Genomic DNA, 230,686 nt, shown 5'->3' with positions numbered 1-230,686 from the left:
CCACCTTTACGGTGGAACCCACTTTTGCTTCTTTCAGTGTCATGACAGTGCTCCTTCCTTACCATTCATTCTCTATCTTTTTATATACCTGCAGCGAAACGATTCAGTGTCTTCATCATGCCGCTAAAACCGTTCTCCCGGTCAGACCAGGATATGACGGGCCTGTTCTTTATTAATTGCCACTCTGGACTCCTTCACGTGGACGATCACATCGCCGTTTAACTGTGTAATCAGCTTGACCGGAGTTCCCTCATTAAAGCCCATAGACTGAAGATGGGAGCGCACCTCTGAATTACCGCTTACCTTCTTGATTGTGTAAGATGATCCAACCGTACCCATAGAAATTGGCATATTTACCTCCCTTTCCATATCATCACCCTTTCGTGCATGACATTAGGATATACAAACTAAAATTAGTTCTATCTAACTCAACAATAAGGTTAGCACATGCTAACCTTATTGTCAATCACTTTTTGAGATTTTTTTCCACTATCTGCCAGAACTCTGAGTTTTTGTTGCCTCTTATTTCCTGCCGATAAATCCGCACCAGCCCTCTTAAAATCCCAGAAACTTTCCGCACCGGACAAATTCCCGGGAACCTCCGCGGAATACCATATTCTTCCATCATAACAACGGGGACGCCAATCTGTTTTCAGCGTCCCCGTTTCTATCTTTTTTCTATTTTCTTTCTATCTTGTAATCATTCTTCTAATGTTCTTCCGGCAATGCTCCGGCGCTTCTCTGCGGCCTGTATACTTCAAACGCCGTATACTCCCGCTCAAAATGGTATCCTAGCTTCTCGGCCAGCGCCAGTGAGCCCCTGTTCTGTGCATCCCAGCCCGGATAAAGCCCCTTGTCCAGGCACTCCAGGATGAGTCTGGCGGCGCCTGCCAGGGCCAGGCCTTTCCTGCGGTGTTCTTCCTTTGTATCTATCTCTATCTCAATTCCTTCCCGGTATACCGTATAGGAGGATACCCCCGACACAAGAATACCGTCATGCAGAACGGCCGTTCCCAAGCCTCTTTTTCTATAAGTTTCCCAGTCCGGAAACTGGGAGCATAAATCCTCTGACCATTTTTCTGCCCGGGCCATGCGGTAAACCGCTTCATCCATCATCCTTAATTCATAGCCGTCCGGAAGCGCGGCAGCCATCTTTCTCAACTTATCCCGGTCAAAAATATCCGGCTCCTTCTTAATCGCATAACGCACAATCTGTTTTGCATTGTCCCCGTAGATCCGCCGAATCGTCTCCGACCATGCTTCATTCTCCGGTACCATGATCGTAAAGCCGGAAGCGGCCTCCGGCCAGAACTCAGCCAGTTCTCCGACAGGCTCTCCCGCCAGAAAGCTGAAATCCGCAATCACCAGCCTGGCCGAGCGCGGCTCTGTCAGGGAATCCGCCCAGGCGCTGCCCATCTCTCCCTGAAGAACCGACCATATCATCGTCTCTTCCCAGCCCATGTAAAGCGGTTCCAATTTCTTAAGATTCTCACCCGTTATATGATAGATACCCATTCGCTCTCCTCTGTTAAATTCAAGCAATCCTCTCCCGCCCCCGCGAACTGGATTTCCTGCCGGAGAACCCCATCTGTACGAAAATGCCTGCTACGATAAACATCAGGCCGATCACAGAATAAATATCAATCTCCTCCTTCAGGAACAGAGCCGAAAACAGGACTGCCATGAATGGTGTAATGTAAACAAAATTTGATAATCTGGCCGTGTCCCCCTTCTGGAGGGCCAGGGCCCACATGAGAAATGCCGCGGCGTCCATAAAGACTCCAAGCCAGATGATGCCCGCCGTCTGCACTCCCGTCAGGACAGCGGATTCTCCCTTTGCAAAGAACCAGATTCCGGAGAACAGAGCTGCCGTGAAGAAATAGACCGTCATGCTGACAAACTGATCCCTGTTATCCTTCTTATTCAAAACATTGAAAACCCCATAACACACCGCCGCCAGGACACAGCTTAATACGCCTTTCAGGTTTCCGCCCAGAAGCCCGGCCAGACTCCCCTTGGATGCCACAAGGACAACACCCGTAAAAGAAATGGCGATTGCCATACTCTTCCTGACCGTAAATTTTTCTCCCAGCCAAAGGCAGGAAAATATCACGGTCATAACCGGCCACAGATAATTGACTATGCAGGCGTCACCGGCGGTCAGTACGGAAAGTCCATAAAAATAGAGTACCGAATACATAAACTTTCCCAGAAAACCGAGGGCGAGCATTTTCACGTAATCTTTTACCCCGTACTCTAAGAATTTTTTACCTTTTCCTGTTGCCAGATTTACGGCAGCCAGAAAAACAAAGGCAATGAGAGAGCTGAGAAAAACCGTTTTCTCATTACTCAGTCCGTTTAATAGAAGTTTTGCAAAAGGCGGCATCATCCCCCACAGAATAATGGTTCCCCCTGCCATCATATACTCTTTCTTCATCCCCGTTCTCCCTTTCGTTATTACTGTCCACATCATATTGCAATTACTGTTTTACAGTATAACGCAAGGGCTTTTCACAAACTGTAATCTATGCTACAATTATTATAGAATCCGTTAAAGTTCAGCCTGCGGCTAAACTTTAATAAATCATACGCGAAAAGGTAAAATTATGATAAAAGTACCGGAGTCCCTGTTCTTCTATTTTGAACAGGCCGGACTCACAAGAACAGTTCCTCCCGGCGGTATCGTCTATATGCAGGGCGAACCGGCCGGAACCATCTACCTGATCAAAAAAGGCCGCGTCCGGATCTACTATATGGGCGACGACGGCAGGGAAATTACACTCGCCGTCATGGAGGCGGGCCGTCTGGTAGGAGATTCCTCCTTCCTGTCCCAGTCCTCCCGCCCCACCACGGTAAGCGCGGTCAACGAAGTCACACTCATCTCTTGCACGGCCCAGAGCCTTATGCCATATCTGATGAAATCGGAGGAACTGTGCCTCATTCTGTTTCAGCTTCTCACCGATTCCTGCAACCACCTCTGCAGTCAGGTAAAGCGCCTGACGCTCTATGACCGGCGGCAGAAGGTGGCCAGTTTTCTTCTGGACGAGACGGAATATCCGAATCCGGATAAGGGTATCATCGGTTCCACCCTGCCTTATTCCCACGAAGAACTGGCAATCTGCGTCGGACTGAACCGGGTGACCGTGACAAAAATCCTGAACGAATTCTGCAGCCTCGGCTACATCAGCCTCGGGTACCGCAAAATCACCGTCACAGACAGGACAGGTCTGGAAAACCTCTTTCCCTGACCGATCCCGCCCGCGGCGGTGAAAAACTGCCGCTTCATGGCAGTTAAATCACAAAACAATACTCAGCCCCACTCCCACTTCCTCAACGGGAAGAACCTCGTTCATTTTCGCTTTAGCCTTGAACGAAACGCAGTGGCAGGGGTAGAAAGCTTTTACATTCAGCTTCCCAAGGTAGTCTATCGTCCGTTCCAGCCGGCTGTCCGTGTCAAACAGATGGAAGCCGCCCAGAATTCCGGCAATACGCCTCTCGCCGCAAACTTCCATCGCATATTCCGTAATGTTACAGATCCCGCTGTGCGAGCAGCCCGTGACAATGAAAAGGCCCTGATCCGTTTTCAGCGCCAGCGCGGAATCATCCATCACATAATCCCGCTCCTTTACTCCCCGTATTTTACGGGTTCCAATCTGTTTTCTCGTCTCAAAATCATTCTTCTGCGGGATTTCCCCCAGAAAGACGCAGTTCCCGGTGATAAAATACGGAGAAGCGCTTGGTCTGTATTTACCGGTCCTCCTTACCTCGTCTTCCGTGAGGGGGGAACCGATATCCAGGCCGGTTTCATCCGTCTTTTCGTCGAAACACCCGGGATGTGCAATGATTTCCACATTTCTTAAATCATTCTTCTCCGCCAGCCAGCAAAAACCTCTTGTATGATCATTGTGCCCATGTGAAAACACCAGATGCGTGATTGCTTCGAGCTCAACTCCCATCTTCGACGCATTCGAGATGAATGCCGGCGAATAACCGGTGTCAAAGAGGATGCGGCAGCCGTCTGCTTCTATATAATAGCTGACCGCCGGTTCCCCCAGAAAATACTGATCGATATACGTATTATTGTCTGCTAATACCTTGATTTCCATCTTATTAAAACCGTCCTTGTCTTATGATTGCGCTGCTGCCCTTATGGAGCCGCTTTCACCGCTCTTTTGCTTTTGTTCCAGCTTTTCAAGTTCCTTCAGAAGTTTCCCGTCCTGAGGATTAAACGAGCGCTCATCATAGGTATTAAGAAAATAAATGACAACCTTTTTTCCGCTCACCCCTATGATTTCTTTGCCTGTCTGAGTAAGATAGTAATTCATTTCTCCTTTCGTGTCCAGCAGAACACTGCCGTCAAGGGACAGCTTCTTCTGTTTGAGATAGAGGTTCAGATATGTTTCTTTTCTTAATTCGGCCTGGAGCGTTCCTATATATCTGCTGTTTTTTTCGTAATCATCTCTTCTTATATCCATCGCATACTCCGTTTCCTGCCTGTGGAAGATAATCCGCTCCGACCGGCAGGCCATATTGGATGTGTCCATATAAAAATTGTATTCCTCTTCTCCCCAGCCCAGCTCCTCCGGGCTCAGTCCCTGGGAAATAGCCTCCCTTTCTTCCGCCGTGCTTCCCATAAGCCAGTCCGCACCTGAGGGCGCGTAACGGTACGTTTCCTGATACGGATAAAAGCAGAATGCAGCGATCAGCAGCAGACACGGCGTTACGGAAATAAAACGCTGCACGCCATAATACCGCTCCCTCTTTTTTCTGTATTCCTTATACAGGAAGATCATATATACCGCTGTCACCAGAAATGCCGCCGCAGAAAGAGCCGTAGTCCTGAATGCCAGGCTCTTCAGTCCGAAGATGATTCCAACGATACTGAGCGCCAGGCTTCCGGCTGTATTCAGCGTCAGCTCATCCCAAAACAAATAGAATTCCGGAACACTTCCCGTCTCTTTCCTGTACCGTACCGCTTCCCTCTGCCTGAGTTTCACCGCGATTGCGGGAGTCTCCCAAATCCAGAACAGAGTAAGAGCTATACAAAGACAGGACAATAACTCCAGCAGTTCATAATGGTGATTGCGTCGAATCGGATTGATGGCAAAGATGAACAGGTAGGGAATCACCAGCAGTACATTCGTCATGACCATGCCAAGCAGGGCCTTATTCTCCTCTTTTACGGTCACTTCACGTGGTCCCTCCGGACGGCAGGGAGGATATACCGTGTATGGCACAGTGGGACGCTCCTCTTCCCTGCTGTAGAATACCACAAGGTTTTTAAGCGCCGCGTCATAAATCCAGCCGCTCTCCTCCCACCGCTGACGAAACTCCATAAACTGCTCCGTCTTCTCCTCTTCCTTCGTCACCTTCTTACCGTATATGCCAATTGAAAAATGGTATTTTCCCGGAGCTGTCATCAGGAAATCCCCTCTTTGGCCAAAATTGGAGAGCATCTTAATCATATGGCCCTCCCCTGCCTTCTTCTCAAAAAAGCGTTCCAGCTGTTCCGTCTCCGTAAGACTGTACGGTATACGGAATGTGTCATAATCTTTTACCAGTCCGGACATATGGAATCCTCCTTTCTGTATTTCAGGAGCATGAAAATCCCCTCTTATTACTCAGGATATTACTTCGGATGAGCAGATCCTTCTTCTACTCTAATCTTATCATACCAGGCTGCTGGAAGATCCTTACAAAAAGAGTGAATTTCTTACATTTTCGAGGCACAGACGGCATCTCCATCCGGCCGCTTCAGCGGCATAAGTCCTCGTCGACGCAATGCACTCCTGCCCGAATGGCGTTTTAAATCAAAGGAGAATTTCCATCACTTTTCCACTACGCAAAAAAAGATAGTCAGGATGAGCTTTTCACTCTTTCCCAACCATCTTTCATTATTTTTATATCTTTATTAAACCTGCGTATCCCGAACATGTGCTCCCCCGCCCGCATCCGCCACAATCAGCGCGCCCAGAGCCGAAAGCGGGAGCTTTGAATGGGGATAAAATTCCCGGATATCCCGGTAATAACCGTCTTCCCTCATCAAATCTGCAAATGCCCTTCCAAGCGGGAATTTTCCGCTGATAATAACGGGAACGTCACAGTCCGTCCAGGGCCGCCCGGCCCTTTTCAGTACTTCGATATCATTCTGTAAAACGGCTCCCAGGAGAAAACACGCAATCTTTTGGTGATCCGGTTCCACAAACTGATTCAAAATTCTGGCCTGGAAACATGCATGGGAAAACCCGGCTGCTGCCGCCGCCCTGCTGCCCTCAAGCACCATTGGAAGATTATAGGCATCCGGCTCCGCAAAACTGTTCCCTACCGCATCGGCAATGACCGTATGATGCGTCACCGCGGACAGAAGCTCCCCGCTGAGCGTAGTAAGACAGCCGCTTATCTGCCCTTTTTCATTAACCGCCACAAGCTTCATATGGGAACCAGGCAATATAAGAAGACAGGGCCTGTCCTCGGGATATGCCTCCAGTACGGCAATGCTCTCCACTTCCTCGCCGCGCATCATGTCCATCGTCCGGTAATTATCCATCGTGAACGGAGCATCACAGTTTTTCACGCCGGGGATAAACAGAATCGGAAGCGGGCATACATCCCCTATCATAACTTCCCGCATCTGCCCTGCCAGTTCAAAGACTCCGGCCGGAGCGGTTACGTGTGGAATCTCATACAGGCCGGAGCCGGATGTGATCATTCCGCTGGCAATCACCCGCTCCACCTCGTCAAAACCGGTAAGATGCTTTTCCACCAGACGGTGAATACAGGTTCTGACCGCCTCCTTCAGCTTCCCGTTATGGCCGTCCACAGCCGTATCCTTTACCCCAGTCCGGGACATCTCAATTGCAGCAAATTCCCGGTTTCCGTCTATGAGAACGGCTCTGGTATTTGTTGTCCCTCCGTCAATTGCAATTGTATACTTCTCCATCAGCCACCCGCTTCCCGTACCTTCTCCACAAATTGTCCCGCCAGCTTTTCCAGCTCTTCATAGCGTTCTTCCCGAATCAGCCGGGCATCTGTAAGGCATGAACCCAGTCCCGCCCCGGTAAATCCTGCCCGCAGATAATCGGTCAGGTTATGAAGTCCAATCCCGCCTACCGCCAGCATCGGGATGTGGTTGACAGGAGCAAAGATTGCTTTGCAGTACGAAAGCCCCATATTGCCGGCCGGAAACAGCTTCACAATGGCGGCGCCGCGGTCATATGCCAGGACGATTTCCGACGGGGTAAGCGCTCCGGGCACGGACGCCAGCCCCAGCCGCTCCGCCTCTTCCAGCACGGAAGTGTCCACATTGGGCGCCAGGATAAATTCCGCCCCGCTCTCATATGCCGCCTGAACTTCAGTGGCCGACATGACGGTCCCCGCTCCGATCCGCATCCGGCTGCCGAAGCTTCGTTTCAGCTCAGAGATGATCTCTTTTGTATCTGCAATCCTGGTATCCGACTTCTGGTTGAACGTGACCTCCAGACAGCGGATGCCGCCCCGGTACATTGCCTGCGCAGCCGGTACCGCCCGCTCCTTCTCCACTCCGCGCATAATCGCAATGAGTTTATGTTCCTCAACCACACGAATCATTTCTTCCCTTTTCAACGGAATTCTCTCCTTTCCTCCCCATCTGCCGTTCTTGTTTCCACGGATACAACCGGATTTCCAGGTTAAATGCCATCACTTCCCCCGGCCGGAGCACCCGCAGGCGCTGATTGGCCGCAGCCTTCCCGATACTGTCATAATAGCCGCTGGCCGGTTCAAATGCGCAGTTTTTATCCCCTCTGTATCCTCCCGTTGTAATCCAGAACCCAAGATAAGGCAGCTCTTTCTCATCGTACACCAGGTCTGCCGCCATCCCCGCCGAAGGATAGATAAAGCCGCATTTTCCTTCCTTTACCTGTCCCCGCACGTAATATTTCTCCATTCCTTCCGTCCCTGCTCCCGGCACCCGGGTAAAGTCCCGGGTTCCCGGCTCCGGCAAAGGAGAAAATTGGTGAACCGTCCCGGCCGGACCGAGGCGCCCCGAATCCAGCACCACCTCGAGCTCCTTCGTCCCAGCCGGATATACCATCCGCATATCCGGCATATAGACAACCAGGCAGTGGCAGGCCCAAATACAGGGAAAGGCTTCCTTGCCCAGGTTTTCTATCCGGTAGCTGCAATGCAGTGTATCCCCGCAAAGTGACAGGCGTTTTTCATACCGGTACGGCAGAACTTTACTCTGATAACTTAAACAGAGGCCCTCACCGTCCGACAGGCAGTCAAATCCGGCGGACCAGATTTCACCGTGATCCGGGTAAGCTACCTCCCGTCCGCCTATGGTAACGAATCCCGGATCAATCGACGGAAATGCGTCGTCAAAGCCGCAGGCCTCAAATTCCTCAAACGAGCTTCCCGGCTCCGCCCTTTTGAAACTTTCCCGGGGATTCTGGAATAATAATTCAAAGCCGGTTTCCCTGGATTTTATGGATAATACTTTTCCTCCGTGGCCCGGGAAAACAATGCAGTTTAACCGTTCACTGCTCAGCTCCCAGGCCGGTTCTCCCAAAATTTCTATCTGTTTTACTTTATCGGCCTGTCCGGCCGCTTCCTTTGCATGATCCATCGCCCGCTTCCCATCCTTAAAAGTTCTCATCCTAAAGGTTCCCGGTTCTTAAAAGCTCCCGGTCTTCAAAAGCTCCAGGTGCAGATGCACGCCCGGATGGTTTACGTCAAGCGCCTCAGCCTCGGCAAAACAGCGCTCGGCTTCCATTGTCTCCCGTTTGCCCAGAAGACCCAAGCCGCGCATAAACAGGCAGTGCACCCGGTTACGCCGGTCCAAATCATCCTCAAAAATCAGCAAATCCGGCAGCGAAACGGCAAAATAGTCAATCGTCACATGGTCATCCAGATGCGTCTCACCGTAATCGATCAGCCGGTGGAACCTTCCGTCCGCCTCCGCCTTCTTAGACAGCGCAGCCAGCGCAAGGCCCTGATAGAAGATCGTTTCCGGCGGCTGGTCATTATAATACATCATCCCGGCCGGCTCCGACAGGCCCGAGGCCGCATGGAGAAAACATTCCTCCGCTTCCTTCTCTTCTCCCATCGCCCGGTATGCTTTTCCCATATAATAATAGATGTCATTTTCCTGCGCTCCCGCAAGTTTTCCTTCACCCAGATTATGCGGATAGCGGAGCGCCCGTTTAAACAGTTCCAACGCTCCCAGGGCATCCCCGGCCCTCAGGGCCGCTCTTCCAAGCCCTGACAACGCACAGACATACTGTGCCGGAACCTTCCCTTCTCCGCCCTCCCATGGATGAAAATGGCGGGACTCTATCAGTTCCAGGGCCTTATCATGTTTTCCAAAGTAGTTGCAGAGCGTGATATATTCCAGATACAGATCATCCCTCTCCGTCACCACATCCAGATGGGACTCATAAGCAGCAAGCCGTTTCTCCGGTGTTACCCCCATCCTTTTACAGAGCTGGTCAAGCTCCATGAATACCCTGGCATCGGACGGATCAAGCTCAAACGCCCTTCTTAATTCCTCTGCCGCCTCCTGCTTCTGCTCCATTTTGTTGTAATACGCCAGCGACAAATTGCGGTGTACCGTGGCAAAACCGGGTTCCAGCGCCCGGCTCTTCTCCCAGCACATTACCGCCTCTTCGTACTGTCTCTTGTCGTACCAGAGATTTCCCAGATAGTAGAATCCTTTTGCATCCTCCGGATTTTCCTCCACGGCTCTCTGAAGGACAATCAAGTCCTCCAGGCGGTGTGGGAAACAGTAAGCTCCGTCATCCAGGGCTGCCGCCAGACGGTACTGCTCCGCCTCCTCCTCCTTTCCCGCTTCCCCGCAGACATAGGCCAGGTAGTAGTGGATCAGCGGATAAATCTTATCTCCCCACAATTCACGCGGCAAACCGAGAATATCTTCCGCTTCGCGGTAAAGACCGGCGTCGCTGTATTCAATCGACAGTTCAATAGCCCAGTTCGGGCTCACAGAGAGACGGTGCGCCAGGGTTTTTCTGCCTTCCTCGTCCTTATTTATCAGACACAGCTCATAACAGGCCGCAAAATCCATTCCGTCGATTATAAGCGTTTCCTTTGCCGCGGCGGCCGCCTCTTCTGTTCTGCCAAGCCTTCGAAGCAGCGCCGTCTTAAGCGTCCTGGCCTTCAGATTATGGGCTTTTGCAGCCAGGGAACGCTCAGCATGGGCCAGCCCCTCCTCAAATTTTCCCTCTATCGCGCAGATACAGGCCATATGGTAAAATCCGCCCGACTGCCAGGCATCATTCCAGACCGCCTTATAGAAGCTGTCATATGCCTCCGGCAGCTTTCCCATGAGTTTCCGGCACACACCCAGAAGATAGAACGGCTCCCCGTCGCCGGGATTAGGATTCAGACGCATTAATTTTTCTGCCGCTTTCTCCAGATATTTTTCCGCCCGCAAAAACTTCCCCTGTCCCATAAGAAGTTTTCCGTAGGCGCAGTTTATCCTGGCATCCGTCGGATCGCGGCGCAGTCCCTCTTCGTAATATGCCTCCGGCCGATACGTGGCGTGACGGTATTGCTCAATATGCTGTCCGGATAAAAACAGCTCCTCATTTGTCCTCACCGCCTCCGGCTCCGGGATCGGAACGGCCGGGTCCGGAATCTTCGGTATTTCCTTACTCCCCGGGGTGTAGGAAACAAGCTCGCCTCCGGTATTGTCACGGACCGTCAGGGTAATTGTCTCCGGCGCATGTCCGCTTGTGGGAACCTCATCTGCAAACGTCTTCTCCGGCGACAAATCAGTCTCGGCGTGATAAAGGATAACCGTTCCGTTTACCGCAGTCAGTGTCACCGTGCACTGCGGATAAACCGCTGTGGCATACACGGAAAACCGGGCGGTTCCATCCGTTATCTCCAGACCGGCCGCCGCCTTATACGTGGCGTTTTTCACCATCCCCACATCCTTATAGGGCATGAAATACTGGGTGAACACCTTCTCCTCATAAGGCGCCAGCCAGGAAAAATCGGGTTGGTTATCGGTATAGCACCCCGTCATTAACTCTATGTAAGGTCCGTCCGTATCCGTTAAATTCCGATCCCATGCTTTGCCGAAATCTCCGCAGCCCCAGGTCCACTGTTTCTTACCCGGCGCGATATGGTGATCCGCCACATGCAGAATTCCGGCCTTTTTTCCGTGATCGTATCCGCCAACAAAGTCGTAATCGGAATGATACGCCATATAAGAGGTGGGAACGGGGATATTTTTATAGCGTGAAATATCCACACCGGCCGAATAATCCTGCTTATAATAGGTTCCCGTTGCAACAGGGAAACGCGATACGGCCCTTTTCCCGTGATCCATCACCGCGTGGACATCCGGTGGGAAAACCGACTGTGTATCATCGCCGGCCGGCACCGCCGGATTGGCCCACCAGAGAAAGGTCTGCGGAATACTGGTTCTGTTAAAAAGCTGCGCGTCAATCCGGATATAAGCCCTGTCCGGGAACAGGGTAAAACCCGCCATTCCCTTGGTGCGGAACATGTTCTCAATCTCCCCGACCCAGATGGTGCAGCTTCCGTCCTCCGACTCAGTCAGCTTATAATCCACCGGATCAAAGGTGCTGGGACGGTGGTGCTGCGGCCAGTTGAACTCAATCCCGCCCGAGATCCACGGCCCGGTGAGACCGACAAGCGCAGGTTTTATAACGTGATTATAGTAAACAAAATCGTATTTGTTTGTCTTGTCGTAGGCGCGCTGTATTCTGCCTCCCAATTCCGGCAGCACCATGACAAACAGATACCGGTTTTCCAGGCAGAGCGCCCGGTAGGACTGATCCTTCTTCTCATCCGTAATCTTATCAATTACCGGGTGGGGATATACTTTTCCCGAACTGCCCTGATACACCCGTTTTTCCAGAAACATGGGATTCTTGTCCGGCTTTCCCACCTGGTAGGTCGGGATGATCACTTCCTGCTCCCAAATCCGGACTCCCTGCTCCACATGACGCAGCACTTGTTCCAGCATGACGTTTCCTCCTGTCATTTCAAATTCTCAATAGCCTCTGATACAACGGCGGTGCACTGCAAAACTGCAAATTCCAGCAGCCGTTCTCCCAGCTCCGCCGTGGAATCCCTCGGATCATAGCGCACACTGTAATCCTCGTTCGGTCCGTTTATAAAGGTCTCATTGTCTACAATGGCAAACTTCGTATTATATAGTTTTTCCGGTTTTGGCGGGAGGGCCGATAAATCCACCCCCTCCGGGCATACCGCCTGCATAATTGCGGTCTCTGCCAGACCTGCATGTCCGATCCCCACCCCGCAGCCGTCAAACAGGGCCAGGATTGTAAGTACGCGTAATTTCCCCCGTTCCGTGTATTCTTCTGACAGACGCTCCAGAATCTCAATCTGCCGGTCCGCCCCGTGGCCGTTCATCAGAACGATTAATTCATATCCCATCCGGCATAGAAACTCTATATGCTGGCGGATTACTGCCTCAAACAGCTCCGGCGGCCAGTACATGCTCTTCACCGCGTTTCCGGGGAAATCCATCCCCGTAATCTGCTCATTTCCCTGAAATCCCAGTTTCCGGAGCGTTTCCGGCGTTCTTGGGCTCTCCGTACCTATGTAAAGGGGCGGATAGACCGTCCCTCCCGTGCGGGCGGCCGACCGCTTTGCCACTTCGTAGGCATTTTCCGTATCCATCCCCATCCCCATGTGGGGACCGTGCCATTCCATCGACCCGACCGGCAGGTAAATAATCGGTTTTTCCCTCTTCGCCGCCTCAAGCCGGGACGGAGTCATCTCTTCAAACTTGATTGTGTTCATTTTATTCACCTTCCGTCAGGCTCTGAAAAGATAGAAAGTACGCCGCGGCGTACTTTCTATTGACCTGTCTTTACTCGTATATCGACCTGTTTTTATTCACTAAAACACGCTCTAGCCCACATACTCCGGCATAATGGCTGCCAGATCGTCGCCGGGTTCCACAATCACAGCGTCCACTGCGTATTTCTCCGGAATCGGAGTTCCGTTCTGTAGGTAATCCAGCATAGCCTGCGCCGCTGTTCCGCCAACGCCCTTTGCGGAAAAATATGCCGCCGCCTTAAACGGGGAATTCTCTTTTGCAAATTCGTCCGGAGCCAGATATCCGCCGAGTCCTACACATACGGAATCTTTTTCAAGACCGGCCGCTTCCAGTGCCCGGGCCGCGCCCTGGGCGCCTTCGTCGGAAACACCTAACACCAGCCATTTTTTTATCTGAGGATTGCCTGTGATAACCGTAGAGGCTGCCGTGTTGCCCTGCTCCGTGCTGGTATCGTGATCCGCCTTAAAAATACGGTTATCCGGGAAGTCCGGAACCGCCTCTTTTAACTTGGCAAGCTGGCCTTCCGTACGCGGCACGCAGCTTGAAACGGTATCCGCCGTTAAAAGCATCACGCCAAATGTCTCATCTTCGGCAAGTCCGTTCTCCGTTATGTACTTGGCTGCCCATTCGCCTACTGCCGCGCCGATATTATAACCGTCGATTCCAACCCACGGCGCAAGCAGGGTGCCGTCCTCCGTCTGAAGCGCATCATCGACCGCAATAACCGGGATATTAGCTTCCTTTAATTTATCCACCGTCGTCTGGCTCAGGTTCTGATCCGGAAGGCATACCAGCACGCCGTCCACCTTGTCCGCGATACAGTTGTCAATCATCTGCATGTAGGTAGCGCCGTTCTGTTTGGCATCCATATACTTCCATGTTCCGCCTGCCGCTTCCACTACTTCCTGGGATGCCTTCCCCTCCTGGATGAACCAGGTAGCGTCTCCCATCTTATAAATACCTGCAATGACATACTTCTCTTTTGCGCCGTTTTGTGTTTCCTCCGCCGCCTTCGTATCCTCTGCCGCGGTATTTTCCGCTGCCTCCGCTTTTGTCTCCGGAGCCGCCGTGCTGGCCGTCTGGCTTGTTCCGCATGCTGTCAGCAGGCTGAACGCTGCTGCCGCTGCCGCCATCTTTGCAATCTGCATTTTCTTCATTTTACTCTCTCCTTTTTTCATAATATGTTATGTTTATCTCAGCATCAGGGCTGAGCAGTAACCTTCATGCTCTCCTCCAACAGTTTTTTACTCCTCATTCTCTTACGGTAGAAGTCGAATGCCAGCGCCACCACAAGCAGGGACCCCTGGGCTACGTTCTGCCAGAAAACCTGCACATTCAGCATGACAAGGCCCGTATTAAAACACTGTAAGATCAGCATGCCGATAAATGTTCCCAGCATGGTCCCCACGCCGCCGGTGAACGCCGTGCCTCCCAGTACCGCCGCCGTGGCCGCATCAAATTCCAGACCGTTACAGGCCGACGGCTGCCCCGAATTCATCCTGGCCGCCAAAAGCACTCCTGCAAGGGCTGCCAGTCCTCCCGACATAATATAGAGTTTGAACCGAATCAGCATGGGACTTAACCCGGCCAGGCGGGCTGCGTACGGGTTACCTCCCAGTACGTAAATGCTCCTGCCGAAAAAGGTCTTTTTCAGCACAAATCCGAACACGAGAAACGCCACAATTAATATAATGACCGGCAGAGGAATAATTCCAAACAGACGGAATGTACCGAACTTAATAAACATCTGGCTGCTGACGGCCACCGCCTTGCCGCCGCAGATAATATAGGCAAATCCTCTCACGATAGACATCGTGGCCAGCGTCGCAATAAACGGCTGCAGATTCAGGAAATTCACGGCAACAGCATTAAACGCCCCGATCACGCATCCGGCCAGCACTGCGGCCAGTATGGCCAGAACCGGATGAAACCCGGCCTTCACCAAAACGGCGCCAAGCACGCCGGAAAAAGCCGCCACTGACCCGGCCGATAAGTCAATCTGATTGGCAATGATCAGATTCGTCTCTGCAATCGCCACAAACCCTGTCAGGGAGCAGGCCACCAGAATATTGATAAAGTTCTGCACCGTAAGGTAGTTCTTATTAAATACGGAAAATACAACCACGAGGAGTGCAAGCGCAATAATCAGGCTGATCTTTTCCGCAAAGTCGCTTTTTTTAAGTTTGTTCATAAAATGATCCATGTTTACCCCCATATATCAGGCCCTCCGGTTACACCACAGCCCGTTCTCCTGTCTTATCCGTCATTGCATAAGCGAGTATATGTTCCTCGGTAGCATCCGTTCTTAAAATCTCACCGCTGATACGGCCTTCCCTTACCACAATCACCCGATCGCTGAGGCCGATGATCTCCGGCAGCTCGGAAGAAATCACGATTACCGCAATACCGTCCCTGGCACATTCGCAGATAATCTTATAAAATTCCGACTTCGCGCCCACGTCGATCCCCTTCGTCGGTTCATCCAGGATCAGCACCTTCGGCTTCGTCTCCAGCCACCTGGCCAGAATTACCTTCTGCTGGTTTCCTCCCGACAACTGGGCAATGAGTTTTTCACTGTCCGGCGTCTTAATATTAAATTTCTTTATATCTCCGTCCGCCGTCTCCTGCTCCCCAGCCTCATTCAGCACGCCGAGCCTGTTGCAATAGCTTCTGAGCACGGACACCGTGATATTACCCCTGACCGATATATTCGGCAGAATCCCCTGTTCCTTGCGGTCCTCGGGAACCAAAGCAATTCCCAAATCGACCGCCTGTTTCGGCGACCGGGGAGAAATAGTTTTACCGTCCATCAGAATCTCACCGGAAAGTACCTTATCAACTCCAAATATAGCCCGCATAATCTCGGTCCTTCCGGAACCGACCAGGCCGGAAAAGCCCAGTATCTCGCCGCGCCTTATCTGGAAGGAGATATCCTTCACAAAGGCGGTTGTCAGATTTTTCACCTCAAGCACAGTTTCGCCGAAATCCGTATTGCGCGGCAGGGAATCAAAGATACTCCCCAGGGGACGCCCTACCATCATCCGTATCAGCTCGTCATTGCTCACCTTATCGCGTTCCACCAGATCCACTGTTTTTCCGTCCTTAAAAACCACTACCTTCTGGGCAATCTGTTCTATCTCATTCATTCTGTGGGACACGTAGAATATAATTTTCTTTTCCGCCTGAAGCTCCCTGATAATACGGAACAGGATTTCGATTTCATTATCACTCAGGCTGGCGGTAGGCTCGTCAAATGCAATAATCCGGGAATCCCTGTTAACCGCTTTCATAATCTCCACCATCTGCTGATGGGCGATACTGAGCGTGCCTACCTTGGCATCCGGTTCAATTGAATGGAGGCCAAACCGTCCGGCTATCTCCTTTGTGCGACGGTTCATCGTCTCAAAATCCACCATCCCGTTCTTCTTAATCCAGGAACCTAAAAATACATTTTCCGCGACGGTCATCTCCATCAAAATCTGACGTTCCTGATAGATAACGCTCACTCCCGCCGCAATTGCCTCCTGAGGGGAGCTGAAATGCCTGGCCTGTCCGTCAATAATGTATTCTCCTTCATCCGGCTGATAATCGCCGTTCAGGATTTTCAGCAGAGTTGACTTTCCCGCTCCGTTTTCACCTAAAAAGGCATACACTTCGCCGCTCTCCGCCTTAAAACAGATGTCATCCAGCGCCTTCACTCCGGGGAAGTATTTGCTGATATGTTTGAATTCCACATAGGTATCCACTGTTTCCGCCACCTCCTTTGACTTTTGCTTTATAATTTTATCTTTTCCTTTATATTTTTCTCCTTTATATTTTTCTTCTGCTGTATGCTGTGGTTTAAGTCCTCTGTTTCCCTCACCTCCGCTCCCGATTCGGCCTTCACTTCTGATTTGGCCTGCGCTTTTTTATCTGTTGTGGTATCTGCACTTAAAAACCACTTTCTTCCCGGTATTTTTAGTTAACTTTCCCATTTTTATTTGCGTGTTCGTTAACACTTTATGTTGTGATTATATCTTTTCAAGTTATAGTTGTCAATTGTTTTTTGTGTGTTTTGCCTTTTTTATCTAATTTCTTTCTCAATACTTTTATATGGTCAGTTAATTAATGAATTGAGACTTTGCTTTTTCTTGACATAAATCTATATTATTCGTATAATACGATTAACATATTGTGATGAATTGGGCTTCTATCTGCCATTTTTTTACTCATCACATTTTTAAAACGTCTAAAGTGTTATCGTTAACACTTTGTCAGTCACAATCAGAATGGAGGTTTGTTATGTACAGAAAAACAGCTCTCGTTACAGGAGCAGGACGCGGCATCGGCCGGGCCATCGCCATTGAACTCGCAAAAAATGGCTATGATGTTGGGGTGAATTACTTCCACAGCAGGGAAAGGGCTATGGAGGTCTGCCGGATCATTGGAGAATACGGTGGGAAAGCTGTCCCTATCTGCGCTGATGTCTCAGACTTTAAACAGCTTAACCGGATGTTTGATTTATTTTTTGAGGAGTTCCCTTCCATTGACCTGATGGTCAACAACGCGGGTATCAGCAAATTTTATCCATTTTTAGAGGTCACCGAAGAACAGTGGGAGGAAATCACCCAGACGGACTGGAAAGGCGCTTTCTTCTGTACACAGCGTGCAGCGCAAAACATGATTAGCCGGAAGAAATCCGGGGTGATTATCAACATTTCCTCCAACCATGCCGACGGCTGCTGGCCCAACGCCAACATCTACGCCCCTACGAAAGCAGCCCTGACCAAATTCGGCAGGAATGCCGCCATGGAGCTGGCTCCTTACGGAATCCGCGTTATCACCGCCGCCCCCGGCTACACCGACGTCGGCTGGGATAAGTCAGATCCCATCCACCGGGCCGCCCCTAAAATCCCGTTAAAACGGTTTGCCCAGCCGGAAGAAATCGCCCGAATTATCGCGTTTCTGGCCTCAGACGCCTGTGCCTATATGACCGGAAACTGCGTCACCATCGACGGAGGTTCCCTGCTTCCGATCCTGCCCGAGAACGATTACAAACCGATGGAGGAATTAGTATGAAAATCACGAAAATAGATACTTATCATGTACTTCCCCGCTGGCTTTTTCTGCGCATTGAGACGGATGACGGCCTTGTCGGCTGGGGCGAACCCGTCGTGGAGGGGCGGGCCGATACAACGGAAACGGCCGTCCACGAACTCATTCCTCTGCTGAAAGGTTCCGATCCCAGGCAGGTCGAGGATATCTGGCAGACCATATACCGGGGCGGCTTCTACCGCGGCGGCCCCGTCCTGACCAGCGCCTTATCAGGAATCGATCAGGCTCTGTGGGACATCCGCGGAAAATATTTCGGAGCCCCCGTCTATGATTTGTTAGGGGGAAAGGTACGGGATAAAATGGAAGTTTACAGCTGGATTGACTCCGGTAGCCCCGAAGAGGCTGCCGCCTGTGCCAAAGACCGCGTGGCCCACGGTTTCCGGAATATCAAGATGACCGGTGTGGATCAGATAGGCTGGATCAATGATTCCGCCCAGATCAACGCACTGCTGGCAAAGGTCCAGGCAATCCGCGATGCGGTAGGATACGGCATCGGCATTGCCATCGACTTTCACGGACGCGCCCATAAATCCACCGCCAAAACGCTGCTTCATGAGCTGGAACCGTTCAAACTTCTGTTTGTCGAAGAACCGGTTCTGATAGATAATGAGGAAGCCTTTGCAGAACTGCACAGCTGCACTCACATTCCCTTAGCCACAGGGGAACGCTGCTATACACGATGGGATTTCAAACGTATGCTCCATGGCGGATACGTAGATATTATACAGCCGGATTTGAGCCACGCCGGAGGAATCTCCGAGGTCCGCCGGATCGCGGCCATGGCGGAGGCCTGTGATATTGCCCTGGCTCCCCACTGTCCGTTGGGGCCGATCGCGCTGGCCTCCTGCCTGCAAATCGACTTCACCTCAATCAATGCCTGTCTCCAGGAACAGAGCCTTAATATGGCTTACAACCAGGGTACGGAAATTACAACCTATGTAAAGGATCCGTCTGTATTCCGGTACGAAAACGGCTTCGTACACGCGCTCACAGGTCCCGGTCTGGGGCTTGAGATCAATGAGGAGGCAGTCTTAGCCGCCTCCAGGGAAAAACATCACTGGAAGAACCCAATCTATCACATGCCGGACGGCAGCGTAACCGAATGGTAGAAAGGAGGAAAAACGCATTGATTCGTATGATAGACGCACCGTCCTGCACCCTGGGTGAAAACCCGTTGTGGAGGGCCGATACGGAAGAATTTTACTGGACTGATATCGTGAACGGGATAATCTATGCCGTCCCGTCGTCCGGTCAAAAACCAGCATATCGCGTTTTGGAAACGCCGTTCCAGACAGGCGCCTTCCTGTTTACATCATCCTGGGATCTCCTGCTGTTTACAGAGCAGGGAGTATTTCTGTCCTCGTGGACCGGAGACGAATATGACGCCGCTCTGCATAAGCTCTGGGAGGTCCCCCGCGATATCCCATTTCTAAAGGGAGAACGTTTTAACGATGCTATCTGCGGTCCGGACGGGCGCGTCATGGCCGGAAGTAAAAGAGAGAATAATGAGAACGGTGCGTTATATTGCTTCGAACCTGGCAGGAAACCGCATATTTTTCTGAATCACTTACAGATTTCCAACGGCATGGGCTTTTCTCCGGATGGAACTGTCTTTTACCATACCGACTCGGGTCCGGGAACAATCACCGCCTACCGCTATGTGCCGGAGAATGCGCCGGAAAAAATCGGCGTCGTTTATCAGGCATCCGGCCCTCAGGCCGTGCCGGATGGAATGACTGTGGACGCACAGGGAAATATCTGGACCGCCGTCTGGGGAGGCGGCTGTGTGCTGAAGCTTTCCCCTTCCGGCAATATACTGTGCCGTTATCCTCTGGATGCCTCCCAGGTATCCAGCGTCTGCTTTGGCGGAGCAAAAATGGATCAGTTATTTGTAACCTCCGCTTCCATCGGAGCCGGAGATCATCCCGGAACCTTCATGGGAGGCCCCTCCTATCTGCTCGACGGAGCCGGCTGCGGAAAATCGGAATACCCGGTACAAATAGGAACAGGCATTATGCCGCTTTCTTTACTTTTAGGCTAAAATCCTGTATAATCAATGTATTTCATATACCAAAAAATGACAATTAGGAGTTATATAATATGCTGCATCCAACGATAAAAGATGTTGCCAGAATTTCCGGCGTCTCCATCGGCACGGTAGACCGGGTTCTGCATGACAGAGGGCGTGTTTCTGCCAAAAATAAAGAGGCCGTACTTCAGGCTATCGAACAATTGAATTACCGCCCCAGCCAGATCGCCCGCGCCCTGGTCTCGCGAAAGAACCCCCTTACCCTGGGTATTACCTACCCAATGGTGGACCGTGATTTCTGGCAGGAAGCACAGGTCGGCATCCAGTACGCCTGCTCCAAACTGGAAGCTTTCGGCGTCAAACTGGTTGTGGATTCATTTCCGGCGTATAATATTAAAGCACAGATCGCTTCCATCGACCGGCTGCTGACGGAGGGTGTGAACGGAATTGTCTTAACCGCGGTTGACGACGGTACTTCCGGCCAGATCGACGAACACATACCCGGGGATATTCCTTACGCCACCGTCATCAATGATACGGTCGGCGGCCGGCGCACCTTTTTCGTAGGACCTGACGATTTCGCACTGGGAAGACTTGCCGCCAAACTGGTCAGCCTGTACGTGCCCGGCAGCTGTCATGCCGCCATCCTCTCCCCTAACGCACTTTTTAACGGCACGCAGCAGAGGATCTCCGGCTTTCTCAGTAAGATTAACCAGGAAGGGCTGGATATCCAGGTTCAGCGCGTGATTCCGGTGGAGTCCGACGATTCAGAGGAAAGTGTCTACCGCAACATCTATCAGGCTGCTTCCGACTGCATTGCGAATTATCCCGGCCTGAATGCCGTCTATGTGACTAACGGCCTGATCGAACAGGTTGCCGCAGCCGTGGAAGACGCGGGCAAAGGCGGAGAAATCCTGTTGTTCGGACATGAATATACCTCCAATATGTACCGCTATATACAAAACGGAACAATCGCCGCCTCTCTGTACCAGAAACCGGCTTCCGAATGGTATCAGGCCATCTGTATGCTGTATGAGGTTTTGAATAAAGAACGCACCATCACCCAGCCGATCTGCACGACGGAATGCAGTATTATTGTAAAAGAGACCCTGCCTTTTATTAAGGTGAGCGGGGTGGATCTTTTATAGGGGCGCGGTGAGACGAAACGCAAACTGACCCTGCTGAAGTCTATAACGCTTCAGCAGGGTCATACTATACTGTCTTCCAACTATATTTACAAACCGCCTTAACCGTACTCTTTTTCTCTTTGCACCTGTTCCTGCCTGTTATTTTCCCGTTAATACCATATAGCACCACACGGTTCTACTCTTTTACCGGCAATATCTCCTGCAATGTCCTCCGCTGTTTAGCAAAAACCTTTTCCGCCGTACAATAACAGAGAACCGCAACAATAATACATACAATAGGAGTCGGAATGATATCGCCTACGGATGTAAACCAGCCAAGCCCCACCGGTTTTGCAGTCATTGTTATTCCGGCAAAGGAAGCAATTGCCCAGGAGGCCAGCGCGCCGTATTTGCAGCCCTCCACGCCGCCGTCACCTTCCTTGTCATAGCTTTTTCTGTTGCACAGATAGAAGTCAGCTATCAGGATCCCTGTAATCGGAGCAATAAACACGCCCAGCAGGCTTAAAAAGGTTACAAAGTATTTGTATACGCCCAATCCGGCAATCATTGTGCTGATAATACCCACAATAAAGGTCAGCTTCATACGGGAAATTTTCACCACGCCGTCCAGCGTATTCATCAGTCCCAAAACGCTTGTATACAGGTTGTTGTCATTCGTAGTCCACTGGCCGATAATCAGCACAATTGCGCCGAAGAACCCAAGTCCCAGGGACTCTATCATAATCTCCACGATGTTCCAGTTATGGAAAGCATAGTTGAAGAAGGCTCCGCACATCAGCACCGGAATATATCCCCAGAAATGGCCGATGCTCACTCCAATCGCGCAATCCTTCTTTGTGGTGGAAAATCGGCTGAAGTCACCTATCATCGCAATTCCTACCGCAAAGCTGCCTACTACGATGGAGATTCCCATCGGAATTGTGATCGGTTCCCCTACGGGACCTGCCTCGATGATGCTGTTCATCGGAATAATGCCGGCCGTCTTCCATACGGCGACAATACACAAGACAAATAAGAGCGGAAGCCCTATTTCACTCAGCTTTTTAATCGCCTTGAATCCCATAATCGCAGTCAGGGACATGGCCAGTCCGCCGATAATTGTGAAAATGACGGGGTTGATTGCGGTTCCCTTCACTTCTCTGATAATCGAGGAAACCGTATTGCCGAACAAATCCGCCTGGAACGCATACCAGCCAAAGTTGGAAAAGCACAGAATAATGCCGATAATCTTTGCTCCCTGCCTGCCGAAGGGCCTTCTGGCGGTAAACGAGGTGGACAGGTGAGTATGTGTGCTTACCATGGCGTTCAAAATCCCGAGGACCATAATAATCAAGGAACCGAGCACACTGACAAGCAGCATGTTCTTAAATGATAAACCATTAGCGAGGAGGCCCCCCGTTGCCAGGCCGCTCAGGCCGAAACCGGACCCCAGCCATACCATTCCCTGCTCAAACCAGGTCTGCCTGGCTTTTGGAGGCACCGGTGTTTTCTCGTAATCGTTGAATAGTTCCGCTATTGAATTTTCCCTGATTGTTTCACTCATCCGTATATCCCCCTCTCAATCATTTAAGAACCGGCAGTCCATATCAAATCCGAAAAAGCGCGGATTCAGAATATCCATTCCCCTGTCTCTTCTCCAAAGTTCGTGGCACTTAAATCCCAACACACACAATTCCATCCCCTCGTGACAGTTTGGATTTGTCACGGGCATTCCCGTCTTCTTCTCCACAATACAGATTAAGTCAGGACAGGTCAGTTTCACCTCTTCATCTATCCAGAATACCATATTTTCATTCTTATACCAAACTCTTCCCAGAGAGTTTTTAAAATTTTCCTGCCCCTGCAGGTAAATATCGCCCAGGGTAAAGCCGTCTTTGATTTCCCAGGCAGTTTCCCCTGTCACAATCCCCTCAAAGAGGAGCCTTCCCTCCGCGGCGTCCAGAATAGCCGCAACAGGATCCTTTCCCTCTTTGCAGGCCTGTCTTCTGGCCTTTCCTACCTTCTCCGCATAGGTAAGAGCCGAAGGCACTACCGAGTGTTTCAGCTCCCTGCCCCGGATTGGATGATCCGCCATTCCCACCAGGTTGTCGGAACCAACCGCCATAAACCGTGACAGCGCTTCCGCTCTGGCGTCGCTCTCCACCTGTTTTACAATAACAACATCCCCATACTGTGTTGTGACCGAAAACGGCGTGATAGGCTGTTCCGTGACATAATAGGTGGAAAACTGAAGTTCCGGCACCGCGCGGCCGGCTGCGTCCGCATCCACCATATATTTTCCCAGGTGGGCGGCAGCGGCCATCGCCTCACCTGTATTGCCTCCGCCGTACTCAATGGAGACGAGGCCGTCGAACGTAATGCCCATATGCTCCTCAAGAGCCGTCACCGCGGCCGGAATCTCCTCGCCGGTGATTTCCACCTCCTGCCCCTCCGGCATGATTGAACCGCAGAAGTAGGGATTGGCAAACCAGGCCTCATCCTCAATCTCGTCAAACTCCAACAGCCTGAATTCCTTTCCATTGTTAAATTCTTTCTCTACCGCTTCCATTCCGCTCTGCAGTGAACCGCCTCCCCCGGTACCCAGTATCGTACATCCTGTCAGGATATCATTTACCTCCTGATAATTTAGTTTTCTCATTTCTTACCCCTCCGATTTCATTTACTCTTCTCTCTTCATGTACTCTTTATCTCTCACCAATGATTTTCTTTGATGATATCAGTATAACAGTCATCCTTTTGCACTTCATTATAGTGCAGTACAAGATCAACCGGAATTTCATTGTAAATTTCACAATGCATACTCTGTGCTCTGGTTTACGTCCCGTTTTTCATGTATAATGAGAGCAAGATACCTATGATTGACATACATGGAACGGGGGATTTCTATGAGCATAACGGTTCGTGATATTCTTGAATTAAGCCTGCTAAAAGACTCTGAGATAATTTCCGGCGCAGGCGGCCTGGATCGCGAGGTGACAAGGGTTAACTTTACCGACTGTCCTATCCAGTTTAATGACCTGGAATACAGCCTGGCGCTGAAAGGGGATCTGTACATCAGGAGCCTTTATTCAGTGAAGGACAATGAAAAAGAATTGTATGATACCTTTTATTTTTATGTAACGAGCGGTAGCTCCTGCTGTATTGTGACAAATGAGTATCTGACGGAGTTTCCGGAGAATATCCTGGAACTGACGGAAAAGAATCATTACCCTGTTATAAAAATCAGCAGCAATGTCCCTTATGGCGATTTGATACGTGATATCTCGGAGCTGCTGATGACGGAGCAGTCCGAGCTTTTCTTTGAAAATAAGCTGAACCGTCTGCTTTATGAAACTCTCTCCCTTTCGGAAATCCTGGAAATCGGGAAGTATGTCAACCCGATTTTTAAAAGGGAATATATTGCCCTGTGTTTTCATCTTCCGGAACTGAACAGCCGCAGATTCTACAGCCTCCAATCCGATTTAAAGGCGCAGTACCAGCTGCGTCTCCGCCGGTACCAGAACGGTGGGTTTCTCATCTTTAATTATCAGGAACACACGGAGTTTGAAGCTGCTTTACCCGGAATCAGGAAGCTCTTCGCCTATTACTGCACCGGATACTCCGCCGGAATCAGCGGCCCTTTTGAGAATGCCTCAGACTTCCAGCAAAGTATCCGGCAGGCCTGCTCTTCCCTGAAGATCGGTATGATGTTGAAACAGAATATTACCTATTTCGATGATCTGCATATTTATAACCTGCTGATGGCAGTCCATGACAATGCGCCCTTAAAGAAATTTTATACAATGACGCTGGAACCCCTTATTGAGTATGAAAAACGCCATAATGTGGATTTGATAGAGACAATCGAGGTTTATCTCTCCTGTGACGGCGATTATAAGGCGGCTGCCGTCAGGATGAAACAGCATGAGAATACAATCCGCTTCCGGATTAATAAGGCAAAAAGCCTGCTGGGCATGGAACATTCCCATTATAAATTTATTGAACAGGTTGCATTGGCGCTTAAGGCGCGGAATGTGGAGAAGTTCTCGGAAGAATAAGTAAGTAGGGGATAAGAGACCGAAGGTACAGTTGAATGGTGGTTAAAAATTGGTGCAACAGAAAAACCCCAGAGACCGAAATCTCTGGGGTAATCTTACGCTTGGACACAATGTACCTGCATAGAGCGGGTACGGAATTATATATAAGGCGATGCCTCTTCTTATTCGATGATAGAAACTACTCTACCTGAACCAACTGTACGTCCGCCTTCACGGATAGCGAAACGAAGTCCCTGCTCCATAGCTACTGGATGGATCAGTTCAACTGTCATTTCTACGTTGTCGCCAGGCATACACATCTCAACGCCTGCTGGTAAATCGCAAACGCCTGTAACGTCTGTTGTTCTGAAGTAGAACTGTGGACGGTAATTGTTGAAGAATGGTGTATGACGGCCACCCTCGTCTTTTGTCAGAACGTAAACCTGAGCTGTAAATTTCTTATGGCATTTTACAGAACCTGGTTTAACAAGACACTGGCCTCTCTGGATCTCTGTTCTCTGAACACCACGAAGAAGAGCGCCGATGTTATCACCAGCCTGAGCCTCATCAAGGAGTTTACGGAACATCTCGATACCAGTTACAACTACTTTACGAACTTCTTCCTGGATACCAACGATTTCAACTTCGTCAGATACATGAAGAGTACCACGCTCAACACGGCCTGTAGCAACTGTACCACGGCCTGTGATAGAGAATACGTCCTCTACTGGCATAAGGAAAGGTTTGTCTGTTTCACGAACTGGGTCCGGAACATAGCTGTCAACTGCAGCCATAAGTTCAAGAACTTTGTCGCCCCATTCGCTGGAAGGATCTTCAAGAGCCTTTAAAGCAGAACCCTGAACGATAGGTGTGTCATCGCCTGGGAATTCGTACTCGTTAAGAAGCTCACGGATCTCCATCTCTACTAATTCAAGAAGCTCTGGATCGTCAACCATATCGCACTTGTTCATGAATACTACGATGTAAGGTACGCCTACCTGACGGGAAAGAAGGATATGCTCTCTTGTCTGAGCCATAACACCATCTGTAGCAGCTACTACAAGGATAGCGCCGTCCATCTGTGCAGCACCAGTGATCATGTTCTTTACATAGTCAGCATGGCCTGGGCAGTCAACGTGTGCGTAATGTCTGTTCTCTGTCTCGTACTCAACGTGAGATGTAGAGATTGTGATTCCACGCTCTCTCTCTTCCGGAGCTTTATCAATGTTCTCAAATGCAACAGCCTCGCCAGTACCTAATCTCTCATGAAGAGTTTTTGTGATAGCAGCTGTTAATGTTGTTTTACCATGGTCAACGTGTCCGATGGTACCAATGTTACAATGCGTTTTGTTTCTTTCAAACTTTGCTTTTGCCATTTTATAACGTCCTCCTTAATTTGCACCCATCCGGGGCTTCATAATTTATGTTAGGCTGTCTCTAATTATATTCGATCAGAGCATGTTTTTCAAGCCTATTATTTACTTTCCGGGCAGTTTCTTCACTGCCTGGAAAGTTTACAACGATTTGTTTTTCTCTTTATTTGTCTGCCTTTGCAGCCAGAACTTTCTCCTGAACGCTCTTCGGTACCTGCTCGTATTTCTCGAAGAACATGGAGTAGTTACCACGTCCCTGTGTCTTGGAACGTAAGTCTGTGGAGTAACCGAACATCTCGGATAACGGAACGTAAGCTCTTACAAGCTTTCCGCCGCCGATATCTTCCATACCTTCGATACGGCCACGACGGGAGTTGATATCACCGATAACATCACCCATATACTCTTCAGGCATTGTTACTTCTACCTTCATAACCGGCTCAAGTAAGATAGCTCCTGCTTTGTGCATAGCATCTTTAAATGCCATGGAACCGGCAATATGGAATGCCATCTCGGAGGAATCGACCTCATGATAAGAACCGTCATATACGGTAGCTTTAACGCCCAGTACCGGGAATCCGCCAAGGATACCTGCTTTGGAAGCCTCTTCGATACCTTCGCCTACAGCCGGGATATATTCCTTCGGAATAGCACCGCCGACAACGGCAGATTCGAATTTGAACACTTCTTCAGCGTTAGCGTCCATCGGCTCAAAACGTACCTTACAGTGTCCGTACTGACCACGTCCACCGGACTGTTTTGCATATTTGCTGTCTACGTCTACTGCCTTTGTAAATGTCTCCTTGTATGCTACCTGAGGAGCGCCTACATTGGCTTCAACGTGGAACTCGCGGAGAAGACGGTCAACGATGATTTCAAGATGGAGCTCGCCCATACCTGCAATAATCGTCTGTCCTGTCTCTTTATCTGTATAAGCACGGAAAGTAGGATCCTCTTCTGCAAGTTTTGCAAGAGCCTCGCCCATCTTATCCTGTCCTGCTTTTGTCTTAGGCTCGATAGCGATATCGATAACCGGCTCCGGGAATACCATGGATTCCAGGATTACAGGGTGCTGTTCATCACAGATTGTATCACCTGTTGTGGAGAACTTGAATCCGATTGCTGCTGCGATATCGCCGGAGAAAACTTTATCTAACTCCTGACGTTTGTTCGCATGCATCTGAAGGATACGTCCTACACGCTCTTTTTTGCCCTTTGTTGCGTTCAGTACATAAGAACCGGAGTTCATAGTACCTGAGTAAACACGGAAATAAGCCAGTTTACCAACGAACGGGTCTGTCATAATTTTGAATACAAGTGCGGAGAATGGGTCAGCATCGGAAGATTTTCTCTCCACTTCGTTGCCGTCCAGGTCAGTTCCTTTAATAGAAGGAACGTCTACCGGTGAAGGCATGAATTCGATAACTGCATCCAGTAATTTCTGAACGCCCTTGTTTCTGTAAGCTGTACCACAGCAAACCGGGATAGCGAGGCACTCACATGTTGCCTTTCTTAATGCTTTCTTCAGTTCCTCTGTAGAAGGCTCTTCACCCTCGAGGTACTGCATCATTAATTCGTCATCCAGCTCGCAGATTTTCTCAACCAGCTCTGTACGGTACAGTTCAGCGTCGTCTTTCATATCGTCCGGAACGTCTGTTACGGAGATATCCTCGCCCTTGTCGTCGTTGTAGATGTATGCTTTCATCTCGAACAGGTCGATAATTCCCTTAAACTCGTCTTCCTTACCGATTGGGAGCTGCAGACAGATGGCATTCTTACCAAGTCTGTTCTTAATCTGCTCTACAGTTCCATAGAAGTCTGCACCCAGGATATCCATCTTGTTGATGAATGCCATACGAGGTACATTATAGGTGTCGGCCTGACGCCATACGTTCTCGGACTGTGGTTCTACACCGCCCTTTGCACAGAATACACCTACAGCGCCATCAAGTACACGCAGGGAACGCTCAACCTCAACTGTGAAGTCAACGTGTCCTGGAGTGTCGATAATGTTGATACGGTGTTCCAGAGCGCCTGGCTTTTCTTTGCAGTATTCCTGCAGAGTCCAATGACATGTGGTAGCTGCAGAGGTGATGGTGATACCTCTCTCCTGCTCCTGAGCCATCCAGTCCATGGTAGCCGTACCTTCATGTGTATCACCGATTTTATAGTTTACACCGGTGTAATACAGGATACGCTCCGTAGTAGTGGTCTTACCGGCATCAATATGAGCCATAATACCAATGTTTCTGGTTCTCTCTAATGGATATTCTCTTTCAGCCAAAGCTTTTTCCTCCTATTAGAATCTGTAATGTGCAAATGCCTTATTAGCCTCTGCCATCTTATGCATGTCTTCTTTCTTCTTTACAGATGCGCCTGTGTTGTTGGAAGCATCCAGAATCTCTTTTGCAAGTCTTTCTTCCTGAGTCTTCTCGCCTCTCTTACGGGAGTAGAGAGTGATCCAGCGAAGTGCAAGAGCCTGTCTTCTCTCCGGCTTAACCTCGATCGGAACCTGATATGTGGCGCCGCCGATACGTTTTGCCTTAACTTCCAGTACAGGCATGATGTTGTTCATAGCCTCTTCGAATACTTCTACAGCCTCTTTACCTGTCTCAGCTGCTACACGGTCAAATGCGCCGTATACGATCTTCTGGGCAACACCCTTTTTACCATCTAACATGATGTTGTTGATTAACTTGGTAACAACCTTGTTATTGTAAAGCGGATCTGCTAATACGTCTCTTTTCTGAGTATGTCCTTTACGTGGCACGTTACTTCCCTCCTTAATATCTGCTCCAGCTCCGGAAATGGGCCGAAGCGTTTCATTAGATCTTAGGTACTCGCATACAATGTGCGTTCGCGCTCGAATCTATGATTACCTGCAACCTACAGGGTCAATATCAAAGTCCGGCACTAAATTCTAACGAATTTTACCTAAATTAACGTTTAATTACTTTTTGTCTTTCGGTCTCTTAGCGCCGTATTTGGAACGGGCCTGTTTTCTGTTAGCAACGCCTGCTGTATCAAGAGTACCTCTGATGATATGGTATCTTGTACCTGGTAAGTCTTTAACACGACCGCCACGGATCAGAACAACGCTATGCTCCTGTAAGTTATGTCCCTCACCTGGGATGTAACTTGTTACTTCGATTCCGTTGGAAAGACGTACTCTGGCGATCTTTCTCAGAGCTGAGTTAGGTTTCTTAGGTGTAGCAGTCTTAACGGCTGTACACACACCTCTCTTCTGCGGTGCAGAGATATTGGTAGCTCTCTTCTGTAAAGAGTTGTATCCCTTCTGCAGAGCCGGTGCTGTAGATTTCTTCTCAGATGTCTGTCTTCCTTTTCTTACTAACTGGTTGAATGTTGGCATCCTTTTCACCTCCTGTGATATTGTCTGTGGTTGCTTTAAAAGCTTATATTTTTACATGCAAAAATACATCGCATTTTTACACGCTTACTTATTATAATCAGTTTGTCAATTTGTGTCAAGGCATAAAATGTAAAAATATCCGGCTTTTTCGGCGTATTTATCATGTTTTTTCCGGTATTTAGCCACAGAACATGAAATCTGAATGGATTATTGACAATATGGAGGGAAAATATTCATTTTCATTTTTTTATATTAGATCGAAAAAGACAGTCACAGCCGTGGTTTTGCTTTGATTTTGTTGCACTTTCAAAGTTTAAAACATTGCTGTGAACTGCCTCTTTTGTGGGTGTCTCTACTGTTCTATGTTTTTCCTGTACCAGGGGTGGCGCAGCCCGGTCGGAGGATAAAAACCATCTCCGATATGCTCAAATCCCAGCTTCTTTAAAAGTTTCGCTGATGCCGTATTTTCCGGATGGTGGCCCGCCCTCAGCTCTGTTACCTTTATAACCGTAGGCATATAGGCCGTAACCGCGCGGGAGGCTTCCTCGCCTAATCCTTTGCCCCAGAATTCTTTCCGCAGATGAAATCCCGTTTCGAAAATCTCTGTTTCGTCTTCAAAGGGGCGCAGTCCGCAGCATCCTATCAGTTTTCCGCTGCATAGCTCAAACATAGGGAAATACTGTATCTTATACTTTTCGTAATTGCTGATTTCCGTCTCCAGCCGTTGTTCTATCTCTTCCTCCGTAAATCTTCCGTCTGCACAGAGATAGCGGGTTACATCCGGATCTCCCCAGAGAAGCGCCGCCAGCTCCCTGTCATCAGGTTTCCAATGTGAAAATCCGATTCGTTCCGTCTTCATAAAATAATTGCGCATGATTCTGCCTTTCACTGCCTTCCCGTTACTCTTCACACCGTCTCGCCACTAAAAAGTAGTTCACAGGATGCAGAAATAATTTTTCCCTCTCCACTATCTCAAACCCGTACGCCTCAATCATCTTCTCCAGGCTCTCCGGTGAGTAGAATTCTACAAACGGCATCTTACCGGTGTGGCTGCGGTACCATTTCCGAATTGCCTCCTTTGTAAAACTGTTCTTCAGGCAATCGGCCGCCACCGCCAGATAGCCGCCCGGTTTCACCAGTTCTTTGAGGCGTTTCATCGCTGCATCTTGATCCGGCATATATAAAAGCACGTTAAAAATCATTACCGTGTCAAAGGTCCCCGGTTCCAGTTCGTCCATAAACATGTCGCCCTGAATATATTTAATATTATGAACGTCCGCTTTTTCTGTCTTTTCCACCGCCTGGCGGAGCATCTCCGGCGCCGTATCCACAGCCGTCATTTCCGCCACACTGCCGGCCAGCTCGATCGTCGTCACACCGGTGCCGCAGCCGATATCCAGTGCTTTGTCCGTCTCTTTCAGGTATTTTTTGGTGTTGTCAATGGTCTTTCTGTATGCATCCTCATATGTTTTTAAAATCTGCGTGTCAAATATCTCCGACCTCTTGTTCCAGTACGCTTCATTCTCTGCATATTCTTCCTGTTTCATTTTGCTAATCCCCTTCCCCGATTGTTTTATAAATATTTAAAACCTTTTCACGGTTCCTGAAGCTTCATATATAAAAGCGGATACGGATCCCCCTGCTCGTCGTGTTCCATCCTTCTGTATACTTTGAATCCCTCATGCTCATAAAATCCCCTGGCCTGTGGGTTCTGTTCATTGACGCACACCTCATTCACGGCATATTTCTCAACAGCGTACCGGATCAGGCGGTGTCCCAGTCCCTTTCCCCTCGCCTCGGGCAGTAAGAAGAGCATTTCCAGCTTTCTTTCCGAGATTCCCATAAACCCGGCCGGCGAGCCGTTCTCATCCGTTACGGTCATCAGGTAAGGCACCGTTTTGAGCGCTTCCGGCACGTATCCGGCTATCTTCCCTATCTCCTGTTCCGACAGAAACAGATGGGTCTCGTTCACCGACTTTTTCCATATTTGAAACAGTCTCTCCGTTAACTCACCGTCTCTGTCCCGGTAATCCCAGGTTCTCACCAGCGCTCCCGATTCATGCTTTCCTTTTTCCATTATCTCATAAACCAGCACCACACCGTTCTCAACCAGCCATTTATCGTGCCTCAAAGTTTTATATCCAAGCGCCTCATATAACCGGCAGGCCGGGAGGGAGGCGTCCAGAAATACCCTGTCATGCTTTGAAAAGATCTCTTCCTCCAGCTTTCTTACGATAAAGCTGCCGTATCCTTTTCCCTGAAAATCGGGATGGACATAAACTCTTGTAATGTGGTCTCCCCGGAGGCTTCCCGTTCCTGCCGGACGCTGGCCTTCGTAAAGAATCCAGGTATTTCCGTCATTTATATCTCCGCCGACCGCCTCCTGGGAATGGAGCTCGCAGAAAAATCCCACCACCTCTTTCGGGTAATACTTTGGATAGACTGTTTTAATTGTCTCCTGTACCAGGCCGATTATCTGTGATGCATCTTCTTTCACGGCTTTTCTGTATTCCAGCGTCATCTCTCCCGGTGTCATCTCTTCCGATGCCATCACTTCCAGTCTCCTCTCTCCCGTCTCCTCCCCGCTCAATTACAGATTCGGCTCCGATGTCCAGTCTTCCAGAAACACAGTTCCCCTGAATGTATGGCTCTTTCCGTTTGATTTATACAGATAGACATCGTCATCGGGGTAGTAACACGTATCTTCCTTTTCAACAGTCCCAATGTCAAGTATAAGCAGCGGTTCCGAACCCGAATTATAGTATGTATGGGAAATATCTTTTCCCGACGGTTTTGCAATAAAATCCCCTGCCGTCACTTTCTGTTCGGTATCGTTAAACCGGAGTGTCCCTTCTCCCGACAGAACGTAAAAGAACTCCTCCTGCTGCGTGTGGCTGTGATATTTTGTGCTGTACGCCCCCACAGGCACACTGTCCAGATTCACATATATCTTTTCACTTCCCGCACTTTTACCAAGCTCTTTCGTGACCAGTCCCACGCCGTCGCTCATAGTAAATCCGTCCGGTATCTGATTAATATTTCCTATATAACTCAAATTTTGTCTCCTTTAAATTAAATATTTCTCACTCTAGTTCCTGTTTTCTCCGGCACTCACTGCATTCCCTGTCATGAATGGAGAAAATCCCGCCGCAGGAAGGACAGGTATATTCCTCTCTCTGCCGCTCCATAAATTTTTCCAGACCATCCTGTCTGACAGCGGCGCTGTTACCCATAAGGCTCGCACCGTAACGGGTGTTGTAGCTCTTTTCCAGGGTCTTAATCTGTTTACAGGGATAATCCGAACATTCGAAACAATAGGAATGTCCGCGTTCCCCGATGCAGTCCTTTATTTTACATTTCCGGCAGTGCTCCGGCTTTCCTTGGTCACTGTTCAGACAGCCCGCACAGGGTTTTCTGTGATAACAGTGCTTATAACAGACCATACAGTTCATTCCGCATGGGGCGAACATGAGCGGGTCAATTATCCCGGGCATTTTCAATCAGCGGCCCCCCTTCATTGAACATTCGGTTTACCCGTTTCTTCGTCGAACCGGCTTTTTTCAGCCTCTTTCTCTCCTACTGTATCGGGTTATTCCCGGTGAGATAATACTTTATCTCCTTAGTAAGGCCAAGTGACAGTTCAAACTGATAGACGGCGGCATCTCCCTCGAAATAGAAGTCTCCCTTCCCGTCTTTTGCCTTGACGGTCATATCAATGGCGTGTTCCCCGGTTCCGTCCCCTTTTCCTTCGGCCAGGACGGTAACGGTTCCATCGGAATCTCTATAAACAAGCTTGATTTCACCGCTCTCTCTTACCATACTGCCTTTCACCGAAATCTCCGTCCCCTTGGGCGCTTCCACACGCACCAGGCCGCGTTTATCCTGATTCTGATGGATAATACCCTTCAGGAGGTATGCATCTCCCTTTGATTTGCTTTCAAACTCATTATAATAACTCTGCTTTTTGTTCCCCTGTTCCTGGCCTTCAGCCGCTTTTTCAACCTCAGACGCCGCGCCTGTGCGAATTTCCTCCGCCGGTTTTAACGATGAATCTGCAAAATAATAGAGATAGGCATGGCCCTTATCATCGGAGATCCGAATCGCTTCTTCAGATTCTCCCGCGGCCGCTCCATTTACCTCCACACGCGCAGCCTCCACCGTTGCGGGATCCAGTTCCGTCATTCCAAGTGCATCGGAGATTGCTTCCATATTAGCCTTAAGATCATAGAGATATGGTGTTTCCACCACCTTTACCCTCGACATGCCTTCCCCATGGTAGGCTAATACGCCGTAACCGCATTTCCCATTGTCGGCCGAAAATGTGCAGTAATAAAGCTCCGCATCTTTCTCAACCCCGGTGAGATCCCGGTTCAGAACCTCATAGCGGGTAAAACTGTCATAATTCCAGACCGGATTTGAGATTCCCTCTTCCGTCCAGCCGCCTAACAGGTTCTTAAAAATTGATTTCTGCAGCATCTTATAAGCCCGTGAACTCTGGCCTTCATAATAGGAAGTAACGGCGTGCTGCATATCCATCCCTGCCGTACTCGTATCCGTTATTGCCTTACTGCTTCCGGTATTCTCTTTTCCGGAGCCCGAGGTTTGCGCTGTCGCTATAGCTCCCGATGTGGACTGCGGCGCCGTATCAGAAACACCGCGGCCGGCACACGCCGTACTCATAAGACATCCTGAAAGCGCTGCGGCTAATAATATTTTTTTCATAGGAATCCCTCCTTATCTCTGTTCCCGGCTAAAGTTCCATTGCTGTCCAGGAAATCATCTCCCTTGTCTCTGTCCCATTGTAAAAATCACGGAATAACCCGGCTTTATTCTCCTCCGGAGCGAATCCGCCGTACATCAGGGGGACTCACCTCTCACCATATTGAAAAAATCTATAGCGCAGGCGGGAGATCCCGCCGGATCTACTTCTATTCTACAGAACTTTATTCAAATAAGCTACTATAAAAAGTAAATACTTAATTACGAAATTATGAATCATGATGTACCCTCCCAAAGCGGATATGTGATATAATTTTTACTGGATGGGCTTTTACTGGCATATATCGTTTTCTGTATTCTAAGCAGAAATTTGCTGCAGCAATCCGTACCCCCCATAATCCTGCATATCCCTTTTTCGTGTCCGCCGCAGAGAGCAGAGAGAAACCGGATGCTGAATAGAGTGTGCAGCTTTTAGAAAGCGCTAAATATAAATTTGAAAGGAAAAACCGCTGGAAGACTCTTTCCACCGGCAGCATGCAATATGAAATGTAAAATGGAACGGATACGGCATGATTTGGAGTCCCTTGCCGAATTTAACATGACCCCCGGTGACGGCTGTACCAGGCTCTCCTATACGAAGGAATTTGCCCTGGCACGGGATTATATCAGGAACGAAATGGAGGCGGCCGGTCTTAAGGTACGCGAGGACGCGGCCGGCAATCTCATCGGGCGCTATCCGGGGAAAATGGATAAGCCCGTTATCATGACGGGCAGTCATTTTGATACTGTATTCCACGGAGGCAATTTTGACGGTCAGGCAGGCGTATGCGCCGCGATAGAGGTTGCCAGGGTGCTTGGGGAAAACAACTTTACTCCCTGTCATCCTATTGATTTTATTGCCATGCCGGAGGAAGAAGGCGCAAGGTTCGGCGGGGGCCTGTTTGGAAGCAGAGCCATATGCAGCGGTGTTTCCACCGACGAACTGAAAACTCTTAAAGATGTGGATGGAATTTCATTATACCAGGCACTGGAAAACTACGGCCTGAATCCCGATGAAATAGGAAATGCCAGGATCCGTCCCGACGATATTGCAGCCTTTATCGAACTGCATATTGAACAGGGGCCCGTATTGGAGCAGAACGGCAAAGATATCGGTATTGTAGATGCAATCGTCAGTCTGGAGGGCTTTGATATCCGGATTAAAGGGAGAGCCGACCATGCAGGCAGCACCCCGATGGCGATGCGTGCTGATGCTCTGTTAGCCGCGGCAAAGGCTATTTCCGCCGCCACCGACAGAGCGGTGGCATGCGGTGACGGAACAGTCGTCACTTTTGGCTGTATCAAATCAGTTCCGGAATCCGCCAATGTGGTTCCGTCGGAAGTACGGTTTACCGCAGACTGCAGAAGTCCCTACGCAACATCAATAGGCAGCGTGATGGAAGCTTTTGAGAAAAGTCTGCGGGAAAGCGCCGGAGCCTTCCCTGATTTGTCATTCGACATTAAAAGGAATCTTCAGGCGGAACCGGCGCTTATGGATGAAACCTTGAAAAAGCTGATTGAGGAGGCCGCCGATGAGTTGTGCTTATCCTCCATGCATCTTTTATCGGGAGCCGGACACGACACCATGAATTTCAAAGGGGTATGTCCCCTGGCCATGATATTTGTCCCAAGCAGGGGCGGTAGAAGCCATTGTCCACAGGAATGGACCGATTACCGGCAGGTTAGTGACGGAGCCGATGTGCTGCTCCGGACCGTCGTAAAAGCTGCCTCCCGGTAGGTTTTCATAACAGCCGGCTCCTTCCTCCCGCCGGCTGATGGCACACTTACGGAAAGATAAGAGGAATTTATATGAACTTAATCAGCCTTTATTATTTTGTAGAACTGGCAAAGGAGCTTCATGTTACCAACACTTCGCAGAAGCTCTACATTTCCCAGCAGAATTTAACTCAGCACATTCAGAGGCTGGAAAAATATTACGGAGTCGAGCTGTTCCACCGCAAACCTAAACTTTCCTTAACTTATGCCGGAGAACAGCTCTATGGGGCTGCGGTCAAAATACTGAATGAGGAAACGGAACTGGTAAACCGTCTCAGCCTTCTCTCAGAAAAACGGGGCGGCAGCCTGAAAGTGGGAATCCCCACCTACCGCGGCCAGATCTGTCTTCCCAAGATTCTCCCCCGCTTTTACCAGAAATGGCCCCATGTTCATATTCAACTGGTCCATGAAACTTCCGAAAAAATGGAAGAGATGCTGTTCAACGGAGAATTGGATCTTTTTATCGGCATTATGCATTACGACGCGCCTAAATTAAACGTAAAGTTTCTTTTAAATGATCATCTTCTCCTTGTCTGTTCCGATGAGCTTCTGAAATCTTACTATCCTGACACCTGGGAGGAACTGAAACAGAAGGCCAGAAAAGGCGCTGAGCTGAAATGGTTTTCCAAAATGCCCTTTCTTTTGCCGCAGCCTCCCATGAAGCTGCGCAAAACGATTGACGCCTGCTTTGCGGAGGAGAAGGTCACGCCCAATATTTTCCTTGAATCCTCCACAACGGAGCTGCTTCTCTCTCTTTATCCCTACAATTACGGAGGTATTTTCTGTACCCAGATGCGTCTCCCTCTTCTGCTGGATCAGGTTCCAAAGGCAAATGCATTTCCCATTTTGTCGAAGAACACTCTGTTTGAGCACCGCCTGGTCCTGGCCAGCCACAAGGAGCGGTTTCTTCCTCCTTATGCAAATGATTTTATTGAAATCACACAGGATGTATTTTGGGAAATTTCCGAACTTCGGAAAATAACGTAATGTCTAATGCCTGTTTTAACATAAAACAGGTAAAAATACCCTGTGGGATATTTCCCATGTAAAAAGTCATAACAATTTTTCTTTGTTAAAAACCCGATTTTTCTTTGTTTTGTTTTTTTTAACCCTCATGTTAGACTTAATTTAAAACAAAGCAAACGGAGGTTTTACAAATGAGTCAAATACTAATTGCGCTGCTTATTCTGGCTGCAACCATCGTTCTCTTTATATGGGAACCCATTCCGATAGTTATTACCGCCCTGGGTGCCTCCCTCCTCTATGCCTATACGGGAATTATTGATATCGGTTCCGTTTTTTCCGGCTACAACAGCACAACGATTGTACTGCTGGCCGGGATGATGGTGGTCGGTTCCTCCCTGTTCCACTCCGGACTGACCGACATTATCGGTAAAAAGATGGTTGCCGTGACCGGAAAAAGCGAACGGAATATCATCCTTGCAACCATGGTTGTGTCCTGTCTTTTAAGCGCCATCTGCAGCAATATAGGCGTAATGGTCGCTCTTGCCCCTCTGGTAACAGCCATGTGTATTTCCGCCGGCTTCGGCCCCAGCAAGGCGCTTCTGTCCCTGCTGTTCGGAGCGCAGTTCGGAGGTTTCCTTACACTGGTGGGCGTCGGCTCCAACGCAACAGCTGCCGGTGTCATGGCGGAACTGGGGATTGAACCATTCGGCTTTTTTGCCATCACCCCCTTCGGCATCGGCCTCTCCATTCTGGGCATCCTTTACTTCGTCTTTATCGGCGCCAGGATGATTCCGGACACCGGATACATACCGGAATTCGCCAAAGCCGAGAAGAAGGATTTTGACAGGAAAAAAGCAGCCATCTGCAGCGTTACCATGGCGGCCGTTCTCATTGTGATTGCATCCGGCTCAAAGGTTGTCCCGATGCACATCGCAGCCGTCATCGGAGCGATGATTATTGTGGGAACCGGCTGTATGTCCGTTCAGGACGCCATAAAAGCGATCGACTGGAACTGCCTGATTCTGGTGGGTGCGCTGACCGCCATCTCCACCGGAGTTAAGAACTGCGGCCTGGGTGATGCCGTTGCGAACATGATTCTTGAGATACTGGGCGAAAATCCCTCTCCCTTTATGATCAGCACGGTCATTTTCTTCGCCGCCTCCTTCCTTACCCAGGTAATGTCCAATATCCCGACCATTACCATTTTCCTTCCCATTGGAATTGCCATTGCGGAGAGCCTTGGCGTCAGCCCCTATCCCATTGCCATGATTATCACGCTGGCCGGAGCGGCCTCCTACGCCACTCCATTTGCCGCCCCGCAGAATATGATGACCGTCGGATGGACGAAATACAAGTTCCTTACATTTATGAAAGTAGGAATCCCCACCGTGCTTCTGACCTATCTTTCCGTCGTCGCGCTGATTCCGCTTTTCATGCCTTACTGATTTTGAAACTTACCTGTCACAGCGCTGTAAAGGGGAAGAAAATTTTCCCTTTGCGGCGCTCTTTTCATGGGCCGGGTGCCCGGGAGGAATTATGATGAACAATCTTTTAAATGGAGCCTATGACCTTCACTTTCACACCGCACCGGATGTAAGCGAACGCAAATGCAGCGACTTGACGGCTGCGAAACGCTGGAAAGCGGCAGGGATGAAAGGCGGCCTGATTAAATGCCACTACGCGGACACCACCGGACGCGCCGCTGTTTTGAGGGAGCTGTTTCCGGAATTAACCGTCGTGGGCGGTCTCGTGCTGAACCGGCAGGCAGGAGGGCTGAATCCTGATGCGGCAGAGCGCTGCGGACAAGCCGGAGGACGCTTTTTATGGTTTCCCACGCTGGACGCCCGCTGCTACCAGTCTTTCCGCTGCGGACATGATGCCGGCTGTGACCTTTCCCCTTACCTCTCTGTCCTGGACGGGGGCGGACGGCTGCTGCCGCAGGTATACGAGATTTTTGAATCCGTAAGACAGTATGACATGATTCTCTGTACCGGTCATTTAGGTCCCATGGAAGGAATGATACTGCTGCGCGAGGCAGGCCGCTGCGGAATAAAAAGAATGGTAATTACCCATGCGGACAACCCGGCCAACCGTTATTCCATGGAAGAGCAGAGGGAATGCGTCTCGCTGGGAGCCGTTATTGAACACTCTTATTTCACCACCTACTATAACCGCACCTCCTGGGAAGATTTAACCGCACAAATCCGTGGTGTCGGCGCTTCCCGCATCTACCTGACCACGGATTTCGGACAGACAGAGTCCCCCTTCTCCGACGAAGGTATGGAATTATACGCAAATGGACTTTTAGAGCACGGGATCACACCGGAGGAACTGGATCTCATGATACGCCGCAATCCGGAAGAACTGCTGCAGAGATAGACAGCGGAAATCAGCCGTTTATTCAACAGCATCTTACTATATCAATCTATATAAATAAAGAAAGAACCGGGTATCTGTATGTACAGCCATACCCGGCTCTTTCTAATCCTTTTTTGTTATATCTTTTTTCTATTACTTTTGTTTACATTGCAGCTGTTTCGCTTCTCTGATACCGCTGCCGCGTCTCTTTCACATGATTCCGGCTCTTATGCCGTCTTTGTTTCCTTCACCTTGCTTCGGATGGTCATCACAACCGATACAAGAGCAATCAGCAGGAAGATGAGCGATATGGGCCTTGTCACGAATATGGACCAGCTTCCGCCCGTCTGCATCAGCGCCTGGCGCAGGTTTTCCTCTGTCATGGAACCCAGGATGAATCCGATAATCATCGGCGTGGACGGCACCCGGAGCACCTTGAACAGGAGACCTACCAGACCGAACGCAGCTACGCACCACACATCAAAAACACTGTAATTGGCGCAGTATGCACCGACCACACAGCAGACCATTACCACCGGAAGCAGGTAGTATTTAGGAATGTCAAGAAGTTTGACAAACACCGGAAGACCGGCGCGCTCACATATGAGCATGAATACATTGGCTACCAGCAGCGCAATAAAAATACCATACACATATTCTCCGCTCTTCTGGAAAATCAGGGGGCCCGGAGAAATTCCATGGATAGTCAGACCTCCCAGGAAAATTGCCGTTGCCACATTCCCCGGAATTCCCATCGTAATCAGGGGAATCAGGGAACCTCCGATTACGGCGTTGTTCGATGTCTCCGATGCAATAACGCCGTCTATAATTCCCGTTCCGAATTTCTCCGGATATTTTGAACTGCTCTTTGCCGCGGAATAAGACAGAAGGCTGGATGTGGAACCGCCGATTCCCGGAAGAATGCCGATTCCAAGACCGATGAGGGCAGAACGGATAATATTGACCCACTGTCCCGCATATTCTTTCACGGAAATTCCATAACCTTTTAAGGCGTACTGGTTCTTTGCCGTTTCGTTGATAATGGAACGGCGCTCAAAACCCGTTTTAATAATGTCCGTCACGGCGTAGAGTCCAATGAGGATAACAACCGTCTCAAATCCGCCGTAAAGATTGGTTTGTCCGAATGTGAACCGGATAGCTCCGTCGACAGGCGCGATTCCCACCAGCGACAGGGCGATTCCGAACAAACCGGCCAGAATTCCCAGAATCAGGTTATTGCCGGACAAGCTGGAAATAATAGTCAGGGCAAATACCGCAATGGCAAAATACTCGGCAGATGTAAAGGCCAGTGTAACCTTTGCCAGATATGGTGAAATAAACATCAGTGCGAAAATACTGATAAGCCCCCCTACGAAGGAAGTCAAAATACCGACGCCTAATGCTTTTCCGGCCTCTCCGTTAGCCGCCATCGGCCCACCGTCAAACACGGTTGCAATAGAGGATGCCGTTCCCGGAATCCTTAAAAGAATCGCCGAGATAAGTCCGCCGGAAATGCCGCCCAGGTAGAGCCCCACCAGCAGTGCGATGCCGTTCATCGGCTCCATTCCGAAGGACATCGGCAGAAAAAGTATCAATGCCATAGATGCCGACAAACCGGGAATCGAGCCAAAGATAATACCGATCACGACGCCGATTAGAATAAGCAGCAGGCAGATTGGATTCAATAAAACCATATGTATTGCCTGTGAAACCATAGAATTACCTCCTAAAATCCAAAGATGCCTTTCGGCAGGGGACTATTGATAACATACACAAACATTCCGTAAATAAACAGTGGCGCAACTACGGAAAGAATGACCGTAACAGGCCAGCTCCTCTTCTCCCTGGGAGCAAGCACCAGAATCTGGAAAAACAGATATATCATTGTAGATATAATAAACCCAATCCAGTTAAAGGCTGCGACATAAGCCAGGAGCAGGAGGATGCTGAGCCACCCTCCCGCCATATCGCTGTCGGACGCCGTTGTCCCGGTCTCCTTTTCTCTGAGGGAGAAGACCAGTAAAATAAGCGCCACCACGATAATGGCCGCTCCGATAATCGTCGGAAAGAATCCTGAACCCAGGTCGTTCTTCATCATCGGTTTAATACTCACAGACTGAGTAAGGAGAACAATGCCGAATAAAATAAATCCGATGGAAACTAAAATATTCTTCTTTTTGCCTGTCATAAGAACTCCTCTTTCTGTTATTGTGCAAATAATTCCTTCATTGCCTCTACCTCAGCCCGATCTTCGGCAATTGTATCCTCGCCGTTCCGGTAAAATGCTTCCGCATAGTATTTGGTGAGGATTTCCTGGAATTCAGGCGCCTCTGCAATTTCCTTCATACATTCGGAAAGCTTGCCTACAATCGCCGGATCCGTTCCCTTGGGCGCCCTTACTTCATAAACCTTAGGCTGAACCACATCATATCCCTGTTCCTTTAAGGTCGGGAAGTCCTCAAGTCCTTTCAGCCTCTCCTCCGAGCAGACGCCGAGAACCACAAAATCTCCGTTTTCAATATAATCGGCAATATTCATATAGTTTACAACAAGAATGTCACACTGGTTTGCCATAAAGGCCGTTAAGCGGTCTGCGGTACTGGAACCTACGTCGATCTTATCCATCTCAATTCCCATGGTTCTTTCCATCTGTTCCGCCACTGCATGAGTCGCCCCGTTAAAGGTGATGGAGTATTTCAGTTTTCCCGGATTTGCCTTTGCCCAGGCAATCATATCCTCGAGTGTGGTCCACTGGCTTCCGGCCTTGGCTATCAGGGCATATGTATCATCACGGGCAATGGAGCCAACCACCTCGAAATCATCCAGGAAAGAAAACTGGTTTGATCCGGCTGCTTCCTGCGTCAGCATAACACCGGTGTGATGGAATAGCAGATTATATCCGTCGTTTTTTGCCGACATTACGGATGAAGCAGCCACAACGCCGGCTCCTCCGGTTGTATTTACTACTACCACATTGACTCCCAGCTTCTTCGACATCATATTTGACATCTGACGGCAGTAAGTATCCGTGTCACCGCCGGCGCTGTAGGGAACCGTAATCGTGATGGTCTCTTTCGGCCAGTCAAGGTCCGAACCGTCTGCAGCGGCATTTGCCCCATCTGCCTTTTTCTCTGTATTTACATCAGTCTGTGCCGCGCTGCCGCAGCCTGTCATCGCTATTACGGATGTCATTAAAACCGCCATGACGGCCTTTATTGTTTTTTTCATTTTTCCCTCTCCCTCTGCTTATTATCGGTTTTTTTACTACAGGGCTGCATTGCCGCAGCACCCTGGCTGTTACCGTTTCTTCACGGTATTTCTTATTCTTCCGTTACATTATGGCCTGTATACATCATCGATAATTTCAAATCCTTTTTCTTCCAGGGACTTCTCAACCCAGCCGCGGTTCGCCGTTCCGTTCTTTGCCGCTTCCAGTTTTTTCTCATCGGCGGCCTGAAATTTCTTTGCATCCTCCAGAACCACTGCCGCGTCCTTTCTCGGAATACAAATCACTCCATCCGGATCCGCCAGAATAATGTCTCCCGGATTCACGCTGATGCCGCCACAGGAAATTGGAACGTTGATTTCGCCCGGTCCCTCCTTATATGGGCCTCCCGGTGTCGTTCCGGTGCAGTAAACCGGGAAATCCCAGTTTCCGATTTCATCGATGTCGCGGATAGGGCCGTCCAGAATAATTCCGGCAATTTTTTTCGTATATTTTAAATAAGCCATCATTACCTCTCCCATCAGGGCTCTGGTATTATCCTCTTCATTGGAAACAACCAGCACATCTCCCTCTTCGCAGAAGTTCAGCGCCGCGTGAAGCGCCAGATTATCGCCGGCTCTGCCTTTTATCGTATAAGCCGGTCCCACCATCATCTGGTTTTTGGGACTGCTCACGAGCTTGATTCTGGGATTCATGGCACAGTTGCGGCCCATCACATCCGCTGTATTCGATGCCGGAATATTTTTAAACTCTTCCATAATTTCCGGATCCGGCATTTCTCTCTTTAAATAAATTCTTTTTCCCACAGACATTTACAATTCCTCCTGTATTTTAATCGATTTCCATAGCTATGTTTTTTTCTTAATTTCATTCTAATATAGGCATATTCATAAATCAAACAAAGAAAAACAAGCCAAGTTAACAACAAAAATTTGTTAAAAATTTCCAGTACGCCAAAAATCAATATGATTTCCACATCCATCTTTAATTTTATTTTAGCAATCCGTAAAATCTGCCACCCCAAAAAGACGTTTGTGTGGTATCATAAAAGCATAATTCTTTTACCGGCGGACACGTCCGGCCGCTGCCGCACGGTTCAGCTTTCCGCTCCTCGGTGAAGAGTTATTTTAAATTTACAAAAACGCCGTTATGATACGGATTTTGGCGTTTTTCAAGCCTATAAATAGAGCCACGAAAGGAGATCTGTTATTATGAAACTTGTTATCATCGAACCTCTTGGAGTCCCGCAGGAAAAGCTCCTGTCCATGGCGCACGAAGCGCTTCCTAAGGATTTGGAGATCGTATATTACGATACCCGCGTTACAGGCACGCAGGAATTGATTGAGCGAGGAAAAGACGCCGATATCATCGTTGTGTCCAACCTTCCAATGAACGGCGAAGTGATCGACGGATGCAAAAACTTAAAGCTCCTGTCCGTCGCATTTACGGGAGTTGATCATATTGCCATGGATCACTGCCGCAGCAACGGCGTCATGGTCTGCAACTGTGCCGGATATTCCACTGTAGCCGTAGCCGACCTTGTATTCGGTATGGTCATCGCACTTTACAGAAATATCATCCCATGTAATGACGTGGTCAGAAAAGAGGGGACAAAAGACGGCCTTGTCGGCTTTGAGCTGGAAGGCAAGAAGTTTGGTATCGTAGGAACAGGCGCCATCGGACTGCGCACGGCAAAGATTGCACAGGCTTTCGGCTGCGAAGTATATGCATACAGCAGAACGGTGAAAGAAATTGAAGGAATCAAATATGTTTCTCTGAATGAACTTCTCTCCGCCTGTGACATTGTATCACTGCATACACCGCTTACGCCGGAGACAAAAGGCCTGATTGGCAAAGAAGAACTGGCTATGATGAAGGAAACGGCAATCCTTATTAATACGGCCCGAGGCCCTGTAGTGGACAGCGAGGCCCTGGCCGAAGCGCTGAATGCCGGCCGGATCGCCGGAGCCGGCATCGACGTATTTGAAAATGAGCCTCCGGTGAGAAAAGATCACCCGCTGCTGAATGCGAAAAATGTGATTGCGACGCCTCATATTGCGTTTGCTACGAAAGAAGCGCTGGTGAAGAGGGCTGTGATTGTGTTTGATAATGTGGCGAAATGGGTGGATGGGACGCCTGTGAATGTGATGTGAGTTAGTTGGGGATTGGGACGCTGATGGATGGCGGACGGGGGCGTTAGGGATTGGATTAGCCTTCAGTCCCTATGTAAGGTTGTGGTGAGGGGAAATCCGGGAGAAAAAATTCCTGCGGGGACTCGCTCCCGCTTACGGAGTGCGTAATGGCGCTAGATTCGTGAGGAACCTCATCAAGCGCCAACGGACTCCAAGGTCCCCTTCGGAAAGTTTTCTCCCTCCTTTCCCGCGTAATTTATCGCTGGGACTGAAGGCCAGGCAGGGATCGGCCCGTCCGTCCGACATCGGCTGACTGTCTCTTCCGCCAAATGGGGGGAGAGAGGTATTGTCGCGGCCACTACTTGCTTATAAACTGCCCTTTTGGCGGATTGTTTTTATGGATAAAAAATGGACGGCTCCCATGTTTAAGGGGGTTCGTCTTTTTTTTGTACTTTTTCATAAACCTTATGTTTCTTTTCTCTTTTATATTTAAACGCTTTTCGGTGCAAACAGATGGATCCGGTTTGCTCGTTTACCACGTAGTAAAAATCTTTGAAAGTCATAGTTATTCTTTGATACCCCAAATGCTGCCCGATTGAAAAACGGAGTTGACAAAGAATATATGTTCGTTTAAAATGTTAGGGTGCTTACATCTTTTTGGCATAGCCAGGGGCGGAAGAGCTGATTCGGATTGATTTACGGTGCAGACGGCCGCTCCCGAAACAGGCCCTATCTCTTTAAATGTATAGAATAAGCATCCAGGAAGGAAATAAAGATGACAGTAAACACCCATGTCGGATTTGAAATCCGCGTATTATCCAATCTTATTTACCGCAGAATCAATCAGATGTCGGCCCAGGAAGGGGAGACGCTGACCGCGAATCAGGACTGGGTTCTGCACTTTTTGATTCAGTCGCAAGGGAGAGATATCATGCAGAGGGATATTGAGAAGGAATTCTCAATCCGCCGCTCCACGGCCAGCCGGACTCTGCAGCTAATGGAGCGCAACGGATATATCCGCCGTGAGCCGGTTTCCTATGACGCCAGATTAAAAAAGCTGGTCGTGACGGAGAAGGGAGCCGAAGCACGGGCGAGGATGATCGACCGCCTGAACCGATTTGAGGCAGAGCTTCAATCCGGAATTTCCAGAGAGGAGCTTAATCAGCTTACGAGCATAATAAGAAAGCTGGAAGAAAATATCAAGTAGCCCCTGAACCAGCACATAGTTTAGCACAAAATCAAATAGTTATTGCAGGCAACGAAAAGGAGAATTATTTACATGAACACAAACAGAGAATTATTTGAGGAGGCGCCGGTCCCCAAAGCGGTGGCCCTCATGGCTGTCCCCACCATGATTTCCATGCTGGTGGTAGTTATTTATAACATGGCCGATACATTTTTTATCGGCCAGACCGGAGATCCCCTACAAGTGGCGGCCGTTTCGCTGGCTACACCGGTCTTTATGATTTACATGGCTCTCGGCAACCTGTTCGGCATCGGCGGAAGCTCCGCCATATCGCGGGCGCTGGGGGAAAAGCGGATGGATCGGGCCAGGAACCTGTCGTCCTTTTGCTGCTATGGCTCTCTCGGCTTGGGCGTAATAGTTGCGGTGCTCTTTATAGCCGGAATGAATTTGATTCTGAAGCTGATAGGAGCCAGCGCGAATACAATTGAGTACGCCAGACAGTATCTGACCTACATATCCTTCGGAGGCCCCTTTATCATCTTTGCCACTGCTTTCGGCAACATTCTCCGGGGCGAGGGGGCAGCCCGGGAATCCATGATTGGGAATCTGATTGGAACCGTGGTCAATATCATACTGGATCCGGTTATGATTCTGGGACTGGGCTGGGGGGTAACCGGCGCGGCCATTGCTACCGTCATCGGAAATATAGCGGCCAGCGCTTTTTATCTTGTCTATTTTCTCAGGAAAAAATCTTCCCTCTCCATTAAGCTTAAGGACTTTAAGATGGGGGGACGGATCGCATCCGGCGTGGCTTCGATTGGAATTCCGGCATCCCTGAATAATATTTTGATGAGCTTTGCCAATATTATTTTAAATCTGGCATTGGTGGGATACGGAGACACTCCGGTAGCCGCCATGGGCGTGGCTATGAAGTCGAATATGCTGGTGGTGCTTCTGCAGATTGGCCTCTGCGCCGGAATCCAGCCGCTGATTGGTTATAATTACGGAGCCAGGAATAAAAAGCGGCTGATGCAGGTCTTTCGCTTTACCGGTATCTGTGCCGTGATCATGGGTACAGTGCTGACGGTTATCATGATGATTGCACGCCGGACGCTGATTCAGGTATTTATAAACGATTCCGAGGTTATAGCCTACGGAATCCAGATGGTCATTGCCCTTCAGCTTTCCGGCCCGTTTATCGGCATTCTCTTTCTCTGCATTAACACAATTCAGGGAATGGGAAAGGCACTCCCGTCATTGGTACTTACAGTCTGCCGCCAGGGCCTGATTTTTATCCCTCTCGTATTTATGCTGAACCGGATGTTTGGACTGGACGGCGTAATTTATGCGCAGCCTGCGGCCGATTATTTATCGATTGTATTGGGCGTTATCATTTGCTTCGGACTGTTTAAGGCCATGTCGCACCGTAACGGCGCTGAGGAGGAATTCTGATATGGGAGAGCATGCGGTAGAACAGATAAAAGAGAATATATACAGGCTGGGTGTCACGCTGCCCCAGAATCCTTTAAGGGAGCTGAACAGCTATCTGATCCGGGGCGGGGAGCGGGCTCTTCTGATTGATACGGGATTCCGCCGTCCGGAATGCCGGGAGGCGCTGATGGGAGGTATTGCAGAGGCCGGCAGCAGTACAAGCCGGATCGATGTGCTTCTCACGCATCTCCACTCCGATCACACCGGACTTGCCAGGGAGGCGGCGGCCCCGAACGGCCGGATTTATATCAGCGAGACAGATTTTAAGGTATTACAGGAGGGATTTCTTCCGCAGAGAAGTCTGCTCCGCCACCGCCAGTTTTTGGAGGCCGGTTTTCCTGAGGAGCTGTTAAATGAAACCGAGGCGGTTAATCCGGCGTCCCGCTATAAGCTGGATGCACTGGACGAACGCTTTTGCCCGCTTCGTGAAGGCGATAAGATTCAGGCCGGTCCATACAGTCTGACTATGATTTCCGTGCCCGGGCATACACCCGGCAACGCGATGTTCTGGGAAGAAAAGCAGCGTTTTATGTTTACAGGAGATCATATCCTGTTTGACATTTCTCCAAATATTACATCCTGGCTGGGTGTGGAGGACTCTCTGGGTAATTATCTGGACAGCCTGAAAAAAGCAAAGAAGTATCCGGTGGTTTTTGCACTCCCGGGGCACAGGAAGACGGGAAATTATGAGGAGAGGATTGAGCAGCTTCTGCTTCACCATGAAAAACGTCTGGAGGAGGTCATAAAGCTTCTGAAAGAAAAACCGGATATGACACTTTATGAGCTGACCGGAAAGATGCGATGGAAAATCCGGGCAAACAGCTGGGAGGAATTTCCTGCCGCCCAGAAGTGGTTTGCAGTAGGGGAATGCATGGCTCACGCAGATCATCTGGAGAAGCTTGGAAAGATCAGCCGTTATTTTGAGGACGGCGTCTGGAGGTACCGGGTGGGTGCCTGACAGACAAACAGGGAGCATATCACGATTCTGTGACAGCTCCCTGTTTGTTTATCTCCGTTTTTTACTGTTTACCCTTTTTAACAGCATATCGACCGGTCCGCGAAGTGATGTCACGACCATGATTCCTGCTGCCAGGGCTACCGCCAGGCCGAGGGCGGAGCGGGCTTTTTCGGCAAAGACAGACATATCCATCTTCAGGGCCGCGCTTACAGCATAGTAGAGTGCGCCTCCCGGGATAAAAGGAATGACCGTCGGCATCAGGACCGTGGTCGCAGGTGTTTTTAATATTCTGGCCCATATCTCGGCGTAGATTGTAATCAGGATGGCCGAGGTAAAGAACCCGAGATAGTCATTCTGCACATAGTGAAAAAAGACCAGGTAAAGTCCCCAGAAAGCGGCTCCTCCCAGGGAGGAAATCAGGATTCTCCTGCCTCTGGTGTTGTAAAGAATAGCAAAGCCCAGCGATCCGAAGAAGGATGCGGCGATTGAAAAACATGCATCTCTCATAAGCTGCCTCCCGTCAGGATAATCGCAATGATAAATCCGCCGGCCACACAGATTGCCGTAATGATCGCCTCTGAAAAGTGAAGAAGGCCGCTGATCATGTCACCGCTGATGAAGTCGCGGAATGAGTTTGTCAAAAGAACTCCCGGAATCAGCAGCATGATATTTCCTATCATGATTGCATCCAGGTTCCGCCCAAGGCCCACAAAGCATACAAAGATACAGCCGAGTCCCGATAGGATGGAACAGATAATGTTGGAAAAAATCTGTTTCATCTTCATGGCCTGCAGGCCGAACAGTGTCATTTTTAAGAGCACTCCGACAAAGGCGGCGGCAAGCCCGTCTCTTAAGGTTCCCCCGAAAAAAACGGTAAAAGCGGCGGCCACCATCGCGCAGACCGCGACCTGTACCGCAGGGGAATATTCCCTGCTCTGCACAATTGCCTCAAACTCCTCTTCCACCATGTCCCAGGCCGGCCGGCTGGCACAGATTTTCCGGGACAGGTTGTTCAGCCTGTCCAGTTTATACATATTGGTCCCATAATTCAGGATCCTTCTCGTCTGGGTAATCCATTCGCCGTCCGCCGTTTCGAGAGAAACTATGATACAGGAGGCAATGGAAAAAATATGGCTCTGGCGCACCCCGTATGCCCTGCAGATGCGGCTGATGGTATCCTCCACACGGCTGATTTCCGCACCGTTCACCAGAAGCTGTTCCCCTATATTGATCGCACAGGTCAGTATCTGTTCATTCGTCATGTTATGATTCCTTAATCTTCTGAAAACGTTTCAGTGCATCACGGTATGCGACGATGATCGCCTTTGTCGATGAACCAGTTATAAAGTTCTAACAATTCCTATGCATTATTATACGGCAAAGAACAATTTTCTGTCAAGAAATAGGACTATCGTTCAATTATTCAAAACGGTTGAAATCGAACAAAAACCTGCTTTCCTAAATCGGAAAGCAGGCGATTATCATCTTGCTTATATATAAATTTAGTTTTTAAACTCAGCAGCTCTAAAATCATAAAATGTCCCTATTTTGTCCGTCACTGCAATATATGTCTTTTGATGAATTTCCTCATCCAATTTTCCGGTCCTATAGGAAGTCAGTTTTTTCTGTTCATTCAAGAATTTTTCCTTTACAATATCTGCAAGTTTAAAAGCTTCTGATGAAGGAATTACACAGATTCCATCTTTGTCTCCTGCTATGATATCTCCTGGCATGACCACCTGTCCTCCACAAGCAATGGGAACATTGATTTCACCCGGCCCATTTTTATAAGGGCCCTGAGGCGTAATTGCCTTAGCATAAACGGATATATCTAAAGTTTGGAATGCATCCGAATCACGAACTGCTCCATCTATCACAAAACCCTCAATTCCCTTTTTCCACGCATAGGTAAGCATAATTTCCCCCATAAGAGCTCTTGTTATGCATCCCTGTCCGTCCACAACTATAACATCTCCCGGTTGAGCAATATCCATGGCTCTGTGAAGAAAAACATTATCCCCTTCGGGAGCTTTAACAGTTACAGCCGTCCCAAGTAAAGGACGATCCGAAAGCGCACGGATATCACTGTGCATACAGTAAAGCCGGTTCATCATATCTCCTATATTACTGGACGGCATCCCGCGGAAGGCTTCCACTAATTCCCTGGGTGGACGGTTAATTCCTGTTATAATTCGGTTCCCAATGTCTATCATATTATTCTCCTTTATTTTTTCATATGGTGCATCTGTGGCAAGCTGCCATATGACCGCTCCCCACATCTTTAAGCTCCGGTGTTACCGTACTGCAGAGCTCTCCCATCTCTTTTGCATACTGACATCTTTTATAAAAGCGGCAGCCTGCATCCGGATTGATGGGTGAGGGAATATCCCCCTTTAATATAATGCGTTGGTGGTTACGTTCCGGATCTGGTACCGGAATTGCCGATAACAGGGCCTGCGTATAGGGATGGAGTGGATTACTGTACAATTCCTCTTTCGAAGCCGTCTCCACGAGCTTTCCCAAATACATAATTCCCATCCTGTTGGAAATATGTTTTACCACCGACATATCATGTGCAATAAAAAGATAGGAAAGGCCCAGCTTCTCTTGTAAATCTGACAGCAGATTCAGCACCTGAGCCTGAACAGACACATCCAAGGCAGAGACAGGTTCATCGCAGACTATCAGCTTAGGGTTCAGGGCCAACGCTCTTGCAATACCAATTCTCTGCCTTTGGCCTCCAGAAAATTCATGGGGATAGCGTCTGGCATATTGAGAATTTAATTCCACAAGCTGCAAAAGTTCCTGTACGCGTTCTTCCAATTCTTTCCCCTCACATATTCTGTATATCCGCAACGGTTCCGCAATAATATCGTGTACCGTCATTCTGGGATTTAATGATGAGTAAGGATCCTGAAATATCATCTGCATACTCTTTCGTGTCTTTTGCATCTCCTCTTTATTGAGACGGGACAATTCTTTTCCCTCAAATATCACGTTCCCTTCCGTTGGCTCATAAAGGCGCAGTATCGTCTTTCCGATCGTTGTCTTGCCGCAACCAGACTCCCCTACAAGGCCAAAGACTTCTTGTTTATGTATCGAAAATGTTACATCATCTACTGCATGTAGATATCCTGAGTCTCTTTTCATCATTTTCCCACGTTTTATGGGAAAATATTTTTTCAAATGATTTACCTCAAGCAACGTTGTCTCATCACTGCCTTTTATCCCTGCTATTTTCCCCACCTCCCCTCATATATTTTTCCTGCGCTGCAACGCAAGTCGTAAAATGTCCATGTTCCAGCTCTTTCATTGTGAGCGTCTGTCTGCATCGTTCTTGCCTTGCATCGCAGCGCTCATAGAACCTGCATCCTTCGGGAAAATTAGTTGCAGGGGGAACGGAACCAGGAATAGCCTGCAATCGTTTCACATCTTTATCAATATATGGTATTGAGCGCAGCAATGCTTTTGTATATTCATGAAAAGGAATCTTAAACAGCTCTTTCACCGGGGCAACTTCCACGATCTGACCGCAATACATGACCATTACACGGTCACACATCTCTGCAATAACGCCCAAATCATGTGTAATCAGTAGCAGAGCCATTCCAGATTCTTTTTTTAATTTTTGAATCAATTCCAGAATTTGTGCCTGTATTGTGACATCCAGCGCCGTTGTAGGTTCATCCGCAATGAGTAGTTCTGGTTCACATACCAGAGCCATCGCAATCATAACTCTCTGACGCATGCCTCCTGAAAGCTGATGCGGATACGCTTTTAAACGAGCTTTGGCATTTGAAATTCCTACATGTACTAGCATCTTTTCAGCCAGCTCATTGGCAGCAGCCTTATCCAATTTCTTATGGCGCATAATTGATTCTCGCAGCTGAAAACCAATTGTATAAACAGGATCCAGTGAAGTCATGGGATCCTGGAAAATCATAGTAATCTTGTCTCCCCGAATGTCCTGCATTTTTTTCTCAGAAAGTTTCAGCAGATCCTTCCCCTGATAAATGACACGGCCAGAAATAATGCCTCCACCTGTAAGCCGCATAATTGAAAGAGAAGTTACGCTTTTTCCTGAACCTGATTCTCCCACAATTCCCAGACTCTCTCCCCGATTAACAGAGAAGCTCACACCGTCTACAGCCCTGACGGTTCCGTCATCCGTTTTAAAAAATGTGCTGAGTCCGCTTACCTCCAATAATTTTTCTTTTTTACCCTCCATATTTGCTACTCCATCTTCCACATTTGTCTTAAACCGTCACCAAGAATATTAATTCCTAATACAAGGACTGCAATGGTAAGAGCTGGAAAAGTTGAAATCCACCATCCGTTCGAAAAGTAAGCCTGGCCGTCTGCAATCATCCGTCCCCAGGAAGGATAAGGTCTGGCTACACCGATCCCCAGATAGCTCAATCCTGCCTCTTCCAGGATAACGGTTCCAATCATCAAGGTAGCGAGTACAATGACACTATTCACTATATTGGGCATAATATATTTGAATATGATTCTTCTGTCATCTGCCCCATTTGAATACGCAGCCAGCACATAATCCATATTTTTTTCTAATTTCGTCTTTGCCCTTGTCGTTCGAAAAATAATTACCCACTCAGAAACCGCCAAAAGCAATGCGAGTGTCACAATACTTGAACCAATAATTGACAGCATCACAATGATGATCAGAGTCATGGGCATTGAATTGCGTATATCTGCAATCATGTTAAAAACATCGTCCACAATTCCTCCGTAGTAGCCGCTGAGAAGTCCGAATACAATTCCTATGAATACGGTCCCAATTAGAGCCATTCCACCAATTGACAGCGAAATTTGACCACCTGCCATAATACGGCTTAAAACATCTCTTCCCAGATTATCCGCTCCCAACAGGTAATCCGACTCATATCCAAGGATTGCCGGCTTTGCCAGCCTGTCTGTCAAAGTACTCAGGTTAGGATCATGCGGAGTGTAGAAAAGAGAAATTAAAACCAGCAGAAGCACAGAACTGCTCATTAAACCGCCCAGCAGAATCTTCGCCGAACCTTTTCGTCTAATCCAAGCGACCTTATTCGTTTTTTCCTCCATAAATACCTCCTCTGCAACCGGCGTCTAACTCTCTTTACGAATTCTGGGATCCAGAACGCCATAAAGGATGTCTACAATCACATTAATTAATATAAATACAATCGCTACATAGGGAACCAGGAACTGAACCGTGGGATAATCTCTTGCCTGCACCGAAGTAATCAAAAGATTTCCTATTCCAGGCCATCGAAAAAGAGATTCTGTTACAACGGCCCCTCCCATCATAGTTCCAAACCGCTGCCCAATTAATGTAACAAGTGGTATTGAAGCATTCCTTAGACAGTGGATAAATAGTACTGCCGTGCCGGAAAGTCCCTTGGCACGCACTGTTTTTATGTAATCACTTTTCATAATCTGAATAATTTCTGTTCGTGTCGTCCGAATCAGCGTGATTAAAAATCTCGAGCCCATTGTAATCGCAGGGAGAATAATGCAGGCAAAACTGTCATTTCCCCCAGTTGGAAGAATTTTCAGGTGAATTGCGAACAAGTTAAGTAAAACCATCCCTACAAAGAACGTAGGAAAAGACAATATTGTAAAGCCACTACCCATAACAAGATTGTCAAACAATGAGCCCTTATATACCGCTGTAAATATTCCCAAAGGAATTCCTACTACTATGCAAAATCCCATAGCAGCCAATGCCAGTCTGACTGTGTTAGGAAAACGGGCCATTACGAGATCTAAAACCGACCAGACGGGTGCGGAATTATTAGAATATTGATACGACATGCCTGCGTCCCCCGTCAGCAGGGAGCCAATGTAAATCCTGAACTGCTCGACGACAGGCTTATCCAGTCCCCAGGACGTGCGGATTGCTGCAATTTGTTCTTCCGAAGCTTCGGGGCCCGCCAAAAGGGATGCCGGATCACTGGGGGCAACTCTCATTACAAAGAATATCAGTATAATAACAATGATAACTGTGAGCACCCCGCGTAAAAAGCGTTTAACCACCATTTGCCACATATTTACCCCCTCCTCTTCTGTACATCTGCAACAACTTTCCTACTCGTAGTATGCATAGGTAAACCGGTATAAGCCCAGTGGAACCACTTCAACCCCTTTTAATGTCCTATCTCTTGCACATAAGAGTATATTATCCGTTGCCCAAAGGAACGGAGCCTGTTCCCAGCAATACTGTTGAACGTGTTTCAGAGTTTCCTCTCTCTTTTCCGGAGTAATTCCCGTCTGATATATACTGGAAATCATCGCATCCGCTTCATCTAAATTCCAATATTGTTTTTTCAGAGACTGTGTATAATAGATTTCACTGTCTCCGGTGTACGTCCCGCCAAGTTTATTCAGGGCGATATCCCATATTCCGCTGGCCTTGATCTGATCCCACGATGCCCCGTCAACCTGCTCAAATACTACATTAAATCCGGCTTCCTGCAGTTGTGCGCAGAGTATCTCTGAAACCTCCAATGCTCGGGTGAATTCTTCATTTGCATAGTAAAAACTGATCTCTTCTCCGTTATATCCGCATTCTGTCGCTATTTGTTTGGCTTTCTCAAGATCACGCCCAGGAAAACCCCCTGCATCAATGGAACCAGCAACATTTTGTGGCGCAATCCCTCTTGAAAGGCTAACCCAGTTTTCAAGAATTGCATCCACTATCCCCTGTGAATCGACAGCATACTGCATTGCTTTACGAAACTCTGGATTCCGGATAAATGGGTTGTCAGACTGGTAGTTAAAATATGCAAAGTTATGTCCCGTAGACTCATTAATGTCCAGTTCCATCGCAAACTCATCCGATGAATTTTTCATCTCGTTGGCAAGATCATAGGTAACCCCCATAACATAGTCATATTCACCGCTTTTTAAAGCATTCATCCTGGCTTCTCCATCACCTATAATATCAAACACCAGGTTTTTAATGGCCGGTTTCCCATCCCAATAATCCGGGTTTGCCTCCAGCTTGACGCTTACTCCTGCATCCCAGCTAACAAATTTATACGGTCCCGTCCCAACAGGAGCCTTAAAGAAGTCAGCATTCGATTCTACCGCATCAAGAGGCAGCATGGGACAGCGGTTTAATAATTCCGGCAACTTCAAGTTCGGTTGAGGAGTTACTACATCTAGCGTATAGGAATCTATGGCAACGCCCTCCGGCGGCCATGAAGTCGCCCACTGTCCTGCAATTGCATAAGTTGGTTCCATGTTTGCAATATAATTAATGGAGTATGCTGCACTTTCTGCATTAAAATCACTTCCGTCATGGAATTTAACGCCTTCTCTAAGGTGGAACCTCCAGGTAAAATCGTCTATTTGCTCCCACTGAGTGGCTAAGTTCGGCCGAAGTGACATGTCTGGTGTAAGGGCACATAGAACATCAAATATATGGTAAGCCGGAGTAAATCCTTGGGCTGTTCCGTTAATTCCATTAATCGTCGTAATATTTTTATCAACTGCAACGCGAAGCATGTCTCTGTTCTGTGTGGTTGAAACGGATTCCTGACTGCCTTTTGGCACCTCAGGTTCCGAAGCGCCGCCGCATGCACTTAGTAACACGGTACAGACAGATGCTGTCCCCAAAAGCAGTGTCCGTATTTTCTTTTTACTTATTTGTATAATCTTCATTACCCCACCTCCATACAGAATCCCCTTATCTGTTTGTATGTTTATATCCGATTATTCCAGATATGTTTTCAGATTGTTTTTTATTGCCTTCATCGCAATTGATTCATCATGACCTATCAAAAAACAATGCACTCCCATGTTCACCAATTCATCCCTCCTTTTTGCGTTTTCCGCCACCAGTGTCGGGACTTTTCCATATTCAAGCGCTTTCTTTACAATTAGAGCCTCTGCCTTAAGGACATCCGGATGTGATTTTTGCCCTGGAACTGAAAAAGACTGGGATAAATCTGCTTTTCCGGTAGCTACCATATCAATTCCTTCCAGAGATAGAATCTCATCTATCCGCTCAATTCCCTTTCTACTTTCAATCTGTACGATTAAATCTATTGTGTCATTCGCTGTCCGAAGATACTCTTCTCTTGTAATTTGGCCGAATCGGACGGACCTGACTCCCCCACTCATTCCTCTTTCCCCGATCGGCGCATATTTTACCATAGCGATCGCCTGCAGCGCCTGTTCTCTGGATTCAACATGGGGCACCATGATGGCAGATGCCCCAAGAGACAGATAGCAATTAATGTCTTCAAGCGAATTCACACGTATCTGGCACGGAATCCCCAGCAACCGGGCCTTATCAAACATACGCTTCAGTGTTTGATTATCAAATAATACATGCTCCCGGTCTAAACGTACAAAATGGTATCCCGCTGAACAGGCCATTTCAATCGTGGCATCATCCATAATGTCTATTGTTAACCCATAACTGTTTAAGCCTTTCTGTGCTCTCTTACGAATGCTGATATCCCCCCCTTTCATCTTAATCTTCCTTTCCCGATACGATAGAAACAGAAACTTTTCTTACCTGAATTCCATCTTCGTCTGCCAGTTTCAGTACATGGCAATCCTGTGGAAAAAGGATTACAAAGCTGCCTGCAGTGACACGTACGCGGCTTTCTTTTCCTCTGTACATCATCTTATCCGCTTTTTTTGTTTCTACATATTCCACATCATTTTTATTAGCATATCCGAGCTGCTCACTTCCGTTTACGATATACCGCAGGTGAGTGATATAGTTATGCCCCTCAAAATTTTTCCACCCTGCAGATGGCGTATATTCGTCGATTTCCATCAACTGGCCGCCCGGTAAATGGTATTCTCCAGGTTCCATTTCAGCTAACGGCGCTTTTGCCATATACTCCAGCGCTTCTGCAAGCGCCTCCGGCAATGTATAAAAATTTCTGTTTTCTATTTTATCAATGATCATTTTTTCATCTCCTGACATTATTCAACTGTAATTGGACTGACGGTAAAAGGCACTCCGATTTCTTCCTTGATAATTGCTTTGGGGGCAAAAGATTTCATATGCTCTTTGAAAACTTCCGGAGCATTTCTCGCAGTTGAATAATGGGTAGGAATTACTACCTCTGCCCCTACGAACATTGCCGCCATTGCCGCCTCACGCGGCCCCATTTCTATGGATCCCCTTTTTTCTTTCACACTGTCAATCCCTACGCACATTACATTTGGTGAATATATGTCGCGGATTAATTTCATATCGTTGCAAAGAGCCGTATCTCCTGTGTGATAGTATGTAATTCCCGGTTCCACCTCTATTACAAAGCCCGCGGGTATTCCATAAGTGCGGAAACCATCCATGTCGAACTTTGATTGATGCTGGGCATATACGGTATGGGTCGTAGTTATACCGAATTCACGGAAATCACCGTAAGCGCTGGCGATACATCTCTCTTTTGGCAATTCAAACTGTTTTCTGAGCGCATAAATTACATCCGAAGTTGAGAGAAGGGTTGCATTGCCATTCTGCATAATCGGGACAGCATCTCCCAAATGGTCCCCCGCATAATGCGTAACCATAATTAAATCAACGTCATATAAATCAGGAGATTTTACAGGACTTAGTACGTTCTTGTCCAGATACGGATCACAAAGAATCTTAAATCCATCAGAACGTTCTACCAGCATACACATCCCACCAAAATACGTAAATTTCACACTCATAGTCTTATTCTCCTTTTTTATTATTTGATATATTTAGGATATATCCTTTAATTGATATTTTTATTATATACATCCAGACAGTTAACCGTCCAACAGAAAAGTTTCATCAAAATTTTATGATTTCATTTGTTATATCACCATATTAATTTGTTTTTTTATAGTTACTTCCAAATTTATCCAGTCAATTTAATTGACGTAATTTACCAACCTATGATATACTTTACTGTACTTAAAATAACCTGGTTCCTATTTTCATATGAAAAGCAGGCGCTGACCTATCGCGCCATGAACGATTTGAGGAAGAAATGAATTTTATAACCTTATATTATTTCGTAGAAGTTGCAAAAGAATTAAATATGACCAAAGCTGCCCATAATCTGCATATAACGCAGCAGACTCTAAGTTTCCAAATACAAAAATTGGAAGATTACTACGGCGTAATCTTATTTGAGCGTAAACCCATATTCCGCCTTACAGATGCGGGAGAACTCTTTTTTGAAAAGGCTGTAGAAATTTTAGGGAGCTGTGATGCTCTTATGGATCAGATGGCGGCTGTATCCAAAAAGTGTACCGGTAAGCTTCGTATTGGTATTTCCTCCAATCCCGCACAGGTTACTTTACCGATGATTGTTCCCCGTTTTATGAACAAGTGGGAAAATATCTCCCTCTATTTTTCTAAAAGTTCTATGGTTGAGCGTATTAAAGATACTTTAGACGGAAAAATTGACATTTGTATCGGTATTTATAATGGTAATGACCGTCACCTTACCACAGAATTTCTTTTCGATGATCATCTCTATCTGGTTGCCTCTTCCACTCTGCTCCAAAAATATTACGGTAGAGACTATACAAATTTAATTGAAAGTGAACGTAAAGGAACTAATTTGAAAGCCTTTTATAAGCTTCCCTTTATGAAACTTTCGACCAGCTCTCACCTGGGATATGTCATTAATGAATATATGGTACAGATGCGTATTAATCCAAAGATTGTCATAGAAACCCAGTCCCTGGACATCAGTGTGTCTCTGGCTTCACTGGATATAGGGGCGTTTGTCTGCGGGCGTCTGCGTTTAACTGAGATTCTGAAATCGAACCCACAGCTCATTGCCTTTCCGCTTTCCGAGCATTTTCAGAATTCTGCACATCATTTCAAGCTTATAACGCTGGAGGGACGGAATTTACCGGACTATGCCGCAGACTTTATCGAAATAACAAAGGATGTGTTTAAAAGCCTCGATCAGTATACGTATATAAATTAATTCCTTGTGAAAGTTCTTATCAACTTCTCCGCAGGACGAAAAAAACCCAGCAAAAAACAGGATTACCTGTTCTTTGCTGGGTTTCATTTGCTCCAATATAGTGATTGCTATATCATACAAAATGAAGCAGCTCTTCATCCGTATTTGGTTTGTGCTTTATCTCTCGTATTTTAAAAATTTTGTCTTTTGTGCTTTTGTAAATATTGTCTTTTGTAGTCGCTTCTTTTGTACTTAAACTGCTCATTTGTAACGGATGTCTTTTGTATTTTTTGTCTTTTGTGAACGCTTGGTGTAGCTTTCTGTCTTCTGTACCTGAGTAGTTCTTATGTACTTTGTGATTCTGTTCTTTCGTATCTTTTGCTTTTTTCTTATGTAAGTTATCTTTTGTAAGCTGTCTTATGTAAGTGATTAATCACAGGTTAAGTATAATATAAAAAAACAGGCTTGTCAATTCTTCTGAAATATTTGACAATTTATTTTTCCCGATTTTGACAAAATTTGTTTTTCCGGGGTGGGTTTCAGACTTTATGTGACAGCAGAAGCTATCCGCCGGACACTGAGGTTTTGCAGACTTTTCATTGCCGGACAAACAGCTTTCCGCCCGAAGCCGTTGAAAAAGCGGTGTCGGGCGGAAAGCGCTGCAGTATCGGCCGTATTCTTGTTGAAGAGTTACTATCGGATAGTTTCAGGATGCAGCGGCTTGCCCAGGATAAACCCCCAGTTGCCCGGCTGGATTACAGGGTAGCACCAATAGGAACAGATGTAACAGTCAAAGGGAGCTATCATCTCACTCACCTTATTGCCAAACAGATCCTCGATTTCGGACAGCACGGTGCCCTCCTTGACGAACTCCATGGGTTTTACTTTTACCTTGTGGAAACCGCCGTCCAGGGTATGCAGATAGAGCGTCTCAATCTCAATGTGTTCGTCGATATAGGGAACGTTTCCCTCCAGCATGTCAAACTCCATCATTACGTTTCTGATGGTGTCGGCCGCCATCGCAACCATTTCATCCCTGTGCTCATGACGGATGCACTGGCCGCCCAGTTCTACGGTGATGCTGGCCACGCCGTCCGCATAGGCATTCGATTCCTGGAATCCGCAGCCTTTGGTGCTTTCCATGGTTTCGATCCAAATCAGCTTCGTTCCTGTAGCATAAGCCATCCTCCTGACCATGTCATTCAGCTTCGGGTCGGAACCGCATGGGTACAGGGACAGAGGCTCGATCCAAAGGTGATTGCCGCCTCCGTGGAACGAGATGGAGAGATCTGCATTCTTGACAAAATTCTCCCAATAGTAGTGAGCAACCTTTTTTGTAATAAAACTGCTCGGATCTCCCGGGAAGCAGCGGTTCATATCCTGATGGGACCAATCCTGCGGGGCGCTGCGGTCACCGGCATTGAATGATTCCAGGTTGAGGGCCGGAATACCGACCAGAGTTCCCTTCAGCTTCATGGGATCCAGCTCCTTGTAAAGCTTAATCAGACCCTCGGTTCCCTCCTGCTCGTCACCGTGGCAGCATGCCTCCACCAGAATTGTCAGCCCCTCCTCAGCGCCGGTCACAACCATGTACGGAATGCGTACATCCGAACCATCGACCTTCTTGGCGATGTTAACATAACCGAACTTCTTCGTGCCTCTCTCTTTCACCAAATCTTCGTAATTGAAATCCTTGCAATCTGTAATATCCATTGTTGTTTCCTCCATTTCATATTTTAATTATTTATTTGCTTTTAATAAGCCGACCACCACCGTCCCGGCTTAGTAAAGCTCTGTGTAGATTTTCAGTACGCGGTCATAGTCTAACGGAACGAAACTGCCGGCCATCAGCCTGCCCTGGGTTTCCATCACGCTCTTAGAAAATTCACCCAAATCCGTCTCGGTGACGCCATACTCACGCAGCTTCTTTTTAGGCAAAATCCGGTTTAATAAGTCCTCCAGACGGTCGTATACACTGTCTTTGCCGCAGCCAAGCAGCCTGGCAAGCCGGCTGTTCATTACGGCGATCTCCCCGTCCGATTTAAGCTCTATATAATTTCTCATCACTCCTGTAAAGACGGCATAATTACTCTCCCCGTGAGGCACATGGTATTTTCCTCCCAGAGGATATGCCATGGCGTGTACCGGCCCGCAGCCCGCAGTGCCGAAGGAGATGCCTGCAAAGTTCGAGGCAGTCAGGAACTGTTCCAACAGAGCGTTCCGGCTCTCCGGACCGTCCACAGCCATTTTCTGATACCCGGAGAGTATCATCTCAATGGCCTGATACCCAAATGTCTTCGTGTATACGGTGGCCTTTGGTGAAAGACAGGACTCCACCGCGTGAACCAGCGCATCAATGGAACTGGTGGCAAAAACGCCGAAGGGCAGTCCGCTCAACAGTTCAGGAATCAGAACCGCCTTATCCGCATACATCGCCTGGCTGACCAGCCCCATCTTCGTCCCTATCCTGGTTCTGTTGAATACGGCAACATTAGTCATCTCACTTCCGGTACCGCACGTTGTCGGCACAATAATCAGCCCGCAGTTTTTCTTGAGCTCCGGCATGGCGCTATAGAGTTCATCCATGTTTCCACTCCCGGAACTGACCGCCATGGCCTTGGCGATATCAATGACCGTCCCTCCGCCAATGGCGATGATGCGCCTATATCCGCCCATTTTAACGGCATCCGCGATAATCCGTTCCGTCATAATATCCGTGGGTTCCCCGGCTCCATACTTCTCCTGATAAATCAGCTTGACATCCAGACCGAGTTTCCCAAAATACGGCTCGTAAATATATTGGTTGGTAAGTACCAGGTCCTCACCGCACAGATGCATTTCTCCGGCAAATTCTTCACAGCTTCCAAACTTATGCAGCTCCGGCCTCATTAAAATCTGAACCATGTTATCTTCCTTTCTCTCTTCCCTACCTCAGCAGGGTTACCAGGGCAAGTGTTACCGGTTCGAACGCGTTGACAACAACCAGCACTAATACCTCGGCTATCAGGAAGGGTACGATCTCCCTCGCTATTTTTTCCAAAGGCATTTCGCCCATGACCGATGCCACAAAGAGACAGGTGCCTACCGGAGGTGTAATTGCACTGATACTCAGGTTCAGGCACAGAATAATACCGAACTGGATCGTGTTAATATCCATGGCCACCGCAACAGGAAGCAGCAGGGGCGCCAGAATGACCAGAGCGGCGCCGCCGTCCATAATACAGCCAATTAACAGTAACAGCAGATTTATGAGCATCAGGGCAACGAACTTGTTCTGTGAAACAGAGAGGATCGCTGCAGACAGCTGCTGGGGAACCTGGGCCAGTGTCATAATCTTGCCGAAAATACCGGCGGCAGAAAGCAAAATGAAAATGGTAGCGCTGGTAATGGCGGCTTCTGCAGCACAGTCCAGCAGGCTTTTCAGATTCAACGTCCGTTCGATAAGCAGACCCACAATTATGGCATAGACACAGGCAACGGCTCCGGCCTCCGTCGGTGTGAAAACACCGGAATAGATACCGCCCAGAATTATTACGGGAACCATAATCGCCCACTTTGCGTCATACAGCGTGTGCAGGAATGCAGAAGTACTGAACTTACTGCCTTTCCCCTTCAGTCCTTCCGCTCTTGCAGTTATAGAAACGGCTATACAAAGGAACACGGCCATTAAAATACCAGGGACAATACCGGCTAAAAACAACTCGCCCACACCCACACCGCAGGCAACGCCGTACAATACAAACATGTTGCTGGGTGGAATTACGGGGCCGATGACGCCGCCCGCAGCAGCAATAGCCAGAGCCTGGGGCTTACGGTACCCCTGCTCTTCCATCTCAGGCACCATCATGGAACCGATAGAAGCACAGGTGGCGGAGGCAGAGCCGCTTAGCGCGGCAAAGAAAGCGGAAGTTACGATTGTGACCATACCCTGGCCTCCGGTAAACCGGCCGAACATCGTATCAATCCATTTGCACAGCTTTCTGGAGATTCCTCCGCGGGTCATGACCGAACCGGCAAAAATGTAAAAAGCGATTGCCAGCAGCGGATAGGAAAACAGCGAGTTCATGGCGGCCGCGGCAACTGTGCTTAGCGGTGCCAACTGCAGAATAAAACAGCTGATGATGGAGGAAAGAACCAATGCAAATGCTACAGGCACTTTCAAAATGATAAGTACAAAAAATAGTCCGAGAATCAATGCCGTATTCATGTGTCAGTCTCCTCCTTAATGATTTCTTCTATAGAGCGCTCATCACTCTTCCCGCGCACTGTATCCACCATGGCAAGAATGACGCGGATTGACATTAAAATCATGCCGACAGGAATCGAAATTGATGCAATCCAATAGGGATACCCTCCGCCCAGAGAAGCAGCCTTATGAGCAATATATCCAGAAGTGACAATATATCCCAAATAGATTAAAAACAGGGCGCAGATTACCCACAGGATATCGGCAAGCAAGGAGACCACTTTCTGGACCGGCTTCGGCATGAATCCGACAAAGAGGCCGACCCGGACATGCTTGCGCTCGTTCGCTGCAGCGCTGGCTCCCAGATAGGCGATCCATACCATACAGAAGAGCATAAATTCTTCCGCCCAAGCCAGGGGGATCCTGAGAACAAAGCGGCAGACCACAGAAATAAAACCCATAAAAATCAACACGATCAGAATCAGTCCCAGGATTGTCCTTTCGATCTGATTATAAATTTGGTATATTTTTTTCATACAACCCTCCTATGAAAAGCAAACGGAATGGATATATTTATCGGGCGCGGTACTCTTTAAGCCACTCAATACACTGATCCCAGACCTCAGCTCCGATATCCTCGCGCATTTTATCGTAGCAATATGCCTCTACTTTTTCCACGAAACGCTGGTAATTTTCTTCGGAAACCTCGTTCACTTCAACGCCCTCCGCTTCAATCTCGGCGTAAACGCTTTCCTTAACCTCCGGGCTTACAACATTCTGGCAGTACTCCTCCGTACGCTTGGCAGCCTCCGCCAGGGCGTCCTTCAAATCCTGCGGATAGCTTTCAAGAGATTTTGAATTCCAGATCAGGGTCATTCCCAGGTTTGTAATACTCATCTTCGTATGGTACTTGGTAACCTCGCACAGCTTATCGGCCACAAAGCTGGAAGTCGTGGTGTAGGTGCCGTCGATAGCGCCCTGCTGCAGACTGGTGTACACCTCACTGAAAGCCATTGCCACGGGCAGACCGCCGCAGGCCTCCACGAAGTTGTACGGGCCCGGAGAGTCGTACACGCGGATTTTCAAGCCGACCATATCCTCGGGAGCGGTAACCGGACGTTTCGTATTTTCAATTTCCTGGCCCATGAAATATTCAAAGAACATTGTGGTAAAGCCATAAGGCTCGCACTCTTTGTTAATCATATCCCTGTACCACTCGTTGGTAGCTGCATACAGCTCATCCTGATCTTTGAACAGGAAAGGAACGTCCTGAAGGCGGACTGCGTTCATGGGAGCAAATGCCGTGATGTTGGAAGGCCCTTGCAGAGAGGCATCCAAACCGCCGTTCATAACCATCTCGCCAAGCTCGCGCTCCGAACCCATTGAACTGTTGGTATAGTTAACCCACTCCACGCGGCCCGGAAGAATCTCATCCACCTGTTCCTCGAAGTAATAAATCAGGTCCTGCATTGGGTCGCCATCCACATTGGTGGTGGCAATGCTTATCTTGACCTTCTCACCGGAAGCTCCTCCCCCGGCATCGCTTACAGGAGCCGTTCCGCCTCCATCTGTGCTTGCGGGAGCCGTACTGCCGCCGCAGGCTGATAAAGTTAACACCATTGCCAGGGACAGAGTAACCGATAACATTTGACACATTTTTCTTTTCATTTTCCTCTTCCTTTCTTTTACCGGGCGTTCAGTAATGAGATGATTTTTCAGCCCTTTTTATTAAAAATATACAAAAATCACTGAATTGTCCAATATATTTTTCGCCATACTTCCCATACCATTTTTGGTATGATATACTGAATCAGTAAATTATTACATCAAAGCGTTTTATTCGTCATTTTCCCCGTGTGCGCCGGCACTCGGATATTAGCCTAACGGTTTAGTCAGCACAGTCAGGCCGGATATCAATGGGCCGGTACAATAAGAGAAGGAGTAATCTTTATGAACGAAAAAGATTTTCAGTATATTCTGACCGTTGCACAATGCGGCAGTTTCAGCCGTGCGGCCGAGACACTCTATGTCTCTCAGCCTTCCTTAAGCCGCTACATCAGCACTTTGGAAAAACGATTAGGTACCATCCTGTTCGACCGAAGTACAACACCTATCCAGTTGACGGAGTCCGGCACAATTTTCTGCACCTACGGTAAAAAGATCCTTAATCTGGAAACGGCCCTGTATCGCGAGCTGCAGGAACAAAACGCACTGGAAGAACGGATTCTCAGAGTCGGAGTCCCGCATATCAGCGGAGATTATATACTGTCGCGCATTTTGCCGCGGATGACAAAAAAGTATCCTTTTATCCGGATCGATCCCATTTCAGACTACAGCTATAATCTGTATCATCAGTTAGCTGCCCAGAAACTGGATATTGCCTGTGTCGCGGCGCCCAACACCGATGCTTCCATTGTGGTCGAATTGCTCTTATATGAGCCGGTGCTGCTAATCGGCGCAAAAGATCATCCGGCTCTTAAAAATTACGACATCACCCATGCGGATATCGAACATCCTATCCTAATCAACCCTTCGGAGCTGAATGACATACCCATGATCCAATATAAAGCCAGTTATGCGGAGGCCGCTTTACGTCAGAAATCCTATGCGCCGAAATCAACTATTAAAGCCTCGTCTGCTCCCCTGGCCCTTGACCTGGCTGCAAAAGGCGTCGGCCTCACCAGTGTAATCCGCAGCCAGCTCAAATATGGGCGTTCAGATATCACCCAGTCCCTGTGTCCCATTTCTATCGGCGATTGTAAGCTGCCTATCTATTTGGCTTATAACAGACTGGCCGATAAAGCCATCCCGGAGATTAACCGTTTTATCCAGGAGGTTAAAGAGGAATACTGTAATGCATCCGGACTGTGACCGGAGACAGGGACGTCATGAGCACTTTCCACAAAATAAAAGCCCGGCCAAAACAGGATTATCTGTTCTTTGCCGGGCTTCATATGCTCCAATGCAGTCTTTTATATTTTAAATTTTTATTCCGCACACAGCTCAGCGCCTGTGCAGCAGCGGATGATTTTCCTCCATCCTGAATTCCGTAAATCCCAGCGGATAAGCCGACTCGGAATACAAACCGTGGGCGTCGCTTCCCCCCGTCAGAAACAGGCCAAATGCCATCGCCGTCTCTTCTACCCGAATCTTTCTTCCGTTCGACTGGGTCGGATGGCAATACTCGATTCCTTTCAGGCCATAGCGCAGAAGCGACGGCACCAAATCCATGGAATCATACTGGTAAGGATGGGCCAGCACCGGACTTCCCCCGCACTCTGCCACCAGCCTCACGGCTTCATGTACCGGTATATATCTGCTTTTTATGACTGCAATTCCATTTTTTCCAAACAGCTTTTTATAGAGTTCCCCATAAATGGACGTCGTATATCCGCGATCGGCCAGAGCATGCATAATATGCTGTTTGTAGAGAAATTGCCCCTTCCCCACATAGGGAAGAATCTCTTCAATATTTACCGCATAGCCTGCCTGTGATACCTGCTCCGCCGCGCACAGCGCTGCTTCATGACGTTCCAGAAGGAAAGGGCGCAGCGTGTCTGTGACGGTCTTTTCATCGCTGATGTTATAGCCCAGAATATGGACCTTCCGTCCCGTCTCGGGGCTGAAAGCAGATATCTCCACTCCGTTCAGCACCCGCATCCCCTGTCTGCGCCCCTCATCACGCACTTCCTCCTGCCCTTCCATTGTGTCATGGTCTGTAACTGCCATTACGGACAGTCCTGATTTTTTTCCAAGCCCGATGAGCTGGGCTACCTCCAGAGAACCGTCGGACCAGCGGCTGTGCATATGAAGATCTGCCCTCATTCTTTTGCCCCCTTAATGATTAATTCGTAATTGCTTTCATGATAATGCATCAGTTTTTCACATCACAGTATTCTCCCTGCACCAGATCGTATCTGATATCGCTCAGAGTGTGCAGGGCATCCTGGTCATGGAAAACGCCCAGCATAGCCGTACCTTCGCTCTTCAGTTCCGTAATTAAATCCATAATTTTTCCTTTATATCCCCTGTCAAGCGAGGCGGTCGGCTCATCCAGGAGCAGAAACCTGGGCTTTGTAATAATAGCATGGAGAATATTCAGCCTCTGCTTCTCTCCCCCGCTGAAGGTGGAAGGATACATCTCCCACAGGGTTTTTCCAAGTCCCGCGTACTCAAGCAGTTCCTCTGCCCTCTCCCTTGCCTCCTTCCGGTCCGTACCGCGTTCCATGAGCGGATCCATCAGAATATCAATTGCAGGAACCCGGGGCAGGACATGGAAAAACTGGGATACATATCCCATTTCCTGATGACGTATCCCGATGATTTCCCTGTCGTCCGCCTGTGCCAGATCGATCACGCCTCCGTCCTCTTTTTCATAGAGAATTTCTCCTTCTGTAGGCAGATATGTGCGGTAAACGCATTTGAGAAGGGACGATTTACCGATTCCGCTGGGGCCTGTAATTGCCAGGAGCTGTCCCCTCTCTACTTTGAGGGAAACTCCGGAGAAACTGGGGATGACCGTGCCTCCCCTTATGTGCATTGTAAATTCTTTTTTCAGGTTTTTTATTTCTATCAACATGCCACCCCTTTTCTCATATCATAACGGAACTGGAGCGCCATCTCGCCGTCCACATAGCACCGCTCCACAGACGGATGCCCTTCTATCACGTTGACAACCAGGATATCGGCCCGTTTTCCCTCCTCGAGAGAACCGTAATCCCCATCGATTTTCACTGCTTTTGCCGGATTTAAACTCACCATTTTCACCGCGTCATGAAGTTTTGCCGAACCGTTCTTCCATAGCCTGAAAACTGCCTGGAGCATGGCCGCCGGATAATAATCAGAGCATAATATGTCCACATTACCTGCCCGGATAGCCTCCTCGGCATTCAGGTTTCCGGCGTGGCTGCCTCCCAGCATGACATTGGGCGCTCCTGCCACCACCCACAAACCGTCATCGTGGGCTTTTTTGGCCACCTCCATTGTGATAGGGAACTCTGAAATATTGACATGGTATTCATTTTCAATAAAATCAAGCTTGCCTGTGCTGTCATCGTCATGAGAAGCAAGGGGAATCCCTTTACTGGCCGCCAGCCTGGAAAGTTTCTTGAGCATTTCATGGGAAACCATCGGTTTGCACCTGCTCTCTTCCAGAAAGCTCTCAAATTCTTCATCTGTACGGATTCCTTTCCATTCCCGCACGGAGGATGCATACTGCTCCAGATCCCTGTACTGGCCCTGCCCCGGCGTATGATCCATGAATGACAGCTCCTGCACATATCCTTCTTCCAGAAGTCCTTCCAGATATTCAAACAGCTCAGGATTGTCAAGCTCATAGCGCGCGTGGAAATGGTTGTGGATCAGATGGGCCTGATGATCGAAATTTTTAAGGATTTTTACCAGCCGGTCTACATTCTCCCTGTTTCTCACCGACAGCCGCTCAAAATCGTATTTCTCCTTTACAAGGGAGAGTGAATGATAGATTGTCGTAATCCCGTGGCTGATTAGATGGCGTTCCGCCTCGTAGATGCTGGACTCAAAGTCCATCATGCTGCTCGGCCTGGGCTGGATAATCCCCTCTATATAGTCGGAATGGATGTCGATAAAACCGGGCAGTACATACCGTCCCCTGAGGTCGATATACTCTGCCGAACCCGATTTTTCCTGCTCCGCTTCCTTTTCCGGGCAGATTTTTTGTATCACCCCGTCCTGTACAATCATAGCATAGCCGCACAGCAGTTTATCCGGCAGGACGAGCATTCCGTTGTAAAAACATTTTTTCATATTATACTCCTTGTCATTAAAAAGGCCGCCTTTCCCTAATGCACTTAAAGCAGGGAGTTGACCAGTGTCTGCGTATAAACGTGCTGCGGATCCTCCATAATCTGGTCGGTCAGTCCCCGCTCTACGATGCGGCCGTCCAGCATGACAATCGTCCTGTCCGCCAGCATCCTGATCACGGCCAGGTCATGACTCACGACAATCATTGTAATGTCAAACTCCCTCTGAATCCGTTTGACCAGATCCAGAACCTTAGCCTGTACCGACAGATCAAGGCCGGTCGTCACCTCATCCAGAAACAGAATCGGCGGATGGTTTGCCACCGCTTTTGCAATCTGCACTCTCTGCTGCATGCCGCCTGAAAAGTTCCTCGGCGGCTCTTTTACCCGGTTGACGGGTACCTCCATATGCTCCAGAAGCGCATCTGTTTTTCCCATCATCTCCGCCACATTCCTGCTGCCTGCCGCTATCAGTTTCTCCGCCACATTCGCTCCGGTGGAAAAAAACATCCTGAGGCCCAGATGGGGATTCTGATACACCATACCCAGCAGGTAGTTTCTGATATACTTTTTCTGTTGTACGGAGGCCTCATAGATATCCTCCGCCCCCTCATGATAGCAGTCCAGATAATAGCTGCCCGATGTCGGCTCCTGATCCATATAAAGCGCCTTCATCAGAGTGGATTTTCCCGAGCCGGACTCCCCTACCACCCCCAGGATTTCCCCTTTGTAAACTTCGATCGAAACATCGCGCACCGCCCAGATTGTACCGCAGTGCGGACAGCGGTTCCTCTCCAGGGCGGAACTGTCTTTCTCGCAGACGGGACAGCCGGGGCCATGTTTTACCACAAGATGATTAAGCCGCAGCGCAGTCTTATTTTCCATGCTTTTTTAACCTCTTTCTCCGTTTCTGGCAGTATCCGCTGTCAGAGCACTGGTATTTTTTCTCCCCTGTCACTGAATCAAAAAATTCGTCCATAAACACGCCCGAAGCTCCGCAGAGGCAGCATGTTTTTCCCGACATATCCTCTGTCCTGAAGGGATAATCCTCAAAGCCCAGAGACTCGATCCTGGTATAAGGCGGAACCGCGTAAATTTTCTTCTCCCTCCCTGCGCCGAACAGATACAGGGCCGGGCTCATATTCAGCTTCGGGTTATCGAAACGCGGAATCGGAGACGGCTGCATGATATACCTCTCTTCCGCCATAACGGGATAGTCGGCTCCCAGCTCAATTTCCCCGACCCTCACGATATTTTCATAAAGCGCCAGCCAGACGGCCGCATAATCCATCTCACCGTGCATCTTCTTTGTCACCGATTCAAGCGGCTCTACCATACGCAGCGGTTCCGGAAGCGGTACCTGCAGGACAAGTATCTGATCATTCCTCAGCGGAACCTCCGGAATGCGGTGCCTGGTCTGAATGACCGTCGCAGCTTCGGAATCCGTCGTCGTCTCTACGCCGGTACAGGTGGTCACAAAATTACGGATTGAGATGGCGTTCACGCTGTCATCACTTCCCTGGTCAATCACTTTCAGGCGGTCTTTCGCTCCGATTATGGACAGTGTGACCTGTATGCCTCCCGTCCCCCATCCCCTTCCAATCGGAAGCTCTCTGGAACCAAACGGCACCTGGTATCCCGGTATGGCCACCGCTTTTAACAGAGCTTTTCGGATGGCCCGTTTGGAATGCTCATCCAGAAAGCCGAAATTATAGTTTTGATCCATGATGTGGTTCCTCCTGTTTTGTATGGCGCACGCGGTCCAGTTTAGACTGGAACGTGACATAATGAGGCAGTTTCAGATGCGAAATAAATCCGTTCATTTCCAGGCAATCCCCGTGGAGCAGGACAAATTCCTGATTCTGAAGGATGGTGTCACCCTCCATGTCCATCATGCGGTCGAGAATTGACATCGCAATGGCCTTTGTATCATTTCTTCCAAATACCATGCCGTAGCCCACCGCCAGGCTCAGACAATTTGTATTGCGATCCGCCTTGTCTCCCTGCCCGGACTGCATTTTTCTGAGAGGATCGCTTTCGTCCTCCCTGCTCACTTCTTCCGGGAAAAAAGATTCCACCTCGGTCACAAGTATCTCCCCTGCAACCATTTCCTCACCCTCATATACAGGGTGCTCTATCACCACCTCCAGTTCCCCGGTGCGAAGCTCCCCTACGGTTGGGTGCGAAGAACCGAAACCTCTGATTCCCGCATAAGCAAGGCCGCTTACATAGCCGGTATCCGCCCTGGTTAACGTCTGCAATATGGCTGAGCGGGGAGCCGGGAACGTCAGCGGATTTTGCGTTATGTCTACCGGTTCAGAGGTGTCTATTTTCTCCGTAATAATCCCTTCCTGTCTGAGGAATCCTGACACTCTCGGAGCTGTAATTTCTGCCGCCCGTTCCTTATAGCGGTTCCATTCTTCTTTGATTAGTCGTTCATCTTCCGGGGTTTCATGGCTCAGGGAAAAATCCAGAAGGCGGTGTGTATAGTCATAGGTAGCCCCCAGAAACTGACCGCCGGCAACGTCTTTAAACGCTGCTGAAATTCTTCTTATCAGGCGTATCTGTTCCCCCTCCAGGGGTTTGCTGTAATAATCCCGTGAAAGTGTGGAACGGTAGGCCCTGAGCAGGAAGACAGCCTCTTCCACCGAACCCTCCGACTGTTTCAGGGCCAGGGATGCATAGGAGGGGGCGTAAAAACCCGCCTCGCTCATAACACGGTGGATCAACAGTTCCATTCTGTTTTCCAGAGCTCTGAGTTCCAAACTCTTTCTGCCCTTTGTACGGCAGCGTTTTAAAAGCTCCGTTGAGCGTCTGACGGCCTTCTGGCCGCCTGTAACTGCGACATATGCCATTTTACTGCTCACCCGCCTTTCTCGTGATAATCAGGAAACTGCCGTCCCATCTCACAAACATAAGTTCAATTCCGCACGGATACTCAAAACCCGCGTTATTGCGTGCATCTATCCATCTTTGTTCTCTCCCGCCCAGAAAGACGCGGCGCCCTTTTGGCGGGATGCCCGGTCCGTGGAATGTCCGGCTGATGTCGGGGACTTCTTTCTCCCTGATTACCAGAAGCGCGCTTTTCTCCGGCTCCGTATGTGTTCCTGACTTGACTTTTGCCATTACGGCCTCCGGATCCTCATTCCCGTCCACGAAAAGATAATCGGCCTGTTCCATTTCCGATTCCATGGCTCCGGTCAGGAAGTGTATTTCATCTTTTACTTTTTTTTCAATATTACTCCAGTATGTTACCTCATTGTCCAGCAGCACGGCCGCGAGAGCCAGCCAGATTCCGTTTTTTCCGGAATCTCCGGCCGTTTCGAATTTCTCAGCATATTCCCCCGCCTCTCCCACTCTTCCCGGATTAGCCATCGCATCTAAAAGCAGGCGGAACATACCCTGCGCATCGTGTACAAAATCAAATCTGTGCTTCGTGTCCATCGCCATCCTCCATCACATGAAAATCCACTTTTGTCCCGCGGTATATGGCTGCTTCCGCCTCGCGTTTTTTCTGCTGTTTTCTGCCGAGACGCCGCATTTTCCCTTCCAGTTCCCCGGCCTCTTTCATTTTTCCCGTATGCACCGCATCCAGGACGGCGGCGCTTTTCACCTTTTCAAAGTCATCGCCGGCCATAACCGCCGCTCCCTGGACACCGTCCACTTCCACCACACAGTGGCAGGCCAGCATCTCTCCAATGTAGAAAACGCTCTGTTTTACGGGTTCCTTCACCCGCAGCATCACCATCGTCCTGGCCGGTTCTTTCAGCAGGGTAATCCTGTGGTTCTTTTCCGCTTCCTTTGCCATCCCTATGACTTCTTTTCTGGATGCCCGCAGAAGAATACGGCTGAATTCTTTTTTATCCATGTTCCATCCACTCTTTCTTAATTGATTTTCAGATCCCATCTTCTTCCGGAACCCGTAGTAGTTCCTTCCTGTCAGAGTTTTATTTTCTGTTTTATTGCGGTGCTCAGCGCCTCCACCATATAGGCAAACAGGAATATCAGCAGCACGGCCAGTCCGGCCCTGCCGAGTTTGTAACCGTTCATAGCCGCCATGATGGTATACCCGACTCCTCCCGCTCCCACCATCCCAAGGATGGACGCCTCCGAGAAATTGATTTCAAACCGCAGCGCGGTCCAGGCAATCAGGGCTGTAAACGAAGACGGAAGAACTGCTCCGAAAAACACTTGAATCCGGTTTGCACCGGTTGCCCTGAGCGCCTCTATCGTTTCCTCGGGAACCTCCTCAAATGCCTGTGCAAATACTTTTCCGAAAAAAGCCACCACATGAAAGCTCAGACCCACAATTCCCGCCGCCGGGCCAAATCCCAGACATGCCAGGACAAGCAGCACCCACACCACCGTGGGAACCGAGCGGAGAAGTGCAAAAAAGCTCTGAAGAATAACGGATAGCGGTTTCCACGGTGTAATATTTCTCGCCCCCAGCGCACCTGCGGCCAGGCCCGCCGCCATTCCGTAGATTGTAGCCAGGATCGTCACCGTAATTGTTTCCATCAGGGTCGTGAGCGTGATGGAAAAACGTTCCGTAGAAAAGTGCAGCATCTGATATACCACATCCGCAAATTTGGGAATACGTGACGCTACCTTTACCCAGTCCATATTCAGCAGGGCAAAGGATGCAATTGTAAGAATGGCGGCCGCCGCCAGGAATATGTATAGTGGAAGATCTCGTTTCCAGTCTGCCACCGCTATTTTTTCCGGCGCCGGACGCCGTCTTCCGGTTCTCCAGACCGGCATCTGTACGCCTGCTGTAATTTCTGTACCATTTGGCTGCATAGCTGCTCCTCCTTTATCTGTCTTTATAAAATATTCTGTTTCTGTTAATATGCCGTACCGGCCGAATTAACGCAGTGTGATTTTCCTCAGATAATCCGTGAGGAGGTTCACCGCGATAATAATCAGGGCAATCGCTATAATAACGGCGGATGCCGCATGGTAATTATACTGTTTGATGTATCCGGTCATCAGAAGGCCGATTCCGCCGGCGCCCACCATGCCGAGGATGGTGGATGCCCTGATATTCGTCTCTATGCAGTACAGAAACCAGGCAATAAAGCCCGGGAGGGAGGCAGGCAGGATACTCTGCGTTATAACCGGCAGGATTCCCGCTCCCGTAGAACGGAGCGCCTCCATATTTTCCCCTGCCGCCTCGTCGATTGTCTCTATAAATGAGCGGATCAGAAAACCGGTTGTTGCGATAATAAGAGCCAGCACGCCCACGGCCGTCCCTATCCCGAATGCCGCCACCAGGATAAAAGCCCACACAAGGGCGGGTATATTTCTCAGCACCGAAGCAAACGCCCTGACCAGAAAGTTTACCGGCTTTACAGGGCATATGACGGGTGTCCCGAGCAGAGACAAAAAGAATGCAATGACCGCGGATACCCCGGTTGCCCCGGCCGCCATATAAAATGTCTGGAGAATGGCCTCCAGGAGCTGATCCCACCGGCTGAACTTCGGCGGCAGGAAGTCCACAAAAATGAACCTCCAGAATTCTCCCTGGGACACAATTACCTCCATTGGATTAAACTTTGTATACCAGGTTGAAAACAGGAATAAAAGAACTGTCACCGCAAAGAATGTCCAGGCTGTTCTCTTGCTCTCCCGCGGTACGGCATCTATCTTATCTCCCGCCATGGCCTTCACCTCCCAGCATCAGTTGATCGATCGGTTTACCGTATATCTTTTCAATGACCGAATCCTGCAGTTCCCAGGACGGACCGTCGTAAACAATCCCTCCCCCGTGCATTCCGATAATCCTATCGCAGAATTTTTTAGCCACATCCACCTGATGGAGGTTCACCAGACAGGCGATATTTCTCTCCCTGCACAGTGAGCGGATCATTTCCATGACCACCAGGGCGCTGGCCGGATCAAGGGAAGCTATCGGCTCATCGCAGAGTAAGATGGATGGTTCCTGCATCAGCGCCCTTACGATACCCACTCTCTGTTTCTGGCCTCCTGAAAGCTCGCCCGCCCTGTGGTAAATCATAGTTTCAAGGCCTGTTTTCCGGAGGAGCTCCAGGGCGTGACGTTTATCTTCCTCCGTATAGCGTCCCAGGATGCCGTCTACCGTACTCATATAGCCCAGGCGTCCGTGCATCACATTCTGCATTACGGTGAGACGTCCCACCAAATTGTAATGCTGGAAGATCATCCCGACCCTGCGGCGGATGTTTTTCACCTGTTTCTGGGATGCTCCGGTAATCTCATCGCCCTCAATAAAAACTGCGCCGTCACTGGCCTCAATCAGGCGGTTAATACACCTTAAAAGAGTTGATTTACCCGCTCCGGAGGGTCCGATAACTCCTGCAATCTCACCCTTTTTCAGGGCGAACCCCGCATTTTTCAGCGAAGGGGCGGAGTTGCCCGGATATGTCTTAGTTAACCGTTCTACCTGTAATACCGCTTCCATGATCCCTCTCCTTTTACTGCCCGTAATTATTCTTCCGGGATTACTTTCGCCATCAGGTCTCTCACATAGTCGTAATCGCTGTCGTACGCTTCCACAAAGGAGGCGTTCTTTTCCGGGTCAAAGCCGAGCATATATTGAAAATAATCCGGGTTTTTATAATTCAGCATAAATTCCTTTACCGCCTGCTTTAAATCTTCAGGCAGATCTCCCCGGATACCCATCGGTGAGGACGGAATATGGGGCGACTCGTGGATGACGCGGAACTGGTCTTCAGACACACGGCCGCTGGCAAGCTCACTGGAGAGAATATCCGATGCAATCGGAGCCGCGTCAACATCCCCGTTAATCACCGACTGAAGCCCATTCTGGTGTTTGCCGGAAAAAATGACGGAAGAGAAGAATTTCCCGTTCGTGTGGAAATCTTCATTTGAAGTTCCCTCAAATGTGTTCATAAGCTCCAGTGTCGGAACATAGTTTCCCGAAGTCGAGGATGGATCCACAAAGGCAAATGTTCTGCCTTCCAGATCTTCCAATGACTGGATATCGCTGTCGGTTTTCACAATAATCTTAGACGTATAGCCAGCCTGGGATTTGTCTCCGCCGGGTGCCGGGGTTACAAGCGCTTCCGCTCCGGATCTCTCCGATGCCTGCACATAAGAAACCGGCCCGAAATACACGATATCGGCTTTGCCTGTCCTCATCGCCTCCACGGCTGCATTGTAATCCGCCGCATTAACCTCCGTCACTTTGACTCCGAGCGCCTCCGACATATCGCCTTCTATCATATTTCTGTACTCTGCATATTCCTCACTTGCCTCATTGGGAAGATAGCAGATGACAAGTTCCTTTACCGTATCTCTGTAAGAAGCCGCCGCTTCACCTGCCGCTTCCTGTACAGACTCCGTCTCTGCCTGCTGTACAGGTTCCGTCCCCTGTGTTCCTGCTTCTCCCGAAGTCTGTGTGCCGCATCCTATCATGGATACAACTGCCATACATGCCATTCCAAGCGCTGCCAATCGTCTGATAACCATACTTTTTCTCTCCTTTTTCATCTCAAATTTTTTTATCCATCCCTTTGATTTTTCTGATTACGAGTTTCATTGTATCAATCTTATGTAAAATACAACTGCCGGGTGCAGTGAAACCTTTGTAAACTCCTGTAAAACATTTGTGGTTCCGCAAAACACAAAAATTCACCGATAAAAGAACCGGCAGGCAGACAGGCAGAGGATTTTCAGCTTCACCAGAAAACTGCGGCAGGAAAAAAAGATTTTACAACTAGAAATCCGCATGAAATTAATGTAAAACAGAAAAAGAAATGTAAGAATTCTTAGGATGGCTGTAATAGGATCATGGCTTCAAATAGTTTAAAATAACAATATGAGTCTACCGGTATCCGCTGCGGCGGAACTGCCGGGTGAAAGGGGAGTTATGATATGAAGCTGAAACAAGCTGCCGTTCTGTCCATACTATCTGTATTTGTGTCCCTGTCCCTCTCAGCCTGCTCTGGAAAGGGAAATGAGTATTTTAATGCCGTGGTCACGAAAGTCACGGAGGACGGATACACTGTGGAACCGTTTAAGGGGGAAGAAATTCTAAAAAAGGCGTCCGTCATCGCGCTCTCGGATACCGTCCTCTCCACCAATGAGGTTCCCGTTCTGAAACCGGGTGACACCGCCCGCATCGTATGGAACGGGAAGGTGGAAAAGGGGGAGCCTGCCTCACTGGGGACCGTCTTTGCGATCTACAGCCTGCCCCCTCTGTACAGCAAAGAACTTTACCAGGCAAAGAATAAGTACATCGGTGACGCCTCAGCGGACGGCCGTCTGTTCGGCCTGCTGTCCGACTGTTTCAACATAAAGGAAGAAAGAACCACTGAACTTCAAACCTCGGAGGAACCTTACACCTACATGATCCATTTTAAAAACAAACCTGATACCAGGCGCATGTACCAGGCCGCAGGCTGCCTCCTGGCTCTGATTGAGAACTGCGGGGAAGTCCGCTGGGATTATCCGTCCGACGGCGGCGGAGTTAAAGAGAGCGAAAGCCTCACCGCTGAAAGCGCTGAAGAACTTCTGGGCATTGAACATATTGCGGAATACGGTGAAAGCGAGGAGTCCCTTTCGCAGCTTCTTGATACGCTATGCCGTCTGACCGGGATAAACCGCTGACCTGATGACTTTTGACAGAGAAAGGAAACGTGATTTTATGGCATTTTTCACCAGTTTTGCCCGCAGGAAAGCGGTAAGAAAATTAGCCGCCCTGCCCCTCAGTCTCCTGCTGTGCCTTGCCTTTACGCTCACCGCCCTGGCCCACGACGCCGAATATGGAATGTGGCACGGAGAACAGAATGCGCTTATCATCGGTACAATTGAAGAGATAGACGGAACCCTGTGCCGGGTGACGGTAAACCACGCTTTTACCTGCGGTCCGGAAGGCGCTGAGAAAAGTGTTATAGACCGAATGCTGCCGGTTGATGAAATTCCGGCCTCATTGACCGCCGATCTGACCGGCTATGACGGACAGATTTTCTCCTACCTGATTTCCTACCATGGCAAAACCCGGCCGGAAAAAGGCGACTTCGTCCTTCTGTCCCTGGACAAAAAGGGCGATATCTGGGATGCCGTCTGGGGCCCCTATGAGGTGAGCGGAACCGATCCGGAAACACTGGAGCTTCTGCCTGAAAAAGACAAGGGCGGCACGGCGGCCGCCTGGGAAGTTTTTATCCATTCCGGCGGATCCATAAACGACTTTAACTCCATCGGCAGTGATATGATCGTCGCGCACATACGCCAGGAGGATGGAACCACCGTGAAAAAAACCGTCTGGGAAAAGGCGGCTGATACTTCTGATGCAGAGGCTGCCGGAACACCGGAAAGCCAGGCCGTCTCAGTAACTGACGGAGTGGGAAAAACGATGGCCGCTGCAGACGACGGCCGTGCGGAAGAACCGGATAACCGGACAAGAGAAACCGGAGAAGGAAGTTACCGCTCCCATTTCTGGCCGCTTATCGCCGTTTTTGCCATAATCTTCCTTATCAGTACCATCCTGGGGATCCGGCTTAGAAAACGTTTCAGGAAAAAATAAAACGATACATACAGAATGGAGATATGCTATGCCCCGATGTCAGGAATGTTATTCCGAAAACAGCAGGATTACTCCGCTTTTGAAACCGCGCGGCTGTCTGCAAAACCATACGCAGTACATTTGTGGGACCTGCGGCCGCTGCATCTGTATTGAACATGATCCGGTCCGGAATTTACAGAGGTGGAATTTCCCGTTTAAGTCCGCCGAAATCGCAGCGCTTTACCTTCGCACCGCAGATTACACGTCAAAAAAGCCCTGCGGTATCTATGAGCTTAAAAGCGGAACCGGCAGGGCCTCCTATAAGATTTTTGAGGACGCGGAAAGTCTGCGTCTTTACCTTCAAAAGAACAGAGACAAGACGTGCAAACGGATGGTACCTGTTTATACGGCGGAACCGTATCGGGAATACCCACACACCAGGATCCGGAAACTGACTGCCGGCGAAGTTGAGCACTATATGGCGGAACGAAAAGAATAGCATAAATATACGGAAAGCCCCAGGCTGTTTTGCAGCTGGGGCTTTCCTATTACTTCCTATTTCTTTCTATTGATTCCTGTTCCTCTTTCATAAAACAGACAAGAGCGCCCAGCAGATTTGACGCATTCAGATACTGGCAGGTCACTACTTCCGCTCTTCTGACAATATAGGTAAACCCACTGTATATCTCGTCCAGGTTCTTTTCAATATACTTCATCAGCAGAGGCTGGCCGCTGATGCCGCCTCCAATAGCGAACCGCTCCGGATCCAGGATGTTCTGGAGATTAAATATCTGGACAGCAATCTCTTTTGTATAGTCATCCAGACATTGCAGCGTCTCCTCGTCCCCATCTCCGGCAAGTTGAAAAACTCTTTTTCCATCCATCTCGCTGTATGGAATCTTCTTTTTCTCCGCCACTCGCTTTGCCAGGGACACGCCTCCGCAGCGGTTGCCCCAGATATTCCCGGCATCGGGCCGCTCCGTCCCTGCCGTACAGACAAAGGATACCTCTCCCGCCGAAAAGTGGCTTCCCTTATAGAGTTTTCCGCCTGCGATAATCCCTCCGCCTATCATTGTGCCAAGCACCAGCACCACGCCGTTTTCCACATCGGACAGACTGCCCAGCTCCGCCTCGGCCATAGCGGCGCACTTTCCGTCATTCTCAATATGGATTCTGGTCGGACAGCGCTTTAAAAGCGCCTCCTTCATGGCAAAACCTTCATTATACCGCAGCGCTCCCCCGGTATAAAAATAACCTTTTTCACTGTCTATAATTCCCGGAGCCGCCAGCGCCATGCCGCCTATCTCCCCGGCAAACTTATCGTAAAGTCCTCCGATGGCCTCGATCAGAACCTCCCGCCCCTCCTTCGGTGTGGGAAGCTGATCGGTCATCATCACATTGTACGCCTCATCCATCAGCGCATATTTTATAAAAGATCCCCCAATGTCTATCACAAGATATTTCATCCTGTCTCCCCTTTTATTACACTTCAGTCCCATGTTTAAAAACGCATCACTTCGGACGGCGGCACATTTTTACAGCTGTGTCAGATCCCGGTTCCCAAACACACTCTCCCAGTCATTATGGAAATCATCCACGGCCTTTCCGATAGCCGCCATTCCCATCGCCTCATGCAGAAGCTCCGGAGGCAGCGTCGCCGTCTGGGCGCCGGCCGCGAAAGCCGCGTTTACCTGTGCAATATTTTTAAAACTGGCCGCCAGTATTTTCGTCTTATAGCCGTAATTTCTAATCTGTTCTGCCAGAGACGCGATGGTATCAAAGGAGTCGATATCCAGATTTTCCATGCGGTTATAGTATGGCGCTATGAAATCGGCCCCTGCCTCCAGCGCGAGATAACCCTGGATTTTCGAGTACACGGCCGTAGCGGTGACTCCGGCCTTTTCATTTTTAAGAGCCCTCATCACCTTCAATCCCGTCTCATTCGTGGGAACTTTGATGAATACCCGGTCATCCACCCGGTTCAGTACGGCGTCGGCCTCCCTCATCATCGTCGCCTCATCCGGCGCCGTAAGCTGGATATGCAGGGAGCGTTCCATGCCGATCAGTGACCTGATTTCCCTGAAATGGCTGTAAAAGTCGATTTTACCCTCCTTTTTAATGATGGAAGGATTGCTGGTAACGCCCGTGATCGGATAGATGGCGCTGTATTTTCTGATGTCCTCTATGTTGGCTGTGTCAAATAAAAATTCCATAATTTTTGTATCCTCCGCTTTAATTGTGCTTTTGCCCGCTGCATCCGTTCCTTACAGACTTTGCTCCGTCCTCTCTATAATATCATCCTGCGTCTGACGTGACAATGCATTAAAGAATGCCGAATACCCGGCAACGCGGACGATCAGGTCGCGGTACTCTTCCGGATTTTTCTGCGCCGCTTTAAGTGTCTCCCTTGATACAACATTGTACTGGACGTGATAGCCGTGGAGGCGGTTGAAAAATGTCCGCAGCAGCATCGTGAGCTTCATCCTGTCTTCCGGTTTTGAGAGGAGCTGCGGCGTCACCTTCTGGTTTAACAGAACTCCTCCGGTAATCTCTTTTGTGGGCAGTTTGGCAACGGTCTTAAAGACGGCCGTCGGTCCTTTCCGGTCCATCCCATGGCTCGGGGAACAGCCTTCCGCCAGCGGTTCCCTGGCCTTCCTTCCGTCCGGTGTGGCTAACGTCCCCATACCCTGGCCCACGTTGGCCGATATGGAGGAGGTTCCCGCATAGTAGACACCGCCCACAGGGCCTCTGCCGTAGCGGGTGTTGTGGTATTTTTTAATTTCGTCAATATAGACGTCATAGGCGCTGCGGATCAGGGAATCCACATAATCCTCGTCATTGCCGTACTTCGGGGCCGCCAGGAGCTGGTTTCTGATCCAGTTTCCCTTCTCCCCCTCAAAGTTGTTCATCAGGGCGTCCCACAGTTCCCCGGCCGTAAAACATTTATCTTCAAACACACATTTCTTAACAGCGGCAAGGGAGTCCGCCATATTAGCAATCCCCACCTGAAGGCCGCTGATAAAGTCATAAACGGCGCCGCCTTCCTTCAGGGTCTTTCCTCTGCCGATGCAGTCTTCCACCAGGGAAGAGCAGAGCACGTCGGGTACGGTTTCTTCCAGAACCATATCACAGCAGGTTTCGATAATGACACTGTGTTTTGTGAAGATCCTGATAATCTTATCCCAGGCCCGCTCCACGTCCCCGTAACATGTCATATCCCTGAAATGGCCTGCCCCCTCGCACAGCTTCACTCCCGACTCCGGATCTACTCCGTCGTTCAGTGCAATCAGAAGTGATTTGGGGAAATTAAGGAAACTCATTCCCGTACAGCGGTATCCCCATTTTCCCGGAACCGCCGTCTCAACACAGCCGATGGCGCTGTAATTATAAGCGTCCTCCTCCTTTACCCCCTTTTCAATAAATGATGGAATAATAATCTCATCGTTGTTAAAGGCGGGCATTCCAAAACCCAGGCGCACCACTTCAATGCATTCTCCCATGAATTCCTCACTCAGGCCGGCATGGTAGCGCACGGTCAGGTTCGGCTGGGGCAGCCTCGTCTGGGCTACACTCCGAAGAATCAGATAAGTCATCGGATTGACCGCGTCTTTTTTATCGGCTGTCTGCCCTCCGACCGTCACATTCTGGTAGAGCGGGCTTCCTGCGCTGAACTGGGTGTGGGACCAGCTTCTGATCTTATTGATTGTAAATGTTTTAAGCCATAGATTTGTCATCAGCTCGCAGGCTGATTCTTCCGTCACCCTGCCGCTTTCAAGATCCCTCTGGTAAAATGGGTTCAGGTACTGATCCATTCTTCCGTAGGAAAGGGAATGGCCGTTGGACTCAATCTGGAGCACCAGATGGACGAGCCACATGGACTGAATTGCCTCGGCAAATGTATCCGCCGGTTCATAGGGCACTTTGGAGAGGATACGCGCCATCTCCCTAAGCTCTCCGGCTCTCCTTTGCTCTCCTTCGTTCTCCAGCGCCCCGGCCTGTGAGAGGGCGAGCTTCGCATAGCGTGCGGCAAAATTCCTGACGGCGTCTATGACAATTAAAATGGCCTGATAAAAATAGAACTTCTTCAGATTCTCCATCTCGGTCAGCTCAAGACTCTTCATCGCCTCCCGGGTTCGTTTTTCATAATCTTTCAAACCAAGTTTCAGCACCTTCTCATACTCCACTGCAAGATGGGCGTCACCCGAAGTGATATTTCCTTCCGCCTTGATAATTCCAAGGTCGTAGAAGATCCGGCTCTGCTCCGGCATTGCCGCAAGGCCCTTATCCTTTGTCGTGTTATGTTCCCAGTATGGAGCCAGTTCCCTAAGCTCTTTCTTTGTCTTCTCCGTGATGTAAAAGACATCCCCGTCCCTCTTCTCAAATTGATCCAGTTCATCAATCACCCAGTCCATCGCATATTCGGGAAAGATGGGGGCGGAACGGTTCGCGGATGCCTGGTTCCCTGCAATCAGCGTCTGCGGTTCGATAAAAACCGTCATATGCTCCAGAATGTTCTGCAGCATATAAGCCCTCTTCAGGACAACCGGTTTATCCGCATGCCGCCGGTAACTCTCCGTCGTCAGAACTGCACGTTCCGCGCAAACATAGGGCCTTGCGTCGAGAAGTTCCTCTCTGAAATCATACATACGCTTTGTCAGCTTTCCAAAATGATTGTTTTCCATGGTCATATCCTCCTCAAAACCGCACTATGTAAATTTAACATCTCTTTTTAAATTATTTTTTTCTGCTGTTTTTTCTTCATATGAAAGAAGCCGTTTCACTGCGCTCGCTTTCATTCAGGCACTTTGCCTATAAAAACAGCCTTACTCAATCCTGCATGGACATTTTGCCGATTTTTTTTCTTTTTTATGATTTCAGTTTACGCTTTTCATTTCGTTTTGTCAATATTATATTTTCATTTGAAACTTATTTACTTTTGAATTTGGTTGTGCTATAGTATGCAATAGTTGTTTTTCTTCAATACGTACATTAGCTGTTAAGAGTAGCAGGAGCTTACTAATATGAAGGCGAATATCTTTAATATCCAGAAATTCAGTATCCATGACGGTCCGGGAATCAGGACGGTCGTTTTTTTCAAAGGATGTCCCTTAAGATGTCCCTGGTGTTCGAACCCTGAGTCGCAGCAGCGCCCCACTCAGATACTCTGGGACAAAAAGAAATGTCTGTACGGCCATCTGTGCGAGATCAAGTGCCCCGCAGGCTGTATGAGCTTTAAAAACAACAATCTGGTATTTGACCCGGAGCACTGTACCGGGTGTAAAAGCTGCATTACCCAATGTCCCGGAAGGGCATTGACTTTCGTCGGCAATATGATGGAAGTGGATGAGGTGATGAAAGAAGTAGTAAAAGACATGGATTTTTACCAGGAATCCGGCGGCGGCGTCACACTCTCAGGCGGAGAGGTTCTGATGCAGTCTGCTTTTGCTGCCGAACTTCTAAAGAAATGCAGGGAACAGAAGATCCACACCGCCCTGGAAACCACGGCGTTCGCAACACCCCTTGTCTTCTCAAAGGTGATTGCGGGGACGGATTTGCTTCTGCTGGATATCAAGCACCACAGTGACAGGGAACATATCAAATACACCGGCGTCTCCAACCAGTCCATCCTGGAAAACCTGGATTTTGCCATCGCGATGAAAGTTCCGGTTATTGCCCGTATCCCGGTCATCCCGCATATCAACGACAGCCTGCATGATGCGAGGGAATTTGTAAAACTTCTCAAGGCCCACAGGGTAGATACGGTAAATCTGCTTCCATTCCACCAGTTTGGCGAGAAAAAGTACGAGGATCTTCAGGTCCCGTATGAACTGAAAGACGTAAAAGCCCTGCACCCGGAGGATTTAACGGAGTATTTCAACGTATTTAAAGATGCCGGGCTGAATGTTTCCATGTAACTGGCAGTTCATAAAAGAGTAAACGCCTTATCCCTTCATTGGATAAGACGCTTACTCTTTTTTATCGTATTATTTAATTATTATATTATCTGCTTATTATATTATCCATTTATTATACTACTCACTTATTAAATTACTCGCTTATTAAATTACTCACTTATTAAATTACTCACTTATTATATCACTCACCCGCCAGGCACACTTTCAGTCCCTGCTCTTCCAGCAGTTCCTTCGCCTCCCTTGAAAGCCCGCTGTCCGTATAGATGCTGTGTACCTCGGAAAGCTTGAACTGTACAACCACGCCCTGTTTACAGAACTTACTGGAATCCGTGACTACAATTACTTTCTTTGCCGACTGGGCCATGCTCTTCATGGCCTCGGTCCTCATCATATCACCGCCGGTAAACCCGATCTCCGGCACAAAACCATCCGTTCCCACGAACAGCTTATCTACGTAAAATTCTCCGGCACACTTCCTGACGAGAGGGCCGACCATGACCTGGGACTCCTTCTGGTACTCTCCCCCCAGCAGGATGACTCTCCCTACGGATATTTCTCTTATATAATTGGCTATAAATGCGGAATTGGTGATAATCGTCACATCCTTCTTATCCGCAGCCAGCTGCTCCGCCAGGAGGGCACAGCTGGAACCGGATTCGATCATAATCGTCTCACCATTCACGACGCTTTTTGCCGCCTCTTTTGCAATTTTCAGTTTCGTGTCATAGCGAACCGCCATTCTGTTGTTGATGTCATCGACATTCTTCATGACCGCATAGCCGTGCTCACGTGAAAGAAGCCCTCTCTCCTCCAGCATATCCAGATCCTTGCGGATCGTCACCTGTGAAACGCCCAGGAGTTCCGACAAGCGGTTTACCTCCACTTTTTTCTCTTCACTGACTATATCAAGTATTCTCGTATGGCGTTCTGTCATTATCACTCCTTGCGGCAGATGCCGCTCTCCTTTCTGTGTTATGTGCCACAAATTGCGGCCGCCCTCTTCCGTTCTGTGCCTGTTGTTTTTTAGTATAACATATCAGTCTTTCATCCGTAAATAGGGATTTAATTGAGAAATGAGGACGCCGCCGTCAGGTCGGGGACCGGGGTGGTGAGGGGGATCGATGAGTCTTTCGTCCCGGGCGTCAGGTTATCGTGGCGGCTGATTTGTCCTCTTTCTTCAATGGGGGAGACGCTTGCCGCTGCCACTACGTTTCCCCGGATGCCTGAAAACTACATCCTGTTCACTATGAAACCATGTAAACTTAGAATCTTAGAGTGTTTATTCTGAGCCTCTTTTTATGCATCCCAGGATATCATCAGAATGTAAAATAGTTACGATTATATCGTGGCCGCGACAATACCACCACCACACTTGACGAAAGAGACAATCAGCCCCTGAAGCCGGCGGACGGGGCAACACGCTTCGCTGAGTCTTCAGTCCCGTCGACAACCTGCCCGGGGAAGTAAGGAGAAAACTTTCCGAAGGGGACCTTGGAATCCGCCGGTGCTTGCTGAGGTCTTACACGAAGCTAGCATCCGCTGCGCATTCCACAAGCGGGAGCGAGTCCCCGCAGGAATTTTTTCTCCTGGATTCCCCCTCACCACGCCCTACCAACCGGGACTGAAGACTCATACACACCCTCCCACCACCCCGTCCGCCATCTTACAGAGGCGTCCTCGCATCTCAACTAAATCCCCATCATGATATCATATTTTCTCAGAATACCTCTTGTAATTCTAAAAGTTCAATGATATAATGTGTTCATTATTTAATATAAATTGTAAAAATTGAACACCAAGGAGGCAGCTATGAATGACACCACTAATAAAAATGTAAAACGGCAGCTGGACTGGATCACAATGATAATTCCTTTTATTATCATCCTGTTCCTCTGCATCAGCTTTGTGTTCCTGCCGGATTCTTCCAAAAGGATTATTGAAGGGATCCGTACCTTTCTGGGCGAGGAGCTGGGTACCTATTACCTGGCCGTAGGACTTGGAGTTTTTCTCCTCTCCCTCTACCTGGCCTTTTCCAAATACGGCGGCATCCGTCTCGGAAAGAAGGATGAGAAGCCGAAGTACTCGAATTTTGCCTGGGGTTCCATGATGTTTACCTCCGGACTGGCGGCCGATATTCTTTTTTACTCACTCTGTGAGTGGATTCTCTATGCACAGGATCCCCATATGGCCGAGATGGGTTCCATCCAGGAATGGTCCGGTACATATCCGCTGTTCCACTGGGGTCCGATACCGTGGAGTTTTTACGTTGTCCTGGCCGTATCCTTTGGTTTCATGCTGCATGTCCGCGGTTGCCACAAGCAGAAGTTTTCCGAGGCCTGCCGTCCTCTTCTCGGCAGTAAAACAGACGGGATTCCCGGAAAAATCATTGACCTTATCGCGGTATTCGCGCTGATGGCCGGCACAGCCACCACATTCAGTCTGGCGACTCCGCTGATGAGCCAGATCGCATCCAGCCTGCTGGGTCTCCCAAGCTCAAAGTGGATCACGATTGCCATTCTGGTCGTCACCTGCATTATTTATACCTTCTGCGTGGTCCGGGGAATGCACGGGATTATGAAGCTCGCCGCATCCTGTGTTTACCTGTTCTTCGCCCTGCTTGCCTATGTCCTGCTCTTCGGGGGCGAGACAAGATACATTATTGAGACCGGTTTTTCTTCCATTGGAAACCTGGTGCAGAATTTCTTCAGCCTGTCCACCTTTACCGATCCCCAGAGAACCACCTCCTTCCCCCAGACATGGACCATTTTCTACTGGGCTTACTGGATGGTGTGGTGTGTTGCCGCTCCGTTTTTCATCGGCAATATCTCTAAAGGACGCACCGTGAAACAGACGATTCTGGGCGGTTATATATTCGGCCTCGGCGGCACCTTCACCAGTTTTATCATCCTCGGCAATTACAGCCTTGGCCTGCAGGTCTTCGGCAAACTGGATGTGATGGGTCTCTATGCCTCTACAGGAGATCTCTACACGACGATCATCGCCATTGTCCAAACCCTGCCCCTTGCTCCGTTGGTGCTGATTCTCCTGGCGCTCACGATGATCGCCTTTTATGCAACCAGTTTCGATGCCATTGCCCTGGTTGCCTCGTCTTATTCCTACAAGGAGCTGGACAATGATGAAGAACCTTACATGGGTATCAAAGTGTTCTGGTCCATCATGCTGATTCTGCTGCCGATCGCCCTGGTATTCAGTGATAATTCCATGGCAAACCTGCAGACGGTCTCAATCATCGCCGCCTTTCCTATTGCGGTGATTATTGTCCTGATTATTGCTTCGTTCCTGAAGGATGCCAAGAAGGTTTTATAACGGCCTCGGGTTAACCGAAGACCAACCTGCAACATATATTAAAAGAAAAAGGGATTATTATGCCCGGTTTAATAGACTATATCGCCGCCCAGGGCAGCCAGACATTGGACGTATCTCCATTGTCCGCCGTGGACGGCCTTGTTTTTTCTGCGATGTCGTACATTCACCTCGACGGCCTGATACCAGACAATCCCGATCAGGCCCCGTCTGTAAAAGAAGTTGCAAAAACCATCTCTTCGCTGCCGGAGAGAGAACGCCTTGCACGGGTCCGCTCCCTGGAAAATCAGCAGTTACTCGAAGCCATGGGGCACAGTCCCCGATTTTCCGGTCTCCGGCTGACCGGTTTCAGGGATATTAAATCGCCGGATTTGGAAATGCAGTTTTCCGCAGTCACCGTTCTGATGGGGAAAGACGCCTTTGTCACATTTCGCGGCACCGACGGAACGCTCATAGGCTGGAAGGAAGATTTCAACCTGGGTTTTCTCGATACTGTGCCGGGCCAGTGGGAGGCCTGCAATTACCTGTCCCACATGGCGGCCCGCGTCTCCGGTTCCCTGTGGGCGGGCGGCCATTCTAAGGGCGGCAATCTCGCCGTATTTGCAGCCGCATGTGCCTCGCCCGGCATTATGGACCGTTTAAAGGCCGTGTACAACTATGACGGTCCGGGGTTCAGCCAGGCGGTACTCTCCACCTCCGGCTATCGCGATATTCTGCCCCTCATCCACACTTTTGTCCCCCAGTCCTCAGTAATCGGAATGCTCCTTGGACATGAAGAATGTTATACGGTTGTCTTAAGCAACCGAAAAGGACTGATGCAGCACGATCCCTATTCCTGGGAAATAAAAGACGGCAGTTTTGTCCGGCTGAGAGAAGTCACACAGAAGAGCTGCCTGGTAGATCAGACGTTGAAGAAATGGATCACCTCCCTCTCTCCCCAGGAACGCGAGGCCTTTGTGGACACCGTCTATGAAATCCTCCAATCCTCCGGAGCCAGCCGCACCGGGGAACTGCTGCTCCCCGACAACATCCTGGAAATTGCGAAGAGCCTGATTAAGGAGTCTCCCGAAGTGACACTCGACAAGATTCTTCTCCCCCTTATGGCGCTTGTGAGAGCCGCCGGGGAAACACTGGCTCCTTTTTATCTGAGCATCTTCCCCGATACCCGCCCATAAGAAAAAGCAGATATGAAAATATCTGCTTTTTCTTAAACGCCTATCACTTGCGTTTCCCGGCGGCGCTGATACGGGACATAGCCCTTGCCAGCTCCATCTTACTTCTGTGGTACTCCGCAATGGACTGCTTCTGGCGCAGCTGCTCTTCGGCGCGCTCCATGGCCTCTCTGGCTCTGTTGATATCAATCTCATCGGGATGTTCTGCCGAATGGACAAAAACCTGGACACGGTTGTTGATCATCTCAGCAAATCCGGAACCCGTGACGGCCGTAATCTCCTCCCCCTTCTCCGTGATAATCGTCGTCGTACCCGGTACAACGGCAATGATTACGTTCTCATGGTGAGGCAGGAAGGTATGCCCGCCGTCCGTTGCCGGAAGGTTGATAAAACGCGCCCTTCCTTTATAAAACATCTGTGTGCTGGAATACAGTTCTAGGCCGAATGTGGATATCTGTTCCATACTTACCGCCCTCCCGTCTTCTCCTGCTCCGCTTTTGCCTTCACATCCTCAATAGAACCAACGTTGAAGAATGCGTTTTCCGGATACTCATCCATCTCACCGTCCAGGATCATCTTGAATCCCTTAATCGTCTCCTTCAGCGGCACAAATTTTCCCGGTACGCCGGTAAATGTCTCAGCCACATGGAACGGCTGTGAAAGGAATTTCTGGACTTTTCTGGCTCTGTAAACTGTGATCTTATCTTCCTCGGAAAGTTCTTCCATACCAAGGATAGCAATAATATCCTGAAGCTCTTTATATTTCTGGAGGATCTCCTGGACACGTCTGGCCGTCTCATAATGCTCCTCACCGACTACCTCCGCCTCCAGAATACGGGAAGTGGATTCCAGCGGATCCACCGCTGGATAGATACCCTGCTCCACAATCTTTCTGGAAAGTACCGTCGTGGCATCCAGATGGGCAAACGTCGTGGCCGGCGCCGGGTCGGTCAAATCGTCCGCAGGGACATAGACCGCCTGGACGCTTGTTACAGAACCTTCCTTCGTCGATGCGATTCTCTCCTGCAATTCTCCCATCTCATTAGCAAGCGTCGGCTGGTAACCTACCGCCGACGGCATACGGCCGAGCAGAGCCGAAACCTCGGAGCCCGCCTGCACGAAACGGAAAATATTATCAATAAACAAAAGCACATCCTGATGCTCTTTGTCACGGAAATACTCAGCCATCGTAAGACCGGTCTCCGCAACCCTCATACGGGCTCCCGGCGGCTCGTTCATCTGGCCGAATACCAAAGCCGTCTTCTCAAGCACTCCCGACTCCTTCATCTCAACCCAGAGGTCGTTGCCTTCCCTGGAACGCTCTCCGACTCCGGTGAATATAGAATAGCCGCCGTGTTCCGTGGCGATATTCTGGATCAGCTCCTGAATCAGAACCGTCTTGCCGACTCCGGCTCCGCCGAACAGGCCGATTTTTCCGCCTTTTGCATAGGGCGCCAGAAGATCGATTACCTTGATTCCCGTCTCCAGAACCTCCACTACCGGGCTCTGGTCCTCGAATGACGGCGGATCCCGGTGGATTACCCAGTGCTCCTCGTCATCCAGCCCTTCTCCTCCGTCGATTGTCTCCCCCAGGACGTTGAAAAGACGTCCCAGGTTACGATCACCTACCGGAACACTGATTCCCTGTCCTGTAGGAATTACTTCCATATCTTTATGAAGGCCCTCACTGGCGGCCAGCATAATGCAGCGGACCACATTATTTCCCATGTGCTGGGCGGCCTCCATGATGCAGGTTCTGTCCCCGTTCTGAACTTTCAGGGCATCCCTCAAATGGGGCAGAACACCGCCTTCAAATGAAACATCCACAACAGGTCCCATGACCTGAATAATTCTGCCTGTGTCCATAATTATCCCTTTCTTTTTTGCGCATTCGCGCCGCTGACAACTTCCGTGATTTCCTGGGTGATGGCCGCCTGTCTGGCCCGGTTATACTGGATCGACAGATCTTTAAGCATCTCTTTGGCGTTATCAGTGGAAGACCGCATCGCCATCATGCGGGCATTATGCTCGCTGGCGTATGCCTCCACCAGGCAGCCGTAGATAATGCCGGTCAGATAGTTCGGCACCATATTGTCCATCACTTCGTCCGCAGACGGGAACAGGCTGATATTCTCCTGCATGACTCCCGTCAGCATCTGGGACGGTTCAAAATCAGCCCTTTTGAGAGGAAGCAGCTGTTTCAGCCTTGGTTCTTCCTTCATCGAGTTGACCATCTCCGTAAACAGGATAAACACCTCATCCAGCTCCCTGTTTAAGAAGCCGTCCACCATAGTCTCGGATATCAGTCTGGCCCGGTGCATCGTCGGTTTCTGGACTGTATACCTGAAACTGCCATCCATGTCCACGCCCTTCACCTTGCCGAAATACTGCCGTCCCACGACTCCCAGCACATACAGTTTCCTGTGTCCCGGAAGCTTCAGCCTCTCCTCGGCCATCTTGATGATGTTATGGTTGTAAGCTCCGTTTAATCCCTTATCGGCAGTGACCACAATCAGTCCGAATTTCCGTTCTTCCGGCGGAATTTCAGGGCGCTGATCCAGATACCGGTTCTCCTTTTCGGTTTCGGGGAGATGGCGGAGCAATCGGTCCATTGCGCGCTGCACGCCGAAGAAATACGGTTCCGTATCCGTCAGCGTCTTTTTCGCCTTTTTCATCTTGGATGAGGATATCAGGTACATGGCGTTTGTGATCTTCATCGTATCCTGGATGCTCTTCATCCTGGTCTGGATCTCTTTAATACTTGCCATCTGTATCACCTGCCTCTGTCAGCTTTATATTCCTCCGCCGCTTTTGCGATTCTGTCAATCAGCGCCTGCGGCAGTTCCTTCTTCTCATCTATTTCTTTTACAATCTCGGGATGGATCTCCTCAAAGTAGCGGAGCATATCCTCCTGGAATGGTTTAATCTCTTTCACTTCCACATCCATAAAAATCCTGTGAGTGGCCGCACACAGCGTGATGACCTGCTCGTGAAGGCTGAGCGGATGGTAAAGCGGCTGTTTTAAAAGCTCCATCAAAGATTTTCCGTACTGCAGCTGATCCTTCGTCGCTGCATCCAGATCAGAACTGAACTGGGTAAAGACTTCCATCTCACGGTACTGGGCCAAATCGATACGGATACTTCCTGACGCCTTCTTCATTGCCTTAAACTGTGCGGCTCCGCCGACACGCGATACGGAAAGCCCGACGTTTACGGCCGGCCTCATGCCTGCGAAGAACAGATCACTCTCCAGGAAGATCTGGCCGTCGGTAATGGAGATAACATTGGTCGGAATATAGGCCGACACATCTCCGGCCTGCGTCTCGATGATAGGCAGGGCCGTGATGGAACCTCCGCCCAGAGCCTCGCTCAGACGGCTGGAACGCTCCAGCAGCCTGGAATGCAGATAGAATACGTCACCCGGATATGCCTCACGTCCTGGTGAACGTCCTAACAGTAAGGACAGGGCACGGTATGCCACAGCATGTTTGGACAGATCGTCGTATACAATCAGCACATCTTTTCCCTTATGCATAAAATACTCCGCCAGAGCAGTCCCCGCATAGGGCGCAATGTACTGGAGCGGCGCACAGTCGCTGGCCGTGGAGGCCATAACCGTCGTGTAATCCATGGCTCCGTATTTCTCGAAGGTAGATACCAGCTTTGCAATGGTGGACGCCTTCTGTCCGATTGCCACATAGATACAGATTACATCTTTGCCCTTCTGGTTCAGGATCGTATCGGTGGCGATCGATGTCTTACCGGTCTGGCGGTCGCCGATGATAAGCTCCCTCTGTCCCCTTCCTATAGGGAACATGGAGTCGATGGACAGGATTCCGGTCTCCAGGGGCTGGTTAACCGCCTGACGGTCGATAATTCCCGGAGCCTCCTGTTCTACAGGACGGTAGTCATCCGTCTTTATCTCACCCTTTCCGTCAATCGGAGCTCCCAGGGCGTCGATAACACGGCCGATACAGGCATCCCCTACCGGGATTCCGGCTTTCTTACCCGTTCTTGCAACACGGGTTCCCTCGCCGACCTCGGTATCCTTGCCGAACAAGATACAGCCGATGCTGTCCTGGCGGACATCCTGCACCATTCCCTTGAGGCCCGACTCAAAGGTTACGACCTCGCCGTACATGGCATGATCCATTCCGTAGATTCTGGCAATTCCGTCGCCCACGGAGATAACGGTTCCCGTCTCCTGCTCCTTGCATATATCGTCATAATTTGCTATTTCCTCTTTCAGTATGGAAATAATTTCATCTGAATTAATCGAACTCACTTTTCTCACCTCCGCGTCAATTGCTGTTTAAGCCTCTTAAGCCGTCCGTCCAGGCTGTAATCATATTCATAATCTCCGGCCTTCAGGACAAAACCGCCCAGCAGCGACGGATCCTTTTTAATCTCAAAAATCACGTCTTTTTTCTGATATTTACTGCACAGAAACTTCTCTATTCCCTGAAGCTGCTCTTTGGAAGGAGGTGTCACACAGGTAAGCAGGACTTTCATAATTCCTTCCTGCTGCCTTAAATATTCCTCGTAGCATTCCAAAATTTCCTCAATCTGTCCTGTCTTTTCATGCAGACAGGCCACCTTCAGAAAATTTTTGACAGGCTCCGGAAATATCCGGTCAATCACCCTCTCTTTCTTGTCCCGGGAAACCAATGGGCTTTCCAGAATCCGTCTCAAAGCAGGTGTCTCATTAAGCAGCCTCACAGCCTCTCTTAAATCTTCCACCGGAACAGACAGGTCTGCCAGAACGCGGGCGTAATTAACGGATGTCTGTCTCATATTTCTCACCTGCTTTCGCTATTACCTTCGGGTTTCATCACCGCATCCATTGCTGCATTATTCAGGAACTGATCGTACAGAAGCTTGTCATCTGACTCACGTTCCGCACTCCCGGCCACTTTTCTGGCTGCGGTCAGAGCCAGCTCTGCAATGCGGGACTGGAGGTCAGCCATGGTTTTTTCTTTTTCGCTTTCGATATTCTTCTCTGCTTTCCTCATAATGTCTGCCGCCTGATCACCGGCCTCTTTCAGAATCCGATCTGATTCTTCCCGTGCACGCTTTTTCGCTTCTTCAATCATGCGTCCGGACTCGCTTCTGGCATTCTTAAGGGCATCTTCATAACGGCCCTTAAGCTCATTTGCCTCAGCCTCGCTGTTCCTGGCGTTTAAAAGCCCCTCGGAAATCTCCGCCTGCCTCTTATCCATTACGGCAGTCACAGGTTTAATCAGAAATTTTTTAAGTAGAAGACAGAGGATAATCAGGTTAATGATTTCAAAGACAAGGCTCCAGTTTAACTGTAACACTTCTCCCACCTGCCTTTCACATTTATTTTAAGAATAAGATAATTACAAGGGCAATAACGAAACCGTAAATGGCGGTAGCCTCTGCCAGGGCACATCCAAGAAGTAAGGCCTTGCTGATTTTACTCTCAGCCTCAGGCTGCCTTGCGATGGCTTCCACTGCTTTAGAAGTTGCGATACCGATACCAATACCTGCTCCAATACCTGTAAGTACAGCGACTGCTGCTCCGATTGCGATTAATGTAGACATAATAATACTCTCCTTTTTGTTTGTTTTCTTTACTCTTTTTCCGGACTGTTATCAGTCCAGTTGCTCCTTAATAAACAGGGCGGTCAGGAAGACAAATACATATGCCTGGATCAGACCGTCAAAAATATCAAAATAAAAACTGAACGGTATCGGCACAATGAGCGGGGCCACCAACTTAATTAATTCCATTACTACGAATGAGCCCAGCACGTTGCCGAAAAGCCGCATGCACAGAGACACGGGACGGATGGCAATCTCCATAATGTTGATTGGCAGTATAAACGCCACCGGTTCTGCAAAACTCTTCATGAATCCCTTCATGCCTTTCTTATGAAACCCGGCATACTCGATTACCGCGATGCTGATGACAGCCAGTGCGGCAGTTACATTCAAATCCTTCGTGGGCGGTGTGATGCCTGCGATGCCAATCAGGTTGGCTACGCCGATAAAAAGCGCCGTTGAAATCAGATAAGGAATGTACCCTTTTCCTTCTTCCCCGACCAGATCCAGGAAGAAATCTCTTAAGAATCCAATTGAAGTTTCCAGGAACAACTGAAGCTTCCCGGGATTCTCAACCTTGAGATTCCTTACAAAGATGATGGAAAGAAGAACCAGAACCGCCATGATAAACCATGTCGCCACCACGGACTCGTAAATCGGGATTCCTCCAAATACGGGTATAGTAAATGCGACTTTAGCGTTCAGCTCTTCCATCAGGGCCTTTGAAAGTGTGTCCGTCTTATATCCCTCCCCTTTGAGAATATTTTTGAAGCGCGTCAAAAAGAATCCTTCTTGCAGCAGAGTTTTTTTACTTCACCGGAAGTCTCATTTTTGTGAAATAAAAAAAACCTCCGCCGGTTTCCTGTAATCGGATTCCCGGAAAAGGTCTCTTGTTTCTTCGCTTTCCCATATTATGTTACTTTAGGCCGAGAAATGCAATAACATTTGGAAAGAAATTTAGTTGTAAAATCCAACAAAATTAAGCATTTTGTACAAATTTCCATACAATCCGGAAGATTTTTAACACCCTGTTAACACGAAAATCAGAAAAAGAGCCTCGTTCCTGCCGGAGAAGACAATCTTCTTAAGGCATTTTACGATGCTCTCTGTTTAATTTACTCCTTTAAAGTTTTATCAAAGCGCTCCCATCATCATCGTCCAGACACCGGATACCGGCATCACGAGAAACAGCGCCGGGAGAAACGATGCCGCCCTGATTGGTTTTATCTCGGCAACCCTGATTCCCGTCACCAGGGCGATAACGCCTCCGCAGCCCATGAAATCGGCTATCATGGATTCCGTCGCCCAGGGCATGATAAAGCCCGACAAACTAAACAGCGCCAGATAAATCAGAAACTGCGGTACCGAAATCATAGCCACACAGGCTCCCAGCGTGGAGGCGAAAATGGCGGCTCCGAACAAATCCAAAACAGCTTTTGTAATAAGCACTGAGGAATCCCCCGTCAGACCTTCACTCATTGCCCCCATCAGGCCGAGACTTCCCGAACAAATCAGAATCATCACTCCTGTAAAGCGTTCGCTGAACTCACTGTCCTCCTCTGTCTTATTCCTTTTCACCATTCGAGGCAGTTTTCCCAGAAATTCTTCCAGTTTCATTGTCTCTCCAATGATTCCGCCCAGAATCAGGGAGAGCATGACCGGAGAAAGGGAGGAAGATTTTCCAATCAGCGTAATGCCAATTGCAATGGAGCTAATTCCAAAGAATCTGGAAAGGAACTCACACGTCTGCTTTGGAAAAAAGCGTCCCGCAGCAGCTCCGGCGGCCCCTCCCAGGGCCACGGAACCGCAATCTATTATAATTCCCCAGGGTATCATATCATTGACTCCTTACAGCAATTTGATCGCATAGCTTGCAATGATGACAGAGGCAATCGTCACCGTGGCAATTCCTGCAGTTACAATCTTCGGCACCAGATAATTGCTCAGCGCCGTGTGTTCTTCCTCCGTCTTACCGTATGCCTTTGCAACGTCCTGTGAAATATAGAGCGTGGTCGGAAAACCGTACATGCAGGTCAGGCCGAGGGCAATAGCAAGGTACGGGTTCATTTTCATGAACTTTGCCAGCACAATCGCCACAATCCCGGTAAACAGGCTGCCCAGACCCAGGACAACAACGATAGGCAGGAGCATTCCAATCACGTCCTGTGGCGTAATATAGGAAAAATTCTCAAACAGGCTGGCTAATATAAGAACCATAAACAGGCCGGCGCATCCCGTCTTCGCCATGGCATTCTCATCCAGAAGTCCCAGGCAGGTAAATATGATTCCCATAAACAGGGCCATAACAAGGTAATGGATAACCCCGTTTGTAAATCCGGCCAGAACGTTTGCCACAGATGCCGTAATTGCAAGCTTTGCCAGGATAATCACGCTTGTGCTGAGCGATTCCGGCAGGGTAAACAATTTCTTTTTCGCCCCCTCTGCCGAAACGGCCGAATTACTGTACAGCGTCAGGTTCCTGCCGTCTTTCAGGAAATCGGCTGCGGCCCTGCGCATCATAATAGTGGAAAGCGGCAGACCAACGAATGTCTGGACAGTCAGAAGCATGCTGCAGAGAGCCGATAAATGCTCCATCCCCCTGGCATTAAAAAAGTCACTCATGATGATGACTGCAGAAATGGAACCCGAGAAAATCGGTGCTCCCGCTACCGCCTGCTCACGTCCGATGATCATGGAACCCACAATAATAATACCGATTACTCCGGCGGAAACGGAGACTACGCTGATCACAATGGTCTTCCACTGCCTTGCCAATTCTTTCAAATTAATTGTCGTCCCCACGCTGGCAATCAGCACGCCGCTGGCCACCGAGCCGAGCGTACTTAAACCGGCATCCGTCACGAGTGTTTTCGGAAAACCCAGCCAAAAATATGCCAGCAGGAGAATTGCGGCCACAAACGGCTGGGAAAGAATGGCATTCGTCCTGGATGAGCAGAACTCACCGATGGCGAAAATCACAAGTACCGTTGTCAATGCATAAATAGCAACCATAAAAATTACCCCCTTATCCTGTTTTCAGGATCCTTCTCTAATGTTTTTCCAGCCAGTCCCAGGCGCAATGCGCAAGCAAAGCGGCCCCCGTGACCAGCACCTCCTCATTATAAATTACATAAGGGCTGTGGTTATGCCCCTGTCCTCCCTCACTGTTCCCGCATCCTATGACAAACATGACGGAAGGCACTTTCTGTGTATAAAAGCCGAAGTCATCCGATACCTGCATTTTATAATCCCCATCTGTAATAAAACCGGCTCCAAAATGCCTGAGGCTCTCCGAAAAGAAACCAGCCAGCTCCGGATCATTCACCGTGCATGGACACTGTTCGGCAAAAATAAGCTCTCCCACAGCTCCAAACATCTGCGCCGTACCTTCCACAATCTGCCGCATCCTTATTTTCAGTTTCCGGCATGCGGAATCGTCATAGGTACGCACCGTCCCCGAGAGCCTGGCCGTGTCGGGCACGATATTACTTGCGCTTCCCGCTTCAACCTGACAGACATTTAAAACAACAGGTATGTCGGCGGCCACTTCCTTTACCTGAAGGGACTGAAGCGCCAGGATGATATGTGCCGCCACATTGATTGGGTCGATTCCCAGATGCGGCTGCCCTCCATGGCCGCCTTTTCCCTGAATTCTTATCTCAAATGTGTCCGAGGATGCCAGGAAGGTTCCTGCGGGATAATTCAGATATCCCGGCAAAAGTGTCGGCTGTACATGGATTCCAACCGCCGCGTCCACGGCCGGATTCTCAAGAATCCCGGCCCGGATCATCTCCTGTGCGCCTTCTAGCGTCTCCTCCCCTGCCTGGAAAACAAGCTTGACCGTGCCGGAAAGTTCCTTTTCCCTCTCCTTCAGCATCCTGGCCGCTCCCAATAAAAATGCGGTATGAATGTCATGTCCGCATGTATGCGCCCTTCCCCTGTTCAGAGAGGAAAACGGTAAGCCGCTCTGCTCTTCCATCGGCAGCGCATCCATATCGGCCCTCAAAAGTATTGTTTTTCCTGTTCTGTTTCCTATTTCCGCCACAAGGCCTCCGCAGGGAATTTCCCGGTATCCGCATCCCATTTCCCGGAGTTTCTTTTTGACGTATTCTTCCGTCTCCGGCAGCTCCGTTCCCAACTCCGGGTGGCTGTGCAGAAACCGTCTGTTTTCAATATGGTATCCTTTCAGCCTGCGGCTGTATTCTAAAAAGTCTATGATTTTCTTACCTCCTCCGATTCATTAAGCCGGCCGGCCTTTGAATAAAAAAAATTCTTACCAAACTCAATATAGCATTGGCAAGAATTTTTGTACAATATTTATAATTTATTCTAATATAAAATCAATTTATGCGGGCCTGCAGGCAGCCATCTAAAAACTCCAGACATGTTTTAGCTGCCCCGGACAGCCTCCTCCCTTTCGAATATACGGCCGCTACCGTGTAAAAGCACGGTGGATTAAAAGAAATCTCCTTGTAGGTTGAACTGTCTCCCAGTTCTTTTTCGTATTGCCCGGCCGAGAACCAGATGTCGTGATAGGTCAGTCCAATACCGTCGTTGCACCGGATATGCTGGAAATAAGAGTCCAGCAGAAGCGCTGAAAACTGAGGTTTAATTTTAATCTTCCGCTCCGGGAAAGTATCCTGCAGAATCCGGAAAATATAGCTGTTCTTGGGTTCATCCAGCGAAAGGGAGATAAGAGGCTGGCGTTCAAATTCATCCAGGGTGAGCGTCTCCTGGCTGCTGAGGGGATTACTGCAGCTTAAACAGACGCGCAGCTCTCCCTGAAACAGGGGGTGGATTTCCAGAGATTTTACCATCCCACCCGTCACGGCGATGATACCCAGATCGATCATCCCGTCTTTTAACTGTGTGACAATCGAGGGCGTCGAACTCTCATTCTCAATCACATGGATCCCTTTATATTTCTGCTGGAACTCTTCCAGAACGGGCTGAAGGGCCGCGCGCATCTGAATCGAATAACCGATTCTCAGATTCTCGGTCCGCTCGGAGATAAAGTCTTTCATCTCCAGCTCCACATTCTCCAGTTCTTTAATCAGGTGTTTTGCCTTTTCAAACAGGAACTCCCCTTCCGGGGTAGGAACCAGGGTACCGCGGTTCCGGTTCAGCAGCAAAACTCCCATATCCTCTTCCAGGCTGTGTACCGCCATCGTAACAGACGGCTGTGTTACATGAAGCTCTTCCGATGCTTTTGTAAAGCTCTTCAGCCTGCACACCGCCTCAAAATAGCTCAGTTTCCGAAAGTCCATCCTCTTTCACCTTCTCCTCTGCCGTAAACAGAACTTAAAATCCGAAAAATGAATTCACACCGGACACCAGTCCGTCCGCCAGTTGTTTCAGCGTATCCGCGGAATGGCTGGATGCCTTGTCTCCCAGTTCGATATCAATGCTCGGAATCGTCGAGAAGGAAGTCTGTGTCAGATCCATCTCCATGCTCCCGCCCGAGAAAATCTTATTTCCTGCACCCTTCAGACCCGTTATCAGCGCCTCGCCCAGCTTGTTGTGCTGCTGCCAGTGGGAAGCCACCGGCTCCATGGCCCGGTAAGATGCGTTGTTTGGAACGCTCATAAAGAAACACCCCTTATTGCTGCTGGTGGAATCCCAGTGCAGGGCAATATGGCAGTCCGCATTGTTATTGGCAATTACGGTCCTCGCAATATTATCAAGCTGTACATCGTCCGACTCGCGGATCATCAGCACATCGTATCCCTGTGCAAGAAGACGGTCTTTTAAGATCTTCGCCATCGCCAGAGTCACCTTGCTCTCCGCCGTACCGTCTGCAAATGTCATTCCGCTGGAAACGGCAACAGCCGTGGTTGCTCCGGCACTGGTCGTGCCGCCCGTCACCTTCGCAGTTCCGTCCGGATGGCAGAGGGTTTTCACGCTGCCGCCGCCTTTTGTTCCGTGGCCCGCGTTGACGCAGACCGTCTTATTCTTTCTGGAATCCGCCGTGCTCTTATAGAGGATAGCCTTTCCGCTGTTAATTTTAGAAAAATCCGCATATTTATATCCGCTCGACAGGCCGATCTCGGTTCCCGATGCAGTGGATGCTGAAGCTCCCGTTTCGTTCCCTGCGGATGATGTATTCTGAACGGACGCTTTCCCGGCAGGCTGTGAGGCGCTCAGATAGGCGGTTGCCACATAGCGTTTCTGTCCGTTTACCAAAACCACGGTCCAGTCCCCATTCGTAGAAACGCGCTCCAGCTTATCTCCGTAATGGAAATTCGTTACAATATTGCTGTCTTTAATCTCTTCCGACGAACGGCACCTGAGTACGTCACAGTTTACATAAACCGTGTCCCCGGCAAAAACGGTCTGGGCCGAACCGGCCAGCAGCATGGCTGTCACAAGGGCAGCCGTCCACTTTAGCTTTGTTCCTGATATGTTTTTACGATTCATTCAATTCTCTCCTTATCAGAGCCGGAAGGAACTCCGGCCATATGATTCATTCTGCACATTTTCCAGTATAATGCATTCGGAAGGCGGTTTCAAGCATCTAAAGGCAACGGCTTCCTTACAATTTTATAACGCCCTGGGGCGGCTTAGTCCCTCCTCACAGGCCGTACCCAACTGAAAACAGCCGGTGCCTTATTGTTACCATTCATTGCCGTGAAACTTATTTTCGATATCTGCAATCAGTTTTTTCAGCCCGGAAGACAGGAATTTGTCTTTATGGTAGACGATTTTAAAGCTTCTTTTCAGTGGAAAATCATTGATCGTGATCTGATTGACCTCCTCATGATGCCTCAGCAGTGACTTCGAAAGAATCGAAACGCCCTGGCCCGAAGCGACGATATTAATAATGGAGTCCGAACTGTGGCAGATCCATTTTTCTATAAACGAAATCCCTCTTTCCTCCATCAAATCGGTAAAAAATTCCCTTGTGCCGGAACCTTCCTCCCTCAATACGAAATCTTTACCTGCCAAATCGGTAAGGTTTACAGAAGATATACCGGCAAACGGATGCATTTTTCCGCAGATCAGAACCATTTCATCCTCATATACATCTTTGAATATCACATTTTTCGTCTTGACTTTTCCCTCAATCACGGCGACATCCAGAACTCCTTCGGAAATCTTACGGATGATGTTCATAGAATTATCAATATAAACACGTATACTCACATTCGGATTTTCCGCTTCATATCCGGTGATGATATCACTCAGGAAATAGCTGCCCACGGTCAGGGACGCGCCTACATGGATGCACTGCTGGCTGGATGCATGATATAGAAACTGTTCCAGCTCCTGATAGGTCGTGGTAATATGTCTGGCATATTCCAGAAACTCCCGGCCCGTTTCCGTTATGTAAAGTTTTTTGGAAAGCCGTTCAAATAATTTGACGTGATATTCTTTTTCTATCTGCATAATCGCATGGCTGACTGTCGGCTGTGTAATATACAGCTCTCTGGATGCAATTCCCATCTGTCCGGTCTCGGCCACTGCGATAAAAATCTCAAAATCACGGATTGTCATAATCTCTTCTCCTTTGTATGTCCCCGCAATGCATAGATAATCTGCTATGAGTTTATAACAAGTTTAGCATTTTACGAATGGCAGGGCAAGCTCTATAATAGACTTAGAATAGCTGCTATTACCAGCTCAATTTTGACCATCCGCAGCACTTCAGCCCGCAGGGCAAAACAGGAAAGGAAGTAAACGAAATGAGAAGCTCAAAAACCTATCAGCTCAAAACAGCAGACATAAATAAATTTTTTGATGTCCTGAAAGAAAAATATGCCATTTATGCACCTGTCAGAATTCCTTCCGGAGGAAGATATGCCGGACAGGATTCTATTCTTTACAAGGAGATTGAACGGTATGAAGACATTGAATTCCGCGAAAGATCCACTTATGCAATGAAAGAGGTTATCACACCGATTACACAGACATTATTTTATTTTACCGACGATGAGTTCAGGGAAAGCAAGCTGGAGGAAACAAGAGATTTGCTCATTTTTGGAAGAGCCTGCGATATTAATGCAGTAAAAATTCAGGACCAGATTTATTGCGAGAACGGCGGTATCACAGATCCATTCTATCAGAGGAGAAGGGAAAAGGTAAAGTTTGCTCTGATGGAATGTCCGGAAGAATTTGACGGCTGTTTCTGCTGCAGCGTGGGTTCCAATGTCACAGACATGCACTCCCTCGCTTTTTCCTTTGGAGAAGAAGGGGCTTACATTGAGGTAAAAGATGAGAGCTTCGACGATTATTTTACAGGATGCGAGGAGGCCGACTACGAAATCACCTTCCCAATGGAAAATAAGCTGAAAGTTGATTTTCCGGTGATTGAGTCTCTCGATATGGCGAACAAACTAAAGGAGCATCCGATGTGGGAGGAGTTCGACGCCAGATGTATCGCCTGCGGGGCCTGTACTGTGGCGTGCAGTACCTGTACGTGTTTTGAAACTACTGATATTATTTATACACAGAACGGGAAAGCCGGAGAAAGAAGAAGGACCTGCTCTTCCTGTATGGTGGACGGATTTGACCGCATGGCCGGTGGGGCCTGTTTCAGACACAAAATATCAGAAAAATACCGCTATAAAATTTTACATAAAGTATATGGACATGACGCCCGGTTCCATACAGGCCCGATGTGCGTAGGCTGCGGAAGGTGTTCGGCCAGGTGTCCGCAGCTCATCGGATATCCCGAAACACTGAATAAGCTGTCAAGGGCAATTGAAGAAATAAAGCAAGAGGAGGAAGTTTGCCATGCTTAATAATCCGGTAAAACCACAGGCACATAAAATCATAGATATTTTTAAGCAGACGGAAGCGGAATGGACCTTCCGGATCGAAAATGAACTCCCCATCCGGCATGGGCAATTCATGCAGCTGTCCCTGCCTAAAATCGGTGAGGCCCCTATCTCCATCAGTGGCTTTGGCGACGGATACGCCGACTTTACGATACGAAAGGTCGGAAAGGTAACGGATGAGCTTTTCGGTTTAAAAAAGGGCGGCATCATTTTTGTCAGAGGATGCTATGGCAACGGCTGGCCGACGGAACAGCTGAAGGGTAAAAATGTTGTGATTATTGCGGGCGGAACCGGCGTTTCACCGGTTAAGAGCCTGATCAGCCAGCTTTACTCCCAACCTGGCTACGCAGAAGAAATCTATTTAATTCTCGGCTTTAAAAATTCTCAGAGCATCCTGTTTACGGATGAGATAGAACAGTGGAAAACATCCCCGAATTTCCATGTTATCCGTACTCTTGACAATGAAGACTATCCGGGCTGGAACAAGGGAATGGTCACCGAATTTGTGAAGGATATCCCATTTGACTCCTTTGGTGATAATTATGAATGTCTTGTAGTGGGACCTCCCATTATGATGAAGTTCGCCGCCAAAAGCCTGCTGGATAACCAGGTTCCCGAGGATAAAATCTGGATGTCCTTTGAGCGGAAAATGTCCTGCGCCATCGGTAAATGCGGACACTGCAGAATTGACGAAACTTATGTCTGTTTAGACGGTCCTGTATTCAATTACACGATTGGCAAAAAGCTGGTAGATTAGGAGGTAATTTGCGGTGAGCGATATCAATATAGGTAAATTGAGAAATAATTGTTTCCGTCAGTCCAAGATTGCGGGCGAGTTTATGCTGCAGCTTCGTGTGCCGGGAGCGGTGATTGATGCAAAATGGCTGGATCTTGTCAGTCACGTATGCAATACCTGGGGCAACGGCTCTTTCCATCTGGGAATGCGTCAGACCTTAAATGTTCCCGGCATCAAAGCGGAAAACATTCCGACGGTGAATGAATATATACGTCCTTATCTGGATGCAATTGAGTGTGATATGTGCGATGTGGAAATGGATACGTCGAATGGCTATCCCTTCATCGGGCCGAGAAATATCATGGCCTGTATCGGAGGCATCCACTGTATTAAGGGTAATGTAAATACGCAGGAAATGGCGCATAAGATTGAAAAACTAATCTATCCCAATCCGTACCATATCAAAGTTTCCATAGCGGGATGTCCCAATGACTGCGCCAAAGGCCATTTTCAGGATTTTGGAATCATCGGCTGCACGAAGCCGGTTTACGATATCGACCGGTGCATCGGCTGCGGGGCCTGCGTCGACAAGTGTAAGGGAGCCGCAACCCGGGTTCTCTCACTGAACGATAAAGGAAAGGTCGATAAAGATCCCTGCTGCTGCGTTGGCTGCGGAGAATGCGTCATTGCCTGTCCCGCCGGAGCGTGGAGGCGTCCCGATAAAGACTTTTATAAGATCGTCATCGGCGGAAGAACCGGTAAACAGTATCCCCGAATGGGAAAAATGTTTGCAAACTGGCTGACGGAAGAAAGCGTTCTGGCTATCATGAGCAACTGGCCGAAATTCTCCGAGTGGGTTCTGGGCGGCAAACCCGTCTACCTTCACGGCGGCCATCTGATTGACAGAGCCGGCTATCAGAAGTTCAAAGACTTTATGCTGGATGGCGTGACACTGAATCCGGAGGCGTATATTGCGGAGACAATCAACTGGGCCGAGACGGAATACAGGAGCAATATTCATGTTAAACCATTGGAGATGCATGAGACGGTGAGATAAGGAATTGATAAATGAGTCTTTGGTCCCTGTTTTGGGGGTGTCATGAGGGGGAATCCGGCCAGAATGAATTCCTACGGGCAGGTCATGCACAGAAAAACCTGCAGATCCGGTTTCACTATCCGATCTGCAGGTTTTTATTAAAGGCGCAGCCGCCCGTCCCTTTCTCTGTCATGCCTCGCCCTCTTTATTAATCAGTTCCACGATCCTTTCGATCTCTTCTTTCTCACCTCGGGAAATTCTTCCGTAATTTTCATGCTCCTTTTTGTCCGTCCATCTGCATAAAAACCATTCGTCCTTACCGTCTTTTTGGAGCGCGCCTCCCTTCTCGACGGTGAAATAATAAACATTTTTAAATTCTTCCCCGAACACAATGTACACTCTGCTGCAAAGAGGCTCCGAACCAGGCTCAGGCATTATAATCTGTGCCATAAACCACGGCTCCTCCAGCCTGTAAAGCCGGACGGAAAAATCTTCTTTTTTATACGGATTTTCTATCTTTTCCGCGTTGGAAAGAATATCATACAGCTTCCAGATAAGTTCTTCCTTTTTATGTGACAATGTGCCGATTATCTGTGCCGGATCCCGGAACAGTTCATCCGGCAAAAAACGATGTTCTACTACATATCTTAATTCTCGTGCGTCCATGCTCCCTTCCTCCCATCCTCTCTTTCAGTACACAACGTAATGCTTTATCCGCCTATTATTCTGTCTCTTTTTATTCTAATCTCACACGTCTCCGGTGTCAAACCTTCCGTGTCAAAGTACAATTTAAATCAGTTGTAATCGTCGTTTTTAATGCGTCAGTTGTATGCTATTTACCTGCTATTTACCTGCGTCAGTTGTAATATTACGCAAATGCAATATATATTTGACATATAGCAATATATATATTATAATGTGCAATATAAAGGAGGCTCACATGAAAAACAAAAAAATGAAAATCGCCCGCATAGAATGTGATCTGTCCCAGGAACAGCTGGCGGAAAAGACAGGCGTCACCAGACAGACAATCGGTATGATAGAGGCGGGTAAATTCAACCCCTCATTGAATTTATGCATCAGTATCTGCCGGACACTACACAAAACATTGGACGAATTATTCTGGGAGGAGGAAGATAAATGAAATTATTTAAGAATAACATGGATGAAAGACAGACACTGGAGATGCTTCAGTCTAGAAAAATAACATGCTGGATCTTTTACATACTGCTGCTCGTATCTCTGATCATCCAGTCCTGGTTACTGAATCTGCCGTTTGCCTATTATGGACCCGAATTTTCAATCCTGCTGATTGGCGGAGCTTATTTAATTATTTCCGATATACGCAGGGGCGAATGGGAGGACTTTACCCACATGAAGCCTGGAATCAGGGCTTATCTGCTCTGGTCGGCAGGTTCGGCAATAATTGCTTCCGTTATTTTTACGATACTGCAGTATATCCGTCTGTCAGCCTCCGGCAAAGTATTGCCGTTTTCGGATATACTCCTGTCTTCCGGCATATTTATGATATTTATATTTTGTTTTGCCTTTGCAGTCCTTACTTTGGTCGGAACATTGACCAAAAAGCAGAGGAAAAAACTGGATGAAAAATATGAAGACCCTGAAGATTAGAGGCGGTGGTAAAGAGCCAGGTTAATTTTGCAGAAAAGAGCCTAAAATCGTAGTACAAAAAACGGCAGACCGGACTTAACATCCGGCCTGCCGTTTTTTTATTCTTCGCTTAAATCATCCTCATTCAGAACAATTCTGTCTGCTTCGTCAAGAATATCCAGGTCGATTTCGTCGTCGGCCAGCATAATCTCATCCTCTTCTTCCACATCTGTATTCAGCTTGATGGAGCGGTATCTCTTCATACCTGTTCCTGCAGGAATCAGCTTACCGATGATAACGTTCTCTTTCAGGCCGATCAGCTTATCGACTTTACCGTTGATGGCTGCTTCTGTCAGAACCTTTGTCGTCTCCTGGAAGGAAGCGGCTGACAGGAAGGAATCTGTAGCCAGGGAGGCTTTTGTGATACCGAGCATAACCTGACGGCCGATTGCCGGTTCTTTACCTTCCGCGATCAGAGCCTCGTTCATATCGTTGTAATCCAGAACGTCCATAGAGGTTCCCGGAAGTACATCCGCATCTCCGCTCTCCTCGACCTTAATCTTCTTCAGCATCTGGCGCACAATCATCTCGATATGCTTATCATTGATTTCTACACCCTGCAGACGGTAAACTCGCTGAACCTCCTGGATCATGTAATCCTGAACGGCGCGGACGCCTTTAATCTTCAGAATATCATGCGGGTTTACACTACCTTCTGTCAGCTCATCGCCGGCCTCAAGGTAAGCGCCGTCCTGAATCTTGATTCTGGAACCGTACGGAATCAGATACGCCTTGGAATTTCCTGTTTCATTATCTGTAATGATGATCTCACGTTTCTTCTTTGTATCTTTAATTGTTGCAATACCTGCAAATTCAGCAATAATTGCAAGTCCTTTCGGCTTACGTGCCTCGAAAAGCTCCTCGACACGGGGAAGACCCTGTGTAATATCGCCACCGGCAACACCGCCCGTATGGAACGTACGCATGGTCAGCTGTGTACCAGGCTCACCGATGGACTGAGCGGCAATAATACCGACTGCCTCACCTACCTGAACCGGCTGTCCCGTCGCCATGTTCGCGCCGTAGCACTTCGCGCATACACCGATATGGGATTTACAGGTCAGGACGGTACGGATCTTAATGCTGTCCCTTCCCTGTTTTTTGAGTGCCGCCATAACGGCTGCCGCACGCTTCGGAGTACACATATGGTTTGCTTTGACAATGATTTCTCCCGTATCGGGATCTGTGATTGTCTCTGCAATGAAACGGCCTGTGATACGCTCTTCGAGCGCCTCAATCGTCTCCTGACCGTCCATGAAGCCTTTAATCTCCATGAATGGGATTTCTTTTCCTTCACAACAGTCCTCTTCACGTACGATCAGATCCTGTGAAACGTCAACAAGACGTCTTGTCAGATAACCCGAGTCGGCCGTACGCAGCGCCGTATCGGACAGACCTTTACGCGCTCCATGAGCAGAGATGAAATACTCCAGTACGTCAAGACCCTCACGGAAGTTGGACTTGATAGGAAGTTCGATGGTATGGCCTGTTGTATCGGCCATAAGTCCACGCATACCTGCCAGCTGTTTAATCTGTTTATCAGAACCACGGGCTCCGGAATCGGCCATCATGTAGATGTTGTTGTACTTATCAAGTCCGGTTAACAGGTCGTGGGTCAGCTGATCATCGGTAGCCTTCCATGTCTCGATAACTTCTTTGTAACGCTCTTCCTCTGTGATAAGACCACGGCGGAAGTTCTTGGCAATCTGGTCAACGGTAGCCTGGGCATCTTCAATAAGCTGCTTTTTGCTCTCCGGCACGGTCATATCGGAAATGGATACGGTCATGGCGGCTCTTGTGGAGTACTTGTAACCAATTGCCTTGATATCGTCAAGTGTCACGGCTGTCTGTGTTGCACCGTGGATATTGATAACTTTTTCAAGAATCTGTTTTAACTGTTTCTTACCTACGTGGAAATCCACTTCCAGCTTTAACTCATTTTCTTCGATGTTTCTGTCCACAAAACCGAGATCCTGAGGAATAATCTCATTGAAAATGAAACGGCCTACGGTAGACTCAATGATACCTGTCTTAACAGTGCCGTCCGGCATTCTCTTCTGCACTCTCACTTTGACCTTGGAGTGAAGTGTAACCTCGCCGTTCTCATAAGCCAGAATCGCCTCATTTACGCTCTTGAAGGCCATGCCTTCGCCTTTTGCTCCCGGCCTTTCCTGTGTCAGGTAGTAGATACCAAGGACCATATCCTGTGAAGGAACGGCTACAGGTCCGCCATCCGACGGTTTTAACAGGTTATTAGGAGACAGCAGGAGGAAACGGCACTCTGCCTGAGCCTCTACGGACAACGGCAGATGAACGGCCATCTGGTCACCGTCGAAATCGGCGTTGAAAGCGGTACAAACAAGCGGATGGAGCTTGATTGCCTTACCTTCTACCAGAATCGGCTCGAAAGCCTGAATACCAAGTCTGTGCAGTGTAGGGGCACGGTTTAACATAACCGGATGCTCCTTGATAACGTCTTCCAGTACATCCCAGACTTCAGGCTGGAGACGCTCTACCATCTTTTTCGCATTTTTAATGTTGTGCGCCGTACCGTTGGAAACGAGTTCCTTCATAACGAACGGCTTGAACAGCTCGATCGCCATCTCTTTCGGAAGGCCGCACTGGTAAATCTTCAGTTCCGGTCCAACAACGATAACGGAACGTCCTGAATAGTCAACTCGTTTGCCCAGAAGGTTCTGGCGGAAACGGCCCTGTTTACCCTTTAACATATCGGAGAGGGATTTAAGGGCTCTGTTTCCGGGACCTGTAACAGGTCTGCCACGTCTGCCGTTGTCGATGAGTGCGTCGACTGCTTCCTGGAGCATACGTTTCTCGTTCCTGACAATGATGTCGGGAGCGCCCAGTTCCAGAAGGCGTGCAAGACGGTTGTTACGGTTGATAATTCTTCTATATAAGTCGTTTAAGTCAGATGTTGCAAAACGGCCGCCGTCCAGCTGTACCATAGGACGGATATCCGGCGGAATTACCGGAACCACGGTCATAATCATCCACTCCGGTTTGTTGCCGGAGTTTCTGAATGCTTCAACTACTTCCAGTCTCTTGATGATACGGGCGCGCTTCTGGCCTGTGGCATCCTTTAACTGTTTTCTTAAGTCTTCGGAATCCTTCTCAAGGTCAATAGCCTGTAAAAGTTCCTGGATCGCCTCGGCTCCCATTCCCACACGGAAATTGCCGTAGCCGTACTTCTCAAGCTCGTCGCGGTATTCCTTCTCGGATAATACCTGTTTGTACTGCAGGCTGGTCTTGCCCGGATCCAGTACAACGTAGGAAGCGAAGTACAGAACTTTCTCCAGTGTTCTTGGAGATATATCGAGAATCAGACCCATACGGCTCGGGATTCCCTTGAAATACCAGATATGGGAAACAGGCGCCGCGAGGGCGATATGGCCCACGCGCTCCCTGCGGACACTGGCTTTTGTTACTTCTACGCCGCATCGGTCACAGATTACACCTTTATATCTGATTTTTTTATATTTACCACAATGGCATTCCCAGTCTTTGCTGGGTCCGAAAATCTTCTCGCAGAACAGACCGTCTTTTTCCGGCTTTAATGTCCTGTAGTTGATGGTCTCCGGCTTCTTTACTTCACCGTGGGACCACTCAAGGATCTTCTCAGGGGATGCCAAACCAATCTTGATTGCATCAAATGTCAATGGCTGATAAGCTTCGTTTGTCTCTGGCATGAACAGTACTCCCTCCTATTTATTCTTCATCATCAGAATCATCTTCGTCGTCCTGAACGTCGTCTAAATCATCCTGAATTTCTGCAAAGTCGTCGCTGTCATCTGTAGTTTCTACAGCCGCTAATTCTCCGTCCTTAAATTCCTGCTCCTGGTAACCAAGGGTTCCGAGAGACTCATTCTGGGAGTAATGTTTGCTGTCACTTTCAAGGATAGAACGGATATCTGTATCGCCATAGTCGATTGTTTCGGCCAGCTCCACTTCGGAACCGTCCTCTTTGAGCACTCTGACATCCAGGCCCAGGGACTGAAGCTCTTTAAGAAGTACCTTAAAGGACTCGGGGATACCAGGCTCAGGGATATTCTCACCCTTGATGATTGCCTCATAAGTCTTAACACGGCCTACAACGTCATCTGACTTCACTGTCAGGATCTCCTGCAGTGTGTAGGATGCACCGTACGCCTCGAGAGCCCAAACCTCCATCTCTCCGAAACGCTGGCCGCCGAACTGAGCTTTACCGCCCAGAGGCTGCTGTGTAACGAGGGAGTATGGTCCGGTAGAACGTGCATGAATCTTATCGTCTACCAGATGGTGGAGCTTGAGGTAATGCATGTGTCCGATTGTTACAGGGCTGTCGAAATATTCTCCTGTACGGCCGTCGCGCAGACGCACTTTACCGTCGCGTCCCAGAGGCACGCCTTTCCAGAGCGCTCTGTGCTCCAAATGGCTTCCCAGGTATTCCATCAGCTTCGGATCAGCCTTATCTTTGTATTTCTCTTCAAATTCTTCCCAGGAACTGTTAACATAGTCGTTGGCCAGTTCCAGGGTATCCTGAATATCAATCTCGTTAGCGCCGTCGAAAATCGGTGTGGACACGTTGAATCCAAGAGCTCTTGCAGCAAGGCTTAAATGGATTTCCAGAACCTGTCCGATATTCATACGTGAAGGCACGCCCAGAGGGTTAAGAACGATATCAAGCGGACGTCCGTTCGGAAGGAACGGCATATCCTCTACAGGGAGCACACGGGAAACAACACCCTTGTTACCGTGACGGCCGGCCATCTTATCACCTACGGAAATCTTACGTTTCTGTGCGATGTAGATGCGGACTGTCTCATTCACGCCTGGTGAAAGCTCGTCGCCGTTCTCTCTTGTAAATACCTTGGCATCTACGATAATACCGTAAGCGCCGTGAGGTACCTTTAAGGAAGTGTCACGCACTTCTCTGGCCTTCTCACCAAAGATGGCACGCAGCAATCTCTCTTCAGCGGTAAGTTCTGTCTCTCCCTTTGGAGTAACCTTGCCCACCAGGATATCTCCTGCACGGACCTCGGCGCCGATACGGATGATACCTCTCTCGTCCAGATCTTTTAATGCATCCTCGCCGACACCGGGAACGTCTCTTGTGATCTCCTCCGGTCCCAGCTTGGTGTCACGGGCTTCTGCCTCATATTCTTCAATATGGACGGAAGTGTAGACATCCTCCTGCACCAGTCTCTCGCTTAAAAGAACAGCATCCTCGTAGTTGTAACCTTCCCAGGTCATGAATCCGATTAACGGGTTCTTGCCCAGAGCGATCTCGCCGTTGTCTGTGGACGGGCCGTCTGCGATAACTTCTCCAACCTCGATATGATCGCCCTTGTAGACAATCGGTTTCTGGTTGTAACAGTTACTCTGGTTGCTTCTCTTGAATTTTGTAAGATGGTAAACATCTCTGTTTCCATCGGAATCTCTCTTGATAATAATCTCGTTAGATGCGGAACGCTCAACCACGCCTGCATTTCTGGCAACCATGCAGACACCGGAGTCAACCGCCGCTTTTCCTTCGATACCCGTACCAACGACTGCTGCCTCTGTCTTCAGAAGCGGAACGGCCTGACGCTGCATGTTGGAACCCATCAGCGCACGGTTGGCATCGTCATTCTCCAGGAAAGGAATCATGGACGTAGCAACAGAGAACACCATCTTAGGAGAAACGTCCATCAGGTCGATTCTCTTCTTCTGGAATTCAGATGTCTCCTCGCGGAAACGTCCCGATACGTTATTATGAATGAAGTGGCCTTCTTCGTCTAACGGCTCATTCGCCTGTGCTACAACGAAGTTATCCTCTTCATCTGCCGTCAGATATACAACTTCTTCTGTTACGACAGGGTTGTGCGGATCTGTCTTGTCAACGACACGGTAAGGCGCCTCTACAAATCCGTACTGGTTTACTCTTGCGTAAGTTGCAAGGGAGTTGATAAGACCGATGTTCGGACCCTCGGGAGTCTCGATAGGGCACATACGGCCGTAATGTGTATAGTGAACATCTCGTACCTCGAATCCGGCACGGTCTCTGGAAAGACCGCCAGGTCCCAATGCGGAAAGACGTCTCTTATGTGTCAGCTCAGCCAGCGGGTTATTCTGATCCATGAACTGGGACAGCTGGGAACTTCCGAAGAACTCCTTCACTGCCGCAGTTACCGGCTTGATATTAATTAAGGACTGTGCGGAAACACCTTCCATATCCTGTGTGGTCATTCTCTCGCGAACCACACGCTCCATTCTGGAGAGACCAATACGGTACTGGTTCTGTAAGAGTTCGCCTACGGCACGGATACGTCTGTTGCCCAGATGGTCGATATCATCCGCGTTACCGATGCCGCCTTCCAGGTGCATATTATAATTGATAGAAGCAATAATGTCTTCTTTCGTAATATGCTTTGGAATCAGATCGTGGATATCTCTCTTGATCAGTTCTTTTAATTCTTCCTGGGATCCAGCTTCTGCCAGAATACCTTCGAGGATTGGGTAGAATACTAACTCTGTAACGCCAACCTCTTCCGGATCGAAATCCACGTAGGAAGCAAGGTCGACCATCATATTGGAAAGAACTTTGTGGTTCTTTCTCTCGCCCTGAATCCAAACGTAAGGGATGGCTGCGTTCTGGATGTCGGTTGCAAGCTGTTTATCAACTACAGTACCTTTTTCCGCAAGAATTTCACCGGTTGACATGTCTACGACATCTTCACCCAGTGTCTGGCCGGAAATACGGTTTTTAAAATGAAGTTTCTTGTTGAATTTATAACGGCCTACCTTCGCAAGGTCATATCTTCTGGGGTCGAAGAACATGCTGTTCAATAAGCTCTCTGCACTGTCGACGGAAAGAGGCTCGCCTGGACGGATCTTCTTATATAATTCCAGAAGGCCATCCTGATAATTGCTGGATGGGTCTTTCTCAAAGCTCCTCTCCAGCTTCAGCTCCTCGCCGAACAGTTCTGTGATCTCTGCATTGGTTCCATAACCCAGGGCACGGATCAGGACGGTTACCGGAACTTTTCTTGTTCTGTCCACGCGGACATAGAAGATATCGTTGGAATCCGTCTCATACTCAAGCCATGCTCCACGGTTCGGGATAACCGTACAGCTGTAAAGCTCCGTACCAACCTTATCATGTGCAATACCGTAATATATACCAGGGGAACGTACTAACTGGCTTACGATAACACGCTCAGCGCCATTGATTACAAAGGAACCGGTGTCGGTCATAAGCGGCAGATCGCCCATGAAAATCTCATGTTCATTAATCTCGTCTTTATCCTTATTGCAAAGTCTAACCTTTACTTTTAAAGGAGCAGCATAAGTTGCATCACGTTCCTTACACTCTTCGATCGTATATTTGATGTCATTTTTACACAGTGTAAAATCTACAAAGTCCAAACTCAAGTGCCCGGCAAAGTCTGCAATCGGGGAGATGTCAGCAAACACTTCACGAAGGCCCTCATCGAGGAACCACTGATAAGAGTTTTTCTGAATCTCAATCAAGTTCGGCATTTCCAGAACTTCTTTTTGTCTTGAGAAGGTCATTCTTACACCTTTACCGGCTTTCACCGGACGCATCCTGCTTTTCTCCATTCGACGTTTCACCCCTGTTTTCTTTCTATGGTTTAATTTTGGGCATACTTCGGCCTTATGAGCCTAGCTTACCACAATAGTGCATTTTTCATCTTATCATGAAATAATTAGTGTGTCAAGGAAATTTTTGCCCAAATTTCCTATATTTATGCGGGTGGAGATATGAAAAAGCCGGACGCTGGATTGGCATGGAGGGGCGGTCCTTGGGCAGGGGGATCGCTGGGGAGAATGCCAAGGATGATTATTACGGGAAACGCTTGCGCTCGGTGAAGTGCGTAGCTGCACTAGACTCGTAGAATACCTCGTCAAGTGCAGACGGACTTCAAGGTTCCCTGCATAATCATCCTTGGCATTCTCCCCCCTCCACTATGTTCTCTCGGGACCGTCCTTCCATGCAATCCGGCTGGTTGTCCTCTTTTTCATGGGGAAAAGGTATTGTCGAGACCGGACGGGTTTTGTGGAAAATCAGGGGGCTGGATGCTTTAAAATGTCTATGTAAATTTTTTCTGACCTGTCGATATTTCGCTTACCCGACCGTATCATTCCTCCTTCAAACTCTGTCGTGAACCTTTCTCATTTTCCCCACTTTCCTGTTCCTGCGCTCCTTCCTTACTTTAATTTATAATCCCATATTTCCGTATCCGGTATTGCAGGCTCTGACGTTTAAGTCCCAGTTTTTTCGCCGCCTGGGTGACGTTCCCGCAGTAATGGCGCAGCGTCTCCGTGATGATTTCCGACTCATAGTCTTCCATCTGTTCCTGCAGCGTGCCTCCGGCCAGTTTCCCGGGCCGCCCGCTCCCCGGAGTTTCCTCTCCTGTCCGCGCCGTTTCTCCCGTTCCCCGATCCGCGCCCGTCTCTGTTTTCCTGAAGCAATAGGCCGGAAGATATTCCAGGCGGAATACACGGTCCGCGGCCACGTTCATCGCGTAATCCACCGCATGGAACAGTTCCCGGACATTGCCCGGCCAGGAATACTGCTGTAACTGCCAGAGCACAGCCGGTTCTATCTCGTTGAACGGAAAGGCATACTCCCCTTTAATCTGGGCAATATGGTACAGAATCAGTTCTTCTATATCCTCCGGCCGCTCACGCAGAGGCGGTATTTCCAGAATAATGGTTGCTAGACGGTAAAATAGGTCGGAACGAAGCTTCTGCTGCTCCATCAGCAGAAACGGATTCTCATTGCAGCTTGAGATTACCCTCACATCTGTTCTGTACTCTCTGCTTCCGCCCACCCGTCTGTACGTTCCTTCCTGGAGGGCGCGCAGTACCTTAGCCTGCATGCTGAGGCTCATAGAATTTAGTTCATCCAAAAACAGCGTTCCCTTATCTGCTTCTTCCAATAGGCCTTTTTTATCGGCGCTTCCGGTAAATGAGCCTTTTGCCGTCCCAAATAAAATACTTTCAATCAGGCCTTCCGGTATAGCCGCACAATTGAGGGCTACAAACGGCGCTTTTTTTCTGGCGCTTGTCCGGTGGATGCTCTGTGCTATAATCTCTTTCCCTGTTCCCGTCTCGCCTACAATCAGGACATTATTATTCTGATATGCCACTTTTTTTGCCAGTTCCCTCAGCTTCTTAATTCCGGGATGATGGCCTATCATGTTGTCAAAGCTGTATCCGGTGTCCCGGCGGTAATCGGAGGACTCGGAGACCTTCTCCTTCACCGCATTCTGAAGCTTTTCAAGCTGTTCCGCCTTGCGGTAAATAACTGAAATATTTTCTTCCAGGGCCAGAGCCGCAATCGTCTTTCCACCCATTTTTACCGGGAACGCAGAGTTTACTGTAAACAGTTCCGTTCCCTTTCTGGAATAATAATGCTTGAATCTGTATCTCACAGGCGCCTCCATACGAAGGGCCTCCAGGGTCGTGCTGTCGTCGGCCTCCACGTCGAATACATCCAAAAGATGTTTTCCTTCCACCGCCCCTTCATTTTCAATAATCTCTCTTGCCACACTGTTAAAATAAAGAATATTGCCGTGTTCATCATAAATCTGAATGCTCTCGTCCAGTGTATCAAACACTTTCTCATAGAGCAGACGCCTTCCCAATCCCCTCTTCAGCAGAAAGAGACGCCTGCCCTCTTCCAGTTCCTCCGTCTGATACCGGAAAAGTTCATTGTGCCAGGTAACACTTTCCTCTTCCCTGTTCCATGAAAACTCGGTAAGGGTCTCCAGCGGACACCCCATATATTTACTCCAAAACGAGTTATATTTCTTTTCAAGCTCTCCGTTCCCCCAACGGATTCTGAGCAATCTGCATTCCGAGTCCGTAAGAAGACTGATATCATATAAATCTGCCATGTCTCCACCTCCGCCTGTTCTTTGGTCTTAACTTAGCATAATTGCCATGTTTTGTCCATCTCAACTGCAAAAAATATTTGCATATGCAAATATTTTTTGCAGTTTTTAGAAAACAAGATGTAGTTTTTGCCTCTTATATGCGGAAAGCGCCTCACGCTTTTTCTTACCATAATGTAAATTTCCCGTTTTTTAATCTTTATTTCTGTTTATCTCCTATTTATCCTGACTGCTTCTTGTTCAGCCCCAGTTAAACCGTTTAAATTATCCGTTTCCCATTTTGGAATGTCTTTTTTCCTTATTAAATATAAATTTTCCGGCAGTCAGGAAATCGCATATTATGCACACCACAATATTTTGCAAAATCCTTCCGCTGCTTTCTTTCCTATCTTTTCCATCGAAGTCTGTTCTTCCAGGTATGGCTTCGTCAGCCTTGTATTTTATAATTGTAAAGTTTTTTTATATTTTCCCATCATTCCGAAAATTCTGGCACGCCTCTTGCTTATTAATCAGGTATAAATTCAAAGGAGGAATCTTTCATGTTAACGGTAATTCTAATCTCGTATCTGGTAATCATGTTTGGTGTCAGCGTGTGGGCAAACAAATTCAATTCTTCCACCGAGGACTTCCTGCTCGCCGGACGGCGGCTGGGCGTTTTCCTGGCAGCATTTACCCTGGCCGCGACCTACTTCGGAGGCGGATATGTGGTCGGCCTGGGAGCCGAGGCCTATTCTTCGGGAATGATTGCATGGTACAACGGACTGGCCGGCGCCGTCGGCATCCTGGCCGTATGCCTGGTACTTAAGAAAATGGAAGGAATGCAGCTTTACACGGTTGCTGAAATTCTGGAGACGAGGTATGGCAGCCCATTGCTCCGTTTTCTCTGCGCAATGCTGTCGCTCCTGGCCCTGGTTGGAATTCTGGCCGGACAGGTAAACTCTGCCGGAAGTATTCTTTCTTCCATCGGCATCGGAAGCCCGGTTGTGGGAGGGCTCATCGCCGCCGCATTTTTTATCGGCTACACCGTAGTCGGAGGACTGTGGGCCGTCACGATCACAGACTTTATCCAGATTATCGTAGCCGGAGCGGGAATTATTGCCGCAACTTTTTTCACCATTCGTCATCTGGGCGGCTGGGGAGGTCTGGTGGATGCGGTGAATGCACAGACAACAACAAATTATTTCACGATGACACAGGGCGTTGAACCCTCCTATATTCTCTACCTCATCCTTCCGATGTTCATCTATACCCTGATCGGACAGGACGTTTACCAGAGATTATTTGCCGCTAAAGATACAAAAACGGCCAAAAAAGCCGGGATCATGGCATGTGTGATTGTGGGCATCCTCACCTTTTTTCCGGTTCTTCTGGGCATCGCAGGCAAAGCCTTGTTCCCGGAGCTTGAGAATCCTTCCCTGGTGGTTCCGCAGATTATTTCCACCATACTTCCTCCGGCTCTGGGCGGAATTACGCTGGCAGCCGTTATAGCGGCTATCCTCTCTACCGCCGACTCCATTCTGACGGCCGCCACATCCCATGTAATCGGCGATGTTTACCTCCGATTTATCCTGAAGGGAGAAGCAACCGACGATGCAAAACTGCTTAAAATGTCCCGTCTCTGGACCCTGATTATCGGCCTGATTTCAGTATTTGTCGCCCTGATGCTGCCAAATATCCTGAACCTCCTGCTGCTTTCCTACACTATTTATACAGCCGGCGTATTCGCCCCGGTCGTAGGCGGCCTCCTGTGGAAAAAGGCTACAAAAGAAGGCGCGTTTGCGGGTCTGGCAGGCGGTCTGCTGTTTGTAGTTCTGGGAATGAACGGCTTTTCCGTTTTCGGCGTGCCGTCCGATATCATGAGCTGCTTTTTCTCCGTGATTATTTTTGTCATTGTTTCATTATTTACATACCGGCCGGGAAAAACCGGAACAGCCGCTTCAGAAAAGTAAAGGAAATAGCAGAACGGGAGGCAGAAATTACAAATATGCAGACTGTGCGAAAATCCAGAAAAAGCTGCGGCGCTGTATCCGATTGTCGGAAATATGCTCCGCACTATATACAAATAAATTAATAAAGGAGACTGAATTATGAAAATTGAACTGAACAATCCATCAACATTAAAGGAAATCACGCTGACTGACTGCAAAAGACTGGGACTGGACGACTTTATGGCCGTTGTCCGTTTCCATGCAAAGGTTGCTTTTTCGGAAGAGTTCTGTGAAAAAATCAGAGCCAACCGCCGCCTGATTGACCGATTTTTGGAGGAGGGACGCATTATCTACGGCGTTACCACCGGCTTCGGAGAAAATGTCAGGTATACAATCAAGCCGGAGGATGCCCGAACTCTCCAGAAAAACATCGTCCGCTCCCACTCCTGTGCCGTTGGGACTCCGCTTACCGAAGAACAGGCCAGAGCCGTCATGTTTATGACAATTATCAACCTGGGCCACGGCCATTCCGGCATCCGTCTTGAAACGCTCGAACTGATCCGCGATTTTCTCAACAATGACCTGGTTCCCTTTGCCCCCGGCGAAGGAAGCGTAGGGTATCTCGGAGTGGAGGCGCATCTTGCCATGGCCTATATCGGAGAAGGGCATGTCCTTGAGAACGGAGAAAAAATCCCGGTGCTCCAGGCAATGGCCGCAAAGGGGCTGGCCCCCATTGAGCTTCAGTGTAAAGAGGGACTGTCCATGTTAAACGGCACCATCACGGTTACAGCCCTTGCCCTGCTGGCATCCTACGACTCCATCATTTCGATGAAAAACCTGGAGATAGCAGGCGCGCTCTGTTTTGAGGCGCTCCGCGGGACGACAAAGGCCCTGGATGTGAGAATTCACAACAACAAGGAGCATGATGAACAGAGAGCCTCGGCAGCAAACCTGCTGCGTTTACTGGAAGGCAGTGAAATCAGTGAAACACACAGAGACTCCAAAGTTCAGGATGCCTATGTGATGAGAGGCATGCCTCATATCCACGGCGCCGCTTACCGGCTTGTCAAGGAGGCATATGAAGTGATTTTAGAGGAGATGCATTCCGTCAGCGACAATCCGGAAATCTTTGATACGGAAGACGGAAGGGGTGAGGCCCTGATGTGCGGTAATTTCGACGGTTCCTTTGTCGGTTCCCACGCAGACATGATTGGAATGGCCGCTGCAATCGCCGGAAACCAGGCCGAGAGAAGTATAGACCGTATGGTAAACCGCAACTTAAATGACGGTCTTCCCGCTTTTCTCGTTGCCAACCCGGGCCTGAACAATGGTTTCATGATTCCTCAGTATACGGCTGCCGGGCTGCAGAATGAAATCAAGCTGCTGGCTATCCCGGCTTCCATCGACTCTATTCCTACCTGCGCCGGGCAGGAAGATCCCGTCTCCATGGCGTATAACGCCGCAAAAAGAGCCGGTGAGGCGGTACGGAAGCTCCAATATATTATTGCAATCGACATCATGGTTTCCCTGCAGGCCATCGACCTCCTGAAACCATTGAAACAGGGCAAAGCAACTGCAAAAATTCATGATTTTATCCGTGAAAAAGTGGCTTTTGCCGAAAATGACCGGTTCTTTTATCCGGATATTGAATACATTTACTCGCTTGTCAAGGATGGTACCCTGATTCAGCTTATTGAAGAGGAAACAGGAGCAATCAACCTTTAAAACTCTCATACTGCTAATTTCATACTGACTAAGGACGGGGGCGCTGCTGATGCAGCTCCCCCCGTTCCTTCTGAGATGTCTCAGCAGACCCCTCTCATCACTTCATATAGATTGCTTTTCAGCTCAAAACCAATTCCCGGCACATCGGGCAGCGTAATGTAACCGTCCACCACAGGCACATCATCGGCAAAACCGCCGAATGGCTGAAACACATCGGGATAGCACTCATTTCCTCCCAGCCCCATGCCTCCGGCAATGTTCAGGCAGAACATATGGCCTCCGTGGGGGATGCAGCGCCGCTTATTCCAGCCGTGGATATCCAGCATATCGAGAATTTTCATATATTCTACCAGTCCATAACTCAGGGGGCAGTCAATCTGGATGTAATCACGGTCCGGCCTCAGGCCGCTGTAGCGTATCATATTCTGCTTCAGATGAATCAATTGAAGGAACAGAAGCGTCAGGTGCTCAAAACGGCAGTGGATTCATTTCTGGCTCTTCCTGTATTTCTGCCGGGACGCCGCGCTTTTCAGGAAAAATACCCTCAGATACGGCTAAGCTGCCTCTACTGCGGCTGCTCGGAAATCCAGGCGGCACTGGAACGCGAGGGCTATCAGGTGGGCATCTGTCTGGGAGATTCGGATTCCTTCCACTCCGGCGAACTGGCGGCAAGGATGGACGGGGTTCTCTACGTATGCAACCAATCACAAATGCCCCATATCCTGCGCCACATCAGTCCGGAGAAGGTGATTTTACTGGATATGCAGCCTTCCGCCCAGTTTTATCTGCAAATCACCTCCATACCGGCCGGATCGGATATTTATGTCTTTAATAACCGGCAGCCCTATATTGATTCCCTGATCGGACGCTGCTGTGAAATGGGGCTGAACCAGTATCACTATATCCCGGTTCCCTATGCATCACTTTCAGAGGAAATTCTGATACACTATCTGTCCGAAGCGGAATATGTCATCGGGGTGGACCGGATTCTGGACGCTGTGCTGTGGTCGGAAAAATACCGGGGCTGTCTGCGGGAAAATGTGATGACAATCGGGGCGAAACGCGTGGTCTCCATCGAGTCCACCTGCAATATGATTAAAAAGGTCAATGAAACACTGTTCGATTACTTCACCGTGCAGCTCGATGAGCTTTTAGTCTCTTTCCATCAGGCCAAACACGGGGAGACGCTGTATACTCATTTTAAAGAGCTGGAACAGCGGCTCTGCGCCGTCCGCGAGCCCCTCTGCCCGGAGAAAACAACGTATAAAGATAAAAATATGGAGAGCATTATACTGCGTTCCGCAATGAGCCAGCTTGTGGCTAACAGGGATGTGTAATTCAGGATTTCGTACAAAAGACCCACGAAAACATCTCACGTAATACTGCTGGCGGGCATTAAGGATAAGTTGAGCCGGTCTTATTTTCCTTGCCAATTCCACCTTCTGATGCTATAATAGCGATAAGTGCGGTTATTTTTTATGGTGTTTAAGGACAGGCTGTGGTTTTCAACGGAAAGGGGCTGTTTTCCTGTCGCTTTTTATTCCCGCCATATCCCACCGCTATAATTTACGGAGGTATTTTTATGCAGACAATTCTGAACGTAGTGCTCATCATCCTGGTCATTGCAGTCATCGCTCTGGCAGTACTTTATTACTTCGGCAGGAAGATGGAAAAGCGTCAGGCAGAGCAGCAGACCATGATGGAAGCTGCAAAACAGACGGTTTCGATTCTCGTTATTGATAAGAAGAAGCTGAAAGTTAAAGAGTCCGGTCTTCCCAAGACGGTAATCGATCAGACTCCCTGGTATATGAAAAGAGCCAAGCTCCCGATTGTCAAGGCAAAAGTCGGACCGAAGGTCTTAACACTTATTGCAGATGACAAGGCATTTTTACAGCTCCCTGTCAAGACAGAAGCCAAGGTTGTAATCAGCGGCCTGTACATAACGGATGTCAAGAGCGTCCGCGGTGGTATCCCGCCGATTCCAAAGAAAAAGGGATTCTTCGCCCGGTTTAAGAAAGATAAGAGCGAGAAAAAGAGTTAAATTATAACAGACATAGAAAGACTGCCGCGCAGATAGTGAATCTGCTGACGGCAGTCCTTTTTTATTAATTCACCCTAGATTATAATGCCATATTTTTTAATCCTATACTGCAGCCCCTGCCGATGAATTCCAAGTGCCTGGGCAGTCTGTGTAATATTATAATTATACTCTTTCAGCGCCAGCCGGAGCACCTCCCCCTCAAATTCATCCATGGTTTCCTGGAGCGTCTGGTGTGCATATTCCTGCTGCATTGCGGGTAAAGCTTTCTCTTCCACTCCCTTCTCGGTAAAAAGGAAGTCCGGCAGGTGCTCCGGGCGGATTGTATCATCATCGATCACATTCAGTACATAGTCCAGAACGTGAAACAGCTCCCTCACGTTTCCCGGCCAGTTGTAGGAAATGAGCCGCTCCACCACCTCGGGACTGATATGGCGGATCGCTTTTGCATAGGTAAATGAATTCTGTCCGATATAATAATAAATCAGCTCTTCGATATCTTCCGGATGTTCCCTGAGCGGAGGGAGATTGATCGTGATTGTGGACAGACGGTAAAAAAGATCCTTGCGCAGTAAATTCTTCTCCAGCAGGGTATATGGATTTTCATTGCAGGAGGAAATAATCCGCACATTGAAAGGAATATCCTTAGTCCCTCCCACTCTGCGGAATGTTCCTTCCTGGATAACCCGCAGAAGTTTGGACTGCATCGCCATGCTCATGGAATTGAGTTCATCCAGAAACAGTGTTCCGCCGTTCGCCTCCTCAAAGTAGCCGGCCTGTTCCACACTGCCGGTAAAACTCCCCTTCTTGGTTCCAAAGAGCAGACTTTCAATTAAAGTGTCGGGTATGGCTGCGCAGTTAATCGGCAAAAATTTCTTTTTCCTGCGAGAACTCTCCCGGTGGATGCTCTGGGCAAAAATCTCCTTTCCGGTTCCCGTCTCGCCGTTCAGGAGCACCGTACATTCCCTGGGAGCCACTTTTTTAGCCAGCCTGACCGCACTCTGCAGCTTTTCTCCCTTTCCGATAATGTGGTTAAAGGAATAACCGGAAAAGTTCCCGGAGCAGTCGCCGGAGGCCTCGATCTCTTCCAGAGACTTGCGTATTGATTCCATCTCTGAAATATACCGTCCCGCTATATTAACATCCTGCTCAAATGCAACGCTGCCGATCAGTTCCCCATCTTTAAAAACAGGGTATGCCGAATTCGCCGTACGGATATTTTTCCCCGTTGCCGTCTGGAATGACCATATTCTGTTAATGACAGGGGCCTTAAGCTTCAACGAAGTCATAACCGTGCTGATCTCCCTGGAATAATTATACAGATCAAACAGGTTCTGCCCTTCCACCTCCTCGTCCGCAGGAATCGAAGATATTTTGCGGCTGCAGGAATTCAGGAATACAACGTCCCCATTCTCATCGTAAATCTGAACTCCCTCATGGATACAGTTCAAAGCCTCCTCGTATAGATACGCCTTGCTGCCCGCCCTTTTCAAAAGATAAATCTCCCGGTCTCTGGTGCATCTGAGGCGCAGGTACAGAAACTTCTCTTTTTCCCAGTAAAGTTCTCCCTTCTCCGCATCCGTCTTCCCCCGAAATATAGAGGTAAGCTTCTGGCCTGTAAAACTGTTCCACTTCTCAGAATAAACGTTCTCCAGTCTCCGGCATTCCCAGACAATCTTAACTATGTTTCCGTTTCCATCCGTCCCGAGTATAATATCTGCTATTCCATTCATATCCCCTTTGTTATTGTTCACGTCTCCGTTCTCCCGTGTGACTGTTTTGTGCAGTATGCCTTTGCTGTGAACTCTAACTCTCCTTTCCCTGTTTTTACCTGAAGCTTTTTCCTGAAACTTTTTCCTGAAACTTTTTCCTGAAACTCAAAAATCTGCTACTCTATTTCCTGCATATCGATTAAAATAAAAAGTAACGCTGTTTTACGCTGGTACAACCAGGAATTTCCATGCACAAAAGAATGAAAACACCTCTCCGTTTATTACATTCTGTACAATTAAAGTAACATACTTGGTCAGCGAAGTCAAATAAGTGCAATATTTAAATGCGTTAATGCAATTCTACATTGCATCCACACAGGCTTTTTTATATTTTGAGATGCTTTTTCAGCCGCAATCTACGCGTTTTGAACCATATCCGGCTTTTTTTGCCGCCTTTGACACTGCATTTTGCCAAAAACAGATAGTCAAAAATCTGGCACGCTTCTTGCTTTAATATAATGTGTACAGCAAAACACATGTTTTTACAGAAAGGAGGGTACAGAACGGGAGCGTTTTGTACAACAGCACTATGAATAAGTCGAAGGAACCAAAAAAAGCCGTGAACCTTGGTGTTTTTATCCCCTGTTTTATCATTCTGTGCGGCTCGGCCGTAATCGGAATGATTAACAATGAGTGGCTTACCTCGATTGCCCAGGGTATCTTTACCTGGTCGCTTGACAACTTCGCCTGGCTCTATCAGGCAGTTGCAATAACCACCTTATTTCTCATCGCCATACTGACATTTTCAAAGTATGGAAGAATCCGTTTCGGCGGCCCGAATGCTAAGGCCAAATACTCCTTCGGGAGCTGGTTTGCAATGACGCTGACGGGAGGAATCGCCACCGGCCTTATCACATACGGGGTAAATGAAGTCCTTGTTTATTACGGGGATGTATGGGGCGAACTGAGCGGAATGGGCATTGAACCGTTTACCGACAAAGCGGCGTTCTTTTCCATGGGAAGAGTCTTTTACCACTGGACGTTTATCCCTTATGCGATGTACGCTTTATCGGGTTTAATCATCGCTTACATGTATTTTAACCGCCAGAAGGAGCTGTCCGTCTCGGCTTCCCTGATTCCCCTGTTTGGCGAAGCCGTAACAAAGGGATTCTTCAGAGGGCTGGTGGATACGCTTTCCGTGCTCTCCATCGGACTCGGCCTCGCCGCCTCACTGGGAGCCGGGCTTGCATTGATTGGCAGCGGCCTCCATGCCGTTTACGGAATCCCGCAGGGACCGGTTTTGTGGTTCCTTTTAGCCGCAGTCATCACCGTTACCTTTACCATCGCTTCCGTATCCGGCCTGGATAAGGGAATCAAATGGCTGGCAGGCCTTACCTCAAAAATTTTTTATATCCTGCTGTTTGTTCTTTTCATCATCGGCCCCACGCTCTACATAATGAACCTCGCCAATGTGGGGATTGGCGAATGGATGGATCACTTCTGGACCTGGGGATTTGATCCCTATCTGGCAGGAGGAAAGCCCCTCGTTATGTGGTGGACGATGTACGCCTGGGCCATGTGGATCGCGTATGCCCCTCTGATGGGAATCTTCTTTGCCATGATCGCCTACGGCAGGACGGTCCGTCAATTCCTCGTCATCAACTGGATTCTCCCTTCCGTCTTCGGCGGCGTATGGTTTGCCGTGTGGGGCGGTACTGCTCTTGACTGGCAGATGTCGGGGAAAGTCGATCTGGTGGCCGCAATCCAGGCCAATGGCGCAATGGCCGGTCTCTGGGAATTTTTAAAAGCCGTCCCCCTGGGATTTATCATTATCCCGGTGGTTATGATAACCCTGATAGCCGCATTTGCCACCACAGCCGACACCATGTCCACCACAATCGCAGCCGTCTGCACCAAGGGAGCCAGACATGATGAGGAACCCGCCCTCTGGCAGAAAGTCCTCTGGGGCGTTACCATCGGCCTGATAGCCGCTATCATGGTAGCCTTCGGCGGCGGAGAACAGGGAATTAACGGGGTGAAATACTTATCCGCCTGCGGAGCCTTTGCCGTCCTGGGGGTGTTTATTCTTCAGATATTTTCTACGATTAAGGTATTCTTTTTCGACAAAAACACTCAGAAGGACATTGAGGACGCGGACAGCGGAGAACAGACGGAAACAACCAATGAACCGGATACCGGTATCCACATGGGTGCCGGAATAGACAGCTAGATTATTTGTAATATTGGAGGAAACACATCTATGAATACTGCTAACAGAATTAAGTCTGTAACACTCGGAGGCGTAATAACGATAGAAGAACTGGTTGCCATTGCAAGGTTCAATGCCACCGTTGAATTCTCAGAAACATATAAAGCCAGAGTAAAAGCCGCCAGAGAGCTGGTTGAAAAATGGACGCGGGAAAAACGGGTCATGTACGGCATTACCACCGGTTTTGGTATCCTGTGCGACAAACTCATCTCACCGGAAGAGACGTCCCTGCTCCAGAAAAATGTCATCGAGGCTTCCGCAACCTCCATAGGGGAACCTTATACCGTCGAACAGTCACGCGCCGTCATGGTCGCGGTGCTTCAGAACCTGGGCAGCGGTTACAGCGGGGTACGTCTTGAAGTGCTTGAAATGTACCGTGAATTTTTGAACCGGGGGCTGGCTCCCTGGGCTCCCAGGGAGGGTTCCGTCGGCTATCTCTGTACGGAAGCCCACCTGGCCAGAACCTTGTACGGAGCTGGCAAAATGTATTATCGCGGCCAACTGATGGATGCCTCCGAAGCGCTCAAACTGGCCGGCCTGAAGCCGATTAGCCTGGAATCCAAAGAGGGGCTGTCCCTGATTTCAGGGACGTCATCCCCCACCGCTCTGGCTACCCTGGCTCTGTATGACATGCTAAAAGCATCAAAAGCAGCTGATATTATCGGCTCCATGACTCTGGAGGTTTCCAGAGGCCAGTTACCCGCCTTCGATGAACGTGTTTCAAAAGTCAGACCTCACCGCCATCAGGCCGAAACAGCCGCGAATGTACGCCGGCTCCTCTCCGGCTCTCCATTCAGCGCCTCCGCCCAGGGACATCACCTGCAGGATCCGCTGTCGCTGCGCGGCATTCCCCAGCTTCACGGGGCGGCTAAAAAAACGCTGGACGACGCAAAAATGACATTGGAGGTTGAACTGAATTCCTGCAGCGACAATCCCTTTGTATGGCCCGATATCAGCGAGCCCGATATTATTTCAAGCTGCAACTGTGACGCTTCTTATGTGGGACTTGCCATGGATTCGAGCTGCATCGCCGCCACCATGCTCGCCAAGATGTCCGAGCGCAGGAACACCCACATGATAGACGGCAATATGTCCGGCTACCCATGGTTTCTGGTAAAGCAGCCGGGACTCAACTGCGGAATGATGGTTCCCCAGTATTCCCAGGCCGCAATCCTGAATGATATGAAAATCCTGTCCGCCCCCGCAACCGTCGACAGTATCCCCACCTGCGGCAACCAGGAAGACTATGTATCCATGGGATATAATGCGGCCAAAAAAGCCGTAACCGTAGCCGAGAAGCTGGAATCCGTTCTCGCCTATGAACTTTTATCGGTCTTTGCGGCTCATCAGTTTATTGAGGAAGGAGTTAAACCGGGAAAAGCGGCAAAAGCTCTTCTGAAAGAGATGTCCCTGCATATACCGGCTTTAGACAAGGATATGTTTTTCCATCCTTATATCTGCTATTTGAAAGAGTTTATCCACAGCGGAGAAATCCTGGCCATCGCCGAGGAGGCTGTGGGGGAACTGTTCTGAGTATCCTGGGAGGAGATTCTATGAAAACATCCGTGACATATGTGGAAATCGACCTGAAACGCATTTTTACCACACCGCCTAATACAAGAAAAGAGAAAATTATTCTTTTTTCCATGATGCTTATTGTTTTTATTCTCTGTTTTGGACCTCTCTGCTTCACCAATGTTCCACCCTGGAGAGCCGTTTTGATTTCCTGTCTTCCGGCTTTGTCTGTCTCCTGGGGATGGGTGGTTCTGCTGAGAGGGTTATTTAAGAAAAAGGAATATTCAATGTTCAGAAAAAGCTAAAAAGACGCTTGCCGGGACTTTGTTGAATTGGAGCACTAAATAGGGCATCATAAGGCGGCAAATGGTTTCATCGGCAGGCCCCGCCCCGGCGTGAGAAGTATGCATCTCATACCGGGGCTGTCTCCATGTGCAGCAGGAATGTCAATCCCATCGAAACACTGCCTGCCACTATAAAGAACAGCCTATTTAGCAGCCAATACCTCAAAATTCAGCGTGCTCCGCTCACATCCGTTCACAATCAGTGTTATTGAATGGATGCCGGGGTAATGTTTCCTTGTACTTACATCTGCAAAAGAATGAGATTTTGTGTAAACTTTCTTACCGTTTTCCTTAAAAGTGATCTCGGATATTTGGAATATTTTACGGTTCCGCCTGCCGTTTGCTTTCATATAATCAATACCGTATTCCAGCCGTACCTTTGTTTCTTTTGGAGCTTCTATCTTAAAAGAAAATGTCAAATTCTCCCCAATAAGTACAGATGTAGATCCCAGTAAGAAGTCATCTACTTTTAAACACTCAGCATCTACAAATCCAAAAAGACCAAGCACATCCGAGTTGCCCTTTTTTAGAAGTGTCCTGCACCCATGCTTTACAATCCAGTCTGTATTCTTGTCTTTGCCATACCAGCTTTTAGCTATTTTCACCACTAAATCGGGATGTGTTTTGGAAATATCGTTCAGGTTGTTGGCTACGCTTTTACGAACATATGGCGATGGGTCGGCCTTTAGCTGCTCTAAAATACTCAGAACTGGAGATGGGTCTTTTTGGAAGCTGGCCAAGGCTTGTCCCCATGGCAGTCTGGGGCGGCAGCCTTCACTGGCAAGCCGGCGGATATGCTCATTATCATGCTTTGCCCAGGCAGCCATCTGCTCCATCATACGTTTTTCATCGTCAATTATAAATGATCTTACCGCAAATTCGGCAGTTGCGTAAGGAGTATACCTTTCTAAAGCAGCCATGGAGACATCCCAATTCTCTTTATCCCGCCCAAAAAGCTCAACAAAAGCCGGAAAAAAAATGACAAAACCGTCCAGGCAGGTATTATAATTCATTATTACCTGATCAATCATATGAATCGCTGTTTTATAATCTGCCGGCAGGTATTTTCCTAAATTCACACCGATTTGCATAACCCGCTGTTTAAATTCTAAACAATCCCACGTTTCATCCAAAGTGGATTTCAAAAAATCATCTATTGCAAACTCTTTATAAACCGAATGAATTTCTACAGCGAGTTTATGTAGTGATTCATAATTAAATCTATCCTTAAATAATGCTGCCATACCTTTCTCCTTTTAAATCTATGCTCCTATATACGCCTTATTTACTTAACATAGCAGAAATTCTGATTTCATAGGCCTTTCCGGCCGGAAGAAGTATTCTATAGCCACCGAATATTTACTATTTTTATTGATAATATCTTCTTACTGGACTTTTACACACAGTCGGGCACCACAAATTGATTTCTATAAACCGTACAGCGACGGTATTTCATAGCGGTTCGCTCCGGGAAAAGTATCGTTCCACGGTCTGCTTGCATATCTTCGGATTCAGAGCTTGCCGGGCCGCCTTAATATCGCTTCCCAAACTGATAAAGCTCTCTTTTTCTCGCTCTTTTGGCATAGCACATCACCCATTTCCATTGTATAATTCATTTTTTCTTACATATTCTCTTGGTGAAACATGATAGTATTCCCGAAAGGCTTTATAGAAGTTACTGCTATTACTGTAACCTATCATTAAAGCGATTTCTTCGATTGGTAAACCTGTGCCTTTTAGGAGTATCACCGATCTTTCCATACGCTGTTCCAGCAGGATTTCCGAAAATGATTTTCCAATTTCCCGGTGCAACAAGGTTGAAACATAGTTCGGGTGATAAGAAAAATGCTTTGCAATATCTTTAAGCGTCACGGTATCAAAATGTTCACCTATATATTGGACAATTTTTTCTGAAAGACCTTCGCTTGATGGTTCCTTATTTGCATGGACATATTGACGCGCAATTTGTATGAGAAATGCCAATACGAGAGACTTCAATACCGTTTGCGTATCCTCCTGTCTATTTGCATATTCTACCACCATCATTTCAAGCAACGCCCGTATATTGCAATCGTCCTCAATCTTAAAGTGGATAAACTCGTCGGAAAATTGATTGGTAGCCGGGTCAAGTAAAAAACGGAAAAGTTTTGTATTGGCGGAAAGCATTGGTAAAAAGGCCCGGAAGAAAGTTTCTTTCTGTATTAGTACGCCTATTATTGTCGTTTCCTTGTCATCATGGACACAAAGCGCATGACCGGCAAATGGCTGTCCAGCATATAACTCTCCTTCGTGAATGGTAATATGGTTATCATATTTGAAACTGGTAGAATCATATTCCCCTTGATACGTGTAATTAAAATAAAAATAATCATGTCGGTGAAATAGCTCCTGCCGCCCGCCGCTTTGATGAACAACAATCATAATTTCGTCCTCTGGCACTCCGGGCCAACAGAACATTCTTTCCTCACAACTTCCAACCAAAAAATTGTGGTATGTCCAGTCTAATGTCATAAATTCTTCCCGCAGTTTTTCAACTGCCGAACATAGAATTTCCTGTCCCAAATTACCCCTCCTTTACTTCCGGATAAGATTATTTCTGCCTTAATAGTTATACCACGCCACATGAGAAAATGCCATAGTATATGTTAAGATTTAGTGCTGCTTCTTTTGGCGTTTTCTTCTATACTAGAGATTGCAATAAAAAGGCAGGAGGTCATTCTATGAGATCTGAAATGTTAGGTGGTGAGAATACGGTTTTTTTCAAAAAGCTGTTTTCTCTTGTATTACCGATTGCGTTCCAGCAGTTCATGTTAGCGGCGGTTAGCGCTTCCGACGCTCTCATGCTCGGTTTCGTAAATCAGGATTCGCTATCGGCAGTATCGTTAGCCGGACAGATCACGTTTGTATTCAATCTTTTCATGGGCGGGTTGACAATGGGAACGAGCATACTGGCAGCGCAGTATTACGGAAAGGGCGACGTAGTTTCTATTGAAAAGATTTTTGCTTACGTCACAAAAATTTCTTTCCTTGTATCTACTGTTTTCTTTGCTGCTTCCCTTTTTATACCGAACAGCTTAATGAAAATTTTCACTAGCGAACCGCAACTCATATCCGGGGGTTTAATTTACCTCCGAATTGTATCAGTCTCATATCTGTTTACTGGCATATCACAAATTTATCTTTGCATTTTGAAGAATACAGGGTATGCCATGAAAAGCATGGTAATAGGATCAAACGCGGTTGTTTTCAATATTTTCTTAAATGCCGCACTTATTTTTGGACTTTTATTTTTCCCCAAAATTGGCATCGCGGGAGCAGCACTCGCTACCTCTATATCAAAGTTGATTGAAATGGCTTGGGCTTACATGGAATCTTTACGAGAAAATCGTGTCCGGCTACGCATGAAATATTGCTTTAGGGCGGACAAGCCATTGATTCGGGACTATTGGAAATACACCATGCCTATGTTGGGAGATTATCTGGTATGGGGCTGCGGCTTTACTATGTATTCTGTCATCATGGGGCATTTAGGCAGCGACGCCGTAGCTGCTAATTCGATTGCAAATATTGTTAAAAATTTGATTGTTAGTTTTTGCACTGGCCTAGCAAATGGCGGTGGCATTGTTGTTGGTAATGAATTAGGAATGGGCGATTTGAAGCGGGCAAAAAAATATGGGGGCTTCCTCTGGAAGATGGCTATTCTCAGCGGCGTGGTATCTGGATTATTCTTGATGGTACTGTCACCTTGGATTTTGAATGTAACAACGTTAAGCTCACAAGCTGCTGAATATTTGAAATGGATGTTGATTTTCTGTGCCTGTTACATGGTTGCTAAATCCATCAACATGACTGCTATAGCTGGAATTTTCCCGGCTGGCGGCGATTCAAAATTCGGTCTGATATGTGACACAATCACGATGTGGGTTTTCGCTGTTCCAGCCGGTTTCATTGCCGCCTTTGCTCTCGACCTGCCCGTTGTAGCTGTGTTCCTGATTATAAATTTGGACGAAGTTGTTAAACTGCCCGCCGCTATTGTCCATTATCGAAAATATGGCTGGCTAAAAAACATTACAAGATAATGAGGTGAAGAAATGACAGAACTTGAAAAATTAGACGCGGGGCTGGAATACTGCTTTTTTGACGCTGGTGTAGTAGAACGCAAAGAAACGGCCTTAAAACGGTGTGCCATATTCAATTCTATTGACCCGTCTAACTATGCTGCCCAGCTTACGGCCATTAAAGAGCTATTCGGTTCCACCGGGGAGAATGTATACATTCAACCTGATTTTAATTGTGATAGCGGCAAAAACATTCATGTTGGCGAGGATTTCTTAACGAATTACAACGTTACAATTTTAGATATTGCTCCTGTACATATTGGCGACTATTGCATGATTGGGCCGAACACTTTAATTACAACCGTCGGACACCCCCTTTCTCCAAAGCACAGACGGGAAAAGAAAGCGTATGGCAAGCCGATAAGGATTGGGAATGATGTATGGATTGGCGGCAACTGTACAATTCTTCCCGGCGTCACCATCGGAAACAATGTGATCGTGGCCGCCGGAGCTGTTATAACAAAAGATGTGCCGGATAATTGCGTTGTGGCAGGTGTTCCGGCAACCGTTATTAAGAAATTAGAAAATGACATTGAGTAATTTGTGATTTACAAATTGATAATAAGGCAATAAAATGCCGCTGCTCTAGAGCGTGTTTGAAAATTGCTTTCCGTCAGCTGTGTGTCACACTTTGTGGAAGATTTGGGTCCAATGAAGAAGGTGTAGTGGGCTACGCAGACTGAATTGGCCCCAAATATCCCGCGAAACAATACTATTTTTTATTCTTTACCGCCTCATACGCCAGCAAATGCAGCTTATCCCCTTTTTCATGAAATCCCAGTCCCAGATTGGCTCCCGAGTCAGTGGAGTAACCACAGTCAAACTGTGATAACAACTGATAATTTGAGCAAATCCCTTTCTGGAAAAAGCTGCGGTTAAAATTATTAGAGCTTGACTCGGGATAACTTCTCAATAAATTTCTCCGTGAACGCTCTCCCCCGTCAAAATAGAAATACACTCCGGCCGCGCGGCCGCCGTCTTTTAAATACGAATACATATAATCCGGCCAAAAATCGTCATGATAAAAATTATGTTCATTCGTCGCAAAAAAATCGACTGTAATATCTACGCTTTTTCTTTTAATAGGCGGCGCCACCCCGGCATCTGCGATATAGAGAATATCATAGCCGCGGCCGCTCCTGTCAATCAGCTCCTTATAAGCTGCCAATGTTTCCGGGAATTTATCGGTAACAATCAGTTCCGTCCCCTCATTCAGAAGTTCCATATGATTGTGGAGAAAAAACCAGGCGTTGACATAGCTTTCCCACAGTACCTTGCCCGCAGTCCCCACCTTTGTCAGACTCTCCCCCAGCCAGTTATAGGAACGCTCAAACAGGCTGAGAGTGGCAGACGGCAGATCGCGGTAGAGTTCCCGTATCGTATCAGGTTTGTCATAAAAACTGGTATTCCTGTTCGGAGTCAGCAAAATGCCATCCTGTATCCTGGCGCTGTAACCGCAGCGGCAGCTCATCTCGGCCTCAAAAATATACCTACTGTCCATTGATGCATTCTGGGCGCGCAGTTCTCCCCCGCATACCGGACAAACCAGCAGTCTTAGCATTTTAAGAGGTACGCCCGTGTTCACCGCCTCCCCATCTCCTGCCCGGAACGTACTCATTGAGGAACGAAGCACCTGCTGCGCCCGTGCAAGAGTTTCGATGCGTTCGCCCAGCACGGTGTCCTGCTCCGCAAACAGCCTCAGCACCTCCGCCCTGTCTTCCTGGGGTGCCAGGCCGGAAATCCGTCTGAGAGAAAGCAGCCTGTGAATTACCTCAAGAGGAAATTCCATCTTTTTTAGCTCCAGAAGCCATTCCAGATCACTCAGTGTTTTTTCATCAAAGATATATTGTCCACGGTTAACCGGCGGAACTAAAAGACCATGTTTAATATAGTAATAAATACTGGTTACCGGTACCGAAAATTTCTTAGCTGCCTGTCCTATCTTCATGTCCTTCCCCCTTTTTTCAAAGCTATCATGGATTTAGACCCTAGTCAAGGTTTTTAATAAAAAGACTGAATTTTCAGTATTGACATTAACTTTGGTCTTGAATTTATACTATTAATAACTTATCAAGGTCTTCGGAAAAAATAATTGCTTTTTTCCTGTTTATAAAACAACGAAAAGCGCGCTTCGCCAACTTTTCATTGCTACTCAACAAAGGACCTGTTCACAAAATATAAGGCCTGTTCATAAGGCCGTATCAGTTACTAAACAAACCTTAAGGGAGGATTAATCATATGGAATACCTGAAAAAATCAATCGAACGTTCAGCGCAGGAAAGTCAGTCACTGACGGAAAATGTTGCGGAAATTATCCGTAATGTACGTGAAAACGGTGATTCTGCCATTCTTGAATACAATACGCGTTTTGACGGCAATACAAGACAAAATTTCCGCGTGAGTCCTGAGGAAATAAAAGCCGCCTATGACGCCGTACCGCCACAGAGCCTGCATGACATGCGGGAAGCAGCCGCACATATCAAAGCATTTGCCCAGGCTCAGAAAGAATGTCTCAAGCCGTTAGATAATTTTTCCACTATCCCGGGCGCTGTTCTGGGGCACAGAATCATTCCGGTAACCTCATGCTGCTGCTATGTTCCCGGAGGCGGCTACCCGCTTTATTCCTCCGCCCTGATGCTGATTATTCCGGCAAAAACAGCCGGCGTGGGGCGGGTAACGGCCTGTGCGCCTGCCGTCAAAGGAACCGGATGCATAAACCCGCTGACCCTGGCTGCCATGGATATCGCCGGTGCGGATGAGATTTATGTCATGGGCGGAGCGCACAGCATTGCCGCATTTTCATATGGCACACGGCAGATTTCCCCTGTTGACATTATTGTAGGACCTGGAAATCAATATGTGGCAGAAGCGAAACGCCAGTGTTACGGCCAGATTGGAATCGACTTCATCGCAGGGCCCAGCGAAGTCCTGGTAATTGCTGACAAGAGTGCCAATCCCGCCATCTTAGCTGCCGATCTTCTGGCTCAGTCGGAGCACGACAAGCTGGCAAAAGGTATCCTTGTCACGACCGACAGGGAACTTGGCCTCGAAGTCATCCGGGCCGTTGAGGCAGAACTTGAAACCCTTGAAACAGCCCGGATTGCCCGTGCCTCCTGGGAATCCTACGGTGAGGTCGTGCTTGCCGATAACCTCACCGAAGCCGTTTCCCTGGCAAACGAATACGCCCCGGAACATCTGGAGGTCATTTGGGATAATCCCGACGCGGTTCTGGAACAGCTCCACAACTTCGGTTCTCTCTTCATCGGCCAGGAAACCGGGGAAGTCTTCGGAGACTACGCATCCGGCACGAACCATACACTGCCCACCGTCCGCGCATCCCGCTATACCGGAGGCGTCTGGGTCGGGACTTTTCTGAAAACCTGTACTTATCAGCGTTATGACAGGGCTGCTATGAAAGAAACCGCACCGTTGGTATCGCGGATGGCCAGGGGTGAGGGGCTGATCGGACATGCGCGGGCTGCGGAGGTGAGAAAAGAGCTGCTGGACTAAAGTGGAAAACGTAGTTACAGATACGACTGGAAACGGGGGCGTTACCAATGAGGATGGGAGCGTTATCTATTAAAGATGGGAGCGTTATCCATTGCGTACAGAATCATCATATATCAAGAACTGTATTGTTACCTATTGTCAAAGAAAGGAGATTTTCAGATGTGCCAAGCTACAGAACGGGAAAAACAGCTTCTTGAACAGGTTGATGTGGAAGGAGCCATTCAATTTTTACAGAAAATAGTTCAGACCGACAGCCAGAACCCTCCGGGAAACGAGATGTCCGTTGCCCAGATTATCAAAGAAAAGCTGGATGAAATCGGGCTGGTAACTGAAATTCAGGAAGTGGAAAAAGGACGTTTCAACGTGCTCGGCCTGCTGCCGGGAGAAAACGACGAGCAGCTGCTTTTCAACGGCCATATGGATACTGTAAAAATCGGCAATCCTGAGTTATGGACAAAGCTTCCCCTCGGCGGCCAGATCGAAGACGGAAAACTCTACGGAAGAGGCTCCTGCGACATGAAGTCAGGACTGGCCGCAATGATATTTGCACTGGAAGCTATTGTCAAAAGCAGAATCACTCCTAAAAAAAGTATCTTATTTACGGCTGTCATTGATGAGGAGGTATTTTTCAAGGGTACACAGGCCCTAATCGATGCCGGAAAATTAAAAAAATGTACCCGAGCCTACATCAGCGAGCCCACCTCCGTATGCATTGCCACCAGTCTTCAGGGTGCCGCAGAATTTACGGCCAGAACTTACGGAAAGGCTTCTCATTGCGGTATGGCCGAAAATGGAATCAACGCGATCATACCAATGGCCGACTTTGCAACCGAACTGAATGCGTTAAATGAAAAGCTGAAAAAGAAAGGCGCTATTCTCGGTTTTCCCGTAAATCCCAGCCTGAATGTCGGCTCTATCCAGGGCGGTGTGGATGTACTTCTTGTCCCGGATTACTGTGAAATGCATTTTGACCGCCAGGTATTTCCCGGCGAAGATATGCAGGAAGCAATCGAAGAGATCAGAACCATTTTCGACGGTGTCTGTGCCAAATACAACGCAAAGAGCGAGCTGACCTGCAACCAATATTTTAATTACTGGAAAGCAGATAAGGAACATCCGGCTGCGCAGTCTGCAATCCGGTGTCACGAGATTGTCACGGGTAAACAGCCGGAGGATATTCTGTTCCGGGCTTACGCCGAAGTGGAAATGATCGCCAACCAGGGAATCCCCGGAGTTATCTACGGCCCGGGTAGCATCCTGCAGGCACACAGGCCGGATGAGTATGTGCTGATTGAGGAATTTGTTACTGCGATAAAAACTTATACATTGATCGGATATGAATTTATAAGTTAAATAACACGGCTTGTTCAAGGAGGGCTACTATGAGTAATCAGAAACCACAGAAACTGGGACTTAAGAAATCTCTTTCTTATGGCATGGGAGCCATAGGAGAAGGTATTGGATATAACTTTTTCTACAGTTATTTTATATTTTTTATGATCAATATCGCCGGAGTCAATCCGGCCGTCGCCGGTACTGTCTCCCTCATCGCAGTGTTCTGGGACGCGATTACCGATCCGATTATCGGTTCGATGTCCGACCGCTGCCGAAACAAAAAAGGAAGAAGGACGCCATTTATCAAATATGGCTCTATTTTTCTCGGAATCTCACTGGCGCTTATGTTTATCAATATCGACTTACCTGCCGGTGCAAAGGTAGGATATTATATCATCATCAATATTGCCTACTGGACGTTCCTCACCTCCGCCGTTATCCCTCATATCGCATTAGGCTCCGAGCTGACCGATGATTTCGAGGAGAGAACCACACTGAGAACCTGTGCAAATTTTCTGATGAATATCGGTATGCTGGTCGCGATCAGCGGTTCACTGATGATTGTGCAGTTCTTTGCAAAAATATTCGGCACTGAAAGCATGGGATGGACGGCAACGGGAGTGCTGTTTGCGGTGATTATCGTTTTCGTTTATAACTTCTGCTGCTTTTCCGTACGGAGCTTTGAACCGGAAAACCCGAACCTGCAGGAAGGATATATGCCGGAAAAGTTATCTTTTAAATCCGTCTTTTCCAATTATCTGGAGGCGTTGAAGGTAAAACCCTTTAACAAGCTGCTGGTTATCACATTCTGCGTGAATTTTGCCGTCGGAGTAGGATCCAGCCTGATGATTTTTCTCTACACCTATGTCTTTCACTATACTGAAACGAAAACTTCCTTCATGCTGCTTGTGACAACACTCTTTTTGCTTTTCACTACCGTCATGGCCGGTGTGATTGCAAATAAATTCGGCAAAAAACAGATGATGCTCGGCGGAATGGTTTGCTACACCGCCTGCTATCTTATCATGGCGTTCCTTCCAGCAAGCGATTTTACCGCTTATCTTTATATTCTGTTCTACGGAATTGGAAATGCCACTTACTGGACTCTTATCTACTCGATGTCCTACGATACGGCTCTGATTGAAAAGTTTAAATCCGGCAACTCACCGGATGGCCTGTATACTTCTATGATAGGCTTTTTCATGAAAGCCGGAAGCGCAATCGGCATGTGGATTACCGGTATCGTCCTCAGCGCAATCGGTTTTAATGCAGAAGCCGCCGAGCAGGCGGCGGATACGATTGCAAAACTGAAACTGGCCTTTGGTTTTGTTCCGGCCGGGATGCTGGCTGTTGCTGTGATTGCTGCCGTTCTGTATTCGCTGACAAAGGAAAAATATGGGTTGTTACTGGCGGCAACGGAGGCGAAGGAAAGCGGGTTGGAGTATCGGACGGAGGGGTTGGAGAAAGTGCTGTAAGTGCCTGCACAATAATACCCATCGGTATTCACATAAAGATAAATCGTGAATACCGATGGGTATTAAAAGCACATGTAAATATCAATAGAACGTCTTGTCAGACAACCCTAGCTGATAAAAAGTATATAATTAATATCTCTGAAATTAAATCTGCAAAATTATAAATAGTTCTACCAGGAGCTGGGAATAACAAATACAGCACATTCTATTAGAGTTTTTTATCGACTGTTCCTAAAATGATCCGAGCACCAAGCTATACTCATAAAGAAAGTATAGAAAAAAATTTTATGATAGTTCTCTGCCATATTCTAAAATATCAGCAATTCGTTTTGACGCAAAGCCGTCTCCATAGGGATTACTGGCCTGACTCATCTTTGAATACTCTACCGAGTCCTCTAACAGCAAATTGAATGCAGTATAAATAGTTTCTTCATCTGTGCCCACCAACTTTAATGTCCCCGCATCTATCCCCTCAGGCCTTTCTGTTGTATCACGCATAACTAAAACCGGCTTTCCAAGAGACGGAGCCTCTTCCTGGATACCGCCAGAGTCTGTGAGGATCATATATGATTGCGAAAGGAAATTGTGAAAATCCATAACATCCAAAGGCTCAATAATGCGGATGCGCTCATCGCCGCCCAAAATCTCATTAGCAGTCTCTCTGACAACTGGGTTCATGTGAATAGGATAGATAGCTTTCACATCGGGATGTTCATCACAGACGCGACGGATGGCACGAAACATATGTTTCATCGGTTCTCCTAGATTTTCGCGACGATGTGCTGTAATCATAATCAACCGGCTTTCCTTGGCCCATTCGAGTTGCTCATGATAATAATTGGGGTGGACTGTGGTCTTTAAAGCGTCAATTGCTGTATTGCCTGTTACATAAATTGTTTGGGGTTCTTTTCCTTCCCTGATCAAATTTTGCCTCGACAATTCCGTCGGGGCAAAATTATAAGCTGCTATGATGCTGACTACTTGGCGGTTAAACTCCTCCGGATACGGTGAGTATAGATTATAAGTACGAAGTCCAGCCTCCACATGACCAATCGGTATCTGTAAATAAAAACAAGCCAATGCAGTGGCAAAGGTCGTAGAAGTGTCTCCATGGACAAGAACCGTATCTGGCTTCTCTATTTCTAATACCTTTTTTACTCTGTTAAGGATATTTGTTGTTACATCAAAGAGTGTCTGGCGTTCTTTCATGATAGATAAGTCGTAATCAGGGACTACGTTGAAGGTGTTTAAAACCTGATCCAGCATTTGGCGGTGCTGGCCGGTGACACAGACGATGGTTCGTATGTGATCTCTGGTTTGGAGTTCATTAACCAAGGGACACATTTTTATGGCTTCAGGACGGGTCCCAAAGACTAATAAAATTGTTTTCATAACATTCGCATTCCTTTATTAATTTAATAGATTATTCATATCTCTATCACTAAAATGATATTTACTCTTAAAAATATTAATTTCCTATTACACTTAACGTTAAACTATTTGACTATGTTTTATAGCAACTATCAGAAATTTTTCAATCTAACTAATGCTGAAAAGTCAAGTAATATAAAATTAATTACCTTCATTCCATTTAGAATATTCTTCTTCAATAATATCAATTGGGTATTTTCGTCCCCTATTTTTCTTTATATAAAGTATTTTCTTATATACCCAATACAACAGAGGTTTGCAAATCACTTTAAACATATATCCTTGAACAAGTTCTCCACCAAAGCGCTCTTTAAATCTTTGGATTCCATCCAATTTGCTTCCAGACTGCACGCCTATTCTGCATCCTACAAAATTATACTGTTTAACCCCCCATTCTTTCATGTCCTTCATCGCAATCCAGTGCAATAAATTCATTGCTCCTGAAGAAGGTTTGTCAATACTGGCGCCATAAAGGTAATAGCACTGTGAGGAATGAAAGAAAAAAATAGCCCCACCTTGCACTTGTTCATCTTTATATGCAAGATATATTTTCATTTGAGAAGGCATACAATCAAACATCTGTTGGTAAAAATCTGGCGTATTACCCGTCCGACTACTTCTATCCCAAGTTGCCTTCTCTATAGGCATATATTCTTCAATTAATTCTTTACCGCCCCTTTTTATAACTACATTCTCTTTTTCTGCTTTCCTTATAACATTTCGGTGCTTACTATGTATTCCGGCCCAAATTTCCTCCTCTGACTTTTCCAAGTTAATAATATAACTTCCAAAAGGTATTTTCATTGCATTCAAAGGTGTTTCCTGAAATAAGGCACAGGGGGCACTTGGTCCTACCCACAGAACGTTATATTTTTTCTTTAAAATCTCTATAACACTTGTCATAAATTCTTCCGCGTTCCCTATGTCCTCATTAAGCTTTATGTATTCTGCTGGTATTTTTGCAATATTAAACAAATACTTTGTTTTCAGAATCACCAGTAGACAATATTCTTCACTGCAAAAATATAATGGTTCTTCTTTTTGCATTTTAACATAATCAAAATATTCTCTAGTATAGTAAGCATTGAGAGCTTCTGGTTTTATTCTTATTAGATCTGGAATTTCCTCATAGGTGTAAATTTGTATAGAACGATTCATTTTCATCTCCACTTTTGTTATGTCATAAGTAATATGTACCAGGCAGTGTGCAAATCTTTCTGGTATCAAAGATCACTTTCCCTTTTAACTCTTTCATACGCTGTCGAATCTCAGAATGGGCTACTAAAATAACAATTAAATCAACATTATCTATGAATTCTGTGAATTCGTGCTTTTGATTAGAAACAATGTTTTCTTCAATGTATGGATCATAAACTTGAACAAACCCATTTGATAAATGTGATTTCATGCTTGCGAGTATTTGCAAAGTTGGACTTTCTCTTACATCGTCCACATCTTCTTTATACGTTAGACCATAAAAACCCACTCTGGATAAATTCGTAATTTTATTTTCTTGCATTATTTCAGCAATACGGCTAAGTACATATTCCGGCATGCTATCGTTAATTTTTCTAGCTGCTAATATAATATTGGCAAGACCAGGATAATCTCCCACTAAAAACCATGGATCTACGGAAATACAATGCCCCCCTACTCCCGGGCCGGGAGCCAGGATATTAACTCTAGGGTGCTTATTTGCAATTTTAATTATTTCATATACATTCATGCCATCAGATTGACAAATTTTAGCTAATTCATTTGCAAATGCAATATTTATATCACGATATGTATTTTCAACAACTTTTGTCATCTCAGCAGTCCTAATATCAGTAACCACAATTTCTCCTTGACAAAAGGAAGAGTAAATCTCTTTAATCTCCTCTCCCTTATCCATGTCATCTGCACCAATAGTTCTTGAATTATATTTTAATTCGAAAATCATGTTGCCAGGAATAATGCGTTCCGGCGCATGGACGAGATGAATATCCCTCCCTATTACAAACTGTTTTGCCTCGACAAAAGGCCTTACCGCTTTGTCAATCGTTCCAGGTGAAATTGTAGACTCAATAACAATTATTGCCCCCTTTTTACAAACAGATAATATTGCATCGATTGCCCCAATAATATAATGTGCATCGATTTTTTTATTTTTTTTATTATATGGTGTAGGCACTGCTACTATATATATATCTGTACAGGCGTATTCCGTAGAAAATGTTATGCCCTTCATTAAAGCCTTTTGAAATAGCTCTTCCAAACCATCCTCTGAAAAAGTTATATGCCCCTCTTTTAACGTCTGTACAAGCTTTTCATTATAATCTGTACCTATCACCTCTATATCGTGTGCAGCTAACATTAAAGCTGTCGGTAAACCAATATACCCCAGACCTATCACATTTATTTTATTCATCTCACTTAACCTCTCTTTATTTTTATAAGTTTATGGGGTGCCTTTACTTTAGTTCTTTGTAAACCAAACTTGTACCCCTTTCTTACACATAATTCAATTATTTTCAATTATACTTTCACCCGTTAAGTTTTGAATTGCGCTACTCATGTATTCTTTAAAGCTATTATAAGATAAACCTTCTCTTGCTAGTCCTTCAGAAATTTTATCTTTAATGGGATTTTCTAGCAGGCTATTACTTAATTCAGATATCTGTTTGCGACAGTTTTTTATATCTGTTCTTCTATGATATAAAAAATTCAACCCTAGCCGATCCAGCAAATCTTTTCCCTTTGTCTTGTCACCTTCGTCAAAACTAATTGCATAATCAAAAAACAGACATGGGGTCAGATTTTTTAAAGACAAGATTGTCCCATGAAAATAATTTGAATAGGTTAATTCCCCAAAGGAGAAAACCTGGCTCCATTCAAGAGGTGTTAAATCATCCAGAAAAACATCAGTATATCTATTTGCAGAATATACACTAACCAACTGATAGACAGTACCAAATATGTTTCTTACCATCTGGCCTATCTCTTCTGTTCCCATTATAAAAATTATCTTTTTACTGAATGAAATACCATGCAATGCCAATTTTTTTTTGGCTTTTGTTCTATAATCACTCAATAAGTTCATTTGTAGAAAAATTGTAGGATCGCAATTATGATATAACTGCTTCCTACAATTAAGCCCTGACAAAAGATTCTGCGTAGCCGTATCCCTGATTCCTACATAGGAATATCGTTCTAACGCTTGTCTGATATAATTAGCCTCCTTTTCTGATAACTCATTAACATTCATTCTATCAGATGTTGCAGCATAAGAAACGTAAAAACTTGCCATATCTTCATTTAAAAAATATACATTAGGAAATGGATAGTTTATAAATTCCCAAACACAATCACTTCCGGTAATTAAAATATCATATTTATCTTTTAATTCGTAAAAAACTCTATTGTAATCATCACTTATAATTGTATTTTGAGATAGAGGTAATTCCCCCCATTCTCGCTCAAAAGCATTTATAAGACTAATTCGTTCTTTCCAGAAATTTTTCTTTAAAAATGCATTATTGACTCTTGAAAGTGAAACCTTTATGACTTTGAGCCATCCATTTTTCTTAATTGTCTTCATATAACTTAATGAATAAATCCATTTATTTTTTGAATAATTATCATACATTCTTCTTGTCATATAATCAATAATCTCAATTTGACAATTTGCAAAATCCTTTTCCAATCTTTTTGCTAAAGAATAAGATTGCATAAATGCACCATAGTTTATACTTTTATGAAATGTCAAAATTCCCACTCTAATCATAAATTTCCTTCGCACTTCTGCTTGCGTGATACCCTGCTATCCATATTACAATATAATTGCAGGCATATAATGTTCCCGTTACACTTAAAAATAGCTCAATTGATAGATTAAAATATTTACTCAAGCTAAAAGCAACCACTGCCTCAACAATAAAAAACATTTGAATTATCAATTTCATTAGTTGCTTTCCCGATATGATCAATCCCTGTACCATAACACTTACTACAAATCGTACAATATATAGCGGAATTAAAATTTTCACAAATGTTCCACTCCTAATCCATGAAGTTCCGAATACAAAAAAGAAAGCTGGCTCCGCAATAAAATATAATAAAGTAAAGGCAGGTAGAGCTATGGCAAATAACAATACTGACGTATTTCTATAAGAAACATAAAAGCCACCATTATCCGCTTTTTCTTGACTTGCTTTTTTTAAAAACACCTTTCCAACACTGTCGCTGATTAAGCTTAAAGGTATTCCCAACATAGTCATTGATAGAGAAAAATAGCCGACTTCTTCCGTACTATACAAACTAGACAACATAACTGGTAATATAGAATATGATAAATTAGAAACAAAAAAACCTGGTGTTGAAAACAAAGGCTGTTCTTTATATATTTTAGCAACAGTCCACAACTCCCCTATGCTGTATGAAAAGAATTCACTTAATTTCCATCCTAAACATTTGGTTTGCTTTCCAATTCCTGTTACACATCCGATAATAGTTCCTATTGTTAATCCAATAAAACTTTTATCCCATATTCCAAAAAGTACTTTAAATACACTCTGAGATAATGTTCTAAAAATATTGACTTGAGCTATAATATTATAGCAACCCAATCTATTATTATATGCTGTTAAGGTATTAATAACTCCTGTTAGTAGCAGGAGGGGAATAGATAAATATATCCAGTTTCCAGCTACAAAAAACGTGTTTTTTTTAAGAATATTGTTATAAATAAGTAATCCTATACATACTGCTAATGTTACAATAAATGATAAGTATAAAGATAACGCTGTTAACTTTTTTCCGTCATCATCTGAATCACTTATTACAATAAACTGATCATATTGAAGCGTTAAGACAGGTGTAAACATTGAAACAACCGAGATAATTAAAGCATTTATTCCAAAGGATTCCGGAGAATATAATCTTGTTAAAAGTGGCTGAGCAACATAAGAAATTATTTGCGCTATAAAAACTCCAGCTGTTAATGTCAGCATTGCCTTAATTCCACAACTTTTTAAAAACTCTCTCATTTTTTTCAACATTTTTTTAGTTCCTGTTTTCTTGATAAGCTTGTTCAATAGTATTAAATATTACTACATCAGAAAACTGATTATTAATTTGCTCGATAAAATATTTCAGATTTTCTAAATTAGTCTTACCAAATAATTTAGGATGCCCAATAAGACATATATATATATCTTGATTAACACAATCATAAGTTTTTAAATAATAGTAAACCATTTCGATAAGCGCTTTATAATGGGCGCTATCAAGGCTCATCATGACAGAATGATTCCAAAAATCATTAATTTTCTGCAAAAGCTTCTTACAAGAGAAAACCGACATTTCTGTAGCATCAGATGTTTTTCCCTTTAAAACCTCTCGCCTTAGTCTGGGGTTTTTATGTACAATCAGCCATTTTTCCGGCTTTTTGCAAATAGAACCTATTGGTATCTCAAAAATTTCACCATTGCGGTCCTCTCGACACAGCCCACTTTCTGATGACATCCACCAATTTACTTTTTGGGGTGTTTTCGTAAAGTTGTAATAATGCGTTCTAGTATTACTGTATAATCCCTTGCAAATGGAGGAGTCTATTGTAATTCCATTTTCTTTCATCAATTTAAAAATCTCTCGCTCTGGTTGAATACAAAATCCCCCTGCCCTAAATGATACGCATTTATATTTATTGTCCACTTCCTTTAAAACTGATTCCAAATAATTTTTTGTCTCTAAAAATATTTGTCTCATATCGACTTCAGAATGAAGTTTATCGAAAGCATGAAGACGATAATATCTGTTATCAAATTGCCACTTACCCTTTTCTAACTTTGCATTATACCAAATCGGATGTATATGAAGCTGAATATCATGTTTTCTTTTTTTCATTGAAGCAATCTGATCATTAAATGATTTTGGAAAATCGTTTAGTCCAAATTCTGCATATCTGATGCATGAGGCTGTATCAGCGTAGAAAGTAGCTTTAATATTATATCCATCCAGCAAATCCAAAATTCTTTCTGTAGGCTTAAATAAAACTTCTTGCTCAGAAAAATCTGTATGTGCAAAAAAAAGTTCATAATCAAATGTAAGACATAAATGCAACATATTTCCCCCCACTATTACTGAAACAGATCTTGAAACTGCAAGCAAACAGTTTCAATTTTATATTTCGATATATTAAAATCAACCTTGTGACTATAATCTCCTACTAAAAATTCATCAAGAACATCAAATGAGCCACTATCAGGGTGGCACGAATAAATAGGACGTCCCGCTAATGAGTAATCAATTAATTTTGAAGGTGCTTGTATGCTTATAGTGTTTTCAATATTTATCAAAAAGTCTTGTTTACTTAATTGATAGATGCAATCTTCACGTTTTAAATATGGAAATATCTGTAATTTATCTCCCAAAACTTTTTTGTACTTTAATAGTACTTTATGGTATACCTCATTATTTAAAGAAGTATATAAAGTGAATTTAAAGTTTTCTTTTCGTCCACATAAATATTCTAGCAATTTTTCCGGATTTCTAATATCATAGTAAAGAGTTCCCGCAAATGCAAAATGAATACAATCTAAATCCCTTTTATACTCCGCTGTCTGTACATTTTCTGTACTAAAACCTTGAGGTATAATTTTTATTTTATTCTCCGATAAATAATTTTGGTAATATAACTTCGCATTCTCAATCGGTATTGTTACATAATCCAATTTTTCAAATGTGTATCTTTGTATCAGATCTACTAAAATTGAATGTTTTCCTTGTCCTAAATAAAACGGGTCCCCACAGTCTCCTATCAAAACAGGAGATTTTCTCATACGCTTTGACACATATATCGACAGTAAATGCGAATAGAATGGATTACCAATCGAAATAATAACATCATATGAATTATTAATTCGTTTTGCTAATGGTTTTATCTGTGTGATAAAAAATTTTTCACCAATAAGATAATTCATACATTTCTTAAGTTGTTTTTTTAATATACAAATATCTTCTGTTGCTTCTTGGGATTGAGCAATATTGCATTCGTCATAATAAGATTGTAGATCCTTCATCGCTATCAGACGCCTTCTCTCCCCGTTTAAAACATCAACATTGTAACCTGATTTAATTAATTCATCTGACAAAGCTCGCGCACGAAATGAACGTGGGTTATTTATCGGATAAAACCAATGTGAAATTATTAATATGTTCTTCATTCTTTTCTCCAATATATCTAAATTTTATTCCTCTTATCATCATTGCCATCATCACGTAAAAGCCAACCTCTATGATATAGCTGGATGATAATAAAAGTCTTGAAAAACCCAATGAAAAAAAGAAGATTTTGAATATCTTTAAATACATACTCTCTCTTTTGATAAAACACAAATAGATCATTATGCATAAAAACAAGATTAAAATCGCCCCCAAAATAATTCCATAATCAATTAGTAGTTCTCCGAATATATTATGAGTGTAAGCTCCCGTTTTACCGTATCCCAACGCATTTAACCAATAACGATCACCGGCCATGCCACTGCCTGTAAACAGAAATTTGTTAATTACTGTCACTGCTAAACTAAATAATTCATCTCTTCCAGATGGAGAAAAGACGTCTCCCCATTCAATATGACGTATTAAATTCCCATTAAATCCAAAATGATCGGCAATATTCAATATCCATGTAAATATCATCTGATAATTTACAATTAGAATAATTGTTGAAAGCATTCCAAAAAACATAGCTAATGCTATCTTCTCTTTAGAAAAGTGCGAGACTATTCTATATGAAACACATAAAATTATTCCCACAAGAGGTCCTCTGGCACCATCAATAATTATAATTATTACACCTACGATTAAACAAAGTTTATCAATTCCAGTTCCTTTTTCCAACAAAAGAAAATAAATAATTGGCACTAAAAGCTGATATGATATTTCCATATAATTACTTCTGTCACACCACGGCATTGACAAATGAGCTGCAATGGATAAAAAAGTCTGTATAAAAACGACTATAATACAGTATTTATGCAAATATTTTTCTAGCATCTCTATGTTGTCCAAAGTCACCGAAGATAAAAAAGCAGGCAATCCTAAACCTAAAAAACCTAAAAGGATTTCATTTCCAATTAAAAACGGACGGTTCTCGGGGAAAAAAATAAAGCTTGAAAAATACATGGTTAACATTAACAGAGGAAATATTAGCATATAAGGTTTTAAGTTAAAAAATGAATATAATCCCATTACAAATAAAATACCATAGGAAAATATTGCCACAACTTCTGTTGAATACTCTGCATTTATCCCAATTAAAGAAAGCATTGAAAAGACAAATGTATTAAATGTGGTAAAAAAAAGCGTTGCACATAATGCATTACATTTTAAAACCTCCACAATATCTCTTACTTTTATTCTATATCTCATATATTTTCGTTAATTACCTACCTTCCAGCATATTATCAACCACCTTAAAAATTCTTTCACAATTTTTACAATCCCAAAGTGGAAAAAATTCTTCTGCTCTCTCCTCATACAACTTATCTAATCTAAAATCTTTTTCATAACTCTTTTTTAAAAATTTAATTACACTTTCTGCATTCTCAGCAATCGGTCCGAAACCATTATCCTGATAAGAGAAATAACCTTTTTTACCATGCCATTTCTTAAACTTTTCTTGATCAAACTGAAAATATATTAAAGGTTTCTTCATATATGCGAAGTCAACTGAAACGCTTGAATAGTCTGTGATCATAAAAGAAGCTTCCTTTAATAAATCCTGTATATTTTTATCAAATCGCTTGACAATATTGATATTGGAACTTGTCGATTTAAAAAATGAAACGTATTGCTGCATAGCCCTATGTAGGTAAAATAATACTTGTAAATTATTCTTTTCTACAAATTCAATAAATTGTGCATTATTTAATAACCCATTAAATTCCTTATAATACTGGTTATCGGTAAATTTTATTTTTTCTTCACTAGCAACTCCATTTTGAGTTAACCAACTCCTCCACGTTGGCATGATTATTATAAGGTTTTCCTGTTTTTTATAATCATGCAATTCATCGAATCTGGCTAATCCAGTATATGCCACTGCCTTTTCTGAAAATCCAAAACTCGATTTGATGTATTCATATTCCGGTTTTGCTCCGCAAATAACACATGAAAGTTTATTATTTTCATATTTTAGAGACTCATAGTAATTTAAGAGTACACCATGCTGAAGAAATACTCTTTTATTTTGTAAAATCCCTATTATTTCAAGCGGGAAAAAAGTTTTCAGCGATGGAGAAGAACCAAGCTGTGTTGATATTATTGATTGAGCGCTTAAATAATATAACCAATGCCTTAATGAGCCCCATCTAATAACATTACCTATTCTATTTACTTTTTCATAATACATTGCTTTTCGATTCAGGACATAGAATACTGGTTTTTGCTTCTGATGCATACACATATACTTAAAAAAATGATATCCGTTATCATTTGCTCCGTATTCATCCTCACAAATCAACCAAAATGATTTTTTTCTTATTTTAAGATATTGTTTGTAAAGTATACCGATAGGATATAGCAAAAAAAAAGTACTATAACTTATAATATCTGTTACTGTTAGCTTTTTTAACCGTCTTAATAAATACAAATTCATACCCTACACCAATTTTCTTCTCGCAAATTTTTGAAATACTATTCCTCTTATGTTCGATGGTAATAAAATCTGTAGAACTAACCTAAGAAATATATTTTTTATGTATCTTGTGCGTGTAATCAATTTTTTATCCAGCATGTATTTCTGGAGTTTTATCTCACTGATAAAATATCTTTTCCCACCTCGCCTGTTATACATATCTTTTCCTACACGGACGTAGACTAGATTTTCTGGGATATTATAAAATTTCTGTTCTTTTTCAATCATTCTGAGCCATAAAAAATAGTCCTCATTACAATACCAATCCCTATAGTTCCCAGCAGCTATTACATCTGCTTTCTTAAACATGACCGTTACATGATTGACTGGTGCTCTTTTCCTAGAATATTCTTTTATCTGCTCATCCTTTTCCGGGACAGTTCTAATTCCGACAATCTGTTTAGGAACATCTAAAAATTCATAAATATAGCCTCCCACAAGGCTTATATCCTTCATTTTTTCGAAACAAAGCAACTGTTTTTCGAATCTGTCTTTTACACTAATATCATCACTATCCATTCTCGCAATGTATTCATAAGAGCAATTTAGAATCGCAATATTCAATGCTTTTCCTAGACCTGCGTTTTTTTTCAGTTCTATTATTTTAATCTCGATTCTTCCCTTGACTTCCTTCTTTTTACTTTCAAGAATGTAGATAATATCATCATTTACAGGACCATCCAACACAACCACTATTTCAGACGGTAATACTGTCTGCTCTATAATGCTAGTAATTGCTTGATTAAAATACGGGCCTTTATCATTTATGTAAACGCTCATTGCAACAGAAAATTTTAAATGCTCGCTCATTTTAATCTACCTTTTATGAGCCGTTGACCCATATCCTTCTTTATCCTATATTCCTTCGCAGAAATTCTGCCTGTCCTCAATAAATAATCTCCTAAGTCCTCTGCTGTCTCCAATCCTTCCGACGTAATATCCCTTTTCCTCAAAACCTTATCCATGGTTTTTACTACAATTGCCATGTCTGTTCGGAGTCCTATATGGTGAAGATATTGAAGATCCCAATAAAACTTCTCTTCCCAAGAAATCTTATTTCTCCCATTTACCTGGGCCAATCCCGTCAATCCTGGAAGTACCTCATGGCGTCTCCTCTGTTTTGATGACATAAAAACCATATCTCTCACCAACTGTGGTCGCGGCCCCACCACACTCATATCCCCTTTAAGAATATTAAACAATTCCGGCAGTTCATCTAAGCTGGTTGCCCGTAATTTTTTTCCAAACTCCGTCAGCCTCACTTCGTCCGGCAGCAAATTTCCATCTTGATCACGTTCATCCGTCATACTGCGGAACTTATACATCTCAAAAATTTTTTCATTTTTACCCGGCCTTTTTTGTTTAAAAATCACCGGGCTTCCTAGCTTTACACGCACAAGAAAAGCTGTCACCAGCATCACCGGTGACAGCACAATAATTCCAGCCGCTGACATAATAATGTCCAGCAGCCTCTTTATATATTTCCGATACATCCCTGCATCTCCTATTTTCTAAAGCAGTGTCTCTGCTTAAATAAGCTAAATTCCCTATCTTCCTATCTAAATAACGATTTTACTATCTGAGTAACCCGTTCCATATCCTCATCCATATTTTTCACATCGCTGGGCAAGCATACCCCTCTATCAAAAATATCCTGGCCAATCGACTTACCATTGAAACTCTCCACCTGTATAAAATCATTTTCCTGATAAACCGGCTGTAAATCCATCGGTTTCCAAATCGGCCTGCTTTCAATATTTTCCTTTTCCAGCGCCTCCATAATAACAAGCGGCGATATTCCCCTCTGGATACATTCCGGTTCCAGGGTAATGCATGACAACCAGTTATTAGCCTCACCCTCGGGATTCAATGGATTCATTCGAATCTCTGGTATATCCGCGAAAGCCTCCTGATATCTTCGGTAAATATACTGCTTTTTCTCCTTATATTTATCTAAGGTCAGCAGCTGCCCACGACCAATTCCGGCGACAATATTACTCATCCGGTAATTGTATCCAATCTCTTTATGTTCATAATGTCTTGCTGCTTCTCTGGCCTGTGTTGCCCAGAATCTGGCCTTTATTATATCTTTTTCACTATCCGACACCAACATTCCACCGCCGGAAGTCGTAATGATCTTATTTCCGTTAAATGAAAAAATGCCGTACTTTCCAAAAGTACCGCATCCTCTTCCTTTATATGTACTGCCGAGCGCTTCCGCCGCATCTTCAATCAACGGCACGCCATGTTTCTCACAGATACCCATAATTTCATCCATCTTAGCAGGTGTACCGTAAAGATGGGCCAGCAATACAGCTTTTGTTTCAGGATATTTCCGGAAGCCTTCTTCCAGCGCTTCGGGCGACATATTCCACGTATCCTTTTCCGCGTCGATAAAAACCAGCTTTCCTCCTTCATAGGTAACAGGGTTACAGGTTGCGGCAAATGTAAGAGAAGATGAAAGTACTACATCCCCTGGCCCAATTCCAGCCAGCTTCACTGCAAGATGCAGTGCTGCCGTCCCGGCGCTTAACGCTGCTGCATGCTTTGAACCAACATATGCAGCAAGTTCATTTTCAAATTCATCAACATTTTTTCCAAGGGGCGCCACCCAGTTTGTATCAAAGGCCTCCTGGATATACTCCATTTCATGCCCATTCATTGTCGGACTGGATAAAAATATTCTTTTTTGCTTTCCCATCCTTCACCCTCTCTTCCTTAATACCATAGCATTTGTTTTATTAATCTATTTTTATTATTTAAATTCATAGAAAAAAGGCCTCCCCTGCACATTACATGCCGGTCAGCCTTTCGTATCAATTTATTTACTATATTTAATTAGTTGTTTCTTCTCGTGCGGGCTTCTCAATCTCCACCAGTTCAATCCCAAGCTTCACATCCACTATTCTCCCTGCAAATGGCATTTGAACCGTAACCTCACGCTTATGAAGGTTCACTTTTGTTACATACCCTTCCAGCCCCTTCAGAGGCCCATCCCGGACAACTACATTCTTTCCCCTGTCAATTCCATCAGCCCTGCCGCTGTACTCTCCCCCCATAACCTGGACTTTGGACATCCTGGTCACATGGCAACAGTCCCCAATTGCTTTAATTCTCTGCTCTTCATCCTCTGAAAGGGACAAAAAAAGAAAGTTCCCGTCCTGCAGAACTTTCGTCAATCTGCCAACCTGTTTCAGCCGCCTGTACAGCTCCTCCGCGTCCCCTGAATCGGCAAACACATATCCCGGAAATAAAAGTTCTTCCACCTGCTGCCAGCGCCCCTTAAATTTTTTCACCCGTTCTTTCTTCGGTATAAAGCATTCCCTTAAACTGTCATCACAGAGCGTCAATTGCTTTTTGATCAACTCCGCCGTCTTCTCCTCCTGTCCCCCCTGGACTTGTATTACATACCACATATCTGTCGTTTTTCCTTCCCGCACAAGCGGAAGCGTCCAGAGCTGTTGTTTCATTTTTGGCAAAATAGGGTAAGCTTCGCCATTTGCACACAATACAAAATACGCGTGCAACTGCCGTTGTTATCCCCTATTACCATATAGCCCGGAATCTGTGTGCCAATGCTTCACGTCATCTGCCTATAATCCTGTATTCTCAAAAATCTGCATTTTTATTAAGATAACCGCATTCGTGCTGAACGTCCATGCTGAAAACTGCATCCCGCATTTCAATTTCAGACGCTGTTCAAACGTATGTCGCTTAACAGATATATTAAGCGACATCTTTCGATACGATATTATACAATCTTCTGAGTTTCGTAAATTATAACACCAATTTTATGGGAGGTCAATATTCCCCCTCCCATTCTAACAGTAAGTTATTCCTAATATTTTCTTATTTTTTCTTGAATCCCAGTATTTACCGCTTCTTTCCCTACAAGACACCTATTCCCCAAGCCGAAAATCCGCCTTCGCCTTCGACCGTATATCAATCACAATATGGCACTGCGAAACCGTTTCGTAATTCACTTCCAGCGAATACTCAATCTCCACCAGCAGCCGATCCGGACTTTCTTCCATTACAATATCGTCCGTATTCACTCCGACCATCATCTGCCCGAACGGCATTGCATAACAGCAGACATTTGTCTTTTCCTTCTCAAATACCATGTGGGAGCGGGCACTTCCGTTTTTGATTATCTCTACCGTCCCGTCGCCAACCTTGATCGTGTTGCGGATAGCTCCCTCCACGCCCTCAATCAGCTCGTCATAGAGAATATAGTGTTTCCCATTTTTCAGATAATAAGTGCCCGCCGTAATTACAGATACATCGTCATTTTCGCCATCCACCATATGGGCTCCGCTGATGCTTACAAGTACATCCTTTGTCATATCAGTACTCCTCAATATTAATCTTCTTTGTCTCTTTGACCTCTTTCGGAAGAATTGACGTTGCGAAATTCGTAAATTTTTCTGCCAGGTCACTTACAAAGAACTGATACTGATCTCTGTGTTTTTCCCCGGCCCCATGTGCATGGCAGCCTTGTTCACTGACCTCGTGTTCACAGTCACCATGCCCACAATTTCCCTGATTACTACTACCATATCCACAGCTTCCATGCTCGCTGCCACCATGTCCACAACTCCCCCGCTCGCTGTCTCCATCTCCACAGCTTCCATGCTCGCTGTCTCCATGCACACAACTCCCCTGCTCGCTGCCACCATATCCGCTACTGCCATCCCCACAGCTCTCACCCGTACACGTCATCTCATTCTTTTCCAGAAGCTCTCTCAACTCCACAGCCGTCTCATAGGCCGGATTGACCAGTGTAACATCGTCACCCATCAGGCGCTTGAATGTGGAACGTAAAAGCGGGTAATGTGTGCAGCCCATCACCAGTGTGTCTATATACTTTCCTTTAAGACACGCCAGATAGCGGGAGGCAATCTCATCCGTTACGGAATCGTGAAGCAGTCCCTCTTCCACCAATGGCACGAAAAGAGGACAGGGTTTGCCTGTCACTTCTATATCTTCCCTCAAACGTTTCATCTCTTCGGAATATACGCCGCTGCGAATCGTGGCCTCTGTTCCGATAATTCCGATTTTCCCATTTCTGGTGGCTTCCACAGCGGCTCTGGAGCCGGCGGAAATCACTCCGATGATTGGGATGTCCAGACTCCTCTCCACGGCCTCCAAAGCGCACGCAGACGCCGTATTACAGGCAATAACAATCGCCTTTACATCCTTGGTCTGCAAAAAGCGGATAATCTGCTGTGAATAGCGGATCACCGTCTCTTTTGATTTATTTCCATAAGGCACCCTGGCCGTATCTCCAAAATACACGATCCTCTCATCCGGCATCTGGCGCATAATCTCCCTCATCACAGTAAGGCCGCCGACACCGGAATCAAAGACTCCAATCGGTGCATTTCTATCCATTCATATCCTCCATTCATATCCTCCATTTCTGTCCCGGCAGACATTCGCGTAAAACAGCTCCAGGCCTAAAACCGTTTCAGTCCATGCTCAATCAGCTTTCCAACCAGCTCTGTCTTGCTGATTCCCGCTGCCTCAAACAGCATTGGATACATGCTGATAGCCGTGAATCCCGGCATTGTGTTGATCTCATTAAATACAACATCCCCATCGGCCGTAACAAAGAAATCCACTCTGGCCAGGCCATAGCCATCGACTGCCTTGAAAATCTCAACGGCTGCCTTTCTGACTCTCTCGGCGCTGTCACCAGGAAGCTCCGGATTCACAACTGTTCTGGACTCTGCATTAAAATATTTGGCCTCAAAATCATAGAATTCTGCGGCAGCCAGGACTTCGCCGACGCCGGATGCAATCACCGGTTCCTTGCCGTTTCCAAAAACTGCACACTCTATCTCATGGCCGACAATCGTCTCTTCCACAAGAATTTTCCTGTCATGAAGGGCGGCCTCCGAAAGTCCCTTTTCAAGCTGTTCTCTGTCCTCCGCCTTGGATACGCCCCGGGAAGAACCGGCATTGGACGGTTTGATGAATACAGGATAGGAAAAACGGGTTTCCACCCTCTTAACAGCATCCTCCATTCCTTCTGCATCTGCAATCTCTTCTTTCATAACCGGCTCATATGCCGCCTGACGGACACCAACCCGGTCCGCAATGATTTTTGTAAAGAATTTATCCATCGAAACAGCGGATGCCAATACACCGCAGCCTACATAAGGGAGCTGTACCAGCTCAAAAAGTCCCTGGATCGTTCCATCCTCGCCATACAGGCCGTGGAGAACCGGGAAAGCTCCGTCTACCTTTATCTTCTCTATTTTGCTTCCATCCATGACAATCACAGATTTCTCCGTGGCATCCGGTGAAAGGATGGCCTGCACGGTTCCGTTTCTCCAGCTTTCATCCTTAATCGCCTCCACGGAATCTACCAGGAGCCAGTGCCCTTCTTCCGTGATTCCCACGATAAGAACCTCATATGTATCTCTGTCTATATTGTTGATTACATTTACTGCGGACATGCAGGAAACTATATGCTCCGATGACTGTCCGCCGAAAATAACAAGAATTCTTTTTTTCATAATTATTTGATCTGCCTTTCTGCCCAATTCTGCCGGATATCGTTTATCACTTCGTCTAATCTTCCGTTTTTCCGGATATTGTTTCAAACTGTTTAGATTATATCACAACTGTCAATACTTGGGATAAGTAAGATAGCAATATGAAATAAATTGTAAGAAATAAAGCAGTAACTGAAATATCACTCATGGAGGTAACCTAATGCCACACCCACATATTACATATTATATGAATCAATTACATAAAAGGAATCTGAAAAAACTTGCCCTTCTTTTCAGTGCCTCTCTTTCCCTCGCCCTGCTGGCTTCGGTGCCCGTAGCCCTGAACTGTGCGCGGGTGGCGGAGGAGACGCTTTCCAACGAACTGGCGCCGCAGATTCTCCGTTTTCATGTGCTGGCCAACAGTAACAGTGAAGAGGATCAGAATCTAAAATTAGAGGTAAAGCAGCTTCTCATCGATACCATGTACGAGGATTTGGAAAATAAGGCGCTCTCCAAAGAGGAACTTATTTCTTATATAAATGAGCATAAAACCGAGCTGGAAAATACCGCCGAATCCTATATGTTCTCCAAAGGTTTTAATTATTCTGCGGACATACGGATCGAACAGTGTTATTTCCCAACCAAAATCTACGGTGACGTCACATTTCCCTGCGGAACATATGACGCCGTCCGCGTCCTCCTGGGAAACGGCAGCGGGAAAAACTGGTGGTGCGTCCTCTATCCGCCGCTGTGCTTTTCACAGGCGTCCGTCTGCGAGGTACCTGATTCTTCAAAAGAAGAGCTTAAAAATCTTCTGACTGAAAACGATTATCGAGACTTAATGAAACACCGCCGTGTAGTCTTCGGGGAGACGAAGCCCTCCAGAACGAACTTCTCTGACATGAAGCGTTCCGGTACAAATCTCTCCGACACAGAGCTTTTCGGCACGGCGCCCTCCGACACGAACGCCTCCAGCCCAAAGCCCTCGGATAAAAATTCCGTCAGCGTTTCAGGCCAAAAAGTTCAGACAGAAGCAGGCAAAAAAGCTCAGTCAGAAGCAGGCAAAAAAACGCAGACAGAAACTTCTTCTGAACCAGAAGTCACTGTCCGCGTCCGTTTCCGCCTTGCGGAGCTGTTATCGCGAAATTAAGTATCCATTACTTTAAGCTTAAACCTGTGTCCATTTTCATCTCCGTAGTATAAACTCGTAATATACCACCACCATATACCACAATACACCTGGTTCCCGGCTATTTCCCAGCGCCCGACATCATCCCCTTAAGAGCCCAGTCATATGTCTCAAACGCCTGGAACAGGGATATCTCTGCCGTCTGGCGGTCAATCTGTTTGCCAAGGAATGCCGCCTGCTCCTGGAGGTATTCCAACTGACTTGCCATTCCAAGCTGGTACTTTCTCTCCATTGCATTCATGGCGGTAGTTTCGGTTGCCAGAGCTGCGTCTGCAAGCTCCAGAGCCGTCTGCTTCTGGTAAATGTCATTATAGAGATTTACCATTGTGGCTCCGATTGTCTCTTCCAGGTTTTTGATCGTCCGCTCCATATTCTTCTTGTCTGTGGAGCCTTCGGTCATGTTCCTTAAAATCTTGTTGTCATACCTTAAATCATAGTTGTTTTCCAGCGCCGTTTTTTTATCTGCTTCCAGATTAAGGGCGGCGATTCTGTTCATATCGTTTGCCGGAACTTCTCTAATTTCCGGGTCGGCATTAAACTGCCAGCCGGTAGCAATGCAGAGACTCTGTTTCACTGAATCCAAAGAACTGCGAGTCTGGGTGTAGGTGGACTGGAGCGACTGTACGTTTTTCTTGGCTGTCAGGATATCGGCCTGCGTCGCCATACCAAGTCCGGCTCTTGTTTCTGTGGAACGCTGCACGGCTTCCATAATCTCGATGTTTTTCTGGATTACATCCAGGCTGCTTTTCATCTGATTGTAGGAAGCAAACATGGTCTGTACCGACATGATCAGACCGTTCTGTGTTTTTAAATATTTGAGTTTCCTGGATTCATCATCATCGTAAGTGCTGTCTGCCGAGATATTCTGCTTCAGCGCGCTGTTTTCCATCATGGCGGCGCCCATATACATGGCATTGTAGGACGACATCAGGCTGTTGATACTGCTGATTCCGGCCTGCTTCAGAACGGCATCGGCCTGTTCTTTGGACATATACTGAAGGGAATTTGCCAAATCCAGCAGGGAGTCTGCCGTATCCCTCATATCTTCAGCCTGGCTTGACAGATCGTCGGCCGCATCTTTTAAATCCTGTCTTACGGTTTCCGCATCATCTTTTGTTTTGGAATCCTTGTAGGAAACCTGGTTATTCATATAGGTAGGGTTATATTCCTCCACCAGCATCTGAAGTTCATCATACTCCATCACATTGTCCCTGAGCCTGGCCCAGGTCGCCTCGTCATGGGCAAAATCCGGATTTTCCGCCATTACCTGCAGCGGTGACATTACAGCCAGAGAGGCTGCCGCCAGTATTGAAAGAACTTTTTTGTTGCAAAGGGCTTTTTTATAACAAAGGACCTTCTTATCGTGCTTCATTTCTACTCTCCTTTTGCCTTTCCCAGAGCGTGTCTAAGACATAATCAGGCCTTTTACCGCCCAATCATACTTCTCCATGGCTGAAAATAACTCTATATCTGCAATTTCTTTGTTCGATTTTGAAGTAAGGTATTCCGCCTGGGCGCTCAGATATTCAAGTTTTCCCATCATTCCCAGGGAATATTTTCTGTCTGCCGCCTGCATTTTCTGCTCTGCCGCTCCGTACTCGGAGAGGGCCGCCTCGTAGGACTGGCGCTTGGAAATCACTGTGTTATAGAGGCTCTGCAGAGTGGATGCCACATCCTGCTGGGACTGGGCGACGTTTCTCTTCTTCACGTTCCTGGCCGATGAACCGGTAGCGGAAGCGCTCTTCACTGCCTGCAGATCGTAATTGGCTCCGACTGCCGCGCTGAGATCGTTCTGTGGGTTCATCTGATCAATCCTTGCCAAATCGGCGGAAGGCACCGGCCTTATCTCAGGCGTTGAATCATGGTTCCATCCGGTCAGGAGCAGGAGATTCTGCCTCATATTATCGAGACCGTATTTCAACTGGGCCGCACCGCTTTCCACCTGTTTTAACGTCTCCTGGGCCGACTGAATGTCCTGTGCCGATTTCATGCCCATTCCGGCCATCCTGTTTGCCGCATCGAGATTGGCCTGTGCAAGCTCTATCTGTTTATTCATCAGCTCCTGTTTGGCCAGCGTCTCACTGTACTGGATCATCAGCTGCTGCGTCGACGCTACCAGCTGGCTTTTCATCTGCCTCAATGTCTTCTGTGCCGATTTGCTGAGTTCTTCATTCGTGAGTTTCTGAGCCTGCTTACGGAGTTCCTTAGCAGTCTCTTTATAGCTGTCATAGAGTTCCCGGCTGGTCTCATTCAGACCGTCGGAACGCAGCTCGGCCGCCTCGTCCATCAGCTCCGACGCATCCTCCCTCAGCTCTCTCGCCGCATCCAGCGACTGCGAACTGTTCACAAGGGTGGAATTAAGCTGCTTGTAATTCACATTATAATTCGTAATCCTGTTATTAATATCGTTATAATCCAGAACCGTATCTTCTGCTCCGGCTCCTGCGCCGTTTATGTAAGTGGTCTGGCCCGAGGGCCCCGCAGCCGCATAAGCGGGAACGGTTAAAGATATTGCCGTCAGGGCCGCAAGAGCCGTTACAGCTATCTGTTTCCGTCTTCTTTTCATTTAAGTTTTCTCACCTCCGCAGCTTTTGTCCACGGTTTCTATCTGTGTGCAGCCGTTCCCCAGCGGGTCCGGCTGCGCCTGTCATCTTACCACGCTACCATTTTACCACACTATTTCCATTAATCCACATCCAATTCTTCCCTGTGGCCTCTGTTCATCAGTGTATAGTAAATCGGCAGCATTAAAAGGGATAATGTCGTGGATGCCAGCAGGCCGCCCACGTTGACAAGAGCCATTCCCTGCATCATCTCGCCGCTGTCTCCGATTGCAAGCGCCATCGGAATCATAGCTACAATAGTCGTCAGGGTTGTCATAAGGATAGGACGGAGTCTTGTCGCTCCTGCTTCAATCAGGGCTGTATCGCGGTCCATGTCGCTTCTGTATTGGTTGGCCGTATCCACATAGAGAATACCGTTGTTAACAACCGTTCCGACCAACATCAGGAATCCCAGAAGGGACGGCATACTGATGGTCGCATTAGCCAGGAACATGAGGCCGAATGAACCGATCAGGCTGAACGGGATTGTCGTCATAACCATGATTGAGAACTTCGGTGACTCAAACTGGGCCGCCATAACTACGAAAATCAGGAAGATTGCAAGTGCAATAGCGCCTGCCAGGGCAGAGAATTCCTCCGCCATCGCTTCATCCATGCTGTTCTGGGCTCTTGTAATGCTCTCGGACATGTTTGGAAGCACCGCCTCCTTATAAATCGTGGTTTCAAGGGCATCCTGGTCGTCTTTGACAATTCCTTTTACAAAATCGCCTGTAATTGTCACCTGATATTCTTTATCGCTTCTGATAATATTCTGCGGGCTGTCTTTAAAATAGATATCTGCAATGTCTGTTAGGGCAACGGAACCGCCTGTCGGCGTGTCTAACACGATTCCCTTTACCTGGTCAATGGCATCGTATTCCCCGTCGGGGTACTCTACCATGACACTGACTTCACCGCCGTCCACATCCAGTGTGGTGGCTTCCTTGCCGCTCAGCATCAAATTGACCGTACCGCCTACCTGTGCAGGAGTCAGTCCCTCAGCCGCCGCCTTCAGCGGATCCACGTCAATCTTTACAACCGGCGCGGAGTTTTCCAGGGATGAATGGATTCTTGTAACTTCGGAACGGTGCTTCAGCGCCTGGACAATCTTATCCGACGCCTCTTTCAGCTCGTCGTACTGGGTACTCTGCAGAATATACTCTACTCCGTCATTTCCGCCGCCCATCATGCTCATTGCGCTCTGGGAAGACAGTGTGATATTGGTGTCCGGAATCATGGTAAGAACCGGTCTCCACTCATCCACCACCTCATCCGTGGTCCGTTTTCTGTCATCTCTTAAGTAGGCTGTCAGTGATGCCGACGAACCTCCTCCTATGCTGAGTCCGCTGCTTCCGTAGGAGAGCATGTAGGACTCCACATCCTCGTCATTGGAGACGTAATCTTCCACTTTGGTCAGTATCTCATTGGCCTTTTCGATCCCCAGGCCTGGTCTCAGTTCTACCGTTACGGAGACGGTGCCCTGGTCGTTGGCGGGCATCAGCTCCATTTTAAGCTGGGTTGCAAGGAAAATAGAAATAACCAGCAGGCCTACTGTGGTGATCATAACCGTTTTCTTTTTCGGCAGAAGAGATTTCATAATGCCTCTGTATCCATTCTGCATCTTCTCCACGAGACCGGAAAGAGGCGCGTTGTTTCTTTCTTTCGGCCGGTACATCATATAGCACAACGGCACAATGGTCATAGCGGAAATCAGGGATGCAACCATACAGAATACAATTGTAAATCCAAGCGGTTTAAACATCTGTCCCGTCATACCGGACAGGAATGCCAGCGGCAGGAATACAACGCAGGTTGTAGCCGTTGAACCGATAATGGACTGAATTACAATGCTGCTGCCTTCCAGGGCCGCCTTGTGGAATTCGTTGAATCCTTTTCCCTTTGTGGAACGGAAACAGCTCTCCAGTACTACGATGGAGTTATCAACCATCATACCGACGCCCAGCACCAGGCTGCCCAGCGTAATAACGTTGAGCGAGAATCCCATTACCCTCATCATGACGAGGGCCGCCAGAATTGACACGGGAATGGACGTACCTACGATCAGTGACGCCTTCAGGTCTCCGAAGAACAGGAAAATAATCACCATGGAAATGATGACTGCCGCTATCATCGTCTGCAGCACGCTGATCAGGGAGCTGTTGATCTGATCACTGTTGTCATTTACTACAACGATTTCGAGGTCGGGATTTACTTCAGTTAAATGAGAAATTGTTCTGTTAACTGCTTTGGATACCTCCATCGCCGAACTTTTCTGCTGTTTTTTAACACCAAGGGCAATGGTATCCTTGCCGTTATAGCGTCCGATACCGGCCGCATCCTTAAGTGTGGAGTTGATATTCGCCACATCTTCAAGATAAATAGTGTTGCCGTTGCCAAGTGTGATGGGGATCCGTTTCAGGCTCTCCATATCTTTAAAATCCACACCGGTGGTGACGGAAAGGCTCTGGCTTCCCACCTCGGTGCTTCCGGCCGGATATGCCAGATTGGCGGATGCCACGGCCGTAACCAGGGAGTTTATGCTCAGGTGATACTGTTTAAGCTTCTCCGGAATCACTTCCACCTTGATGTACTCTTCACGTCCGCCGCTGATGTCCACACTGGCAACGGAAGAAATTTTCTCAATCTCGGGAACGATTTTCTCGTCTACATAGTTATAAAGGTTATCTGCCTTGTCATTATTGACGGCCAGATACATGGTTGCCTGGTCGTTGATGTTGAATTCCATGATTGTCGGGGTATCCACATCGTCCGGCAGGCTGCTCTTCATGGCATCCGTCTTTTTCTTTAAGTCGGAGTACGCTTTATCCATATCCGTGCCGTATTCATACTGCAAAAGGACCATGGACATATTTTCATTGGAATAGCTGTTTACGGATTTAATACCGTTCAGGGTTCCAATCTCATCTTCTATCGGTTTGGTAACCAGTTCGTCAACGTCCTCCGGGTTGGCTCCCGGATAAACAGCAAATACTACCATCATCGGCATTTCCATCTCCGGAGTCAGCTCCAGTTTCGATGAAAAAACGGATGAAATACCAAATACGATCAGACAAAGAACTGCCAGGATCGTTGTAACCGGGCGTTTCAGGACGCTTCTTGTTAATCCCATTTAATGGCCTCCTTATTTCGCATCTGCTTCTGTCGTGTCTTCTGATGCGCCGTCTGCTTCGCCGGCAGTATCCGCTCCGGCTGTCTCTCCCAGGATTTCTACCTGTGAACCTTCAAACAGCTCGGAACTCCAGGTAATAATTACGTCATCTTCCGTAGTGAGGCCGTCCGTAATCTCTGTTTTATCCGCATCGTAGATGCCCACTTCCACCGGCACTTCATGCACCGCGTTATCTTTATATGTATAAACCATAGCATTTCCGCCCTGATAATAAATGGCGTCGGTCGGAACCATCATGACATTCTCGGCGCTGCTGGATGTGACATAAAGTTTTACCTGTGCTCCCGTAGCCAGCGCATCGGCTCCTTCCAGGGATGCTTTTACCTTAAAAAGTCCAGTGGCCGCATCTACCATGGAGCTGATTTCCGTGATTACGCCGTGATATTCGCTGCCGTTTTTCTCTACTCTGATTGGATCACCCATGCTCAGGCCGTTTACAACACGCTCGGTAACATTAAAGGATACCGCTTTCGTGCCTTCTCCGGAAATAACACAGAGAACATTGGACTGTGCCACGTTGTCATGCACTTCCACGTTAAAGCTCTCTACGAGACCTCCGATAGGAGCCGTGATGGTGCTGAATTCAATCTGGTTGTCATAAGCCAGCTTTGCCGCATCATACTGAAGCTTTGCCAGCTTCGCGCTGCTTTGTACCTGCTCATACTGCTGCTGGGAAATGTCGCCGCTCTGAAGCAGGACGCTCATTCTCTGCAGGTTTGTATTGGCATCCTGGAGAGACACAGACGCGGTATCCAGCTGGATCTTTGCGCCGTCTACCTGTTTGGTGTCGATATGGAGCAGTTTCTGACCTTCCTCCACATAATCCCCGGCCTTTACATAGACATCGGTAACCTCTCCGGCTACCTTCGGTATAATATATACGATGTCAGATGGTTCGACGGTACCGGTTAACCCGGTAAACAGCTCAATATTTCCAATCTCGGGCTTCTGTATGGAAACCAGTGGTATGGATGCTGCCGCCACCTGCTCCTTCGGCTTTAAGAACCTGGGCACAATAATTGCCGCTGCTGCTACAATCACTACAGCTGTAATGATTACACTTTTCTTCTTCATGTTGTCCTCCTGTTTTGTCCTCTTTCTTTGTTTTAGAATTTTTGTTCTAAATCTTTTTTTGCTAAAATCTCTGTTTCAAAATCCTATGGTGTTCCCAAATTATATAATTATTGGTATTCTATGATTTCTATGACTATAAAAGGCCGCTGCCCGGTTGTTCTATCCGTCTTCCGTCAGTTTCCGGCCCGTCCTTCCGAACCGCTGTTGCATATCCCGTATTTCAGGATCTGCAGTTTGATAGCAAAGCGCTCCTTAATCCTTTCCACCGGCACTTCCTCAAAATAAGCCTTTATTTCCATGGCGATATTAAACATCGCAAGCTGGAAAAAGCAGTGGAATTCTTCATAATCCCTGGCTGCCATAAGACGTTTGTCGGTATTTTCATAAATCCAATGCTCTATTTCTTCATTTTTATGCCCGTATGCATTATTGATTCTTTCCGAAAATCCCTTTAAGATTTCCTCCGAACCCGTGTGGCACATCACACTCTTGATAAACGCGAACTGCTCTTTTCCGGAACAGTAATCGAGAGTTTTCAGCAGCAGCTTTTCCAACATTTTCCAGATGTCACCATCGGACTCTATCAGCGCCATTCTGCAGAATTCCCTGAGCCTGTTCTGGCTGTCCTCAAAGATACAGCCCAGAAGATCCCATTTATCTTCAAAATATGTATAGAAACTTCCCCTGGAGATTTCCGCTTCCTTGATGATCTGGTTGATAGATACCTTATCAACAGGAACACGCGCAAACTCTTTTACCGCTGCGCTGCAGATAATTCTCTTTTTCTCGTCCGGGAGCCTGTAAAACCGTTCTGTTGGCATAAGCCTTCCCCCTGATATTCATATTTTTAATATCTGCCGTCACCATGCGTAAAAATAACACAATGCTGTAAATTTTACCAGCGGTAGTATTTACCAGCAGGCTGCCGGCAGAAATAAAACATACACTCCGCAAACTTTACATTGCCACTCGAGAACCAAGAATCCCGCCCGCAGGAAACTTGTGCTGCCGGGCGGTTGCTTCTGCAACTATTTACCTCTGCGCCGCATGTACATCCTTACGGAGCGTTTTTTGATTCATAGGACGTAATTTCCTATAAATTAAAAAGGTGACAGGCTGTCATTTATTATAGTGACAGCCTGTCACCTTGTCAATAGGCTTATAAAAAGTTTATATAATTTTAACTTTATTGTAACGATCATTCTCTGTCAGGCGTACAAATGTAGGTATATCCTCAATTTTTCACAGATTTACCCGCCAAAACTTCCTGGAAATCTTTATAATTATCCTCCAAAAGGGTGGGAGTGTCAAGCCCATACGGACATTTCGCCTTGCACTGCCCGCAATGGATACAGTCCTCAATTTTTTTCATCTTAGCCTGGCCCTCTTCTGTCAGGAATTCTTCCGGCGGCATGCGTCTTAAAAGAAGTGACATCCTGGCACACATATTAATCTCAATCCCGGCCGGACACGGCAGACAGTAACCGCAGGCGCGGCAGAAGGAGCCCGCCAGCTCGTTCCTGTCTTTCTCAATTACTTCCTTTCTCTCCTCCGTCAGTTCGGGAGGGTTGCCGATATAGCTGATAAACTCGTCCAGTTCACTCTCCCGCTGTACACCCCAGATAGGAAGTACATTTTCATAGTTGAGCATCCAGGCATAAATAACGGCCGAATCGGTAATAAGTCCGCCGGAAAGGCCCTTCATAGCAATAAAGCCCACATTCTGCTTAAGACAGGCATCTGCCAGGGCAATTTCCCTCTCTGTGGAAAGATAGTTAAACGGGAATTGAAGCGTATCATAAAGCCCCGATTCCACCGCCTCTTCAGCCACGGCCATCCTGTGGTTTGTGATACCGATATACCGGATTTTCCCCTGTGCCTTTGCCTCCAGCATAGCCTCGTAGAGGCCGCTGCCGTCCCCCGGTTTCGGACAGAATGCAGGATTGTGGAACTGGTAAATATCCACATAATCCGTTTTTAAATTATGTAAACTTGTTTCAAGATCTGTCCAGAATTTCTCCGGTGTTTTTGCCGATGTCTTTGTGGCAATATAAATCTTATCTCTCACTCCGCTCAGCGCATATCCGATTTTTTCCTCGCTGTCGGTGTAATCTCTTGCCGTATCAAAGAAACGGATTCCTGCTGCGTAAGCTTTCCTAAGCAGGCTGCCGGCCGCCTCCACCGACACTCTCTGCATCGGAAGAGCGCCAAAACCGTTCTTATTGACGATGATTCCGGTTCTTCCGAGCGTCACCGGAGTTCCGGCAACTTTTTCATAAGAATCCAGCATGTCCTGGAGCGCCTCATCGCTTTCCTCGATCCAGACGTCCTCCTCCTCTGCGTTGAGTCCGAGGTATTTAGCCAGCGTCCTCTCGTCATCGGAATTATTCCATCTGGAAATGTGGCGGTCAATCTCTTCAAACTCTATCTGGCCCGACAAATATAACTCTTTAAATGTCATTCTTCTTCCTGCTCCTTTATATTCTTAAGAACCGTAATTTCCTGGTTGTCAATATGTTCGCGCACAGCCGCCCTGGCCTCGGCCACATGCCTGTTTCTGAGCGCTTTTAAAATCTTCTCGTGTTCAATCAGAAGAATCTGTCTCTTGTCCTCATCCTTAATATATTCCAGACGGAAACGGTACATCTGCTCCCGCAGGTTGTTTAAAATCTGTACCAGTCTCGTATTTCTGGTGCAATTATAAATTACATCATGGTATGCCTCATCTGTCTCGGCAATCTCCATGGCATTTCCATTGTCAACGGCGTCCTTAAACACCTTTTCCGCCCTCTCCATCTCCAGGAGATCGGCATCCGTCATTCTCTGGCAGGCCAGTTCAATAGCCAGTTCCTCCAGGGAACGTCTCACCTCTAAAACGTCCTTTAAGCTCTTTTCGGAAATTTTGGCCACCTCGGCTCCCTTGCGGGGAATCATCAGCACCAGGCCTTCCAGTTCCAGTTTTCTGATGGCCTCACGGATTGGGGTTCTGCTTACCCCCAGCTTTTCTGCAAGCTGGATTTCCATCAGTCTTTCTCCCGGAGCCAGTTCCCCTTTCAAAATGGCCTGCCGGAGTGTGTTGAATACGACATCCCTGAGCGGGAGGTACTCATTCATATTTACTTCAAAATCGTTTCCCATAAATAATTCCCCTGTCCTAAATTATTTTCCTGCTTTGTTATTATAGAAGCTGGTCAGATACACCTGCTTTACAAGATGGCTTCCGGTTCCATAGCGCATCTCCTCGTATGCATCCTGGGCGGCAGCCGGATTTACAAACAGTCCGAACACCGTCGGGCCGCTCCCGCTCATCAGGGCATTCACAGCTCCCAGTTCCATCATTTTTTCCTTGATTTCCCGGATAACCGGGTGGGCCGGAATCGTCACCGTTTCCAGTATGTTTCCCAGATTCTCCGCAATCCCGTAAAAATCTCTGGATGATATGGCCTTCGCAATTCTGTCAATGTCCGGGTGTGCATCCCGGGGAAGCGAAGGTAAATTCAGGTTTTCATAAACAAATTTTGTAGAAACGCTGATTGGCGGCTTAGCGATTAGAATCTGACACTGCGGCATTGGCGGCAGCGGCGTCAGAATTTCCCCAATTCCTTCCGAAAGGGCCGTGCCTCTCATAATACAGTAGGGCACGTCAGCTCCCAGTTTAACGCCCCGCTCCATCAGTTCTTCCATCGTAAGTCCAAGTGAAAACATCTTGTTAATTCCAAACATAACCGCCGCCGCATCGCTGCTGCCGCCCGCCATGCCGGCTGCCACAGGGATGAATTTCTTCATCTTGATATCCACTCCCTCCGTGACCCCAAACTCGTCCATCAGAAGCTTCGCCGCCCTGTATCCCAGGTTGTTTTCGTTGTCAGGCAGGTAGTAAAGGTTCGTTTCCAGCCTGATTCCAGGCTGATCGCTGCGCTCTAAGTCGATCTTGTCGTATACGCGCACCGTCTGCATAATCATCCGCACTTCGTGGTAACCGTCTTCCCTCTTCCTGACCACGTCGAGCCCCAGATTAATCTTACCGTAGGCTTTAAGCCCCAGGTGCTTTATCATTCCTATTCCTCCGGTCTGTGGTATAGATGGATACAATTCGTTACCGTTCACTCTGTGCCCAGTAACAACGCTCCGCGGGACACATCCGGTGTGAACTGTAATTACGATTCAAAAGGTGCATCAGGCGGATTGTATCCGTGCATTATTTTGTATACAATATATTATATACGTCGTACATACAAAATACAATAGTATTCCTTGGTATTTTTGTGTGAATCTGCATTTAGACAATAAGTAATGACCCCCAGTTTGTAAATTCGTGGATTTACCTGTATACTAAAGTTTGTTAAGAACAAAGGTAACAGGGATTACCGCATACAAATGGAGGTCATCAAATGAATTATAACACAGTTTACGTAGGAATGGATGTTCATAAGGAAAGTTTTTCACTTTGCAGCTTCACAATCGAAGAAGACAAAGCGTCCCATGCCCAGAAAGTCGAATCGGATTACAAACAAGTCCTAAAATATCTCGAGTTTCTACGTACCATTTACGGAAAGGATGCGTATTTCATATGCGGTTATGAGGCTGGCTGTCTCGGCTTCACTTTATACCATCAGTTAACGGAACATCATGTTAACTGCGTAATCCTCGCTCCGACTACCATGTTACAGCAGCGTGGGAAGAAAAAAATCAAAACAGACAAACGCGACGCTGCCCTGATTGGCCGCTGCCTGGCCCAGCATAATTACAGCCCGGTCCATATCCCCACAGAGCAGGATGAAGAAACCAAGGAATATCTCCGGATGCGAACCGACCACAAGCTGGCGCTTAAAAAGATAAAGCAGCAGATCCTGGCATTCTGTTTGCGCCATAATTATCGCTATGAGAGAGGCGGCAGCCACTGGACTCAAACCCATATCAAATGGCTCAGGGCCTTGACCCCGGATGGCCTGTACAAGGAGATTCTCGACGAATATCTGTTGACCTTCGATCATCTCAGCAATAAACTGGAACGTCTTGAACAGCGTATTGAGGAGCTTGGGTCCAGGGAGGAATATGGGGAAGATGTCAAAAAGCTTACCTGTTTACTTGGCGTCAAAACCCAGACCGCCTTGTCTGTCATAGTGGAGGTTGGAGATTTCAAGCGGTTTGCGACAGCAGACCGGTTTGCATCGTACCTGGGGCTGGTACCAGGCGAAGATTCCAGCGGGGACGGACGCCAGAGGCTTGGCATCACCAAGGCGGGGAACACCCACGTGCGTCGGTTGCTGGTTGAAGCGGCGCAGAGTTATAGCCGTGGGCAAATCGGATACAAGTCCAGGGAATTAAAAGCCCGCCAGAGTGGAAATACACCACAGTTGATTGCATACGCAGACAAAGCCAATGAACGTCTAAGGCGGCGCTATTATAAAATGGTGCTTGGACAGAACAAGCGCAGCAATGTAGCAAAAACAGCAATCGCAAGGGAACTGGCCTGTTTCATGTGGGGAATGATGACAAATCACATAGCCTGATGCGGGTACAGCACCGTGCGGCTCCGGTCAAGGCTGCTGCGCACCGCCTGCGGCGTCAGGGCCCTGACAGTAACCGCCCGCTACTGTAGCGGGTAAACAAGCCGATGTAAGCTGGCCAGTGCCACATACATCTGGCCACAATCCAAAGTAACAACTGAAGACATCTTGAAAGGGTTTCGGCCATTTCAAGGTTTGGGCTATCTACGCCTCAACTATGTTGGCACAAATATCAGTGATCCACGCATTTAGACGGTAGAGCCCACGGCGGACCATTGACCTGTAGGTAACCAATCCACGTATATCAGAGTGGCCAATGCCGGGAACTGACACTCCGAAGCTCTTTCCAGATGTCTTCAGAAACAAAAAATAAAAGTTTGTGGTGATGTTCCGCAATTTACACTTGACAAAAGTCATTACATATCAGTTGAAAAATGGGGATGTGAGGGTGTGAGTCTTCAGTCCCGGTTTGGAGGTTATCGCGAGTGGGGAATCCGGGCAGAAAAAGTTCCTTCCCCACGGGAAGGTTTTCGCCGGGACTGAAGACGCGCAGGTGATCTACCATCCTGTTCTCTGACTGCATCAGAGGAGCAGCCCTCTGTTTTCAATGAGCAGAGGTATTGTCGCGGCCACTATACTTTTCCGGAAAAGGTATTGTAGCAGCCATTAGAATTTTCCAAAACTTGCATCTTTCAATTAACGGATATAAAATAGGAATCAAATTCGTTATTTACTATATCTTCTGGTTATAATTTGAAACCGCAGTTGTAAGCTGCGGTTTCTGTCTTTATTATTGGATTGTGATGTTAAGCCGCGGGGCGGCGGCCTTGTCAGGCTTTTTGAACTGGCATTTTAAAGTTGCGCGATGCAGTGGCACTATCCGGCTATCTTATATCACTTGTATTGTAGGTACTCATATCAAACAGCGATATCAAAGATACAGAATTGCTTTGCCAATCATTAAAAAAGCGCATTCTAAACCACTTAGAACCGCGACAATACGCCGGTCCGCACTTGGCGAAGGTGGTAAACGGCGGCAGGATGGCGGGCGGGAGCGATCTCTTCCGGGTTTCAGTCCCTCCGACAACCTTCCCCGGATTCCCCCCTGCGACTATCTCCCCACCGGGACTGCCCCCCCAGAAGAACTCGCTCCCGTCCGCGATCCTGCCAAAAGCGTCCCCATCCCAACTAAACCATATACCTCTTGAACACCCTGCAAAGCAGAAGCGAATTGATATAAAGCGGCCCGGAAAGCGCCCAGAAGGCCAGCCAGGACGCATAATTAACTGCAATATAGAAAAATGCCGCATTGAGCATTACCATCAATACCGTTGACGGCAGATGACGCACCGACATCATAAAAGCATTGCTGAGTGTCCGATGTACAGGATTGACGAACCGTGCCTGGACGGCGTATACGTATAGTGATGTAAACATATACATCACGAGCAGAGCCAGGAATATCACTGCCATCGCCAGGCGCACCGGGCTGCCTGTTGAGAAGATTCCCGACAGTACTGCCCCGGAACCTGAAAAACCGGTGGACGGGTTTGCGGGCAGGCCTGTCCCTCCAAGGACTACATACCATAAATCTACCATGAGCACAGCCCCTATCAGCCAGAGAATGATATTAATGACTGTGGACTGAAAGAAATTGTCTTTGAATGCCTTTAGAAAACTCCGGTAAATATGGGATTCACGGTCCTCCGCCATTTTCAGGGTAACATAATATAACGCTGTCACTGATGCCCCGGCCGTTATGACCGGAATGCAGAACAGGACCGCAAGAAAATTCAATATCATTAAATCCCAGACCCTCGACATCAGCATGAAGAAGGGATTGTCGTAATCGAACAGTTTGGATGCCATTGTAAATTGCCTTTCTTTCTATAAAAAGTGTCTTTCTTCCCAGCTACTCCTGGAACCCAGGGTTTTCTGTGTTTTTCTAAGTATTCTCAAAGATCTATGCTCAAAGTTCACGAAGTTCTTTTCTTACAGTTCTCAAAGTCCTTTTCCTAACGGTTTCAAAGTCCTTTTCTAACGTTCTCAAAGATATTTATCAAAAACAAGAAGTCCTTCCTCCGCTTCCGCAGCAGTTCCGGATAACGTAAATCCCAGTTTCTGCGCCAGGCTGGCAGACGCCTTGTTTTTACTCTCAGTTTTTATCACCAGCCGATTAAGCCCCAGTTCTTCCCGTGCATATCCGATTATTGCGCGGCAGGCCTCCAGGGCGTATCCCTGCGACCGGAACGGCTCATAGATATGATATCCCAGTTCCCCATCCGTGATACCGGCCTTACCGATGACGGATCGGCTTTGTTTTTCCACCAGCGCCCACAGGCCGCATTCATGAAAGCGGTACTGCCCGGCTATATAGTTTTCTCTTAAAAGCCGGTCGGAGAATACGCCTCCCCCGTCGTCCGGGGATTCCCGTTCCAACGGATCTTCTGAGGTAAATTCCCGTATGAGCAGTCTGTCCGTCTCTGCGATCACCCATGGCAGCCCGGCATTCCTCCTTACCGCGCGCTCTAAAAGCATTTCATCCGCCGCACCGGCTTCACCGATCAGATACAGGCAGGCGTCAAAGCCTGCCCCCGAACCGCCGCGTTCCGGATCCCATATTCCAACAATGGCTCTTCCTGCCGCTGCTGCGGCCAGAAGAGCCTCGTTCTCGTCCGAAACAGTGACCGGGTATTGTTTCCCTTCTACTGTAACTTCCTTTATAATTGTCATACTCTTATCTTCTTTTCAGAAAAGGCGTTTTAGCATTTCTCCGGTTCCGGATACTCCTCGCCAAATGTTTCTACCGTCATTGTCTTGATCTTCTGCTCTTTCATCGGTCGGTCGTTCCAGTCTGTCTTCATTCCGGCAATTTTGTCCACAATATCAAGTCCTTCCGTCACTTTACCGAAAGCTGCGTAGGAACCGTCCAGATGCGGAGCGTTATCATGCATGATAAAGAACTGGGAACCTGCTGAATCCGGAGCCATTGATCTTGCCATGGAAAGCACGCCTTTTGTGTGTTTAAACTGGTTGGTAAAGCCATTCTGGCTGAACTCACCCTTGATAGAGTATCCCGGGCCGCCCATGCCGTTGCCGTCCGGGCATCCGCCCTGAATCATAAACCCTTTGATCACACGGTGGAAAATAAGACCGTTGTAATATCCTTTTTTAATCAGGCTGATAAAGTTATTTACTGTATTGGGGGCGATTTCCGGATAAAGCTCAGCTTTCATGATATCGCCGTTTTCCATCTCAATTGTTACAATTGGATTCTGCATTTGATTTCCTCCTAAAGTTTTTGCATTTTCCTATAAGTTTAGCAAACTACGGAGGATTTGTCCAGATATTCAACTAAAACCTTGCCGTTCGTTAATCCCTACGCTGCCGTTCACACCTCGCGGGATATTGCCATTGAACAGAAACAAACCCGCTCCCAAAAATCTTAAACCATTGCACCGCCCTTTCCCGGTATGGTATACTGGACATGGGACGGCCGGCACTGCCGGCAGCCGGGCGAAAGGCTCACAAGACGGTAGCCTTCAAGCTCCGTGCACAGGCTGTCACACCAATCAATTCAATCAAAGGAGGGCGTTACTTATGGGTGAAATGATCTCGTCATACGACGGCACAAAATTGTACCTGAATAAAGAGGTGGGGAAAGATTGTAAGGCAGTCGCCGTGATTGTCCACGGCCTCTGTGAGCATCAGGGACGGTACGACTATTTTGCCGGACTTTTCCACAATGCAGGGATCGGAACTTACCGATTTGATCACCGCGGTCACGGGCGTTCCGAGGGGGAGCGCACCTATTATGAAGATTTTAATGAACTGTTGGACGACACTAATGTGGTTGTGGATATGGCGATCGCCGAGAATCCGGATCTTCCCGTATTTCTGATCGGCCACAGCATGGGCGGTTTTACCGTAGCCCTGTACGGCGCCAAGTATCCGGATAAGAAGCTGCGGGGACTCGTAACCAGCGGAGCTCTCACCGTAGATAACGGCAAGCTGATCACTGGTGTTCCAAAGGATCTGGATCCCCACACGCAGCTTCCGAACGAGCTGGGTGCCGGAGTCTGCTCCGTGCAGGAGGTTGTGGACTGGTATGGCAAGGATCCTTATAATACAAAGACATTTACCACCGGCCTTTGCTATGCAATCTGCGATGGGCTGACCTGGTTTGAGGACAGCATCCAAACCTTTAAATATCCTGTCCTGATGCTCCACGGTGAAAAAGACGGACTGGTAAGTGTACAGGATACTTATGATTTCTTTAAAAACGCTCCGTCTGCCGATAAACAGATGAAGATTTATGGCGGATTATTCCATGAGATTTTCAATGAATACTGTAAAGATGAGGTTATCTCAGATGTGATTAACTGGATTTTAGGCCGCTGTTAATCATACTTCAGCCCCGGTTCCGGGCACCGCGTAAGAACGCATTGTGCCTGGAACCGGGGCTGAAAAAACTTCCATAGATGAAATTTTTAACCGGTAGCGGACATTTTGCATGCCTGGTCAAATTCCCTTAACTTACGTTTGGCGTCCTGAGTCAGTTTTTCCGGCGCCTGGATTTCGATCGTCACATACTGGTCGCCTTTCACAGACGAATTTCTCATGGATACAATTCCTTTTCCTTTCAGCCGTATCTTACTTCCAGGTTTTGTACCTTCTTTTATCTTGCATACAACATTGCCGTAAATAGTCGGAATCGTTGCTTCACCGCCCAAAACGGCCGTTACAAACGGGATTCTGACGGTGGAGTAAACATCCTGCCCTTTTCTGCTGAAGCCCGGCTTCTCTTTTACCGTAACCTTAAGAAGCAGATCTCCGGCCTCGCCGCCCTGGATTCCAGGATTTCCTTTTCCTTTCAGACGGATGATTTTGCCCGGCTCAATACCGGCAGGAATATTGACTTCGAGCGATTTGACCGTTCCGCTGCCATCCTTCAGATGGATTAGCTGGCTGCCGCCTAACGCAGCTTTTTCAAAACTGATTTCCATCTCCGCGTTTAAATCGGAACCTTTTCTCTTAAATCCATAGCTGAAATCGCGCTCCTGATATCCGCCGCCGAAATCATCGCCGTAGGAGCCGCTCCTGTAGAATTTTTCCGAACCGCTATGAAAATTTCCTCCAAACAGGTTCTTCAGAATATCATCCATATCCTCTCCGCTCTCAAAATGATACTCATGGAAACCGCTCTTTTGCCCGCCGTAGGAGCCACGGAAACCGTTCCCGGCGCCGCCGTAGGCCCCGGCATCTCCCTCAAAGGCTGCATGCCCGAACTGATCATACAGTTTTCTTTTTTCCTCATCCCCAAGCACGCCATACGCCTCATTCACTTCTTTAAACTGTTCCGCCGCATGTGCATTGCCCTCGTTGCTGTCGGGATGGTATTTTTTTGCAAGTTTCCGATATGCTTTTTTTATTGCCTGCGCATCCGCACTTCTGCCGACGCCCAAAACCTCATAATAATCCTTTTTCAATCTCATCACTTCCCTTCCGGTTTACGTTATATATAAAGCGAGAGGCCAGACCCGCTGACCCCCCGCCGCTTCAATTGTGTCCCACGCTTACTCAATGGTAATATATTTCCTGGTTTCCACCGCAGGCTTTGCCTCTTTCTTCGGGATAAAAATCTTCAGGATGCCGTGCTTAAACTCGCCCCTGATCTCATCCTGGGTCACTTCCTCACCTACATAGAAGGAACGCTCACAGGCGCCTGCATACCGCTCCCTGCGGATATACCTGCCCGTCTTCTTATCCTGATCATCCTGATCAAGGCCTTTGGCCGCACTGACGGTCAGGGTGCCTTCTTCCAGGGAAACTTTAACTTCGTCTTTCGCAAAACCCGGGAGGTCCATCTCCAGCATATAGCCGGAATCGGTTTCCCTGATATCCGTTTTCATCAGATTCTTGCTGTGATGGCCATACAGCTTTTTCTCCAGCCGCTTCTGTTCCTTGTCATCAAAGAATGGGAAATCTTTCATAAAATCATCAAACAAATCCTCACCAAAAATACTAGGCATTAACATAAGTCATCTCTCCTTTTCAATATGCTGTTTACCTTGTTTCTTTGGACTGGGAATCGGGATGTAAAGTTTTTCTTTCCTGATGTCTTTCTATCCTTTTTCCTTGTTCTGGTTATGTTATACCACCTGTTGTTAGCACTGTCAAGAGGTGAGTGCTAATTTTTTTATGAAAAATTTGTGTCCTCCCGATGCAGCTGCAAAACGGTACAGATTAGGAAAATAATATGCAGATATAAAAGAAATTTAATTGATGCCGGCCACGCATAACGCCCTGAAACAGGGGGGCTGCCGCACTGAATCGTTTCAGTTCATGCGGCAGCCCCCCTGTTTTCCCTGATAAAGCATATACAACCGGTACAGATTTTATTTAAGATACATGTTTCTCGCGTTTTTTGATCTCCGGCAGAATCAGGCCGAGTGCGGTCAGCACAAACGGAGTGATAATATTCAAAGCCGTGGAAGCGATATCTCCCTCCACATACATTCCCAGGATACAGCAGACCGCCGTAACCAGGAAGCACCAGCCTCCGGCCGTAAACGCCAGCCCCTGGCTCTTTGTAAACCGGTATTCCGGCTGGAATTTTGTAAAATGGACACGCAGGGCGATATAGGCTCCAAACACCCACAGATAACGCAGGGGCATTGTCACGGAATTCAGTTTGTTAAGCTGTGTCAGCACGGCCGCCGCACCCGGAACAAAGGACTGAATCAGGATGATACTTCCGGACAGGAACACGACCATCCATATTCCGTTGATATAAGCCCCATATTTGTTCTTTTTCAAAAGTCCGGACGGAATATATTTTCTCGCCTCTTCGTTGTCCAGCAGCATACGCAGCGGCGCATCAATGCTCAGAACCAGTGTGGAGAACTGGCCGATTGCGTTGCAGGCGGCATAGACAATCAGAAGGAAATTTCCTACATGGTAATATTCTCCCAGCTTCTGGAATGCCCAGTAGGAGCCGTTGGAAACATAGGAATTAAAACTTTCCTTGCTTTCGTTGATAAGTGCAGGGTCAAACATCTGCCCCATGGCGACTGTGCCTAAAATCGCGCAGACCATAACCATCACGGCCAGCATAATCATACCTTTTGGAAATCCCCTCGACGGATCCTTTACCTTATTTACATAGGGAGAAATCTTTTCACAGCCTCCCACCGCAAATACCAGGATTGATAAAGAGGTAAAGTATCCGACGTTAAACTGCGGAATCACCTGTTTAATTCCGAAATTTAGCGGAACATATTCTGCGCGGGGATTGATGAACGGCGCTGCAAACATCATTAAAATATAGAGCAGAGACATGATAAACATGCTCGTTCCGGCAATAGTGGCCAGTTTTTTCAGAGGATTCAGGCCGCGGCTTGCCACCCAGCAGAAAAACAGAAACACAGCCAGCGTTGCAAGCTGTACCCACTGTGTCGGAAACATGTCGTAGGTCGTGCCGTTCTGGAATGCCATCCAACTTAGAGCTTTTAAGCCTCCGCTTCCCTTACTTGCAATATACGTCACATGGCAGGCCCAATACGTCCAGCCCGCATAGTAGGCAAACTTGGAACCGATTGTCTGGTGGATCCAGGAACTCACCCCTCCGCCGTATGACTTAAAGGCGGAACCCAGTTCCCCCACCATAAGCGTGTAAGGGATAAAATACAGGATAAACATCAGGATCCAGCTGAAAATAACCTGGGTTCCGTTAAAATAGACGAAACCATTTGTTACATTACCGAATCCCCAAACGGTAGAAAAGGCCATAAAAGCCAGCATATACCAACTGATTTTCTGCGATTTATCTTTTTCCATAATTCCCCGTTTTCCCTCCTGCCGCATTATCTTTCCGGTTTTTTATTTTACCGGCAATATTTATCTTCTCCGGTAACGGCTTCGTACCTGCGCCGTTACCTTTCCTGTTTCATTCTTTCCCATTTTCATACATTTTAGTACTGTACTGCGCAAGTTTCGTTTATTTACGCCGCATCGGTTCTCCTGTGCCGCCGCACAAACATCCTCTGCACAGTCCGGCGGGCGGTTCCGTCCGTCTCCCGGCTTACTCCGTCCTGAGACGGTAACGTCCATTTCCCTCGCAGAAGATACCGGAAGAGAAAAACGTCTCCATTGCAGACAGCAGATACGCCGTATCCTTCACTCCGCAAGTCTCATATGGCGAATGCATGGCAAGCTCCGGAAGACCGATATCCACCGTGTTCAGGGATACATGGGAATTGGAAATGTTCCCGAGGGTCGATCCGCCCAGGATATCGGAGCGGTTGACAAAAGTCTGGAACGGCACGCCCGCTGCCTTGCAAACCGCCTTAAAAAGGCCGGCTGAAATGCTGTCCGTCGTATATTTCTGGTTGGCGCTGTGTTTGATGACAATGCCTCCGTTCAGGAACGGGCGGTTGTCCACGTCGGCTTTATCCATGTAGTTCGGATGCAGGGCATGGCCGTTGTCGGCCGAAACCATGAAACTGTCGGCCACGGAGATCAGGTACTCTTCTCGGTTTCTGCCCATCGCCTCGCTGATGCGGCCCATCACGTCCTCCAGCAGGGTGGAACCGGCTCCCTGTTTCGTTCCGCTTCCCACTTCCTCATTGTCAAAAACGGCGCACATAGCCACATGCGTCCTGTTTTCCGCTTTCAGAAGTCCCTTCATCGTCCCGTAGGCACACTGCAGGTCGTCCAGCCTGGAACAGGATATAAACTCATTTTCCGCTCCCCAGACCGTACCCGGGACACGGTTATAAAGAAACAGATCGCTGCTTAAAATCTGTTCCGGCCGGACTCCGGCCTGTTCCGCCGCCATCCGCATCAGCCTGTCTTTTTCACCCGCCATCCCAAACAGGGGCAGCATATCCTTCTGTGGATTCAGCGCCACTCCTTCGTTCGCTTCGCGGTTCATATGGATTGCCAGGTTGGGAATCAGGACCAGATCCCGGTCAATGTTGACGAGACGGCTCTCAAAACTGCCTTCATGTTCCACCAGAACACGGCCTGCCACGGACAGAGGCCGGTCCATCCAGGGAGCCATCAGCATTCCGCCGTATTTCTCCACGTTCAGTTTGACATACTGCCCGCCGGCATCCATCTCATGTTTTTCCTTCAGTTTAAAAGAAGGAGAATCACTGTGGGAGGCCGCAATCATAAATCCCCTGTATGAGCATTCGGGAATACGGAATGCAATGGTAGACGAACCGTTGCGGGTGGTAAAGTACTTTCCGCCTTCCGAGATCTTCCAGTGTTCCTGCTCCATCAGCTCCTCAAATCCATCTTCCTTAAGCATGCTGCGGAAATTCTCCACCACATGGTAGCTGGTGGGACTCGCATCAATAAACTTCATCATATCGCGTGAAACCGCTTCAAACATTTTTACTGTTCTCCTCTCTGCGCCACTTTAACGAACTCTCCGGCCAGGCTGACCAGCACATCGGCCATGGATTCCATGGACTCCGCCGGAATATACTCGAATACCCCGTGGAAATTATGGCCGCCGGTGGACAGGTTCGGACAGGGAAGGCCCATAAAACTGAGCCGCGCTCCGTCCGTCCCGCCTCTGACCGGAATGGTCCGGGGCTCCACGCCGCAGGCCTTAAAAGCCGCGTTTGCCTTGTCTATCAGGTGCATATGATCTTTTATTATTTCCTGCATGTTGAAATACATGTCACGAAGTGACAGTTCTACGGTGCCGGGACCGTATTTTTCATTCAGATAGGCTGCAATTTTCTCCATACGGGCTTTTTTCGCCTCGTATTCCTTCCTGTCGTGCTGCCGGATGATATATTTCAGGCTGCACTCCGCCACGGAACCCGACATGGCGGAGAGATGGTAAAATCCTTCATACCCTTCCGTATAAGACGGCTGTTCATGGGCCGGGAGCATGCCCTGGAGTTCCCAGGCCACCATCAGCGCATTAAGCATCCGCCCCTTTGACATACCCGGGTGGATGGAACGGCCGTGTATCGTGATATTGGCCGTAGCTCCGTTAAAATTCTCATATTCGATCTCGCCGAGCGCTCCCCCGTCCACAGTGTAGGCAGCGTCTGCCCCGAATTTTTTCACATCAAAATACTGGGTTCCCCGGCTGATCTCCTCGTCCGGAGTAAAGCAGATGCGGATCTGTCCGTGACGGATGGACGTATCTTTCATCATCCGCTCCGCCGCAGTCAGAATCTCCGCGATTCCCGCCTTGTCGTCGGCTCCCAGAAGCGTGGTCCCGTCTGTGACAATGAGGGTTTTTCCCTGATAATCCAAAAGCTCCGGAAACTCATCTTCCTTAAGCCACAGGTCAAGTTCCCTGTTCAGCAGGATATCTCCCCCTCTGTAATCGACCAGTTTCGGGTGGATTGGCCCGCCAGGGACGGCGCTGCTGGTATCCATGTGTGAGATAAGGCCGAGCACGGGCACACCTTCCACGTTGGCAGGTATCGTACCGGTAACATATCCGTGTTCATCCAGTTCCACGTCCTTAAGGCCTATTTCCCGCATTTCCGTTTCCAGCATCCTGGCCAGATCCCACTGTGTTTCTGAGGAAGGACAGGAAGACGATTCCTCCCTTGAGGTCGTATCCACGGAAGTATATTCTAAAAAGCGCTCTGCTGTTGATTTCATAAGTCAAATTCCCTTCTTAATTTGTCTAACGGTTTGTCAGGCAGTTTCCGCCAGCCGGCCGGCCGCGTCTTTCTCTCCGGCCGTCTCCTCTTTTCCCCTGTACAATATTTTTCCAATTCCGACAATCACATAGCAGATAATGACATAGATTACCCCGAACATCAGCATTTGATAGGATGTACCTCTTGCAAGAATTGCATACATAATTGGTGTTGAAATCAGGTCAATCACCGTCCGGATGGCATAGGAGAAGGAATAATCTTCCAGAGCCGGGCTCTCAAAATCGGGATCACAGATTTTGAGCAGTGTAATGCCGGTCATCATGACTCCGGTGTTGATACCAAAGCTCAGGATGCCGCGCTCAAACGGAAAGCTGTCCGGCATGAGAACCTGGAACATCTTAACAGTTGTATAATAAACCACTACAAAGGCTGCCGCGCTGATTACGGCGATTGGAAGCATGTATGCCATTACGGCTTTCACCGGCATGCTGGCAATAGCTGCGGTAATTGCGATATCCGACATCGCGCCGCTGATATGTGATTTCACTCTGGCATCCACAAGCCAGTCCAGTTTAAATACATTTAAGAGGAAATTGACGCCGTACATGATAATCAGCGCATAAGGCCATACGGGAATATCTTCAAAACCGATCACCTCGTAGGTCACCGCGAGGCCGCGCACCCAGTAGGCCATTGCGCAGACGATTAAAATGATTCCAATATGGACGCTGAGTGTCTCGATGGCGGAGCTCACCGTTGTCTCACGTCCCAGCTCTCCCTGTTCTTCTTTTTTCTTGGTATAGCCAAAGGATGTGGAGGCCGGAAGCTGTGCCGATTTTTTAAGAAACGCCGTTTCCCCGTTTTTGGATGCCCTGTTGATGATAAAAACGCCCAAAATTAATCCGCCCAGCAGTCCTACCGTTGCAAAGGTACTGGAAACGCCCTGGGCCAGTTCCCAGTGGGACGCTCCCGCCTCCATGAGAACATTGCCGACTGCGCCTGCGCTGCCGTGCCCTCCGTTGAAGCCCTGTGACATTTCAAAGCCGAAGTTGTTGTAGAGATTCAGGTTCGGAAGAAATTTTCCCATCAGAAGAGCCAGACCCACACCCAGAATTACCTGGAATCCGAAAGCGCCGCTGGCAATTCCGCTTATCATGGTCACTTTCGCCACTTCACGGCGTCCGCCGCCCTTCTTCTCCGCCTTTTTGTTTTTAAATTTTCCCAGCGGGATTGCCGCAAACACCGGAACAATCAAGATACCCGGCAGCAGGGACCAGGTGGATACCCACTCCTCCTGGATCGGCACAAAAGATGCCTGTCCCCAAACCTGCGGTCCCAGAAACAGACCCACAAAACCACCCAAAACCGACGCCGGCACCAAAAGTTTGCGGAACAGCGGCACCCTGGCCCTGAGAAACATACCAATCAGCAGCAGCGCGCAAAGCACACCTGTGCTCTGAATAAGAGACTGAAGTAAAGAACTTGTCATGAGTAACCCTCCAATTTTAATTTGCATCGCCGGATCCATGGCTGCACATTTTTAATGATTTCATTATACTATTCCGCTCTCATTATTGTCTAATTCTAATAGTATAATAGAACTTATCACATTTTTGTGATGGTATAGGAATTAAGGGATTATAAGAACTATCAGATGAAAGGAATTAGATTTCAGAAATTGAACCCGATATAATAAAGATGTGTTATACGTCACAGTTCAGCCATAATGTATTCCGCGAGGTGTTTTCGCTGTTTTTTGCGAAAATCCCGAGTTATGCGGCGCGAAACGGCTTTTTTTGCCGTTTCTGTGCATCATTTGTTACAGTTTGGCCGGAGGCTGAACTGTAACTATTATACAGATTGATTTTATTGGAGGTAGCATTTAACCATGAATAAGAAACAGCTCGGCCGGCAGATCGGCGACTACGGGTACATCACAGTGATTGTGACCGTTATGACTTTCGTAATCTACTTTTTTCAGCTTCCCAACCACTTTGTCTTCGGAGGCGTGACAGGACTGGCCGTACTTCTCTCGTCCGTCACTCCTCTCAGTTTTTCCATCCTCAACCTGTCCATCAACCTGATACTGATTCTGGCCGGTTTTCTCTGTATCGGCAGGAAGTTCGGTGTCCGGACCGTTTACGTGACCTTGCTGTCCTCTCTTCTGTTCCGCATTCTGGAGCTATGGGTACCGTCGCCCATACCGGTCACAGATCAGCCTGTACTGGAAATGATCGTCGTCATTTTTACCGTGGCTCTGGTGGCCGCCTCACTGTTTCAGAGGGATGCCTGCAGCGGCGGCACGGATATCGCGGCGATGATCATTCAGAAATATGTAAAAATGGATATCGGCAAGGCCCTGTTCTGCGTGGATCTGGTGACGGTCCTTTTCTCTTTTGTCATCTACGACGCGTCCATCGGGCTGTTTTCCCTTTTGGGGCTTATGTGCAAGGCATTTGTCATAGACACCTGCATTGAGAGTCTGAATCTGAACAAATACTTTACCATCATCTGCCGTGATCCCGACACAGTGTGCCGGTATATCCGCCAGGATTTGGGGCGCGGAGCCACCGTCTACCAGGCGGAGGGAAGCCATACCGGGGAGAAAAAATACGTCGTCATGACAGTGGTTAAACGCAGCCAGGCAATCCTGCTGCGCGGCTTTATCCGAAACAGTGAGCCGGATGCATTTCTGGTGATTACCAACAGCAGCGAAGTGGTGGGAAAGGGATTTCTGCTGGAGTAGCCCTTCGTCCACTCACTCTGCGGCTCCTCTGTGGTCTGCTCTGCAATTCTCTGCTGTTCACTGCTATTCATCCTGCCATTCACTGGAATTTTCGATCTTTTTGAGGAATTCCGCCATACATCTCGGGACGTATCTTTTCTTTTTATAGTAGAAACTGATATCCCTCCGGGAAAATTCCAGATCCAGTTTGTAGTAGACCACGTCCGGGTGGGGTTTGGCGCTCTTAATCAGGGTATCACTGATAAAAGAGGCTCCCACACCCGCACAGGTCATATTGTAGGCCGTGAGCTGCTGGTTCATCGTGAGTATTGCCTTCGGTGAAAAGCCGTGGTGTTCGCAGACCTCCAATGCCTTCTGGTAAGTCTTATTCTCCGGGGACAGAAGCACAAAAGGGGATTCTTTAAATGTTTCCAGCGGAACGCCCGGATACTGCGGCCCTAGAAAACGGCCTGATATGATATTGTCAAAACTCTGCTGCCATGCAAGAAGGGAGCGGTTAATCTCCCATTTCCGCGGAACAGCCAGGATCATATACTCGGTTCTGTAGTGCTGTCTCTCAAACAAGGCATCCGGCAGCTCCTCATTCTCAATCAGGAAATCCAGCACTCCGTCCGACAACTGTTTCTGAAGCGTAGTCACGCTCCCTTCCACAATACTGATCTCCACATAGGGGAATTCCGATTTATACTCCGCAATCAGGGATGGCAGCACATAGGAAGAAAACAGGGCGCCGCTTCCAATCAGCAGCTTTCCCGTCTTCAGGTTCTGGGAGTCCGCCAGGTAATTAGTAAAGTTCTCCTCCACCCTGATAAGCTGCTCCACCGAATCGATATAGGCCTTCCCCACATCGGTCAACTGAACCGGGGACGTGCTCCGGTCAAAAATCGGGGAGCCGATGCAGTCCTCAATCCTCTTAATCCGGTTACTCAGGGCCGGCTGCGTAATATACAGATTCTGGGCCGCAGCCGAAAAGCTCTTCTCCTTATAAATTTCATAGACATACTCTTTCCCAAGAAACAAATTTTCTCCCTGCATTATCTCCCCCTCGGCGCCGCCGCAGACAATACTGGCAGCCGCTTCTCAGTAAATTCACGTTATCACAAAAAAGTGATGGTTTTTGATGTTATCATAACAAAAAAGTGGGCGGACTGCAACAGGGGACTATTTACTTGAGATGCGAGGACGCTTCTGTGGGTGGCGGACGGGGAGGGGTAGGTTATGAGTCTTCCGTCCCGGCGGCGTTCTCGTGGCTCAACCAATTGACTTTCAATACGCAATATGACAAAATAGAAAGGAGTATGAAACGGATACGGCAGATTTCATTGTCAGAAGAAACTGTCAGAAAAGGAGCGGCTATGTGGGCTTACAAACGATTTCTTAATTATGCGAAGATCTGGACATCCAGTGAGAGGGACAGTACTTCCGTCCCCAGCAGTCTGCGCCAGTTTGATCTGGCACACCTTCTGGCTTTTGAACTGAGGGAACTGGGGCTCTCCGATGTGGAGGTCAATAATTTCGGCATCGTTTATGCCAGACTTCCCGCCACACCGGGTTACGAATCAAACCCCAGGCTGGGATTTATCGCCCATCTGGACACACATCCCGATTTTAACGGTAAGGACGTAAATCCTCAAATTATAGAAAATTACGACGGCAGGGATGTTCCCCTTGGAACTTCCGGTCAGGTTCTGCGTGTCGCCTCCAATCCGCATCTGCCGCGTTTAAAGGGCGATACCCTGATTACCACCGACGGGACCTCGCTTCTCGGCGCGGACGACAAGGCGGGAATCGCCGAGATCGTCACGGCGCTGGAGCACATTATCGCAAAGGATATCCCGCACGGGACCATCTGTGTTGCTTTTATGCCGGATGAAGAGATTGGGAACGGGACGGACAATTTTGACATTGAGCGCTTCGGAGCGCAGTATGCCTATACCGTAGACGGCTGGAACGCCGGTGAGATTGTCTATGAAAATTTTAATGCGGCCCAGGTTGCAATCCTGATACGCGGACGGACTACCCATACCGGTCATGCAAAGGATAAGATGGTCAACGCCCAGTTGGTCGGCATGCAGATTAACAGTCTGCTGCCTCCTAACGAAATACCGGCCGAGACGGAGGGTGCGCAGGGATTTTACCACCTCCTCTCCTCCTCGGGGACTGTCGTGAGCGCCAATCTGGTTTACGCAGTCAGGGACCATGACGAAGTCCTGTTTCAGAAACGGCTGGACACTCTCTCCTCTATCTGTGAAATGATGAATGAACATTACGGCCCTGGAACCGTATCTATGACCGTCAAGCATGAGTACCGCAATATGAGGCCCGTGATAGAATCCTGTTTCCACCTGATCGAGCACGCAAAATCTGCGGTGAAAGCGGCCGGCATCGAGCCTCAGCTTAACCTGGCCCGCGGCGGCACGGACGGAGCCAGATTAAGCTACAAAGGGCTTCCCTGCCCGAACCTCGGAGTCGGAGGCTACGCCTACCACGGCCCCATGGAACACATTACGGCCGAGGCACTGGAATCTGTTACACGGATTATTGTGGAGCTGATACGCTCCTATGCGGAATACCGGCCATAATTAAAAAATAATTTTAACGTGCGTAATTTGTCGGATGTAAGAGATGTATGGGACAAATTGTCATATGGGGAATCCGGCTGTTTTAGCCTCCGGATTCCCCATATTTGCGTCCTTTCCCTCTTACACGTTCATATTTCGTTCACGAATCATTAAAAAACCTTTTACATAATGAACATTATTTCTTCATCTTTCCCCCATATACTATAAACATAGCAAACAAACAATGCTTACAAGATTTTTTTCATAATATCGAGCTGATTTAAGTATCAGCTCTCCTCCCTTTTTCAAATATCAAAATGCCTCTCACTGCTGGAGAGGCATTTTGTTTTGTCTAAAAATTGTTTTTCAGGCTATGTAACGGCGATTTTACTTCCTTTGACAACAGCAGTATTCCGATTAGGTTCGGTACCGCCATCAGGCCGTTGAACACATCGGAGAGGCTCCATACCAGTTCCAGCTTTGCCACACATCCAAAAAATACCGCATTCAGGTATACAAACCCATAGAAAAATAAAAATATCCTGCCCGCGCCGGAATGTTCCGTCAGGTAGGCTACGGCCTGCCTGCCCAGATAAAACCAGGCGATAATTGTGGCAAAGGCGAAGAGAGCCATGGACACGGCGGTCAGATATCCTCCGGCCGCTCCGAAGCACTGCGAGAAGCAGGCCGCAATCATCGCGCTTCCGTCGGTCTGGCCGTCGGCATAAAACAGTGTGCCGGCCGCGCCGCTCTTTCCTGCGATGCAGAGAATCACGAGGGCCGTCAGGGTGCAGCTGATGATCGTATCAAAAAACACCTCAAAAATCGCCCACATTCCCTGTTCCCCGGCCGTTGTCTTCCCGGCCGAGCCATGGAGCACCGCCAGGCTTCCCAGCCCCGCCTCATTGGAAAAGACTCCTCTCGCCACTCCGTAGCTCAGCGCCTTTGTCATTCCGTAACCGGCGGCGCCTCCCGCGGCGCTTTTGACATTAAAAGCCTCTTTTACGATTTCGGCAAACACTCCTGGCACCCTGTCGTAACAGCTGAAAATAACAATTCCGCATAAAACCATATAAAGACAGGCGGAAAACGGCACCAGCCTGCTGGCCGCTTCGGATATCCTGCCGATTCCTCCAAAAATCACCGCCATCGTGAGCACGGTCACCGCAAGTCCGGTTATCAGCGGAGGAAGGGAAAAAGCATAAGTAAAGCTGTCGGAAATCGAGTTAGCCTGAACCATGCTTCCCATCCCCAGCGATGCCAGGACACAGAAGAAAGCATAGATAAGCCCCATCTTCCGGCTCTTCAGCCCCCGTTCCAGATAGACGAACGGTCCGCAGATATACTGGCCGTCCGGCCCTTTGTATCTGTATTTAATACCCAGATACGTTTCCCCATATGCGGCCGCCATCCCGACAAAAGCCGACACCCACATCCAGAAGACGGCTCCCGGTCCCCCTGCGGCAATAGCCGTGGCCACTCCGGCGATATTTCCCGTCCCAACCGTGGCGGCCAGAGCCGTACACGCTGTCGCCATCTGGGATTTCGATTCCTCCCCACCGCCTCCCAGCGTTCCCACCGTGGCCTTCCACCAATACCTGAGATGAAAAATCTGAAAGCCCCGTAATTTAAATGTATAAAAAATTCCCGTTCCTAAAAATAACACTAAAAGCCATGGTCCCCATACCAGATCATGGATTACTTTTACAATCTCCATTTTACCGCCGCAAAATTTCCAGTCTCTGTATCTTTTTATTCTTGTTTCCAGCTCCTTATGCACAAACTCTATCGCAATCCGGGGAGGAATATGATATAATATTTGCGTACGCGGACGTTATTTTATGCGCATATAGATTTCCGTGCCTGCCACAGAAAGTCTTGCGCTCACTTCCGCTAAAGACTTACATCAAATTCCGGCACCGGACTTTACCGGGAGTTTAAGTCCCCGGAATGGACATAATGTCATAAAGACGGTCATTAACAAAAATAAAAATGGAAGAGGGTATTTCTCATGCCAGGTTTTACTACCCACTATATATTCGGAATGAAGGCATACAACGACATGCCAAACTCTCAGTTAAAACACATTGTTGCCAAATACCGCTGGCTTTATCAGCTTGGCCTCCAGGGGCCGGATATGTTTTTTTACAATATCCCCATTCTCCGTCATCAGGATTACAGGAATGTGGGCTCTTATATGCATGAACACCAGGTCAGCCAGTTTTTCGACTGCTGCCTGCGCCATATCGGCCTGATACAGTCGAGACAGCAGAAGGAGGAGGCGCTGGCCTATTTCGCCGGTTTTATCAACCACTATGTCGCCGATTCCATCTGCCATCCGTTTATCTACGGCAGGATCGGCTATGATATCAATGAACCTTCCTCCAAGAACCACGGCCTCCACGCCGCCCTTGAGAACGAACTGGACGCCATCCTTCTGTGGAAATACAAACAGAAAAAGCCGTCTGAATTCAACCAGACAGCCAGCATCTGCTTAAACGGCCAGGAGATACAGTTTATTTCGCATTTTCTGTCCTCCTGCATCAACGAAACATATTACCCGGTCACTTACCGCAATAACTTCCAGGTCACTCCAGCTATGGTACACCGTTCGGTATGGGCCATCCGCTTCGGCTGCCGCACCCTGGCCGACAAGTCCGGTCTTAAGAAAAACAGCATCGAATTCATTGAATCCCTGTTTTTAAAGCAGCCTATTGCGTCCGCAAAACTGGTGACCGACACCATATCCAATTACCGCAACAGCTGTAATCTGGATCATGAACCGTGGTGCAACCCGTGGAAACGTTCCCTTGCTTCCACCGCGTCATTCGTGGATCTGTTCCACCAGACGCTGGCAAAGTGCAGCAATGTTTATTATCTGCTCAATTCCTGCATCACCAGCCCTGTTCCTCTCGATAAACAGGATTTATCCATCCTTTTAAACGAACTGGGCAATTATTCGTATCACAGCGGCCTGCCTGTTTCCTAAAACAGAAGAACAAAAACAGGATGGAATCTCCGGCCTCCGCCGGAACTTCCATCCTGTTTTTATCTGTCCCGCATGTTGGACAGCTGTTCTTTTATTCCTATTCTGTTGTTTCTTCCGGCGTTTCTGTGCTGCCTGCCGCAGCCTCTGTGTTTCCGTTCCCCTCTTCGGCCAGACTCTTCTCCAGCTCTGTTGTGTCAGGGAGGACAAATTCCATGCCTGCCCCAAAGTTACCGCTCATAAACCAGGTTTCCTCGTCGTCCTGTGTGCTGGCGGGTGCAATTCCAAAGGAAATGCTGTAATCCTTCCAAAGACCTCCGTAGGAAGTCTCGCTGGATTTCTCAATGGAGAAGTCCTGTGTGGCAACTACATCGTTAAATCCCTTAATCAGAGTATCCGCATAATTTCTGATCTCACTGGTTGGGAAATCGTCCGATACAACCCACACCAGCATAATCTCTTTCTTCTGCGGTTCCAGAAGGAAATGAAAATCATCACTGTAAGGATATGCTGCCTTATCCTCAAAAACGCCCTCTGCATCTGCACTAACCTGAGTCCAGTCAATCTCTATATCATCCTGCATATCGAAATTAGGATCCGCGATCTTAGTCTCGGAATCCGGCTGTACAATATTACTCTGCACACATCCGCTGAGCAGAACCATGCATGCTGCTAATACTAAAAATTTCTTCATCAAAAGTTTACCTCCTTACGCCGCATGGTTATTATATAATATACTTGTTCATTTTTGTAGTCATTTTTGAAAAATTCAAAAAATCTTCATATTTCCCAAACATTTGTTAAGAAATAAGTATTTTCAAGGGTTTCCAGACTTTGCATATCACTTCTTCCGAAAAAATTCCGCTCTGTCACATCACATATCTTTATGCCATAAATACCGCCAGCTCCTGCTCTGTAATCCCCTGCTTTCTCTAAGCTGAATTTCAAGTATTTTGATCCCCTCTTCCATTCCTAATTTCCAAATCCGAGCACCGTCTTTTCTGAGCTTATATTAGCATGGCTGTTGTACAACTTCCTAACAGGATTCACTTTCTATCTTCAAAGAATTTATATTGTCTCATTATGCAAAAAAATCGATGACCTGCACGCTCTGGGCACAGGCCACCGTTCTCAATCTTATTAGTTCTGTCTTCCGGCTTATATCATATCCCGCATTTCAGGTATCACAAATTTGGGAGTGCGTCCTGAAAAGAAGTCGTCTATCGCCTCGGCACAGGAAACAGAAGATCTGGCCGCCGCTTCCTTTGTCGCTCCGCCGATATGCGGCGCTGTCAGTACGTTTTCCATCTTTAACAATGGGTTTTCCGGGTCAAGCGGCTCCTTTTCCAATACATCTAACCCGGCTCCCGCTATTTTTTTAGCTTCCAGCGCCCGGATTAATGCAGGCTCATCCACGATCGAGCCGCGCGCCGTGTTAATCAGGTAGGCTGTGTCCTTCATCAAATCAAATTCCCTGTCACCGATGCTGTGTATCGTCTCCTTTGTGGCCGGAACATGCACGGATACATAATCACTGTTTCTGAATATGTCATCACGCTCGGAGACTATCTGAAGGTATTCAGGCGCCTCTCCTTTAAAAAACGGATCATAAGCAATCACTTTCATGTCAAAGCCGTAAAATGCCTTTTTTGCAACCAGTGCGCCAATATTTCCCACACCTATGAGACCAAGGGTCTTTCCGCTCAATTCTGTTTTCGGGATTCCCATTTTTGCATAGCGGTAGTCTTCTATGTAATGATTTAACACTGCCTTAAAATTACGGGAGCAGTAGAGCATATAAAAAATTGCAAGTTCAGCGACTGAAATGCTGTTGGCTCCTCCGGCCGTTACAACCAGTACCTTATTTTCCCTGGCCGCATCTAAATCTACGCCGTCATATCCTGCTCCATGACGTGCCAGTATCTTTAATTTGGGCGCCGCATTCAGTATATTGCGTGTAATTTTAGCGGTTCTCACTATCATAGCATCGCAATCCCGGATATCTTCAATAATATCCTGCTCCGTAAATCCTCTTCCATCCACGATCTCATAACCGTGCTGACGCAGATACTCATATCCTTCTGCTAAAATCGGCTGTGGTAACAATACTTTATAACTCATTTTTCTTCTCTCCTTTTATTATCAATCCTTTTGTTATCAACCATAAGTCACATTATAAACCTGTTGCACCGGACGGCCTGCGCTTAAAACCAGGTCTGTCTGAACACAATCCTGCCCCGGGATACCGTGAGTAACGGAGACAGCATCGTATTTCCGTAAAATTCCCTGTTATCTGCATCCGCAAATTTAAATCTTCCACTTATTTTATCCAATATGACCAGGTCGGCCGGTGCGCCCTGCGCCAGCGTTCCTGCCAAATCCTTAAGCCCCATCAGTGCGGCCGGATTCATGGTTACCGTTTTCAGAATGTCATTGAAACGCATTCCCAGGGCAAGGTATTTTGACATGATAAACGGCAGGTTTTTTGCATTGCATCCCCGGTTCAGGGTAGTCGGGGTAATGTCGGAACTGATGATATCCGGTAAAAAGCCCTGCTCAATCGACGCTTTGGCAACCGGATAGCTGAAATTAATGCTCCCATTTGCGGCATCCATAATAACACCCCGCCGGGACGCCTCCCGCATAGCTGGTATTACCTCACCGTCCTGATCGAGAATGGTATTCCCTTTTCCGTGAAACACATGGCAATAGATGTCTCCCGGCGCCAGGGTCTCTGCAATCTCCCGGGCGCCGACAGGGGAATCCGTCACATGGACACAGAGCGGAAGTCCTGCCTGCCGCGCAATCCGGCAGGCTTCCTGAAGAGGAGCAATTCCCCGCTCTCCTATCATGGCCCGTCCAATGCGTAATTTCAGGCAGACAATCTCTCCGGAATACTTCTGTGCCAGATCCAGGAGTGCTCCCTCATTCCAGGACGCCGGATCTGCCGGTTCCTGGACGCCGAATCCCGGCTGTCCGATGGGTGAAATGTGCAGCATAAATTTTAAAGGAAGCTGGCTTAAAAGCTGGGTCTGTCTGTAAAAAGCCTCAAAACCGGCACATCCGGCCGTACCTCCATCAACCGCCCCGGTCACCCCAGACGCAAATAAAAGGTTGGGATTTACCCCGAAACTGCTTCCGCCATAATACAGATGAGTATGAAAATCAATGAATCCCGGAAGTACATAATATCCTTTTGCATCTATTATTTCACCGGCCTGGATTCCGTCCGTACCGGCAGATACAATACGTCCGTCTGCAATCCCTATATCGCGGATTTCATCCACACCTGACGCCGGATCCACTACATGCCCGTTTTTTATTAAGATGTCGAGTTTCAAAAAATATACCGCCTCTCTGATGGTCGTCAAGCTTATGGATACAGGGGCCAGATATGCGGAATAAGGATAATGCATACCGCCATGTTGACCAGAACAAGACCAATATTGCTCTTAAAATAATCCTGAAAGTGGAACCCTCCGTATGAATAGACAAGATTCGCCGGAGGACAGGCAATCGGTGTGAGCAGAGCATGCGTTGATGATATCAGCAGCACCACCAGCAGCGTAACAGGACTTACTCCTATGGTGGAGGCAATCGCCACAATAATGGGTGAGAGCAGCTGGCACGTCACCGTATTTGACATGAACTGGGTCATAATACAGGATACCAGGAAAATAATCACCGTAATGACATAAGGATTCGTAGAACCGCCGATTAAGTAGATCACCGTATCCGCCATAATTTGTGCGGCACCGGTGCTCTTTAACGCAGTCGCCATTGGAACCATTCCGCCAAGCAGGATGACCGTTTTAATACTGACCATCTGGTATGCCTGTTTCTCATTAAATATTCCGAACAGCACGGTTGCCACCGCACCCAAAATAGCTACCATATAAGAGGGGACTCCTGTCCTGTCTTCAAAAATCATTCCCACAAACACACACAACAGGATTACAACGGAAGCGATTTGTTTCCATTTCGGAGCTTCTTTCGGCTTCTCCACGTTGTAAATACTGTCTCCGTCGTCAAATTTTGTGCGCAGCGGAAGGAATTTGAAACCGATAAAGTACATGTATACCAGCATTGAGATTGTCAAAGGCAGGCCTATCTTTGTTATCTCAAAAAAGCCAAACGTTCCGCCCTGTTCAATAATCGCGTTTCCGACTAACACGTTTGTAGACGCGTCACCAACCAGGCTGAGTCTTCCGCCTGACATACTTCCCAGAAATGCACACATCATCATCCTGGATCGGCTGTACCCCGTAGACGCGGAAATTCCCATGATAATTGGTATAAATACGGCAACTGTACCCGAATTGCTGAGAGCAGATGACAAAATCGTTGCCAGTATGAGGATACTCATGAGCATCTGCTTCTCCGTCCTGGCATACCGGGTGACCATACCTGCTATTTTATCGGTCACACCGGTTTCAAACAGTCCGCTTCCAACTACTACCACACCAATCAGCATTAATATGGTTTTACTCGCAAATCCGGCCACCGCTTCCTCCGGCGTCACAATTCCCAGAAGGACAAGCGCGCTCAGGTTAAGCATAATCGTCAGGTTTACAGGCAGCTTTTCGGATAAAAATAAGATCAGTGAAAGAAAAAGAATTAGTAAGGTAATTGTTGCCTGCGACATTATTTACCTCCCTTTCCTCTTCTCCTGTCAAAGAACAGGAAACCTACCACCGTAAAACCTACCATAATCGCCATTCCGACTCCGCAGGTCAGTCCTATGCCGCTCATGAGCCATACAGGCGTAAGGCCTACGAAAATATCCTTCCAGGACATCAGAGCCGAATAGACGCCATGTGTATCTCCCGCGCTGGACTGTAATTCCGGATCGACGGCACGCACAAGCGCAAGGCCGGTAGAGGAATTGCCTGTAGCTGCGCCAAAAGCCATACATGCTTTCTCAAACCACTCATCTTTACAAAAGCGGTAGGTCAGATAGAATACGATCGGCACGGTCAATGCGCAAAGGGTTAAGGTGTAGATCAATACAGGTACCATATAGGTAGTGACAAAGTCCAAATTCAGAGTAGCCATAGCCGTAAATACCGTGATTTCAAGACAAAAACCGCTAGCCATCTTCACTGTTTTCAAGTCAACATATTTATCCAGTTTCGTGGTTTTTAAGATTTTCCACAGGATCGCCCCTCCGAAAATACCGTGAAGCACGCTGGGCAGTCCGGCAAAGAAGGGTATATATGTACCAAGAAAGCCGAACAGTTTCCTTCCTATAAACAGCGCCGCCAAAAGCCATGCTACCTGAAGAGCGAGATGGTTAATACTGATTCCCGTTGTCACCGTATGGCCGGACGGCGTTCTTTTCTCCTCCGGCAGTACGCCTCCATAAAAATAGTCCGGCTGCTTCTTCGGCGTCTTCACATACGTTCCCCATCCTTTTCTGAGACCGTAGTTTACCATAATCATACCTACAGCCATTGAAACAATAAGACCTAACGTGGAAAGCACCATACCTACAGCCATGTTGCCGTCATTTCCCAGCTTTTCAAAGGCCGCGCCGGCTGCCGCAGCCGTTCCATGTCCTCCATGGAAGGAAAAAACTCCCATTACTCCCCACCCCTGGGGAAGTCCCGGCCAGAATTTTTTGAGGAACCATCCGAGCGCTACACCTGCGCCCAGCTGCATTCCATAAGAGGTCATCGTAGCGCAGGAATAATCCAGATAGGAACCAATCTTGTCTTTATTGATCGTGACTCCGAATACGGTCGCCGCCATTACAATGTCAATCATAACGCTGGGAAGGGAACTGAAGCTGGCCGGTACATCGACCACTCCAATCATCTGAGGTCCCAGCAGTAAAAGAACCAATCCGCCAATCAACGATGCCGGCAGAAACAGTTTCTGAACCGGTTTTACTAGTTCACGGACAAAAAAGCCAACTAACATAAATACCGCTAATAACAACATATCATTACATAATGATGATACTGTCATAATCCACCCTCCTAAAACGAATTATATAGCCTCCAATTTTACTTTTTCCAATCTAAAAAGCAGTCTTACCGGAAAAACACTTATAAAAACGCATAATATTATCCACGGTATGGTAAAGATTCTCCTCTGATTTTCCCTTTGAAACAGAAAAATCTTCTGCCTTCCGGTTTATGCTGAAAATAGCCGATACACCCATATCATATGCCTGTCCGGCACCGTCTCCAATACTGCCCACGACCGCCACGACAGGAACCGCTCTGTGTGACGCCCTGGCTGCAATTCCAATCACCGCTTTGCCGCACAGGCTCTGGCTGTCAATTCTGCCCTCTCCGGTCAGAACCATCGCCGCATCATCCAGCAATTGCTCAAATCCCACCGTATCGAGAACCACATCGATTCCATTTAACAGTTTTCCATGTAAAAATGCGACCGCACCAGCGCCCATTGCTCCGGCTGCGCCCGCACCCCGCATTTCGGCAACATGAAGCTGTAAATCGCGTTCCATGACATCGGCAAGACATCTTAACCCTTTGTCCAGCAGGAGTACGGTCTCTTCGTCGGCGCCTTTTTGAGGTGCAAATATTGCTGCCGCTCCGTTTGGCCCATACATCGGGTTTTCTATATCACACATACAAATAACTGAGACATTTCGTAAAACGTCGGCCTGTCCCGTTACGTCAATTTTCTTTATCTTCTCTAAATTTCCTCCGGCAGGAATGAATTCCCGGCCTTCGTTATCAAAAAATTTAATTCCGGTAGCAGCCGCCATTCCACAGCCTCCGTCATTTGTGGCGCTGCCGCCAAGTCCCAGAATAATCTTATTGACTCCCCGCGCTGCCGCGTCCATGATCAACTGGCCAACCCCATATGTAGTGGTAAGGCACGGATTTGCCCTTCCCTCCACAAGAGGAAGTCCCGCGCAGGAGGCGGCTTCAATAACGGCAGTTTTTCCCTCGTCAATTAAAGCATAATAGCAGTCCACCGTTTCGTCCGGAAACGGGCCTGTAACCCTCCTGTATATTTTCTCACCGGAAACAGCCTCCAGAAAACAGTCCACACTGCCTTCCCCTCCATCCGCAATGGGAATGGAGATGACCTCCCCCTGCGGATCGTGGTATAAAATGCGCTCCTTCATAATCCGGCAGATCTGGGAGGACGACAGAGTCCCTTTAAAGGAATCCGGCATTAAAATATATTTCCGCCTGCTCATAGGTTGACCACATTGACGGCTTTACCGTCAATAAACGCGCCGAGATTTGCTGCGGCGATATCCATCAGACGGCCTCTGCTCTCCCTGGACGCCCAGGAAATATGAGGGGTAATTATGCAGTTCTTCGCCTTAAGCAGAACATTATCTTCTCTGATGGGTTCGGAGGAAACCACATCCAAACCTGCTGCAAAAACTTTACCGGACTCAAGTGCGTCATACAAATCCTGTTCCACAATTAAAGGGCCGCGGGAGTTATTGATAATAATAACACCGTCCTTCATCTTCGCTATATTATCCCTGCAGATAATTCCTTCTGTTGCGGGAAACAGCGGACAGTGAAGGGCAATGACGTCGGCCTTTTCAAAAAGCTGATCCAATGATACATATTCCCCGATTCCACGTCCTGTTTCGTTCGGATACTCATCATAAGCCAGCACTTTCATTCCCAATGCCTTTGCGATTGCCCCGGTCGCCTGGCCGATACGGCCGAAACCGATGATTCCCATTGTCTTACCCATCAGTTCAATCAGAGGGTAATCCCAGAAACACCAGTCGGGGCAATTCTGCCAGCGTCCGTCATGTACGGCCTTATCGTGATGCCCGATATGATGACAGATTTCCAGCAGAAGGGCAATGGCAAACTGCCCCACAGCCGCAGTCCCATAGGTAGGAATATTGCAGACGGGGATTCCTTTCTCTTTTGCGGCCTCTATGTCCACCACGTTATATCCTGTTGCTAAAACACCAATATATTGTATATCAGGGCAGGCGTTCAGCGTTTCACGGGTAATCGGCGTTTTATTCGTAATTACCGCCTGGGCGTCACCGATCCGATTTATAACTTCCTTTTCTCCTGTGCGATCATATACAGTCACTTCACCGAACTGCTGAAACCCTTCCCAGGAAAGATCGCCAGGGTTTTCCGTATAACCATCGAGTACAACAATTTTCATGACATTCTCCCGTTATCATCCTCTGCTTTTGTCTGCTGTCCGAACCCCGCCTCTGCCTGGCACAATCTGCAGGGATACAATTTTCATCTGCTTGGATATAATTCCGGCAGATTGAGCCAGGCATTATCAGGCTGATTGTCAGGCTTCGTAAGCAGCGTCGATAAACTCAAATCCATGATCCAGAAGCATTTTATCCACCCAGTCTCGATTAGCCACTCCGTTTTTTACGTCCAGTAATTTCTTCTCATCGGCTGCCTGGAACTTCTGAGCGTCCTTCAAAATCTGCGAAGCATCGTTTCGTGGAATCACTACCACGCCGTCGGGATCTGCCAGAATAATATCCCCCGGATTTACGCTGACCTCACCGCAGCTGACAGGTACATTGATTTCACCTGGGCCTTCTTTATATGGGCCTCCCGGAGTCGTTCCTGTGCAGTATACCGGAAAATCCCACTTTCCAATCTCATCAATGTCACGGATCGGGCCGTCAAGGATGATTCCCGCAACCTTTTTTACAAGCATGAGATAGGCCATCATAATCTCTCCCATCAAAGCTCTCGTTGTATCGCCCTCATTGGAAACAACCAGCACATCTCCCTCATTACAGTGATTCAGTGCCGCATGCAGCGCCAGGTTATCACCGGCCCTCAGTTTGACAGTATATGCCGGACCGGCCATCATCTGTTCCTTGGGACTGCTGACTAAATGAATTCGGGGATTCATGGCGCAATTCCGTCCCATCACATCTCCCACATTCGATGCAGGTATCTTTTTAAAATCCTCGATTAACTGTGTATCCGGCAGCTTACGCTGTAAATAAACTCTTTTTCCAACTGGCATTTTGCATTCTCCCTTCAAATTCTTCTGATATGTTATCACTTAGGCTCTCCGACCGGTTCGGACTATGTATGTTTCCTCAGCCATATTCTGATTCTTTCCCTATCGTTACAATGGTATTGAGGATGTTGTAATTATATCTGATTACTGTATTATTTTCCAACAGATATTTTGTGCTAAACATATCTATACTACAAATTTTATTGGTTAATGGATTTTATAAAAGTCATTTCAATAAAGTCATATGATTTGACAATTAAAACCTATATTGGTATAATCCAGGGCATATATTAAGCAGGAAGGAGGGACTATTCATTTGAATGTTAAATATCTTGAAAGCTTTTTAGCGGTAGCCAAAGATTTGAATATGACCAGCGCGGCTCAGCGCCTCTATATTTCTCAACAGACTCTCAGCTTTCAAATTCAACGATTAGAACTCTATTATGGCGTCAAGCTTTTTGAACGTCAGCCAAAACTTCAGCTCACATATGCAGGAAAACAGCTTGTAGAAGGTGCCGAGCTGATCATAAAAGAAAACGAATCACTAATTAACGGTTTTTCCGATATCAGCAGTAAACACTCCGGGCTTTTGAGAATCGGCATTCCAGCCTATCGGGCCGCTGAATGTTTTCCTATGGTACTGCCCGATTTTAACAAACGCTGGCCGAATATTTCCCTGGAACTTGTAGAGGAATCTTCCGAAGAGATGCTGCAAATGCTTTGCGACGGAGCCCTCGATCTGCTGATTGGAACCCCCAGCCACTCTGAAGTGTCCAGCATGAAAGATCGGATCGACTTTACCCTTTTACTCGAAGAAAAGAGCTATATTATCTGCTCCGATATACTATTAGAGCGCTATTTCGGTAAGGATGCGCCCAAAATAAAAGAACAGGCCGCCCTCGGTACCGATTTGCGTGAATTCTCCCAGGTTCCCTTTATCCTCCACAAACCTCCTATGCGCCTCCGCCGGGTAGCCGACGAATGCTTTCATAATGCAGGTTTTAAACCAAATGTTTATATAGAATCTTCCAATACGGAACTTATGATTTCCCTTTACCCCTGCCATCTGGGTGTTTTCTTCTGCCGGAAGTCCAGACTGCCTTCCCTGATGAATACACTGCCTGGATGCAATGCTTTTCCAATCAAAAACGATAATACACTCTTACAGACTCCCATCTGTCTTATGCGCAGGAAAAATGGGAAACCTCCGAAACATGTAAATGACTTTATGCAGTTGATGAAAACGGCGTGGAAACACCTCTCCGATTTCCCCGAATCGCCTGCTGCCAAATTTTAAATAAAACACAGTATTTCAATTTTCCCGTAGAAAATAAGAAAACGGTTTTCACCAGTCAAAGTGAAAACCGTTTTCTTATTTTTCTATTTTCCACGCCTCGCACGCTCTTCCAGCAGACGGTCAAATTCTTCCTGGGTGCAGCCGATTTCTTCCAGACGCTGCCTTCTCTTTCTGCGCCGCTCCTCCATGAGCCTGCGCTCTTCCTCTTTTTTCTTTTTGAAAAAAACAATGGCAAATCCGAGGCCTGCCGCCGCGATCACGCCGATCAGCGCTATCCAGGGCGCCTGTTTCGGCAGTTTAAAGGCAATATGTGCGGCTCCGCCCGTCTCCTTGCCGGAATCGGGCGTACCCTCTCCGTCCTGGCCGGCAGGAACCGACTCCGGCGTTTCGCCACCGGCCTGGGCCGTCTCATCGATAGCCGCCTGCTTTGCACTGATTATGTAAACTTCTCCGACTTTCCGCTCATTATAGGTATACTCAAGAAGGGCCACGGCTCCGTCCGGATGATTCTCCGGAAGTTTTGTAACCACATTCCGGTCCGTATCGGAGAACTGCGCATCTCTGGGAACGGTAATCACGGCCTTAGCGTCGATGGAGAGATCCGATGGCTCATAGGAGCCGTCTCCCAGCGTCACGGGCTGATCCCCCGAGGTATAGGAAGTCTCATTTTCACTGATGTTGATATTCTGAAACTTATCAAATCCAAAGTTTAAGAGGGCGGTCGTATCCTGATAGTGGGTAAATTCGGTGCTCTTCATCGTCACCGCAATCAGCCTCCGGTTATCCTTTGATGCATAAGTCACCAGTGTCTGCCCCGCAATCGAGGTAAAACCGGTCTTACCTGCAATCGCCGCCGGATAATAATTGGGATCCCCCTCCATTAACATCTTGTGTTCCATCTTGATCGTCACGCCGTCGGGATTGTTGGCGGTGGCGGGAAGGCGGTAGCTCTTGGCCGAGCCGATCTCCAGGAGCGTCGGGTTCTCATAGGCCGCCGTTCCAATCAATGCCATATCGTACACCGTCGTAAGCTGTGTGTCGTCATTCAGCCCCGAAGGATTGGCAAAATGGCTGTTCTCACAGCCCAGCTCCTTCACCTTCTCATTCATCATCGCCACAAAAGCGTCGCGGCTGCCCGCCACGTGTTCCGCCAGGGCGTTGGCCGACTGATTGGATGAGGTCAAAAGCATATGGTAGAGACAGTCCTTTACCGTCATCTTATCCCCGACTTCCAGCGCATTCTTATTACCGGCCCCATCCTCCACGTTATGGATGGCGTCGTCCGAGAACGTCACCATGTCGTCCAGCTTCGCATTCTCAATCACCACCAGGGCCGTCAGCAGTTTGGTGATGCTTGCCGGAGCCTTCTGTACGTGTATATTCTGGCCGAAAATCACGGTCCTGGAATCCATATCCATCACAATTCCGGCTTCCGACTGGATGCCCGTATCCGACGGCCAGTCCGGCTTTGCATAGGAGGTCATGGCCGGTCCGGCGATCATTATAATGATACTTAAGAGTAAACTCATAAATTTCTTCATAAATTATTTTCCCCAAATTGTCTTTATTTAGTGCGTTTACATGTCCAAATTATATCATGTTTATTCCGGCTTCACCTTGTCAATATTTTCCGCGCTCCTGACCTGATTTTCCTCACCGCCGCAGCCATACTCTGCATCCTTGCAGGTATGAGCCGCAACTGCGCCTGTATTTTCCCCGCTTTTTTCGGCGCTTCCGGCGTTTTCAGCGTTTTCGGCCCTTTCGGTCTTTCCGGCGCCGCCCCTGTCTCCGGCAATGTTCTCCGTATCCCGGATAATATAGATAGGACGGTCTTTCAGTTCCGTAAACAGGATCGCAATGTATTCCCCGATAATCCCAACCACTACGAACAGCATCGCAAACATAAAGCACAGAAGGACTACAATGGTGGCGTAGCCGCTCGGCGTGCCGTGGGCCGCCCACTCATAGATCGTGTCGATCATCACCAGAAGACCCAGAAATCCGACGAACATACCGGAATAAATCCCCAGCTTCAGCGGCAGATCCGAAAAACAGAGAATCGTGTTGACGGAGAATTTGAACAGCTTACGCAGGCTGTATTTACTCTCTCCCGCCACCCTGGGCCTGGCTTCATACTCAATATTGCATCTGTTAAATCCGATATTCTGGACATATCCCCTCAAAAACCGCACTTTTTCCCGGTAATTTTCCCGGAGAACCCTAGCCGCCGGTTCCGTCATTGCGAAAAAGTCGGAGGCATTAGCTTCGAGCTTCACATCGGAAATCCTGTTAATCAGTTTGTAAAACGCGGAGGAGGTTAAGTTCTTGATAAACCCGGCCGACCTGTTTCTGGTGCGGACCATGTTGATCACCTCATACCCCTCCTCAAATTTTCTGATAATCTCTTCCACGCATTCCGGCGGGTGCTGCAGATCCGCATCCATACACACGAGGGCATCGCCGTCACTGTAGTCGAGACCGGCCAGCATGGCGGCCTCATGGCCGAAATTCCTGGAAAAATTGATTACCTTCACTTTTGGATTTTCCGCTGCAAACCGCTTCAGGATAGACAGGGAGCAATCCGCGCTTCCGTCGTTTACGAAGATCAGTTCATAGTCCCAGCTCAGTTCCTCAAACATGGGCCGGGCAGTCCGGTAGAATTCCTCCAGCGCCGCTTCTTCGTTATAAACGGAAATAATAATTGAAATTTTTTTCATCGTATTGTCATTTCTCCTGGTCAAAAATCTGTATCTCTATGGTTGAGTGGGCCGGAACGCGTTTCTCCGGCGGCGGCAGCTTCTTATAGTCGCCGTAAATGAGTTCCAGCACATGGGTATAGCCCACCGGGGCCATAATCTCCATCCCCTCAAACTCCATGTCCACGGTCTTTTCACACCACTCCCCCTCCAGCGTCACATACAGATAGTCCGGCTGGTAATTGCTGTAATACCACCGCTTTGTCTTTTTCTTCCCGTCCTTCATCGCAGCCCTGCGCTGAAGTTTGAACAGGAGCGGCATCGGGATCAGGCGTCCCGCCGTGGCAAGGGCTCCCACCCGTATCTTGTCGGCCAGGCTGTATTTGGAATAGTCCAGTCCGTCGCGGTGCGCCATCGCCATGCCGTAAATCACCTTTTGCAGGAATTTGGCCCATGCCGCCGCCCCTTTTCCATCGGGCAGACGATCCAGGACAAACAGATCCACCCAAAGGTGGTTCAGCTTCCCGTCGTAAAAGCGCATCTGATCGTTATCCTCATGGACACGGCTGTTCTCGTAGATAATACGGGATGTAAAGTCATAGAATACCTTGCCTCCCCGGATCTCCTCCGGCCTCAGGACCGACATTCCCTCCGGCAGCTCCCTGGGAGCCACCTTCATGAACATCTCAAAGTTCGGCCTTGTGAACACCACATCCACGTCGTCGTCCCAGGGGATGAATCCCCTGTGGCGGACCGCGCCGAGGAGCGTTCCCGAATCCATGGCATATTTGATTTTATATTTCCGGCAAATCCGGTCAATTTCCTTTAATAATTTTCTGTCCGCCTCGTGGACCTTCGACAGGTCATAAGGCATTCCGGCTGTCTCTGTCATCGTTCTACGCCTCTTTCAATACCTTCGCCATATAATCAATCATCTCATCTGTCATCCCCGGATAAACGCCTACCCAGAATGTGTCGCGCATAATACGGTCCGTATTGTCAAGAGCGCCGGCTACGCGGTATCCGCTTCCGCTCTCCCTCATTTCATTAAAGCACGGATGCTTGGTCAGGTTTCCGGCAAAAAGCATTCTCGTCTGTACGCCTTTTCCTTCCACATACTGTACCACTTTATTTCTGTCCACACCCTCCCGGCAGGTGATCAGGAAACCAAACCAGCTCGGGTCAGAATTCTCACATGGCACGGGCAGGATATATTTATCTTCCGCCCCTGCGAGTCCTGCTTTCAGGCGGGTAAAATTGTGTTTCCTGCGCTCCACAAAGGACGGGAATTTTTCAAGCTGCGCACAGCCCACCGCCGCCTGCATGTCGGTTGCCTTTAAGTTGTATCCAAAATGGGAGTATACGTATTTATGGTCATACCCCAGCGGAAGTTCCCCATACTGCCTGTCAAACCGGTGGCCGCAGAGATTGTCGCGGCCGGAAGGGCAGACGCAGTCGCGGCCCCAGTCGCGGAAAGAACGGATAATCTTATTGAGAAGGGCATTGTCCGTATATACAGCGCCTCCCTCTCCCATTGTCATATGGTGGGGCGGATAAAAACTGGATGTTCCGATATCGCCGATCGTACCCGTAAACTTCGTCACGCCGTCGATTGTGTAGCGGCTGCCCAGGGCATCGCAGTTGTCTTCCACCAGCCACAGACCGTGTTTATCGCAGAATGCCTTCACTGCCCCGAGGTCGTACGGATTTCCCAGCGTATGGGCAATCATGACGGCCTTTGTCTTATCGGACAGCGCCTCCTCCAGTTTCGTCACGTCGATATTATACTGCGGGATCGTCACATCCACAAATACCGGTACCGCGCCGTACTGGATGACAGGCGTCACCGTCGTCGGGAAACCGGCGGCCACGGTGATGACCTCATCGCCGCGTTTCACCCTGCGTTCTCCGAGCAACGGGGAAGTCAGAGCCATGAATGCAATCAGGTTGGCGGAAGAACCGGAGTTTACAAGGGAACAAAATCTCACTCCCAGGTAATCGGAAAGTCCTTTTTCAAACTGATCCGTGTACCGGCCGGAAGTCAGCCAGAATTCCAGGGCGCTGTCCACCAGGTTCACCATCTCATGGCTGTCGTAGACGCGGGAGGCGTATGGGATTCTCTGTCCCTCCTCAAAAGGCCCTTTTTTGTTGTGGTATTTATCGCAGTAATCGGCCACCAGTTTCAGGATTTGGCTGCGCGCCTCCTCCTGCCCTGCTGCCGTCATCTTCTCATCAGACATTCTTGTTACCTCCAAATCTGTTTATTTTTAGTTTCTGTCCATCATTTTCTATCCGTCATTTCCTGTTCATCGTTTCCCGTACACCGCAGAACATTATCATTCGTGCCGTTACGGTTCATCTATCTTCCGAATCGTTTATCTTCAGAATCATCTATCTTCAGAAATTCTTTTATCTGCCGATCCATCACCGCAAGCATGTCTTTCCCGGCCAGCCAGGCTTTGGACCATTCCACGGTCTTTTCAACGGCCTCTTCCACGTGATATCTGGGCCGCCAGGCGAAAACGCGCCTGATTCTGGAACAGTCCAGTTTCAGGAATCCCGCCTCATGGGGGCCTCCGTCATACCTGTTAATCCAGGTCATCCCGTCCCCCCATTTCTCACAGAACAGATCCGTGAGCCTGCCCGTATCCACACAGTCCGCATCATCCGGGCCAACGTTATAATTCCCTGCAAGCTCCGGCTCCTCATACTGTCTCTTCGCCACCGTCATATAGATGAAAAGCGGCTCCAGCACATGCTGGAACGGACGGATGGAATGGGGGTTGCGCACGATAATCGGTTTTCCCGCCTGCACCGCCCTGACGCAGTCCGGTATGATACGGTCATTGGCAAAATCGCCTCCTCCGATGACGTTCCCCGCCCTGCAGGTGGAGACGGCCGGACGGCCGTCCTGGAAAAAGGACTGGCGGTAGCAGTGTGTCACAAGCTCGGAGCATGATTTGCTGTTGGAATAGGGATCGTAGCCGTCCAGACGGTCATTCTCCCTGTAGCCGTATTCCCATTCCTTATTCTCATAAACCTTATCCGTAGTCACATTGACGAAGGACCTCACGGACGGGCAGAGGCGGATGCACTCCAGCACGTTCACGGTTCCCATGACGTTTGTCTCATAGGTGTACACCGGTTCCTTATAAGAATCGCGCACGATCGGCTGTGCCGCCAGATGGAACACAATCTCCGGCCGTACCCGATCGAAAACCTCCCTGAGATGTTCCAGATCCCGGATATCGCCCGTCACATGATCCACCGTCCTCCTAATTCCCGCAATCTCAAAGAGGCTCGGGTCGGTCGGCGGTTCGAGTCCGTATCCCGTGACCACGGATCCGGCGAGGGTCAGCATTCTGACAAACCACGAACCTTTAAATCCCGTATCACCTGTGACGAGGACCTTCTTTCCTTTATAAAAATCAAGTAATTCCATATTTATCACCTCATATTATGAACGCCGCGTTATGATTCACAGCCGCTGCGGGTCACTCCCTGCGCCGGAATACTACCAGATCTTCCACGGGGCGTCCCCGTCCTGCCACATCTGTTCAAGCTGCATTCTGTCCCTCTGGGTGTCCATGCATTTCCAAAAACCGTCATGGCGGTAAACCATCAGTTCCCCGTCCTTTGCCAGATTCTCAAGCGGCGCTTTTTCAAACACCGTCTCATCCCCGTCTATATAATCAAATACGCCCGGCTCCATCACCATGAAACCGCCGTTTACAATCTTGCCGTCATCGTCGTTCTTCTCTCGGAATTCGTGGATTGCCCCGTCGGCATCCACGTCCAGGACTCCGAAGCGCTGGCCGATGTTGACACCGCTGATTGTGGCTGTTTTGCCATGGCTCTTATGGAATTTCAGCAGGGCATCGAGATCCACCGTAGACACTCCATCCCCGTATGTCAGCATAAATGTCTCGTCACCAATGTATTCGCGCACCCTCTTGATACGTCCTCCCGTCATTGTGTGCAGGCCCGTATCCACCAGCGTCACCTTCCACGGCTCGGAATAATTATTATGGACTTCCATGCTGTTGTTTGCCAGGTCAAAGGTCACATCGGAGGTATGGAGGAAGTAATCGGCAAAAAATTCTTTGACCACATACTGCTTGTACCCCAGACAGATGATAAAATCATGATACCCAAACTGGGAATAATATTTCATAATGTGCCATAAAATCGGCTGTTCTCCTATTTCCACCATTGGTTTTGGCTTCAGATGGCTCTCCTCGCTGATCCTTGTCCCGAATCCTCCTGCTAAAATTACTACTTTCATGGGCGTACCCTCCTTTGTTACATCTATTTTCTGAAAATGTTCAGATTATTTTCTTCCAGAATCCGCATCGCGTTCCTTACCTGATCCGCATCGTGCTGCAGATACGTAACCAGATCTTCGTCGTTTACCGTCCTGTAGTTTAACCCCAGTTCCCTGGATACCCGCAGGAAATCCTTCCTGTACGGAGCAGACGCCATCTCTTCTTTCACCGTCCATCCGTTCCCGAAAAGAATCAGGCAGACCCCGAGGACGATGATTACGGAGGAAGCGGCGCTTACGTGCTTTCCACTCTCCGTCTTCTCCCCGCCGTCCCGGGCACAGTGTTTTAAGTGCATCACAGCGGCAAAGGTCAGTATAATTCCAATGATTCCCATCTGGTACTGCAGGGCATATCTGGACGACATTCCGTAGGTATCCTTTAAAAAGATCCACCGGGCCGATAAAATCAGCAGATGGTTCAGCCCGCCGTTTAATATCATAATAAGCGGAAATGCCGTTTTTTCATAAAGCTTATATTTCCAGTTCAGGTACAGCGCATACAGATAGAGAAAGATCACCGCCGCTCCCACCACGCAGATAAAGGTGTTGCTTCCAAAAAAGCCCCCTCCTTCCGCCAGCTTGATGAACTGGTTCTGCCCCACCACGGCCGAGGCAAACGCCTTCAGGATAAACGTGATGAAAAATACAGGTTCTGCAATAAATTGCGTCACAATATTGCCTTCCGTCACGGCCCCCCTGTGCACATAGACCGCATGGGAGTTGCTCCAGAGATAGAGCGCCAGCGGAATCAGCACCGCGGCGAGATAACCGAGGTAAAGGCGGTTCATCCTGCCTTTTTTTCTGTAGTCCGATGCCAGCATGACCAGATAAACCAACGTCATAAGCGCCGAATAGCTGCCGCAGTAAGGACCTGCCACAAGCAGAGTCAAAATGGGCGGAAGTACCATCAGTGCAATCCGGTCGGCTTTCAGCTCATGCCCTGTCCGGATCGCATGATCCAGAATCACATAATGGCAGATAAAACCGGAAACGGCGAGGAAACACACCCAGCCCGTTCCGTTGGTCAGCATCTCCCATTTATTCAGGCTGAAATAGACAAAAAGGACAACAAGGAACCAGAAATAAGAGATGCTCTTTTCCTTCCTTGAATAGGCCGCCAGCGCAGCCGCCCCCAGGCCCAGGCTCAGGACTCCGAGCGCCATGTCGAAGAACGTATTGTAACCGAGCAGCTTCACATTGATGATTCTGCCCAGATACGTCACCGGAACTCTGGTGAAAATATCGGGAACAAAAAATTTGGCCGGGTTTCCCACATCGGGAAGATAGGAATTGATCAGCCTGATATAATCGGAAAACGCCACGTTATCCGATGCAAGATACAGATAATAAAAGCTGAACAGGACTCCAATCAGGACGGGGATAAACCAAACCGCACCCTTTTTCGTCGATTTCATTTCCATAGATTTCTCCTTAATATAGCAAACGAGTCTGCCGTTCTTTTGTTACTGTTCCCCCAATGTCATTTAGATAATTTTATGTGTGTATGGTTAGACCGTAACAGTCCCGCCTTTAAATGAGGAATGAGAACGCCGCCGGGACGGTCGGGGTTCGGGATGGTGAGGGGAGGCTGTGAGTCTCCAGTCCCGGTTTTCAGGTTGTCGCGGGTGGGGAAGCCGGGCAGAAAAAGTTCCTTCGGGAAACGCTTGCGCTCTTTGAAGTGCATAACAGTACTAAGGTGTCAAAATACGCCACCTAAGTACTGATGGACTTCCAGGTTCCCTGCGGAATCTTTTTCTCCCGGATTCCCCACAGGAAGGTTATGCCCCGTGACTGAAGACGCGAAGGTTGTCGCCATCCCGACCCCCGTCCTGCGGCCGCTGAATTGTTCTTATTCCTTCAGGGGGGGGAGGTACTGTCGCTACCACTACGTTTCCTCAAATTTCAGAAGAATGCCTCCTGCATGGTATTCAATTGATGCATCTGAGCTTCGGCGTCTGACCTATCCTTGAATAACCATTGAGTTTTAATCAATCGTAAAACTTTGCTTTATATTTTCTCTGAATCCAGCCCGAAATACCTTCATAAGGTAAAAGATTCACGACTCCATAGTGGCCGCGACAATACCTCTCCCTTACTTGACGAAAGAGACAATCAGCCCTGAAGCCGGCGGACGGGGCAACAACCTTCCCTGAGTCTTCAGTCCCGTCGACAAACTGCCCGGGGAAGGAAGGAGAAAACTTTCCGAAGGGAGACCTTGGAATCCGCCGGTGCTTAGACGGCGTATTTTGACGTCTTAGCATCCGCTGCGCATTCCACAAGCGGGAGCGAGTCCCCGTAGGAATTTTTTCTCCTGGATTCCCCCTCACCACACCCTACAAACCGGGACTGAAGACTCATCCACACCCTCCCACTCCCCCGTCCGCCGTCTTACAGAGGCGTCCTCGCATCTCAACTAAATCTTCTTATCGCTCAGAATATTCAGGTAAAGCTCAAACAGCTGCCTGTGCTTCTTTGCGATGACATCCAGAATGAGTCCGCTCATCCACAACAGGAAGGACACCACATAGATACCCGAGCAGACGATGAGGGTCGGGAATTTCGGAACCGTCCCCGTGGAGAAATAGCCCTTGAGAATCGGGGCAAAAAATACAGTTGCTATAAGAAAACAGAGCAGTCCCAGCCATCCGAAGAAAGCAAACGGCTTATAGTCGCGGAACAGTCTGGCAATCGTCTTTAAGACCCTGAATCCGTCCTTATAGGTGTTCAGCTTGGAGACGCTGCCGGCCGGCCTGTCACGGTATGTGACGGGAACCTCCAGAAGCTTGAAGTTTTTATCCAGCGCGTGGATGCTCATCTCCGTCTCGATCTCAAACCCCTTTGAAAGGATTGGAAAGCTTTTTACAAACTGGTAGTTGAATGCCCGGTAGCCCGTCATGATATCCTTGATATCACTGCTGAATATCGTATTGATAAGTCCCCGCACAAGACGGTTGCCGGCATTGTGGAAGGGCCGCTTATTCTCCGTAAAATAGGTGGAGGACAGCCTGTCCCCAATCACCATGTCGGCCCTGCCTGAAAGGATCAGATCCACCATGCTCCTGGCGTTCTCCGCCGGATAGGTGTCATCCCCGTCTATCATCAGGTAACACTCCGCATTGATGTCGCGGAACATGCTGCGGATAACGTTGCCCTTTCCCTGATGGTATTCATAGCGTACAATAGCTCCGGCCTCCTTCGCCGCCTCATCCGTGTGATCGGTGGAGTTGTTGTCATATACATAGATTGTCGCCTCCGGAAGCGCCTCCCTGTAATCCTTTACTACCTTTGCTATTGTCTGGCTCTCATTATAGCAGGGAATCAATACTGCAATCGTATCCATCCTATATTCCTCCTGTATCATTGTTCTGCGACGGTGTCAGTATGGGATTGACCGCCACTCCCCTCTTCCCGTCTACGGAAGATTTAAATCCTATCGTTATCGTGCCGCTAAGACCGGAAAGGTCAAGCTCCGTCTCCGTTTTCCTGTACTGCGTATCACCCGGGATTTCCACCGCTCCGGCCTCTTTTGTCGTGACGCCGTCGGAAGCGGTGATGATAATCCGGAACGGATACGGATTCATCCACCAGTCCGGATCACCGAAAACAGCCGCCATTTTATAATAGTCTGACTCTTTTTCCATCTGGAAACGCCCATACCGCTCATCGGAATAAGCATAATAGCATCTGTTTTCCCTTCCGTCCGCCATATTGAGCCTTGCCATATTAAAAGCCTGCGGGCCCGAGAGTTTTTCGGTCATATAGAATATATCCTCTACATAATACCCCGCTTTGTTCATCCATTCAAGGTATGCGTCTAAATTCTCGCCGCTTTGCGGGAACATATCATATACGCCTTTCCCTTCGCGCATGAAATTCTCCACCCGCTTAAAATATTCCTCCTGAATGCCCCTCATCTCTCCTACGATGGCATTCCGGTTGTAAACGGGAATATCCTCCCCGATCAGCCTTGCGTAGCTGCCATAGTCGGCCCAGGTCATAAAAATCACATCCACCTGCTGCCTGACGCTCTCGGAAAACAATTCGCGATCCCTGAAAATCCATTTGGCATTCGCTTCGTAGCTCGCCGGGGAATCGTCCCTCATACACCACTCGTGTCCCTGCCAAACCATTTTAAAACCGTACTGCACTTTTCCTCCCATAGGAAGTATCAGCGCGATACCGGCCAGCGCCGGCAGCCAGGCCCCGGAATACAGGAGGCGCAGACAGCAGATCATGAGGATGATCCCATTCAGGAGTATGCCACCCATAAAATATCTCGTATGGCCGGTCGTTACCGTCCAGGCGAACATCGACAAGAGATAAACGGCAATCAGCAGCATCTCCCGTTTGTATTCGAGGAACTGTTTCCCGGCCTTTTTAAACAGGCCGAGCGTGAGCAGGCCCGCCATAGCCAGATATCCGGCCACCAAATCCAGGTTGAAGGTGGATACCATCTCGCTCATCCTGTAATCGGGATAGCGTATCATGTACCACGGCCAAAGGAATATTTCCTTAAACTCGGAAGGCCCCCAGCGTTTGTCCTTAAAGTTCTCAATCGGATAGTATTTTGATTTAAATATTGTATTATAATACGGGAAAACGGGATTCCCCGTACTGATTCCATTGTAAATCAGATAAACTATTACCGGAACCGCCCCGGCCGCCAGGCAGGAGAAAAACAGAGGTACGGTAATGTCTTTTCTTATTTTCCAGATATATAAAATCACCAGCGGAACCAGATAGACAATATTCGTCATCTTCAGGCAGAAGAAAATCCCTCCCATCAGGCAGAAGACAAACGCCTCCCGCTTTACAAACGCCTCGTCGCGCTCTCTCACCAGAAGAAAAATCATTTCCAGCAGAAACGGCAGCGCCAGCAGCTCTACCATGTAGCTTCCGCTCTGTAAAATCAAATCATAGCGGCACACCGCCAGAAATGCCAGGAGGGACGGAGAGCCTAAAACCTTCCACAACGCTCTTATAACCGGATTCCCCGCTTTTTTCTCCCACTGCCCCACAATACTCAGGCTGTTCTTAAACCAGGCTAGAAAGACCGTTACCTGGCGGTAAATGACCAGCATGGCCGCCGCATTTAAAAGTGTTCCCATCCTCAGTCCCAGGGCCGCGCGGAACGGATAAAACATCCGATCCCCAAGCCGGAAACCAAACATCTGAAATTTTCCGGGCATGACATGGTAATTCAGATTGTCTAAAAAGCCTGGTATCTGGCTGAGCAGGTGATAGTTATAAGTGTCATAGCTCATGTCCGGCCGGATGCCCTTTACCGCAAAAAAACCGACAATAAAAATACTTCCCGCCACTGCAATCAAATCTGTTTTTACCCGCTCCGTCCTGGGGATTCCTATGATCTTCCATCCGGCAAATCCGGTTAAAATGAGGGCCGCCGCCCTGGACAGAATGGTCACCTGAGGAAGTCCCGCAAGCCAGCACAAAAGATCCAGGAATTCACAGATCCATATTAATAACGCATACAGAAGAAAAAAGTAGAAAGCCAGCCTCCCCGCCCCCCAGGCCCCGGCCCTGCTGCCGCCCATTTCATGCCCGGCAGCGCGTTCCGCAGTGTCCTCCCCCCCCGGCTCATCCCCTCCCCGCCGTATTGTCCCATTAAACTTCATTGTACTGCAAGCTCCATTTTCTAATCCTATATTGTGTTTGTTATTGCCATATTACCGGAAGAAATGCTCTTCCAGCATCAGGCACAGCGCATGATAAACAGGAAGGTGCAGTTCCTGGATTTTAAATGTCTCTGTTTCCGGAACCACCACTGCCGCGTCACAGATGCCTTTGAGCTTTCCGCCGTCCCTTCCGGTCAGGCCCACCACCTTCATGCCCTTGGCTTTGGCAGCCACGGCGGCATACATGATGTTTTCTGAATTTCCCGATGTGGTGATGCCAAGCAGCACATCTCCCGGTTTTCCGTATCCGTAAACCTGCTGGGCGTAGATCACCTCACCGTCCACATCGTTTAAAAATGCCGTGGACAGGGCGGTATGTCCCGTCAGGGCGATAGCCGCAAGTCCCTGCTGCAGGCTGCCGGCCAGTTTTTCGCCTCTCTTCGGATCGACAGATTTAAGGCTCTCCGCCATTTCCTTTGGAACGGATCTCTTTTTTACAAATCCCTTCATCAGCTCACCTACGATATGCTCCGAGTCCGCACAGCTTCCGCCGTTACCGGCGATTAAAAGTTTCCCGCCGTTCTCATACGATTCCCTGACCGTTTCATAAAGAGCCCTTATGTCGCCCTCCACCTGTTTTAACACCGGATAGCGCTCCGTTAGCTCCGTTAAATATCTGTATTCATCCATTTTACCGTACCTCCTGTTTCACACTGTCTGAAGTAATGTAATTCTCATCAAAGAGACGTAAATTCACCTCCGCCTCCTCCTTTGTCAGCTTTTCACGGCTGACCCGGGCCAGCGCATTACCGTTTTCAAAGAAGAAATCGGTCAGCACACCGTCCGCAATCAAATCCCGGAGCAGGCCATAGCTCCACTCCCAACTGTCTGTGCCGATATAACCGGCCTCCGCGTACACGTAATCCGTATCCGCATATTCCATATATTCTTCAAACGCCTCAGGGGAATTGACCAGTTCCACGTTTCCCCACGGCGACGTGATATCTTTGTACGACTGGACATTACAGGGAAATTCCAGGCAGAAGGGGTGATTTCCGAAAGCAATCACCCGGTTTGCCGGGTCGGATGAAAGCACCTGCCAGATGGCTGCATTTCCTTTTGCTATCATGTCCTCATGCTGTTTTGCCCTGTGGTTATATCTCCCTTTGTTAAGGACCTGAATCTCGGAGAATCCCGCCGACCAGGCCCAGTTTGTCTGCGACATCACCAGGATATTAAAAGTAAGAAGCGGCACGGTTAGCGCCAGAATCAGTTTTTTAAGGCTCTTCTCCTCCAACCGGTTCAGGCTTCTGCAAAACCACAGAATCAGGAAGGTATAAAGAAGCATAAAATAATTTCCATCCACCTGGTACAGCATGATGAGACTTACCATATTAACCGCCAGGAACGGCCAGAATATAACGGCCGCCGCCCGATTGATACAGTCTTTCTCCCGTTTTACCAAACCTGTCAGCCGAAACAGAATCATGCAGGCTGCTGCAAAGAAGAGGAATGACGTCCCCCATGCAATAATCACATGCCCCATATCCTTGCCTTCCGGCGCTAACAGGAGCTGCCAGAGCCTGCGGAGCAGTACGTGCAGGTTACTCTCATCCTGCCAGTTCTGCGGCAGTGAACCGGTGGCAAAAGGATATTTCATTTCAAACCCCAGCTTTGCAAAAATGGAGGTAAAAACGGAAGTCACCGGCATTCCCGTTATCATCATCGTCCTGCCCCAGATTCCAATCAATGCGGTTCCTGGTAAAACGAGCGCCGCCCAGTGCCTGACGGGAGCTTTAAGGGACAGTCTCTTTGAGAAAATCAGATAAAGTCCCATCATCCCGAATACGGCCGTGGAGAACACAAGGGAGGTCGGTTTCATCGTGAGTGACAGAAGGTAGGCCCCCGCCGCCAAAAGAAGCAGCGGCACATTCCCGTTGGAGATATCCGTATCATTAGAGATATCCGTACCATTAGAGATATCCGCACCATTAGAGATATCTGTACCATCAGAGATATCCGCCCTATGCTTTTGCGTGCTCACGACATATCTGAAAAAATACTCCAATATAATAAGCTGCAGAAGCCATGTGATGATATCGGGCTTTGCAGAAATTCCCATATTCATAATGCCGGGCAGGGACGCGCACAGCGCCGCCGCCAGAACAGCATACACCCGCTTCATAAAAAACCTGGCAATCCTGTATACAACCGTCAGCCCTATCACCGACAGCCAGAGGGTAAAAAACAGGAGATAGCTGTGTGAGGCCAAATCCGCCAGCGGCAGGGTCAGTACCTCCAGCCCTTTGGAATAGACGTAAGCCATTCCCACCAACCCCGGATTTTCGTAAATCCCGCCGCCCCCGGCCAGAATATACTCCGACCTGACGCCATACCACAGGGTGTCGAAATCAAGCGCAATGTTCATCCTGCCGGCCTGTATCAGCACGGCAATGAGAATAAACATAAAGCACAGCGGATAAAGGATTTTTCCGCCTGTTTCCAGCTGTCCGATTTCACGGTTTTCCTCAACGCCGCCGGATGTCTGCCTGCCTTCCAATCTTCTCCCGCGCAGTTTCCGCTTCACGCCGTAGAAAGCGTAAAGAAAGCCTCCGCCGCCCAGACAGATCAGACGCATTACCAGAATCCGGCCGATTCCGGCCGCCGAAAGAAGACAGAAGCAGAGAATTACTGCGCTGCTTCCCAGCAGAAAATCGGCGGGATATCCGCCCCGATCCTCTATTTTAAAAACATACTCCTTTAAAAACCGTCCGGCCAGCATCAGAAATCCCAGATATACCGCAGATACAGCCATCGGAAGAAACACCACGTGCAGCCAGCAGAACACCACAGCCAGAACCGCGGCCGCGGCCGCCTGCTTTCTTTTGTCCTTTATCAGGAAAAAGACTGTACCCGAAATAAGGAACAGAATGCCAATCTCCGCCAGCATCTTTGCCGATTCCGGCGTCTTAATATAATTTACAAGAAATCCTTCCCCGAAAAATAAGGTATGGACGGGGATTAAAATGGAGACTGCGGCTGCAAGTATCATGATTGCTTCTGCTATTCTGTTTCTTAACTGCATGTTCCGCCTCCTCCTGTCTTTGTTCTCTGGTTCTTCGGCGCTTGTCTTCAGCGCCTGTCTTTAATATCTTTAATATCCTTTCGGCCTTTACTGCCTTTTCCGCTCCATCTTCCCTCCGTCACGGCCTGCGCCGCCGCGAGAAGATCTTCTGCGTAAAAATCATAGTTTCCGTCCGCACATCCGCTGCCCGGCTCTGTTCCATCCTCTTTTTGAGATTCTCTGAGCGCCGCGCCGTATCCCGTGCCGACAAGAATACTTCTGATTCCAAAATTATGCCCGGCCTCGGTATCGATCAGTTTGTCCCCTATCATCCAGGAATTCTCCCTGTCGATTCCTCCGGCCAAATCCCGCTCCGCCGCTTCAAACATTCCGGTTCCCGGCTTGCGGCAGCGGCAGTTCTTCTTATATTCCCCGATTCCGTGCTCCGGGTGATGGGGGCAGTAATAAAATGCATCCACATGGGCGCCCGACTGCCCCAGAAGACCGTTCAGGTAGCGGTGCAGCGTTTCCACGTCCGCTTCCGTATAGTACCCCCTGGCCACGCCGGCCTGGTTCGTTACCACGATCACGGTGAACCCTGCCTCGTTAAACAGCCTTACGGCCTCGGCAGTTCCCGGTATCAGCACCAGATCCTCCGGCCTGTGCAGATAGTTCACTTCCGTATTCATCGTACCGTCGCGATCCAGAAAAACCACCTTTTTCGGTTTTTCATCCTGTTCCGGCTCCCTCTGATCTTTCATTGACGCCATCTCTTATCTCCCGCTATCCTTATGTCTGCTGAAACTGGTTCCGTTACCTGGTTAAAATTTGAACTGGTATTCCTTATCCGGCATCTGCACCTTCACATCCTGGTACTGCCATCTGTCGTCATTGCAGATCCAGCTCTGAGCGCCCCTGAGTTCAAAGTTCCAGTCCATGAGCTGGCCGCCGACCTCTTCCAGTCTGGCCGCCACCTTATGTTTTACATTGTAGGGACAGTATACCAGCAGGAAACCGCCGCCGCCTGCTCCCAGGAGTTTCCCGCCCAGGGCGCCGGCTTTCTTAGCCTCCTCATAAAGCGTATCAATCTGGGGATTGCTGATCTTGCTGCTCATTTTCTTCTTGCTCTCCCAGCCGTAGTCCAGAAGTTTTCCGAAATTGTGCAGATTTCCCTTCAGCAGCTCGTCCTTGATTGCATAAGAAAGAGCTTTTACCTCGCACATGGCGTCGAAGGCATCCTGTTTTTTGTAGTTGCTGACCTGATCCTTGATAATATTAGCGGAAACGTGGATATTCCCCGTATAACATAAGAGCAGGTTATACTGCAGTTCATTGATGATATCTCTCCTGATTCTCAGGGGATTGACCACCACGTTGTTGCGCCCGTGGAATTCGATAAAGTTAAATCCCCCAAATGTGGCCGCATACTGATCCTGGTAACCGCCCGCTATGTTTAAGTCGCAGCGTTCCACGCCGTAGGCCAGATCCGCCATTGCATAATTGTCGAACTCAATTCCTTTCCACCGCGCCATCGCAGTGAGAAGGGAGACCATGACGGTCGACGAGGTTCCGAGACCGGATCCCGGAGGCGCGTCACACTGAAGATAAACTTCGCACCCCTGCTTGATATCCATTGCCTTTAAGGCCGCCGTAACGAGATCCAGCTTGCCGTCATAAACATAATTTTCTTTTGTGTTATATTTCACCGTCATATCAAAATCCAGGGAATGTACAGTAATGTGATCGTCGTTCCTCGGTATGATGGAACAGTATGCATATTTATTGATTGTGCTGCCGATGATGGCCCCTCCCTGTTCCAGACAGAACGGTTCCACATCAGTTCCTCCTCCCCCGAAGCTGACGCGCAGGGGAGCTCTTCCTCTTATGACCATTTGATAACTCCTTTCTTCACGTCCTCCTGAAAGCGGAAATAATCGTCCGGCACGCCGATATCGATAAAGTAACCGTCATTGACAAAGCCGCCCAGCCGCCTGCCTTCCTTCATCCATCCGGGGATCATCTCATTTTCCAGTGAAACCTTTCCGGGTGGGATTTCATCAAGCAGTTTTCGGGACATCAGGTAAACGCCTCCGTTAATTGTGCCCGGCCGCGCCTCTTTTTCTTTCTCATTAAACCCGGTCAGCATCACGCCGTCCAGGACGGCCGCGCCATAGCGCGATACGTCGGGAACCTCCCGGAGCACGAGAGTCATATCCAGTCCGTTCTCTTCCTTTATCTTTACGAGCCTGCCGTAATCGATCCGGTAAAAAGTATCTGCATTGAGGACAAAAAAACTGTCTTCGGTTACGAAACGGCCCGCATTCCTGATTGCCCCCGCCGTACCCAGAAGTTCTTCCTCATAGGCATAGGATGCCCTGATCCCAAAGGCCTCTCCGTCTCCAAAATGCTCTTCCACCATGCTGCCCTTATATCCGACGGCAAAAATAATATCGGTAATCCCAAACCGCGCCAGCCCGCGGACCACGTATTCCATGAAGGGCCTGTCCCCAATCAGAGCCATTGGTTTGGGGCGGTCGCTAACCACGCTGCGAAGCCGCGTCCCCAGCCCTCCGGCCAGAAGTATTGCCTGCATCTTTATCCTCCCGTTTATAAACTGCCGTTATTGTCCGCGGAGCTTCTGTAAAATACCGTACAGAACAGCCTCCGTAGACCGTAACGCCCTGACTTATACTTGATTTTATAACTGTTCTTATGATTATTCTTATAATTGTTCTTTCATCTGCTCAAAAAATTTCCGGCTGAGTTCTTTATCCAGCACTCCTACATAGGCGGCCAGCAGCATCCATGTCTGCTCCAGCCCCTTAATGTGGGTGCGTTCCTGTCCGTGGGAAGCCGAAACTCCCGGGCCGATGAGCGCTCCGCGTATATCATTGCCTGCGGAAAGCGCGGAGGAAACGTCGGAACCATAGTGCGGGAAAATATCTACCGCATAATCGATTCCATATTCTTTTGCCAGGCCGATCAGCCTGTTCGTCATGTCAAAATCGTAAGGGCCGGAAGAATCCTTGGCACAGATGGATACACGGTACTCATCCCCGCTCAGATCATCCCCTAGGGCGCCCATGTCGATGGCAAGGAATTCCTCGATCTCTTCCGGAATATAGCTGCAACCGTGGCCCACCTCCTCATAATTGCTGATGGCAATTTTGAGAGTCTGCTCCGGCTGTTTTCCTGTCTCATGCAGATATTTGAGGAGTCCCAGTATGACTGCGGCGGACGCCTTGTCATCCAGATGCCTGGATTTGATAAAACCGCTTTCCGTGTAAACAAACTTCGGATCAAAGCTTATGAAATCCCCTGGGCCGATGCCCAGCTCCTCCACATCAGCTTTCTCCCGCACAATCTCGTCAAGACGGACTTCCATGTTGGCTTCCTTGCGCTCCAGCGTCCTGGCCTCATCAAAGGTGTGTACGGACGGGGCCTTTGTCTGAATCGTTCCGGTGAACGTTTTACCGTCCCTTGTCAGAATGCGGCAGTAGCTGCCCTCGATGGACTGCATCATAAACCCGCCCACCGATACGATAGCCAGAGTTCCGTCCGGCCTTACGGAACGCACCATGGCGCCCAGCGTATCCACATGGGCCGACAGCCCCAGAACCGTCTCCGTCTTTCCCGGCACGGTAATCAGCATTCCGCCTTTCCGGTTATAGGCAACCGGAAAACCAAAGCCGCTTACTTCCTTCTCTATCCTCTCCATCACCCTTTTTGTGTACCCCGACGGGCTGGGTATATTAACAATTTCATCCAGTATATTTACAATGTAGTTCATATCTCTCATTCTTCCCTCCTGCGGGCATAGCAAACCCAGTTTAACTTTTGTATTTTATCACATATCACTTTCATTTTCCACCCGATACCGCCACAAAAGGCCTGAAATCCACGAAAAGTAAGAAACCCGAAAACAAATATTAAATAAAAAGAAAGAACAGTACCGAATCAGTACTGTCCCGTCTCTCTTAAATACTCTTCCATTTTAATCAGCCGCTCCTCATTCTGTTTCTTGTTCTTCTTGCTGACAAGCCCCAGGAGGACTTCCATCGCCATGACGAGGGTTGTGTAGGAGTTGTAAAATGATATATTTTCCGTTGAATTTAAAATAACAGCCTCCGCTCCGGCGCAGAGAGGCGATGTATACTTATCCGTCAGGGCAACAATGTGGCTGCCCGCCCTTTTTGCCATATTGACCGCAAATACAGTATCGCTTGAATACCTCTCATAAGACAGGCCGATGACCGTATCCTTTTCCGTCAGATCCACCAGGGAGTCAACCAGAGGCTGGCTGCCGTTCACCACATAGACGCCGGAGCGCACGCAGCCCATCATGACGCCGAACGACGACGCAAAACCCGCGCAGGTCCGAAAACCCACAATAAAAACGCGCTCCGCTTCGGCTATCAGTCTTGCCGCCTTACGATAGTTTACATAATCAGCCGTTGTCTGGTCATTCTCAATATTTCTCAGCACATTATCTTTCAGTACCGCGATAATTTCATCCTCGGACAGAAGTTCCATGGACTTTATTTTCTCGTATGGAATCTGGGTCTTTTCCTTCTTCCGGTTCTCGGCCAGCTCTTCCTGCAGCGCCCTCTTGAAATGGCTGAAGTTCTCAAAGCCCAGTTTGGACGATACGCGCACGACGGAGGAAGGACTGACTCCCAATCTCTGGGCAATCTCCGCCGAAGTCATGAAACACGCCGCTTCCCGGTTTCTCAATATATAGTCGAGGACAATTTTATCCTTCGGCGTCAATTTGGCTTCACCGGGTATATTCTTAATTCTATCCATCTTATGCCCTCCTGTGTCTGCTGCCCATATCCCGGAGTCCGCGGGAAAATTCCGATTGACATCCCTCACTCCAGTAACTATAATTACACTAAGAAATGATTTTGTATATTCAACGTTGTTATTTTTATGATTTTCAAGATTCATTATAAATAATGATTTTGTTTTTGGCAAGAAAATTCTTATAAATTCCAGCTTTTTCCTAAAATTTATCATTAATCCGGGAGGACTTTTTATGGCTCGAGACATGACTCAGGGAAATATCACCAAACATCTTCTGACCTATGCCGTCCCTCTGATGTTCGCTAATCTTCTGCAGCAGCTGTACCAGACGGTTGACTCCATTATCGTGGGGCAGTATAACGGAAAGGAGGCGCTGGCCGCTATTGGGGCCGCAGGTCCCATCATGAATATTCTGATTTTCCTGATTGTGGGTCTCTCCCTCGGCGCTTCCATCCTGATGTCCGAATACTTTGGGGCGCACGACTACGACGCCCTGAAAGCAGAGATGGCAACCTCCCTCGTTTCCGGCTTCCTCCTGACGGTTGTACTCTCCTTACTTTCCTTTGCGGGCAGCGGTCTTTTTATCAACCTGACCAGGACGCCGGCAGAGATTGCGCCGATGGCCGCCGACTATTTGAGAGTTATCTCGCTGGGACTGATTTTTACCTTCTTTTATAACATACTGTCTGCGGGCCTGCGCTCACTGGGTGATGCCAGGGCTCCCCTTTACGTTCTCTGCATCACCACCGTGCTTCATGTTTTTCTGGCGGTTTATATGGTGGGCACGTTGAATATGGGCGTACAGGGAGCTGCCTATGCGACCGTTATTTCACAGGCCGTTTCCTCACTGATGCTGTTTATCTACATAAAACTCAGGGTACCTTATCTGAGGCTGACATTGACGGAGCTGCGCATCAGGATGGACTTTCTGAAAAAAACCATCGATTTCAGCGCCATCTCCGCCCTTCAGCAGACCGTGCTCTACATCGGACGGCTTCTGGTCCAATCGGGCATTAATACGCTCGGCGTCGACGCCGTGGCCGCCTTTAACGCCGTCTCCATCATCGACAGCTATATCCTGGCGCCCGGGGACAGTTTGGCCGCCTCCGTCACCACGTTTACTGCCCAGAATAAGGGTGCGAAGCAGTACAAAAGGATTCCTACCGGCCTGAAAACCGTTATGGTGATGGCCGAGGTGTATATTATCACCATCTCCGCCCTCGTACTCATCGGAAAAAACCAGCTTCTCGGCATTTTCCTGAAGCCGGAGGAGGTCGAAGCCATCCGGCTCGGAACTCTTTATATTGTACCAATGGCCTGCTTTTACTTTATCAGCGGCTTCACCAACAGCTTCCAGGGCTATTTCCGCGGTATCGGAAACCTTCGGGTTACACTGATCGCCACGGTAATCCAGATTCCTATCCGCGTTATCCTGACCTACTCCCTGCTTGGAAGATTCGGGATTCAGGCCGTTGTGATAGGTACGGCACTGGGCTGGATTTGCATGACTTTATATGAATTAATATACTATCGGAAATACGGCATCCATTAGAAAAGATGCGGACAGCCGGGCGGTAAAGGCAAAGGGATTCCCCATATTCTTTACTGCCCGGCTGTTTTACCGGCCATCTATAAAAAAGCCGCAGTTCTATTCCTCCTCCGGATATTTCATGCCCCATTCTCTGCGTATGTCCGTCATAATCTCCATGACATCCTCCGTGAAATCCAGATGCATCCTATCCGCCGCTCCAGAAACCGCCTGTTCCATATCAATAACCTCATACATCAGGGCATCCTCCGTCCTTCCCTCCTCTATCGTTTCCGTCCGGCCGTTTTCCGTGTAAGTGATGACTGCTTTCTCCGCCCTGGGGTAATCATAAATCTCAATATACCCCCTGTCGAATGAGACCATACCGCGTTTCGGCTGTTTCGCATGTAGTGAGAGTGAAACGGAAGCCATCTCCTGCGCCCGGTTCATCAGAAGAATTCCCGCCTGCTCATCCACCCCGGTGGGGGCAAACCTGACCTGTGACACGACCTGATCCGGCTTTTCGGACATGAACCATCTCACGAAGGAAAGGGCGTAAACTCCGATATCCAGCAGCGCTCCTCCAGCCAGCTCCCGGTTGAAAAAGCGGTTTTTCATATCATATTCCTTATAGCTGCCGAAATTCATCTGAATAAAACGGAGGGGTCCCAGAGCCCCTGACTCCGTTATCTCACGGATTTTCCTGTATACGGGCATGTGGTAAAGCGTCATGGCTTCCGCAAGGATAACGCCATGTTCCCGCGCCGTCCGGACCGCCAGCGACAGCTCCTCCGAATTAAGGGTAATGGACTTTTCACAAAGGACGTGTTTCCCGTTCCTCAGCGCCTCCAGAATAAACGTGATATGCGTATTATGCGGCGTCGTTATATAAATTATATCAATTTCATCATCGGTAAACATCTGATAAAAATCTTCATAAACTTTCTCAATCCCATACTTTTCAGCATATGCAACTGCCTTTTCCCGGGTCCTGTTTCCCACCGCATCGGGTTTTCTCCCCTGCTTTCCCATTGCCTCAGCCAGTTCATTGGCAATCACACCACAGCCCAGTACCGCCCAGCGGTAGTTCTTCTGATTCCTATCCATAGATATCCTCCCTCATATTGCTGTCACTGCAGGCGGCGGACAGCCGTCTTTCCGTCATGATAAAACGCGGGGGCGGGGTTGTCAAGGCTTATGTTTAGTTGAGATGCGAGGACGCCTCTGTGGGATGGCGGGCGGGGGAGTGGGAGGGTGTTTATGAGTCTTCAGTCCCGGTTTATAGGTTGTGGTGAGGGGGAATCCGGAGAAAAAAATTCCTGCGGGGACTCGCTCCCGCTTGTGAAGCGCACAGCGGATGCTAAGCTCGTGAGGGACCTCGCTAAGCACCGGCGGGCTTCAAGGTCTCCCTTCGGAAAGTTTTTCTCCTTCTTCCCCAGGCAGGTTATCGACGGGACTGAAGACTCAGCCAAGGATATTGCCCCGTCCGCCGTCCTCAGGGGCTGATTACCTCTTTCGTCAAGTGTGGACGCCCTATTTGTTGCGGCCACTACACAGTCGTAACAGATTCCGGCCATACCAGCTCCGCGTCTGCGGCCGCTGATTTGTTCTTTTTTTTATGGAACAAGGAAATTATCGCAGCCTCTACATCACTTTATATGACAAAAATCTCCCTCCTGTCCGGTATGGAATTATATTGTATTTTAGCCTTAGATTATTTAGTCCGATCTCATCTTTTAGTCCAACTTAATAGTTCAACTTAATATTTAGTCTGAATATAAAAAAATCACAACCATGTAGTGGCCGCGACAATACCTCCCCCTTACTTGACGAAAGAGACAATCAGCCCCTGAAGCCGGCGGACGGGGCAATAACCTTCGCTGAGTCTTCAGTCCCGCCGACAACCTGTCCGGGGAAGGAAGGAGAAAACTTTCCGAAGGGGACCTTGGAATCCGCCGGTGCTTGATGAGGTATTTTCGAATCTAGCATCCGTTGCGCATTCCACCAGCGGGAGCGAGTCCCCGTAGGAATTTTTTCTCCTGGATTCCCCCTCACCACAACCTACCAACCGGGACTGAAGACTCATATACCACCTCCCACCACCCCGTCCGCCGTCTTACAGAGGCGTCCTCCCATCTCAACATAAATCCCAATTCCTCTTGTAAATTCCCCCTCCAGGATGTATGTTATTCTTATGAACAATAAGGAGGGTTACAGAATGGAATTTACGTTAAAAATTACAATGGCCGATCCGGCCGGGAACCGGACAGCGTTTGCTGAGGGCGATGTTCCGCCCGAATTATATGCAGCAGTGGGTGCTGCTATTTTGAAGGAAGAAGATCTAAATGCCGAACAGGCAGGTTTTATTCTTCCGCCGCTCAGAGGCGCCGCCGGACGCATGGAGATGATGGGCGGAGAATTCTGCGGTAATGCATCCAGAAGCTTTGGCCTGCTGCTGGGCAGACGGAGCGGTATGAGGGCAGGCGGGCGTGTTCCTGTCGAGGTATCGGGCAGCAGAGATATTCTGGAGGTGCTTTTAGAAGATGACGGTTCCTGGGTATCCATGCCGCTTCCGCAGGCTATCACGGAGCTGACGCTCCCGGAAGAAACTGGCAGGGACAGCGGTATTGCTTCCTCTGACGGAAGCGGTCTTCTGCGTTTTCCGGCAGTGGTTCTGGAGGGAATTACCCACGTGATTCTTGAAAATGTCAAACCATCCGAGTCACTGGCCCACGCCGTCCTCGATAAAATGGCACAGGAGACCGACGTGGATGCAGCCGGAGCCATCTTTATAAACGGCGGTGAGATGACGCCCGTCGTTTGGGTAAGGGCAACCGACAGCTTTATCTGGGAAAGCAGCTGCGGCAGCGGAACCCTGGCTTCCACGGTGTGGCTTGGACGGGAGGTGAAGGACGGGGATTTCCGTCTTGAATTAAAACAGCCGGGAGGTGTTTTAAAAGCCGAATTTACAGCTAAGGACGGTAAGATCACCGATGCCAGAATCGGCGGCCCCGTATTCTTTGAGGAGCCCGTCATCAGAACGATTACGGTATAGCGCAGTGGAGCAATTATGAAAAATACATTCACGATTTCGGAAATAGCAGATTTCTTTAATATCTCCACACAGACACTGCGCTATTATGATAAGATTGGCCTCATGAAACCTGTAAAGACGGCCGAATCTTCGGGCTACCGTCTATACAGCGGGGAACAGTTTGACAAGCTTTACCTGATACGTGAACTGAAGCAGCTCGGGTTATCCCTGGAACAGATTAAGACTTATTGTGAAACGAAGGATATACGCGGTCTGGGCCGGATTCTCGATGAGACAAGCTTCTCACTGGAACGTCAGCTAAACGAACTCCAGTCTCTCAAAAAACATGTGGACGATTATCTGAGGAGCATCCGTCTTCTGGAGAACGCCCATGGGCGCAGTATCTGTGAATTCCGGCCGATCCGTGAGCGCTACGCTTATACCGTGGATATTAATTTTCAGGCAGAGCATCTCATGCACTACATAGACATCCTCCAGGAATCCTTTGCCCGCTCTTCGCTTCAGCATGTCGAGCCTGGACATATCATTCTGGGCATACACAGTAAAGAACTGGGAAAGAATAACCTGGATGGATATAATTTTATCGGCAATATGCTGAAACAGCCCGTCAACGATAAAAACGTGAGAACATTCCCGGAGGGACTGTATGCGGTGGCCTGCCACCTTGGCAGCTACGGAACAATATTTGAGACTTACCGGAAGCTTCTGCGCTATATCCGCCAGCACCGCTATACCATATCGGGCGATTCCCTGGAGGTTTCCATCACCGATATGGCGTTCACCGATAACCCGGAAGAATTTGTTACCGAAATTCAGATTCCTGTCGAAGAATCGGGGGTGCGGCCTGCGTCGGTAACGGAACCGGGAACAGCGCCGGAGCCGGAACCTGCGTCACTGCCAAAAACAGAATATTCATAACATAAACAGTAAAAAATAACCGTCAATTTAAAAAGCCGTTTCTTTCGGATTGCCCCTAAAACCTTGTTATGGGTCTGGGGATCCGAAAAGAACGGCTTTTGTTGTCATCTGATCTAGAAAAGAACAGGGAAAGGCGGCAGAGTGGGATGTATCTTGCCTATACATCTCTCTGCCGCCTTCGACGTGTTGTTTAAAGGGTTATTTTAAGTAGTAACAATATTCAGTTTTTAGTTTCCTTACAGTACCTGTGCTGCCAGGATAGCAGCGATCATTAACGGAATGTTGAAGTGTAAGAATGTAGGTACACAAGTATCCCAGATGTGATCATGCTGTCCATCAGCGTTCAGGCCGCATGTAGGCCCAAGCGTTGTATCGGAAGCCGGTGAACCAGCGTCGCCAAGCGCTGCTGCTGCAGACATCAGGACGATAGTAGCTGCCGGTGAAAATCCGATCTTAGAGCATAACGGAACGTATAATACTGCAAGAACAGGAACTGTACCGAAAGAGGTACCAATGCCCATTGTTACAAGAAGGCCAATCAGTGTGATAATGGTAGCCGCAATCAGTTTGCTTCCACCCATCAGTTTAATAGAACTGTCTACCAGTTCATTAACAGCGCCGGTATCTTTCAGAACCTGTGCGAATCCGCCTGCTACGAGCATAACGAATGCGATGAAGCCCATTAATTTGATACCTTCGTTGAACTGTTCGTCAATATCTTTTCTCTTAACAGCGCCTGTCAGGAACATTACAAGAAGTCCGCCCAGTGCTGCAAATGGAAGAGAGCCAAATTTAATCTGAAGAATTACTACAACAACGATAGCTGCGATTGTGCACCAATGCTGTGTAGTTAATTTCAGGCTAGATAATTCATGTGTTTCAGCAATCGCAATATCTTTATACTCACGCGGTTTTCTGTAGGTTACAAACAGCGCGATTAAAAGACCAATCAGCATAGCTACCGCCAGAATCCAGTTAACGGACGCTACCTCGTTCAGGGTAACTTCCATGCCATTCAGTGTCATATTGTCTTTGATGATACCCATAAAGATAAGACCAAAGCCCATCGGAATTGCAATATAAGGAGCTTTGTGGCCGAATGCGATGGCACAAGCCACGCCGCGGCGGTCAATCTTCAGCCTGTTCATGATTACCAGTAACGGCGGAATCAGAATCGGAATATAAGCAATATGTACAGGAACGATATTCTGTGATGCACAGGCAATCAGTGTGAGGATAAGAATCAGGATATATTTGTTCTCACCTACCACAGCGGCTACCTTCTTGGAAAGAATCGTTGTAATTCCTGTGTAAGCCATACAAGCGGCAAATGTTCCCAGAAGAACATATGCAAGCGCTGTCTCGCCATTTCCGCCAAGTCCTCCAAGCATGGAAGACAGTGTTCCAGCCACTCCCAGTCCACCGGCGATACCGCCGATGAACAGGGAAATAAGCATGGATAATAAAACGTTTACTTTAAATAAGCAAAGAATACATAATGATATAACTGCCAATACTACAGGGTTAGTTAACATAAAAGCCCTCCTTCTTCATACATACTTTGCTACTTTTCCACTCCCCAGAAAAAAAGTAAACAACACACACCCCTTAAATTAAATCTCAATAGAACCGCCGATTGCTTCCTCTACGGCCTTAACTAAGGAACCGTCAGCGATAATATTCTCACAGTAATTGATATCGTCATATAACGGACGATCTTCCTCGAGACGGGCAACTTCCTTACGAACTAAATCATAAGCGGCCTGTGTACCTTTACCAAGACCCTTGTTGCCTCTCATATCGATACCCTGGCATGCTACCATAAGGTCCATAGCCAGAACACGTCTTACGTTGCGGCCGATCTCTCCAGCCTGTCTTGCAGCGATTGTACCCATACTTACGTGGTCTTCCTGACCTGCGGAGGATGGAATGCTGTCTACGCTGGCCGGATGTGCCAGAACTTTATTCTCAGATACTAAAGCAGCTGCGGAGTACTGAACAATCATGAATCCGGAGTTAACGCCGCCGTTTGGTGTAAGGAATGCCGGAAGTCCGCTGTATGCCGGGTTAACAAGACGCTCAATACGTCTCTCTGCAACATTGGCTAACTCAGATTCTGCAATCTTTAAGAAGTCAAAGCTCAGTGCCATTGGCTGTCCGTGGAAGTTTCCGCCGGAAATTCCTGCTCTGTCGTCTTTGAAGATGATTGGGTTATCTGTTACGGAGTTGATCTCGATATTTACATGCTCTTTAACATAGTTAACTGCATCTTTGCTTGCGCCGTGAATCTGTGGGCAGCAGCGTAAGGAATAAGCATCCTGTACACGGATTTCGCCCTGGCGTGTTGTATTCTTGCTGCCTTCCAGAAGCTTTAACAGGTTTCTTGCTGTTGCAAGCTGTCCGGAATGCGGGCGTACATCATGTACTCTGTGGTCAAGTGCATCTACAACGCCGTTCTGAGCCTCGAAGTCCAGAGCTGCCGTGATATCTGCTACTTTCAGAAGGTTCAGTGCATCGTAAAGAGCAAGGGAACCTGCGGAGGTCATAGCCTGTGTACCATTGTTCAGTGCAAGACCTTCTTTAGCGGATAATTCGATAGTCGGGATACCTGCTTTTGCCATAGCCTCAGCGCCTGGAAGAACTTCTCCCTCATACTCTGCAAGGCCAAGTCCGATCATCGGAAGTACCATATGGGATAATGGAGCAAGGTCACCGGAAGCTCCTAATGAACCTTTCTCAGGAATGATTGGTGTAACGCCCTTGTTCAGCATATCAACCATGGTCTGAAGTGTCTCAAGACGGATTCCGGAGAAACCTTTTGCCAGGTTGTTGATACGAAGAAGCATGATTCCTCTTGCGATATCTTTTGTGAAAGGATTGCCTGCGCCAACTGCATGTGTGATGATCAGGTTTTTCTGTAAGTCTTTGCACTGATCCTGGGAAATAACAACATCACTGAATTTTCCGAATCCTGTTGTGATTCCGTAAACTACCTTCTCTTCTGCTATTAAATCATCTACGATCTGTCTGGATTCCAGAACGCTCTTTTTGGTCTCCTCCGACAGCTCAAGTGTTACGCACTCACGGCAAACTGCTACGATCTGTTCAACTGTTAAATCCTGTCCTGTAATTACTACTTTGTTCATCTTATCTTCTCCTTTACTGCTGTTTTTTCATACTGTTACTCGCCCTTGACGCTCTCATTTCGTCAGGGCAATTGATGGGATTATTATATTACATGAAGCGTCAAAAAAGCGTCAAAACTTGTAATATTACTGACAAAATTTATTTTTTTTATATGTTTTCATACTTCTCCACTTTACCTTGATAGCATGACAGACTTCTTAGCTTTACCATGGTAATGCACCAGTTTTTTCACTTTAATGTGTTACCAAAACGAGGTATTTTTTAAAGAAACCTCACCGGATAAGGCTAAAAAGGCCGCGGAAAGCTCTTTTTTGATGAACTTCCCGCGGCTAAACCGTCGAATTTTCTATTCCAGTTCCTTCCTGACCGTCTCAAGAAGCAGTTCCGTCGTCGGATTTCCTATCTTGGCAGACAATTCCATGCCCTTCCTGTAATGCTCCTCCGCCTCTTCCCGGCGCCCTGTCTTCAGGCAGGTCATGGCAAGGTAAGTCTCCGCCCTCTCAAGGCCCCATCTGTATCCGTTCTTTTCCAGGCACTCCCTTGCACGCTCGAGATAATTGAAAGCCTCCTCGTATCTGCCCTGGCTGTACATGACCTGGCCGATATTGCAGTATACCTGGCCCAGTCCGTTCGTCTCCACAGGTCCTTTTCCCACCGTAATTCCCTTTGTGTAGAATTCCAGCGCCTCGTCATACCGATCCTGAATCCGGTAGATATCGCCGATATAATTATAGCAGGCCGCAATACTGGCCGTATACTTTCCTTCTCCGTCTTCCAGCTCCCGGAATACCATCAGCGCCTTCTGGAGGACTTCCTCCGCCATCCTGTACTCCTGCCTCTGCACATGGTACCAGCCCTTGAGGCGCAGGAAGGTGGCGTATTCGTCTTTCTCTTCCTTTTTAATACATCCCAGACCCAGGTTCACATATTTATCCACCTTCTCCAGATCTTCCCTCTGGATTCCGTGGAATATCTGCTGTTTGTAGCAGGCCAGCAGGTTCTTGTTGGCGTTCAGCTTCTGGGCGAGGAAAATGCTCTTCTCAATATTGGCGATTCCGCTGTCATATTCCCCCATGGCAATGTCGTATCTGCCCTTGATGTAATGCATCTCCATCTTCATACGGCGTATCTCCCTGGAATCGTCTTTCAGGTTGATGACATCCTCCGCCAGCTCAAGCATCTTCTCCGCCTCGGCCATAACGCCGAAATCATCTCCGAAGTCGGAGGCCTCCGTGTGAAGCACAGGGAAATTCTCATTGATGACCGTATAAAATTCTTTCAGATAACGTATCTGGTACTGATAGGCTTTAACCTGGTCGTGGCACTTGTCGTAATGATAAACCACCAGCGGCAGCACCATGAAATCCTGCTCCGCCTGGGCCTCATAATATTCTGCCAGCATCTTATGGTACAGCTGGCGCTTTCCGTTGCTCTGTTTTTCGTAAATGTATTCCTGGAAGATGCGGTGGACAAATTTGTAATAAACATTCCATCCAACCAGTACCTCTTTAATAAGGAAACCTTCCTGCAACCGTTCGAGGATTTTGAGAAGCGTGAGACGGTCCATCCCTTTCATCAGGAGCTCGATTTCCTCAATGCTTATCTTCTCCGGGAAGACCGACATGCAGTCCAGCACTTCCTTCTCATCCTGGGATATGCCCGAAAGTCTCGCCTTGATGACAAAGTTTGTTTTCGGTGACTTTTCAAGCGTATATCCTTTCTCCCTGATGATGTTAATCATCTCCGTCAGGAAGAAAGCGTTGCCGTCCGTCAGTTCATAGAGTTTCTGACGTTTATCCGGCTCCGAATCGAGTTCCGGAAGCGTCTTATGGAGAATCTCATCGGTCTCATCCCTTGTAAACGGCTGAAGCGACAATAGTTTGACAAAATCCCTGCGCACCAGGGGTTCCAGAGACTCCATCACCTCCACCTCGCTGCTCCTGTTATAGGT

The 230,686-nt window shown here is 47.9% G+C and carries 202 protein-coding genes and 1 pseudogene (2 of these 203 only partly in view); 51 read left to right on the top strand and 152 right to left on the bottom strand.

All coding sequences use genetic code 11. From position 1 onward, the window contains the following. The 4 genes from EJL91_RS16310 to EJL91_RS16295 all read right to left on the bottom strand — a co-directional run. On the bottom strand, positions 1-43 hold the start of the coding sequence (locus tag EJL91_RS16310; RefSeq protein ID WP_125143027.1) for a FeoA family protein. The gene continues 188 nt to the left of window position 1, outside the view; the window shows 43 of its 231 coding nt (coding positions 1-43); its start codon is at positions 41-43; its stop codon lies off the left edge, out of view. Positions 44-141: 98 nt separating this feature from the next. Further along, positions 142-351, bottom strand: a complete 210-nt coding sequence (locus tag EJL91_RS16305; RefSeq protein WP_125143026.1) for a FeoA family protein — start codon at positions 349-351, stop codon at positions 142-144. 357 nt (positions 352-708) lie between these two features. Next, on the bottom strand, positions 709-1,515 hold the full coding sequence (locus EJL91_RS16300; RefSeq protein WP_125143025.1) for a GNAT family N-acetyltransferase: 807 nt from the start codon (positions 1,513-1,515) through the stop codon (positions 709-711). Positions 1,516-1,534: 19 nt separating this feature from the next. Beyond that, positions 1,535-2,437: a DMT family transporter gene (locus tag EJL91_RS16295; RefSeq protein WP_125143024.1), complete on the bottom strand. Its 903-nt coding sequence runs from the start codon at positions 2,435-2,437 to the stop codon at positions 1,535-1,537. Positions 2,438-2,606: 169 nt separating this feature from the next. Here EJL91_RS16295 and EJL91_RS16290 point away from each other — a divergent pair, with 169 nt between their 5' ends. Continuing rightward, complete coding sequence (locus tag EJL91_RS16290; RefSeq protein WP_125143023.1) at positions 2,607-3,248, top strand: Crp/Fnr family transcriptional regulator; 642 nt, start codon at positions 2,607-2,609, stop codon at positions 3,246-3,248. Between the two features lie 48 nt (positions 3,249-3,296). On the opposite strand, the gene EJL91_RS16285 is transcribed toward EJL91_RS16290, so the two are convergent. The 10 genes from EJL91_RS16285 to EJL91_RS16240 all read right to left on the bottom strand — a co-directional run bounded on the left by EJL91_RS16285 (position 3,297) and on the right by EJL91_RS16240 (position 16,584). Further along, a complete protein-coding gene (locus EJL91_RS16285) occupies positions 3,297-4,106 on the bottom strand; it encodes an MBL fold metallo-hydrolase (RefSeq protein ID WP_125143022.1) in 810 nt (269 codons plus the stop codon). Positions 4,107-4,127: 21 nt separating this feature from the next. Then, positions 4,128-5,570 (bottom strand): DUF2812 domain-containing protein, encoded by a 1,443-nt coding sequence (locus tag EJL91_RS16280; RefSeq protein ID WP_125143021.1) that lies wholly within the window; start codon positions 5,568-5,570, stop codon positions 4,128-4,130. A 341-nt stretch (positions 5,571-5,911) separates the two neighbouring features. After that, positions 5,912-6,940 (bottom strand): 2-dehydro-3-deoxygalactonokinase, encoded by a 1,029-nt coding sequence (locus EJL91_RS16275; RefSeq protein ID WP_125143020.1) that lies wholly within the window; start codon positions 6,938-6,940, stop codon positions 5,912-5,914. Beyond that, positions 6,940-7,602, bottom strand: coding sequence for a bifunctional 4-hydroxy-2-oxoglutarate aldolase/2-dehydro-3-deoxy-phosphogluconate aldolase (locus tag EJL91_RS16270; RefSeq protein ID WP_243125408.1), 663 nt, complete (start codon positions 7,600-7,602; stop codon positions 6,940-6,942). The genes EJL91_RS16275 and EJL91_RS16270 overlap by 1 nt, the downstream gene beginning before the upstream one ends. Next, positions 7,571-8,605 (bottom strand): aldose epimerase family protein, encoded by a 1,035-nt coding sequence (locus EJL91_RS16265; protein ID WP_206429511.1) that lies wholly within the window; start codon positions 8,603-8,605, stop codon positions 7,571-7,573. The genes EJL91_RS16270 and EJL91_RS16265 overlap by 32 nt, the downstream gene beginning before the upstream one ends. 48 nt (positions 8,606-8,653) lie before the next feature. After that, positions 8,654-11,995, bottom strand: a complete 3,342-nt coding sequence (locus EJL91_RS16260; protein WP_125143018.1) for a DUF5107 domain-containing protein — start codon at positions 11,993-11,995, stop codon at positions 8,654-8,656. A gap of 14 nt (positions 11,996-12,009) precedes the next feature. Beyond that, positions 12,010-12,798, bottom strand: a complete 789-nt coding sequence (locus EJL91_RS16255; RefSeq protein ID WP_125143017.1) for a creatininase family protein — start codon at positions 12,796-12,798, stop codon at positions 12,010-12,012. Positions 12,799-12,909: 111 nt separating this feature from the next. Continuing rightward, complete coding sequence (locus EJL91_RS16250) at positions 12,910-13,995, bottom strand: substrate-binding domain-containing protein (protein WP_125143016.1); 1,086 nt, start codon at positions 13,993-13,995, stop codon at positions 12,910-12,912. A gap of 44 nt (positions 13,996-14,039) precedes the next feature. Then, positions 14,040-15,053 carry an ABC transporter permease gene (locus tag EJL91_RS16245; RefSeq protein ID WP_243125406.1) on the bottom strand — a complete coding sequence of 338 codons (1,014 nt, stop codon included), beginning with the start codon at positions 15,051-15,053 and terminating at the stop codon, positions 14,040-14,042. A gap of 16 nt (positions 15,054-15,069) precedes the next feature. Further along, entirely contained in the window at positions 15,070-16,584 is a 1,515-nt protein-coding gene (locus EJL91_RS16240; protein WP_125143015.1) for a sugar ABC transporter ATP-binding protein, read from the bottom strand. 535 nt (positions 16,585-17,119) lie between these two features. Here EJL91_RS16240 and EJL91_RS16235 point away from each other — a divergent pair. Genes EJL91_RS16235 through EJL91_RS16220 form a run of 4 tightly spaced genes read left to right on the top strand, consistent with a single transcriptional unit; the run spans position 17,120 to position 21,109 of the window. Then, positions 17,120-17,896, top strand: a complete 777-nt coding sequence (locus EJL91_RS16235; RefSeq protein WP_125143014.1) for an SDR family NAD(P)-dependent oxidoreductase — start codon at positions 17,120-17,122, stop codon at positions 17,894-17,896. Further along, positions 17,893-19,041, top strand: coding sequence for a galactonate dehydratase (dgoD, locus tag EJL91_RS16230; RefSeq protein WP_125143013.1), 1,149 nt, complete (start codon positions 17,893-17,895; stop codon positions 19,039-19,041). Before EJL91_RS16235 ends, dgoD begins: the two co-directional genes overlap by 4 nt. A 26-nt stretch (positions 19,042-19,067) precedes the next feature. Further along, on the top strand, positions 19,068-19,973 hold the full coding sequence (locus tag EJL91_RS16225) for an SMP-30/gluconolactonase/LRE family protein (RefSeq protein WP_243125428.1): 906 nt from the start codon (positions 19,068-19,070) through the stop codon (positions 19,971-19,973). Between the two features lie 59 nt (positions 19,974-20,032). Further along, positions 20,033-21,109 carry a substrate-binding domain-containing protein gene (locus tag EJL91_RS16220; RefSeq protein WP_125143011.1) on the top strand — a complete coding sequence of 359 codons (1,077 nt, stop codon included), beginning with the start codon at positions 20,033-20,035 and terminating at the stop codon, positions 21,107-21,109. 175 nt (positions 21,110-21,284) lie between these two features. Here EJL91_RS16220 and EJL91_RS16215 read toward each other — a convergent pair whose 3' ends face one another. Continuing rightward, positions 21,285-22,652 carry a purine-cytosine permease family protein gene (locus EJL91_RS16215; protein ID WP_125143010.1) on the bottom strand — a complete coding sequence of 456 codons (1,368 nt, stop codon included), beginning with the start codon at positions 22,650-22,652 and terminating at the stop codon, positions 21,285-21,287. 15 nt (positions 22,653-22,667) lie between these two features. Next, the gene (locus EJL91_RS16210) at positions 22,668-23,747 is read right to left on the bottom strand and encodes a DUF917 domain-containing protein (RefSeq protein ID WP_125143009.1); all 1,080 of its coding nucleotides are present in this window, start codon (positions 23,745-23,747) and stop codon (positions 22,668-22,670) included. A 247-nt stretch (positions 23,748-23,994) separates the two neighbouring features. On the opposite strand from EJL91_RS16210, the gene EJL91_RS16205 reads away from it, so the two are divergent. Beyond that, positions 23,995-25,146: a PucR family transcriptional regulator gene (locus EJL91_RS16205; protein ID WP_125143008.1), complete on the top strand. Its 1,152-nt coding sequence runs from the start codon at positions 23,995-23,997 to the stop codon at positions 25,144-25,146. A 161-nt stretch (positions 25,147-25,307) separates the two neighbouring features. Here EJL91_RS16205 and tuf read toward each other — a convergent pair whose 3' ends face one another. From tuf to EJL91_RS16155, 10 genes are all read right to left on the bottom strand, one after another. After that, positions 25,308-26,501, bottom strand: coding sequence for an elongation factor Tu (gene tuf / locus EJL91_RS16200; RefSeq protein ID WP_125143007.1), 1,194 nt, complete (start codon positions 26,499-26,501; stop codon positions 25,308-25,310). Positions 26,502-26,661: 160 nt separating this feature from the next. After that, the gene (gene fusA, locus EJL91_RS16195) at positions 26,662-28,782 is read right to left on the bottom strand and encodes an elongation factor G (protein ID WP_125143006.1); all 2,121 of its coding nucleotides are present in this window, start codon (positions 28,780-28,782) and stop codon (positions 26,662-26,664) included. Positions 28,783-28,797: 15 nt separating this feature from the next. After that, the gene (gene rpsG / locus EJL91_RS16190) at positions 28,798-29,268 is read right to left on the bottom strand and encodes a 30S ribosomal protein S7 (RefSeq protein ID WP_206429510.1); all 471 of its coding nucleotides are present in this window, start codon (positions 29,266-29,268) and stop codon (positions 28,798-28,800) included. A 180-nt stretch (positions 29,269-29,448) separates the two neighbouring features. Continuing rightward, positions 29,449-29,868, bottom strand: coding sequence for a 30S ribosomal protein S12 (gene rpsL / locus EJL91_RS16185; RefSeq protein ID WP_125143004.1), 420 nt, complete (start codon positions 29,866-29,868; stop codon positions 29,449-29,451). A 352-nt stretch (positions 29,869-30,220) separates the two neighbouring features. Beyond that, on the bottom strand, positions 30,221-30,778 hold the full coding sequence (locus tag EJL91_RS16180; protein WP_243125404.1) for a GNAT family N-acetyltransferase: 558 nt from the start codon (positions 30,776-30,778) through the stop codon (positions 30,221-30,223). Continuing rightward, on the bottom strand, positions 30,768-31,415 hold the full coding sequence (locus tag EJL91_RS16175; protein WP_125143003.1) for a class I SAM-dependent methyltransferase: 648 nt from the start codon (positions 31,413-31,415) through the stop codon (positions 30,768-30,770). The genes EJL91_RS16180 and EJL91_RS16175 overlap by 11 nt, the downstream gene beginning before the upstream one ends. A 47-nt stretch (positions 31,416-31,462) precedes the next feature. Next, positions 31,463-32,419: a GNAT family N-acetyltransferase gene (locus EJL91_RS25280; RefSeq protein WP_341467020.1), complete on the bottom strand. Its 957-nt coding sequence runs from the start codon at positions 32,417-32,419 to the stop codon at positions 31,463-31,465. 39 nt (positions 32,420-32,458) lie between these two features. After that, positions 32,459-32,923 carry a cupin domain-containing protein gene (locus EJL91_RS16165; RefSeq protein WP_125143002.1) on the bottom strand — a complete coding sequence of 155 codons (465 nt, stop codon included), beginning with the start codon at positions 32,921-32,923 and terminating at the stop codon, positions 32,459-32,461. A 28-nt stretch (positions 32,924-32,951) separates the two neighbouring features. Beyond that, positions 32,952-33,362 (bottom strand): DUF3795 domain-containing protein, encoded by a 411-nt coding sequence (locus EJL91_RS16160; protein ID WP_341467023.1) that lies wholly within the window; start codon positions 33,360-33,362, stop codon positions 32,952-32,954. An 82-nt stretch (positions 33,363-33,444) separates the two neighbouring features. Next, positions 33,445-34,590 (bottom strand): hypothetical protein, encoded by a 1,146-nt coding sequence (locus EJL91_RS16155; RefSeq protein WP_125143000.1) that lies wholly within the window; start codon positions 34,588-34,590, stop codon positions 33,445-33,447. A 538-nt stretch (positions 34,591-35,128) separates the two neighbouring features. Here EJL91_RS16155 and EJL91_RS16150 point away from each other — a divergent pair. The 4 genes from EJL91_RS16150 (at position 35,129) to EJL91_RS16135 (ending at position 39,747) form a co-directional block, all read left to right on the top strand. Further along, positions 35,129-36,364 (top strand): Zn-dependent hydrolase, encoded by a 1,236-nt coding sequence (locus tag EJL91_RS16150; protein ID WP_125142999.1) that lies wholly within the window; start codon positions 35,129-35,131, stop codon positions 36,362-36,364. A gap of 71 nt (positions 36,365-36,435) precedes the next feature. Next, entirely contained in the window at positions 36,436-37,389 is a 954-nt protein-coding gene (locus tag EJL91_RS16145; RefSeq protein ID WP_125142998.1) for a LysR family transcriptional regulator, read from the top strand. Between the two features lie 170 nt (positions 37,390-37,559). Continuing rightward, positions 37,560-38,813 carry an SLC13 family permease gene (locus EJL91_RS16140; RefSeq protein WP_125142997.1) on the top strand — a complete coding sequence of 418 codons (1,254 nt, stop codon included), beginning with the start codon at positions 37,560-37,562 and terminating at the stop codon, positions 38,811-38,813. A gap of 91 nt (positions 38,814-38,904) precedes the next feature. Beyond that, a complete protein-coding gene (locus EJL91_RS16135) occupies positions 38,905-39,747 on the top strand; it encodes a DUF6282 family protein (RefSeq protein ID WP_243125402.1) in 843 nt (280 codons plus the stop codon). 206 nt (positions 39,748-39,953) lie between these two features. Here the strand turns inward: EJL91_RS16135 and EJL91_RS16130 are convergent, their stop codons facing one another. The 4 genes from EJL91_RS16130 to EJL91_RS16115 all read right to left on the bottom strand — a co-directional run bounded on the left by EJL91_RS16130 (position 39,954) and on the right by EJL91_RS16115 (position 43,764). After that, positions 39,954-41,441, bottom strand: a complete 1,488-nt coding sequence (locus EJL91_RS16130) for a tripartite tricarboxylate transporter permease (protein ID WP_125142996.1) — start codon at positions 41,439-41,441, stop codon at positions 39,954-39,956. Positions 41,442-41,452: 11 nt separating this feature from the next. Continuing rightward, a complete protein-coding gene (locus EJL91_RS16125; RefSeq protein ID WP_125142995.1) occupies positions 41,453-41,914 on the bottom strand; it encodes a tripartite tricarboxylate transporter TctB family protein in 462 nt (153 codons plus the stop codon). A 17-nt stretch (positions 41,915-41,931) separates the two neighbouring features. After that, on the bottom strand, positions 41,932-42,954 hold the full coding sequence (locus EJL91_RS16120; protein ID WP_125142994.1) for a tripartite tricarboxylate transporter substrate binding protein: 1,023 nt from the start codon (positions 42,952-42,954) through the stop codon (positions 41,932-41,934). A gap of 108 nt (positions 42,955-43,062) precedes the next feature. Then, complete coding sequence (locus EJL91_RS16115; protein WP_125142993.1) at positions 43,063-43,764, bottom strand: RraA family protein; 702 nt, start codon at positions 43,762-43,764, stop codon at positions 43,063-43,065. Positions 43,765-44,163: 399 nt separating this feature from the next. Here EJL91_RS16115 and EJL91_RS16110 point away from each other — a divergent pair, with 399 nt between their 5' ends. The 4 genes from EJL91_RS16110 (at position 44,164) to EJL91_RS16095 (ending at position 48,719) form a co-directional block, all read left to right on the top strand. Further along, a complete protein-coding gene (locus EJL91_RS16110; protein ID WP_125142992.1) occupies positions 44,164-45,105 on the top strand; it encodes a 2-hydroxyacid dehydrogenase in 942 nt (313 codons plus the stop codon). 754 nt (positions 45,106-45,859) lie between these two features. Beyond that, a complete protein-coding gene (locus EJL91_RS16105) occupies positions 45,860-46,291 on the top strand; it encodes a MarR family winged helix-turn-helix transcriptional regulator (protein WP_125142991.1) in 432 nt (143 codons plus the stop codon). A gap of 72 nt (positions 46,292-46,363) precedes the next feature. Continuing rightward, positions 46,364-47,722 carry an MATE family efflux transporter gene (locus EJL91_RS16100; protein ID WP_125142990.1) on the top strand — a complete coding sequence of 453 codons (1,359 nt, stop codon included), beginning with the start codon at positions 46,364-46,366 and terminating at the stop codon, positions 47,720-47,722. Between the two features lies 1 nt (position 47,723). After that, entirely contained in the window at positions 47,724-48,719 is a 996-nt protein-coding gene (locus tag EJL91_RS16095; protein WP_125142989.1) for an MBL fold metallo-hydrolase, read from the top strand. A 48-nt stretch (positions 48,720-48,767) separates the two neighbouring features. On the opposite strand, the gene EJL91_RS16090 is transcribed toward EJL91_RS16095, so the two are convergent. The 11 genes from EJL91_RS16090 to EJL91_RS16040 all read right to left on the bottom strand — a co-directional run bounded on the left by EJL91_RS16090 (position 48,768) and on the right by EJL91_RS16040 (position 58,406). Then, positions 48,768-49,226: a threonine/serine exporter family protein gene (locus EJL91_RS16090; RefSeq protein WP_125142988.1), complete on the bottom strand. Its 459-nt coding sequence runs from the start codon at positions 49,224-49,226 to the stop codon at positions 48,768-48,770. After that, entirely contained in the window at positions 49,223-49,981 is a 759-nt protein-coding gene (locus tag EJL91_RS16085; protein WP_125142987.1) for a threonine/serine exporter family protein, read from the bottom strand. The genes EJL91_RS16090 and EJL91_RS16085 overlap by 4 nt, the downstream gene beginning before the upstream one ends. A gap of 240 nt (positions 49,982-50,221) precedes the next feature. Next, positions 50,222-50,932 (bottom strand): RraA family protein, encoded by a 711-nt coding sequence (locus EJL91_RS16080; RefSeq protein WP_125142986.1) that lies wholly within the window; start codon positions 50,930-50,932, stop codon positions 50,222-50,224. A gap of 19 nt (positions 50,933-50,951) precedes the next feature. Further along, positions 50,952-51,872, bottom strand: a complete 921-nt coding sequence (locus EJL91_RS16075) for an ABC transporter ATP-binding protein (RefSeq protein WP_125142985.1) — start codon at positions 51,870-51,872, stop codon at positions 50,952-50,954. Between the two features lie 61 nt (positions 51,873-51,933). Next, positions 51,934-52,947 (bottom strand): ABC transporter ATP-binding protein, encoded by a 1,014-nt coding sequence (locus EJL91_RS16070; protein ID WP_125142984.1) that lies wholly within the window; start codon positions 52,945-52,947, stop codon positions 51,934-51,936. A 5-nt stretch (positions 52,948-52,952) separates the two neighbouring features. After that, positions 52,953-53,804 (bottom strand): ABC transporter permease, encoded by an 852-nt coding sequence (locus EJL91_RS16065; RefSeq protein WP_125142983.1) that lies wholly within the window; start codon positions 53,802-53,804, stop codon positions 52,953-52,955. Positions 53,805-53,828: 24 nt separating this feature from the next. Then, positions 53,829-54,770, bottom strand: coding sequence for an ABC transporter permease (locus EJL91_RS16060; protein ID WP_125142982.1), 942 nt, complete (start codon positions 54,768-54,770; stop codon positions 53,829-53,831). 39 nt (positions 54,771-54,809) lie between these two features. Further along, positions 54,810-56,387: an ABC transporter substrate-binding protein gene (locus EJL91_RS16055; RefSeq protein ID WP_125142981.1), complete on the bottom strand. Its 1,578-nt coding sequence runs from the start codon at positions 56,385-56,387 to the stop codon at positions 54,810-54,812. Positions 56,388-56,438: 51 nt separating this feature from the next. Further along, the gene (locus EJL91_RS16050; RefSeq protein ID WP_125142980.1) at positions 56,439-57,203 is read right to left on the bottom strand and encodes an HpcH/HpaI aldolase family protein; all 765 of its coding nucleotides are present in this window, start codon (positions 57,201-57,203) and stop codon (positions 56,439-56,441) included. Between the two features lies 1 nt (position 57,204). Continuing rightward, on the bottom strand, positions 57,205-57,651 hold the full coding sequence (locus EJL91_RS16045) for a NanQ anomerase/TabA/YiaL family protein (RefSeq protein WP_164516868.1): 447 nt from the start codon (positions 57,649-57,651) through the stop codon (positions 57,205-57,207). A 17-nt stretch (positions 57,652-57,668) separates the two neighbouring features. After that, positions 57,669-58,406 (bottom strand): MBL fold metallo-hydrolase, encoded by a 738-nt coding sequence (locus EJL91_RS16040; RefSeq protein WP_125142978.1) that lies wholly within the window; start codon positions 58,404-58,406, stop codon positions 57,669-57,671. Between the two features lie 305 nt (positions 58,407-58,711). On the opposite strand from EJL91_RS16040, the gene EJL91_RS16035 reads away from it, so the two are divergent. Beyond that, positions 58,712-59,665 (top strand): LysR family transcriptional regulator, encoded by a 954-nt coding sequence (locus EJL91_RS16035; RefSeq protein ID WP_125142977.1) that lies wholly within the window; start codon positions 58,712-58,714, stop codon positions 59,663-59,665. 672 nt (positions 59,666-60,337) lie between these two features. On the opposite strand, the gene EJL91_RS16030 is transcribed toward EJL91_RS16035, so the two are convergent. From EJL91_RS16030 to EJL91_RS16010, 5 genes are all read right to left on the bottom strand, one after another. Then, positions 60,338-61,357, bottom strand: a complete 1,020-nt coding sequence (locus EJL91_RS16030) for a succinylglutamate desuccinylase/aspartoacylase family protein (RefSeq protein WP_164516867.1) — start codon at positions 61,355-61,357, stop codon at positions 60,338-60,340. A gap of 69 nt (positions 61,358-61,426) precedes the next feature. Beyond that, the gene (locus EJL91_RS16025; RefSeq protein WP_125142975.1) at positions 61,427-62,548 is read right to left on the bottom strand and encodes a 4-hydroxybutyrate dehydrogenase; all 1,122 of its coding nucleotides are present in this window, start codon (positions 62,546-62,548) and stop codon (positions 61,427-61,429) included. Between the two features lie 22 nt (positions 62,549-62,570). Continuing rightward, entirely contained in the window at positions 62,571-63,851 is a 1,281-nt protein-coding gene (locus tag EJL91_RS16020) for a TRAP transporter large permease (RefSeq protein WP_125142974.1), read from the bottom strand. Then, the gene (locus EJL91_RS16015) at positions 63,848-64,366 is read right to left on the bottom strand and encodes a TRAP transporter small permease (protein ID WP_125142973.1); all 519 of its coding nucleotides are present in this window, start codon (positions 64,364-64,366) and stop codon (positions 63,848-63,850) included. The genes EJL91_RS16020 and EJL91_RS16015 overlap by 4 nt, the downstream gene beginning before the upstream one ends. A 37-nt stretch (positions 64,367-64,403) precedes the next feature. Next, positions 64,404-65,498, bottom strand: coding sequence for a TRAP transporter substrate-binding protein (locus EJL91_RS16010; RefSeq protein WP_125142972.1), 1,095 nt, complete (start codon positions 65,496-65,498; stop codon positions 64,404-64,406). Between the two features lie 282 nt (positions 65,499-65,780). Here EJL91_RS16010 and EJL91_RS16005 point away from each other — a divergent pair, with 282 nt between their 5' ends. Further along, on the top strand, positions 65,781-66,701 hold the full coding sequence (locus tag EJL91_RS16005) for a LysR family transcriptional regulator (RefSeq protein WP_125142971.1): 921 nt from the start codon (positions 65,781-65,783) through the stop codon (positions 66,699-66,701). 132 nt (positions 66,702-66,833) lie between these two features. Here EJL91_RS16005 and EJL91_RS16000 read toward each other — a convergent pair whose 3' ends face one another. The 12 genes from EJL91_RS16000 to EJL91_RS15945 form a co-directional block, all read right to left on the bottom strand. After that, entirely contained in the window at positions 66,834-67,655 is an 822-nt protein-coding gene (locus tag EJL91_RS16000) for a PHP domain-containing protein (protein WP_125142970.1), read from the bottom strand. Between the two features lie 49 nt (positions 67,656-67,704). Next, positions 67,705-68,409, bottom strand: a complete 705-nt coding sequence (gene phnL, locus EJL91_RS15995) for a phosphonate C-P lyase system protein PhnL (protein ID WP_125142969.1) — start codon at positions 68,407-68,409, stop codon at positions 67,705-67,707. Next, complete coding sequence (locus EJL91_RS15990; protein WP_125142968.1) at positions 68,403-69,614, bottom strand: alpha-D-ribose 1-methylphosphonate 5-triphosphate diphosphatase; 1,212 nt, start codon at positions 69,612-69,614, stop codon at positions 68,403-68,405. The genes phnL and EJL91_RS15990 overlap by 7 nt, the downstream gene beginning before the upstream one ends. Positions 69,615-69,658: 44 nt before the next feature. Then, entirely contained in the window at positions 69,659-70,495 is an 837-nt protein-coding gene (locus EJL91_RS15985) for an ATP-binding cassette domain-containing protein (protein WP_125142967.1), read from the bottom strand. Further along, on the bottom strand, positions 70,485-71,336 hold the full coding sequence (locus EJL91_RS15980) for an alpha-D-ribose 1-methylphosphonate 5-phosphate C-P-lyase PhnJ (RefSeq protein WP_125142966.1): 852 nt from the start codon (positions 71,334-71,336) through the stop codon (positions 70,485-70,487). The genes EJL91_RS15985 and EJL91_RS15980 overlap by 11 nt, the downstream gene beginning before the upstream one ends. Continuing rightward, complete coding sequence (locus EJL91_RS15975; RefSeq protein ID WP_341467019.1) at positions 71,320-72,477, bottom strand: carbon-phosphorus lyase complex subunit PhnI; 1,158 nt, start codon at positions 72,475-72,477, stop codon at positions 71,320-71,322. The genes EJL91_RS15980 and EJL91_RS15975 overlap by 17 nt, the downstream gene beginning before the upstream one ends. Continuing rightward, positions 72,467-73,054: a phosphonate C-P lyase system protein PhnH gene (gene phnH, locus EJL91_RS15970; RefSeq protein ID WP_164516866.1), complete on the bottom strand. Its 588-nt coding sequence runs from the start codon at positions 73,052-73,054 to the stop codon at positions 72,467-72,469. Before phnH ends, EJL91_RS15975 begins: the two co-directional genes overlap by 11 nt. Further along, complete coding sequence (locus EJL91_RS15965) at positions 73,032-73,478, bottom strand: phosphonate C-P lyase system protein PhnG (RefSeq protein WP_164516865.1); 447 nt, start codon at positions 73,476-73,478, stop codon at positions 73,032-73,034. The genes phnH and EJL91_RS15965 overlap by 23 nt, the downstream gene beginning before the upstream one ends. Before the next feature lie 71 nt (positions 73,479-73,549). Beyond that, entirely contained in the window at positions 73,550-74,410 is an 861-nt protein-coding gene (locus EJL91_RS15960) for a PhnE/PtxC family ABC transporter permease (protein ID WP_125142962.1), read from the bottom strand. A 66-nt stretch (positions 74,411-74,476) separates the two neighbouring features. Then, positions 74,477-75,271 carry a phosphonate ABC transporter, permease protein PhnE gene (gene phnE, locus EJL91_RS15955; protein ID WP_125142961.1) on the bottom strand — a complete coding sequence of 265 codons (795 nt, stop codon included), beginning with the start codon at positions 75,269-75,271 and terminating at the stop codon, positions 74,477-74,479. Continuing rightward, entirely contained in the window at positions 75,258-76,049 is a 792-nt protein-coding gene (gene phnC / locus EJL91_RS15950; protein ID WP_125142960.1) for a phosphonate ABC transporter ATP-binding protein, read from the bottom strand. The genes phnE and phnC overlap by 14 nt, the downstream gene beginning before the upstream one ends. 26 nt (positions 76,050-76,075) lie before the next feature. Further along, on the bottom strand, positions 76,076-77,080 hold the full coding sequence (locus EJL91_RS15945) for a phosphate/phosphite/phosphonate ABC transporter substrate-binding protein (protein ID WP_164516864.1): 1,005 nt from the start codon (positions 77,078-77,080) through the stop codon (positions 76,076-76,078). Between the two features lie 405 nt (positions 77,081-77,485). On the opposite strand from EJL91_RS15945, the gene EJL91_RS15940 reads away from it, so the two are divergent. Genes EJL91_RS15940 through EJL91_RS15930 form a run of 3 tightly spaced genes read left to right on the top strand, consistent with a single transcriptional unit; the run spans position 77,486 to position 79,614 of the window. Continuing rightward, entirely contained in the window at positions 77,486-78,220 is a 735-nt protein-coding gene (locus EJL91_RS15940) for a DUF4825 domain-containing protein (protein ID WP_125142958.1), read from the top strand. A gap of 37 nt (positions 78,221-78,257) precedes the next feature. Further along, positions 78,258-79,136, top strand: coding sequence for a hypothetical protein (locus EJL91_RS15935; RefSeq protein ID WP_125142957.1), 879 nt, complete (start codon positions 78,258-78,260; stop codon positions 79,134-79,136). Between the two features lie 28 nt (positions 79,137-79,164). Continuing rightward, positions 79,165-79,614: a hypothetical protein gene (locus EJL91_RS15930; RefSeq protein WP_125142956.1), complete on the top strand. Its 450-nt coding sequence runs from the start codon at positions 79,165-79,167 to the stop codon at positions 79,612-79,614. Between the two features lie 49 nt (positions 79,615-79,663). On the opposite strand, the gene EJL91_RS15925 is transcribed toward EJL91_RS15930, so the two are convergent. From EJL91_RS15925 to EJL91_RS15915, 3 genes are all read right to left on the bottom strand, one after another. Further along, a complete protein-coding gene (locus tag EJL91_RS15925) occupies positions 79,664-80,581 on the bottom strand; it encodes an ROK family protein (RefSeq protein ID WP_125142955.1) in 918 nt (305 codons plus the stop codon). 69 nt (positions 80,582-80,650) lie between these two features. After that, positions 80,651-81,328, bottom strand: a complete 678-nt coding sequence (locus tag EJL91_RS15920) for a fructose-6-phosphate aldolase (protein ID WP_125142954.1) — start codon at positions 81,326-81,328, stop codon at positions 80,651-80,653. Between the two features lie 51 nt (positions 81,329-81,379). Continuing rightward, the gene (locus tag EJL91_RS15915; protein ID WP_125142953.1) at positions 81,380-83,797 is read right to left on the bottom strand and encodes a glycyl radical protein; all 2,418 of its coding nucleotides are present in this window, start codon (positions 83,795-83,797) and stop codon (positions 81,380-81,382) included. Positions 83,798-84,136: 339 nt separating this feature from the next. Between EJL91_RS15915 and EJL91_RS15905 the strand changes: the two genes are divergently transcribed. Then, positions 84,137-85,030, top strand: coding sequence for a glycyl-radical enzyme activating protein (locus EJL91_RS15905; RefSeq protein WP_125142951.1), 894 nt, complete (start codon positions 84,137-84,139; stop codon positions 85,028-85,030). A 181-nt stretch (positions 85,031-85,211) separates the two neighbouring features. Here the strand turns inward: EJL91_RS15905 and EJL91_RS15900 are convergent, their stop codons facing one another. Both EJL91_RS15900 and EJL91_RS24620 read right to left on the bottom strand, forming a co-directional pair. Continuing rightward, on the bottom strand, positions 85,212-85,964 hold the full coding sequence (locus tag EJL91_RS15900) for a DeoR/GlpR family DNA-binding transcription regulator (RefSeq protein ID WP_125142950.1): 753 nt from the start codon (positions 85,962-85,964) through the stop codon (positions 85,212-85,214). A 128-nt stretch (positions 85,965-86,092) separates the two neighbouring features. After that, the gene (locus EJL91_RS24620) at positions 86,093-86,236 is read right to left on the bottom strand and encodes a hypothetical protein (RefSeq protein WP_164516863.1); all 144 of its coding nucleotides are present in this window, start codon (positions 86,234-86,236) and stop codon (positions 86,093-86,095) included. 603 nt (positions 86,237-86,839) lie between these two features. Here EJL91_RS24620 and EJL91_RS15895 point away from each other — a divergent pair. Beyond that, the gene (locus EJL91_RS15895; protein WP_125142949.1) at positions 86,840-88,357 is read left to right on the top strand and encodes a BCCT family transporter; all 1,518 of its coding nucleotides are present in this window, start codon (positions 86,840-86,842) and stop codon (positions 88,355-88,357) included. 59 nt (positions 88,358-88,416) lie between these two features. Next, positions 88,417-89,529, top strand: coding sequence for an Mbeg1-like protein (locus tag EJL91_RS15890; RefSeq protein ID WP_125142948.1), 1,113 nt, complete (start codon positions 88,417-88,419; stop codon positions 89,527-89,529). 43 nt (positions 89,530-89,572) lie between these two features. On the opposite strand, the gene atpC is transcribed toward EJL91_RS15890, so the two are convergent. The 14 genes from atpC to EJL91_RS15820 all read right to left on the bottom strand — a co-directional run bounded on the left by atpC (position 89,573) and on the right by EJL91_RS15820 (position 102,585). Then, positions 89,573-89,989, bottom strand: a complete 417-nt coding sequence (atpC, locus tag EJL91_RS15885; protein WP_125142947.1) for an ATP synthase F1 subunit epsilon — start codon at positions 89,987-89,989, stop codon at positions 89,573-89,575. Positions 89,990-89,991: 2 nt separating this feature from the next. After that, positions 89,992-91,392, bottom strand: a complete 1,401-nt coding sequence (gene atpD / locus EJL91_RS15880; protein ID WP_125142946.1) for a F0F1 ATP synthase subunit beta — start codon at positions 91,390-91,392, stop codon at positions 89,992-89,994. A 2-nt stretch (positions 91,393-91,394) separates the two neighbouring features. Continuing rightward, positions 91,395-92,294 (bottom strand): ATP synthase F1 subunit gamma, encoded by a 900-nt coding sequence (gene atpG / locus EJL91_RS15875; RefSeq protein ID WP_125142945.1) that lies wholly within the window; start codon positions 92,292-92,294, stop codon positions 91,395-91,397. A 5-nt stretch (positions 92,295-92,299) separates the two neighbouring features. Then, positions 92,300-93,820 carry a F0F1 ATP synthase subunit alpha gene (gene atpA, locus EJL91_RS15870; RefSeq protein ID WP_125142944.1) on the bottom strand — a complete coding sequence of 507 codons (1,521 nt, stop codon included), beginning with the start codon at positions 93,818-93,820 and terminating at the stop codon, positions 92,300-92,302. Next, complete coding sequence (gene atpH, locus EJL91_RS15865) at positions 93,817-94,320, bottom strand: ATP synthase F1 subunit delta (RefSeq protein WP_125142943.1); 504 nt, start codon at positions 94,318-94,320, stop codon at positions 93,817-93,819. The genes atpA and atpH overlap by 4 nt, the downstream gene beginning before the upstream one ends. A 5-nt stretch (positions 94,321-94,325) precedes the next feature. Next, positions 94,326-94,844: a F0F1 ATP synthase subunit B gene (gene atpF, locus EJL91_RS15860; RefSeq protein WP_243125399.1), complete on the bottom strand. Its 519-nt coding sequence runs from the start codon at positions 94,842-94,844 to the stop codon at positions 94,326-94,328. A 22-nt stretch (positions 94,845-94,866) separates the two neighbouring features. Next, entirely contained in the window at positions 94,867-95,091 is a 225-nt protein-coding gene (atpE, locus tag EJL91_RS15855) for an ATP synthase F0 subunit C (RefSeq protein WP_003497424.1), read from the bottom strand. A 51-nt stretch (positions 95,092-95,142) separates the two neighbouring features. Continuing rightward, entirely contained in the window at positions 95,143-95,805 is a 663-nt protein-coding gene (locus EJL91_RS15850) for a F0F1 ATP synthase subunit A (protein ID WP_125143224.1), read from the bottom strand. Between the two features lie 420 nt (positions 95,806-96,225). Beyond that, on the bottom strand, positions 96,226-96,927 hold the full coding sequence (locus EJL91_RS15845; protein ID WP_125142941.1) for a DUF554 domain-containing protein: 702 nt from the start codon (positions 96,925-96,927) through the stop codon (positions 96,226-96,228). Between the two features lie 12 nt (positions 96,928-96,939). Then, complete coding sequence (locus EJL91_RS15840) at positions 96,940-98,103, bottom strand: hypothetical protein (RefSeq protein ID WP_125142940.1); 1,164 nt, start codon at positions 98,101-98,103, stop codon at positions 96,940-96,942. Positions 98,104-98,140: 37 nt separating this feature from the next. Beyond that, complete coding sequence (locus tag EJL91_RS15835; protein WP_279230049.1) at positions 98,141-99,265, bottom strand: M20 metallopeptidase family protein; 1,125 nt, start codon at positions 99,263-99,265, stop codon at positions 98,141-98,143. 166 nt (positions 99,266-99,431) lie between these two features. Further along, entirely contained in the window at positions 99,432-100,358 is a 927-nt protein-coding gene (locus tag EJL91_RS15830) for a LysR family transcriptional regulator (protein ID WP_125142938.1), read from the bottom strand. Positions 100,359-100,392: 34 nt separating this feature from the next. Next, positions 100,393-101,508 carry an N-acetylmuramoyl-L-alanine amidase gene (locus EJL91_RS15825; protein WP_125142937.1) on the bottom strand — a complete coding sequence of 372 codons (1,116 nt, stop codon included), beginning with the start codon at positions 101,506-101,508 and terminating at the stop codon, positions 100,393-100,395. 195 nt (positions 101,509-101,703) lie between these two features. Beyond that, positions 101,704-102,585, bottom strand: coding sequence for a LysR family transcriptional regulator (locus EJL91_RS15820; protein WP_125142936.1), 882 nt, complete (start codon positions 102,583-102,585; stop codon positions 101,704-101,706). A gap of 188 nt (positions 102,586-102,773) precedes the next feature. On the opposite strand from EJL91_RS15820, the gene asrA reads away from it, so the two are divergent. The 3 genes from asrA to asrC are packed head-to-tail and all read left to right on the top strand — an operon-like array spanning position 102,774 to position 105,661. Continuing rightward, positions 102,774-103,832: an anaerobic sulfite reductase subunit AsrA gene (gene asrA, locus EJL91_RS15815; protein ID WP_125142935.1), complete on the top strand. Its 1,059-nt coding sequence runs from the start codon at positions 102,774-102,776 to the stop codon at positions 103,830-103,832. Beyond that, positions 103,825-104,625, top strand: coding sequence for an anaerobic sulfite reductase subunit AsrB (gene asrB / locus EJL91_RS15810; protein ID WP_125142934.1), 801 nt, complete (start codon positions 103,825-103,827; stop codon positions 104,623-104,625). Before asrA ends, asrB begins: the two co-directional genes overlap by 8 nt. Positions 104,626-104,638: 13 nt before the next feature. Beyond that, a complete protein-coding gene (asrC, locus tag EJL91_RS15805; protein WP_125142933.1) occupies positions 104,639-105,661 on the top strand; it encodes a sulfite reductase subunit C in 1,023 nt (340 codons plus the stop codon). A 168-nt stretch (positions 105,662-105,829) separates the two neighbouring features. Here asrC and EJL91_RS15800 read toward each other — a convergent pair whose 3' ends face one another. After that, positions 105,830-106,306, bottom strand: a complete 477-nt coding sequence (locus EJL91_RS15800) for a hypothetical protein (protein ID WP_125142932.1) — start codon at positions 106,304-106,306, stop codon at positions 105,830-105,832. 274 nt (positions 106,307-106,580) lie between these two features. On the opposite strand from EJL91_RS15800, the gene EJL91_RS15795 reads away from it, so the two are divergent. Together EJL91_RS15795 and EJL91_RS15790 are read left to right on the top strand one after the other, a co-directional pair. Next, the gene (locus EJL91_RS15795; RefSeq protein ID WP_125142931.1) at positions 106,581-106,784 is read left to right on the top strand and encodes a helix-turn-helix transcriptional regulator; all 204 of its coding nucleotides are present in this window, start codon (positions 106,581-106,583) and stop codon (positions 106,782-106,784) included. Then, complete coding sequence (locus EJL91_RS15790; RefSeq protein WP_125142930.1) at positions 106,781-107,272, top strand: DUF6773 family protein; 492 nt, start codon at positions 106,781-106,783, stop codon at positions 107,270-107,272. The genes EJL91_RS15795 and EJL91_RS15790 overlap by 4 nt, the downstream gene beginning before the upstream one ends. 98 nt (positions 107,273-107,370) lie before the next feature. Here the strand turns inward: EJL91_RS15790 and rpoC are convergent, their stop codons facing one another. The 3 genes from rpoC to EJL91_RS15775 form a co-directional block, all read right to left on the bottom strand. After that, a complete protein-coding gene (gene rpoC / locus EJL91_RS15785) occupies positions 107,371-111,015 on the bottom strand; it encodes a DNA-directed RNA polymerase subunit beta' (RefSeq protein WP_125142929.1) in 3,645 nt (1,214 codons plus the stop codon). 19 nt (positions 111,016-111,034) lie between these two features. Next, entirely contained in the window at positions 111,035-114,907 is a 3,873-nt protein-coding gene (gene rpoB, locus EJL91_RS15780) for a DNA-directed RNA polymerase subunit beta (protein ID WP_243125397.1), read from the bottom strand. A gap of 614 nt (positions 114,908-115,521) precedes the next feature. Further along, positions 115,522-117,210, bottom strand: coding sequence for a sigma-54 interaction domain-containing protein (locus EJL91_RS15775; protein WP_125142928.1), 1,689 nt, complete (start codon positions 117,208-117,210; stop codon positions 115,522-115,524). A 536-nt stretch (positions 117,211-117,746) separates the two neighbouring features. Here EJL91_RS15775 and EJL91_RS15770 point away from each other — a divergent pair. Then, positions 117,747-119,156 carry a sodium:solute symporter family protein gene (locus tag EJL91_RS15770; protein ID WP_125142927.1) on the top strand — a complete coding sequence of 470 codons (1,410 nt, stop codon included), beginning with the start codon at positions 117,747-117,749 and terminating at the stop codon, positions 119,154-119,156. A 138-nt stretch (positions 119,157-119,294) separates the two neighbouring features. After that, positions 119,295-120,860: an HAL/PAL/TAL family ammonia-lyase gene (locus tag EJL91_RS15765; protein WP_125142926.1), complete on the top strand. Its 1,566-nt coding sequence runs from the start codon at positions 119,295-119,297 to the stop codon at positions 120,858-120,860. Positions 120,861-120,940: 80 nt separating this feature from the next. Here EJL91_RS15765 and EJL91_RS15760 read toward each other — a convergent pair whose 3' ends face one another. Then, positions 120,941-121,282: an enolase-like domain-containing protein gene (locus tag EJL91_RS15760; RefSeq protein ID WP_125142925.1), complete on the bottom strand. Its 342-nt coding sequence runs from the start codon at positions 121,280-121,282 to the stop codon at positions 120,941-120,943. A gap of 21 nt (positions 121,283-121,303) precedes the next feature. Here EJL91_RS15760 and EJL91_RS15755 point away from each other — a divergent pair, with 21 nt between their 5' ends. Further along, on the top strand, positions 121,304-122,197 hold the full coding sequence (locus EJL91_RS15755) for a hypothetical protein (protein ID WP_125142924.1): 894 nt from the start codon (positions 121,304-121,306) through the stop codon (positions 122,195-122,197). Between the two features lie 245 nt (positions 122,198-122,442). Beyond that, entirely contained in the window at positions 122,443-122,901 is a 459-nt protein-coding gene (locus EJL91_RS15750; RefSeq protein WP_125142923.1) for a hypothetical protein, read from the top strand. 74 nt (positions 122,902-122,975) lie between these two features. Here the strand turns inward: EJL91_RS15750 and EJL91_RS15745 are convergent, their stop codons facing one another. Then, positions 122,976-124,652: a sigma-54 interaction domain-containing protein gene (locus tag EJL91_RS15745; RefSeq protein ID WP_243125395.1), complete on the bottom strand. Its 1,677-nt coding sequence runs from the start codon at positions 124,650-124,652 to the stop codon at positions 122,976-122,978. 532 nt (positions 124,653-125,184) lie between these two features. On the opposite strand from EJL91_RS15745, the gene EJL91_RS15740 reads away from it, so the two are divergent. Genes EJL91_RS15740 through EJL91_RS15730 form a run of 3 tightly spaced genes read left to right on the top strand, consistent with a single transcriptional unit; the run spans position 125,185 to position 128,699 of the window. After that, positions 125,185-126,840, top strand: a complete 1,656-nt coding sequence (locus EJL91_RS15740; RefSeq protein ID WP_341467018.1) for a BCCT family transporter — start codon at positions 125,185-125,187, stop codon at positions 126,838-126,840. A gap of 30 nt (positions 126,841-126,870) precedes the next feature. Next, on the top strand, positions 126,871-128,412 hold the full coding sequence (locus EJL91_RS15735; protein ID WP_125142922.1) for an HAL/PAL/TAL family ammonia-lyase: 1,542 nt from the start codon (positions 126,871-126,873) through the stop codon (positions 128,410-128,412). A 20-nt stretch (positions 128,413-128,432) separates the two neighbouring features. Continuing rightward, positions 128,433-128,699, top strand: a complete 267-nt coding sequence (locus tag EJL91_RS15730; RefSeq protein WP_125142921.1) for a hypothetical protein — start codon at positions 128,433-128,435, stop codon at positions 128,697-128,699. Between the two features lie 182 nt (positions 128,700-128,881). On the opposite strand, the gene EJL91_RS15725 is transcribed toward EJL91_RS15730, so the two are convergent. Beyond that, positions 128,882-129,982 carry a DNA alkylation repair protein gene (locus tag EJL91_RS15725; protein WP_125142920.1) on the bottom strand — a complete coding sequence of 367 codons (1,101 nt, stop codon included), beginning with the start codon at positions 129,980-129,982 and terminating at the stop codon, positions 128,882-128,884. Positions 129,983-130,328: 346 nt separating this feature from the next. Then, on the bottom strand, positions 130,329-131,300 hold the full coding sequence (locus tag EJL91_RS15720; protein ID WP_125142919.1) for a helix-turn-helix transcriptional regulator: 972 nt from the start codon (positions 131,298-131,300) through the stop codon (positions 130,329-130,331). A 158-nt stretch (positions 131,301-131,458) separates the two neighbouring features. Between EJL91_RS15720 and EJL91_RS15715 the strand changes: the two genes are divergently transcribed. After that, the gene (locus EJL91_RS15715) at positions 131,459-132,817 is read left to right on the top strand and encodes an MATE family efflux transporter (protein WP_243125393.1); all 1,359 of its coding nucleotides are present in this window, start codon (positions 131,459-131,461) and stop codon (positions 132,815-132,817) included. Positions 132,818-132,829: 12 nt separating this feature from the next. Continuing rightward, positions 132,830-133,396 carry a sugar O-acetyltransferase gene (locus tag EJL91_RS15710; RefSeq protein ID WP_125142918.1) on the top strand — a complete coding sequence of 189 codons (567 nt, stop codon included), beginning with the start codon at positions 132,830-132,832 and terminating at the stop codon, positions 133,394-133,396. Positions 133,397-133,404: 8 nt separating this feature from the next. On the opposite strand, the pseudogene EJL91_RS25395 reads toward EJL91_RS15710, so the two are convergent. Further along, positions 133,405-133,500, bottom strand: a pseudogene (locus tag EJL91_RS25395) (DUF6783 domain-containing protein); the annotation flags it as partial. On the opposite strand from EJL91_RS25395, the gene EJL91_RS25390 reads away from it, so the two are divergent. Further along, a complete protein-coding gene (locus EJL91_RS25390) occupies positions 133,474-133,539 on the top strand; it encodes a DUF6783 domain-containing protein (RefSeq protein ID WP_423243453.1) in 66 nt (21 codons plus the stop codon). The pseudogene EJL91_RS25395 and the gene EJL91_RS25390 sit on opposite strands and share 27 nt — an antisense overlap. 29 nt (positions 133,540-133,568) lie before the next feature. Here EJL91_RS25390 and EJL91_RS15705 read toward each other — a convergent pair whose 3' ends face one another. Beyond that, complete coding sequence (locus EJL91_RS15705; protein ID WP_125142917.1) at positions 133,569-134,804, bottom strand: MerR family transcriptional regulator; 1,236 nt, start codon at positions 134,802-134,804, stop codon at positions 133,569-133,571. 290 nt (positions 134,805-135,094) lie between these two features. On the opposite strand from EJL91_RS15705, the gene hisD reads away from it, so the two are divergent. The 3 genes from hisD to EJL91_RS15690 all read left to right on the top strand — a co-directional run bounded on the left by hisD (position 135,095) and on the right by EJL91_RS15690 (position 139,176). Continuing rightward, positions 135,095-136,366 (top strand): histidinol dehydrogenase, encoded by a 1,272-nt coding sequence (hisD, locus tag EJL91_RS15700; protein WP_125142916.1) that lies wholly within the window; start codon positions 135,095-135,097, stop codon positions 136,364-136,366. 159 nt (positions 136,367-136,525) lie between these two features. Further along, the gene (locus tag EJL91_RS15695; protein WP_164516861.1) at positions 136,526-137,719 is read left to right on the top strand and encodes a M20 family metallopeptidase; all 1,194 of its coding nucleotides are present in this window, start codon (positions 136,526-136,528) and stop codon (positions 137,717-137,719) included. A gap of 29 nt (positions 137,720-137,748) precedes the next feature. Next, positions 137,749-139,176 (top strand): MFS transporter, encoded by a 1,428-nt coding sequence (locus EJL91_RS15690; protein ID WP_125142914.1) that lies wholly within the window; start codon positions 137,749-137,751, stop codon positions 139,174-139,176. Between the two features lie 285 nt (positions 139,177-139,461). On the opposite strand, the gene wecB is transcribed toward EJL91_RS15690, so the two are convergent. The 16 genes from wecB to EJL91_RS15605 all read right to left on the bottom strand — a co-directional run bounded on the left by wecB (position 139,462) and on the right by EJL91_RS15605 (position 156,813). Continuing rightward, complete coding sequence (wecB, locus tag EJL91_RS15685) at positions 139,462-140,568, bottom strand: non-hydrolyzing UDP-N-acetylglucosamine 2-epimerase (protein WP_125142913.1); 1,107 nt, start codon at positions 140,566-140,568, stop codon at positions 139,462-139,464. A 180-nt stretch (positions 140,569-140,748) separates the two neighbouring features. Continuing rightward, positions 140,749-141,765 carry a lipid II:glycine glycyltransferase FemX gene (locus EJL91_RS15680; protein ID WP_164516860.1) on the bottom strand — a complete coding sequence of 339 codons (1,017 nt, stop codon included), beginning with the start codon at positions 141,763-141,765 and terminating at the stop codon, positions 140,749-140,751. 22 nt (positions 141,766-141,787) lie between these two features. Continuing rightward, on the bottom strand, positions 141,788-143,017 hold the full coding sequence (locus tag EJL91_RS15675) for a nucleotide sugar dehydrogenase (RefSeq protein WP_125142911.1): 1,230 nt from the start codon (positions 143,015-143,017) through the stop codon (positions 141,788-141,790). A 93-nt stretch (positions 143,018-143,110) separates the two neighbouring features. Then, positions 143,111-144,373 (bottom strand): polysaccharide pyruvyl transferase family protein, encoded by a 1,263-nt coding sequence (locus tag EJL91_RS15670; protein ID WP_125142910.1) that lies wholly within the window; start codon positions 144,371-144,373, stop codon positions 143,111-143,113. Continuing rightward, on the bottom strand, positions 144,366-145,646 hold the full coding sequence (locus EJL91_RS15665) for a lipopolysaccharide biosynthesis protein (RefSeq protein ID WP_125142909.1): 1,281 nt from the start codon (positions 145,644-145,646) through the stop codon (positions 144,366-144,368). Before EJL91_RS15665 ends, EJL91_RS15670 begins: the two co-directional genes overlap by 8 nt. Positions 145,647-145,650: 4 nt before the next feature. Beyond that, a complete protein-coding gene (locus EJL91_RS15660; RefSeq protein ID WP_125142908.1) occupies positions 145,651-146,712 on the bottom strand; it encodes a polysaccharide deacetylase family protein in 1,062 nt (353 codons plus the stop codon). A gap of 14 nt (positions 146,713-146,726) precedes the next feature. Beyond that, positions 146,727-147,812 (bottom strand): glycosyltransferase family protein, encoded by a 1,086-nt coding sequence (locus EJL91_RS15655; RefSeq protein WP_125142907.1) that lies wholly within the window; start codon positions 147,810-147,812, stop codon positions 146,727-146,729. Next, positions 147,766-148,992 (bottom strand): O-antigen ligase family protein, encoded by a 1,227-nt coding sequence (locus EJL91_RS15650; RefSeq protein WP_125142906.1) that lies wholly within the window; start codon positions 148,990-148,992, stop codon positions 147,766-147,768. Before EJL91_RS15650 ends, EJL91_RS15655 begins: the two co-directional genes overlap by 47 nt. 43 nt (positions 148,993-149,035) lie before the next feature. Continuing rightward, entirely contained in the window at positions 149,036-150,250 is a 1,215-nt protein-coding gene (locus EJL91_RS15645) for a CDP-glycerol glycerophosphotransferase family protein (protein ID WP_125142905.1), read from the bottom strand. A gap of 3 nt (positions 150,251-150,253) precedes the next feature. Beyond that, positions 150,254-151,099: a glycosyltransferase gene (locus EJL91_RS15640; protein ID WP_125142904.1), complete on the bottom strand. Its 846-nt coding sequence runs from the start codon at positions 151,097-151,099 to the stop codon at positions 150,254-150,256. Beyond that, positions 151,096-151,782, bottom strand: a complete 687-nt coding sequence (locus EJL91_RS15635; RefSeq protein WP_125142903.1) for a sugar transferase — start codon at positions 151,780-151,782, stop codon at positions 151,096-151,098. Before EJL91_RS15635 ends, EJL91_RS15640 begins: the two co-directional genes overlap by 4 nt. Before the next feature lie 62 nt (positions 151,783-151,844). Next, positions 151,845-152,990 carry an aminotransferase class I/II-fold pyridoxal phosphate-dependent enzyme gene (locus EJL91_RS15630; protein WP_125142902.1) on the bottom strand — a complete coding sequence of 382 codons (1,146 nt, stop codon included), beginning with the start codon at positions 152,988-152,990 and terminating at the stop codon, positions 151,845-151,847. Positions 152,991-153,123: 133 nt separating this feature from the next. Then, on the bottom strand, positions 153,124-153,705 hold the full coding sequence (gene loaP, locus EJL91_RS15625; RefSeq protein ID WP_243125391.1) for an antiterminator LoaP: 582 nt from the start codon (positions 153,703-153,705) through the stop codon (positions 153,124-153,126). A gap of 483 nt (positions 153,706-154,188) precedes the next feature. Continuing rightward, the gene (locus EJL91_RS15620) at positions 154,189-154,635 is read right to left on the bottom strand and encodes a YwiB family protein (protein ID WP_125142901.1); all 447 of its coding nucleotides are present in this window, start codon (positions 154,633-154,635) and stop codon (positions 154,189-154,191) included. A gap of 1 nt (position 154,636) precedes the next feature. Next, positions 154,637-155,683 (bottom strand): glutamate racemase, encoded by a 1,047-nt coding sequence (gene murI / locus EJL91_RS15610; protein WP_243125389.1) that lies wholly within the window; start codon positions 155,681-155,683, stop codon positions 154,637-154,639. Positions 155,684-155,748: 65 nt separating this feature from the next. Continuing rightward, positions 155,749-156,813, bottom strand: coding sequence for a D-alanine--D-alanine ligase family protein (locus EJL91_RS15605; protein WP_206429508.1), 1,065 nt, complete (start codon positions 156,811-156,813; stop codon positions 155,749-155,751). Positions 156,814-157,012: 199 nt separating this feature from the next. On the opposite strand from EJL91_RS15605, the gene EJL91_RS15600 reads away from it, so the two are divergent. Then, complete coding sequence (locus tag EJL91_RS15600; RefSeq protein WP_125143217.1) at positions 157,013-157,942, top strand: stage II sporulation protein R; 930 nt, start codon at positions 157,013-157,015, stop codon at positions 157,940-157,942. A gap of 100 nt (positions 157,943-158,042) precedes the next feature. Here the strand turns inward: EJL91_RS15600 and EJL91_RS15595 are convergent, their stop codons facing one another. The 8 genes from EJL91_RS15595 to ispE all read right to left on the bottom strand — a co-directional run bounded on the left by EJL91_RS15595 (position 158,043) and on the right by ispE (position 168,904). After that, positions 158,043-159,353, bottom strand: a complete 1,311-nt coding sequence (locus tag EJL91_RS15595) for a TolC family protein (RefSeq protein ID WP_125142900.1) — start codon at positions 159,351-159,353, stop codon at positions 158,043-158,045. Between the two features lie 33 nt (positions 159,354-159,386). Beyond that, positions 159,387-160,547 carry a TolC family protein gene (locus EJL91_RS15590; protein WP_125142899.1) on the bottom strand — a complete coding sequence of 387 codons (1,161 nt, stop codon included), beginning with the start codon at positions 160,545-160,547 and terminating at the stop codon, positions 159,387-159,389. A 119-nt stretch (positions 160,548-160,666) separates the two neighbouring features. Then, on the bottom strand, positions 160,667-163,714 hold the full coding sequence (locus tag EJL91_RS15585) for an efflux RND transporter permease subunit (RefSeq protein ID WP_125142898.1): 3,048 nt from the start codon (positions 163,712-163,714) through the stop codon (positions 160,667-160,669). Between the two features lie 12 nt (positions 163,715-163,726). Beyond that, positions 163,727-164,848, bottom strand: a complete 1,122-nt coding sequence (locus EJL91_RS15580; protein WP_125142897.1) for an efflux RND transporter periplasmic adaptor subunit — start codon at positions 164,846-164,848, stop codon at positions 163,727-163,729. Between the two features lie 173 nt (positions 164,849-165,021). Continuing rightward, positions 165,022-165,669 carry a TetR/AcrR family transcriptional regulator gene (locus tag EJL91_RS15575; RefSeq protein ID WP_125142896.1) on the bottom strand — a complete coding sequence of 216 codons (648 nt, stop codon included), beginning with the start codon at positions 165,667-165,669 and terminating at the stop codon, positions 165,022-165,024. A gap of 413 nt (positions 165,670-166,082) precedes the next feature. Next, the gene (locus EJL91_RS15570; protein WP_125142895.1) at positions 166,083-167,309 is read right to left on the bottom strand and encodes an aldo/keto reductase; all 1,227 of its coding nucleotides are present in this window, start codon (positions 167,307-167,309) and stop codon (positions 166,083-166,085) included. Further along, positions 167,306-167,986 (bottom strand): GntR family transcriptional regulator, encoded by a 681-nt coding sequence (locus EJL91_RS15565; protein ID WP_125142894.1) that lies wholly within the window; start codon positions 167,984-167,986, stop codon positions 167,306-167,308. The genes EJL91_RS15570 and EJL91_RS15565 overlap by 4 nt, the downstream gene beginning before the upstream one ends. 21 nt (positions 167,987-168,007) lie before the next feature. Further along, positions 168,008-168,904 carry a 4-(cytidine 5'-diphospho)-2-C-methyl-D-erythritol kinase gene (ispE, locus tag EJL91_RS15560; protein WP_125142893.1) on the bottom strand — a complete coding sequence of 299 codons (897 nt, stop codon included), beginning with the start codon at positions 168,902-168,904 and terminating at the stop codon, positions 168,008-168,010. A gap of 335 nt (positions 168,905-169,239) precedes the next feature. On the opposite strand from ispE, the gene EJL91_RS15555 reads away from it, so the two are divergent. After that, positions 169,240-170,361 (top strand): IS110 family RNA-guided transposase, encoded by a 1,122-nt coding sequence (locus EJL91_RS15555; RefSeq protein ID WP_125142892.1) that lies wholly within the window; start codon positions 169,240-169,242, stop codon positions 170,359-170,361. 1,185 nt (positions 170,362-171,546) lie between these two features. On the opposite strand, the gene EJL91_RS15550 is transcribed toward EJL91_RS15555, so the two are convergent. From EJL91_RS15550 to EJL91_RS15540, 3 genes are all read right to left on the bottom strand, one after another. Continuing rightward, positions 171,547-172,227: a YesL family protein gene (locus tag EJL91_RS15550; RefSeq protein ID WP_125142891.1), complete on the bottom strand. Its 681-nt coding sequence runs from the start codon at positions 172,225-172,227 to the stop codon at positions 171,547-171,549. 177 nt (positions 172,228-172,404) lie between these two features. Further along, positions 172,405-173,091, bottom strand: a complete 687-nt coding sequence (locus EJL91_RS15545) for a GNAT family N-acetyltransferase (RefSeq protein WP_125142890.1) — start codon at positions 173,089-173,091, stop codon at positions 172,405-172,407. A 29-nt stretch (positions 173,092-173,120) separates the two neighbouring features. Next, complete coding sequence (locus EJL91_RS15540; protein ID WP_125142889.1) at positions 173,121-173,639, bottom strand: peptidylprolyl isomerase; 519 nt, start codon at positions 173,637-173,639, stop codon at positions 173,121-173,123. A gap of 319 nt (positions 173,640-173,958) precedes the next feature. Between EJL91_RS15540 and EJL91_RS15535 the strand changes: the two genes are divergently transcribed. Next, the gene (locus EJL91_RS15535; protein ID WP_125142888.1) at positions 173,959-174,762 is read left to right on the top strand and encodes an alpha/beta hydrolase; all 804 of its coding nucleotides are present in this window, start codon (positions 173,959-173,961) and stop codon (positions 174,760-174,762) included. An 86-nt stretch (positions 174,763-174,848) separates the two neighbouring features. Here the strand turns inward: EJL91_RS15535 and EJL91_RS15530 are convergent, their stop codons facing one another. From EJL91_RS15530 to EJL91_RS15505, 6 genes are all read right to left on the bottom strand, one after another. Continuing rightward, positions 174,849-175,853 carry a DnaJ C-terminal domain-containing protein gene (locus EJL91_RS15530; RefSeq protein WP_125142887.1) on the bottom strand — a complete coding sequence of 335 codons (1,005 nt, stop codon included), beginning with the start codon at positions 175,851-175,853 and terminating at the stop codon, positions 174,849-174,851. A gap of 81 nt (positions 175,854-175,934) precedes the next feature. Beyond that, a complete protein-coding gene (locus tag EJL91_RS15525) occupies positions 175,935-176,396 on the bottom strand; it encodes an Hsp20/alpha crystallin family protein (RefSeq protein ID WP_125142886.1) in 462 nt (153 codons plus the stop codon). A 364-nt stretch (positions 176,397-176,760) separates the two neighbouring features. Continuing rightward, positions 176,761-178,197: an APC family permease gene (locus tag EJL91_RS15520; protein WP_125142885.1), complete on the bottom strand. Its 1,437-nt coding sequence runs from the start codon at positions 178,195-178,197 to the stop codon at positions 176,761-176,763. Between the two features lie 244 nt (positions 178,198-178,441). Further along, positions 178,442-179,758, bottom strand: a complete 1,317-nt coding sequence (locus EJL91_RS15515; RefSeq protein ID WP_125142884.1) for a M18 family aminopeptidase — start codon at positions 179,756-179,758, stop codon at positions 178,442-178,444. A 2-nt stretch (positions 179,759-179,760) separates the two neighbouring features. Further along, positions 179,761-180,999 (bottom strand): peptidase T, encoded by a 1,239-nt coding sequence (gene pepT, locus EJL91_RS15510; RefSeq protein WP_125142883.1) that lies wholly within the window; start codon positions 180,997-180,999, stop codon positions 179,761-179,763. 36 nt (positions 181,000-181,035) lie between these two features. Next, positions 181,036-182,490, bottom strand: a complete 1,455-nt coding sequence (locus EJL91_RS15505; protein WP_125142882.1) for a sodium/glutamate symporter — start codon at positions 182,488-182,490, stop codon at positions 181,036-181,038. A 399-nt stretch (positions 182,491-182,889) separates the two neighbouring features. Here EJL91_RS15505 and EJL91_RS15500 point away from each other — a divergent pair, with 399 nt between their 5' ends. After that, positions 182,890-183,747, top strand: a complete 858-nt coding sequence (locus EJL91_RS15500; RefSeq protein ID WP_125142881.1) for a YitT family protein — start codon at positions 182,890-182,892, stop codon at positions 183,745-183,747. Between the two features lie 63 nt (positions 183,748-183,810). Here the strand turns inward: EJL91_RS15500 and EJL91_RS15495 are convergent, their stop codons facing one another. After that, positions 183,811-184,782, bottom strand: a complete 972-nt coding sequence (locus EJL91_RS15495) for a LysR family transcriptional regulator (RefSeq protein WP_125142880.1) — start codon at positions 184,780-184,782, stop codon at positions 183,811-183,813. Between the two features lie 320 nt (positions 184,783-185,102). Here EJL91_RS15495 and pepT (EJL91_RS15490) point away from each other — a divergent pair, with 320 nt between their 5' ends. Next, positions 185,103-186,329: a peptidase T gene (pepT, locus tag EJL91_RS15490; RefSeq protein WP_125143216.1), complete on the top strand. Its 1,227-nt coding sequence runs from the start codon at positions 185,103-185,105 to the stop codon at positions 186,327-186,329. A 331-nt stretch (positions 186,330-186,660) separates the two neighbouring features. Here pepT (EJL91_RS15490) and EJL91_RS15485 read toward each other — a convergent pair whose 3' ends face one another. Beyond that, entirely contained in the window at positions 186,661-188,025 is a 1,365-nt protein-coding gene (locus EJL91_RS15485) for an alanine/glycine:cation symporter family protein (protein ID WP_125142879.1), read from the bottom strand. Positions 188,026-188,319: 294 nt separating this feature from the next. Between EJL91_RS15485 and EJL91_RS15480 the strand changes: the two genes are divergently transcribed. Continuing rightward, positions 188,320-189,297 (top strand): zinc dependent phospholipase C family protein, encoded by a 978-nt coding sequence (locus EJL91_RS15480; RefSeq protein ID WP_125142878.1) that lies wholly within the window; start codon positions 188,320-188,322, stop codon positions 189,295-189,297. Between the two features lie 97 nt (positions 189,298-189,394). On the opposite strand, the gene EJL91_RS15475 is transcribed toward EJL91_RS15480, so the two are convergent. The 9 genes from EJL91_RS15475 to EJL91_RS15440 all read right to left on the bottom strand — a co-directional run bounded on the left by EJL91_RS15475 (position 189,395) and on the right by EJL91_RS15440 (position 198,267). Further along, complete coding sequence (locus tag EJL91_RS15475) at positions 189,395-189,988, bottom strand: flagellar basal body L-ring protein FlgH (RefSeq protein ID WP_125142877.1); 594 nt, start codon at positions 189,986-189,988, stop codon at positions 189,395-189,397. 86 nt (positions 189,989-190,074) lie between these two features. Next, complete coding sequence (locus tag EJL91_RS24615) at positions 190,075-190,242, bottom strand: hypothetical protein (protein ID WP_164516859.1); 168 nt, start codon at positions 190,240-190,242, stop codon at positions 190,075-190,077. 210 nt (positions 190,243-190,452) lie between these two features. Next, positions 190,453-191,415: a hydroxyacid dehydrogenase gene (locus EJL91_RS15470; protein ID WP_125142876.1), complete on the bottom strand. Its 963-nt coding sequence runs from the start codon at positions 191,413-191,415 to the stop codon at positions 190,453-190,455. Between the two features lie 83 nt (positions 191,416-191,498). After that, positions 191,499-192,635 carry an amidohydrolase family protein gene (locus tag EJL91_RS15465; protein WP_164516858.1) on the bottom strand — a complete coding sequence of 379 codons (1,137 nt, stop codon included), beginning with the start codon at positions 192,633-192,635 and terminating at the stop codon, positions 191,499-191,501. Positions 192,636-192,667: 32 nt separating this feature from the next. Further along, a complete protein-coding gene (locus tag EJL91_RS15460) occupies positions 192,668-193,939 on the bottom strand; it encodes an SLC13 family permease (protein WP_125142874.1) in 1,272 nt (423 codons plus the stop codon). Beyond that, on the bottom strand, positions 193,939-195,264 hold the full coding sequence (locus tag EJL91_RS15455) for a sodium/glutamate symporter family protein (RefSeq protein ID WP_125142873.1): 1,326 nt from the start codon (positions 195,262-195,264) through the stop codon (positions 193,939-193,941). Before EJL91_RS15455 ends, EJL91_RS15460 begins: the two co-directional genes overlap by 1 nt. Positions 195,265-195,316: 52 nt before the next feature. Then, on the bottom strand, positions 195,317-196,474 hold the full coding sequence (locus EJL91_RS15450; RefSeq protein WP_125142872.1) for a glycerate kinase family protein: 1,158 nt from the start codon (positions 196,472-196,474) through the stop codon (positions 195,317-195,319). Beyond that, on the bottom strand, positions 196,471-197,427 hold the full coding sequence (locus EJL91_RS15445) for a D-2-hydroxyacid dehydrogenase (RefSeq protein ID WP_125142871.1): 957 nt from the start codon (positions 197,425-197,427) through the stop codon (positions 196,471-196,473). The genes EJL91_RS15450 and EJL91_RS15445 overlap by 4 nt, the downstream gene beginning before the upstream one ends. A 138-nt stretch (positions 197,428-197,565) precedes the next feature. Next, entirely contained in the window at positions 197,566-198,267 is a 702-nt protein-coding gene (locus EJL91_RS15440) for an RraA family protein (RefSeq protein WP_125142870.1), read from the bottom strand. A 313-nt stretch (positions 198,268-198,580) separates the two neighbouring features. Between EJL91_RS15440 and EJL91_RS15435 the strand changes: the two genes are divergently transcribed. Next, entirely contained in the window at positions 198,581-199,561 is a 981-nt protein-coding gene (locus EJL91_RS15435) for a LysR family transcriptional regulator (protein WP_125142869.1), read from the top strand. Between the two features lie 83 nt (positions 199,562-199,644). On the opposite strand, the gene EJL91_RS15430 is transcribed toward EJL91_RS15435, so the two are convergent. From EJL91_RS15430 to EJL91_RS15355, 17 genes are all read right to left on the bottom strand, one after another. Beyond that, complete coding sequence (locus EJL91_RS15430; protein WP_125142868.1) at positions 199,645-201,102, bottom strand: D-alanyl-D-alanine carboxypeptidase family protein; 1,458 nt, start codon at positions 201,100-201,102, stop codon at positions 199,645-199,647. Positions 201,103-201,162: 60 nt separating this feature from the next. Then, positions 201,163-202,278, bottom strand: a complete 1,116-nt coding sequence (locus EJL91_RS15425; protein WP_243125388.1) for a glycosyltransferase family 2 protein — start codon at positions 202,276-202,278, stop codon at positions 201,163-201,165. A 7-nt stretch (positions 202,279-202,285) separates the two neighbouring features. After that, positions 202,286-203,149, bottom strand: a complete 864-nt coding sequence (locus EJL91_RS15420) for a LicD family protein (RefSeq protein WP_125142867.1) — start codon at positions 203,147-203,149, stop codon at positions 202,286-202,288. Between the two features lie 4 nt (positions 203,150-203,153). Then, positions 203,154-204,497, bottom strand: coding sequence for a lipopolysaccharide biosynthesis protein RfbH (gene rfbH / locus EJL91_RS15415; protein WP_125142866.1), 1,344 nt, complete (start codon positions 204,495-204,497; stop codon positions 203,154-203,156). A gap of 119 nt (positions 204,498-204,616) precedes the next feature. Next, positions 204,617-205,699: a CDP-glucose 4,6-dehydratase gene (gene rfbG / locus EJL91_RS15410; RefSeq protein ID WP_125142865.1), complete on the bottom strand. Its 1,083-nt coding sequence runs from the start codon at positions 205,697-205,699 to the stop codon at positions 204,617-204,619. A gap of 72 nt (positions 205,700-205,771) precedes the next feature. Beyond that, the gene (gene rfbF, locus EJL91_RS15405) at positions 205,772-206,542 is read right to left on the bottom strand and encodes a glucose-1-phosphate cytidylyltransferase (protein ID WP_125142864.1); all 771 of its coding nucleotides are present in this window, start codon (positions 206,540-206,542) and stop codon (positions 205,772-205,774) included. A 23-nt stretch (positions 206,543-206,565) separates the two neighbouring features. Beyond that, positions 206,566-208,002 carry a hypothetical protein gene (locus tag EJL91_RS15400; RefSeq protein WP_125142863.1) on the bottom strand — a complete coding sequence of 479 codons (1,437 nt, stop codon included), beginning with the start codon at positions 208,000-208,002 and terminating at the stop codon, positions 206,566-206,568. Positions 208,003-208,813: 811 nt separating this feature from the next. Continuing rightward, a complete protein-coding gene (locus tag EJL91_RS25145; RefSeq protein WP_279230047.1) occupies positions 208,814-208,939 on the bottom strand; it encodes a hypothetical protein in 126 nt (41 codons plus the stop codon). A gap of 55 nt (positions 208,940-208,994) precedes the next feature. Then, positions 208,995-209,921 (bottom strand): glycosyltransferase family 2 protein, encoded by a 927-nt coding sequence (locus EJL91_RS15395; protein WP_125142862.1) that lies wholly within the window; start codon positions 209,919-209,921, stop codon positions 208,995-208,997. Position 209,922: 1 nt separating this feature from the next. Then, the gene (locus tag EJL91_RS15390; protein ID WP_243125387.1) at positions 209,923-212,217 is read right to left on the bottom strand and encodes a DUF8201 family protein; all 2,295 of its coding nucleotides are present in this window, start codon (positions 212,215-212,217) and stop codon (positions 209,923-209,925) included. A gap of 51 nt (positions 212,218-212,268) precedes the next feature. Further along, on the bottom strand, positions 212,269-212,907 hold the full coding sequence (locus EJL91_RS15385; RefSeq protein WP_125142861.1) for a D-sedoheptulose-7-phosphate isomerase: 639 nt from the start codon (positions 212,905-212,907) through the stop codon (positions 212,269-212,271). A 1-nt stretch (position 212,908) separates the two neighbouring features. After that, positions 212,909-215,302: a potassium transporter KefB gene (locus EJL91_RS15380; RefSeq protein ID WP_125142860.1), complete on the bottom strand. Its 2,394-nt coding sequence runs from the start codon at positions 215,300-215,302 to the stop codon at positions 212,909-212,911. A gap of 47 nt (positions 215,303-215,349) precedes the next feature. Further along, positions 215,350-216,051: a D-glycero-alpha-D-manno-heptose-1,7-bisphosphate 7-phosphatase gene (locus EJL91_RS15375; protein WP_125142859.1), complete on the bottom strand. Its 702-nt coding sequence runs from the start codon at positions 216,049-216,051 to the stop codon at positions 215,350-215,352. A gap of 51 nt (positions 216,052-216,102) precedes the next feature. Next, a complete protein-coding gene (locus tag EJL91_RS15370; protein WP_125142858.1) occupies positions 216,103-217,173 on the bottom strand; it encodes a GHMP family kinase ATP-binding protein in 1,071 nt (356 codons plus the stop codon). After that, positions 217,164-217,874: a nucleotidyltransferase family protein gene (locus tag EJL91_RS15365; RefSeq protein ID WP_125142857.1), complete on the bottom strand. Its 711-nt coding sequence runs from the start codon at positions 217,872-217,874 to the stop codon at positions 217,164-217,166. Before EJL91_RS15365 ends, EJL91_RS15370 begins: the two co-directional genes overlap by 10 nt. 129 nt (positions 217,875-218,003) lie before the next feature. Then, positions 218,004-219,080, bottom strand: a complete 1,077-nt coding sequence (locus EJL91_RS15360) for a M42 family metallopeptidase (protein ID WP_125142856.1) — start codon at positions 219,078-219,080, stop codon at positions 218,004-218,006. 158 nt (positions 219,081-219,238) lie between these two features. Beyond that, on the bottom strand, positions 219,239-220,087 hold the full coding sequence (locus tag EJL91_RS15355; RefSeq protein WP_125142855.1) for a MurR/RpiR family transcriptional regulator: 849 nt from the start codon (positions 220,085-220,087) through the stop codon (positions 219,239-219,241). 232 nt (positions 220,088-220,319) lie between these two features. On the opposite strand from EJL91_RS15355, the gene EJL91_RS15350 reads away from it, so the two are divergent. Beyond that, positions 220,320-221,639 (top strand): MATE family efflux transporter, encoded by a 1,320-nt coding sequence (locus EJL91_RS15350; RefSeq protein WP_125142854.1) that lies wholly within the window; start codon positions 220,320-220,322, stop codon positions 221,637-221,639. A 96-nt stretch (positions 221,640-221,735) separates the two neighbouring features. On the opposite strand, the gene EJL91_RS15345 is transcribed toward EJL91_RS15350, so the two are convergent. Continuing rightward, a complete protein-coding gene (locus EJL91_RS15345; protein ID WP_125142853.1) occupies positions 221,736-222,722 on the bottom strand; it encodes a Gfo/Idh/MocA family protein in 987 nt (328 codons plus the stop codon). Positions 222,723-222,875: 153 nt separating this feature from the next. On the opposite strand from EJL91_RS15345, the gene EJL91_RS15340 reads away from it, so the two are divergent. From EJL91_RS15340 to EJL91_RS15330, 3 genes are all read left to right on the top strand, one after another. After that, positions 222,876-223,121, top strand: a complete 246-nt coding sequence (locus tag EJL91_RS15340) for a hypothetical protein (protein ID WP_125142852.1) — start codon at positions 222,876-222,878, stop codon at positions 223,119-223,121. 712 nt (positions 223,122-223,833) lie between these two features. Then, a complete protein-coding gene (locus tag EJL91_RS15335) occupies positions 223,834-224,670 on the top strand; it encodes a histidine racemase CntK family protein (protein WP_125142851.1) in 837 nt (278 codons plus the stop codon). Between the two features lie 15 nt (positions 224,671-224,685). After that, positions 224,686-225,588 (top strand): MerR family transcriptional regulator, encoded by a 903-nt coding sequence (locus EJL91_RS15330; protein ID WP_125142850.1) that lies wholly within the window; start codon positions 224,686-224,688, stop codon positions 225,586-225,588. 236 nt (positions 225,589-225,824) lie between these two features. On the opposite strand, the gene EJL91_RS15325 is transcribed toward EJL91_RS15330, so the two are convergent. From EJL91_RS15325 to EJL91_RS15315, 3 genes are all read right to left on the bottom strand, one after another. Then, entirely contained in the window at positions 225,825-227,123 is a 1,299-nt protein-coding gene (locus EJL91_RS15325) for a Na+/H+ antiporter family protein (protein ID WP_125142849.1), read from the bottom strand. Between the two features lie 78 nt (positions 227,124-227,201). Beyond that, positions 227,202-228,734, bottom strand: coding sequence for a histidine ammonia-lyase (gene hutH, locus EJL91_RS15320; protein ID WP_125142848.1), 1,533 nt, complete (start codon positions 228,732-228,734; stop codon positions 227,202-227,204). Between the two features lie 347 nt (positions 228,735-229,081). Beyond that, positions 229,082-230,686, bottom strand: the 3' portion of a protein-coding gene (locus EJL91_RS15315; protein ID WP_125142847.1) for a tetratricopeptide repeat protein. It continues 1,239 nt past the right edge of the window; the window shows 1,605 of its 2,844 coding nt (coding positions 1,240-2,844); its start codon lies beyond the right edge, outside the window; it ends in the stop codon at positions 229,082-229,084.

The sequence above is a fragment of the Clostridium transplantifaecale genome (genome assembly GCF_900626075.1).
GTDB lineage: Bacteria > Bacillota > Clostridia > Lachnospirales > Lachnospiraceae > Otoolea > Otoolea transplantifaecalis.
Note: the sequence above shows the minus strand (reverse complement) of the source record. Positions and strands in the feature narration are given on the sequence as shown.

Bases quoted from the DNA above. Each gene is read 5' to 3' on its own strand.
- EJL91_RS16105 (WP_125142991.1), top strand. From the start codon at position 45,860: ATGACAGTAAACACCCATGTCGGATTTGAAATCCGCGTATTATCCAAT.
- EJL91_RS15445 (WP_125142871.1), bottom strand. From the start codon at position 197,427: ATGAAAATTGTTGTACTCGATGGTTATACGGAAAACCCTGGCGATCTT.
- EJL91_RS15385 (WP_125142861.1), bottom strand. From the start codon at position 212,907: ATGGATGAATACAGATATTTAACGGAGCTAACGGAGCGCTATCCGGTG.
- EJL91_RS16285 (WP_125143022.1), bottom strand. From the start codon at position 4,106: ATGGAAATCAAGGTATTAGCAGACAATAATACGTATATCGATCAGTAT.
- EJL91_RS15575 (WP_125142896.1), bottom strand. From the start codon at position 165,669: ATGCCAACAGAACGGTTTTACAGGCTCCCGGACGAGAAAAAGAGAATT.
- EJL91_RS15840 (WP_125142940.1), bottom strand. From the start codon at position 98,103: ATGGTTGCTATTTATGCATTGACAACGGTACTTGTGATTTTCGCCATC.
- EJL91_RS16155 (WP_125143000.1), bottom strand. From the start codon at position 34,590: ATGAAAAAAATATTATTAGCCGCAGCGCTTTCAGGATGTCTTATGAGT.
- EJL91_RS15555 (WP_125142892.1), top strand. From the start codon at position 169,240: ATGAATTATAACACAGTTTACGTAGGAATGGATGTTCATAAGGAAAGT.
- EJL91_RS16010 (WP_125142972.1), bottom strand. From the start codon at position 65,498: ATGAAAAGAAAAATGTGTCAAATGTTATCGGTTACTCTGTCCCTGGCA.
- EJL91_RS15635 (WP_125142903.1), bottom strand. From the start codon at position 151,782: ATGTATCGGAAATATATAAAGAGGCTGCTGGACATTATTATGTCAGCG.
- EJL91_RS15515 (WP_125142884.1), bottom strand. From the start codon at position 179,758: ATGTTTGAAGCGGTTTCACGCGATATGATGAAGTTTATTGATGCGAGT.
- EJL91_RS16015 (WP_125142973.1), bottom strand. From the start codon at position 64,366: ATGAAAAAAATATACCAAATTTATAATCAGATCGAAAGGACAATCCTG.
- EJL91_RS15980 (WP_125142966.1), bottom strand. From the start codon at position 71,336: ATGGATCAAAACTATAATTTCGGCTTTCTGGATGAGCATTCCAAACGG.
- EJL91_RS15380 (WP_125142860.1), bottom strand. From the start codon at position 215,302: ATGCAGTTAAGAAACAGAATAGCAGAAGCAATCATGATACTTGCAGCC.
- EJL91_RS15915 (WP_125142953.1), bottom strand. From the start codon at position 83,797: ATGGAAAACAATCATTTTGGAAAGCTGACAAAGCGTATGTATGATTTC.
- EJL91_RS15420 (WP_125142867.1), bottom strand. From the start codon at position 203,149: ATGACAGAGACAGCCGGAATGCCTTATGACCTGTCGAAGGTCCACGAG.
- EJL91_RS15430 (WP_125142868.1), bottom strand. From the start codon at position 201,102: ATGAAGAAATTTATGAGTTTACTCTTAAGTATCATTATAATGATCGCC.
- EJL91_RS16005 (WP_125142971.1), top strand. From the start codon at position 65,781: ATGAACGAAAAAGATTTTCAGTATATTCTGACCGTTGCACAATGCGGC.
- EJL91_RS15630 (WP_125142902.1), bottom strand. From the start codon at position 152,990: ATGGGAAAGCAAAAAAGAATATTTTTATCCAGTCCGACAATGAATGGG.
- EJL91_RS16265 (WP_206429511.1), bottom strand. From the start codon at position 8,605: ATGGATCATGCAAAGGAAGCGGCCGGACAGGCCGATAAAGTAAAACAG.
- atpC (WP_125142947.1), bottom strand. From the start codon at position 89,989: ATGGAACAGATATCCACATTCGGCCTAGAACTGTATTCCAGCACACAG.
- EJL91_RS16000 (WP_125142970.1), bottom strand. From the start codon at position 67,655: ATGAGGGCAGATCTTCATATGCACAGCCGCTGGTCCGACGGTTCTCTG.
- EJL91_RS15965 (WP_164516865.1), bottom strand. From the start codon at position 73,478: ATGGATAAAAAAGAATTCAGCCGTATTCTTCTGCGGGCATCCAGAAAA.
- EJL91_RS15830 (WP_125142938.1), bottom strand. From the start codon at position 100,358: ATGGACTTTCGGAAACTGAGCTATTTTGAGGCGGTGTGCAGGCTGAAG.
- EJL91_RS15605 (WP_206429508.1), bottom strand. From the start codon at position 156,813: ATGAAAAAAAGAATTCTTGTTATTTTCGGCGGACAGTCATCGGAGCAT.
- EJL91_RS15495 (WP_125142880.1), bottom strand. From the start codon at position 184,782: ATGCAGGGAGAAAATTTGTTTCTTGGGAAAGAGTATGTCTATGAAATT.
- EJL91_RS16085 (WP_125142987.1), bottom strand. From the start codon at position 49,981: ATGACGAATGAACAGATACTGACCTGTGCGATCAATATAGGGGAACAG.
- EJL91_RS15460 (WP_125142874.1), bottom strand. From the start codon at position 193,939: ATGTCGCAGGCAACAATTACCTTACTAATTCTTTTTCTTTCACTGATC.
- rfbH (WP_125142866.1), bottom strand. From the start codon at position 204,497: ATGTCTGATGAGAAGATGACGGCAGCAGGGCAGGAGGAGGCGCGCAGC.
- EJL91_RS15470 (WP_125142876.1), bottom strand. From the start codon at position 191,415: ATGAGTTATAAAGTATTGTTACCACAGCCGATTTTAGCAGAAGGATAT.
- EJL91_RS15925 (WP_125142955.1), bottom strand. From the start codon at position 80,581: ATGAAATATCTTGTGATAGACATTGGGGGATCTTTTATAAAATATGCG.
- EJL91_RS16245 (WP_243125406.1), bottom strand. From the start codon at position 15,053: ATGGGGGTAAACATGGATCATTTTATGAACAAACTTAAAAAAAGCGAC.
- EJL91_RS15675 (WP_125142911.1), bottom strand. From the start codon at position 143,017: ATGAATAAAATAAATGTGATAGGTCTGGGGTATATTGGTTTACCGACA.
- EJL91_RS15455 (WP_125142873.1), bottom strand. From the start codon at position 195,264: ATGACAGTATCATCATTATGTAATGATATGTTGTTATTAGCGGTATTT.
- atpG (WP_125142945.1), bottom strand. From the start codon at position 92,294: ATGGCAAGTATTAAAGAGATCCAGACCAGGATGAAGAGCATCCAGGAT.
- EJL91_RS15765 (WP_125142926.1), top strand. From the start codon at position 119,295: ATGAAAATTGAACTGAACAATCCATCAACATTAAAGGAAATCACGCTG.
- asrA (WP_125142935.1), top strand. From the start codon at position 102,774: ATGAGAAGCTCAAAAACCTATCAGCTCAAAACAGCAGACATAAATAAA.
- EJL91_RS15655 (WP_125142907.1), bottom strand. From the start codon at position 147,812: ATGAAGAACATATTAATAATTTCACATTGGTTTTATCCGATAAATAAC.
- EJL91_RS15580 (WP_125142897.1), bottom strand. From the start codon at position 164,848: ATGAAGAAGAAAAGTGTAATCATTACAGCTGTAGTGATTGTAGCAGCA.
- EJL91_RS15905 (WP_125142951.1), top strand. From the start codon at position 84,137: ATGAAGGCGAATATCTTTAATATCCAGAAATTCAGTATCCATGACGGT.
- EJL91_RS16260 (WP_125143018.1), bottom strand. From the start codon at position 11,995: ATGCTGGAACAAGTGCTGCGTCATGTGGAGCAGGGAGTCCGGATTTGG.
- EJL91_RS15935 (WP_125142957.1), top strand. From the start codon at position 78,258: ATGGCATTTTTCACCAGTTTTGCCCGCAGGAAAGCGGTAAGAAAATTA.
- EJL91_RS15530 (WP_125142887.1), bottom strand. From the start codon at position 175,853: ATGAGATTGAAAAAGGATTATTATGAGGTTTTGGGCGTCGGCAGAAGT.
- EJL91_RS15345 (WP_125142853.1), bottom strand. From the start codon at position 222,722: ATGGATAGGAATCAGAAGAACTACCGCTGGGCGGTACTGGGCTGTGGT.
- rpoC (WP_125142929.1), bottom strand. From the start codon at position 111,015: ATGCCAGAGACAAACGAAGCTTATCAGCCATTGACATTTGATGCAATC.
- EJL91_RS15390 (WP_243125387.1), bottom strand. From the start codon at position 212,217: ATGAAGTTTAATGGGACAATACGGCGGGGAGGGGATGAGCCGGGGGGG.
- EJL91_RS15920 (WP_125142954.1), bottom strand. From the start codon at position 81,328: ATGGAATTTTTATTTGACACAGCCAACATAGAGGACATCAGAAAATAC.
- EJL91_RS16030 (WP_164516867.1), bottom strand. From the start codon at position 61,357: ATGGATATTACAGATTGCAAGGATTTCAATTACGAAGATTTGGTGAAA.
- EJL91_RS15715 (WP_243125393.1), top strand. From the start codon at position 131,459: ATGAGATCTGAAATGTTAGGTGGTGAGAATACGGTTTTTTTCAAAAAG.
- wecB (WP_125142913.1), bottom strand. From the start codon at position 140,568: ATGAAAACAATTTTATTAGTCTTTGGGACCCGTCCTGAAGCCATAAAA.
- EJL91_RS16040 (WP_125142978.1), bottom strand. From the start codon at position 58,406: ATGAGTGTGAAATTTACGTATTTTGGTGGGATGTGTATGCTGGTAGAA.
- rpsL (WP_125143004.1), bottom strand. From the start codon at position 29,868: ATGCCAACATTCAACCAGTTAGTAAGAAAAGGAAGACAGACATCTGAG.
- rpoB (WP_243125397.1), bottom strand. From the start codon at position 114,907: ATGGAGAAAAGCAGGATGCGTCCGGTGAAAGCCGGTAAAGGTGTAAGA.
- EJL91_RS16100 (WP_125142990.1), top strand. From the start codon at position 46,364: ATGAACACAAACAGAGAATTATTTGAGGAGGCGCCGGTCCCCAAAGCG.
- EJL91_RS16055 (WP_125142981.1), bottom strand. From the start codon at position 56,387: ATGAAGATTATACAAATAAGTAAAAAGAAAATACGGACACTGCTTTTG.
- EJL91_RS25145 (WP_279230047.1), bottom strand. From the start codon at position 208,939: ATGAGTCTTCAGTCCCGGTTTGTAGGGTGTGGTGAGGGGGAATCCAGG.
- phnC (WP_125142960.1), bottom strand. From the start codon at position 76,049: ATGGAAGCGGTATTACAGGTAGAACGGTTAACTAAGACATATCCGGGC.
- EJL91_RS15590 (WP_125142899.1), bottom strand. From the start codon at position 160,547: ATGAAAAGAAGACGGAAACAGATAGCTGTAACGGCTCTTGCGGCCCTG.
- EJL91_RS25280 (WP_341467020.1), bottom strand. From the start codon at position 32,419: ATGGCATCGGAAGAGATGACACCGGGAGAGATGACGCTGGAATACAGA.
- EJL91_RS15640 (WP_125142904.1), bottom strand. From the start codon at position 151,099: ATGAGCGAGCATTTAAAATTTTCTGTTGCAATGAGCGTTTACATAAAT.
- ispE (WP_125142893.1), bottom strand. From the start codon at position 168,904: ATGATAAAGCACCTGGGGCTTAAAGCCTACGGTAAGATTAATCTGGGG.
- EJL91_RS15660 (WP_125142908.1), bottom strand. From the start codon at position 146,712: ATGTTGCATTTATGTCTTACATTTGATTATGAACTTTTTTTTGCACAT.
- EJL91_RS16060 (WP_125142982.1), bottom strand. From the start codon at position 54,770: ATGTGGCAAATGGTGGTTAAACGCTTTTTACGCGGGGTGCTCACAGTT.
- EJL91_RS15645 (WP_125142905.1), bottom strand. From the start codon at position 150,250: ATGAATTTGTATTTATTAAGACGGTTAAAAAAGCTAACAGTAACAGAT.
- EJL91_RS15735 (WP_125142922.1), top strand. From the start codon at position 126,871: ATGAATACTGCTAACAGAATTAAGTCTGTAACACTCGGAGGCGTAATA.
- EJL91_RS15565 (WP_125142894.1), bottom strand. From the start codon at position 167,986: ATGGGAAACGATTTTGAAGTAAATATGAATGAGTACCTCCCGCTCAGG.
- EJL91_RS15585 (WP_125142898.1), bottom strand. From the start codon at position 163,714: ATGGGATTAACAAGAAGCGTCCTGAAACGCCCGGTTACAACGATCCTG.
- phnE (WP_125142961.1), bottom strand. From the start codon at position 75,271: ATGGCGGGAGATAAGATAGATGCCGTACCGCGGGAGAGCAAGAGAACA.
- EJL91_RS15845 (WP_125142941.1), bottom strand. From the start codon at position 96,927: ATGATACCCTGGGGAATTATAATAGATTGCGGTTCCGTGGCCCTGGGA.
- EJL91_RS16090 (WP_125142988.1), bottom strand. From the start codon at position 49,226: ATGAGAGATGCATGTTTTTCAATCGCCGCATCCTTCTTCGGATCGCTG.
- EJL91_RS16050 (WP_125142980.1), bottom strand. From the start codon at position 57,203: ATGAAAGGGGGGGATATCAGCATTCGTAAGAGAGCACAGAAAGGCTTA.
- EJL91_RS15900 (WP_125142950.1), bottom strand. From the start codon at position 85,964: ATGACAGAACGCCATACGAGAATACTTGATATAGTCAGTGAAGAGAAA.
- EJL91_RS15690 (WP_125142914.1), top strand. From the start codon at position 137,749: ATGAGTAATCAGAAACCACAGAAACTGGGACTTAAGAAATCTCTTTCT.
- EJL91_RS15775 (WP_125142928.1), bottom strand. From the start codon at position 117,210: ATGGCAGATTTATATGATATCAGTCTTCTTACGGACTCGGAATGCAGA.
- EJL91_RS15945 (WP_164516864.1), bottom strand. From the start codon at position 77,080: ATGGTTATCAGACGATTGGCAGCGCTTGGAATGGCATGTATGGCAGTT.
- EJL91_RS16215 (WP_125143010.1), bottom strand. From the start codon at position 22,652: ATGAGTGAAACAATCAGGGAAAATTCAATAGCGGAACTATTCAACGAT.
- EJL91_RS15360 (WP_125142856.1), bottom strand. From the start codon at position 219,080: ATGAGAGATATGAACTACATTGTAAATATACTGGATGAAATTGTTAAT.
- EJL91_RS16020 (WP_125142974.1), bottom strand. From the start codon at position 63,851: ATGAATACGGCATTGATTCTCGGACTATTTTTTGTACTTATCATTTTG.
- EJL91_RS15770 (WP_125142927.1), top strand. From the start codon at position 117,747: ATGTTAACGGTAATTCTAATCTCGTATCTGGTAATCATGTTTGGTGTC.
- rfbF (WP_125142864.1), bottom strand. From the start codon at position 206,542: ATGAAAGTAGTAATTTTAGCAGGAGGATTCGGGACAAGGATCAGCGAG.
- EJL91_RS16125 (WP_125142995.1), bottom strand. From the start codon at position 41,914: ATGACAGGCAAAAAGAAGAATATTTTAGTTTCCATCGGATTTATTTTA.
- EJL91_RS16205 (WP_125143008.1), top strand. From the start codon at position 23,995: ATGAGCATAACGGTTCGTGATATTCTTGAATTAAGCCTGCTAAAAGAC.
- EJL91_RS16130 (WP_125142996.1), bottom strand. From the start codon at position 41,441: ATGGTTTCACAGGCAATACATATGGTTTTATTGAATCCAATCTGCCTG.
- hutH (WP_125142848.1), bottom strand. From the start codon at position 228,734: ATGAACAAAGTAGTAATTACAGGACAGGATTTAACAGTTGAACAGATC.
- EJL91_RS15600 (WP_125143217.1), top strand. From the start codon at position 157,013: ATGCCACACCCACATATTACATATTATATGAATCAATTACATAAAAGG.
- EJL91_RS15760 (WP_125142925.1), bottom strand. From the start codon at position 121,282: ATGATACGCTACAGCGGCCTGAGGCCGGACCGTGATTACATCCAGATT.
- EJL91_RS15340 (WP_125142852.1), top strand. From the start codon at position 222,876: ATGAGTCTTCAGTCCCGGTTTATAGGTTGTGGTGAGGGGGAATCCGGA.
- atpD (WP_125142946.1), bottom strand. From the start codon at position 91,392: ATGGACACAGGCAGAATTATTCAGGTCATGGGACCTGTTGTGGATGTT.
- EJL91_RS16290 (WP_125143023.1), top strand. From the start codon at position 2,607: ATGATAAAAGTACCGGAGTCCCTGTTCTTCTATTTTGAACAGGCCGGA.
- EJL91_RS16095 (WP_125142989.1), top strand. From the start codon at position 47,724: ATGGGAGAGCATGCGGTAGAACAGATAAAAGAGAATATATACAGGCTG.
- EJL91_RS15330 (WP_125142850.1), top strand. From the start codon at position 224,686: ATGAAAAATACATTCACGATTTCGGAAATAGCAGATTTCTTTAATATC.
- asrB (WP_125142934.1), top strand. From the start codon at position 103,825: ATGCTTAATAATCCGGTAAAACCACAGGCACATAAAATCATAGATATT.
- EJL91_RS16210 (WP_125143009.1), bottom strand. From the start codon at position 23,747: ATGAGAAAACTAAATTATCAGGAGGTAAATGATATCCTGACAGGATGT.
- EJL91_RS16080 (WP_125142986.1), bottom strand. From the start codon at position 50,932: ATGATAGACATTGGGAACCGAATTATAACAGGAATTAACCGTCCACCC.
- EJL91_RS15695 (WP_164516861.1), top strand. From the start codon at position 136,526: ATGTGCCAAGCTACAGAACGGGAAAAACAGCTTCTTGAACAGGTTGAT.
- EJL91_RS15680 (WP_164516860.1), bottom strand. From the start codon at position 141,765: ATGAATCGTTCTATACAAATTTACACCTATGAGGAAATTCCAGATCTA.
- EJL91_RS16075 (WP_125142985.1), bottom strand. From the start codon at position 51,872: ATGATGAAAAGAGACTCAGGATATCTACATGCAGTAGATGATGTAACA.
- EJL91_RS15985 (WP_125142967.1), bottom strand. From the start codon at position 70,495: ATGGAAAATAAGACTGCGCTGCGGCTTAATCATCTTGTGGTAAAACAT.
- EJL91_RS15940 (WP_125142958.1), top strand. From the start codon at position 77,486: ATGAAGCTGAAACAAGCTGCCGTTCTGTCCATACTATCTGTATTTGTG.
- EJL91_RS16035 (WP_125142977.1), top strand. From the start codon at position 58,712: ATGAATTTTATAACCTTATATTATTTCGTAGAAGTTGCAAAAGAATTA.
- EJL91_RS15505 (WP_125142882.1), bottom strand. From the start codon at position 182,490: ATGACAAGTTCTTTACTTCAGTCTCTTATTCAGAGCACAGGTGTGCTT.
- atpH (WP_125142943.1), bottom strand. From the start codon at position 94,320: ATGAGACAGACATCCGTTAATTACGCCCGCGTTCTGGCAGACCTGTCT.
- EJL91_RS16135 (WP_243125402.1), top strand. From the start codon at position 38,905: ATGATGAACAATCTTTTAAATGGAGCCTATGACCTTCACTTTCACACC.
- atpE (WP_003497424.1), bottom strand. From the start codon at position 95,091: ATGTCTACATTAATCGCAATCGGAGCAGCAGTCGCTGTACTTACAGGT.
- EJL91_RS16175 (WP_125143003.1), bottom strand. From the start codon at position 31,415: ATGAAACAGGAAGAATATGCAGAGAATGAAGCGTACTGGAACAAGAGG.
- EJL91_RS16045 (WP_164516868.1), bottom strand. From the start codon at position 57,651: ATGATCATTGATAAAATAGAAAACAGAAATTTTTATACATTGCCGGAG.
- EJL91_RS15375 (WP_125142859.1), bottom strand. From the start codon at position 216,051: ATGGCGTCAATGAAAGATCAGAGGGAGCCGGAACAGGATGAAAAACCG.
- EJL91_RS15540 (WP_125142889.1), bottom strand. From the start codon at position 173,639: ATGCAGAATCCAATTGTAACAATTGAGATGGAAAACGGCGATATCATG.
- pepT (WP_125143216.1), top strand. From the start codon at position 185,103: ATGTGGGCTTACAAACGATTTCTTAATTATGCGAAGATCTGGACATCC.
- tuf (WP_125143007.1), bottom strand. From the start codon at position 26,501: ATGGCAAAAGCAAAGTTTGAAAGAAACAAAACGCATTGTAACATTGGT.
- EJL91_RS15325 (WP_125142849.1), bottom strand. From the start codon at position 227,123: ATGTTAACTAACCCTGTAGTATTGGCAGTTATATCATTATGTATTCTT.
- EJL91_RS15425 (WP_243125388.1), bottom strand. From the start codon at position 202,278: ATGAAAAAAATTTCAATTATTATTTCCGTTTATAACGAAGAAGCGGCG.
- EJL91_RS15350 (WP_125142854.1), top strand. From the start codon at position 220,320: ATGGCTCGAGACATGACTCAGGGAAATATCACCAAACATCTTCTGACC.
- EJL91_RS15670 (WP_125142910.1), bottom strand. From the start codon at position 144,373: ATGATTAGAGTGGGAATTTTGACATTTCATAAAAGTATAAACTATGGT.
- EJL91_RS16295 (WP_125143024.1), bottom strand. From the start codon at position 2,437: ATGAAGAAAGAGTATATGATGGCAGGGGGAACCATTATTCTGTGGGGG.
- EJL91_RS16220 (WP_125143011.1), top strand. From the start codon at position 20,033: ATGCTGCATCCAACGATAAAAGATGTTGCCAGAATTTCCGGCGTCTCC.
- phnL (WP_125142969.1), bottom strand. From the start codon at position 68,409: ATGTTGATAGAAATAAAAAACCTGAAAAAAGAATTTACAATGCACATA.
- EJL91_RS15395 (WP_125142862.1), bottom strand. From the start codon at position 209,921: ATGGATACGATTGCAGTATTGATTCCCTGCTATAATGAGAGCCAGACA.
- EJL91_RS15400 (WP_125142863.1), bottom strand. From the start codon at position 208,002: ATGGAAATGAAATCGACGAAAAAGGGTGCGGTTTGGTTTATCCCCGTC.
- EJL91_RS16275 (WP_125143020.1), bottom strand. From the start codon at position 6,940: ATGGAGAAGTATACAATTGCAATTGACGGAGGGACAACAAATACCAGA.
- phnH (WP_164516866.1), bottom strand. From the start codon at position 73,054: ATGGACACGAAGCACAGATTTGATTTTGTACACGATGCGCAGGGTATG.
- EJL91_RS16025 (WP_125142975.1), bottom strand. From the start codon at position 62,548: ATGGTTCAGATTTTAATGAGGCCGGAGCTGCATAAGTTTGGAAGCTGT.
- murI (WP_243125389.1), bottom strand. From the start codon at position 155,683: ATGGATAGAAATGCACCGATTGGAGTCTTTGATTCCGGTGTCGGCGGC.
- EJL91_RS16280 (WP_125143021.1), bottom strand. From the start codon at position 5,570: ATGTCCGGACTGGTAAAAGATTATGACACATTCCGTATACCGTACAGT.
- EJL91_RS15485 (WP_125142879.1), bottom strand. From the start codon at position 188,025: ATGGAGATTGTAAAAGTAATCCATGATCTGGTATGGGGACCATGGCTT.
- EJL91_RS16110 (WP_125142992.1), top strand. From the start codon at position 44,164: ATGAAACTTGTTATCATCGAACCTCTTGGAGTCCCGCAGGAAAAGCTC.
- EJL91_RS15570 (WP_125142895.1), bottom strand. From the start codon at position 167,309: ATGACATTTAAAGAGTTATATTTGTCGGGCCAGATAGAGTTTGAAGAG.
- EJL91_RS16300 (WP_125143025.1), bottom strand. From the start codon at position 1,515: ATGGGTATCTATCATATAACGGGTGAGAATCTTAAGAAATTGGAACCG.
- EJL91_RS15500 (WP_125142881.1), top strand. From the start codon at position 182,890: ATGAATAAGAAACAGCTCGGCCGGCAGATCGGCGACTACGGGTACATC.
- loaP (WP_243125391.1), bottom strand. From the start codon at position 153,705: ATGTGGTATGTAATACAAGTCCAGGGGGGACAGGAGGAGAAGACGGCG.
- EJL91_RS16070 (WP_125142984.1), bottom strand. From the start codon at position 52,947: ATGGAGGGTAAAAAAGAAAAATTATTGGAGGTAAGCGGACTCAGCACA.
- EJL91_RS15895 (WP_125142949.1), top strand. From the start codon at position 86,840: ATGAATGACACCACTAATAAAAATGTAAAACGGCAGCTGGACTGGATC.
- EJL91_RS15365 (WP_125142857.1), bottom strand. From the start codon at position 217,874: ATGCAGGCAATACTTCTGGCCGGAGGGCTGGGGACGCGGCTTCGCAGC.
- EJL91_RS15595 (WP_125142900.1), bottom strand. From the start codon at position 159,353: ATGAAGCACGATAAGAAGGTCCTTTGTTATAAAAAAGCCCTTTGCAAC.
- EJL91_RS15545 (WP_125142890.1), bottom strand. From the start codon at position 173,091: ATGACAATTATAAAGGAAGTTACAGTAGAAGGGAAACAATACCCGGTC.
- EJL91_RS15730 (WP_125142921.1), top strand. From the start codon at position 128,433: ATGAAAACATCCGTGACATATGTGGAAATCGACCTGAAACGCATTTTT.
- EJL91_RS15525 (WP_125142886.1), bottom strand. From the start codon at position 176,396: ATGTTAATGCCTAGTATTTTTGGTGAGGATTTGTTTGATGATTTTATG.
- EJL91_RS16120 (WP_125142994.1), bottom strand. From the start codon at position 42,954: ATGAAAAAAACAATAAAGGCCGTCATGGCGGTTTTAATGACATCCGTA.
- EJL91_RS15960 (WP_125142962.1), bottom strand. From the start codon at position 74,410: ATGCAGCCAAATGGTACAGAAATTACAGCAGGCGTACAGATGCCGGTC.
- EJL91_RS15725 (WP_125142920.1), bottom strand. From the start codon at position 129,982: ATGGCAGCATTATTTAAGGATAGATTTAATTATGAATCACTACATAAA.
- EJL91_RS15620 (WP_125142901.1), bottom strand. From the start codon at position 154,635: ATGACAAAGGATGTACTTGTAAGCATCAGCGGAGCCCATATGGTGGAT.
- EJL91_RS15825 (WP_125142937.1), bottom strand. From the start codon at position 101,508: ATGAATCGTAAAAACATATCAGGAACAAAGCTAAAGTGGACGGCTGCC.
- EJL91_RS16150 (WP_125142999.1), top strand. From the start codon at position 35,129: ATGAAATGTAAAATGGAACGGATACGGCATGATTTGGAGTCCCTTGCC.
- EJL91_RS16140 (WP_125142997.1), top strand. From the start codon at position 37,560: ATGAGTCAAATACTAATTGCGCTGCTTATTCTGGCTGCAACCATCGTT.
- EJL91_RS15705 (WP_125142917.1), bottom strand. From the start codon at position 134,804: ATGAAGATAGGACAGGCAGCTAAGAAATTTTCGGTACCGGTAACCAGT.
- EJL91_RS15710 (WP_125142918.1), top strand. From the start codon at position 132,830: ATGACAGAACTTGAAAAATTAGACGCGGGGCTGGAATACTGCTTTTTT.
- EJL91_RS15795 (WP_125142931.1), top strand. From the start codon at position 106,581: ATGAAAAACAAAAAAATGAAAATCGCCCGCATAGAATGTGATCTGTCC.
- pepT (WP_125142883.1), bottom strand. From the start codon at position 180,999: ATGAAATCAACAGCAGAGCGCTTTTTAGAATATACTTCCGTGGATACG.
- EJL91_RS15480 (WP_125142878.1), top strand. From the start codon at position 188,320: ATGCCAGGTTTTACTACCCACTATATATTCGGAATGAAGGCATACAAC.
- EJL91_RS16065 (WP_125142983.1), bottom strand. From the start codon at position 53,804: ATGGAGGAAAAAACGAATAAGGTCGCTTGGATTAGACGAAAAGGTTCG.
- EJL91_RS15890 (WP_125142948.1), top strand. From the start codon at position 88,417: ATGCCCGGTTTAATAGACTATATCGCCGCCCAGGGCAGCCAGACATTG.
- EJL91_RS15930 (WP_125142956.1), top strand. From the start codon at position 79,165: ATGCCCCGATGTCAGGAATGTTATTCCGAAAACAGCAGGATTACTCCG.
- EJL91_RS15790 (WP_125142930.1), top strand. From the start codon at position 106,781: ATGAAATTATTTAAGAATAACATGGATGAAAGACAGACACTGGAGATG.
- EJL91_RS15335 (WP_125142851.1), top strand. From the start codon at position 223,834: ATGGAATTTACGTTAAAAATTACAATGGCCGATCCGGCCGGGAACCGG.
- EJL91_RS16225 (WP_243125428.1), top strand. From the start codon at position 19,068: ATGATAGACGCACCGTCCTGCACCCTGGGTGAAAACCCGTTGTGGAGG.
- EJL91_RS15355 (WP_125142855.1), bottom strand. From the start codon at position 220,087: ATGGATAGAATTAAGAATATACCCGGTGAAGCCAAATTGACGCCGAAG.
- EJL91_RS15820 (WP_125142936.1), bottom strand. From the start codon at position 102,585: ATGACAATCCGTGATTTTGAGATTTTTATCGCAGTGGCCGAGACCGGA.
- EJL91_RS15520 (WP_125142885.1), bottom strand. From the start codon at position 178,197: ATGGAAAAAGATAAATCGCAGAAAATCAGTTGGTATATGCTGGCTTTT.
- EJL91_RS16235 (WP_125143014.1), top strand. From the start codon at position 17,120: ATGTACAGAAAAACAGCTCTCGTTACAGGAGCAGGACGCGGCATCGGC.
- EJL91_RS16305 (WP_125143026.1), bottom strand. From the start codon at position 351: ATGCCAATTTCTATGGGTACGGTTGGATCATCTTACACAATCAAGAAG.
- EJL91_RS15990 (WP_125142968.1), bottom strand. From the start codon at position 69,614: ATGAAAAAATGTTTTTACAACGGAATGCTCGTCCTGCCGGATAAACTG.
- EJL91_RS15370 (WP_125142858.1), bottom strand. From the start codon at position 217,173: ATGGTCATAAGAGGAAGAGCTCCCCTGCGCGTCAGCTTCGGGGGAGGA.
- hisD (WP_125142916.1), top strand. From the start codon at position 135,095: ATGGAATACCTGAAAAAATCAATCGAACGTTCAGCGCAGGAAAGTCAG.
- EJL91_RS15475 (WP_125142877.1), bottom strand. From the start codon at position 189,988: ATGAAGAAATTTTTAGTATTAGCAGCATGCATGGTTCTGCTCAGCGGA.
- rfbG (WP_125142865.1), bottom strand. From the start codon at position 205,699: ATGGAATTACTTGATTTTTATAAAGGAAAGAAGGTCCTCGTCACAGGT.
- EJL91_RS16255 (WP_125143017.1), bottom strand. From the start codon at position 12,798: ATGAACACAATCAAGTTTGAAGAGATGACTCCGTCCCGGCTTGAGGCG.
- EJL91_RS16160 (WP_341467023.1), bottom strand. From the start codon at position 33,362: ATGCCCGGGATAATTGACCCGCTCATGTTCGCCCCATGCGGAATGAAC.
- EJL91_RS16115 (WP_125142993.1), bottom strand. From the start codon at position 43,764: ATGTCTGTGGGAAAAAGAATTTATTTAAAGAGAGAAATGCCGGATCCG.
- EJL91_RS16145 (WP_125142998.1), top strand. From the start codon at position 36,436: ATGAACTTAATCAGCCTTTATTATTTTGTAGAACTGGCAAAGGAGCTT.
- dgoD (WP_125143013.1), top strand. From the start codon at position 17,893: ATGAAAATCACGAAAATAGATACTTATCATGTACTTCCCCGCTGGCTT.
- EJL91_RS15440 (WP_125142870.1), bottom strand. From the start codon at position 198,267: ATGCCAGTTGGAAAAAGAGTTTATTTACAGCGTAAGCTGCCGGATACA.
- EJL91_RS16250 (WP_125143016.1), bottom strand. From the start codon at position 13,995: ATGAAGAAAATGCAGATTGCAAAGATGGCGGCAGCGGCAGCAGCGTTC.
- EJL91_RS15550 (WP_125142891.1), bottom strand. From the start codon at position 172,227: ATGGCATCCAAACTGTTCGATTACGACAATCCCTTCTTCATGCTGATG.
- EJL91_RS15665 (WP_125142909.1), bottom strand. From the start codon at position 145,646: ATGTTGAAAAAAATGAGAGAGTTTTTAAAAAGTTGTGGAATTAAGGCA.
- EJL91_RS15535 (WP_125142888.1), top strand. From the start codon at position 173,959: ATGGGTGAAATGATCTCGTCATACGACGGCACAAAATTGTACCTGAAT.
- EJL91_RS15850 (WP_125143224.1), bottom strand. From the start codon at position 95,805: ATGGAAGAGCTGAACGCTAAAGTCGCATTTACTATACCCGTATTTGGA.
- EJL91_RS15750 (WP_125142923.1), top strand. From the start codon at position 122,443: ATGCAGACAATTCTGAACGTAGTGCTCATCATCCTGGTCATTGCAGTC.
- EJL91_RS15800 (WP_125142932.1), bottom strand. From the start codon at position 106,306: ATGGACGCACGAGAATTAAGATATGTAGTAGAACATCGTTTTTTGCCG.
- EJL91_RS15450 (WP_125142872.1), bottom strand. From the start codon at position 196,474: ATGAGCAGGCGGAAATATATTTTAATGCCGGATTCCTTTAAAGGGACT.